The sequence below is a fragment of the Buttiauxella gaviniae ATCC 51604 genome, assembly GCF_001654835.1.
In the GTDB taxonomy this organism is placed as follows: domain Bacteria; phylum Pseudomonadota; class Gammaproteobacteria; order Enterobacterales; family Enterobacteriaceae; genus Buttiauxella; species Buttiauxella gaviniae.
Genome location: NZ_LXEP01000031.1, coordinates 1 through 230,686, shown reverse-complemented (window position 1 = coordinate 230,686; position 230,686 = coordinate 1). Strand labels below are relative to the sequence as shown.

General features: G+C 50.2%; 193 protein-coding genes, 7 tRNA genes and 2 pseudogenes (1 of these 202 cut by a window edge). 106 read left to right on the top strand and 96 right to left on the bottom strand.

Annotated elements, in window-relative coordinates; translation table 11 throughout:
- From menE to M977_RS16890, 8 genes are all read right to left on the bottom strand, one after another.
- Positions 1-757, bottom strand: partial view of an o-succinylbenzoate--CoA ligase gene (gene menE, locus M977_RS16925; RefSeq protein WP_064517125.1) — the 5' portion only. The gene continues 608 nt to the left of window position 1, outside the view; 757 of the gene's 1,365 nt are visible here — the first part of the coding sequence; the start codon lies at positions 755-757; its stop codon lies beyond the left edge, outside the window.
- Positions 754-1,719: an o-succinylbenzoate synthase gene (menC, locus tag M977_RS16920; protein WP_064517123.1), complete on the bottom strand. Its 966-nt coding sequence runs from the start codon at positions 1,717-1,719 to the stop codon at positions 754-756. Before menC ends, menE begins: the two co-directional genes overlap by 4 nt.
- Positions 1,719-2,576 (bottom strand): 1,4-dihydroxy-2-naphthoyl-CoA synthase, encoded by an 858-nt coding sequence (gene menB, locus M977_RS16915; RefSeq protein ID WP_034456650.1) that lies wholly within the window; start codon positions 2,574-2,576, stop codon positions 1,719-1,721. The genes menC and menB overlap by 1 nt, the downstream gene beginning before the upstream one ends.
- Positions 2,573-3,355, bottom strand: coding sequence for a 2-succinyl-6-hydroxy-2,4-cyclohexadiene-1-carboxylate synthase (gene menH / locus M977_RS16910; protein WP_064517120.1), 783 nt, complete (start codon positions 3,353-3,355; stop codon positions 2,573-2,575). Before menH ends, menB begins: the two co-directional genes overlap by 4 nt.
- A complete protein-coding gene (menD, locus tag M977_RS16905) occupies positions 3,352-5,022 on the bottom strand; it encodes a 2-succinyl-5-enolpyruvyl-6-hydroxy-3-cyclohexene-1-carboxylic-acid synthase (RefSeq protein ID WP_064517118.1) in 1,671 nt (556 codons plus the stop codon). The genes menH and menD overlap by 4 nt, the downstream gene beginning before the upstream one ends.
- A 145-nt stretch (positions 5,023-5,167) precedes the next feature.
- Positions 5,168-6,469: an isochorismate synthase MenF gene (gene menF / locus M977_RS16900; protein ID WP_064517116.1), complete on the bottom strand. Its 1,302-nt coding sequence runs from the start codon at positions 6,467-6,469 to the stop codon at positions 5,168-5,170.
- Positions 6,470-6,702: 233 nt separating this feature from the next.
- Complete coding sequence (gene elaB / locus M977_RS16895) at positions 6,703-7,002, bottom strand: stress response protein ElaB (protein WP_064517114.1); 300 nt, start codon at positions 7,000-7,002, stop codon at positions 6,703-6,705.
- An 81-nt stretch (positions 7,003-7,083) separates the two neighbouring features.
- Positions 7,084-7,533 carry a GNAT family N-acetyltransferase gene (locus tag M977_RS16890; protein WP_064517112.1) on the bottom strand — a complete coding sequence of 150 codons (450 nt, stop codon included), beginning with the start codon at positions 7,531-7,533 and terminating at the stop codon, positions 7,084-7,086.
- A 363-nt stretch (positions 7,534-7,896) separates the two neighbouring features.
- Here M977_RS16890 and M977_RS16885 point away from each other — a divergent pair, with 363 nt between their 5' ends.
- Complete coding sequence (locus M977_RS16885) at positions 7,897-9,315, top strand: phosphoethanolamine transferase (RefSeq protein ID WP_167351099.1); 1,419 nt, start codon at positions 7,897-7,899, stop codon at positions 9,313-9,315.
- A 90-nt stretch (positions 9,316-9,405) separates the two neighbouring features.
- On the opposite strand, the gene M977_RS16880 is transcribed toward M977_RS16885, so the two are convergent.
- A complete protein-coding gene (locus tag M977_RS16880; protein ID WP_064517108.1) occupies positions 9,406-9,612 on the bottom strand; it encodes a YbfA family protein in 207 nt (68 codons plus the stop codon).
- Between the two features lie 522 nt (positions 9,613-10,134).
- Between M977_RS16880 and kdpF the strand changes: the two genes are divergently transcribed.
- Genes kdpF through kdpE form a run of 6 tightly spaced genes read left to right on the top strand, consistent with a single transcriptional unit; the run spans position 10,135 to position 17,957 of the window.
- Positions 10,135-10,224: a K(+)-transporting ATPase subunit F gene (gene kdpF, locus M977_RS16875; RefSeq protein WP_081908377.1), complete on the top strand. Its 90-nt coding sequence runs from the start codon at positions 10,135-10,137 to the stop codon at positions 10,222-10,224.
- Positions 10,224-11,909, top strand: coding sequence for a potassium-transporting ATPase subunit KdpA (gene kdpA / locus M977_RS16870; protein WP_064517104.1), 1,686 nt, complete (start codon positions 10,224-10,226; stop codon positions 11,907-11,909). The genes kdpF and kdpA overlap by 1 nt, the downstream gene beginning before the upstream one ends.
- A gap of 13 nt (positions 11,910-11,922) precedes the next feature.
- Positions 11,923-13,971, top strand: coding sequence for a potassium-transporting ATPase subunit KdpB (kdpB, locus tag M977_RS16865; protein WP_064517102.1), 2,049 nt, complete (start codon positions 11,923-11,925; stop codon positions 13,969-13,971).
- 12 nt (positions 13,972-13,983) lie between these two features.
- Positions 13,984-14,559 carry a potassium-transporting ATPase subunit KdpC gene (gene kdpC, locus M977_RS16860; protein WP_064517100.1) on the top strand — a complete coding sequence of 192 codons (576 nt, stop codon included), beginning with the start codon at positions 13,984-13,986 and terminating at the stop codon, positions 14,557-14,559.
- 36 nt (positions 14,560-14,595) lie between these two features.
- Entirely contained in the window at positions 14,596-17,283 is a 2,688-nt protein-coding gene (kdpD, locus tag M977_RS16855; protein WP_064517098.1) for a two-component system sensor histidine kinase KdpD, read from the top strand.
- On the top strand, positions 17,280-17,957 hold the full coding sequence (gene kdpE / locus M977_RS16850; protein ID WP_064517095.1) for a two-component system response regulator KdpE: 678 nt from the start codon (positions 17,280-17,282) through the stop codon (positions 17,955-17,957). The genes kdpD and kdpE overlap by 4 nt, the downstream gene beginning before the upstream one ends.
- Before the next feature lie 90 nt (positions 17,958-18,047).
- On the opposite strand, the gene pgm is transcribed toward kdpE, so the two are convergent.
- Together pgm and seqA are read right to left on the bottom strand one after the other, a co-directional pair.
- Positions 18,048-19,691, bottom strand: a complete 1,644-nt coding sequence (gene pgm, locus M977_RS16845; RefSeq protein WP_064517093.1) for a phosphoglucomutase (alpha-D-glucose-1,6-bisphosphate-dependent) — start codon at positions 19,689-19,691, stop codon at positions 18,048-18,050.
- A gap of 25 nt (positions 19,692-19,716) precedes the next feature.
- The gene (seqA, locus tag M977_RS16840) at positions 19,717-20,265 is read right to left on the bottom strand and encodes a replication initiation negative regulator SeqA (RefSeq protein ID WP_064517091.1); all 549 of its coding nucleotides are present in this window, start codon (positions 20,263-20,265) and stop codon (positions 19,717-19,719) included.
- Positions 20,266-20,448: 183 nt separating this feature from the next.
- Here seqA and ybfF point away from each other — a divergent pair, with 183 nt between their 5' ends.
- From ybfF to fur, 4 genes are all read left to right on the top strand, one after another.
- Entirely contained in the window at positions 20,449-21,225 is a 777-nt protein-coding gene (gene ybfF / locus M977_RS16835; RefSeq protein WP_064517089.1) for an esterase, read from the top strand.
- A gap of 135 nt (positions 21,226-21,360) precedes the next feature.
- Complete coding sequence (gene ybfE / locus M977_RS16830) at positions 21,361-21,642, top strand: LexA regulated protein (RefSeq protein WP_064517087.1); 282 nt, start codon at positions 21,361-21,363, stop codon at positions 21,640-21,642.
- 151 nt (positions 21,643-21,793) lie between these two features.
- A complete protein-coding gene (gene fldA / locus M977_RS16825) occupies positions 21,794-22,324 on the top strand; it encodes a flavodoxin FldA (RefSeq protein WP_064517084.1) in 531 nt (176 codons plus the stop codon).
- A gap of 344 nt (positions 22,325-22,668) precedes the next feature.
- Entirely contained in the window at positions 22,669-23,121 is a 453-nt protein-coding gene (gene fur, locus M977_RS16820) for a ferric iron uptake transcriptional regulator (protein ID WP_034456677.1), read from the top strand.
- 89 nt (positions 23,122-23,210) lie between these two features.
- On the opposite strand, the gene chiQ is transcribed toward fur, so the two are convergent.
- The 4 genes from chiQ to nagE form a co-directional block, all read right to left on the bottom strand.
- On the bottom strand, positions 23,211-23,543 hold the full coding sequence (chiQ, locus tag M977_RS16815) for a ChiQ/YbfN family lipoprotein (protein ID WP_064517077.1): 333 nt from the start codon (positions 23,541-23,543) through the stop codon (positions 23,211-23,213).
- A gap of 47 nt (positions 23,544-23,590) precedes the next feature.
- A complete protein-coding gene (gene chiP, locus M977_RS16810) occupies positions 23,591-24,988 on the bottom strand; it encodes a chitoporin ChiP (RefSeq protein ID WP_064517075.1) in 1,398 nt (465 codons plus the stop codon).
- Positions 24,989-25,460: 472 nt separating this feature from the next.
- Complete coding sequence (gene glnS / locus M977_RS16805; protein ID WP_064517073.1) at positions 25,461-27,128, bottom strand: glutamine--tRNA ligase; 1,668 nt, start codon at positions 27,126-27,128, stop codon at positions 25,461-25,463.
- Between the two features lie 378 nt (positions 27,129-27,506).
- Positions 27,507-29,528 carry an N-acetylglucosamine-specific PTS transporter subunit IIBC gene (nagE, locus tag M977_RS16800; protein WP_074392049.1) on the bottom strand — a complete coding sequence of 674 codons (2,022 nt, stop codon included), beginning with the start codon at positions 29,526-29,528 and terminating at the stop codon, positions 27,507-27,509.
- Between the two features lie 333 nt (positions 29,529-29,861).
- Here nagE and nagB point away from each other — a divergent pair, with 333 nt between their 5' ends.
- From nagB to M977_RS16745, 11 genes are all read left to right on the top strand, one after another.
- Positions 29,862-30,662 (top strand): glucosamine-6-phosphate deaminase, encoded by an 801-nt coding sequence (nagB, locus tag M977_RS16795; RefSeq protein WP_064517071.1) that lies wholly within the window; start codon positions 29,862-29,864, stop codon positions 30,660-30,662.
- Positions 30,663-30,745: 83 nt separating this feature from the next.
- Entirely contained in the window at positions 30,746-31,894 is a 1,149-nt protein-coding gene (gene nagA, locus M977_RS16790) for an N-acetylglucosamine-6-phosphate deacetylase (protein ID WP_064517069.1), read from the top strand.
- A 7-nt stretch (positions 31,895-31,901) separates the two neighbouring features.
- Positions 31,902-33,122: a DNA-binding transcriptional regulator NagC gene (gene nagC / locus M977_RS16785; RefSeq protein ID WP_064517067.1), complete on the top strand. Its 1,221-nt coding sequence runs from the start codon at positions 31,902-31,904 to the stop codon at positions 33,120-33,122.
- 73 nt (positions 33,123-33,195) lie between these two features.
- Complete coding sequence (locus M977_RS16780; RefSeq protein WP_034456689.1) at positions 33,196-33,948, top strand: HAD-IIA family hydrolase; 753 nt, start codon at positions 33,196-33,198, stop codon at positions 33,946-33,948.
- Positions 33,949-34,225: 277 nt separating this feature from the next.
- Complete coding sequence (gene asnB, locus M977_RS16775; protein WP_064517065.1) at positions 34,226-35,890, top strand: asparagine synthase B; 1,665 nt, start codon at positions 34,226-34,228, stop codon at positions 35,888-35,890.
- Between the two features lie 250 nt (positions 35,891-36,140).
- Positions 36,141-36,217 (top strand) — tRNA-Met (locus M977_RS16770).
- Between the two features lie 16 nt (positions 36,218-36,233).
- Positions 36,234-36,318 (top strand) — tRNA-Leu (locus M977_RS16765).
- 19 nt (positions 36,319-36,337) lie between these two features.
- Positions 36,338-36,412 (top strand) — tRNA-Gln (locus M977_RS16760).
- A gap of 39 nt (positions 36,413-36,451) precedes the next feature.
- Positions 36,452-36,526, top strand: a tRNA-Gln gene (locus tag M977_RS16755).
- A 25-nt stretch (positions 36,527-36,551) separates the two neighbouring features.
- A tRNA-Met gene (locus M977_RS16750) sits at positions 36,552-36,628 on the top strand.
- Positions 36,629-36,634: 6 nt separating this feature from the next.
- Positions 36,635-36,709: transfer RNA gene (locus M977_RS16745), tRNA-Gln, on the top strand.
- 112 nt (positions 36,710-36,821) lie between these two features.
- On the opposite strand, the gene ubiF is transcribed toward M977_RS16745, so the two are convergent.
- Positions 36,822-37,997 (bottom strand): 3-demethoxyubiquinol 3-hydroxylase, encoded by a 1,176-nt coding sequence (gene ubiF / locus M977_RS16740; protein ID WP_064517063.1) that lies wholly within the window; start codon positions 37,995-37,997, stop codon positions 36,822-36,824.
- A gap of 135 nt (positions 37,998-38,132) precedes the next feature.
- On the opposite strand from ubiF, the gene miaB reads away from it, so the two are divergent.
- The 9 genes from miaB to M977_RS16695 all read left to right on the top strand — a co-directional run bounded on the left by miaB (position 38,133) and on the right by M977_RS16695 (position 47,619).
- Complete coding sequence (miaB, locus tag M977_RS16735; RefSeq protein ID WP_064517061.1) at positions 38,133-39,560, top strand: tRNA (N6-isopentenyl adenosine(37)-C2)-methylthiotransferase MiaB; 1,428 nt, start codon at positions 38,133-38,135, stop codon at positions 39,558-39,560.
- Between the two features lie 277 nt (positions 39,561-39,837).
- Positions 39,838-40,899, top strand: a complete 1,062-nt coding sequence (locus M977_RS16730) for a PhoH family protein (RefSeq protein ID WP_064517059.1) — start codon at positions 39,838-39,840, stop codon at positions 40,897-40,899.
- Positions 40,896-41,363, top strand: a complete 468-nt coding sequence (gene ybeY / locus M977_RS16725) for an rRNA maturation RNase YbeY (protein ID WP_034456694.1) — start codon at positions 40,896-40,898, stop codon at positions 41,361-41,363. Before M977_RS16730 ends, ybeY begins: the two co-directional genes overlap by 4 nt.
- A gap of 100 nt (positions 41,364-41,463) precedes the next feature.
- A complete protein-coding gene (gene corC / locus M977_RS16720) occupies positions 41,464-42,342 on the top strand; it encodes a CNNM family magnesium/cobalt transport protein CorC (RefSeq protein WP_034494022.1) in 879 nt (292 codons plus the stop codon).
- A gap of 7 nt (positions 42,343-42,349) precedes the next feature.
- On the top strand, positions 42,350-43,891 hold the full coding sequence (lnt, locus tag M977_RS16715; RefSeq protein ID WP_064517057.1) for an apolipoprotein N-acyltransferase: 1,542 nt from the start codon (positions 42,350-42,352) through the stop codon (positions 43,889-43,891).
- A gap of 413 nt (positions 43,892-44,304) precedes the next feature.
- Positions 44,305-45,216 carry an amino acid ABC transporter substrate-binding protein gene (locus M977_RS16710; protein WP_064517055.1) on the top strand — a complete coding sequence of 304 codons (912 nt, stop codon included), beginning with the start codon at positions 44,305-44,307 and terminating at the stop codon, positions 45,214-45,216.
- A 260-nt stretch (positions 45,217-45,476) separates the two neighbouring features.
- Entirely contained in the window at positions 45,477-46,217 is a 741-nt protein-coding gene (locus tag M977_RS16705) for an amino acid ABC transporter permease (RefSeq protein WP_064517053.1), read from the top strand.
- 2 nt (positions 46,218-46,219) lie between these two features.
- The gene (gene gltK / locus M977_RS16700) at positions 46,220-46,894 is read left to right on the top strand and encodes a glutamate/aspartate ABC transporter permease GltK (protein WP_034494015.1); all 675 of its coding nucleotides are present in this window, start codon (positions 46,220-46,222) and stop codon (positions 46,892-46,894) included.
- Complete coding sequence (locus M977_RS16695) at positions 46,894-47,619, top strand: amino acid ABC transporter ATP-binding protein (RefSeq protein WP_064517051.1); 726 nt, start codon at positions 46,894-46,896, stop codon at positions 47,617-47,619. The genes gltK and M977_RS16695 overlap by 1 nt, the downstream gene beginning before the upstream one ends.
- Before the next feature lie 52 nt (positions 47,620-47,671).
- On the opposite strand, the gene dctP is transcribed toward M977_RS16695, so the two are convergent.
- Together dctP and M977_RS16685 are read right to left on the bottom strand one after the other, a co-directional pair.
- The gene (gene dctP, locus M977_RS16690; RefSeq protein WP_064517048.1) at positions 47,672-48,718 is read right to left on the bottom strand and encodes a TRAP transporter substrate-binding protein DctP; all 1,047 of its coding nucleotides are present in this window, start codon (positions 48,716-48,718) and stop codon (positions 47,672-47,674) included.
- Between the two features lie 24 nt (positions 48,719-48,742).
- Entirely contained in the window at positions 48,743-49,225 is a 483-nt protein-coding gene (locus tag M977_RS16685) for a zinc ribbon-containing protein (RefSeq protein ID WP_064517046.1), read from the bottom strand.
- Positions 49,226-49,478: 253 nt separating this feature from the next.
- Here M977_RS16685 and leuS point away from each other — a divergent pair, with 253 nt between their 5' ends.
- From leuS to nadD, 4 genes are read left to right on the top strand one after another with little or no spacing between them, the layout of a single operon-like run.
- Entirely contained in the window at positions 49,479-52,061 is a 2,583-nt protein-coding gene (gene leuS / locus M977_RS16680) for a leucine--tRNA ligase (protein WP_064517044.1), read from the top strand.
- A 14-nt stretch (positions 52,062-52,075) separates the two neighbouring features.
- A complete protein-coding gene (lptE, locus tag M977_RS16675) occupies positions 52,076-52,699 on the top strand; it encodes an LPS assembly lipoprotein LptE (RefSeq protein WP_064517042.1) in 624 nt (207 codons plus the stop codon).
- Complete coding sequence (gene holA, locus M977_RS16670) at positions 52,696-53,727, top strand: DNA polymerase III subunit delta (protein ID WP_064517040.1); 1,032 nt, start codon at positions 52,696-52,698, stop codon at positions 53,725-53,727. Before lptE ends, holA begins: the two co-directional genes overlap by 4 nt.
- Positions 53,720-54,373 carry a nicotinate-nucleotide adenylyltransferase gene (nadD, locus tag M977_RS16665; protein WP_064517038.1) on the top strand — a complete coding sequence of 218 codons (654 nt, stop codon included), beginning with the start codon at positions 53,720-53,722 and terminating at the stop codon, positions 54,371-54,373. Before holA ends, nadD begins: the two co-directional genes overlap by 8 nt.
- Here nadD and cobD read toward each other — a convergent pair.
- The gene (gene cobD, locus M977_RS16660; protein WP_064517036.1) at positions 54,345-55,439 is read right to left on the bottom strand and encodes a threonine-phosphate decarboxylase CobD; all 1,095 of its coding nucleotides are present in this window, start codon (positions 55,437-55,439) and stop codon (positions 54,345-54,347) included. The two genes, nadD and cobD, sit on opposite strands and share 29 nt — an antisense overlap.
- Before the next feature lie 84 nt (positions 55,440-55,523).
- On the opposite strand from cobD, the gene M977_RS16655 reads away from it, so the two are divergent.
- The 10 genes from M977_RS16655 to lipA all read left to right on the top strand — a co-directional run bounded on the left by M977_RS16655 (position 55,524) and on the right by lipA (position 65,082).
- Positions 55,524-56,135, top strand: coding sequence for an adenosylcobalamin/alpha-ribazole phosphatase (locus tag M977_RS16655; protein WP_064517031.1), 612 nt, complete (start codon positions 55,524-55,526; stop codon positions 56,133-56,135).
- A gap of 251 nt (positions 56,136-56,386) precedes the next feature.
- Complete coding sequence (gene rsfS, locus M977_RS16650; protein WP_064517029.1) at positions 56,387-56,704, top strand: ribosome silencing factor; 318 nt, start codon at positions 56,387-56,389, stop codon at positions 56,702-56,704.
- Between the two features lie 3 nt (positions 56,705-56,707).
- Positions 56,708-57,178 (top strand): 23S rRNA (pseudouridine(1915)-N(3))-methyltransferase RlmH, encoded by a 471-nt coding sequence (gene rlmH, locus M977_RS16645; protein WP_064517027.1) that lies wholly within the window; start codon positions 56,708-56,710, stop codon positions 57,176-57,178.
- Positions 57,179-57,205: 27 nt separating this feature from the next.
- On the top strand, positions 57,206-59,107 hold the full coding sequence (gene mrdA, locus M977_RS16640; protein WP_064517026.1) for a peptidoglycan DD-transpeptidase MrdA: 1,902 nt from the start codon (positions 57,206-57,208) through the stop codon (positions 59,105-59,107).
- A gap of 2 nt (positions 59,108-59,109) precedes the next feature.
- Positions 59,110-60,222 (top strand): peptidoglycan glycosyltransferase MrdB, encoded by a 1,113-nt coding sequence (gene mrdB, locus M977_RS16635; protein WP_064517021.1) that lies wholly within the window; start codon positions 59,110-59,112, stop codon positions 60,220-60,222.
- A gap of 16 nt (positions 60,223-60,238) precedes the next feature.
- A complete protein-coding gene (gene rlpA, locus M977_RS16630) occupies positions 60,239-61,387 on the top strand; it encodes an endolytic peptidoglycan transglycosylase RlpA (RefSeq protein WP_064517019.1) in 1,149 nt (382 codons plus the stop codon).
- A 142-nt stretch (positions 61,388-61,529) separates the two neighbouring features.
- The gene (gene dacA, locus M977_RS16625) at positions 61,530-62,741 is read left to right on the top strand and encodes a D-alanyl-D-alanine carboxypeptidase DacA (RefSeq protein WP_034457229.1); all 1,212 of its coding nucleotides are present in this window, start codon (positions 61,530-61,532) and stop codon (positions 62,739-62,741) included.
- A 111-nt stretch (positions 62,742-62,852) separates the two neighbouring features.
- Positions 62,853-63,116: a DUF493 family protein YbeD gene (gene ybeD, locus M977_RS16620; RefSeq protein ID WP_034456720.1), complete on the top strand. Its 264-nt coding sequence runs from the start codon at positions 62,853-62,855 to the stop codon at positions 63,114-63,116.
- A gap of 86 nt (positions 63,117-63,202) precedes the next feature.
- Positions 63,203-63,844 (top strand): lipoyl(octanoyl) transferase LipB, encoded by a 642-nt coding sequence (gene lipB, locus M977_RS16615; protein WP_064517016.1) that lies wholly within the window; start codon positions 63,203-63,205, stop codon positions 63,842-63,844.
- Between the two features lie 272 nt (positions 63,845-64,116).
- Complete coding sequence (gene lipA, locus M977_RS16610) at positions 64,117-65,082, top strand: lipoyl synthase (RefSeq protein WP_064517014.1); 966 nt, start codon at positions 64,117-64,119, stop codon at positions 65,080-65,082.
- 98 nt (positions 65,083-65,180) lie between these two features.
- On the opposite strand, the gene tatE is transcribed toward lipA, so the two are convergent.
- Both tatE and M977_RS16600 read right to left on the bottom strand, forming a co-directional pair.
- Positions 65,181-65,384 (bottom strand): twin-arginine translocase subunit TatE, encoded by a 204-nt coding sequence (gene tatE / locus M977_RS16605; RefSeq protein WP_064517012.1) that lies wholly within the window; start codon positions 65,382-65,384, stop codon positions 65,181-65,183.
- Between the two features lie 127 nt (positions 65,385-65,511).
- Complete coding sequence (locus M977_RS16600; RefSeq protein ID WP_064517010.1) at positions 65,512-66,300, bottom strand: deaminated glutathione amidase; 789 nt, start codon at positions 66,298-66,300, stop codon at positions 65,512-65,514.
- Between the two features lie 107 nt (positions 66,301-66,407).
- Here M977_RS16600 and crcB point away from each other — a divergent pair, with 107 nt between their 5' ends.
- Positions 66,408-66,791: a fluoride efflux transporter CrcB gene (crcB, locus tag M977_RS16595; protein WP_064517008.1), complete on the top strand. Its 384-nt coding sequence runs from the start codon at positions 66,408-66,410 to the stop codon at positions 66,789-66,791.
- Positions 66,792-67,003: 212 nt separating this feature from the next.
- Here the strand turns inward: crcB and cspE are convergent, their stop codons facing one another.
- From cspE to M977_RS16560, 7 genes are all read right to left on the bottom strand, one after another.
- Positions 67,004-67,213 carry a transcription antiterminator/RNA stability regulator CspE gene (gene cspE / locus M977_RS16590; protein ID WP_004100146.1) on the bottom strand — a complete coding sequence of 70 codons (210 nt, stop codon included), beginning with the start codon at positions 67,211-67,213 and terminating at the stop codon, positions 67,004-67,006.
- Positions 67,214-67,414: 201 nt separating this feature from the next.
- Complete coding sequence (gene pagP / locus M977_RS16585) at positions 67,415-67,972, bottom strand: lipid IV(A) palmitoyltransferase PagP (RefSeq protein ID WP_342446877.1); 558 nt, start codon at positions 67,970-67,972, stop codon at positions 67,415-67,417.
- Positions 67,973-68,163: 191 nt separating this feature from the next.
- Entirely contained in the window at positions 68,164-71,283 is a 3,120-nt protein-coding gene (locus tag M977_RS16580; RefSeq protein WP_064517006.1) for an efflux RND transporter permease subunit, read from the bottom strand.
- Positions 71,280-72,737 (bottom strand): efflux RND transporter periplasmic adaptor subunit, encoded by a 1,458-nt coding sequence (locus M977_RS16575; RefSeq protein ID WP_064517004.1) that lies wholly within the window; start codon positions 72,735-72,737, stop codon positions 71,280-71,282. Before M977_RS16575 ends, M977_RS16580 begins: the two co-directional genes overlap by 4 nt.
- Entirely contained in the window at positions 72,737-73,993 is a 1,257-nt protein-coding gene (locus tag M977_RS16570; RefSeq protein ID WP_064517003.1) for a TolC family protein, read from the bottom strand. The genes M977_RS16575 and M977_RS16570 overlap by 1 nt, the downstream gene beginning before the upstream one ends.
- Positions 73,994-74,004: 11 nt before the next feature.
- Positions 74,005-74,352 carry a copper-binding protein gene (locus M977_RS16565; protein ID WP_064517001.1) on the bottom strand — a complete coding sequence of 116 codons (348 nt, stop codon included), beginning with the start codon at positions 74,350-74,352 and terminating at the stop codon, positions 74,005-74,007.
- A gap of 65 nt (positions 74,353-74,417) precedes the next feature.
- A complete protein-coding gene (locus tag M977_RS16560) occupies positions 74,418-74,828 on the bottom strand; it encodes a DUF2946 domain-containing protein (RefSeq protein WP_243839595.1) in 411 nt (136 codons plus the stop codon).
- 415 nt (positions 74,829-75,243) lie between these two features.
- Between M977_RS16560 and dcuC the strand changes: the two genes are divergently transcribed.
- Positions 75,244-76,620 carry an anaerobic C4-dicarboxylate transporter DcuC gene (gene dcuC / locus M977_RS16555; RefSeq protein ID WP_034456731.1) on the top strand — a complete coding sequence of 459 codons (1,377 nt, stop codon included), beginning with the start codon at positions 75,244-75,246 and terminating at the stop codon, positions 76,618-76,620.
- A gap of 94 nt (positions 76,621-76,714) precedes the next feature.
- Positions 76,715-77,512 carry a ribonuclease I gene (gene rna, locus M977_RS16550; RefSeq protein ID WP_425339049.1) on the top strand — a complete coding sequence of 266 codons (798 nt, stop codon included), beginning with the start codon at positions 76,715-76,717 and terminating at the stop codon, positions 77,510-77,512.
- A gap of 3 nt (positions 77,513-77,515) precedes the next feature.
- Here the strand turns inward: rna and M977_RS16545 are convergent, their stop codons facing one another.
- The 3 genes from M977_RS16545 to M977_RS16535 all read right to left on the bottom strand — a co-directional run bounded on the left by M977_RS16545 (position 77,516) and on the right by M977_RS16535 (position 80,970).
- Positions 77,516-78,829, bottom strand: coding sequence for an MFS transporter (locus M977_RS16545; RefSeq protein ID WP_064516995.1), 1,314 nt, complete (start codon positions 78,827-78,829; stop codon positions 77,516-77,518).
- Positions 78,830-78,885: 56 nt separating this feature from the next.
- Positions 78,886-79,833 (bottom strand): 2-hydroxyacid dehydrogenase, encoded by a 948-nt coding sequence (locus M977_RS16540; protein WP_064516993.1) that lies wholly within the window; start codon positions 79,831-79,833, stop codon positions 78,886-78,888.
- Positions 79,834-79,977: 144 nt separating this feature from the next.
- Positions 79,978-80,970 carry a LacI family DNA-binding transcriptional regulator gene (locus M977_RS16535; RefSeq protein ID WP_064516991.1) on the bottom strand — a complete coding sequence of 331 codons (993 nt, stop codon included), beginning with the start codon at positions 80,968-80,970 and terminating at the stop codon, positions 79,978-79,980.
- 193 nt (positions 80,971-81,163) lie between these two features.
- Between M977_RS16535 and idnO the strand changes: the two genes are divergently transcribed.
- From idnO to M977_RS25500, 3 genes are all read left to right on the top strand, one after another.
- Positions 81,164-81,928, top strand: coding sequence for a gluconate 5-dehydrogenase (gene idnO, locus M977_RS16530; protein WP_064516989.1), 765 nt, complete (start codon positions 81,164-81,166; stop codon positions 81,926-81,928).
- A 9-nt stretch (positions 81,929-81,937) separates the two neighbouring features.
- Positions 81,938-82,411, top strand: a complete 474-nt coding sequence (locus M977_RS16525; protein WP_064516987.1) for a NanQ anomerase/TabA/YiaL family protein — start codon at positions 81,938-81,940, stop codon at positions 82,409-82,411.
- Positions 82,412-82,509: 98 nt separating this feature from the next.
- Positions 82,510-82,659 carry a hypothetical protein gene (locus M977_RS25500; protein WP_167351098.1) on the top strand — a complete coding sequence of 50 codons (150 nt, stop codon included), beginning with the start codon at positions 82,510-82,512 and terminating at the stop codon, positions 82,657-82,659.
- Between the two features lie 43 nt (positions 82,660-82,702).
- Here M977_RS25500 and M977_RS16520 read toward each other — a convergent pair whose 3' ends face one another.
- The gene (locus M977_RS16520) at positions 82,703-83,533 is read right to left on the bottom strand and encodes an alpha/beta fold hydrolase (protein ID WP_064516985.1); all 831 of its coding nucleotides are present in this window, start codon (positions 83,531-83,533) and stop codon (positions 82,703-82,705) included.
- A 288-nt stretch (positions 83,534-83,821) separates the two neighbouring features.
- Here M977_RS16520 and M977_RS16515 point away from each other — a divergent pair, with 288 nt between their 5' ends.
- Both M977_RS16515 and rnk read left to right on the top strand, forming a co-directional pair.
- Positions 83,822-85,198: a GntP family permease gene (locus M977_RS16515; RefSeq protein ID WP_064516983.1), complete on the top strand. Its 1,377-nt coding sequence runs from the start codon at positions 83,822-83,824 to the stop codon at positions 85,196-85,198.
- A 149-nt stretch (positions 85,199-85,347) separates the two neighbouring features.
- Positions 85,348-85,758, top strand: coding sequence for a nucleoside diphosphate kinase regulator (rnk, locus tag M977_RS16510; protein ID WP_064516981.1), 411 nt, complete (start codon positions 85,348-85,350; stop codon positions 85,756-85,758).
- 39 nt (positions 85,759-85,797) lie between these two features.
- On the opposite strand, the gene malI is transcribed toward rnk, so the two are convergent.
- The 3 genes from malI to M977_RS16495 all read right to left on the bottom strand — a co-directional run bounded on the left by malI (position 85,798) and on the right by M977_RS16495 (position 89,316).
- A complete protein-coding gene (gene malI, locus M977_RS16505; RefSeq protein ID WP_064516980.1) occupies positions 85,798-86,814 on the bottom strand; it encodes a Mal regulon transcriptional regulator MalI in 1,017 nt (338 codons plus the stop codon).
- Positions 86,815-87,026: 212 nt separating this feature from the next.
- Positions 87,027-88,526, bottom strand: a complete 1,500-nt coding sequence (locus M977_RS16500) for a PTS transporter subunit EIIC (protein WP_064516977.1) — start codon at positions 88,524-88,526, stop codon at positions 87,027-87,029.
- Positions 88,527-88,788: 262 nt separating this feature from the next.
- A complete protein-coding gene (locus M977_RS16495) occupies positions 88,789-89,316 on the bottom strand; it encodes a metal-dependent hydrolase (RefSeq protein WP_064516975.1) in 528 nt (175 codons plus the stop codon).
- 373 nt (positions 89,317-89,689) lie between these two features.
- Here M977_RS16495 and M977_RS16490 point away from each other — a divergent pair, with 373 nt between their 5' ends.
- Complete coding sequence (locus M977_RS16490) at positions 89,690-91,243, top strand: peptide MFS transporter (protein WP_064516973.1); 1,554 nt, start codon at positions 89,690-89,692, stop codon at positions 91,241-91,243.
- Between the two features lie 137 nt (positions 91,244-91,380).
- Here M977_RS16490 and ybcJ read toward each other — a convergent pair whose 3' ends face one another.
- Together ybcJ and folD are read right to left on the bottom strand one after the other, a co-directional pair.
- Complete coding sequence (gene ybcJ, locus M977_RS16485; protein ID WP_064516971.1) at positions 91,381-91,593, bottom strand: ribosome-associated protein YbcJ; 213 nt, start codon at positions 91,591-91,593, stop codon at positions 91,381-91,383.
- Position 91,594: 1 nt separating this feature from the next.
- Entirely contained in the window at positions 91,595-92,461 is an 867-nt protein-coding gene (gene folD / locus M977_RS16480) for a bifunctional methylenetetrahydrofolate dehydrogenase/methenyltetrahydrofolate cyclohydrolase FolD (RefSeq protein ID WP_064516969.1), read from the bottom strand.
- Positions 92,462-92,648: 187 nt separating this feature from the next.
- Here folD and M977_RS16475 point away from each other — a divergent pair.
- Positions 92,649-92,725: transfer RNA gene (locus M977_RS16475), tRNA-Arg, on the top strand.
- 268 nt (positions 92,726-92,993) lie between these two features.
- Positions 92,994-93,662: a class I SAM-dependent methyltransferase gene (locus M977_RS16470; RefSeq protein ID WP_064516967.1), complete on the top strand. Its 669-nt coding sequence runs from the start codon at positions 92,994-92,996 to the stop codon at positions 93,660-93,662.
- Between the two features lie 21 nt (positions 93,663-93,683).
- Here the strand turns inward: M977_RS16470 and M977_RS16465 are convergent, their stop codons facing one another.
- From M977_RS16465 to M977_RS16435, 7 genes and pseudogenes are all read right to left on the bottom strand, one after another.
- The gene (locus M977_RS16465; RefSeq protein ID WP_064516965.1) at positions 93,684-94,295 is read right to left on the bottom strand and encodes a helix-turn-helix domain-containing protein; all 612 of its coding nucleotides are present in this window, start codon (positions 94,293-94,295) and stop codon (positions 93,684-93,686) included.
- A 35-nt stretch (positions 94,296-94,330) separates the two neighbouring features.
- Positions 94,331-96,541, bottom strand: a complete 2,211-nt coding sequence (locus M977_RS16460; RefSeq protein ID WP_064516963.1) for an EAL domain-containing protein — start codon at positions 96,539-96,541, stop codon at positions 94,331-94,333.
- 67 nt (positions 96,542-96,608) lie between these two features.
- Entirely contained in the window at positions 96,609-98,738 is a 2,130-nt protein-coding gene (locus tag M977_RS16455; protein WP_064516961.1) for an EAL domain-containing protein, read from the bottom strand.
- A 654-nt stretch (positions 98,739-99,392) separates the two neighbouring features.
- On the bottom strand, positions 99,393-100,100 hold the full coding sequence (fucR, locus tag M977_RS16450) for an L-fucose operon activator (RefSeq protein WP_064516959.1): 708 nt from the start codon (positions 100,098-100,100) through the stop codon (positions 99,393-99,395).
- A 65-nt stretch (positions 100,101-100,165) separates the two neighbouring features.
- Positions 100,166-100,327 (bottom strand): annotated as a pseudogene (locus M977_RS25275) (RbsD/FucU domain-containing protein); the annotation flags it as partial.
- Positions 100,328-100,467: 140 nt separating this feature from the next.
- The gene (locus M977_RS16440; RefSeq protein WP_064516957.1) at positions 100,468-102,078 is read right to left on the bottom strand and encodes an FAD-NAD(P)-binding protein; all 1,611 of its coding nucleotides are present in this window, start codon (positions 102,076-102,078) and stop codon (positions 100,468-100,470) included.
- A 54-nt stretch (positions 102,079-102,132) separates the two neighbouring features.
- Positions 102,133-102,714 carry a sugar O-acetyltransferase gene (locus M977_RS16435; RefSeq protein WP_064516955.1) on the bottom strand — a complete coding sequence of 194 codons (582 nt, stop codon included), beginning with the start codon at positions 102,712-102,714 and terminating at the stop codon, positions 102,133-102,135.
- Between the two features lie 407 nt (positions 102,715-103,121).
- Here M977_RS16435 and M977_RS16430 point away from each other — a divergent pair, with 407 nt between their 5' ends.
- Complete coding sequence (locus M977_RS16430) at positions 103,122-104,546, top strand: sugar porter family MFS transporter (RefSeq protein WP_064516953.1); 1,425 nt, start codon at positions 103,122-103,124, stop codon at positions 104,544-104,546.
- A 60-nt stretch (positions 104,547-104,606) separates the two neighbouring features.
- On the opposite strand, the gene M977_RS16425 is transcribed toward M977_RS16430, so the two are convergent.
- The 6 genes from M977_RS16425 to M977_RS16400 form a co-directional block, all read right to left on the bottom strand.
- Positions 104,607-106,010 carry a diguanylate cyclase gene (locus M977_RS16425; RefSeq protein WP_064516951.1) on the bottom strand — a complete coding sequence of 468 codons (1,404 nt, stop codon included), beginning with the start codon at positions 106,008-106,010 and terminating at the stop codon, positions 104,607-104,609.
- A 235-nt stretch (positions 106,011-106,245) separates the two neighbouring features.
- Entirely contained in the window at positions 106,246-106,671 is a 426-nt protein-coding gene (locus M977_RS16420) for an ion channel (protein WP_064516949.1), read from the bottom strand.
- A 10-nt stretch (positions 106,672-106,681) separates the two neighbouring features.
- Positions 106,682-107,695, bottom strand: coding sequence for a DUF2955 domain-containing protein (locus M977_RS16415; protein WP_064516947.1), 1,014 nt, complete (start codon positions 107,693-107,695; stop codon positions 106,682-106,684).
- A gap of 8 nt (positions 107,696-107,703) precedes the next feature.
- Positions 107,704-108,798, bottom strand: a complete 1,095-nt coding sequence (locus M977_RS16410) for an HlyD family secretion protein (protein WP_064516945.1) — start codon at positions 108,796-108,798, stop codon at positions 107,704-107,706.
- Entirely contained in the window at positions 108,795-110,261 is a 1,467-nt protein-coding gene (locus M977_RS16405) for an efflux transporter outer membrane subunit (RefSeq protein ID WP_243839596.1), read from the bottom strand. Before M977_RS16405 ends, M977_RS16410 begins: the two co-directional genes overlap by 4 nt.
- Positions 110,262-110,307: 46 nt before the next feature.
- Positions 110,308-111,420 carry an AI-2E family transporter gene (locus M977_RS16400; RefSeq protein ID WP_064516941.1) on the bottom strand — a complete coding sequence of 371 codons (1,113 nt, stop codon included), beginning with the start codon at positions 111,418-111,420 and terminating at the stop codon, positions 110,308-110,310.
- A gap of 832 nt (positions 111,421-112,252) precedes the next feature.
- Between M977_RS16400 and M977_RS16395 the strand changes: the two genes are divergently transcribed.
- Positions 112,253-113,116 carry a MurR/RpiR family transcriptional regulator gene (locus M977_RS16395; RefSeq protein ID WP_064516939.1) on the top strand — a complete coding sequence of 288 codons (864 nt, stop codon included), beginning with the start codon at positions 112,253-112,255 and terminating at the stop codon, positions 113,114-113,116.
- A gap of 48 nt (positions 113,117-113,164) precedes the next feature.
- Here M977_RS16395 and M977_RS16390 read toward each other — a convergent pair whose 3' ends face one another.
- Together M977_RS16390 and M977_RS16385 are read right to left on the bottom strand one after the other, a co-directional pair.
- A complete protein-coding gene (locus tag M977_RS16390; RefSeq protein ID WP_064516937.1) occupies positions 113,165-113,554 on the bottom strand; it encodes a RidA family protein in 390 nt (129 codons plus the stop codon).
- Positions 113,555-113,610: 56 nt separating this feature from the next.
- Complete coding sequence (locus tag M977_RS16385) at positions 113,611-115,041, bottom strand: N-acyl-D-amino-acid deacylase family protein (protein WP_064516935.1); 1,431 nt, start codon at positions 115,039-115,041, stop codon at positions 113,611-113,613.
- A gap of 202 nt (positions 115,042-115,243) precedes the next feature.
- On the opposite strand from M977_RS16385, the gene M977_RS16380 reads away from it, so the two are divergent.
- Positions 115,244-116,464 (top strand): amino acid deaminase, encoded by a 1,221-nt coding sequence (locus tag M977_RS16380; protein ID WP_064516932.1) that lies wholly within the window; start codon positions 115,244-115,246, stop codon positions 116,462-116,464.
- A gap of 57 nt (positions 116,465-116,521) precedes the next feature.
- On the opposite strand, the gene M977_RS16375 is transcribed toward M977_RS16380, so the two are convergent.
- Positions 116,522-117,607 carry a MurR/RpiR family transcriptional regulator gene (locus M977_RS16375; protein ID WP_074392047.1) on the bottom strand — a complete coding sequence of 362 codons (1,086 nt, stop codon included), beginning with the start codon at positions 117,605-117,607 and terminating at the stop codon, positions 116,522-116,524.
- 272 nt (positions 117,608-117,879) lie between these two features.
- Here M977_RS16375 and M977_RS16370 point away from each other — a divergent pair, with 272 nt between their 5' ends.
- From M977_RS16370 to M977_RS16335, 8 genes are all read left to right on the top strand, one after another.
- A complete protein-coding gene (locus tag M977_RS16370) occupies positions 117,880-118,185 on the top strand; it encodes a PTS sugar transporter subunit IIB (protein ID WP_064516930.1) in 306 nt (101 codons plus the stop codon).
- Between the two features lie 17 nt (positions 118,186-118,202).
- Positions 118,203-119,504, top strand: coding sequence for a 6-phospho-beta-glucosidase (locus M977_RS16365; RefSeq protein ID WP_064516928.1), 1,302 nt, complete (start codon positions 118,203-118,205; stop codon positions 119,502-119,504).
- 209 nt (positions 119,505-119,713) lie between these two features.
- Positions 119,714-121,072 (top strand): PTS cellobiose transporter subunit IIC, encoded by a 1,359-nt coding sequence (celB, locus tag M977_RS16360; RefSeq protein ID WP_157092088.1) that lies wholly within the window; start codon positions 119,714-119,716, stop codon positions 121,070-121,072.
- 215 nt (positions 121,073-121,287) lie between these two features.
- The gene (gene yahO / locus M977_RS16355; RefSeq protein WP_064516924.1) at positions 121,288-121,566 is read left to right on the top strand and encodes a DUF1471 family periplasmic protein YahO; all 279 of its coding nucleotides are present in this window, start codon (positions 121,288-121,290) and stop codon (positions 121,564-121,566) included.
- 154 nt (positions 121,567-121,720) lie between these two features.
- The gene (locus tag M977_RS16350) at positions 121,721-123,181 is read left to right on the top strand and encodes a TrkH family potassium uptake protein (protein ID WP_064516922.1); all 1,461 of its coding nucleotides are present in this window, start codon (positions 121,721-121,723) and stop codon (positions 123,179-123,181) included.
- 372 nt (positions 123,182-123,553) lie between these two features.
- Complete coding sequence (locus M977_RS16345; protein WP_064516917.1) at positions 123,554-124,918, top strand: MFS transporter; 1,365 nt, start codon at positions 123,554-123,556, stop codon at positions 124,916-124,918.
- Between the two features lie 17 nt (positions 124,919-124,935).
- Positions 124,936-127,284, top strand: a complete 2,349-nt coding sequence (locus M977_RS16340; protein ID WP_064516915.1) for a glycoside hydrolase family 3 C-terminal domain-containing protein — start codon at positions 124,936-124,938, stop codon at positions 127,282-127,284.
- A gap of 74 nt (positions 127,285-127,358) precedes the next feature.
- On the top strand, positions 127,359-128,345 hold the full coding sequence (locus tag M977_RS16335; RefSeq protein ID WP_064516913.1) for a helix-turn-helix transcriptional regulator: 987 nt from the start codon (positions 127,359-127,361) through the stop codon (positions 128,343-128,345).
- On the opposite strand, the gene M977_RS16330 is transcribed toward M977_RS16335, so the two are convergent.
- A complete protein-coding gene (locus M977_RS16330; RefSeq protein ID WP_064516911.1) occupies positions 128,335-129,606 on the bottom strand; it encodes a glycerate kinase type-2 family protein in 1,272 nt (423 codons plus the stop codon). The genes M977_RS16335 and M977_RS16330 overlap by 11 nt on opposite strands.
- A 15-nt stretch (positions 129,607-129,621) precedes the next feature.
- Positions 129,622-130,689, bottom strand: a complete 1,068-nt coding sequence (locus M977_RS16325) for a tartrate dehydrogenase (RefSeq protein ID WP_064516909.1) — start codon at positions 130,687-130,689, stop codon at positions 129,622-129,624.
- Between the two features lie 243 nt (positions 130,690-130,932).
- Here M977_RS16325 and M977_RS16320 point away from each other — a divergent pair, with 243 nt between their 5' ends.
- Positions 130,933-131,847, top strand: coding sequence for a LysR family transcriptional regulator (locus M977_RS16320; protein ID WP_064516907.1), 915 nt, complete (start codon positions 130,933-130,935; stop codon positions 131,845-131,847).
- 36 nt (positions 131,848-131,883) lie between these two features.
- On the opposite strand, the gene M977_RS16315 is transcribed toward M977_RS16320, so the two are convergent.
- The 9 genes from M977_RS16315 to M977_RS16275 all read right to left on the bottom strand — a co-directional run bounded on the left by M977_RS16315 (position 131,884) and on the right by M977_RS16275 (position 143,575).
- Complete coding sequence (locus M977_RS16315) at positions 131,884-133,179, bottom strand: MFS transporter (protein WP_064516905.1); 1,296 nt, start codon at positions 133,177-133,179, stop codon at positions 131,884-131,886.
- Positions 133,180-133,526: 347 nt separating this feature from the next.
- Positions 133,527-134,837 carry an MFS transporter gene (locus M977_RS16310; protein WP_064516902.1) on the bottom strand — a complete coding sequence of 437 codons (1,311 nt, stop codon included), beginning with the start codon at positions 134,835-134,837 and terminating at the stop codon, positions 133,527-133,529.
- A 277-nt stretch (positions 134,838-135,114) separates the two neighbouring features.
- Positions 135,115-136,503 carry an amidohydrolase family protein gene (locus M977_RS16305; RefSeq protein WP_064516900.1) on the bottom strand — a complete coding sequence of 463 codons (1,389 nt, stop codon included), beginning with the start codon at positions 136,501-136,503 and terminating at the stop codon, positions 135,115-135,117.
- A gap of 15 nt (positions 136,504-136,518) precedes the next feature.
- Entirely contained in the window at positions 136,519-137,469 is a 951-nt protein-coding gene (locus tag M977_RS16300; RefSeq protein WP_064516898.1) for a carbamate kinase family protein, read from the bottom strand.
- 75 nt (positions 137,470-137,544) lie between these two features.
- Positions 137,545-139,083, bottom strand: a complete 1,539-nt coding sequence (locus M977_RS16295) for a hypothetical protein (RefSeq protein ID WP_064516896.1) — start codon at positions 139,081-139,083, stop codon at positions 137,545-137,547.
- Between the two features lie 11 nt (positions 139,084-139,094).
- A complete protein-coding gene (locus M977_RS16290) occupies positions 139,095-140,507 on the bottom strand; it encodes a YlbE family protein (RefSeq protein WP_064516894.1) in 1,413 nt (470 codons plus the stop codon).
- A complete protein-coding gene (gene fdrA / locus M977_RS16285; RefSeq protein WP_064516892.1) occupies positions 140,504-142,054 on the bottom strand; it encodes an acyl-CoA synthetase FdrA in 1,551 nt (516 codons plus the stop codon). The genes M977_RS16290 and fdrA overlap by 4 nt, the downstream gene beginning before the upstream one ends.
- A complete protein-coding gene (locus M977_RS16280) occupies positions 142,032-142,835 on the bottom strand; it encodes an oxamate carbamoyltransferase subunit AllH family protein (protein ID WP_064517657.1) in 804 nt (267 codons plus the stop codon). The genes fdrA and M977_RS16280 overlap by 23 nt, the downstream gene beginning before the upstream one ends.
- Positions 142,836-142,969: 134 nt before the next feature.
- Positions 142,970-143,575, bottom strand: a complete 606-nt coding sequence (locus M977_RS16275) for an ankyrin repeat domain-containing protein (protein ID WP_064516890.1) — start codon at positions 143,573-143,575, stop codon at positions 142,970-142,972.
- A gap of 394 nt (positions 143,576-143,969) precedes the next feature.
- Between M977_RS16275 and M977_RS16270 the strand changes: the two genes are divergently transcribed.
- The gene (locus tag M977_RS16270) at positions 143,970-144,899 is read left to right on the top strand and encodes a LysR substrate-binding domain-containing protein (protein ID WP_064516888.1); all 930 of its coding nucleotides are present in this window, start codon (positions 143,970-143,972) and stop codon (positions 144,897-144,899) included.
- On the opposite strand, the gene M977_RS16265 is transcribed toward M977_RS16270, so the two are convergent.
- Together M977_RS16265 and M977_RS16260 are read right to left on the bottom strand one after the other, a co-directional pair.
- Positions 144,896-145,546, bottom strand: coding sequence for a DsbA family protein (locus tag M977_RS16265; RefSeq protein ID WP_064516886.1), 651 nt, complete (start codon positions 145,544-145,546; stop codon positions 144,896-144,898). The genes M977_RS16270 and M977_RS16265 overlap by 4 nt on opposite strands.
- 12 nt (positions 145,547-145,558) lie before the next feature.
- Positions 145,559-146,425 (bottom strand): MBL fold metallo-hydrolase, encoded by an 867-nt coding sequence (locus tag M977_RS16260; RefSeq protein WP_064516885.1) that lies wholly within the window; start codon positions 146,423-146,425, stop codon positions 145,559-145,561.
- Positions 146,426-146,530: 105 nt separating this feature from the next.
- Between M977_RS16260 and M977_RS16255 the strand changes: the two genes are divergently transcribed.
- The 5 genes from M977_RS16255 (at position 146,531) to M977_RS16230 (ending at position 152,564) form a co-directional block, all read left to right on the top strand.
- A complete protein-coding gene (locus M977_RS16255; protein WP_064516882.1) occupies positions 146,531-147,439 on the top strand; it encodes a LysR family transcriptional regulator in 909 nt (302 codons plus the stop codon).
- Between the two features lie 164 nt (positions 147,440-147,603).
- Positions 147,604-150,651 carry a formate dehydrogenase-N subunit alpha gene (fdnG, locus tag M977_RS16245; protein ID WP_157092085.1) on the top strand — a complete coding sequence of 1,016 codons (3,048 nt, stop codon included), beginning with the start codon at positions 147,604-147,606 and terminating at the stop codon, positions 150,649-150,651.
- Between the two features lie 11 nt (positions 150,652-150,662).
- Entirely contained in the window at positions 150,663-151,547 is an 885-nt protein-coding gene (gene fdxH / locus M977_RS16240) for a formate dehydrogenase subunit beta (protein WP_064516875.1), read from the top strand.
- Entirely contained in the window at positions 151,543-152,196 is a 654-nt protein-coding gene (fdnI, locus tag M977_RS16235) for a formate dehydrogenase-N subunit gamma (protein ID WP_064517655.1), read from the top strand. The genes fdxH and fdnI overlap by 5 nt, the downstream gene beginning before the upstream one ends.
- Before the next feature lie 113 nt (positions 152,197-152,309).
- A complete protein-coding gene (locus M977_RS16230; protein ID WP_064517653.1) occupies positions 152,310-152,564 on the top strand; it encodes a DUF1158 domain-containing protein in 255 nt (84 codons plus the stop codon).
- 88 nt (positions 152,565-152,652) lie between these two features.
- Here the strand turns inward: M977_RS16230 and M977_RS16225 are convergent, their stop codons facing one another.
- Positions 152,653-153,900 (bottom strand): mechanosensitive ion channel family protein, encoded by a 1,248-nt coding sequence (locus M977_RS16225; RefSeq protein ID WP_064516873.1) that lies wholly within the window; start codon positions 153,898-153,900, stop codon positions 152,653-152,655.
- Between the two features lie 489 nt (positions 153,901-154,389).
- Here M977_RS16225 and M977_RS16220 point away from each other — a divergent pair, with 489 nt between their 5' ends.
- Complete coding sequence (locus tag M977_RS16220) at positions 154,390-155,508, top strand: YbdK family carboxylate-amine ligase (protein ID WP_064516871.1); 1,119 nt, start codon at positions 154,390-154,392, stop codon at positions 155,506-155,508.
- A 62-nt stretch (positions 155,509-155,570) separates the two neighbouring features.
- Here M977_RS16220 and M977_RS16215 read toward each other — a convergent pair whose 3' ends face one another.
- A complete protein-coding gene (locus tag M977_RS16215) occupies positions 155,571-156,464 on the bottom strand; it encodes a LysR family transcriptional regulator (RefSeq protein ID WP_064516870.1) in 894 nt (297 codons plus the stop codon).
- A gap of 255 nt (positions 156,465-156,719) precedes the next feature.
- Between M977_RS16215 and M977_RS16210 the strand changes: the two genes are divergently transcribed.
- The 7 genes and pseudogenes from M977_RS16210 to lldD all read left to right on the top strand — a co-directional run bounded on the left by M977_RS16210 (position 156,720) and on the right by lldD (position 164,158).
- Positions 156,720-157,142 (top strand): (R)-mandelonitrile lyase, encoded by a 423-nt coding sequence (locus tag M977_RS16210; protein WP_064516869.1) that lies wholly within the window; start codon positions 156,720-156,722, stop codon positions 157,140-157,142.
- A gap of 132 nt (positions 157,143-157,274) precedes the next feature.
- Complete coding sequence (locus tag M977_RS16205) at positions 157,275-158,330, top strand: NAD(P)-dependent alcohol dehydrogenase (protein WP_064516865.1); 1,056 nt, start codon at positions 157,275-157,277, stop codon at positions 158,328-158,330.
- Positions 158,331-158,442: 112 nt separating this feature from the next.
- Positions 158,443-158,868, top strand: coding sequence for a DUF2946 domain-containing protein (locus M977_RS16200; RefSeq protein ID WP_157092084.1), 426 nt, complete (start codon positions 158,443-158,445; stop codon positions 158,866-158,868).
- Positions 158,869-158,909: 41 nt separating this feature from the next.
- Positions 158,910-160,262, top strand: a pseudogene (locus tag M977_RS16195) (PepSY-associated TM helix domain-containing protein); the annotation flags it as partial.
- 277 nt (positions 160,263-160,539) lie between these two features.
- On the top strand, positions 160,540-162,195 hold the full coding sequence (lldP, locus tag M977_RS16190) for an L-lactate permease (protein ID WP_064516860.1): 1,656 nt from the start codon (positions 160,540-160,542) through the stop codon (positions 162,193-162,195).
- Positions 162,195-162,980: a transcriptional regulator LldR gene (gene lldR / locus M977_RS16185; protein ID WP_064516858.1), complete on the top strand. Its 786-nt coding sequence runs from the start codon at positions 162,195-162,197 to the stop codon at positions 162,978-162,980. Before lldP ends, lldR begins: the two co-directional genes overlap by 1 nt.
- The gene (gene lldD / locus M977_RS16180; protein ID WP_064516856.1) at positions 162,977-164,158 is read left to right on the top strand and encodes an FMN-dependent L-lactate dehydrogenase LldD; all 1,182 of its coding nucleotides are present in this window, start codon (positions 162,977-162,979) and stop codon (positions 164,156-164,158) included. The genes lldR and lldD overlap by 4 nt, the downstream gene beginning before the upstream one ends.
- A gap of 43 nt (positions 164,159-164,201) precedes the next feature.
- Here the strand turns inward: lldD and M977_RS16175 are convergent, their stop codons facing one another.
- The 3 genes from M977_RS16175 to M977_RS16165 all read right to left on the bottom strand — a co-directional run bounded on the left by M977_RS16175 (position 164,202) and on the right by M977_RS16165 (position 165,464).
- A complete protein-coding gene (locus tag M977_RS16175) occupies positions 164,202-164,504 on the bottom strand; it encodes a helix-turn-helix domain-containing transcriptional regulator (protein ID WP_064516854.1) in 303 nt (100 codons plus the stop codon).
- The gene (locus M977_RS16170) at positions 164,494-164,823 is read right to left on the bottom strand and encodes a type II toxin-antitoxin system RelE/ParE family toxin (RefSeq protein ID WP_064516852.1); all 330 of its coding nucleotides are present in this window, start codon (positions 164,821-164,823) and stop codon (positions 164,494-164,496) included. The genes M977_RS16175 and M977_RS16170 overlap by 11 nt, the downstream gene beginning before the upstream one ends.
- Positions 164,824-165,035: 212 nt before the next feature.
- A complete protein-coding gene (locus M977_RS16165) occupies positions 165,036-165,464 on the bottom strand; it encodes an OsmC family protein (RefSeq protein ID WP_064516850.1) in 429 nt (142 codons plus the stop codon).
- A gap of 155 nt (positions 165,465-165,619) precedes the next feature.
- Between M977_RS16165 and M977_RS16160 the strand changes: the two genes are divergently transcribed.
- From M977_RS16160 to M977_RS16150, 3 genes are all read left to right on the top strand, one after another.
- Entirely contained in the window at positions 165,620-166,153 is a 534-nt protein-coding gene (locus M977_RS16160; protein ID WP_064516848.1) for a tetratricopeptide repeat protein, read from the top strand.
- Positions 166,154-166,240: 87 nt separating this feature from the next.
- The gene (locus M977_RS16155; RefSeq protein ID WP_243839598.1) at positions 166,241-166,690 is read left to right on the top strand and encodes an RNA polymerase sigma factor; all 450 of its coding nucleotides are present in this window, start codon (positions 166,241-166,243) and stop codon (positions 166,688-166,690) included.
- Positions 166,687-167,439, top strand: a complete 753-nt coding sequence (locus tag M977_RS16150) for an anti-sigma factor family protein (RefSeq protein ID WP_064516844.1) — start codon at positions 166,687-166,689, stop codon at positions 167,437-167,439. Before M977_RS16155 ends, M977_RS16150 begins: the two co-directional genes overlap by 4 nt.
- Before the next feature lie 54 nt (positions 167,440-167,493).
- Here M977_RS16150 and M977_RS16145 read toward each other — a convergent pair whose 3' ends face one another.
- From M977_RS16145 to entC, 13 genes are all read right to left on the bottom strand, one after another.
- Entirely contained in the window at positions 167,494-167,883 is a 390-nt protein-coding gene (locus M977_RS16145) for a type II toxin-antitoxin system VapC family toxin (RefSeq protein WP_064516842.1), read from the bottom strand.
- A gap of 2 nt (positions 167,884-167,885) precedes the next feature.
- Positions 167,886-168,149, bottom strand: coding sequence for an antitoxin (locus M977_RS16140; protein ID WP_064516840.1), 264 nt, complete (start codon positions 168,147-168,149; stop codon positions 167,886-167,888).
- Positions 168,150-168,461: 312 nt separating this feature from the next.
- Positions 168,462-168,743 (bottom strand): acetolactate synthase small subunit, encoded by a 282-nt coding sequence (gene ilvN, locus M977_RS16135; RefSeq protein WP_034456867.1) that lies wholly within the window; start codon positions 168,741-168,743, stop codon positions 168,462-168,464.
- Between the two features lie 3 nt (positions 168,744-168,746).
- Positions 168,747-170,435, bottom strand: a complete 1,689-nt coding sequence (gene ilvB, locus M977_RS16130) for an acetolactate synthase large subunit (RefSeq protein ID WP_064516838.1) — start codon at positions 170,433-170,435, stop codon at positions 168,747-168,749.
- A 111-nt stretch (positions 170,436-170,546) separates the two neighbouring features.
- A complete protein-coding gene (ivbL, locus tag M977_RS25270) occupies positions 170,547-170,648 on the bottom strand; it encodes an ilvB operon leader peptide IvbL (RefSeq protein WP_134183912.1) in 102 nt (33 codons plus the stop codon).
- A 127-nt stretch (positions 170,649-170,775) separates the two neighbouring features.
- Positions 170,776-171,798 carry a CobW family GTP-binding protein gene (locus tag M977_RS16125; protein WP_064516836.1) on the bottom strand — a complete coding sequence of 341 codons (1,023 nt, stop codon included), beginning with the start codon at positions 171,796-171,798 and terminating at the stop codon, positions 170,776-170,778.
- A 15-nt stretch (positions 171,799-171,813) separates the two neighbouring features.
- Positions 171,814-172,011 (bottom strand): YbdD/YjiX family protein, encoded by a 198-nt coding sequence (locus tag M977_RS16120; RefSeq protein WP_034456870.1) that lies wholly within the window; start codon positions 172,009-172,011, stop codon positions 171,814-171,816.
- A gap of 53 nt (positions 172,012-172,064) precedes the next feature.
- Positions 172,065-174,170, bottom strand: a complete 2,106-nt coding sequence (gene cstA, locus M977_RS16115; RefSeq protein WP_064516834.1) for a pyruvate/proton symporter CstA — start codon at positions 174,168-174,170, stop codon at positions 172,065-172,067.
- A 304-nt stretch (positions 174,171-174,474) separates the two neighbouring features.
- Entirely contained in the window at positions 174,475-174,891 is a 417-nt protein-coding gene (gene entH, locus M977_RS16110; RefSeq protein ID WP_064516832.1) for a proofreading thioesterase EntH, read from the bottom strand.
- Positions 174,892-175,638, bottom strand: coding sequence for a 2,3-dihydro-2,3-dihydroxybenzoate dehydrogenase (gene dhbA / locus M977_RS16105; RefSeq protein WP_279586335.1), 747 nt, complete (start codon positions 175,636-175,638; stop codon positions 174,892-174,894). It lies immediately after the preceding gene.
- A 2-nt stretch (positions 175,639-175,640) separates the two neighbouring features.
- A complete protein-coding gene (locus M977_RS16100; RefSeq protein WP_064516828.1) occupies positions 175,641-176,501 on the bottom strand; it encodes an isochorismatase in 861 nt (286 codons plus the stop codon).
- Positions 176,502-176,515: 14 nt separating this feature from the next.
- Positions 176,516-178,132, bottom strand: a complete 1,617-nt coding sequence (locus M977_RS16095; protein WP_064516826.1) for a (2,3-dihydroxybenzoyl)adenylate synthase — start codon at positions 178,130-178,132, stop codon at positions 176,516-176,518.
- Entirely contained in the window at positions 178,133-179,314 is a 1,182-nt protein-coding gene (gene entC / locus M977_RS16090) for an isochorismate synthase EntC (RefSeq protein ID WP_064516824.1), read from the bottom strand.
- A 204-nt stretch (positions 179,315-179,518) separates the two neighbouring features.
- On the opposite strand from entC, the gene fepB reads away from it, so the two are divergent.
- On the top strand, positions 179,519-180,463 hold the full coding sequence (gene fepB, locus M977_RS16085; protein ID WP_064516822.1) for a Fe2+-enterobactin ABC transporter substrate-binding protein: 945 nt from the start codon (positions 179,519-179,521) through the stop codon (positions 180,461-180,463).
- Positions 180,464-180,571: 108 nt separating this feature from the next.
- Here fepB and entS read toward each other — a convergent pair whose 3' ends face one another.
- Positions 180,572-181,804 (bottom strand): enterobactin transporter EntS, encoded by a 1,233-nt coding sequence (entS, locus tag M977_RS16080; RefSeq protein ID WP_064516820.1) that lies wholly within the window; start codon positions 181,802-181,804, stop codon positions 180,572-180,574.
- A gap of 141 nt (positions 181,805-181,945) precedes the next feature.
- On the opposite strand from entS, the gene fepD reads away from it, so the two are divergent.
- From fepD to fepC, 3 genes are read left to right on the top strand one after another with little or no spacing between them, the layout of a single operon-like run.
- Positions 181,946-182,935: a Fe(3+)-siderophore ABC transporter permease gene (gene fepD, locus M977_RS16075; protein WP_064516818.1), complete on the top strand. Its 990-nt coding sequence runs from the start codon at positions 181,946-181,948 to the stop codon at positions 182,933-182,935.
- A gap of 35 nt (positions 182,936-182,970) precedes the next feature.
- Positions 182,971-183,924 carry an iron-enterobactin ABC transporter permease gene (gene fepG / locus M977_RS16070; RefSeq protein ID WP_064517651.1) on the top strand — a complete coding sequence of 318 codons (954 nt, stop codon included), beginning with the start codon at positions 182,971-182,973 and terminating at the stop codon, positions 183,922-183,924.
- A complete protein-coding gene (fepC, locus tag M977_RS16065) occupies positions 183,921-184,721 on the top strand; it encodes an iron-enterobactin ABC transporter ATP-binding protein (protein ID WP_064516816.1) in 801 nt (266 codons plus the stop codon). The genes fepG and fepC overlap by 4 nt, the downstream gene beginning before the upstream one ends.
- Positions 184,722-184,850: 129 nt before the next feature.
- Here the strand turns inward: fepC and M977_RS16060 are convergent, their stop codons facing one another.
- The 3 genes from M977_RS16060 to fes are packed head-to-tail and all read right to left on the bottom strand — an operon-like array spanning position 184,851 to position 190,230.
- Positions 184,851-188,774, bottom strand: a complete 3,924-nt coding sequence (locus tag M977_RS16060; protein WP_064517649.1) for an enterobactin synthase subunit F — start codon at positions 188,772-188,774, stop codon at positions 184,851-184,853.
- A gap of 4 nt (positions 188,775-188,778) precedes the next feature.
- Positions 188,779-189,000 carry an MbtH family protein gene (locus tag M977_RS16055; RefSeq protein WP_064516814.1) on the bottom strand — a complete coding sequence of 74 codons (222 nt, stop codon included), beginning with the start codon at positions 188,998-189,000 and terminating at the stop codon, positions 188,779-188,781.
- A gap of 15 nt (positions 189,001-189,015) precedes the next feature.
- A complete protein-coding gene (gene fes, locus M977_RS16050; RefSeq protein WP_064516811.1) occupies positions 189,016-190,230 on the bottom strand; it encodes an enterochelin esterase in 1,215 nt (404 codons plus the stop codon).
- Positions 190,231-190,508: 278 nt separating this feature from the next.
- Here fes and M977_RS16045 point away from each other — a divergent pair, with 278 nt between their 5' ends.
- The 3 genes from M977_RS16045 (at position 190,509) to gdhA (ending at position 195,018) form a co-directional block, all read left to right on the top strand.
- Positions 190,509-192,791, top strand: coding sequence for a TonB-dependent siderophore receptor (locus M977_RS16045; RefSeq protein WP_064517647.1), 2,283 nt, complete (start codon positions 190,509-190,511; stop codon positions 192,789-192,791).
- Positions 192,792-192,896: 105 nt separating this feature from the next.
- Entirely contained in the window at positions 192,897-193,571 is a 675-nt protein-coding gene (gene entD / locus M977_RS16040) for an enterobactin synthase subunit EntD (RefSeq protein WP_064516809.1), read from the top strand.
- A gap of 103 nt (positions 193,572-193,674) precedes the next feature.
- Complete coding sequence (gene gdhA / locus M977_RS16035; RefSeq protein ID WP_064516807.1) at positions 193,675-195,018, top strand: NADP-specific glutamate dehydrogenase; 1,344 nt, start codon at positions 193,675-193,677, stop codon at positions 195,016-195,018.
- An 81-nt stretch (positions 195,019-195,099) separates the two neighbouring features.
- Here gdhA and opgB read toward each other — a convergent pair whose 3' ends face one another.
- A complete protein-coding gene (gene opgB, locus M977_RS16030) occupies positions 195,100-197,379 on the bottom strand; it encodes a phosphatidylglycerol--membrane-oligosaccharide glycerophosphotransferase (RefSeq protein ID WP_064516805.1) in 2,280 nt (759 codons plus the stop codon).
- 442 nt (positions 197,380-197,821) lie between these two features.
- Here opgB and ahpC point away from each other — a divergent pair, with 442 nt between their 5' ends.
- From ahpC to M977_RS16010, 4 genes are all read left to right on the top strand, one after another.
- Positions 197,822-198,385, top strand: a complete 564-nt coding sequence (gene ahpC, locus M977_RS16025; RefSeq protein WP_064516803.1) for an alkyl hydroperoxide reductase subunit C — start codon at positions 197,822-197,824, stop codon at positions 198,383-198,385.
- 99 nt (positions 198,386-198,484) lie between these two features.
- Positions 198,485-200,053, top strand: coding sequence for an alkyl hydroperoxide reductase subunit F (gene ahpF, locus M977_RS16020; RefSeq protein ID WP_064516801.1), 1,569 nt, complete (start codon positions 198,485-198,487; stop codon positions 200,051-200,053).
- A 219-nt stretch (positions 200,054-200,272) separates the two neighbouring features.
- On the top strand, positions 200,273-201,361 hold the full coding sequence (locus M977_RS16015; protein WP_064517645.1) for a NapC/NirT family cytochrome c: 1,089 nt from the start codon (positions 200,273-200,275) through the stop codon (positions 201,359-201,361).
- Positions 201,362-201,399: 38 nt separating this feature from the next.
- Complete coding sequence (locus M977_RS16010; RefSeq protein WP_064516799.1) at positions 201,400-203,841, top strand: trimethylamine-N-oxide reductase 2; 2,442 nt, start codon at positions 201,400-201,402, stop codon at positions 203,839-203,841.
- Positions 203,842-203,916: 75 nt separating this feature from the next.
- On the opposite strand, the gene M977_RS16005 is transcribed toward M977_RS16010, so the two are convergent.
- Positions 203,917-204,501, bottom strand: coding sequence for a helix-turn-helix domain-containing protein (locus M977_RS16005; RefSeq protein WP_064516797.1), 585 nt, complete (start codon positions 204,499-204,501; stop codon positions 203,917-203,919).
- A 168-nt stretch (positions 204,502-204,669) separates the two neighbouring features.
- Positions 204,670-206,058 (bottom strand): cysteine--tRNA ligase, encoded by a 1,389-nt coding sequence (gene cysS, locus M977_RS16000; RefSeq protein WP_064516795.1) that lies wholly within the window; start codon positions 206,056-206,058, stop codon positions 204,670-204,672.
- 176 nt (positions 206,059-206,234) lie between these two features.
- Here cysS and ppiB point away from each other — a divergent pair, with 176 nt between their 5' ends.
- The 5 genes from ppiB to mnmH all read left to right on the top strand — a co-directional run bounded on the left by ppiB (position 206,235) and on the right by mnmH (position 210,395).
- Positions 206,235-206,729: a peptidylprolyl isomerase B gene (gene ppiB, locus M977_RS15995; protein ID WP_064516793.1), complete on the top strand. Its 495-nt coding sequence runs from the start codon at positions 206,235-206,237 to the stop codon at positions 206,727-206,729.
- A gap of 7 nt (positions 206,730-206,736) precedes the next feature.
- Positions 206,737-207,459 (top strand): UDP-2,3-diacylglucosamine diphosphatase, encoded by a 723-nt coding sequence (gene lpxH, locus M977_RS15990; protein WP_064516791.1) that lies wholly within the window; start codon positions 206,737-206,739, stop codon positions 207,457-207,459.
- 138 nt (positions 207,460-207,597) lie between these two features.
- The gene (purE, locus tag M977_RS15985) at positions 207,598-208,107 is read left to right on the top strand and encodes a 5-(carboxyamino)imidazole ribonucleotide mutase (protein ID WP_064516789.1); all 510 of its coding nucleotides are present in this window, start codon (positions 207,598-207,600) and stop codon (positions 208,105-208,107) included.
- On the top strand, positions 208,104-209,174 hold the full coding sequence (gene purK, locus M977_RS15980) for a 5-(carboxyamino)imidazole ribonucleotide synthase (RefSeq protein WP_064516787.1): 1,071 nt from the start codon (positions 208,104-208,106) through the stop codon (positions 209,172-209,174). Before purE ends, purK begins: the two co-directional genes overlap by 4 nt.
- Positions 209,175-209,294: 120 nt before the next feature.
- Positions 209,295-210,395, top strand: coding sequence for a tRNA 2-selenouridine(34) synthase MnmH (gene mnmH, locus M977_RS15975; RefSeq protein ID WP_064516785.1), 1,101 nt, complete (start codon positions 209,295-209,297; stop codon positions 210,393-210,395).
- A 56-nt stretch (positions 210,396-210,451) separates the two neighbouring features.
- Here the strand turns inward: mnmH and ybbP are convergent, their stop codons facing one another.
- Together ybbP and ybbA are read right to left on the bottom strand one after the other, a co-directional pair.
- Complete coding sequence (gene ybbP, locus M977_RS15970; protein ID WP_064516784.1) at positions 210,452-212,866, bottom strand: putative ABC transporter permease subunit YbbP; 2,415 nt, start codon at positions 212,864-212,866, stop codon at positions 210,452-210,454.
- On the bottom strand, positions 212,863-213,549 hold the full coding sequence (gene ybbA, locus M977_RS15965) for a putative ABC transporter ATP-binding protein YbbA (protein WP_064516782.1): 687 nt from the start codon (positions 213,547-213,549) through the stop codon (positions 212,863-212,865). The genes ybbP and ybbA overlap by 4 nt, the downstream gene beginning before the upstream one ends.
- Here ybbA and tesA point away from each other — a divergent pair.
- The 5 genes from tesA (at position 213,517) to M977_RS15940 (ending at position 217,375) form a co-directional block, all read left to right on the top strand.
- On the top strand, positions 213,517-214,146 hold the full coding sequence (gene tesA, locus M977_RS15960; protein ID WP_064517643.1) for a multifunctional acyl-CoA thioesterase I/protease I/lysophospholipase L1: 630 nt from the start codon (positions 213,517-213,519) through the stop codon (positions 214,144-214,146). The two genes, ybbA and tesA, sit on opposite strands and share 33 nt — an antisense overlap.
- Complete coding sequence (locus M977_RS15955; RefSeq protein WP_134183962.1) at positions 214,136-214,945, top strand: SDR family oxidoreductase; 810 nt, start codon at positions 214,136-214,138, stop codon at positions 214,943-214,945. Before tesA ends, M977_RS15955 begins: the two co-directional genes overlap by 11 nt.
- Positions 214,946-215,004: 59 nt before the next feature.
- Positions 215,005-215,859, top strand: a complete 855-nt coding sequence (locus M977_RS15950) for a co-chaperone YbbN (RefSeq protein ID WP_064516780.1) — start codon at positions 215,005-215,007, stop codon at positions 215,857-215,859.
- A 152-nt stretch (positions 215,860-216,011) separates the two neighbouring features.
- Positions 216,012-216,926 carry an SPFH domain-containing protein gene (locus tag M977_RS15945; protein ID WP_064516777.1) on the top strand — a complete coding sequence of 305 codons (915 nt, stop codon included), beginning with the start codon at positions 216,012-216,014 and terminating at the stop codon, positions 216,924-216,926.
- On the top strand, positions 216,923-217,375 hold the full coding sequence (locus M977_RS15940) for an NfeD family protein (RefSeq protein ID WP_064516775.1): 453 nt from the start codon (positions 216,923-216,925) through the stop codon (positions 217,373-217,375). The genes M977_RS15945 and M977_RS15940 overlap by 4 nt, the downstream gene beginning before the upstream one ends.
- Positions 217,376-217,435: 60 nt before the next feature.
- Here M977_RS15940 and cueR read toward each other — a convergent pair whose 3' ends face one another.
- From cueR to M977_RS15925, 3 genes are all read right to left on the bottom strand, one after another.
- Positions 217,436-217,837, bottom strand: coding sequence for a Cu(I)-responsive transcriptional regulator (gene cueR, locus M977_RS15935; RefSeq protein ID WP_064516773.1), 402 nt, complete (start codon positions 217,835-217,837; stop codon positions 217,436-217,438).
- A gap of 90 nt (positions 217,838-217,927) precedes the next feature.
- On the bottom strand, positions 217,928-227,413 hold the full coding sequence (locus M977_RS15930; protein WP_064516771.1) for an autotransporter-associated beta strand repeat-containing protein: 9,486 nt from the start codon (positions 227,411-227,413) through the stop codon (positions 217,928-217,930).
- A 315-nt stretch (positions 227,414-227,728) separates the two neighbouring features.
- The coding region (locus tag M977_RS15925; protein ID WP_209438608.1) for a C2 family cysteine protease at positions 227,729-230,686 on the bottom strand (2,958 nt) is incomplete at its 5' end.

The following is a 230,686-nucleotide window of genomic DNA, read 5'->3' as shown; positions in this document are numbered from 1 at the left end:
GCTCAACAGGAATTGCCGCACCACCCAACAACACCTCACGCAAGGATTCCGGAGGAGATTGCTCAAGCATGCGCCAGAGCTGGGTCGGCACCAGTGACGCATGCGTACAGCCTTGCAGCGCATCACTCAAAGGATATAAATCGCGCACTACCATGCAACCACCCACCAGCAGCCAGCGCCACAAAATGCCTTGGCCGGAGACATGAAACAGAGGTAGTGATAACAACCAACTGTCATTCGCGCCGTAGTTCATCACCGCCAGCACACCTGCAGCACTAGCAAGATGAGCATCACTGGTATGAACCGCCGCTTTGGGTAAGCCCGTTGAGCCGGAGGTAAGCGTCATCGATGCAAACCTTGCAGGCTGCCACTCAACCTTGAAAGGTTCGCTTTCCAGCAGAGTTAACGGGTTGATATCGGCAACTGTAAGCGGCGCATCAAAGGTCAAGGCATGGCTGATAGTCAGCGTGGGAAGTAAGTGTTCGAGCACAGGTGCAGGCAACTGTGGGTTAAGCGGCAATACACGCGCCCCACATTGCAACAACGCAAGCAGTGCGAAAACCATTTCCGGGCTGTTTTTCGCACGTAGCGCAACGCCTTGCCCTTCAAGCACACCCTGCTGGCGGAAGCCCCCTGCCAGCGCATCAACGCGCTGGCATAGCTCGCACCAGTTCAGGCTTTCATGGCCTAACGTAAGTGCTGGTTGGTCACCACGAATTTGTGCCCAATACTGCCAGGGAAAATCTTGAAAACTCATAACACTCGCTCAAGAGATTCCAGTGACCAGCACGGCAATGGGCTGCCAGGCCATTCGCGCACCAATTGTGCCTGCATCAACGACAGCGTATCGAGGCCAGGCAACGTTTGCGGCGTCAGCCACGCGGCAATACGCGCCAATTGTGTTAAGCCGAGGCTCGATTCAATCGAAGAACTGATAACCGCTGTCAATCCCAGGGCATGGGCCTGCTCAACCTGTTGACGTACTTTCTCAAGACTACCGGTTAAGGTCGGCTTGATAACCACCGCACTCAAACCAGGTTCGGCGGCAAACTCAAAATCAGGCTCACGCAGGCTTTCATCCCAAGCGATCGCAATTCCCGTTTCACGGGCAAACTCACTGGATTGCTCACGGGTTTTGCACGGCTCTTCGATAAACGCAATGCGCGCTCGGAAATCAGGATTAACGTATTTGGCGAACTGCTGCGCTTTGATCGGTGTCCAGCCACGGTTGGCATCAAGACGCAGACGCAAATCTGGCATCGCTTCCAGCAGAAGATTGACCACCATTCCGTCGCGCACAGCTTCATACAAACCCACTTTCACCTTGGCAATTTTCTCACCGGGAATAGCAGCCAGCATGGCAAACAGTTCGTCCGGGTCACCGGTGCACAAGGGCGCCGCGCGGTAATCCGCCGCCTGAGGCAATTCACCGCTGATTTCGGCCAGCGCACAACTCAGGCCAAATGCCACCGATGGCATTTCTGGCAAGTCGATTTCCGCGCCTGTTTGCCAGGCTTGCAACCAGGTTTGTGCCACGTTCAATGCGTCATCGACAGTTTCTACGCTAAAACCAGGCAACGGTGAGATCTCGCCGAAGCCCTGTTTTTCGCCATCTGTCAGGCACACTAACAGCCCGTCGCGTGATTTCAGGCGCCGCTCACGCAGCACCACACCCGCATCCATCGGCACCTGAAAGCGCCACAGTTCGACGCTACGCATTACGGATTCCGTTTAAATTTGCTGAAGTCCGGCTGGCGTTTTTGGTTGAACGCGTTGCGACCTTCCTGACCCTCTTCAGTCATGTAGAACAGCATGGTGGCGTTGCCAGCCAGTTCCTGTAAACCTGCCTGACCGTCGCAGTCGGCATTTAGAGCAGCCTTCAGGCAACGCAACGCCATTGGGCTGTTTTGCAGCATTTCGCGGCACCAGCGCACGGTCTCTTTTTCGAGATCTGCATTCGGCACAACGGTGTTCACCAGGCCCATATCCAACGCTTCTTTTGCGTCGTACTGGCGGCACAGGAACCAGATTTCACGCGCTTTTTTCTGGCCGACGATACGAGCCATATAAGAAGCACCCCAGCCACCGTCAAATGAACCCACTTTCGGGCCAGTCTGGCCGAATACCGCGTTTTCAGCAGCAATTGTCAGGTCGCACATCATATGCAGTACATGACCACCACCGATGGAATAACCCGCAACCATCGCCACAACTGGTTTTGGACAGGTGCGAATCTGGCGCTGGAAATCCAGTACATTCAGGTGATGGGTGCCGCTTGCATCCTGGTAGCCGCCGTAATCGCCACGTACTTTTTGATCGCCGCCTGCGCAGAAAGCTTTTTCGCCTTCGCCGGTCAGGATGATGGTGCCAATGTTGTCGTCGTAACGGGCATCAGCCAGCGCATTAATCATCTCTTTTACGGTCAACGGGCGGAATGCGTTACGCACTTCAGGGCGGTTGATCGTGATTTTAGCGATACCGTCAGCTGATTTGTGATAGCGAATATCGGTGTAACCTTCCGAGCAATCCTGCCATTCAACTGGCGCATAAAGCATTTCTTCATCTGGATAAATCATGGTGTTTCCTCGATAGGTTTTCGCAATAAATTGAGCAGGCAGGCTGTGAAAGCAATTGGGTTTTCCCGATGTGCATTATGGCCTGCGGCAGTAATAAGCTGCGGTGACAATTCCAGGCTGGTTGCCACGGCGCGGAATTTTTCATCCCGCTCACCGCAAAAATAGTAAAAAGGCAACGGCAATTGTTTGAGCGTAGCCTTTAAATCTGGTTGGTTGCCAAGAGACGTCGCCTCAAGCATTGCGGCAAGGCTTTGGGCATTATTCTGGCTGCGTTGTGCGATAAGCGAAGCGCGTTGCTGATCATTGAGCGTCTGGAAAACAGCTTGATGATACCAGTCGTTCAGCACCTCTTTTAGTGGTTGTATGCGTAACCGCTGCGCCCATTGCTGGTCGCTACTTTTTCTTTCTCGGCGGGCAGTCTCATCCGTAAGTCCAGGATGGCTCCCCTCAACAATCAAGCCGCACAAACCGGAATTCTCAAGCTGACAAGCATGATACATCGCCACTCGTCCACCAAGAGAGTAGCCAACTAGCCAGTATTTTAGGATGTTGTAACTAAGAAGCGTATTTCGCAGTAATTTATCGACTTGAACAAACCCTTCAGCCGTAATATCGGCTGATTTCCCGTGACCGGGCAAGTCGATGAAGAGTTGCGGCCAATCGGTGAAATGTTCGCTGAAGGTTTCCCACTCCTTCCGGTTGCCTAAAAAGCCGTGCAGCCAGACCAGGCACGGCAAGTTGGCATCGCGGCCTTCATGAAAAACAGCATGCAGAATCATGCCTGACTAACCTGTGCGAGCAAATGCTGCAAGGTTTGCGCACCGTCAGTTTCACTAACGGTGAGCTCAATGATGGTCGCATGAGGAGAACGCCAGGCATGGGTCACGGCTTCCTGCAACTCATCCCAGCTTGTCGGATTGTTATAGGAGAGGCTGAACATCGCTGCTGCGTGGGCAAAATTGACGTTTTGCGGCATGGTATAGAAGCGTTCGCGTTCGTCTGCCGGCGTTGGTAACAGCGAGAATATTTGCCCGCCATTATTATTGACGATCAGCAAAATGAAGGGAGCGGAAACCTGGCGTAATAATGCCAGTGAGTTGATGTCGTAAAGTGCCGAGAGATCGCCAACAATCGCCAGCGTCGAGCGCGCGGTGGCTCGTTGCACGCCGGCAGCTGTTGAAAGTAAGCCGTCGATACCGCTCGCACCACGATTGCTAAATACCGGATAACCCGCTGGCAATTGCGCAAAAGCATCGACCAGACGAACAATCAGGCTATTGCCGACAAACAGCTGCCCGGCTTCCGGTAATAATTCAGCCAGTCGCGCCGCGACCTGGGCTTCGCCGAATTCAAGAGTGCCCTTTTTCACCGCCTGCTGAGCTATTTTTGCAAGCGTAGTTAATTTCTCATCCCACGCCACGCGCTTTTCAGCGGGGTGAAGTTCCAGCCATTGTGTAATATCGCAACACAAGCGACGGCCACGATGATTCGCGGGATCAAGCCGGCCTGGGAGATTATCCACCAGCCAGTACTCTTCAGGCTCACAGCTCGCTTGCCATTGCAGAACGCGTTTTCCGGTCAGGCTACTGCCAAACTGAATAATAATTTGTGCTTCGGCAAGTTCTGTCACTGCCTGGCTGTTGCTCAGCCATAAATCTGCACATGGCAACGGCTGCCCAGTTTGCGATAGCACATCGCCAATTAACGGCCAACCGAGCATTTTCGCCCATGCAGCGACCTGTTTTCCTTCTTCAGAATTCAAACGCCCGGCAACTACAACGCCACGTTTTTGACGCCAGAAGAACCAGTCACGCTGTTTAAGCACTTCCTGAGTCAGGCCCGTACGTAACCAGGGTTTATCACCTTGCCACCAGTCGCCCAATGCCTGTTGCCAACTCATGCCAGTTTCATCAGGCTCGCCATACAGCGGCTCGGCGAATGGGCAATTGATGTGAACCGCACCAGCCATCTGCTGGCCCAACGCGTTATCGATAGTCGAAACTAACCAGCGAGCAGGAATATCCTGCGTTGGGCGAGGTAAATTAATCGATTGAGTAGGATGGGTGCTAAAAATCCCAGGCTGGCGAATCGCCTGATTGGCGCCGCAATCAATAAGTTCCGGTGGGCGGTCAGCGGTAAGAACCACCAGTTTTTCGCCCGTCAAACCGGCTTCAATAATTGCCGGATAGAGGTTGGCCACCGCTGTACCCGAAGTCACGATAATAGCGACTGGAGCCTGGCTTGCTTTTGCCAGACCTAATGCCAGGTGACCTAAACCACGTTCGTCAAAATGGGTATGACAAATAAAAGCCCGATTTTCAGCCGCCCCAAGGGTCAGAGGTGTAGAACGCGAACCGGGAGCGATGCAGACGTGGCGCACACCGTGGCGAGTCAGCGCTTCAAGGATTACCGTAGCCCAACGGCGGTTAAACGAGCTTATCGACATGATTCAGTCCTGAGTCAATTTTGCTGACTCATTATAATTATTGCTGGAACGGTTATTTTGATATGGGTCGGTAATACCCTTCAAACTGCATTTTTGTTGGTAACAAGCACGATGAAGTCCGAATTGTCTCAGACATGCCTATAATTTAGAACGTTGATTTTGTTAGCAACGTTCGCAACCCGGCGGCTTTATTTTCTATTTCCTGCCATTCTTCCGCCGCATCAGAACCTGCGACAATTCCAGCTCCGGCGTATAAGCGCACCATATTATTGATTACTTTTGCCGAGCGTAAAGCAACGCAGAACTCACTCTGCCGTTGCGAGATATAACCCGCCGAACCCGCATACCATTCACGCTCAAACGGTTCATTATGGGCGATAAACCCGCGCGCCACATCACGTGGCAACCCGGCTACAGCGGCAGTAGGTTGCAACATTGCAAGACATACAGCATCGTCAGGCTGAGCCAAATCGGTCCAGATGCAACGGCGCAAATGTTGTACCTTTCTCAGGCGCACCACCTGCGGCGGCAATACATCAATAGCCCCCACCGTTTTTTGCAAACGCTGGCAAATATCTTCAACGACCAACATGTTTTCACGTTGGTTTTTATCGTCTTTAAGCAACCACTGCCCCAAAGACCAGGCTCGATGATCGTCGGGATGGTTAGCGACCGTTCCGGCTAGCGCTTCGGTGCGCAAAGCACTATCAATGCGCCGCCACAAGCGCTCTGGGCTCGAGCCAAGGAACGCATGGCTGCCATCAAACACCATCAAGAAATGATAGCAATTCAGGTTCACCCGGCGACTGGCCGCCATAAACCCGGCTGCGGAAACTGCGGTAGTAAATTGCAGATCGGTGGCTCTCGCCAGGACGACTTTATCGAGCTCATGCTGCTCAATGGCAGATATTGCACGGTCAACTAACTGATTCCATTCTGATTGCGTTGGAATATGTTGCTCACCGACGCAATTTAAACGCTGCAATGGCAATTGCTTTGCAGGCAGCATTTTTTCAAGGAATTGAAGGGCTACCCGCGCATCATCTTGCAGGGAAGTTTCGCTATAAATATTAAGGTAGAGAAAAGCATCGCCACCGATGCGCCGCCATTCGAGGCGTGGGAGGAATAAAAAACTGCTGGTGGGTGAAAATGCATTTACGCCAGTAATACGAACAGCTGGCTGGTCGGCATAGTCATCAATAAATGTCCCGGCGGCATCTAAGGTATCGAACAGGCGCACAGCACCGAGGGCGGCAATTTCGTCATCGCCATTGCGCTGTTGCCAGTAAAACTGGGGATAAAGACGCTGGCTGGCCAACCATGCGAGTGCATCAGAGGCATCACTTAGGGTGACAGCACAAGATAATTGCTGTAAGCCCGGTGCATCCGCAAATTCTGCGTTCAATGCAAGCTGTAACTGTTGCAGCGCGACGACAACTGAATTCACGTTTACCTCACCTTCCCTGAAAACCCCTGATTATACGTGGTCATGGCGGCAAAAAAAAATCCCACCCAATGGGTAAGATTTTTCTGCTGGCACTCGACGCAATTATTATACCCAAGTTACTTCGAGATGCAGGTAGGCGGCAATCGAGTAAATCCCGATGAGCTTACTGAAGTCAAGTGATTCGGGTGCACGAGAGCAGCCAACGCCCCTGCAACTTGAAGGGCGAAGGGTATCTAGCGTCTGGCTAATAAAAGCCCTAGTACCAGACCAGCGGCAGCGCCAACGCCAACTCCTTGCCATGGTTTTTCACGCACATAATCATCGGCGCGATAAACGGCTTTTTTTGCACGATAGTAATAATTGTCCGACGCACTACTGACCCGGGCTTTGACTTCGCTGAGCGCCGCTTCTGCACGTGCTTTCAGCTCAATGTATTTTTGGTCAGCAGGATCGCCTGAGGAACGCAGCACTTCTTCTAACGTTTCACTAAGCAGAGTTAAATCATCATCAAGACGAGATTCATACGGTTGCATCACTGTTCTCCGTGTTTAAAAAATACTCGTCCGCTAACTATAGACAACACTAGTGCTTTTTACCTGGAGATTAATCTGTCATTAACGATTTGCCATACCGATATGGGGAATACCGTCTTCGTCATACACGTCAGTAACTGGGGTAAACCCGAAGTGGGCGTAGAAAGATTGCAGATGAGCCTGAGCGCCTAAATAGACTGTTTTCTCTGGCCAATACTGCTGGCACGAAGCCATCGCCTGTTCCATCAACTGGTAACCCAGTTTTTCGCCACGCACGCTTTTATCGACAATGACACGGCCAATCACTACCGGTTCAAACTCGCTGTCGCTTTTCAGGATACGGGCATAGGCCACCAATTTCCCGCCCTTCCAACCAAGAATATGGCGGTTCTCACCCACCAGATCATCACCATCAATGTCCTGGTAGGGGCAATTCTGCTCGACGACAAACACTTCATTGCGTAGCGCCAGAAGCGTGTAGAGATCGGTTACGCTCAATTCTGAATGGTGTAAATCCTGCCAAATCAACATGCTGCTGCCCCAATGATTTCGATGAGTAGTGCCTTATCTTCACACATTTTGCGCGATAAATAACAGTGCCGAGGGCGTTGTTGTTCAGATGACTTACTGACGCATGTCAAAGAAACAATTCATCAAATGAATATATCTATGCTTATTGATGCCTTTAAGTATATTAATCCCCGTTGATAGCAAATTTAATAAAACCGTTTAAAACGGTAATTCTGCGCGGGTGTTATTTATATGTTAAGTAGAGCACGCCAATTTATTCCTTTGGGGATAGGTATATTGATTGTGGCTGTAGCTAATGTTTTGTTTGCTCCGGCACATGTTATGTTTCAAAGATTGATAATATTTGTATTGTTAATGTTATCTTTGAGTTTAATTAAAAATAAACTCGTCCGCTTATTAGCCGCACTGTTGCCAATATTGTGGGTGGCATGGGATGTCACACTGACGTTCTATGCGCGAGGCACCTTTGGCTCCGCGTTTAGCTATGGCTTTGCGATGAGCATTCTGGATAGCGATAGCCACGAAATCAGCGCGATGTTGTGGTTATACCAAAAATACTGTTTAGGTTTTCTGGCGCTGGTCATTTTGTTATTAGGCAGCGTTGCGATGATGCCTGCTGCTGGCAGTAAATGGCTGGCAAAATACCCGTTTTATTTATTAGTCATTTTACTCATCAGTAATATTGTGCAAGCGACTGTCCATCATATTAAGAAAAACAGTCAGGGAAGTATCACCGCGCGTGTCATGAACTATTTACCCATAAGTAATACTAAATATTTTCTGCAGGCATGGAGCGATCAACATTTAATTAAGCAGATCGCAAGCCAGATTCCCGATTACTCCCTGCAAACCCAGGAAACCGGGATTGACACTTATGTGTTGGTTATCGGGGAGTCCGCACGTAGCGAAAACATGAGTATTTATGGCTACCCGCAACCCACTACACCGCAATTAGAAGCTGAACGCAGCCATCTGCTACTGTGGAATCATGCCATTAGCGGAGCACCTATCACCATTACCGCTGTGCCGCTGGCGATCACAGCCGATACCGTGATAAACCACAATATCCAGCACTATTCGGACAATATTATTAATCTGGCTAATCAGGCGGGTTTTGATACATCGTGGTTTAGCAAGCAAGGGATGCTGGGTGACTACAATAACGCGATTACCGGTATCGCGATGAATGCCGCCCATAAACACTGGGTTAAAGATGGCTATGATGATGCGTTATTACCTGACTTGCGCAAGGCATTAAACCATCAAGGTAAACAGCTCATTGTGCTGCATATTTATGGTAGCCATGAACCGGAATGTACACGTTTCCCAGCAACTGACGCACTATTCACGCCGCAAAGCGATGGTATTGATGCCTGTTATGACAACTCAATCCGCTTCACTGATAAGCTACTGGGTAATATTTACGCGCTGCTGAAAGACAGGCGAGCTTCTGTCGCTTATTTTTCCGATCATGCACTGGAACGCGAACCGATACAAAGCGTGGTTTACCATCATGGTGGGGTAAAACCAAGCCAGCACGCTTTTGAAGTGCCCATGTTTATCTGGTACAGCCCGCAGGTTAATAACCCGGATACCGGAACGGTAGAGGATATTTATTCAACCGCCAATAACGATAAATTAATGCGTCGCTGGATGGGGATTTTACTACCTGGAGATAGGCCTGAAGAAACAGTGCAACACATCGCTAACAGGCTGGCAGGAAAAGCGCCCGTAATGGATACCACCAATCAGATTTATAACTGGAAAGAGCTGGCACATTAATCCGCATCCATCAGCCGTAAAAAAGCCCCATCAGTTGTGAACTGATGGGGCTTTGATGTTTTGTATCCGTAGTAATGACTTCTCAGCAGCTTAGTAAAAATCAGCGGATGCGGCTTCAGCCTGAGCCATCCAAACTGGTTTTTCGCTGGTTTTAGACCAGACGCGGTGCAGGTAGCTGTAGAAACGGGCGCGATCTTTCCAGAACAGCATCACTGGCAAAGCCAGAACACCTGCTACAAGTACAAAAGTGCGACGCAGGATGACCTGATGCAATGGATAGTCTTTATATAGAGTCATAGGCTTCTCCCTTAAATTGTGACCGGTAGCAAAAACCGGGAAGTTGGAACTTGTTATCTGGCCAAAATAGTATCGCATTGGCTGAAAGTTTACTACTCATCCGACCACTAAAGGACACTTTTTGCCACTAATTTACATTTCCTAGTGTAATAAAGTTACAAAATAGTTAAATAAATACTAACCATTAGTTAATTAATGGCTTTGTACCAAATCCCTCCTGCATCTTGAAGGGCGACGGGTATATGGCATTTTTATACTTTTTTTACACCTCGCCCTCAGACTTTTACGACATCTTTGCACCGAAACTTTCACACTCATTCCAATTACTTATCAGCCCTAAATAATTCGAATTGCAGGACAAAAGGCTTAATCCTTTTGAACAGCGCTTGCGCTGGCCCCTATGGGGCGAGGCTCTGCCGAGTAACGCGGCAATCGAGCGAATCCCGATGAATGACTTAAGGGTGAACGAGAAGAGCCAACACACCTGCAACGCGAAGTATGACGGGCAACTGGGGGTGGACTGTGAGCGCAGGACTAATTGCAGGTGTAGTGCTGGTATTTATGCTGTTGGGATACTTAATTTATGCCCTGATTAATGCGGAGGCGTTCTAATGGCCGCTTCTGCATTCTTATTAATTGCCAGCTTCCTGCTGGTACTTTTTGCACTGGCAAAACCGCTGGGTAGCGTGCTGGCACGGTTAATTGAAGGAGAACCGCTGCCGGGCGTGGGTCGTGTTGAGTCGGTGATGTGGAAAGTGCTGGGAAGCGAAACGGCTGAAATGAGCTGGGAACGCTATCTTGCCGCGATCCTGGCCTTCAACGTTTTAGGTCTACTACTGCTTTTCCTCATCTTAATGACGCAAGGGAGTTTGCCGCTTAACCCGCAGCAATTGCCTGGCCTTTCCTGGCATCTGGCGTTAAACACCGCTGTTAGTTTTGTCTCCAATACCAACTGGCAATCCTACAGTGGCGAAACCACGCTGAGTTATTTCAGCCAGATGGTTGGCTTGACGGTGCAAAACTTCCTTTCCGCCGCAACGGGTATTGCCGTGGTGTTTGCGCTTATTCGCGCATTTTCCCGCCATAGCGCCACTACGCTGGGTAACGCGTGGGTCGATTTAACTCGCATCACATTTTACATCCTGCTGCCGATTTCACTGTTGATTGCACTGTTCTTTGTTAGCCAGGGAACCTTGCAGAACATCGCCGCATATCAGCCGTTCACCTCGCTTGAAGGTGTGCAGCATGTCTTGCCGATGGGACCGGTGGCTTCGCAAGAAGCTATCAAAATGCTCGGTACCAACGGCGGCGGTTTCTTTAACGCTAACTCCTCTCACCCGTTCGAAAACCCAACGGCGCTGACCAACTTTGTGCAGATGCTGGCGATCTTCCTGATCCCAACCGCTCTGTGTTTTGCGTTTGGTGAAGCAGTGGGCGACAAACGCCAGGGGCGCGCCATTTTGTGGGCGATGGGTATCATTTTTGTTATCTGCGTTGTGGTGGTGATGTGGGCTGAAACACAAGGTAATCCGCATTTCATGCAGCTTGGCGCGGATAGCAATATCAATATGGAAGGTAAAGAGAGCCGCTTTGGCATTCTGGCCAGTAGCCTGTTTTCGGTGATTACCACTGCAGCATCTTGTGGCGCTGTTAATGCCATGCATGACTCCTTCACGGCTTTAGGCGGCATGATCCCAATGTGGCTGATGCAGATTGGTGAAGTGGTGTTTGGCGGCGTCGGCTCCGGGCTATACGGCATGTTGTTGTTTGTCTTGCTGACGGTGTTTATCGCCGGATTGATGATTGGCCGCACGCCGGAATATCTCGGTAAAAAAATCGACGTTGCGGAGATGAAAATGACTGCGATGGCAATCCTCGTCACTCCGACGTTGGTACTGCTCGGTACCGCCCTTGCGATGATGACTGAGGCTGGTCGAGCCGGGATATTCAACTCGGGCATCCACGGCTTTAGCGAAGTGCTTTACGCCGTCTCATCTGCTGCTAATAACAACGGCAGCGCATTTGCAGGACTTAGCGCCAACACGCCTTTCTGGAACGTGCTTCTCGCTGTGTGCATGTGGTTCGGCCGCTTTGCGGTGATTGTGCCGGTGCTGGCGATTGCCGGAACGCTTGTCACTAAAAAGTCGCAAACCGCAGGCGTCGGTACGCTGCCGACTCACGGCCCGCTATTTATTGGCCTGCTGATTGGTACCGTATTGTTAGTTGGAGCACTGACCTTTATTCCCGCCCTCGCATTAGGCCCGGTTGCGGAACACCTTTCCTTCGTGAATTTGTGATTAAGAGGCTTCCATGAGTCGCAAGCAACAGGCGCTATTTGAACCAGCACTGATTCGTCAGGCGCTAATAGATTCCTTTAAAAAACTTACCCCGCAGGTGCAATGGCGTAACCCGGTGATGTTTATCGTCTGGGTGGGCAGCGTGATGACTACGCTTCTGGCCATTGCCATGTTCAGTGGAAAACTTCAGGGCGATGCACCGTTTACCTTAGCCATCAGCATCTGGCTGTGGTTTACCGTACTGTTCGCAAACTTTGCCGAAGCGCTGGCTGAAGGCCGTAGCAAGGCGCAAGCCAATAGCCTGAAAGGGGTGAAGAAAACCAGTTGGGCGCGCAAATTACGCGCTCCTCACCATGACGCGCAAATGGACCACATACCCGCCGCAGATCTGCGTAAAGGCGACATTGTGCTGGTTGAAGCGGGCGACATTATCCCTTGTGATGGTGAAGTGCTGGAAGGAGGTGCGTCGGTCGATGAAAGCGCGATTACCGGCGAATCCGCACCGGTTATCCGTGAATCGGGTGGCGACTTTGCCTCGGTGACTGGCGGGACGCGTATCCTTTCCGACTGGCTGGTGATTCAGTGCAGCGTGAATCCGGGTGAAACCTTCCTCGACCGCATGATTGCGATGGTGGAAAGTGCGCAACGCCGTAAAACACCGAACGAAATCGCGCTGACGATTTTACTGGTGGCGCTGACTATCGTCTTTTTACTGGCAACCGCCACGCTGTGGCCCTTCTCGCAATACGGTGGTGTGGCAGTTAGCGTTACAGTGCTGATTGCCCTGCTGGTCTGTTTGATTCCCACCACCATCGGCGGGCTGCTTTCAGCGATTGGTGTTGCCGGGATGAGCCGTATGCTGGGTGCAAACGTGATTGCCACCAGCGGGCGTGCCGTTGAAGCAGCGGGCGATGTCGATGTATTGCTGCTGGATAAAACCGGCACCATAACACTTGGTAACCGTCAGGCTTCTGATTTCCTGCCTGCACCCGGTATTGATGAAAAAACTCTGGCCGACGCGGCACAACTTTCGTCTCTTGCTGATGAAACGCCGGAAGGCCGCAGCATTGTGGTGCTGGCAAAACAACGCTTTAACCTACGCGAACGCGACGTGCAAAACCTGCATGCCACCTTTGTGCCGTTTACCGCGCAAACCCGCATGAGTGGCATCAATATTCAGGACCGCATGATTCGCAAAGGTTCGGTGGATGCTATTCGTCGCCACGTTGAGGCGAACGGCGGACACTTCCCGCCGCAGGTCGACACTCTGGTAGAAGGTGTAGCCCGCACTGGCGGAACACCGCTGGTGGTGGCAGAAGGTGCCAATGTGCTCGGTGTTATCGCCCTGAAGGATATCGTGAAAGGCGGTATTAAGGAGCGCTTTGCACAACTGCGCCAGATGGGGATTAAAACGGTGATGATCACCGGGGATAACCGTCTGACGGCGGCAGCGATTGCTGCCGAAGCGGGTGTTGATGATTTTCTCGCGGAAGCAACACCAGAAGCCAAGCTGGCGCTAATTCGCCAGTATCAGGCGGAAGGCCGTTTAGTGGCAATGACCGGTGATGGCACCAATGATGCCCCGGCGCTGGCGCAGGCGGATGTGGCGGTGGCCATGAACTCCGGCACGCAAGCGGCAAAAGAAGCGGGAAACATGGTGGATTTGGATTCTAACCCTACCAAGTTGATTGAAGTGGTGCATATCGGTAAACAGATGCTGATGACCCGTGGCTCGCTGACCACCTTCAGTATTGCCAACGACGTAGCGAAATACTTCGCGATTATCCCTGCCGCGTTTGCCGCGACTTACCCGCAGCTTAATGCGCTAAACGTGATGCACCTGCACTCCCCTGCGTCGGCGATTTTAAGTGCGGTAATTTTTAACGCGTTAATCATCATCTTTTTGATTCCACTGGCGTTACGCGGCGTGAGCTACAAACCGCTCAGTGCCGCAGCGATGTTACGCCGCAATCTGTGGATTTATGGCCTCGGCGGGTTAATTGTGCCGTTTATTGGTATCAAAGCTATCGACTTGCTGCTAACCGTTTGCGGCCTGGTTTAAGAGGAAAAACAAATGTCTACCTTACGTCCCGCTATACTGTTACTGATTTTGCTCACCCTGATTACAGGGGGGCTGTACCCACTAATGACAACGCTGCTAGCCCAGTGGTGGTTCCCGGCGCAAGCCAATGGTTCATTGATTATTGATACCACGGTGGTACGTGGCTCGAAGTTGATTGGGCAAAACTTCACCGAGGCGAAGTATTTACAAGGCCGCCCTTCTGCTACGGCTGAAACGCCCTATAATCCCATGGCTTCAGGCGGTAGCAACCTGGCGGGAAGTAACCCAGAGCTGGATAAGGTGGTCGCGACACGTATTGCGGCGTTACGCGCGGCAAATCCGCAGGCTAATCCGGCGGTTCCCGTTGAACTGGTGACCGCATCAGCCAGCGGCCTGGACGGGCAAATTTCCCCGCAAGCGGCAGCCTGGCAAATCCCGCGTATCGCTAAAGCACGCAATCTGCCGGTTGAACAAATCCAACGGTTGATAGCCGAAAAAACCACTCAGCCTTTGGTCGGTTTTCTCGGTAAACCGGTGGTGAATGTGTTGTTGGTTAACGTGGCGTTGGATGCTTTGCAGGCACCGTAAGCGACATCTACCCAAGTCAGGTTCAAAGGAGTTGTTATGACACAGGAACCACAGCGCCCCGATCCAGATAAGCTGCTAGAGCAGGTTAGCCGCCCAACACGCGGGAAGCTGAAAATATTTTTCGGTGCCTGTGCGGGTGTAGGGAAAACCTATGCCATGCTCCAGGAGGCGCAGCGCCTGCGCGCACAAGGGCTAGGTATTCTGATTGGCGTGGTGGAAACTCACGGGCGTAAAGAGACGGCTGCGTTGCTTGACGGGCTGGATCTGCTGCCCGCCAAGCGCACGCACCATCGTGGACGCTGGGTTCATGAGTTCGACCTCGACGCTGCACTGGCGCGTAACCCGGCCCTGATTCTGATGGACGAACTGGCGCACAGCAATGCGCCAGGTTCTCGTCACCCTAAGCGTTGGCAGGATGTGGAAGAGTTGCTGGACGCCGGTATTGATGTGTTCACCACCGTCAACGTGCAGCATCTTGAAAGCCTCAACGACATTGTCGGCGGAGTGACTGGTATTCAGGTGCGCGAAACGGTTCCCGACCCCATCTTCGATGCGGCCGATGAAATCGTGCTGGTCGATTTGCCGCCTGATGATTTACGCCAGCGCCTGCACGAAGGCAAAGTTTATATCGCAGGCCAGGCTGAACGCGCCATTGAACACTTCTTCCGTAAAGGGAATTTGATTGCGCTGCGTGAACTGGCACTGCGCCGCACCGCCGATCGCGTTGACGACCAAATGCGGGCCTGGCGTGATAATCAGGGTGAAGAGAAAGTCTGGCACACGCGTGATGCCATTTTGTTGTGTATCGGCCACAGTTCTGGCAATGAGAAACTGGTTCGTACCGCCGCACGCCTGGCAGCAAAACTAGGTAGCATCTGGCATGCTGTGTATGTCGAAACGCCACAGCTTCACCGTTTACCTGAACATCAACGTCGCGCTATTTTAGCTTCGCTTCGACTCGCTCAAGAGTTGGGGGCAGAGACCACCACACTTGCCGACCCGGCAGAAGATAAAGCGATTTTGCGTTACGCGCGCGAGCATAACCTCGGCAAAATTATTATCGGCAGGCGCACCACGCGTCGCTTCTGGAGCAGGGAATCCTTTGCCGACCGTTTAGCCCGCCGTGCCCCAGACCTCGATTTAGTGATCGTCGCCCTCGACGATAAACCTACGTCAGCATCACCATCGGCCCTGGACTCGCGCAGCTTTGCGGAAAAATGGCGCGTACAATTACGCGGCTGCGGGGTGGCGATTGCTTTGTGTGCCATCACAACGTTTATTGCCAATCAGTGGCTGATGGACTTCGATGCCGCCAACCTGGTGATGCTCTATTTGCTAGGTGTCGTTATCGTCGCGCTATTCTACGGGCGTTGGCCTTCGGTGCTGGCAACTGTGATTAGCGTTCTTAGTTTTGATCTCTTTTTTATTGCCCCCCACGGCACGCTGGCGGTTTCTGATATTCAGTACCTGCTAACGTTTGCCGTAATGCTAACGGTCGGCCTCGTTATCGGTAATCTCACCGCAGGTGTGCGTTATCAGGCACGAATTGCCCGTTATCGCGAACAGCGCACTCGTCATCTTTATGAGATGTCGAAAGCTCTCGCCGCAGAACGTACTCCGCAAGATATTGCTGCCACCAGCGAGCTATTTATCAATAACAGTTTCAATGCCCGTACACAGTTGTTGCTGCCCAACGAAAATGGCCAATTAGAGCGGGTAAATGCCAGGGGCGAACCTCAAAACTGGGACGAAGCTATCGCGCGTTGGAGCTTTGATAAAGGCCAACCAGCCGGTGCCGGCACAGATACACTGCCCGGCGTGCCGTATCAAATTCTGCCGCTAAAAACGCCGGAAAAAACTCTCGGCCTGTTGATTGTCGAACCCAGTAATTTGCGCCAGTTAATGATCCCCGAGCAGCAACGGTTACTGGAGACCTTCACGTTACTGGCGGCGACTGCACTGGAGCGATTGTTACTGACCGCCAGCGAAGAACAAGCCCGGCTTTCCAGTGAGCGAGAACAAGTGCGCAACTCGTTGCTTGCAGCACTTTCACACGACTTGCGCACACCACTGACAGTGCTGTTTGGTCAGGCAGAAATTCTGACGTTAGATCTAGCCTCTGAAGGTTCGAAACACGCTCCGCAAGCAAACGATATTCGCCAGCACGTCCTCAATACCACGCGCCTGGTGAACAACTTACTGGATATGGCGCGTATTCAGTCCGGCGGGTTTAATCTGCGCAAAGAGTGGTTAACGCTGGAAGAAGTGGTAGGCAGCGCGTTGAAGATGCTTGAGCCGGGTTTGGGTGGGCGGCATATTGCGTTGGATTTGCCTGACCCGCTGATGCTGATTCATGTCGACGGCCCGTTGTTTGAACGTGTGCTGATAAACTTGCTGGAAAATGCGGCGAAGTACGCAGGCTTTCAGGCAAACATAGGCATCCGCGCGCACCCATTGGCTGATAAACTCGATCTTGAAGTCTGGGATAGTGGTCCTGGCATTCCTGTTGGGCAAGAACAGAAGATTTTTGATAAATTTTCCCGAGGCAACAAAGAGTCAGCCATCCCTGGAGTCGGATTGGGGCTAGCAATTTGCCGGGCGATTGTCGAAGTTCACGATGGGAAAATTGCTGCAGCCAATCGACCAGAAGGTGGCGCCAGTTTTCATGTTATTTTACCTCTGCCCCCACCACCTGAGCTGGCTGAGATGAACGAGGTTATGTGATATCAGTTCTGATTGTTGAAGACGAAAAAGAGATCCGTCGTTTTCTGCGTACCGCGCTGGAAGCTGAATCGCTGCGCGTACATGAAGCAGAAACATTGCAACGTGGTTTGCTGGAAGCCGCCACGCGTAAACCCGATATAGTGATTCTCGATCTCGGTTTGCCCGATGGCGATGGTATTGATTTCATCCGCGATTTTCGCCAGTGGAGCCAGACCCCGATTGTGGTGCTTTCTGCCCGTAGCGATGAGCAAGTGAAGATTGACGCGCTGGATGCCGGCGCCGATGACTATCTCAGCAAACCCTTTGGTATTGGTGAGCTGCAAGCGCGACTGCGTGTAGTCTTACGTCGCCATGCAAGCCTTGCGCAACCCGATCCGGTTTATCAGTTTACAAATATCAGCGTTGATCTCGCGAACCGCCGCATTACCCGCGATGGCACGGAGATCCACCTCACACCGATCGAATTTCGCCTGCTTGCCACCCTTATCAATAACCATGGAAAAGTTCTGACACAACGCCAGTTGCTAAACCAGGTCTGGGGGCCAAACGCCGTGGAGCACAGCCATTATTTGCGGATTTATATGGGGCATTTACGTCAGAAGTTGGAAAACGACCCGGCTCGACCCACTCATCTGCTTACCGAAACCGGAATTGGCTACCGTTTTATGCTTTGAATCTGAATTTCGTAGGTCGGATTAGCGTAGCGACATCCGACACAACAGACGTAAAAAAGGCGCCTTCCGGCGCCTTTTCAGATTCACATCTTACTTCGCGTTTTTCAGCACTTCGCTGACAATCTCTACCGCTTCTTTCTCAATTTGCAGGCGATGCTCTGCACCTAAGAAACTTTCACAATAGATTTTGTACGCATCTTCCGTACCGGAAGGACGTGCAGCAAACCAACCATTTTCAGTCATGACTTTCAGGCCGCCGATGGAGGCGCCGTTACCCGGAGCCGCAGTTAAGCGTGCGGTGATTGGATCACCCGCCAGGGTACTTGCGCTAACCATTTCCGGGGAAAGTTTAGAAAGTGCCGCTTTCTGCGCAGAAGTGGCAGAGGCTTGCAGACGGTTATAGCTTGGCGCACCGAAGCGAGCAGCCAGTTCGTCGTAATGCTGCTGCGGGTTCTTACCGGTAACGGCAGTGATTTCTGCCGCCAGCAGGCACATGATGATGCCGTCTTTATCGGTAGACCACGGTGTGCCGTCGAAACGTAGGAACGATGCCCCAGCACTCTCTTCGCCACCAAAACCAAAGCTGCCATCGAATAAACCATCGACAAACCATTTGAAACCAACCGGTACTTCTACCAGTTTACGCCCCAAATCGTTCACTACACGGTCAATCATTGCAGAAGAAACCAGTGTTTTACCCACTGCAACATCTTTGCCCCACTGCGGGCGATGCTGGAACAGGTAGTTAATCGCAACAGCCAGGTAATGGTTCGGGTTCATCAGGCCAGCTGGCGTGACGATACCGTGGCGGTCGTAATCCGGGTCATTGGCGAAAGCCAGGTCGAATTTATCGCGCAGCGCTAACAGGCCTCCCATCGCACATTCGGACGAGCAATCCATACGGATCGCGCCATCTTTGTCGAGGTGCATAAAGCGGAAGGTCTGATCAACGTGATCGTTAACAATCGTCAGATCCAGATTGTAGTGCTTCGCGATACGCTGCCAGTATTCGATACCGGAACCACCGAGTGGATCAACACCCAGTTTCAGGCCTGCTTTCTGGATGGCGGCCATATCTACGATATCCACCAGCCCTTCAATAAACGGCTGCACTAGATCTTGCTCTTGTACGTGGCCACTTTTCCACGCCTGATCAAGAGAGATACGTTTCACGTCTTTCAGATCTGCGGCCAGCAATGCATTAGCGCGATCTTCTACGACTTTGGTGACGTTGGTATCAGCCGGGCCACCGTTAGGTGGATTGTATTTGATACCGCCGTCATCCGGTGGGTTGTGCGAAGGCGTAATAACGATGCCATCAGCCTGTGCGCCACCCTTTTTGTTATGCGTCAGAATGGCGTGAGAGATAGCTGGCGTTGGCGTGTAGCCGTTCGCCTGCTGCACAATAACATCCACACCGTTCGCAGCCAGCACTTCAAGTACGGAGATAAACGCAGGTTCAGACAGCGCGTGGGTATCTTTACCCACATAGCACGGCCCGGTAATGCCATTTTTTGCACGATCTTCTGCAATCGCCTGAGCAATTGCGAGAATGTGAGGCTCGTTAAAGTTTTGACGTGCCGCACTACCACGGTGACCGGATGTTCCGAACTTCACCGCATGTTCGCTATTCCCCACTTCGGGCTTCAGTACATAATACTGAGCCGTCAGTTGGGCTACGTTAATCAAATCGCTCTGTTGTGCCGGTTGTCCTGCACGAGGGTGGTTAGCCATTGGCCTTTCCTTCTGACGCGAGGTGTTAAATTGTGCCGCAAACCTTTTCAATCAATTCCGCCGGGAACTGCATTGATTGCATGATGTGTTCGACCATGCTGCATTTACGACCAGTATTGGTGTTAGTAATAACCCAGTATGGCGTTCCTGGAACATGCTTAGGTTTGGTCTGGTTTCCGTTTTGCAGCAACGTCTGTTCATTACCTGCAAAATAGACACGTGTACGACCATGCAGCGATTCAGTCGCTTCACCAAAAGCTTGAGCATCAAGTGTATACAGAGTTGAAAGCACCATCATGAAACGGTTAACCGCTTTCTTTTGCTCCGCATATTCATCGGACAGCAATAATTCACGAACCGCACGAACGCGATCGCGTGCTTTATTTACGGGTTTGGCTTCCGAAGCAGGTGTAGCAGTTGCCCCTGTCTGGCCGGTAGTTGCAGGTGTAGCTGGAGTTTGGCCGGCGGTAAATTTCAACATACGCCGTAAAATATCGGACGCGCTTTCACCAATGTGCTGCGTGTGGCTGGCAATATAGCGATAGAGCTCGTCATCAACTTCAATTGTTTTCATCTTAATCCAGTGCGATATCTTTTCTGAATGCAAGTAATTGGGATTATAAGGACAAATCCCAACCTCGGGTAGCGCCAAGCTTTTGTCACACCACAAAGTCAGACTAAACTGGAAATTTGCGGCAGTGCGGCAGGATGCCGTTATGATACCCTAACCGCACGAAGTAAAAAAAAGAACTTTGCCATGAAATTGAATGCTCGCCTGCAAACTGCGCAACAATCGACTAGTAATTCCCCCATCGTCCTTATTCACGGTCTTTTTGGTAGCCTTGATAACCTGGGCGTGCTGGCCCGTGACCTTGGGCAGGATCATACGTTGCTGCAAATCGATCTGCGCAACCACGGTTTATCACCACAAAGCTCTGAGATGAACTACCCTGCTATGGCGCAGGATGTCGTCGAAACGCTCGATGAATATGACTTTGAGAAGGCCATTATTATTGGCCATTCAATGGGTGGCAAAGTGGCGATGGCTTTGACGGCGATTGCCCCAGAGCGTATCGACAAATTAGTACTGATTGATATTGCACCGGTGGATTATCAGGTGCGCCGCCACGATGAAATTTTCACTGCAATAAATGCCGTTAGCGCCGCTTGCGTTAAAACACGGCAGCAGGCCGCGACCGTGATGCGCGAGCATCTTGATGAAGAAGGTGTTATTCAGTTCTTGCTAAAATCCTTTGCCGATGGCGAATGGAAATTCAACGTGCCGGTGCTGTGGGAGCAATATGAGAATATTGTCGGCTGGGAAAACATTCCTGCATGGAATGAACCCTCGCTATTTATTCGCGGCGGCGCATCTCCTTATGTTAATGAATCGCATCGTAGCCAGTTGCTTTCACAGTTCCCTCAGGCGCGTGCTCATGTGGTTGCAGGTGCCGGACACTGGGTTCACGCAGAAAAACCTGATGCTGTTTTGCGCGCAATCCATCGTTTTATCGACACAACAGCGGCAAACTGATTAAAAACAAACCGACTGGCCACAAGATGTGGCTAACGCGTTGGCGCGCAAGCCATGCTGATGTATGATTGCGCGCTAAATTGCGCCAGAGCACCCCGCTCCGTGCCACCTGAATTCCCTGTCAGTAGTCTAATCATGGCAAAAGAACAAACGGACCGTACTACATTAGATCTGTTCGCGGACGAGCGTCGCCCGGGGCGACCAAAAACCAATCCGCTAACGCGTGATGAGCAATTGCGTATCAACAAACGTAACCAACTCAAGCGCGATAAAGTACGCGGCCTGAAGCGAGTAGAGCTAAAGCTCAATAACGATGCGGTAGATGCTCTCAATCAGCTGGCTGAAGCGCGCAATATCAGTCGTAGTGAATTGATTGAAGAGATACTTCTCGAACAACTGAAGCAACACCTCAGTTAGTTTTAGTGCTATGTCCTGGTATGCGATTTTGCAGTCTGTGCACACCGGGGCGATAGCAGTTTCCGCACCACGAAGTGTTCTGCTATGATTGCCCTATCTGTGGCCAAATAGCAGCCACCATACCATTAAGTATCAAGAGGTTATTTTACTCATGGCAATCGTAGGCATTTTTTTCGGCAGCGACACTGGTAACACCGAAAATATCGCGAAAATGATTCAAAAACAGCTCGGTAAAGATGTTGCTGAGGTGCATGACATTGCTAAGAGCAGCAAAGAAGACCTGGAAGGCTTCGACATTCTGCTTCTCGGCATTCCAACCTGGTACTACGGCGAAGCCCAGTGTGATTGGGACGATTTCTTCCCAACTCTGGAAGAAGTTGATTTCAATGGCAAACTGGTAGCGTTGTTTGGTTGCGGTGACCAGGAAGACTACGCAGAATACTTCTGTGACGCATTAGGCACTATCCGCGACATCATTGAGCCGCGCGGTGCAGCTATCGTCGGTCACTGGCCGACTGCGGGTTACCATTTCGAAGCATCTAAAGGTCTTGCAGACGATGACCACTTTGTTGGCCTGGCGATTGACGAAGACCGTCAACCAGAACTGACTGCTGAACGCGTTCAGAAATGGGTTAAACAAGTTTCTGATGAGCTCAACCTGGCTGATATCATCAACGCCTGATTCTAAACCCAGGCTACTTTAAGATGCAGGCTGGCAATAAACCTGCATATTCAAGGGCGATGGGCATCAATGTGGCGAGACTATTGGGTTTCGCCACATTGATAGTTATTTCCGATTAAAATAATTGCTACAAATTTTTAACTTTTCAGCTTGTCCCTGTACAATGAACTCCTGACAAATAGCTATCAAGGCCATCAAATCGCGACTCAACCGCAATTTTTTAACTTGGTTATGCATAATACTTGCGGTTCCCATTTAGAAGGGGCAGTTCTATAATGAGACGCATTCATCTTAACGCTCACCCTGACTCCGAGCGAATCGTTAAGCAACAGGACAATTTCCGCATGACTGACAATAATACCGCATTAAAGAAGGCCGGCCTGAAAGTCACGCTTCCTCGATTAAAAATCCTTGAAGTGCTGCAGGGGCCGGTGAACCACCACGTCAGTGCGGAAGACTTATATAAACGTCTGATTGATATGGGCGAAGAGATTGGTCTCGCCACCGTTTATCGTGTACTAAACCAGTTTGATGATGCAGGCATTGTGACGCGCCATAACTTCGAAGGCGGCAAATCCGTATTCGAACTGACACAGCAACATCACCATGACCACCTGATTTGCCTGGACTGCGGCAAAGTAATTGAATTCAGCGATGATTCAATCGAAGCCCGCCAGCGTGAAATCGCATCACGTCATGGTATTCGTCTGACTAACCACAGCCTGTACCTTTATGGTCATTGTGCTGAAGGTGATTGCCGTACCGACGAAAACGCACACGAAATCAGCGAAAAGTAATCTGCACCTCCGGCACCCAGAGTTGGGTGCCGGGTATAAAAAAACCGGTGAGGAAGCTCACCGGTTTTTTTATTGCCTGAATACAGCGATTACTTATTGTTGGCGCGGATCTCTTGCCAGATTTTATCGCATTTTGCTTTCACGGCCTGGTCATTACCGGTACGTGTTGCCTGAATGCAGTTCTGGTAATCCAGGGTACGAACCGTTTCTTTCTTCGCAAACTCCTGGTGTTCCTTCTCCTGAGCCAACACATTCAATACGCTTTGGCAGGCCTGAATTTTATCCGGATTGCCTTCTGCGGTGTTAATACAGGCGCTATACGCATGTTTTAGTTTTGTGTCTTCCGGAGCCGTTTTTGGTTGTTGCTGCGCACACGCACTTAAACCTAACGCCATCACCACAGTCAGAACGTTTTTTTTCATGCTTGATATCCTTAAGAAAACCGGGCGTTTTCACGCCCGGATTCGAATCAGAAGATGGTGAACGGTGCGATGACGATGAATTTCACGTCGCGCTCATCCTGGAAGATGTTGCCGTAACCACCGCCCCAGCTTGGGATGTCTGAATGGTTGTCGTACTGAGTGAAGTGCAGTTTGAACAGCGTGCCTTTCGCACGACCATCCTGAACGGTGTACAACGCATCAAGGCTGTACGCGGATTCTTTCAGACGATTATCAGCATCGTAGTAACCGTCAGTGGTTGGTTTAGAGCTTGGTTTAGCATCCCATGCGTACACATAAGAAGCACCCACTGCCCAACCTGCCAGGTTCCAATTGCTCAGGTCATACATCGCGCCTGCAAATACTGCTTTTTCACCGTTGGCGTTGAAGTCAGAGCGGTTATCCCACCACACATCAAGACGACCGTTTGAAGATGCATAAGTTGGGGTCATACGCTGCAGGAAGTAACCTTGCTGGCCATCGGCCTTAACAATAGTTCCTTCAAGACGCAAATCAACCTGGCCAACTCTGTATCCGAGAGTCAATGCCTGCAACCATGCAGTGCCGTCGTACAGATCGTTAACGCTGCCATCAGAAACTTTGTCACGCGTACCGTAGAACTGGTAGCTGGTTGTTAACGGGCTGCCCGCGATATCAAACTTATAGCTTGCTTTGGTGAAATACTGATCAACGTAGCCTTCAGCCTGCCCAAATGCCGCTTCGAGAATGAAATCATTTTTGAAGTCATACTTCGCGCCAAGAGAGTGTAAATATTCAACTTTGGTGTTTTTGTCGTTCTGATAGAACTTGTCCATTTCCAGGTGCCATGGAGCTTTATACTCGTTGGTCCACATGTAGGAGAAGCTCAGCGCACCAGAATCGCCGTAGTCAAAATTTGCACCGGCTTCAGCGCCCTGGTAAGTACCAGGCATGAAACTCCAGTGTGGTGCGAGCAAGGTTTGCCCGGTTGGCTGAATGTAACCGCCACGTGCCCAAACCGGGCCGTATTTGAATTTAGCTGCAGCTTTATAGAGGCTAATACCGCTCTTATCACCTGAGTAATCTTCGTCGTAAGCTTTGTTTACAGAGGAGAATGCGATTTCGTTCGGGTGACCGCTGTTACCATTTTCTGCCATTTCGATAGCAGTAAAGGCCGCAATATCCAGACCGAACATGTCAGCGGCGAAACCAGACTGGAAGTCCAGGTTGGCGTTCCAGGTGGAATGCGCAAGGTTAGTTTCATATTTATCAGTCGTAACATCTTTACGGTCACGCTCACGCTGCCAGTAATAAACACCACCGGTCAGAGTCGAGTCATCAACAAAGCCTGCTGCGCTTGCCTGAGGGATGACTACAAGTCCTGAAAGAGCTGTGACACCTGCAATTGCAAGCGCCAGTGCACTACGTTTGCCACTAAACGTACGCATATATTATTCCTCTTTGACGTATCAATAATCGCCGGACGTTAAAAGACGCCTTATGGCGAAAAAAAGTAAAAATGCCTAACGGCTAAAGCGGTTATGAATATTTGCCCGCATTACTGCTGCCCTTAAGACTATTTTTCGCGACGCGAATTATCAATGACTTTGTAAGAGTTCATTCCGATATTATGACAGAGAGCACATAATTTATGAGCATTTGTAACAAATAACGACACAAGCGTTTTATCTTGATAATTGCTATTTATAAAATACAAAACTCTATATGAGAGCGCTCACATAATTAAAAGAAGAATTTTTAATGTTCCGAGGTTGACCATAAAAAGTAGAGAGGAAGAAGTGTAAATAACATTAATTCGCAACGCGAATGTGAAGATATATTTAAGCAAATGATTATAAAGCGAAAAAAAACGCCGCAATTTGCGGCGTTTTTGTCAGATATTGACCTAGTAAAAAGGGACTATTCGCCCATTTTCGCCCAAGTATCACGCAAGCCAACGGTACGGTTAAATACCAGTTTTTCGGCAGTTGCATAACGGCTGTCCAGGCAGAAATAACCTTCGCGCTCGAACTGATATGCTTTGCCTTTTTCGGCATTTTGCAGACTTGGTTCGACGAAGCCTTGTTTGATAACCAGTGATTCCGGGTTAATCGTTGCAAGGAAATCTTCTGCAGCCCCTGGGTTTGCAACACTGAAAAGGCGGTCATAAAGGCGAATCTCAACAGGCAATGCATGTTCTGCACTCACCCAATGAATCACACCTTTAACTTTACGACCATCAGCTGGGTCTTTGCTTAATGTGTCCGGATCGTAGGAGCAATGCAGCGTGGTGATATTCCCTGCATCATCTTTCTCAACGCTATCGGCTTTAATCACATATGCATTACGCAGGCGTACTTCTTTGCCCAACACCAGACGCTTATATTGCTTGTTGGCTTCTTCACGGAAGTCAGCACGATCGATATAGATCTCACGGCTAAACGGCACCTGACGGCTACCCATCTCTGGTTTGTTAGGATGGTTAGGCATCGTTACCATTTCAACTTCACCCTGAGGGAAGTTTTCGATGATAACTTTAACCGGGTCGAGAACAGCCATAGCGCGTGGTGCGTTCTCATTCAGGTCATCACGAATACAAGATTCCAGAGATGCCATTTCAACGGTGTTGTCTTGCTTGGTCACACCAATGCGCTTACAGAACTCGCGAATAGAAGCGGCGGTATAACCACGACGACGCAAACCAGAGATGGTCGGCATACGTGGGTCATCCCAACCCTCTACAACCTTCTCAGTCACCAGCAGGTTAAGCTTACGCTTAGACATGATGGCGTACTCGAGATTCAGGCGAGAGAACTCGTACTGACGCGGATGCGCAGGAATTGTGATGTTATCCAACACCCAGTCGTACAAACGACGGTTGTCCTGGAATTCCAGCGTACACAGCGAGTGTGTAATGCCTTCCAGCGCATCGGAAATGCAGTGGGTGAAGTCGTACATCGGGTAGATGCACCACTTATTACCAGTCTGGTGGTGTTCGGCAAATTTAATACGATAAATCACCGGATCACGCATCACGATAAATGGCGAAGCCATATCGATTTTCGCACGCAGGCACGCAGTCCCTTCAGCGAACTCACCGTTACGCATCTTCTCGAACAGCGCGAGGTTCTCTTCAACCGTACGGTCGCGATATGGGCTGTTTTTCCCAGGCGAAGTCAATGAGCCGCGATATTCACGAATCTGCTCCGGAGTCAGTTCGTCAACATACGCCAGACCTTTATTGATCAGCTCAACCGCATAGTTGAACAACTGATCGAAATAATCTGAAGAATAACGCACATTGCCAGACCAATGAAAACCAAGCCATTCAACGTCGTGCTTAATTGAGTCTACGAATTCGATGTCTTCTTTTACTGGGTTGGTGTCATCGAAACGCAGGTTGCACTGGCCTTGATAATCTTGCGCGATACCAAAATTCAGGCAGATGGATTTTGCATGACCGATATGCAGATAACCATTTGGCTCTGGCGGAAAACGGGTGCAAATACTGTCGTGCTTACCATTGGCCAAATCTTCATCAATAATCTGGCGAATAAAGTTAGTTGGGCGGGCTTCTGCCTCACTCATCGCGGGTTCCTCTGTGCAAAAACTTTAGTTATCGACACATGATCTTATAAGCAAGCGTCGGAAACAACCTTTAGTTGCATAAATAAGGGTATCGGGAAGGACGGACGGGAGGGCATAAAAAAGCGGCTGGAGAAAAGACTCTCCAGCCGCTAAAGGCACAATCTTACCCTTCATACTTCAAGTTGCATCTTTGTTGGCTACGTTCACTCACCCGACAAATCTGCCAGGAGCAAATTTGAACGCTGTGAGTAGCGCCCCGAAGGGGTGAGGCCCATGGATGGGCCGAGTAATCAACTTAGTACACTAAGCTCATCGGGACTCGTTCTCTTGCCGCCGCGATGCAACTCGCATTATTTTGGGTACATAACTCAGGAGCGATTATTTGCCTTTAATTTCGTACAGAGGTGTTTGCCCCGCAACAACAGAACCTTGTGCCTGGAGTACCAGACCACTGTAGTCGTCGATGTTGCTACAAACTACTGGGCTAATCATGGAGCGGGCATTAGCATTCAGGAAATCAAGATCCATTTCCAGAATCGGCTGGCCAGCAACCACTTCAGCACCCTCTTCTACCAAACGAGTAAAGCCCTGGCCGTTCAGTGCGACAGTATCAATGCCCATATGGACAACGATTTCTGCACCTTTCTCGGTTTCCAGGCAGAACGCATGGTTGGTATTAAAGATTTTTACGATAGTACCGGCAGCTGGAGCGACAACTGTTTTTCCAGTTGGCTTAACAGCAACACCATCACCAACAGCTTTGCTGGCGAAGGCTTCATCAGGAACCTGATCCAGCGCAACCACATCACCTGTCACTGGTGAAACCAGAGCAGCGATGGTTACAGCATTTGGAACTGCTTGTGGTTTAGCAGCAGCCACTGGCGCCGCGGCAGCTGTACTCACAGGAGCAGCAGCAACTTCACCTACAGTCTTCATAGAGTTGGCGATTTTCTCAGCTACGAAGCCAACAATAATTTGCACGCTGGTTTTGTTCAGACGGATAACACCGGTTGCACCCAGACGTTTCGCCAACGCTTCATTAACCAATGAAGAGTCTTTCACGTTCAGACGCAGACGAGTGATACATGCATCAATACCAGTAAGGTTAGCTGAACCACCTACCGCTGCGATGTACTGACGAGCCAACTCATTAACATCTTGATTGGTATTGCCGCTGACATTCACGTCCTGACCATCAGTTTCATCACCTGCAACAGCCAGTTCACGACCTGGAGTCAACAGATTGAATTTGAGGATAGTGAAACGGAACACAACGTAGTAAATCACGAAGAACACGATGCCTTGCGGAATCAGCATGTACCAATGTGTCGCCAGTGGGTTACGGGTAGAAAGCACCATATCCACCAGACCAGCACTGAAGCCGAAACCAGCAATCCAATGCATGCTTGCTGCGATAAATACAGAGATACCGGTCAGCACTGCGTGAATCAGATACAGAACTGGAGCCACGAACATGAAGGAGAATTCTAACGGTTCGGTGATACCAGTAAAGAAGGCAGCAAACGCACCCGCCATCATAATACCCAATACTTTGGCTTTATTTTCAGGGCGCGCGCAGTGGTAAATTGCCAATGCAGCACCAGGAAGGCCAAACATCATGATTGGGAAGAAGCCAGCCTGATAGCGACCAGTAATACCAACGATACCAGTACCTTCAGCGATAGATTTAGCACCGCCAAGGAATTTAGGAATATCGTTAATACCTGCAACGTCAAACCAGAACACGGAGTTCAAAGCGTGATGCAGGCCAACTGGAATCAGAAGACGGTTAAAGAACGCATAAACACCTGCGCCAATTGAACCCATTTTCTGGATGTGCTCACCAAAGTTCACCAGGCCGCTGAAAACGATTGGCCAGATAAACATCATGATGAAGGCAACAGCAATCATCACAAATGAGGTAAGAATTGGAACCAGGCGACGACCGCTGAAGAAGGACAACGCTTTCGGCAACTCGACGCTGCTGAAACGGTTGTACAACTCTGCGGAGATGATCCCCACCATGATGCCCACAAATTGGTTTTCAATTTTAGTGAACGCCAATGGAACCTGATCCAACGGAATGTGTTTGATCATGGAAACAGCGGCTGGCGAACAGAGAGTCGTCAAAACCAGGAAACCGACAAAACCGGTTAGTGCAGCAGCACCATCTTTATCTTTGGACATACCGTAAGCCACACCAATGGCAAACAGCACTCCCATGTGGTCAATGATTGCAGCACCAGATTTGATGAACAACGCAGCTAATGCGCTATCACCACCCCAGCTAACCGGGTCAATCCAGTAACCAACACCCATTAAAATGGCTGCGGCTGGTAGCGTGGCTACCGGCACCATCAGCGCACGGCCAACCTTTTGCATATAACCTAGAATACTCACGTTAATTCCCCCTATGAGACCCCGTTAAGGCTCGTTCAAAGCAGTTTTATTATTGTGTAACAAACCTTGAAAGCATGACGAAGATTCGCCAACTTTCAGAGTGTGTGAAAAATTAATTCGTATCGCAAATTAAACACCCTTTTTTTGTGATTAAAATCACCAAATATTGTTATTCCACTCCCCTTTGGCTAGCTATCGACTAAAACTTATTTTATCATCCGAAAAATCAAGACGGATTGATCCCGTAATAACTGGTTCTAAACTGGTTTACCCTTAGAGGGTTCGGATAACAATCTGGCTAAAGCTACTTTCTATTAACTTATGAGGTGAATGATGAGACTGATTCCCCTGGCTACCCCAGCTCAAGTTGGCAAATGGGCAGCACGCCATATCGTTAAGCGTATCAATGCGTTTAATCCGACAGCAGATCGTCCTTTCGTGCTCGGCCTGCCAACCGGTGGTACTCCACTTGAAGCATATAAAGCGCTGGTAGAGATGCACAAAGCGGGCCAGGTTAGCTTTAAAAACGTCGTCACCTTTAATATGGATGAGTACGTTGGTCTGCCAAAAGAGCATCCAGAAAGCTATCATACGTTCATGCACCGCAATTTCTTTGATCATGTTGATATTCCAGCGGAAAATATCAACCTGCTGAATGGCAATGCTGATGATGTTGACGCAGAGTGCCGTCGTTATGAAGAAAAAATTCGTTCATACGGTAAAATTCACCTGTTTATGGGTGGCGTGGGCAACGATGGTCACATCGCGTTCAACGAACCGGCTTCTTCTCTGGCTTCACGTACTCGTATCAAAACGCTGACTCATGACACCCGTGTTGCAAACTCCCGTTTCTTTGATGGCGATGTTACTCAGGTTCCAAAATTTGCGCTGACTGTGGGCGTGGGCACTCTGCTTGATGCAGAAGAAGTGATGATTTTGGTAATTGGTCATCTGAAAGCGCAAGCTCTGCAAGCAGCAGTGGAAGGCAACGTGAATCACATGTGGACTATTAGCTGTCTGCAACTGCACCCTAAAGCAGTCGTCGTGTGTGATGAGCCATCCACCATGGAACTCAAAGTTAAGACGCTGAAGTACTTCAACGAATTAGAAGCAGAAAACATCAAAGATCTTTAAATACTAACTTATACCCTAAATAATTCGAGTTGCAGCCAACATCCCTGCAACTTGAAGTATGAAGGGTATAACCGGGGGTACCTATGTTTGCATTAACTCACGGTCGGATTTATACCGGCCATGAAATTCTTGATGATCACGCGGTTATTATCGCGAACGGCCTGATTGAACGCGTTTGCCCGCGCTCAGATCTCCCTGCGGGTATTGAGACTCGCGATGTGGGCGGTGCAATCATCGCCCCCGGTTTTATTGATGTGCAGCTTAATGGTTGTGGTGGCGTTCAGTTCAACGATTCCGCAGATGCGGTTACCGTTGAAACGCTGGAAATCATGCAGAAAGCCAACGAGCGTTCTGGCTGTACCAGCTACTTACCGACACTGATCACCAGCAGCGATGAGCTGATGAAGCAAGGCGTGAAAGTGATGCGCGAATACCTGGCGAAATATCAGCACCAGGCTCTCGGTCTGCATCTTGAAGGCCCATGGTTAAACATGGTGAAAAAAGGAACGCACAATCCAAGCTTCGTGCGTAAACCTGATGCAGAACTAGTTGATTTCCTGTGCCAAAACGCAGAGGTGATCACTAAAGTCACTTTGGCACCAGAAATGGTTGGGCCTGAAGTGATTAGTAAACTGGTTGCTTCCGGCATTATCGTTTCAGCCGGGCATTCCAATGCCACTGTAAAAGAAGCTAAAGTCGGCTTCCGTGCAGGCATCACCTTCGCAACCCACCTTTTCAACGCAATGCCGTATATTACTGGCCGCGAACCGGGTCTTGCTGGGGCCATTTTTGATGAGCCAGATGTTTACTGCGGTATCATTGCCGATGGTTTACATGTGGACTATGCCAATATTCGTACTGCGAAAAAGGTCAAGGGCGATAAGCTGTGCCTGGTGACTGATGCAACTGCTCCGGCAGGCGCAAATATCGATGAGTTCATTTTCGCAGGAAAAACAATATACTACCGTGATGGTTTATGCGTAGATGAGAACGGTACGCTGAGCGGTTCAGCCCTGACGATGATTGAAGGGGTGTGTAACCTAGTTGAGCATGCGGGCATCGCATTAGACGAAGTCTTACGTATGGCTACCCTCTACCCTGCCCGTGCAATGGGTGTAGAGCAGCAATTAGGTACTATTGAAGCAGGGAAAGTCGCCAACCTGACGACCTTTACCCGCGATTTTAAAATCACCAAGACCTTTGTTAATGGTAACGAGGTCGTAACTGAGTAATTAAGGCATGACGACTGGCGGACAGGCTCAAATTGGTAATGTCGATCTGGTAAAACAACTGAATAGCGCGGCGGTATATCGCCTGATTGACCAACATGGGCCAATCTCTCGCATTCAGATTGCCGAACAGAGCCAGCTAGCACCTGCCAGCGTCACGAAAATTACTCGCCAGTTAATTGAGCGCGGACTGATCAAAGAAGTTGATCAACAGGCTTCCACCGGGGGCCGCCGCGCTATCTCAATTATCACAGAAACCCGCAATTTCCATGCTATTGGCGTACGTCTTGGCCGCCACGATGCAACCATCACGCTATTTGACCTTAGCGCTAAACCGATTGCCGAAGAGCATTATTCTCTTCCTGAACGAACTCAGGAAACGCTCGAGCATGCACTGCTAAACGCTATTGCCCAATTTATCGAACAAAACACACGTAAAATGCGTGAGCTGATTGCGATTTCCGTAATCCTGCCAGGCCTGGTCGATCCTGAAAGCGGTGTGATTCGTTACATGCCGCATATCCAGGTGAATAACTGGTCGTTAGTCGATAGCCTGGAAAAACAGTTCAAAGTGACCTGTTATGTGGGTCACGATATCCGTAGCCTGGCTCTTGCCGAGCACTACTTTGGTGCAACGCACGATTGCGATGACTCCATTTTGGTGCGAGTCCACCGTGGTACAGGTGCGGGGATTTTGTCTAATGGACGTATTTTTATTGGCCGCAACGGCAACGTTGGTGAAATTGGCCATATTCAGGTTGACCCATTAGGCGAGCGCTGCCACTGCGGGAACTTTGGCTGCCTGGAAACTATCGCCGCCAATGCTGCTATTGAACACCGTGTGCGCCATTTACTTGAGCAAGGTTATAACAGCCGCCTGACACTTGAAGACTGCGATATTACCGCGATTTGTAAAGCTGCGAACAAGGGCGATTCCTTGGCCTGCGAAGTGATTGAACATGTTGGTCGCCACTTAGGCAAAGCTATTTCCATCGCGATTAACCTGTTTAATCCGCAAAAAGTAGTCATTGCTGGGGAAATCATCGAAGCCGAAAAAGTGCTTCTTCCCGCTATCGAAGCCTGCATCAATACTCAGGTATTGAAAGCATTCCGTAAGAACCTACCCGTCGTGTGCTCAAAACTCGATGACCGTTCAGCCATTGGTGCCTTTGCTTTGGTAAAACGTTCGATGCTGAATGGCGTTCTGCTTCAACGTTTGCTGGAAAGTTAATCCAGTCACACGCTTTTTTACGCTATAGTTACGCCTTCTTTACGCCCTCCAGAAATGTGAGCATGAGCTGTTAATGACCATTCAGAATGTAATTTGTGATATTGACGGCGTGCTGATGCACGATAACGTCGCCGTACCGGGTGCTAATGAATTCTTAGCCCGCATCATGGAAAAGGGTATGCCGCTGGTTCTGCTGACTAACTACCCGTCGCAGACAGGTCAGGATCTCGCGAACCGTTTTGCATCCGCGGGTATTGATGTGCCGGACAGCGTCTTTTATACCTCCGCAATGGCAACCGCGGATTTCCTGCGCCGTCAGGAAGGAAAAAAAGCGTACGTTGTTGGTGAAGGCGCATTGATTCATGAGCTTTATAAAGCAGGCTTTACTATCACCGATATCAACCCTGACTTTGTAATTGTCGGTGAAACCCGTTCTTATAACTGGGAAATGATGCATAAGGCCGCCTACTTCGTAGCAAACGGTGCGCGCTTTATTGCGACTAACCCAGATACACATGGCCGTGGTTACTATCCAGCCTGTGGTGCGCTTTGCGCGGGTATCGAGAAAATTTCTGGCCGCAAACCATTCTGTGTTGGAAAACCAAGCCCGTGGATTATCCGCGCAGCACTTAACAAGATGCAGGCGCATTCAGAGCATACCGTTATTGTTGGCGATAACTTGCGTACTGATATCCTCGCAGGCTTCCAGGCTGGTTTAGAAACCATTCTGGTACTGTCGGGTGTTTCGACGCTAAACGACATTGATGCTATGCCGTTCCGCCCTTCCTGGATTTACCCGTCAGTCGCTGAAGTCGATATTATCTAATTCTTGATTCGCCCGGTTTTTGCCGGGCGTTTTATCGATTCAACAATCATTTTATCTTTCACTGAATGCCAGCCTGGCGATTTCACCAATAATTGCTGATCCGCTAATTATTCCGCTCATTTTCTCATCATTTTTCAGTAATCAATAATCACCATTGAACTATTTATCCCTCCAGGGCTAAAGGACTTGCTTTCACATCAATGATTGCGCATTTTCATAGTCATGCGATGCAGCATAACTATTTAATGGCTCAAAGAAGCATTACGGAGAGAGTTCTATGTGTTCAATTTTTGGTGTTCTGGATATCAAGACCGATGCGGTCGAATTGCGTAAGAAAGCACTCGAGTTATCTCGCCTGATGCGCCATCGCGGCCCAGACTGGTCTGGTGTTTACGCTAACGATAAAGCCATTCTTTCCCATGAACGTCTCTCCATTGTTGACGTTAACGCTGGCGCCCAGCCGTTATACAACAAAGAAAAAACTCACGCTCTGGCTGTGAACGGCGAAATCTACAACCATCAGGCTCTGCGTGCAGAATATGGCGACCGTTACGAATTCCAGACAGGCTCTGACTGTGAAGTTATCCTCGCGCTTTACCAGGAAAAAGGCCCTGAATTCCTTGACGATCTGCAAGGTATGTTTGCCTTCATTCTGTATGACGAAAAACAAGACGCCTACCTGATTGGCCGTGACCATATCGGTATCATCCCTTTGTATATGGGTTATGACGAACACGGCAACATGTACGTTGCTTCCGAAATGAAAGCGCTGGTTCCTGTTTGCCGCACTATTAAAGAGTTCCCGGCAGGCAGTTATCTGTGGAGTAAAGACGGTGAAATCCGCAGTTACTACCAGCGTGACTGGTTCGAATATGATGCAGTAAAAGATAACGTGACTGACAAAGACGAATTGCGTCAGGCGCTGGAAGATTCCGTAAAAAGCCACCTGATGTCTGACGTACCATACGGCGTGTTGCTGTCCGGTGGTCTGGATTCATCTGTTATTTCAGCAATTACTAAGAAATTTGCTGCACGACGCGTAGAAGATGAAGAGCGTTCAGAAGCCTGGTGGCCACAACTGCACTCCTTTGCGGTTGGCCTGGTCGGTTCTCCTGACCTGATAGCAGCGCAAGAAGTGGCAAACCACTTAGGTACTGTGCACCACGAAATTCATTTCACCGTGCAAGAAGGCCTGGATGCGATTCGCGATGTTATCTATCACATTGAAACTTACGATGTGACAACCATTCGTGCCTCTACCCCAATGTATTTGATGTCACGCAAAATCAAAGCAATGGGCATCAAGATGGTCCTGTCTGGTGAAGGTTCTGATGAAGTGTTTGGCGGCTACCTGTACTTCCATAAAGCGCCAAACGATAAAGAGCTGCATGAAGAGACCGTTCGCAAGCTGCAAGCTCTGCATATGTTTGACTGTGCCCGCGCTAACAAAGCGATGTCAGCCTGGGGCGTTGAAGCTCGCGTACCGTTCCTGGACAAGAAATTCCTTGATGTAGCGATGCGCATCAACCCGAAAGACAAAATGTGCGGCAACGGCAAGATGGAAAAACATATCCTGCGTGAATGTTTTGAATCTTACCTGCCAGCAAGCGTTGCATGGCGTCAGAAAGAGCAATTCTCTGATGGGGTAGGTTACAGCTGGATAGACACGCTGAAAGAAGTTGCGGCGGGCCAGGTCACCGACCAACAGTTGGAAACCGCAAGCTATCGCTTCCCGTACAATACACCAGGCTCTAAAGAAGCTTATTTGTATCGTGAAATCTTTGAAGAGTTATTCCCACTGCCAAGCGCTGCGCAGTGCGTTCCAGGCGGCCCGTCTGTTGCCTGTTCTTCAGCTAAGGCCATCGAATGGGATGAAGCATTCAAAACAATGAATGATCCATCAGGCCGTGCAGTAGGCGTTCACCAGTCCGCTTACAAATAATTGAGCAAAATGAAACACACGGGCCTACGGGCCCGTTTTTGTTTCTGCAATATACCTCACCTCTTATCTGGGCTTTTCCCTCACATAAAACCACGAAATAACCGATTTTTGACGAATATTGCATCAAGCTGTTCGTAAGCTAATCAAACAGACAATTTACGCCAATTTTCGGGAAAAAATTGTTGACGCTAGAAGGCCAACTACGCATAATGCGCCCCGCAACGCCGATAAGGTTACGCAGAAAAAAGAAGGCTACTTAGCTCAGCTGGTTAGAGCACATCACTCATAATGATGGGGTCACAGGTTCGATTCCCGTAGTAGCCACCATTATTCTTTTTTTAGCGCGGGAGTGGCGAAATTGGTAGACGCACCAGATTTAGGTTCTGGCGCCGCAAGGTGTGCGAGTTCAAGTCTCGCCTCCCGCACCATTTTAAAGCGTTGCATAGTTGGGGTATCGCCAAGCGGTAAGGCACCGGTTTTTGATACCGGCATTCCCTGGTTCGAATCCAGGTACCCCAGCCAATTTTTTGACATAGCACATTAGTTTTGTGCGCCCATAGTTGGGGTATCGCCAAGCGGTAAGGCACCGGTTTTTGATACCGGCATTCCCTGGTTCGAATCCAGGTACCCCAGCCAGTCAAAGAATAAAGTTTTAAAATTAGGCTACTTAGCTCAGCTGGTTAGAGCACATCACTCATAATGATGGGGTCACAGGTTCGATTCCCGTAGTAGCCACCATATTTTTGGGGTATCGCCAAGCGGTAAGGCTCTGGTTTCTGATACCAGCATTCCGAGGTTCGAATCCTCGTACCCCAGCCAAAAATGAAAAGCTCGCTTCGGCGAGCTTTTTGCTTTTCTGCATTTGGATAATCTCGTCAGAATATAAGTCGGATGTCGCTAACGCTAATCCGACCCACAAAAGACTATCGACTTATAACCCTAACGCATACTTCAGCGCCTGCCGTTTTAGCACGCCGCCGCGTTCTGCCGCCATCAGCCCTAAGTTTCGGATCACGCGTAACGGCCCTAAAGTATTGCTAAAACCTGCGTAGAACAGATCCATACCGCTTTGCATCAGGAAATTATCCGCCTGCCTGCGTGTCTGGTAGCGCTTCAAAATACGTGCATCTGCCCAGTTTTCACCGTAGCTACGTGCTTTAAGCATGACATCCAGCAACGCATCCACATCACGATAGCCAAGATTCACGCCCTGCCCGGCTAACGGGTGGATGGTATGTGCCGCATCGCCGATCAGTGCCAGCCCTTGTTGGGTGTATTGCAACGCATGGCGGCGAGTCAGTGGGAATGCACCGCTGGCGACAGGTGTTACCTGACCTAATCGTTCCGGGAAATTCGCTTCAATCGCCTTTTGCAGCTGCGGCATGGTCATATTCTGCAACTGGCGAATACGGGCCGGAGAGTCGTACCACACCAGCGAAGCCCAGTTATCAAAGAGGGGTAAAAACGCGTGCGGCCCTGCCGGGGTGAAATGCTGCCAGGTGCTGTCGCCCGGCGTTTGTTCGCACTTAACCGTAATTAGCATGCACGATTGACGATACTGCCAGGCATGAATACCAATTCCTGCCCAACGTCGTACCTGCGAATTTGCTCCATCCGCACCAATCACCATCGGCACCGTTAAGGTCTGCTCATCGGCAAAATGGAGCGTCCAACGCCCTGCCTGCTGGTGCATGCTGTCAATGCGCGCGGGACACAGCAATCTGACATTTGGATGGGCTTCTAACGCCTGCCATAGCGCGAGTTGTAAAACCTGGTTTTCCACCATATAACCGAGTTCTGGTAGCCCAAGCTCCTGCGCATTAAAGCTAACGTGCGCACTTTCCCACTCCCAGGTTTCGAGCTGGCGATACGCATGGCTACGCATTGCCCGAATGGTACCCCACACACCAAGGGATTTCAGCAACGCAACTGAGGCGCTGCTGATGGCCGAGATGCGTACATCAGGTGGGCTTGCGGCATCAAAAGCTGCCGGAGCCTGATGCTCAATCACCGCGACCTGAAAACCATTTTGCGCGAGGCCAAGGGCTGCAGCCGCACCGACCATCCCCCCGCCCACTACCGCAACATCAATTGACTCATTCAACATGATGATTTTGTCCTTAAATTGTCTATGTTGATTCTACCGGATTTTTACGCCAGTTTCGTAGGCTGGTCACATCAAGGCCAAAGCATTACAATACGCCGCCTGAATTCCTGGCTTTAACTGAGCAATGGCAAGTCGATGACAAAAAAACTCCATATCAAAACCTGGGGCTGTCAGATGAACGAATACGATTCATCGAAGATGGCCGATCTGCTGAATAGCACACATGGCTATACGCTTACGGACAACCCAAAAGAAGCGGACGTATTGCTACTCAATACCTGCTCGATCCGTGAAAAAGCCCAGGAAAAAGTGTTCCATCTGCTTGGCCGCTGGAAACTCTTAAAGCGTAAAAATCCCAATATCATTATTGGCGTTGGCGGCTGCGTTGCTTCACAGGAAGGTAAGCTGATTCGTAGCCGTGCACACTATGTTGATATTGTTTTCGGGCCGCAAACGCTGCATCGCCTGCCTGAAATGATCAACAAAGTGAGTGGCAACCGTAGCCCAATCGTTGACGTCAGCTTCCCGGAAATCGAAAAGTTTGACCGTCTGCCAGAGCCAAAAGCCGATGGCCCGACAGCTTTCGTTTCTATTATGGAAGGCTGTAACAAGTATTGTACTTACTGCGTGGTGCCTTATACCCGCGGTGAGGAAGTGAACCGCCCGTGTGATGATGTGCTGTTTGAAATCGCACAGCTCGCAGCGCAAGGCGTGCGTGAAGTGAATCTGCTCGGCCAGAACGTGAATGCTTACCGCGGGCCGACTTTCGATGGCGGTATCTGTTCATTCGCTGAACTGCTGCGCCTGGTGGCTGCAATTGACGGTATTGACCGTATTCGTTTCACCACCAGCCACCCGATTGAATTCACCGACGATATCATCGAGGTTTATCGCGACACACCTGAGCTGGTGAGTTTCCTGCACCTGCCGATTCAATGTGGCTCAGACCGTGTGCTCAACCTGATGGGCCGTACCCATACCGCGCTGGAATACAAATCCATTATTCGCAAACTGCGCGCCGTACGTCCTGACATTCAAATTAGTTCTGATTTCATTGTTGGCTTCCCTGGTGAAACCCAGCAGGACTTCGAGCAAACCATGAAGGTCATTGGCGATGTGAATTTTGACGTGAGCTACAGCTTCGTCTTCTCTTCCCGCCCGGGCACACCCGCCGCCGATATGGTGGATGACGTGCCAGAAAAAGAGAAATTGCAGCGCCTCTATATTTTGCAAGAGCGTATCAACCAGCAGGCCATGGAATTTAGCCGTAAGATGGTTGGCACCACGCAGCGTGTCCTTGTCGAAGGCACCTCACGCAGAAACATTATGGAGCTGACCGGACGTTCCGAACACAATCGTGGCGTCAACTTTGCGGGCACCCCGGACATGGTCGGTAAATTTGTCGATGTCGAAATTACTGAAGTGGCCACTAACAACTCACTGCGCGGTAAAGTCGTTCGTACCGAAGATGAGATGGGGCTGCGTATTGCCGAGTCTCCGGAGTCAGTAATTGCTCGCACACGTAAAGAGAATGAGATAGGCGTAGGGTTCTATCAGCCTTAGCCCCCCCTAAATGCCCGAGCTACTTCAATATGCAGGTAGGCGGCAATCGAATGAATCCCAATGAGCTTACTCAAGTAAGTGATTCGGGTGAATGAGAGCAGCCAACAACCCTGCATTATGAAGGGCGATGGGCATTTTCATTTGTTGCACTTGCATTCGGAAGCATCCACCCAAATATCAAAAAGCAGGCTTGCGCCATCCGCCCACGCCGTAAATAATCATTTTTATGGCCTGCATTAATGCAGCAATACATTCTACTGGCCCTGCGAGGATAAGTTTGAATATCGAAACACGTGAAATTACGCTAGAACCCGCAGACAATGCGCGTCTGCTAAGCCTGTGTGGCCCATTTGATGACAACATCAAGCAGCTTGAACGTCGGCTGGGGATCGAAATCAATCGTCGTGACTATCACTTCAAGCTCACGGGCCGCCCGATTCTGGTCAATGCTGCCGCAGATATTCTGCGTAACCTGTATGTCGATACTGCGCCGATGCGTGGTGAAATTCAGGATATAACACCGGAACAAATCCACCTCGCCATTAAAGAAATTCGCGTGCTGGAACAGTCTGCCGAAAGCGTTCCAGAGTACGGCAAAGCGGTCAACATCAAGACCAAACGTGGCGTCATCAAACCACGTACACCAAACCAGGCGCAGTACATCGCCAATATTCTCGACCACGACATCACCTTTGGTGTCGGCCCAGCAGGGACCGGTAAAACTTATCTTGCGGTTGCAGCAGCAGTCGATGCACTGGAACGCCAGGATATCCGCCGCATTCTGCTGACCCGTCCGGCCGTCGAAGCGGGTGAAAAGCTCGGCTTCTTGCCAGGCGATTTAAGCCAGAAAGTGGACCCTTACCTGCGCCCGTTGTACGACGCGCTGTTTGAAATGCTCGGCTTTGAGCGTGTTGAGAAGCTGATAGAGCGCAACGTTATTGAAGTCGCGCCACTCGCCTATATGCGTGGCCGCACGTTAAACGATGCATTCATCATTCTGGATGAAAGCCAGAACACCACCATCGAACAGATGAAAATGTTCCTGACGCGCATAGGCTTTAACTCAAAAGCCGTGATTACCGGCGATGTCACGCAAATTGACCTGCCAAAAAATCTGAAATCGGGCTTACGTCATGCAATCGACGTACTGGCCGAAGTCGATGAAATCAGCTTTAACTTCCTTAATAGTGAAGACGTTGTCCGCCACCCGGTTGTGGCACGTATTGTGAATGCCTATGAAGCGTGGGAAAACGCGGAACAGGTTCGTAAAGATGAACTCGCAGCAGAGCGCAAGCGAGAAGCGATGGCTATTAATGCCGCCGCTCAGGAGAGTAAATGAGTCAGGTTATACTGGATTTACAGGTCGCGTGTGAAGATGCAAACGGCCTGCCGACGGAAGAACAATTTCAGGCATGGCTTGATGCGGTCATCCCACAATTTCAGGAAGAGTCAGAAGTCACGATTCGCCTGGTGGATGATGCAGAAAGTCACGATTTGAACCTCACTTACCGTGGGAAAGATAAATCCACAAATGTGCTTTCGTTCCCGTTTGAAGCCCCTCCAGGTATTGAACTGCCACTATTGGGCGACCTGATTATTTGCCGTCAGGTTGTGGAACAAGAAGCAAAAGAGCAGCAAAAACCACTGGATGCGCACTGGGCACATATGGTCATCCACGGCAGTTTGCATCTGCTTGGTTATGATCATATTGAAGATGAAGAAGCCGAAGAGATGGAATCCCTGGAAACAGAGATAATGCTTGCTCTTGGGTATGCTGATCCGTACATTGCCGAGAAAGAATAGTCGCTACGGTAAATGATTACCGTAACGCATCAGGTGCAGGCAGCGAGCCATTAACTGCCTGCTATCTATTAATTAACCGAGGGGCCACAAACCTAACGCCATGAGCGACGACAATTCCCAAAACAGTGACACACCTGCCAGTAAGAAGGGATTCTTTTCCCTGATTCTCAACCAGCTATTCCACGGTGAGCCTAAAAACCGTGACGATCTGCTGACACTCATCCGTGATTCTGAGCAAAATGATCTGATCGATCAAGATACCCGCGACATGCTTGAAGGCGTGATGGATATCGCCGACCAACGCGTCCGCGACATCATGATCCCTCGCTCTCAAATGGTAACGCTCAAACACAACCAGACGCTGGACGAATGCCTCGATGTGATCATCGAATCGGCACACTCCCGCTTCCCGGTGATCAGTGAAGACAAAGATCATATCGAAGGGATTCTGATGGCTAAAGATCTGCTGCCGTTTATGCGCAGCGATACTGAGCCATTTAGCATGGAAAAAGTGTTACGTCAGGCAGTTGTTGTGCCGGAAAGTAAGCGTGTTGACCGAATGCTCAAAGAGTTTCGTCAGCAGCGCTACCACATGGCGATAGTGATTGATGAGTTTGGCGGTGTATCCGGACTTGTCACCATCGAAGATATTCTCGAACTGATTGTTGGGGAAATTGAAGATGAGTATGACGATGAAGAAGATGGTGATTTCCGCCAGTTAAGCCGTCACACCTGGACGGTTCGCGCTCTGGCCTCAATCGAAGATTTTAACGACACCTTTGCCACCCATTTCAACGATGACGAAGTGGATACCATTGGTGGATTGGTAATGCAGGCCTTTGGCCACTTGCCTGCCCGTGGCGAAACCATCGAAATTGATGGTTATCAGTTCAAAGTCGCGATGGCAGATAGCCGCCGTGTTATTCAGGTTCATGTCAGAATTCCGGACGACTCGCCACAACCGAAACTGGAAGATTAATTCAAAGATGTCTATAGCCCTACTCCTTCAACGCCAGCGTGTGCGTCTGCTGCTGGCGCTGCTTTTTGGTGCCTGCGGAACGCTGGCTTTCTCCCCTTACGATTTTTGGCCTGCCGCGATTGTTTCTCTGGCAGGGCTTCAAGGGCTGACACTAAATCGACGCGCTATTCAAAGTGCGTGGATTGGTTTCTTCTGGGGACTGGGGCTATTTGGCTCGGGCATTAACTGGGTTTATGTCAGCATCGCGCAGTTTGGCGGAATGCCTGGCCCGGTTAATATCTTCCTGGTGGTGCTGCTTGCGGCTTACTTGTCGCTGTACACCGGTTTGTTTGGCGGTTTCCTCAGCAAGCTTTGCCCCAAAACCACCTGGTGGCGCGTGGCTATCGCAGCACCCATGCTGTGGCAACTCACCGAATTCCTGCGTGGCTGGGTATTAACTGGCTTCCCGTGGCTGCAATTTGGTTATAGCCAGATTGATGGCCCGCTAAAAGGCATCGCCCCGATTCTCGGTGTTGAAAGCGTGACCTTCCTGCTGATGATTATCAGCGGCCTGCTGGTGTTTGCACTGCACGAACGTAACTGGCGTCCTGTGGTCATTGCTGCAGCCCTGCTGCTCCTGCCGTGGCCATTGCGTTCTATTCAGTGGTATCAGCCACAAACTGCACGCACGATTGATGTCGCGATGGTTCAGGGTGATATCCCGCAATCCCTGAAATGGGATGAAAACCAGCTGCTTAATACTCTGAAGATCTATCTCGATAAAACGCAGCCACAGATGGGGAAATCCCAACTGATTATCTGGCCTGAATCGGCAATCCCGGATCTTGAGATTAACCAGCAGCAATTCCTGACGATGATGGACGACCTGCTGCGCTCGAAGCACAGCTCGCTCATTACCGGTATTGTTGATGCGCGTTTGAATAAGCAGAACCGCTACGACACATACAACACCATCATCACATTGGGTGAAGGCAACCAGTACAGCTATAACAGCGCCGATCGTTACAACAAAAACCATCTGGTGCCGTTTGGCGAGTTTGTGCCGCTGGAATCGATTCTGCGCCCACTGGCCCCGTTCTTTGATTTGCCAATGTCATCATTCAGTCGCGGCCCATATTTACAGCCGCAGTTGGAGTCCAATGGTATTAAGCTGACACCTGCGATTTGCTACGAAATTATCCTGGGAGAGCAGGTGCGCGATAACTTCCGCCCTGATACTGACTTCCTGCTGACTATTTCGAATGATGCATGGTTCGGCAAATCGATTGGCCCATGGCAGCATTTCCAGATGGCACGTATGCGTTCACTGGAGCTGGGTCGTCCGCTTCTGCGCAGCACGAACAACGGTATTACCGCCGTGATTAATGCTAACGGTGATATCGACGCAATGATCCCGCAGTTTACTCGCGAAGTTCTGGAAGCGAAGGTCACGCCAACGCGCGGTATTACGCCATATGCACGCTTTGGCAACTGGCCACTGTGGGGCGCAACACTCATCTTTGGCTTTGCCTCTGTTCTGTTGGCACTGCGCACACGCCGCAAATCCTGATTCTGCATTACCTAAAAATGGCCAGCTCATGCTGGTCATTTTCATTTCTGGCACAACCTTTGCAAAATATTACTCACTAGAAAGATACAAAATGCTGAATCACTACCCTGTGAGCAGCATGAAGCATTGAGATGCACCAAACGATGACAAAGCCAGCACCAAAGTAGTGCAACGGAAGATTTTTGCCTCTAAACGGTGCGGCACGCTTCGCAAAAATAAACATCTGGATAGCAAAATCTTTACATTAAGCTAGGTTAAGTGTTAACAAAAAGACAAAGAATTAAGCTTATTCAATAACACACAACAACAAAAATATACTTGGCAGCATTCAGCCACTGCGGCTCGAGGGATGACAGGTAAAACACTCACAACGGGTATCAATGCCTCATGGCATTAAGATAAAGGAGTTGGTAATGCAATTACGTAAACTAGCCTCAGCTTTGCTGGTTATGGGTTTAGGCGCTGGAATCGCACACGCCGAAGATGCTAAACCTGCAGCTCAACAAAGTACTCTTGATAAGATTGCCGCAAACGGCGTCATTGTGGTCGGTCACCGTGAGTCTTCTGTTCCTTTTTCTTACTACGATAACCAACAAAAAGTCGTCGGCTATTCACAGGATTACTCCAACGCTATCGTTGAAGCCGTGAAGAAAAAGCTCAACAAGCCTGACCTGCAGGTTAAGTTGATCCCGATTACTTCACAAAACCGTATTCCATTGCTGCAAAACGGCACCTTCGATTTTGAGTGTGGCTCTACCACCAACAACCTGGAACGCCAGAAACAAGCATCGTTCTCTGACACGATCTTCGTCGTCGGTACCCGTCTGCTGGTTAAGAAAGGCGGCCCGATTAAGGACTTCGCTGACCTGAAAGGCAAAGCAGTTGTTGTGACTTCTGGTACCACTTCTGAAGTTCTGCTGAACAAGCTGAATGAAGAGAAGAAAATGGATATGCGTATCATCAGTGCCAAAGACCACGGTGACTCTTTCCGTACCCTGGAAAGCGGTCGTGCCGTTGCCTTTATGATGGATGATGCCCTGTTGGCTGGCGAACGTGCTAAAGCGAAGAAACAAGATAACTGGGAAATCCTCGGCACTCCGCAATCCCGCGAAGCTTACGGCTGTATGCTGCGTAAAGACGATCCAGAGTTTAAGAAGCTGATGGATGACACCATCGCTCAGGCACAGACATCTGGTGAAGCGGCGAAATGGTTTGATAAGTGGTTCATGAATCCAATTCCACCGAAAAACATCAACATGAACTTCGCTCTGTCTGACGACATGAAAGCCCTGTTCAAAGAACCAAACGATAAAGCACTGAACTAAACATACCCATTAGCATTCGAGTTGCAGCCAGGCTGCAGCTTGAAGGATGGCGGGTATAGAACAAGGGGCCGGGATGACCCAGCCCTCTCGATTGACGAACATGAAGCTCGGACAGACTATGCGTCGGATGGCCGTTCCCCATCCGGCGTGAAAGCACCCCAATAAATCTCAGGCATAGATCTGAAATCAGGGTGCAAGCTTCTCATCAATCTTCGAGGGTAGCGTAACTCGCTACCCTCAATTTTTTCTCGGAGTATGTTATGTCTATAGACTGGAACTGGGGAATATTTCTACAGCCCGCCCCGTTCGGCAACACCACCTATTTGGGCTGGATTTGGAATGGCTTCCAGGTCACCGTCGCCCTGTCCATCTGTGCATGGATAATCGCTTTCCTCGTCGGCTCTCTGTTCGGCATTTTACGTACCGTTCCCAATAAATGGCTGTCGAGCCTTGGCACGCTGTATGTCGAGCTGTTCCGTAACGTGCCGCTTATCGTGCAGTTCTTTACCTGGTACTTAGTGGTGCCGGAATTACTGCCTGAAAATCTCGGCATGTGGTTTAAATCTGAGCTTGACCCGAATGTTCAATTCTTCGTGTCATCAATGATTTGCCTTGGCCTGTTTACCGCCGCTCGCGTATGCGAACAGGTTCGTGCAGCCATTCAGTCTTTGCCACGCGGCCAGAAAAATGCCGCACTGGCGATGGGGCTGACACTCCCACAAGCATACCGCTACGTACTGTTACCAAACGCTTATCGCGTTATCGTGCCGCCAATGACATCTGAAATGATGAACCTGGTGAAGAACTCAGCCATTGCGTCAACTATCGGTCTGGTCGATATGGCCGCTCAGGCGGGTAAATTGCTGGATTACTCCGCGCACGCCTATGAATCCTTTACGGCCATCACGCTGGCGTATGTGCTGATTAACGCCGTGATTATGTTGGTGATGTATGTGGTGGAACGCAAAGTTCGCCTGCCTGGCAATATGGGAGGCAAATAATAATGTACGATTTTGACTGGACGTCCATTCTTCCCGCTATGCCTTACCTGATGCAGGGGCTGATCATTACCCTGAAAATCACGGTGACAGCGGTTATCTTCGGTATTGTGTGGGGAACACTGCTCGCAGTGATGCGCCTGTCACCGATTAAGCCGGTGGCCTGGTTTGCCAGCGCTTACGTCAACGTTTTCCGCTCTATTCCGCTCGTCATGGTTCTGCTGTGGTTCTACCTGGTGGTGCCGGGATTCTTGCAGAAAGTATTGGGGCTTTCCCCACAAACCGACATTCGCTTAATTTCCGCGATGGTGGCGTTTTCTATGTTTGAAGCCGCTTACTATTCAGAGATTATCCGCGCGGGTATTCAGAGCGTTTCGCGTGGGCAGTCCAACGCCGCGCTGGCTTTGGGGATGACGCACTGGCAGTCAATGAAATTGATCATCCTGCCGCAAGCCTTCCGCGCCATGGTGCCGTTGCTGTTAACGCAAGGCATCGTACTGTTCCAGGATACGTCGCTGGTTTATGTGTTGAGCCTGGCAGATTTCTTCCGTACCGCATCGACGATTGGCGAGCGCGACGGAACACAGGTCGAAATGATCCTGTTTGCTGGTGCCGTGTATTTTGCAATCAGTTTGAGCGCTTCGCTTTTGGTCAGCTATTTGAAGAAAAGGACAGTGTAATGATCTCCCTGAAAAATGTTTCTAAATGGTATGGTCACTTTCAGGTGCTAACCGACTGCTCAACCGAAGTGAAAAAAGGCGAAGTCGTTGTGGTTTGCGGGCCTTCTGGCTCGGGTAAATCAACGCTGATTAAAACCGTGAATGGCCTGGAACCTGTGCAGAAAGGCGAAATCGTGGTGAACGGCACCCAGGTGAATAATAAGAAAACCAATCTGGCTGAGTTACGCTCGCACGTCGGTATGGTATTCCAACACTTTGAGCTGTTCCCCCATTTGTCGATCATTGAAAACCTGACGTTAGCGCAGGTGAAAGTGCTGAAACGCAACAAAGAAGAGTCGCGTAAAAAGGGGCTGAAACTGCTTGAGCGTGTTGGGTTGACCGCACATGCGGATAAATTCCCGGCGCAACTTTCTGGCGGCCAACAGCAGCGTGTGGCGATTGCTCGTGCACTGTGTATGGACCCGGTTGCCATGTTGTTTGATGAACCGACTTCAGCCCTTGACCCTGAGATGATCAATGAAGTGCTGGACGTTATGGTTGAGCTGGCACACGAAGGGATGACTATGATGGTGGTGACCCACGAGATGGGCTTTGCCCGTAAAGTGGCAAATCGCGTGATCTTTATGGATGAAGGGAAGATTGTCGAAGACTCGAATAAAGAGGATTTCTTCAACAACCCGCAGTCCGAACGTGCGAAAGACTTCCTGGCGAAAATCCTGCACTGATTCGGTATTAAGTCGCGCAATCACCCTCTCGAGCGGTGGTTGCGCGGCAAAATTACTTCATAGTCTCGTTCATTAACACTGTGACTTTATTCATCACAGGACCTGCGTCCTTCACGCTTTTACTCTCTTGCTCCTTCACCCATTTGCTTTGCACATCCTGGTAATGGGTCGCCGTTTCCCAATGCTTTACTTCATCAGGTTTCAGCTCGCGAATATTTACACCTTTATCACGCGACTCACTCACCATGACATCGAAACTGCTGTCCATCACCGAGCCTAAAGTTTGATACGCTTTTTGAGCGGCGCGTTGAATGGCTTGCTTGTCTTGATCGGCAAGTTTATTCCAGGTGTCTTTATTCATCACCAACGGATAAACATGGCCCAACCACAGATCTTTGGAGATCAAAACATTAGGAGCCGTTTTATGCACGTTGAGCTCATAACCGCTGTCGACGTTAACCATTAATCCGTCCAGACTTCCCGCTTTCAGCGCGTCATAAATTCCCTCGCCCCACGGCATAGAAACGGGAATTGCACCGCTATTTTTCAGGAAATCCTGATGCCAGAAACTGGCTGAACGCCACTTTGTTCCTTTGATATCACCTAATGCGCTCAGGGGTTTAGTACTGAAAAAAGCCACGGGATAGCCGGTCGCAAGGAAGATGTTAACCACATTTTGCTTTGCTAACTCAGCCTGGAACTCAGGGATAGTGGCGTAAGCCTTGCGGAAAAACTCAACCTGTTTTTCACCCGTTGGACCAACAGGGAAACTTTTGAAGATCTGCTGCAGGGGAAATTCTTTCGCCGTATATTCAGGCACCACGATTGCCATATCAGCAACCTTCCCTTCTTTAACGACACCCAGAGCATCATAGCTACGAGCCAGTTCACTGTTCCAGTGATCGTCAACCTTCAGGCGGCCGTGCGATTCCTTCTCAATTTCGGTAAAGAAAATGTTCTTGATAAAGCTGGTGCGCATTCCGCCCAGTGGTTCATGGTCGGAATATTTCAGGATTTGAACTGCCGATACCGTGGTGGGCATTAGCATCATGGTGAGGAAGACGGCCAGAATTCTTCTGGCCAGGGGTTTTCGTTGCATTGCGGTTCCTTCGCGTTGTGAAAATTAAGGTTCAAATGGGCGACGGCTAAACTGGTTATGCCCACATTTCGGGCAAACGGGCAGCACATCAGGGGTATAAATCGCCAGGTGGAAATGGCAGTTCTCGCAAACCAAATTGCCAAGGCCGACCACTTCACCGCTATGATAAACGCCGTGGTGGTTGAGGTCCTGGAAAACTTCGCGCCATTCGAGCTGCGTTTTGTCGGTGATATCAGCCAGTTCCTGCCAAAGACTCTCTTTAATCACGCGCATGAAGACGCTGTCGGTAAATTCATCCTGGCTTTCGTTATAACTGCGAGCAAACTCTTCTAAATCACGGCGGACTGCACGCGTCACTTCATCTACTTCGGTACGAGTCAGCTCCCCGGTTTCGTTCATGCGTTTACGCGCGCTGTCGACCAGTTCGTCAATATCGCGCTCTCCATTGCGTAACCGTTCGGTGAGTGAGGCCACCAGTTCACGGTAAAATTGAGCAACCTTGTTCATCGTCTACCTGCCTCCTTGAAGAGTTTCATGCGTTCAGTGTCATGTAACTGACTATAATAGTAGACCTTAATCGGGCATCTCTTTGTTAGATTGACCACAAGCAAGGTAAATATCTGCAAATGAGAAATGGTGATCACGGCCCTTGAAAGGCTGTTTTGCCGCACTCTTATCGGCTATGCTATGCGGATCAAATCACACGTTAGGAATGAAACCTAACCTGTAGCTGTTTTTCATCACAGGACCATTGGCTGCCATGCAAGAGCAATATCGCCCGGAAGAGATAGAATCCAACGTACAGCTTCACTGGCAAGAGAAGCGTACTTTTGAAGTAACCGAAGACGAAGGCAAAGAGAAGTATTACTGCCTCTCGATGCTACCCTATCCTTCTGGCCGACTACACATGGGCCACGTTCGTAACTACACCATCGGTGACGTTATCGCACGTTACCAGCGCATGCTTGGCAAAAACGTTCTTCAGCCCATTGGCTGGGATGCGTTCGGTCTGCCCGCTGAAGGTGCCGCGGTAAAAAATAACACCGCCCCTGCGCCGTGGACTTACGACAACATCAACTACATGAAGAACCAGCTCAAAACGCTGGGCTTTGGTTATGACTGGAGCCGCGAGCTGGCGACCTGTACCCCAGAATACTATCGTTGGGAACAGCAGTTCTTTACTCAGCTGTACACCAAAGGGCTGGTTTATAAAAAGACCTCCGCGGTTAACTGGTGCCCGAACGACCAGACCGTTCTGGCTAACGAGCAGGTTATCGACGGCTGCTGCTGGCGCTGTGACTCCAAAGTTGAGCGTAAAGAGATCCCACAGTGGTTTATCAAAATCACCGCTTATGCAGACGAGTTATTAAACGACCTCGATACGCTGGACCATTGGCCTGAGCAGGTCAAAACCATGCAGCGTAACTGGATTGGCCGTTCCGAAGGTGTTGAGATCACTTTCGATGTGGAAAACAGCGCTGAGAAACTGACTGTTTACACCACGCGTCCGGACACCTTTATGGGCGTGACCTATCTGGCCGTTGCCGCAGGTCACCCAATCGCGCAGCAAGCCGCACTGAACAACCCAGCGCTGGCTGAGTTCGTTGAAGAGTGCCGTAACACCAAAGTTGCCGAAGCAGAAATGGCAACGATGGAGAAGAAAGGTGTTGCGACTGGCGTTAACGCTATTCACCCACTGACCGGTGAGTCTGTTCCAGTTTGGGTAGCAAACTTCGTCCTGATGGAATACGGCACCGGTGCTGTAATGGCCGTTCCTGGTCATGACCAGCGCGACTGGGAGTTTGCGACCAAATACGGTCTGCAAATCAAACCGGTTATTCTGAATGCCGATGGTAGCGAACCAGACTTGACGGCTTGCGCAATGACCGAAAAAGGCGTTCTGTTCAATTCAGGTGAGTTCGACGGTCTGGACTTCCAGAACGGCTTTAACGCTATTGCCGACAAACTGGCAGCCAAAGGTGTTGGCGAGCGTAAAGTTAACTATCGTCTGCGCGACTGGGGTGTTTCCCGTCAGCGTTACTGGGGCGCGCCAATTCCAATGGTGACTCTGGAAGACGGCACCGTTATGCCAACGCCTGCAGATCAGCTGCCTGTTATCCTGCCTGAAGATGTCGTAATGGACGGTATCACCAGCCCAATTAAAGCTGATCCTGAGTGGGCAAAAACCACTATTGATGGCAAACCTGCGCTGCGTGAAACCGATACCTTCGATACCTTTATGGAATCTTCCTGGTACTACGCGCGTTACACCTGCCCGCAGTACGACAAAGGTATGCTGGATTCCAAAGCAGCTAACTACTGGCTGCCGGTTGATATCTACATTGGTGGCATCGAACACGCCATCATGCACCTGCTCTACTTCCGCTTCTTCCACAAACTGATGCGTGATGCAGGCATGGTGACCTCTAACGAGCCCGCCAAACAACTGCTGTGTCAGGGTATGGTTCTGGCTGATGCGTTCTATTACACCGGTGTTAACGGTGAGCGTAACTGGGTTTCTCCGGTTGATGCGATTGTAGAACGTGACGAGAAAGGCCGTATTATCAAAGCCTGCGACGCACAGGGCAATGAACTGGTCTATGCTGGCATGAGTAAAATGTCGAAGTCGAAAAACAACGGCATCGACCCGCAAGTCATGGTTGAACGCTACGGCGCAGATACTGTTCGCCTGTTTATGATGTTTGCCTCTCCTGCGGATATGACGCTGGAATGGCAGGAATCTGGCGTTGAAGGGGCTAACCGCTTCCTGAAACGTGTCTGGAGACTGGCTTACGAGCACACCAGCCGCGGTGCAGCTCCAGCGCTTGACGTTGCAGCTCTTAGCGAAGATCAAAAAGCATTGCGCCGTGATGTTCATAAAACCATCGCGAAAGTGACCGATGATATTGGTCGTCGTCAGACCTTTAACACCGCAATCGCTGCCATCATGGAATTGATGAACAAACTGGCGAAAGCACCACAGGACGGCGATCAAGACCGCGCGCTGCTGAATGAAGCGCTGATTGCTGTGGTTCGCATGCTTTATCCTTTCACCCCGCATGTTTGCTTCGATATGTGGCAGTCACTGGGTGGCGAAGGCGATATCGACAACGCACCATGGCCACAGGCTGATGAAAAAGCGATGGTCGAAGACTCGCTGCTGGTGGTTGTACAGGTGAACGGTAAAGTTCGCGGCAAAATCACTGTTCCAGCGGATGCAACGCAAGAACAAGTGCAGGAACGCGCAGGTCAGGAACATCTGGTTGCGAAATATCTTGAGGGTGTGACCGTACGTAAAGTGATTTACGTTCCGGGCAAACTGCTCAATTTGGTTGTGGGCTAAGCGCAGGAGGAACCGTGCGACATCCCTTTATCAGCTTGTTAGTTACTTTGGCGGTGCTTGTCACTGCCGGGTGTGGTTTTCACCTGCGTGGCAGCACGCAGGTTCCTGATCAAATGAAAACCTTGATCTTCAACTCTGGTGATCCGAACGGCCCACTAGCGCGTGAAGTACGCTCTCAGTTGCGCCTTAACGGCGTTACGATAGTCAGCGATACCGGAACGGGCGTTCGCAAGGATATTCCGTCGCTGCGCTTACTAGGCAGCTCACTCGGAAAAGATACTGCATCTGTCTTCCAGGATGGTCGCACAGCGGAGTATCAAATGGTTATGACAGTTTCAGCGCAGGTGCTGATTCCGGGTCATGACATTTATCCAATTAACGCCAGAGTGTATAAGTCATTCTTTGATAACCCACTTGCTGCACTGCAAAAAGATGCCGAGCAAGATTTATTGATCAAAGAGATGTACACCACTGCAGCTCAACAGCTTATTCGTAAGCTGATGACCGTGCATGTTGCTGATGTCGCTGAAACCGAAGCAGCTGAGACGCCGGTTAAAGGCACAACCTCAACTTCTACGCCAGCAACGCCAGCAGGCCGCACTTCGACCACGCTTTCGGCCACATCTGGTAGCCAATGATAAGGTTGTACCCTGAACAACTTCGCGCGCAGCTCAATGAAGGGCTGCGCGCGGCGTATTTGCTACTCGGTAACGATCCGCTATTACTCCAGGAGAGCCAGGATGCCATTCGCCAAATGGCTGGCACCCAGGGTTTCGAAGAACACCATACCGTTCAGATTGATGTCAGTACCGACTGGCAAGATCTGTTCTCGATTTGCCAGGCTTTAAGCCTGTTCGCCAGTCGCCAGACACTTCTGTTGCTGTTACCAGAAAATGGTCCAAACGCTGCGATCAATGCCCAACTAGAATCTCTGGTGTCCCTGCTGCATGACGACATTCTTCTGCTGGTGCGTGGTAACAAATTCACCAAAGCTCAAGAAAATGCAGCGTGGCTAAGTAAGCTGGCCGAACGTTGCGTTATTGTGACCTGTCAAACTCCGGAACAGGCTCAATTGCCTCGCTGGGTAGCCCAACGCGCTAAACAGATGAATCTCACACTCGATGATGCGGCCAACCAACTGCTGTGTTATTGCTATGAAGGAAATCTGCTGGCACTGTCCCAAGCCCTGGAACGTCTTTCGCTGATTTGGCCTGATGGTACGTTGACCTTGCCTCGGGTTGAGCAAGCGGTAAACGATGCAGCTCACTTCACTCCATTCCATTGGGTGGATGCGATTCTGGCAGGGAAAAGTAAGCGTGCATTGCATATTCTGCAACAGCTCCGGTTGGAAGCCAGTGAACCAGTGATTTTGCTGCGAACAATCCAGCGCGAGCTACTGCAACTGGTTAATCTCAAACGCCAGTCAGCGCATACTCCGCTACGTACTTTATTTGACCAACAGCGCGTGTGGCAGAATCGTCGTGCGCTGGTGACGGAAGCACTCAATCGCTTATCTGCAGAACAGCTTTATCAGGCGGTGCGTTTGCTTAGTCAAATCGAAATGACGCTGAAAAAAGATTACGGCCAGTCGGTCTGGGCCGAGCTGGAAGGGCTTTCTCTTTTGCTGTGCCATAAAGCACTGCCGGAAATTTTCATTGATGGCTAACAGCACTTCACGTCTATGTGCCCTGTATGGCGGAACATTCGACCCCATCCATTACGGGCATTTAAAACCGGTCGAAGTACTGGCAAAACAGGTGGCACTGCAACAAGTCACTATCATGCCGAATAACGTTCCTCCACATCGTGCGCAGCCGCTGGCGAACAGCGAGCAGCGCAAAACCATGGTCGAAATTGCCATTGCCGGGAACCCCCTGTTTAAGCTGGATGACCGCGAACTCCAGCGCGAAACACCGTCGTACACTGTTGAAACTCTCGAACAGCTACGCTCGGAGATTGGAGCTGAACAACCTTTGGCGTTTATCGTGGGACAGGACTCCTTGCTTAGCCTGCAACGCTGGCATCGTTGGGAAACACTGCTGACGTTATGCCACCTGCTGGTTTGCCAACGTCCCGGATATTCTCTGTCGATGAACACACCTGAGGAACAGCAATGGCTTGAAGCGCATCAAACCGATTCGGTTGAAGAGCTCCATAGCCAGTCTGCCGGTCAGATTTACCTCGCGCAAACGCCAATGTATGACATTTCGGCAACGGCTATCCGCCAACGATTAGAGCAGCATCAAACCTGTGATGATCTACTCCCCCCAGCAGTCGCTGAGTTTATTCGCCAGCACCATCTGTATTGCTGAGAATGCGCTGCATGGCAGCCAGCAGTTTGTCGTTGTCGACAGGGCTTTTAATCGCCACACGGTAATAGCGCGAATCTAGTCCCGGATAATTTACACAGTGACGAATTAAAATATTTTCTTCCAGCAACCGTTGTTGCAGATCTAAACCTTCAATTTCGCAACGTAGAAAAATATAGTTCGCCCGTGGAGGCCATACTTTAATTCCCGATAGCTCACCAAGACCTTTAAACAAGCGAGGTTGTTCGGTGCTTAGCCAACGATAACTCGCCTCGATATAAGCCCTGTCATTGAGAATCACCTCTCCTGCCAATGCAGCAAACGCATTAATGGTCCATGGTTCTCTTTGTCTTCGAATACGTCCAACCACTTCTGTATTGGCACTCACCATATAACCAAGTCGTAGACCGGCAATAGCAAAAAATTTGGTGAGTGAGCGCAGAACATAAAGTCGGGAGAACTTTGCTAAGTGCGGAATCAGGCCTGGCTCATTGGGTAAAAAATCGAGGAAGGCTTCATCAAGAATTAAATCAATATGGTTTTCCTGGCAACGCTGCGCAATGGCCAAAAGCAAAGATTTCTCAGGCATCAAACCAGTCGGGTTATTCGGTGTGCATAAAAACAAGCAATCCAAATCGGGGGTTAATGCCTGCAATAATGATTCATCAGGTTGCCAGCTTTGTTCTTCACTAAGATGAAAATCAATTATTTCGCAATTAACTCGCGTTAGCGCACGACGATATTCAGCAAAACCCGGCGTCAATAACAGCGCCTTATGTGGCAAGAGTTGCTGTACTAGATTAAATATCAGCTCCGTTTCGCCATTACCTGCCAATACCCATTCTTGGGGGACTTGATGATGTTCGGCCAAAGCCTGGTGCAGCGCGCGATATTCAACGTCAGGGTAACGTTCAGCAATAGCCAGGTTTTCGGTAATGGCGCGCTTCAATGAATCGGGCATACCCAATGGGTTAATATTGGCACTAAAATCGATAAGTGAATTCGCATCCACACCCATAACAGCTGCAGCTTCAATGATATTGCCGCCGTGCTGACTACTGAACGCCATACGTCCCCCAATAAAACAGACTTCGAACTTGAGGTGCAATGATACACTTATGCCAGTGCCAGCCAATGTTTGCGCGAGGATGAGATGAAATTATGGTTAGTGCGCCATGGACAAACCCAGGCAAATTTAGACGGTCTTTACAGTGGCATTTCTGAAACTCCACTGACTGCGGAAGGCATCAACCAGGCCGAAGCGGTAGGCGATATGCTAAGTCATGTTGCTTTTGAGAAGGTGCTTTGCAGTGAGTTGGGCCGGGCGCAACACACCACTCAATTGATTCTCCAGCAACGTAAAATCCCTGTAGTTACCGAACCACGACTTAATGAGATGGATTTTGGTGACTGGGAGATGCGCCATCACCGTGATTTACAGCGTTTGGATAGCGAAAACTACGCCGCATGGTGCAACGACTGGCAGAACGTTATTCCCCGCAATGGTGAGGGCTTCCAGCTTTTTTCCCGCCGTGTCAGCGAATTCTCCGCATCGTTATCCACGTTGCCAAAAGATGAAAATGTTTTGATTGTGAGCCATCAGGGCGTACTGAGTCTGCTTATCGCTACCCTGCTCAACATGCCGCCCGCGTCATTGTGGCACTTTGTAATTGAACAAGGGGCATGGAGTTCAATTGAGATTCGAGAGGGGTTTACCACACTCAGGACTCTCAATAACCGGGCTATTTGTCCGCCGGTGCAATAAGTTGCCAACGTCTCTGGTATCGTCAACCATTGACACTACACCTCAGACTGTTATGCTCCGCTGCCATAATTTCCTGCCCGCAAGCATGACTTTCCAAAATAGTTTTACAAAAATGGCGATGCAAACCAGGCCACTCGGTGGGATGATACCCCGCTTTGAGCGCCGCATTGCCGAATTGTCAGTAAAGCTGCCCCATTATGGGTATCATGCGGGCTAAATCGAACACACTCTACTTTTCCCAGGGGGAACACTTGCAGGGTAAAGAATTTCAAGATTTCATCGTTGATAAAATCGACGACCTCAAAGGCCAGGACATCATTGCTCTGGATGTTCAGGGTAAATCAAGCATCACTGATTGCATGATTATCTGTACCGGCACCTCTAACCGTCACGTTATGTCCATCGCTGAACACGTCGTAGAATCATCTCGCAAAGCCGGTTTTGAAGCTTTGGGCGTGAAAGGCGTGAATGCGACTGACTGGGTGGTTGTTGACCTTGGCGAAATTATCGTCCATGTGATGCAAGAAGAAAGCCGCCAGCTATACGAATTGGAAAAGCTCTGGGGTTAATGAGTGAAGCTGCAATTAGTAGCAGTTGGCACCAAAATGCCTGACTGGGTGCAAATCGGCTTTACCGAGTACCTGCGTCGTTTTCCCAAGGATATGCCATTCGAACTGGTAGAAATTCCTGCGGGAAAACGCAGCAAAAATGCCGATATCAAACGCATTCTCGAAAAAGAAGGCGAAATGATGTTGGCTGCAGCCGGCAAGGGCAACCGAATTGTCACGCTGGATATCCCAGGGCAACCTTGGGATACACCGCACCTTGCCGTGCAGCTTGAACGCTGGAAACAGGATGGTAGAGATGTAAGCTTGCTGATTGGCGGTCCAGAAGGACTCGCTCCAGCATGCAAAGCTGCGGCAGAGCAAAGCTGGTCACTGTCCACTCTGACAATGCCACATCCTTTAGTTCGGGTGCTTGTAGCAGAAAGCCTCTACCGTGCGTGGAGCATTACGACCAACCATCCTTATCACCGTGAGTAGATATCGTCAGGTAGAACAAAGCTGCGGATGAAATTACAGAATTCTTTTCGTGACTATACAGCTGAGTCTGCGCTTTTTGTGCGCCGGGCGCTGGTCGCGTTTCTAGGCATTTTGGTGCTAAGCGGTGTGCTTGTCGCCAACCTTTATAATTTACAAATCGTCCGTTTCACTGACTACCAAACTCGCTCGAATGAAAACCGCATAAAACTGGTCCCCATTCCGCCTAGCCGCGGCATTATCTACGATCGCAACGGCACACCACTCGCCCTCAACCGCACCATTTACCAAGTGGAAATGATGCCTGAGAAAGTGGACGACGTGCAGGCGACGCTTGAAGCGTTACGTTCAGTCGTAGATTTAACTGACGACGATATTGCCAACTTTAAGAAAGAGCGAGCACGTTCTCATCGCTTCACCTCTATTCCGGTGAAAACCAACCTCACCGAAGTGCAGGTTGCCCGTTTTGCCGTGAATCAGTACCGTTTCCCGGGTGTTGAGGTTAAGGGCTATAAACGTCGTTTCTACCCCTATGGCTCAGCACTAACACATGTCATTGGCTACGTTTCCAAAATTAACGATAAAGACGTTGAACGCCTTGATAAAGACGGCAAGCTGGCAAACTACGCCTCAACGCATGATATCGGTAAGCTCGGTATTGAACGTTATTACGAAGATGTCTTGCATGGCCAGACGGGTTATGAAGAAGTTGAAGTCAACAACCGTGGCCGTGTCATTCGCCAGCTCAAGGAAGTGCCGCCACAAGCTGGGCACGATATCTATCTGACTATCGACCTTAAGCTACAGAATTACATTGAAACCTTATTAGCAGGAAGCCGTGCAGCAGTTGTGGTCACCGACCCACGCACCGGCGGCATTCTGGCGCTTGTTTCGATGCCAAGTTACAACCCGAACTTGTTCGTTGATGGCATCTCAAGCAAAGACTATTCCGGTTTGCTCAATGACCCGAACACGCCGCTTATCAACCGTGCAACGCAAGGGGTTTACCCTCCGGCTTCCACGGTGAAACCGTATATGGCGGTATCCGCGTTAAGTGCTGGGGTAATCACCCGCAATACTTCCCTCTTTGACCCAGGCTGGTGGCAGTTACCTGGTTCTGAAAAACGCTATCGTGACTGGAAAAAGTGGGGCCACGGCCGCCTGAACGTCACCAAAGCGCTTGAAGAATCCGCTGATACCTATTTCTATCAGGTCGCTTACGACATGGGCATCGACCGTATGGGCGAGTGGATGCGTAAGTTTGGCTACGGGCACTATACCGGTATCGATCTCTCTGAAGAGAGGTCCGGCAACATGCCAACACGCGAATGGAAGCAGAAACGCTTTAAAAAGCCATGGTATCAGGGTGACACAATTCCTGTTGGTATCGGCCAGGGCTACTGGACCGCGACTCCGATTCAAATGAGCAAAGCAATGATGATCCTGATTAACGACGGCATCGTTCGTGTCCCTCATTTTTTGTCGAGCACCGTTGAGAACGGCAAAAAAGTGCCGTGGCAGCAGCCGGTTCAACCGCCGGTTGGCGATATTCACTCAGGTTACTGGGAAATTGCCAAAGATGGGATGTATGGCGTAGCCAACCGCCCTAACGGTACAGCCCATAAATACTTTGCCAATGCACCGTACAAGATTGCTGCGAAATCAGGGACGGCACAGGTCTTTGGTCTGAAAGCTAATGAAACTTATAACGCTCATAAAATTGCTGAACGCTTACGCGACCATAAATTGATGACTGCGTTCGCCCCTTACGATAATCCACAGGTTTCCGTCACCATGATTCTGGAAAACGGCGGCGCAGGCCCCGCTGTAGGCACCATCATGCGCCAGATCCTCGACCATATTATGCTCGGGGACGACAATACGGTTCTGCCTACTGAAGCACCGGCAGCAGCAGGTGCAGAGGATCAATAATCATGACTGATAATCCAAATAAAAAGTCGTTCTGGGATAAAATCCACATCGATCCGCTCTTCCTGGTGACCATTCTGGCGCTGCTTATCTTTAGTGCGCTGGTAATCTGGAGCGCCAGTGGCCAGGACATGGACATGATGGAGCGTAAAATTGGCCAGATCCTGATGGGGCTGATCGTGATGATCGTGATGGCGCAAATCCCGCCTCGCGTGTACGAAGGCTGGGCTCCTTATCTGTATATTGTCTGCATAATATTATTGGTGGCGGTGGATGCGTTTGGAGCGATATCCAAAGGTGCACAACGCTGGCTTGACCTCGGTATTGTGCGTTTCCAGCCGTCCGAAATCGCAAAAATTGCCGTGCCGCTGATGGTGGCGCGCTTTATTAACCGCGATGTCTGCCCACCAACACTGAAGAATACCGGCATCGCGCTGATACTCATTTTCATGCCGACGCTGCTGGTTGCCGCTCAGCCCGATCTGGGAACGTCTATTCTCATTGCCGCATCAGGACTGTTCGTGCTGTTCTTATCCGGTATGAGCTGGAAACTTATCGGTGTTGCCGTGCTATTGGTTGCCGCCTTTATTCCGATTCTGTGGTTCTTCCTGATGCACGATTACCAACGTGCACGCGTAATGATGCTGCTTGATCCGGAAAGTGACCCTCTCGGTGCTGGCTATCATATTATTCAGTCTAAAATTGCTATTGGTTCTGGCGGATTACGTGGCAAAGGTTGGTTACACGGAACACAGTCGCAACTCGAATTCTTACCCGAACGCCACACTGACTTTATCTTTGCAGTACTTGCCGAAGAGCTAGGCTTGGTGGGTGTTCTGGTGTTACTGGCGCTCTATCTATTGCTTATTATGCGCGGCCTTATCATTGCCGCTCGTGCTCAGACCACATTTGGTCGAGTAATGGCTGGTGGGCTGATGTTGATTTTATTCGTATATGTGTTTGTTAACATTGGTATGGTTAGTGGTATCTTACCGGTGGTCGGCGTACCTTTGCCGCTGGTGAGCTACGGGGGCTCGGCCCTGATCGTTCTGATGGCCGGGTTTGGTATCGTGATGTCGATACATACCCACAGAAAAATGTTATCAAAAAGCGTGTAAGTGGATGAGGTGCGTAATGGTTAAGCGTTGGCTTGGGATCTGTGTCGTTGCTGCAATACTGGCTGGCTGCTCGTCTGATGACGGTGATCAACAACAGGTAAACCAGCAACCGCAACCGGCGGTGTGTAATGGACCGACGGTTGAGATAAGCGGTGCGGAACCGCGCTTTGAACCGTTGAATCCTTCGGCTAATCAGGATTACGAAAATAACGGTAAACGCTACAAAATCGTGCAGAATCCGGCAAACTTTAGCCAGGCAGGTTTTGCCGCTATTTATGATGCGGAACCAGGTAGCAACCTGACAGCATCAGGCGAGCCATTTGATGCGACTGCCCTGACTGCTGCCCATCCAACACTTCCTATTCCAAGCTATGCGCGTATCACAAACCTCGCAAATGGGCGCATGATTGTCGTGCGTATTAACGATCGTGGCCCTTATGGCAATGATCGTGTCATTTCATTATCACGCGCCGCAGCCGACCGTTTGAACAACTCAAACAACACCAAAGTACGCATCGACCCAATTATTGTTGCCCAGGATGGTTCCATGTCCGGACCTGGGACTGTGTGTACAACTGTTGCCAAACAGACCTACATCCTCCCCGCTCGCCCTGATTTAAGTGGTGGAATGGGCAGTGCTTCTTCAGGAATGCCAACAGAAGCTCCGCAAGGTGAAGTACGCGCTATTAGTAACTCCTCACTGAAAAGTGAAGACACAACCGGAGCCCCAGTAAATAGCAGTGGTTTCTTAGGTGCTGCAACTCCACTGGCCCCCGGCGTGATTGAAAATGACCAGCCTGTAGTTGCCCCGGATCCTGCAGTAGCAGCAACACCAGTTCAAACGGCAGCACCTGTACAACAAAATGCACCGGTTACCGCGCCAGGCTCAGTTCAGGGTAACGTACAGACAGCAGCTCCAGTTGCCACAGCTTCCGGGCGTTATGTCGTTCAGGTCGGTGCAGTCAGCGATCAGACTCGTGCAACTCAGTGGCAGCAAAAACTTAGCCAGCAATTTGGCGTGCCGGGCAAGGTTTCCACTAACGGTGCTATGTTCCGTGTACAGCTTGGGCCATTTGGCAGTCGGAACGAAGCTGCTGCTGTGCAACAACGTTTAATGAGCGAAGCCCAGCAGCAATCTTTCATCACTAACGCACCCGCTATGTAAGTGGTTGTGTCTGGCATCCGTCGTGCGTCAATTAATGTAAATTCCATTAACAAATGATGCGCAAAGACGGATGCCAGCAAAAATCGCTTTTGCTATAGTAAGGCACTTTTTTATTCCCATCATGGATGTCGTTGTTCTAATCATGAATACAGCCCCTTCTTTTCGTTTTGTTAAACGCTTGGCGCTCACTACGGCCCTCACTCTTTCGGGGATGGCTGTCGCACACGCTGACGACCTGAACATTAAAACCATGATCCCAGGCGTCCCGCAGATTGATGCGGAAGCGTACATCCTGATCGATTACAACTCCGGTAAAGTACTGGCCGAGTCTAATGCTGATACTCGTCGTGATCCTGCAAGCCTGACCAAAATGATGACCAGCTACGTCATCGGTCAAGCGATGAAAGCCGGTAAATTTAACGAAAGCTCGATTGTGACTGTTGGACAGGATGCATGGGCGACCGGTAACCCGGTATTTAAAGGTTCATCATTGATGTTCCTGAAACCAGGCATGCAGGTGCCAGTATCTCAGCTGATTCGCGGTATTAACCTGCAATCAGGTAACGATGCATGTGTTGCAATGGCCGATTTCGTGGCCGGCAGCCAGGATGCATTTGTTGGCCTGATGAATAGCTATGTTTCCGCATTGGGTCTGAAGAATACCCATTTCGGGACCGTACACGGTCTCGATGCCGAAGGCCAATTCAGCTCAGCGCGTGATATGGCGTTGATTGGCCAGGCGCTGATTCGCGATGTGCCGAACGAATACGCTATCTACAAAGAGAAAGAGTTCACCTTCAACAATATCCGCCAGACAAACCGTAACGGCTTGCTGTGGGATACCAGCCTGCAAGTTGATGGCATCAAAACTGGTCATACCGATGCCGCAGGTTATAACCTGGTGGCCTCTGCAACTGAAGGCCAGATGCGCCTGATTTCTGCAGTACTTGGTGGACGTACGTACAAAGGTCGTGAAACCGAAAGCAAAAAACTGCTGACCTGGGGTTTCCGTTTCTTTGAAACTGTCTCGCCACTGAAAGCCGGTAAAGAGTTTGCTTCTGAGCCAGCCTGGTTTGGTGATAACGACCGTGCATCGCTCGGGGTTGATAAAGACGTTTATCTGACAATCCCTCGTGGCCGCATGAAAGATCTGAAAGCGAGCTATGTACTTAACACCACTGAACTGCATGCACCACTGCAGAAAAACCAGGTTGTTGGTACCATCAATTTCCAACTCGATGGAAAAACTATCGAGCAACGCCCACTGGTTGTCCTTCAGGAAATGCCAGAAGGTAATTTCTTCAGTCGTATCATTGATTACATCAAACTGACATTCCATCATTGGTTTGGTTAATAATTGAACACTTGAAAGAATAGAAGTCATCCCCATATACTATGAATCAAAGCAACTCCCGCCCCTCCTGGCGGGAGTTATCATTTTTAATGCCGTAACGCTGGAGCTACCATGAAAACCAATCTGAAAGAATTGCTCGAATTCCCGACTCCCTTTACTTACAAAGTGATGGGTTTGGCGAAACCCGAGCTGGTTGATTTGGTCATTGAGGTGGTGCAGCGCCACGCACCTGGTGACTACACCCCGCAGGTTAAACCGAGCAGCAAAGGTAATTACCATTCTGTATCGGTTACCATTAAAGCGACTCACATTGAGCAAGTTGAGACCCTATACGAAGAGCTCGGCAAGATCGAAATCGTTCGTATGGTGCTGTAATTCATACCCGGCCAATAGGCCGGGTACTGCTTTTTGCCCCGGTGATATATACTCCCTCATCTTTCTAACCTGCCGGAGACGATGTTTTGTCTCAAGATACTATTCAAATCCGCCAACTTGGCCTGCAACCCTACGAACCCATTTCTCAGGCGATGCATGATTTTACCGATACCCGTGATGAAACGACCGCCGATGAAATTTGGCTGGTAGAACACGAGCGTGTCTTTACACAAGGCCAGGCAGGTAAAGCGGAGCACGTGCTCGTTCCTGGTGATATACCCGTGATTCAAAGCGACCGGGGCGGCCAGGTCACTTACCATGGACCAGGTCAGCAAGTGATGTACGTGTTGCTTAATCTTAAACGTCGTAAGCTCGGTGTTCGGGAACTGGTCACCATTCTTGAGCAAACCGTGGTCAATACCCTTGCAGAATTACAGATAGAAGCTTATCCACGCGCGGATGCTCCTGGTGTCTATGTTGATGGACGTAAGATTTGCTCTCTGGGTTTACGTATTCGTAAGGGCTGTTCATTTCACGGGCTGGCATTGAATATTGATATGGATCTCAGCCCTTTTCTGCGAATCAACCCTTGTGGATATGCAGGTCTTGAGATGACACAGGTCAGTTCACTACGTACTGGAACGTCACTTGAAGATGTACAACCATTGCTCATCAATAAATTCATCGAGTTATTGAATAATCCGCCGGTTAAATACTTACCTGCTTAGTATTTATTATTCTGACAACTGCATCCTGCACAAATTATAGGCTGCGTAGTCACATCGACCTCCCGGCGGTTGCTATGAGGTCGATTTGCTAATTGTTAACCTCGAAAAGCGCACAATCCAACAACTCATTTACAATTCTTTCCCCATTTACTGCTCTGTCAGGCTGATTTATTCCCTTCAGTGATGATATACTTCAGGCGCTATTAAAAAATAGTTGATAAATAAAACATTCGATTAGCCTGATTTTTTTCAGCAACTGGAACACGTACGATATGAGTAAACCTATTGTAATGGAACGCGGTGTCAAGTATCGCGACGCCGATAAAATGGCTCTGATCCCGGTTAAAAACGTGGTCACTGAGCGCCAGGAGCTGTTAAGAAAACCAGAATGGATGAAGATCAAACTTCCATCTGATTCGACCCGAATTCAGGGTATCAAAGCGGCAATGCGTAAAAATGGTCTGCACTCTGTGTGTGAAGAAGCTTCCTGCCCTAATCTGGCGGAATGTTTCAACCACGGAACGGCAACCTTTATGATTCTTGGTGCAATCTGCACTCGTCGCTGCCCATTCTGCGATGTGGCTCATGGTCGCCCTGTTGCACCAGATGCCAATGAACCAGCCAAATTGGCCCAAACTATCGCTGACATGGCATTACGTTATGTCGTCATCACATCAGTTGACCGTGATGACCTGCGCGACGGTGGAGCTCAACATTTTGCCGATTGCATAAGCGCAATTCGCGAAAAAAACCCGACCATCAAAATTGAAACATTAGTGCCTGATTTCCGTGGACGAATGGACAAAGCGCTAGAAATCCTTACCGCCACGCCGCCTGATGTGTTCAACCACAACCTGGAAAACGTACCGCGTATTTATCGCAAAGTACGTCCTGGCGCTGACTACAACTGGTCGCTGAAATTGTTGGAGCGTTTTAAAGAAGCGCATCCTGATATCCCAACCAAGTCAGGTTTGATGGTAGGTTTAGGCGAAACGAACGCAGAAATTGTGGAAGTGATGCGCGACCTACGTCGCCACGGCGTCACTATGTTGACTCTGGGCCAATATTTACAGCCAAGCCGTCATCACTTGCCAGTGCAGCGTTATGTAAGCCCTGACGAGTTCGAAGAGATGAAAGCAGAAGCTCTGGCTATGGGCTTTACCCATGCAGCTTGCGGCCCGTTTGTTCGCTCTTCATACCACGCAGATCTACAAGCTAAAGGTATGGAAGTTAAATAACGATGTAACAAATCGTTACCTTTAATTTGCGCCAAGCACAAAAAAACCGGCATAAATGATGCCGGTTTTTTTATATCTGGTCGAAAGCTGCGTCGTGATCAGTCTTTATGCGTAATACGGTCAGTTGTTGCATCCGTATCGTTGGCAGACTTAGCGGTAGTCTCGTCTTCATTCATGGCTTTCTTGAAGCCCTTGATTGCCGAGCCGAGATCACCACCCAGGGTGCGCAACTTCTTGGTGCCAAATAACAAAACAATCAGCGCACCGACCACCAACAACTTTGTAATACTAATCTCACCCATAACAACCTTCTTTAATCATGCGTGCCGTGGATACGGCGAACAATACACTGAGACAATTAACGGTCATTTTCTCGCGCGATACAATAGCAACCTGTAACAAGTTGAATCAAGATCGACTTAAAAAACATCATAACAATTTGGGTAAGCCAAACCGGCGGTTTTTCAAGACAGGTAACATGGCCCTTACTTCAGTTAAATATTCGCTATCCAACTCAGCATAGATCAAAGCCGGTCGCTGATTTGCCGATGCAATGACAACGCCGAGCGGATCCACAACTCGACTATGACCAATGTTTTTATTACCGCATTCACCTGATGCCACAACATAACATGTGGTATCAAGCGCACGAGCCGCCAGTAACGTTGACCAATGCATCTCTTTATTTGGGCCACGTACCCATGCCGCAGGTAAGACTAAAATATCAGCGCCCGCTAAAGCCAGACTCAAAGCCATCTCCGGAAAACGCAGATCGTAGCAGGTCATTAACCCCACTTTAAAACCTGCGACCTCAATTAAAGGTGGCAATACATCACCCGCATCAACCAGGCGCGATTCTTGTACATTAAACGCATCATAGAGATGAAGTTTCTGATACCGAGCTATCACCTCGCCGCCACGAATTACCAGCAAAGTATTTGCCGCACGGCCCACCGTGGTTTTGATATGCAATGTCAGTATGGTGGTCAGATTATCATTACGACTCTGCTCGCAAAGCTTATCGATAAATTCGTCGTCCATGGTTTGCGCTGATTTTACTGATAAATCGGGGTCGCTATCATCACGAGCCAGGACAGCCTCGGGTAATACCAGCAATTGTGCCCCTGCTGCTCGCGCTTGCGTCATCAACTCCTGGCAGGTTTGTACATTTTCCTGCCATACCTTGCTCACCGCAAATTGCCCTACTGCAACTTTCATTGTCATCTCTCAACAGGCTGCGAATAATTTCAGTATACCGGGTGTGAAACTTCCCGTGCTGAAGTTACACTCAAGCACTTTAAAATAAGAACGAACAGGAAACTATCGTGTTGCAGATGCTTTTAGCCGTGTTTATTGGCGGTGGGACAGGAAGTGTTGTGCGTTGGTTATTGAGTATGAAGCTCAACCCAGTACATGCGGCGATTCCCGTCGGGACATTGACTGCAAACCTGGTCGGTGCGTTTATTATTGGGCTTGGGCTGGCGCTGTTTACCAGAATGACTCACCTCGACCCTGTCTGGAAACTGTTAATCACCACAGGTTTTTGCGGAGGCCTTACGACGTTTTCAACTTTCTCGGCAGAAGTTGTTTTCTTATTACAAGATGGGCGTCTGGCCTGGGCTGGATTGAATATGCTGATTAACCTCGCAGGTTCACTCACCATGACTGCCGTCGCATTTTGGTTAGTTTCTTTAGCCTACGGTCATTGATTCAAGCCACGTTAAGGTTAGCTTAATTTTTGTCTGCCACTCTGGATCAAAATGAGTGTGAGGCAAACTTATGAAAGAACGTGTTGCTGGATGGACTGCGGTGCTGATGAGCACGCTGATTGTGATGTGCTTTGTGAAAGTTTATCTTTTCCCCTGAATTTAAAGCAAAAAAAACCCGCCTTAGCGGGTTTTTATATTCTACTGGTAAAGCCTTAGATAGGCATTACGTTTGCAGCAGATGGGCCTTTGGCACCGTTAGTGATTTCAAACTCAACGCGCTGACCTTCAGCCAGGGTTTTGAAACCATTGCTCTGGATTGCAGAGAAGTGTACGAACACGTCTTTGCTACCATCTTCCGGAGTAATGAAGCCAAAGCCTTTTGACTCGTTAAACCACTTAACGTTACCTTTAATCTTAGACATCTAAATTACCTTTACATGAAAAACGACACAAATGCTGTGTCGGGCATCAGTACACCAATTGTGATGGATTTTGTCCAGCCCAGAATTGCTAAAAAGTGATAAAAATTACTACCTATTTTAAAAACTGTGCAGCAGTCCGTATTTTTGAATACCAGACAGCAAAAATACGCGATTTGTATGATTCCAGACTACCAATGCCCATCAGAATTGGAAGCGTACCCAGGCAAAGTAAACGTTACCGTTGTTGTACGTGCCGGGTATATAAGTCATCTGGAACGTTGCAGGGCCATACCCTACCGATGCCAAAGGTAGAATCACGGGGATCGGAATGTAGTTCCAGTTATCACGCGCTGTTGCCCCCAGTGTATAGCCCAGACCAAGACGGAAGTTATCATCAGTCAAAGGACGCCAGATCTTCTCCCAGCCATAGCCACCGATAGGTTCCCATTTGTTATAGGAATCTTTGAACGCCATCAGATATAAACCATGCCAGTTACCGCTGTCATCCCAACGCGTTTGCCCGAACCCAATACCCCAAGGCCGTTCGTTATAGCGATCTGTTTTTTCTTTATCGTAGGCAAAGCGAGCATGCCAGGTTATTGCGGGCACATACAAATCATAATGTTGCGGCTCGTTCCACGTTTGTGAAACGTTATCAGACAAAGTATTCCAGGCGTCACCTAATACATTATTTTGGCTCGCCATTGCAGCAGGCGGTACCATTAATGGTGATACAAAAATAATAAAAGAAAAGATAATTTTATTTGTTAGAGTCACATTGATTTCCACTTCAAAATCCAATACACAGCCTAACAAATTATATATTAATAAAAGCTAAATAAACCTATGGCCAACTCCTAAAAAACCCTTTCACGCCTATTTGAACATCCCAAAAAAGTCACCCCTATTGTTTTTTTTCAAGCTAAAAAAACAACAGGGGCAACCGACTATTATTTATGTTTTTTTAGTAACACATACATTGCTGGGATGACCAACATCGATAGCAATGGTGCGGTAATCATGCCGCCAATCATCGGGGCTGCAATACGGCGCATCACTTCTGACCCAGTACCATCGCCCCACATAATCGGCAATAAACCCGCCATTATCGTCGCAACAGTCATCACTTTTGGCCTGACGCGTAGCACTGCTCCCTCATGTAGGGCGCGCATTAGCATGGGTTTTCCTCCTTGTGGATCTAGCGCTTTATGCCTCGCAATCGCTTGATTTAAATAAAGTACCATTATTACGCCAAATTCAGCTGCTACCCCAGCCAATGCAATAAATCCTACCGCACCCGCAACGGATAAATTATATCCCAGCAAATATAGCAACCAGACACCACCAATGAGTGAGAATGGTAAAGTCCCCATTATTAACAACGCATCACTTACACGGGAGAATGTTACATAAAGCAAGACGAAAATAATAACCAGGGTGAATGGTAAGACTATTCTTAATTTAGCACTCGCGCGCTCCAAATATTCAAATTGACCAGACCAGGATAATGAGACGCCATCAGGTAATTTCACCTGCTGGGAAACTGCACGCTGCATATCTTCCACTGCTGATTTTAAATCGCGTCCACGTAAATCCACATAAACCCAATTAGATAAACGGGCATTTTCACTTTTCAACATTGGTGGGCCATCAGTGATGCTGATGTCTGCCAATTCAGAAAGCGCAATCTGGCTACCATTTGCGGTAATTACCGGCAAGTTTTGCAATTTTTGGACGTTGTCACGTATTTCGCGTGGGTAGCGAACGTTGATCGGATAGCGTTCACGTCCCTCAATCGTTTCACCGATATTTTGCCCACCAATCACCGTTGCGACTAATGACTGTAACTCTTTGACTGAGACGCCATAGCGCGCCGCTTTAAGCCTGTCGATATTAATATCAACATAGCGCCCGCCACCGAGTCGTTCCGCAAGAGCGGATGTGACACCAGGAACTTGCTTCACCACCCGCTCGATTTGCTCAGCCACCTGCTCAATGGCGGCAATATTATTGCCATTTACTTTAATGCCTACCGGGCTTTTGATACCCGTCGCTAACATGTCCAGGCGGTTACGGATAGGTGGCACCCAAACGTTAGCAATCCCCGGTACTTTCACCACGCTATCGAGTTCACTAACCAGTTTATCCATCGTCATTCCTGGCCGCCATTGATCGCGCGGTTTAAAACGAATAGTGGTCTCGATCATGGTCAGCGGCGCAGGATCGGTTGCGGTATCTGCGCGCCCAGCTTTACCAAATACCGTCGCCACTTCAGGTACGGTTTTGATTAAGCGGTCTGTCTGTTGCAGTAAACGTCCGGCTTCACGTGCGGAAATACCCGGCAGCGTTGATGGCATATACAGCAAATCACCTTCATCAAGCGGCGGCATAAACTCACTTCCAAGTCGGCTCAGCGGCCATAACGTCGCCAGTAATACTAACCCTGCAACCAACAGCGTGGTTTTCGGGCGCGCCAGCACTTTATCCAGCAGTGGTTCATAGGCGGCTATCAGCCAACGGTTGATAGGGTTAGCCTTCTCATCAGGAATTTTTCCGCGAATGAAATAGCCCATCAGCACCGGTACCAGCGTGATACCCAACCCCGCAGCAACAGCCATAGCGTAGGTTTTAGTAAACGCCAGTGGCGAGAACATGCGCCCTTCTTGTGCTTCAAGGGAAAACACAGGAATAAAGGAGAGCGTGATAATCAGCAAACTACAGAACAATGCCGGCCCCACTTCCACCGCTGCCTGCTCAGAAATTCGCCAGTAATCAGCACCAGAAGGTTGCTTATCTGGATTGTCATGCCGCCACTGTTCCAGCACTTTATGCATATTTTCAATCATCACGATCGCGGCATCAACCATTGCCCCAATCGCAATGGCTATCCCGCCCAGCGACATAATATTGGCGTTCACCCCCTGGTAGTGCATGACGATAAACGCGCCCAGAATCCCCAGCGGCAGGGTTATCATCGCCACAAGTGCGGAACGGAAATGGAACAAGAATAGTGCGCAGATAATTGCCACTACGATGAACTCTTCCAGCAACTTGTGGGAGAGTGTTTCAATAGCATTTTCAATCAGATGTGAGCGGTCATATACCGGAACGATTTCGACACCCGCAGGCAAACTCTTCTGAACTTGCTGGAGCTTCGCTTTTACCGCATTAATCGTATCCAGCGCATTTTTACCGTAGCGCATTACGATGATGCCGCCCGCAACCTCACCTTCACCATTAAATTCCGCTACGCCACGCCGAATTTCAGGCCCCATGCGCAGTGTTGCTACATCGCTCAATAACACCGGCACGCCTTCACGTGTGGTGATCACTACCTGTTTAAAATCATTCAGGTTCTTCAGGTAACCTGCTGTGCGCACCATATATTCGGCTTCACCCATTTCGATGACCGAACCGCCACCTTCCTGGTTAGCACTTTGCACTGCACTAATAACTTGTTCATGTGTGATGTTCAGCGCCCGCATGCGCTGTGGATCGAGAACAATTTGGTACTGTCGAACCATGCCGCCTACGCTCGCAACTTCCGAAACGTTCGGCACAGTTTTTAGCTCAAATTTAAGCGTCCAATCCTGAAGAGCGCGTAAATCTGCCAGGCTATGTTTGCCGGTTCTGTCCACCAGCGCATATTCATAAACCCAACCAACTCCCGTGGCATCCGGCCCTAACGAAGCTTTAGCTTCAGGGGGTAACTGAGACTGAACCTGGCTTAAATACTCCAGAACCCGCGAGCGCGCCCAGTACGGATCGGTGCCATCTTCAAACAAAATGTAGACATATGAGTCACCAAACATCGAAAAACCGCGCACAGTTTTCGCGCCTGGTACCGAAAGCATGGTAGTGGTAAGCGGATAAGTAACCTGATCCTCAACAACTTGTGGCGCTTTGCCTGGGTAATTAATACGAATGATCACCTGTACGTCAGAGAGATCTGGCAGCGCATCCAGCGGTGCGCGTTGCAACGACCAAATTCCCCACGCCGCCATCATGATCGCCGCAAGCAACACCAGCAGCCGATTTTTAAGTGACCAGCGAATAACTGCGGCAATCATTTCATTGCCCCCGCCATCGGCATCAGATGAGTGATTACTGCGCCATGTTCGTCATCCATTGTGAAACTGAACATCACGTTGTCGCCAACCTTTACACCCTGCGCGTCAGCCGCCGATTTCAGTGCGAAGTCCATGGTCATCGCCCCCCACTTCAACGCCGCAATAGGCTTATGCGAAAGGGTGACAGCATCATCAGTAATTTCTTTCACCACTGCCTCGCCTTGGTATTCCTGGGTGGCAGTAGTTGCAGCTATCTCCTGTGGCAATGCGCTGCGAAGGCTTGCTTCGGAATCAATCAGGAACTGCCCGGAGGTCACAACTTTATCGCCCTCTTTCAATCCTTGTTTAATCTCAACCCAGCCATTTTGCGCCGCCCCAACCACTACATTCACCGGGTTGAAATGACCATCATCCTGAGCGACTAACACCCGGCTATTGCTGCCCGTTTCAATCATCGCCTCTTCTGGAATAGCCAGAACTGGAGGGAGATTAAGCTGCCTGGCTAGTTTCACATTGAGATACATCCCTGGCTTGAGCTTCATTTGCGGATTGTCCAGCACGATGCGCGCTTTAAGCGTTCGGGTAGTCGTTTCCATATTGGGTAACAACTCACTCACTCGCCCATGGAAAACCTCACCAGGCCAGCTGTCACTTGCGGCCTGAATTTCACTCCCCACTTGCAGCACCTGGGCCTGGGTTTGCGGGTAATCAATAACAATCCACACAGATTCGAGGCTGGCAATTTCAAATAAAGGCGCTGTTGCCGCGACCTGCGCACCCTCGCGTGTATCTAGCTTATTGATGTAGCCTGCTTGTTTAGCACGCACCGTCACACGAGTTTGCGGTTTCCCGGTTTTCTCCACCTGGCGAATTATTTCCGCAGGCATAAACTGGAGTTGCAGACGTTCTCGAGCGGCGGCACTTAATGCGCCATCTCCCAAACGACGCACCGCCAGATACTCTTGCTGTGCGGCCGTCCATTCAGGTATCCACAACTGCGCAAGTGGTTCACCCGCTTTGACGAATTGCTGCGGCGCATTAACAAACAACTTCTCAACAACGCCATTGGCACTGGCCGGAATAATCTGCACGCTACGTTCATCTGTAGAGACAGTAGCAAAAGCATCAAATTGATATTCCAGGGTTTTCTTCTCAACCAACGCAGTTTTGATTCCGAGGTTTTGTTGTTGGCGAGCGCTTACCGTCACACCACCATCTTCGGTAGCTTCATCGGCATAACGCGGTACTAAGTCCATATCCATAAACGGCGATTTACCCGGCTTATCAAAGCGCTGACCTGGCGTCATCGGGTCGTACCAATAAAGAACTTTTCGTTCTGGCTGAACAACTTGTGTAGTTGTGGTGGAATGGCTTTGTTTACCCGCGTAATACCCAGCGCCAAGTGCCGCCGCGATAGTGAGCGCTAACAATGAAATTTTCGTCATGGTGTTCATTACTGGTTGTTTTCCTGTGGCGTCAGATAGCGAATGGCGGCCCAGGTTTCAGCCACATTTTTTTCTGCACTATGCGTGGTCAGTTCGGTATCAAGCAAAGTACGGCGAGCATTGAGTAAGTCGGAGAGGGTCGATTGCCCAGAGCGGTATTGCGCTTCAACCAGCGAGAGGCGCTGGCGTTGAAGAGGTAAAATTTCATCTTGCTGGCGCAGCCAAAGCGTTTGAGCTGCCTGATACTGCGCAACCAGTGTGCGCACCAGTGCTACGCGCGCGCGGTTTGCTAACGTCAATTGGTCGCTCGCTTCCATGGAACGAGACACATCTGCCGCCAAGTCTTTATCCTGGCGCTGCGGTTTAAACATGGGTAAATCGACGGTAAACATCACGCCAGCCATGTCATCGTAATCATCCGCACGATGAGCATAAAAAACCTCAACACCGACGTTCGGTTCCGCCGCCACCGCTGACTGTGCCGAACGAGCTTTGGCAACATCGGCCTCGCGTGCCGCCTCAATCACTTCCGGGTGCTGCCCGACATTTTGTTCCAGTAATGCCGGATCTGCAGGCAAACGCTGATAACGCGGCAACGTACCGCTAGTTTTATCAATCTGTTTACCCGTCAATTGCAGTAAGCGCGTCTGGGCCAGAGCTACATCACGCTGCGCGAGCGTGACTTTGTCCTCCATCACTAAGAGCGTCATGCGAATATCCACAACGCTTGAAGCCGGTGAACTACCGCTAGCGACTGTCGCTTTTTGCACACCCACCTGGCGCTCGGTTTCGCCCACCAGTTTTTGCGCCGTTGTAAGCACTTTTTGCGATAACGCCAGATCAAGCCAGGCCTGAGCAGTCGTTTTTTGTAATGTCGTCCGAATCACTTCGGCTTTGGCTGCGCTGCTGGCGGATTGAGCCAAAATAGTTTCGGCTTTACGGTCGCGTTTATCCTCGCTGACATACTCCTGCATGACGCTAATGCGTTGCATGGTCATGCCTTCACGAGTAAATCGATGGCTATTGCTGCCCTGCACCGGGACATTTTCAATGCCAAATTTCAATTTAGGGTCAGGTAGCTGGCGTGCGGAATCAGCCATTGAACTCAGCGCATCGCTCTGATTTCGGTTAGCGGACAGTTCAGCGGAATAATTTTCAGCAGCGAACAGGGTCTGTTGCAGGCTGAACTCTGCCGCATTTGCGGCAGAGACAGACACAGCAAACAGCACCCCGCCGAGCCACAAGCTCAGGGAATGTTGTTTCATGATGACCTCAGTTACTTAGTCGGGGTAACCGAAGCGATTTTGTAGCCTTCAGACTGCTGGCTGAAGGTGAAGTCAACCGTTTCACCAGCTTTCACCACCGGCAATGCTCCCGCTTCAGGCAAGCTGAATGTCATGGTCATTGCTGGCCAGTTAAGGGCCGCGATAGGTTGATGGGCGATGGAAATGGAATCGTTGGTGACTTTCTTTACCACACCATGGCCGTGATAAACCTCAGCGGCCATTGGCTGAGCCATCGACATTTCATGATTCATATCGTGAGAAGTGGCGTGAGCCACGGTAAAGAAAGTAGATACAGACAGCGCAACGGCTGTGAAGAAACGTGCAGAAATAGCAGACATAAAAATCTCCAGAACTAAAGTCAAAGGATGAAATCCGTAAGGGATGAACCAAGACAGTGCTGGAGTTATTCTCTAAAACGACAAAACCGTATTGTGGCCGGAGGGCCAGTTGCAGGCGGGGTTAATAAGGCAACCGAGGTAACCGTTTCGGTACATTCGGGGATCACTAAGGCCAGAGTGTCGGTGACCGGTAATGCGGCCAAAGCACTGTAGCCGTTATCTTTTTGCATCACGTCCGGAATGCAGTGTTTATCACACAGCGTTCCCTTCGCTTTCACCATATCCCAATGGTTTTTCATCAGCATATGCTCGCTATGCTGAACGGAAAGGGATGGCGCACTAATTTCTACCGGGCAGTCATGCGATGCCACTGCGACCTGGCTGTTGACAAACAGCCAGCCAAACGCCAACAGCAGCATCAAAAGATGCTTTCTGAGGAAGCGTAAACGGCTTGTCGACCAGAAAGTGGATTGCAACTTGATTACCCCAAAATATACGAGGCGGCAGTATAAGCATTAGACCTTTTTATTTTAAAGAGATTTTTGGTTGTTTTACATTTAGATGGGTAATTAACAATTATGTAATATAATTTTAATTAAATAATCCTCATGTGATTATTAACAGAGCAATAAACGATATAAATATATACCGCTAATCAATAAGTAAATGTCATAATTGCAAGGCTGCCGACAAAAGTGTCATAGCAGCAGAACGAAGCTTACTAAATTTGATGCTCATCAGAAATCTGCTCGAACGATTCAGGCAGATTGGCACCGTTTTCGCCGACGACTGCAAAGCGTCTTATTTTTTTATTTTCTGGCATGGCGTTGCGTTCAGGTACTACTCACCCGCTTCAATGGGTAAAGATGCCGAACGCGACAGGGGACTCAAATGCTAACTACTCTTGAATTACTTATTGGGGTTGTGGTTATTGTCGGTGTAGCTCGCTACATCATCAAAGGCTACTCCGCGACCGGCGTATTATTCGTCGGTGGTTTAACATTACTGATTATAAGTGCCCTGATGGGCCACAAGGTTTTACCTGGCAATGCCGAAAGCACCGGGTATACCGCAACCGATATTGTTGAATATGTCAAAATCCTGCTGATGAGCCGCGGTGGCGATCTCGGCATGATGATCATGATGCTGTGCGGTTTTGCAGCTTATATGACACATATCGGCGCCAACGACATGGTGGTTAAGCTTGCATCTAAGCCGCTGAAATTAATCAACTCACCCTATATTCTGATGATCGCCGCTTATTTCGTGGCTTGTCTTATGTCACTGGCGGTTTCATCTGCAACCGGCCTGGGTGTGTTGCTGATGGCAACATTGTTCCCGGTTATGGTGAACGTGGGGATTAGTCGTGGTGCGGCAGCAGCAATTTGTGCTTCTCCTGCGGCAATCATCCTGTCTCCAACTTCTGGCGACGTAGTGCTGGCGGCAAAAGCTGCAGAAATGTCATTGGTTGATTTTGCCTTTAAAACCACCGTGCCAATTTCTATCGCTGCCATTATTGCCATGGCGATTGCCCACTTCTTCTGGCAGCGCTACCTGGATAAAAAAGAAAATGTCAGCCACGAAATGCTCGATGTCAGCGAAATCCAGACTACTGCACCTTCTTTCTATGCAATCCTGCCGTTTACACCAATTATCGGCGTGCTGATTTTCGACGGAAAATGGGGTCCACAGCTGCATATCATCTCTATTTTGGTGATCTGTATTCTGATTGCCGCGGTGATTGAATTCTTCCGCAGCTTCAAAGCACAAACCGTTTTCTCCGGCCTTGAAGTCTGCTATCGCGGGATGGCTGATGCCTTCGCAAACGTGGTTATGCTGTTAGTTGCTGCGGGTGTATTTGCACAAGGCCTTAGCACTATCGGCTTTATCCAGAGCCTAATCTCAATTGCTACCTCGTTCGGTTCAGCAAGTATCATTCTGATGCTGGTGCTGGTCGTACTCACCATGCTGGCAGCAATGACTACCGGCTCCGGTAACGCACCGTTCTATGCCTTTGTTGAGATGATCCCTAAACTGGCTCACTCATCTGGTATCAACCCTGCATACCTGGCGATTCCGATGCTGCAAGCCTCTAACCTTGGACGCACCATTTCTCCGGTTTCCGGTGTGGTTGTTGCGGTTGCGGGTATGGCAAAAATCTCTCCATTCGAAGTGGTAAAACGTACGTCAGTACCCGTTGCTGTTGGTCTGATTGTCGTGATTATTGCCACCGAAATTCTGGTGCCGTCTGCAGCTATTCTGCCTTAATCTTTAGCTTTGCAATAAGCGCCTCATTGAGGCGCTTTTTTTATGTTTAAATAAAGTGACTTCTGGAAGCCCGAGCGAGAAAACGATGAAATTAATGTGGCAAAACACGCTAATCCTGACTTCCCTACTGGCCACCAGCCATCTGTCACAAGCGGAAGAACTCACCGCCAAACAGTATGCCGATTTCGACCGTTACGTGTTGGCTCTGTCCTGGCAAACCGGTTTTTGCCAGAGCATGCATGAGCGTAACCGCAACGAACCTGCCGAATGTAAAACGCAGCAAGAGCAAAATGACAAGCGCACTTTCTTAACCGTGCACGGCCTGTGGCCTGGTTTGCCAAAATCAGTTGCGGCGCGAGGCGTGGATGAAAAACGGTGGATGCGCTACGGCTGTTCAACCCGCCCGGTGCCGAACATGGCCGAAGCTCGCGGTTCGCAAAAATGCCAGGCGCCAGCACCTGCGCTATCAACAGATATCGCCAGCAAACTTGCGGGCGTCATGCCAGGGGCTGGAGGTCAGTCGTGCCTTGAACGCTATGAGTTCGCAAAACATGGCGCGTGTTTTGGTTTTAACCCCAATGCCTATTTCGGCACCATGGTTCGCCTGAACAATGAATTCAAACAAAGCGCTTTCGGTGATTTTTTGGCAACAAACTACGGCAAAGTCGTCACGCGAAAAGCGTTCAATAAAGCGTTGGAAAAGAGCTGGGGTAATGATGCGGTGAAGGCGGTAAAACTGACCTGTAACGGTAACCCTGCATACCTGACGGAAATGCAAATCTCGCTGACAGCGGCAAAAATTAATAGCCCGCTTAATGAAAGCTCGTTTGCCACACAAAGAAATCCAGGCAACTGCGCGAAGCAGTTCCGCCTGGATGCTGTGGGTTACTGACGGTTAAGCAACGTGTGGTTGTTTAGCCGACTCATCTGCGACTGGCTTTCCATTATCTGGAGTCAGATCGCAGTTCTTTGGTAACGTCAGGGTTATCAGTGCAGCAATCACCAACGAACCAGCCAGGGCGCAGACTGCCATGTTCTGCCCGTAGAGATAAATCATCATCCCCACCAACCATGGGCCGCAGAAGCCCCCCAGGTTACCTAAACCGTTAATTACACCACGTGCCCCGCCGGCAACTTCTGGAGATGCAATTCGACCCGGAATCGACCAGAACGGACTGGTTGCAGCCTTCAGGAAGAACCCGCACACCACTAAAGCAATGTAGGCCGCAATAATGTTATGACGTAAAACTACCGATGCCAGCAACGCCGCGGCAAAGCACAACAGTGAAATCATCACCCACAGTCGGCGTTTACCTGTTTTATCGCTCAGCATTGAAATGACATAGATACCGATAATCGTCGCGACAAACGGCACTATAGCCAACAGCCCAACACCCGCCATATTCGCGCCGGTAAGATTTTTGAGGATGGTCGGCAGCCACAGCGTGTAGCCGTAATCACCGGTTTGGTAGAAAAAGTTAAGTGCCACCAGCTTCATTAGACTGCTGTTACGAAATACGTCGCGCAACGGTGCATTACTTACCGGCTGCTTCAGGCTTCGCGCCTGACGGTCGCGTTCAAATTCCGCCAGCAGGTATTCACGCTCTGCAGCAGGCAACCAGCGAGCTTCCTGCGGGCGATCACTAATCAGCCACCACCATACAGCCAACACCACAATCGACAGCAGGCCTTCGATGATAAACAGCCAGCGCCAGTCCAGACTCTGAATAATCGCACCCGAGATTGGCGCTGTTACCATTCCGCCGATGGGCGCGAACATCATGACAAAAGCATTAGCCCGCCCAATCTCACGGTCCGGGAACCAGTTGCTGATCATCGTCAGCACGACGGGCAGCATCCCCCCCTCGGCGACACCAAGCACAAACCGTAGAACTAAGACCTGATAGTGGTTGGTGACAAAACCTGTGGCGACAGAAACGATAGCCCAAGCCACCAGCGACCAGGCGATAAACCGTTTACCACTACCGTTCACTGCCGCACGCCCACCGGGGATCTGCAAGAAAAGATAACCTATGAAAAATATCCCGCTGGTGAGACCTGCCATTTGGCTGGTTATACCTAAATCAGCCTCCATTCCACCGGGAAGTGCGAAACTAATATTCACCCTATCCATAAAAGAAATAATACAGGCGATTAAAATAGGCGCGACCACGCGCCACCAGCGAGTGCCGGGGATTTTCTTTTCCATGGTATTTATCCGTGACAATAAAAGTCATTGCCCTTTTTAATAAAGGGCTCCGGGAATTAATTAATACGGTGCGGCAGAACCTTATGATTGAAATAAGCCTCAACGTTTTCAAATACGATATTACTCATAAGCTGGCGTGTTTCATGTGTGGCGCTGGCAACATGCGGTTGTAATACCACATTCTCCATACAGATTAATTCAGCAGGTACATTAGGTTCATTCACAAAAACGTCCAGCCCAGCACCGGAAATATCACCATTTTGTAAGGCGATAATTAAGTCCTGCTCATTGATAATACTGCCGCGAGCGATATTAATGACCAACGCATGTTTAGGCAGTGCCTCGAATACTTGTCGATTCACAATGCCGTGACTTGCCTTGCCACCCGATACCGCGACAATAAAGAAGTCACTATTGCGGGCAAGACTTAATACATCTTCACACCAGTGATACGGCAGTGAGCTATCCATTTCGCGATCGGTGTAATAAATTTCCATATCAAAGCCGATGGCACGACGGGCAATGGCACGGCCAATATTCCCCATCCCAAAGATGCTGATACGTTTACGGCTCACCTGGGTTGCCAATACAGGGCTTTCCTGGTGCCAACGCCCTTCTCGTACAAAGCGGTCACCCTGGCAAAGTTGACGAGCGCTACTCAACAGCAAACCGAAAGCCAGGTCGGCGACATCATCAGTGAGCGCCCCGGCAGTAATGGTCACCGCAATATCGCGACGGCGGGCATATTCCAGATCCACCGCATCAGTGCCGACGCCAAAAATGGCAATCACACCGACCTGTGGCAGATTTTCCAGCACGGCGGTAGTCACGCCGATATCCCCCCGCGTCACAACAGCACCAATTTGTGCGCCGTTATCAGCAAGCCAGGCCGCAGCGTCAGACTGCTGGTAAAGGCGATGAACGGTGTAATGAGTTTCCAGTTGCTGCTGAAGTGCATCCATCACTGGAGCAATAAGTAATACGTGTTGGGTAGGTTGCGACATGGTTCCCCCGGTTAAGTCAGCTAAGTCAATATTTCTGCTTAACATCAAAGCCTTTTTAAGCGCAGGGTTTTGCGACGTAGGTCACGCCAATCCATGTTAGAAAACCGTGTTACCGTTAGCGTGATCGCTTCAGCATTTAAGCGACTAAAGCGTGCCGCCAAGAGATAAGCGATAGTGCAAATCGACTTGTTCAATTGTTGGTTGTTTATTGATTTTCTTCAATAAAATTTCCGTGGCGACTTTCCCTATCTCAAAGCGTGGCGTGACAACACTGGCAAGTTTTGGAACCGTAACCTGGCCGATTTCCAGGCCGTGAAAACCAGCTATTCCCATCTGTTCCGGCACACGAATGTTGCCAGCCTGGCATTCTTGTAACACACCTGCGGCGAGATCGTCATTAGTACATAAAATACCGTCCATCTCCGGGTACATCTGGCGCGCCATCGCCATCATTCCTGTTCCTACGCTCACAGAAGAAACTTTATTTGGCATTAGCCGTCCGTCAGTCAAACCCGCGTCAGCCATGGCTTTGCAATACCCTTCATACCGCTTGATATCACGCACATCGGCCATCGAGCCTAGATAGATAATGCGCTTCTTGCCGCTGGCAATCAGCATATTGGTCATATCAAATCCGGCCCGGAAGTTATCAAAGCCGACGTTAATGCGCCCGCTACCTGATACCAGGTCCATCACTTCAGCCACAGGGATTCCGGCAGCACTTAAATACTTCTCGGTCCGCAGCGTATGCACGGTTTCCGTCAGGATAAGTCCCGCAACGTTAAAACCCAGCACTGTGGCAATTTGTTCTTCTTCGCGCTCGCGGTCGTAATCGTAATTAACCACCAGCGTCTGGTAACCCATCGGCTTTGTTACGGATTCAATACCTGCCAGTAAATCGGCAAAAATCTGGTTATTAAAGGAGGGAATAATGACGCCGATTCGCGGCTGCATATTGCTCGCCAAGGCCCTGTTTTCAGGGTCAGGCATATAATTGACTTCCGCCATAACTTCAGCAATTCGGGCGGCAGTTTCCGGGGCGACTTTATCCGGCGTGCGCAAATAACGGCTGACGGTCATTTTTGTCACCCCCGCAAGGGCGGCAATGTCCTGCAATGTAATGCGCTGGTACTTCATCTGGTTTTCCTGATAACCCGCGGGAAAAGGATTATGCCTCGCATCCTTAACAAAAGAAAAGCTACCACACTTCACACTCCAGGTATCATGCGGGCGTAACACCTTTCGCAGTGATCTACTTCACAGTTTTACCCGCTCTGAACCGCTTTGATAAGGGATATTAAATACGATGCAAAAATAACAGGAATTCACCATGACGAATTTGTTTACGCTCGACAACAAACGCGTGTTAATTACCGGCTCTGCACAAGGAATAGGCTTTTTATTAGCACAAGGTCTTGCTGAGCATGGCGCTGAAATTATCATCAATGATATTACTGCTGAACGCGCCGAACATGCGGCAATGAAATTACGTGACAGTGGTTATACCGCCTGGACTGCTGCATTTAATGTTACCGACCCGGAAGCGGTGGAAATTGCGATTGAAAATATCGAGCAAGAGATCGGGCCGATTGATGTATTAATTAATAATGCTGGCATCCAGCGCCGCCATCCATTTACTGAATTTCCGGTTAATGAATGGAACGATATTATTGCAGTAAATCAAACTGCCGTATTTTTAGTTTCACAGTCTGTTTCACGACGCATGGTAAAACGCCAGGCCGGGAAAATAATCAATATTTGCTCAATGCAGAGCGAACTGGGCCGCGACACAATTACGCCATATGCCGCAGCAAAAGGAGCGGTGAAAATGTTGACACGTGGTATGTGCGTGGAGCTGGCGCGCTACAACATCCAGGTTAACGGTATTGCACCGGGTTACTTCAAAACAGATATGACCAAAACGCTGGTCGACGACGAAGCTTTCACCCAGTGGCTATGCAAACGCACACCAGCGGCTCGCTGGGGCGATCCTGAGGAGTTGATTGGTGCTGCGGTGTTCCTGTCGTCAAAAGCGTCCAACTTCGTGAATGGCCACCTGCTGTTTGTTGATGGCGGCATGCTGGTTGCGGTCTAAGGGGGAAATATGATTATTGATAAACTTGAGAATGCCGCTCAAAACCCGGTGTACCCAACTGTGATTCGCCATGCTTTACAAGCAATTATCGCAAACCGTCCGCAGCAATTGGCCAACGGCAAATACCCGATTGAAGGCGAACTTATCTATTTCTCGGTGTTTGATGGCAAAACTAAACTGCTGGAAGAACAACGCCCCGAACTGCATGCCCGTTATATCGACGTGCATATCGTACTGGAAGGCGAAGAGATAATCGGTGCCGCACCGGTGGATCAGCAGCAGCAACAAGACGGTGAGTTCGATGAGCAAAATGATATCGGGTTCTATAAAAACATGGGCTGTGAAACATTGATAAAACTACGACCGGGGGACCTGACGATTCTTTTCCCCGGCGAGCTTCATCGCCCTATGGCAACGCTAAATGAACCGGCTGCGCTGAGGAAAATTGTGGCGAAGATAGATATGAGTTTGATTAGCAAATAACAGCTGTTAAATTAAATACGGAAGACAAAAAACAATCGGTTCACTATTAGTTCCGGGTTTGCAGGCATATGCTTTGTTTATCAAATGCGGAGGTAATTATGAACACAACGAAACGTTTTTTAATGCAGTTAAAAGCCCAATTCGAACGTGAAGAAAAAGCGCATAAGCTGTTGGGTTTGATTTGGCTTTCACCCCAACAGCGCTATGAAATTTTAAAAGAGATTATGTTGCCGGTTGCGCTTAAATGAGTGGCTGAATGGCGGGTAATAGTCTCTTACCCGCCTACAACAACTAACCTTTCAAAAACGCCAACAAATCAGTATTTACCCGGTCTTTCTCAGTGGTGCAAATACCGTGTGAGCCACCTTCATAAACTTTGAACGTCGCATCTGGCAGTGTTGCTGCTGTCACCTTACCGCAGGTTTCAAAGGGTACAATCTGATCGTCATCGCCATGAATAACCAGCGTCGGAATGGTCATTTTCTTCAGGTCTTCGCGCAAATCGGTTTCCGAGAACGCTTTGATACAGTCATACAACGCTTTGATGCCGCCCTGCATGCCCTGCTCAACGAAACTCTCTCTGACACCTTCTGAAATTTCAGCCCCCGAGCGGTTATAACCGTAGAACGGCAAAGTCAGCTCTTTGAAGAAGTCCGCGCGGTTCGCACGCACGCCTTCGCGGATACCATCGAACACATCAATAGGTACACCGTTTGGGTTGAAGTCCGTTTTGACCATGATCGGTGGAACGGCACTTATCAGCACCGCTTTTGCCACACGGCTGGTGCCATGGCGGCCAATATAACGCGCCACTTCCCCGCCGCCGGTTGAATGCCCAACGTGGACCGCATCCTTGAGATTGAGATGCGCGGTCAGTTCGGCAAGATCATCGGCGTACTGGTCCATGTTATTCCCATCCCAACTTTGCGATGAGCGCCCATGCCCTCGCCTGTCATGAGCAATAACCCGAAATCCCTTCTGCCCAAGGAAAAACATCTGGTCTTCAAACGCATCCGCCGTTAATGGCCAGCCGTGGCTGAATACTACCGGTTGCCCTTCTCCCCAATCCTTAAAGTAAAGAGAACTGCCGTCCTTTAACGTGAGTTTGTCGTAATGGCTCATGATATCTCCGGTTCAGGTGATGACCGCACAAGGCCTGAGTGAAACGTGCCTATAAAGAGTAATGCAAGTTTTGCCCATGGCAGGTTTATTTACGGTCAGCAATTAATCAATGCGGCTTATGGACGGTTTCTTTCGATAGTTTGAACTTGCTCTCAAAATGTTAATAAACATGGCGCACTCCATTCCCGAAGACGTCATGTTACCGATATCATGTTACCGGTATCAGAGAGATGGTGAATTATGCTTAATGCATATCTTGCCTATTAATTCGGCGCAGAGGACAAACATATGACCGAAATAACAGCACATTACGGCGCAGGGACCCTACTTGGGATCGCAGCTTGTGCAGTCGTACTCCTACTTATTCTCATCATGCGCTTCAAAGTGCATGCATTCTTAGCATTAACTCTTGTGAGTGTTGTTGTTGCACTGGTCACCGGTGTGCCGTTCGATAAAATTGTCCCAACGATTTTGGGCGGTTTTGGGAGTACCCTGGCAGGCGTTGCCCTGCTGGTTGGCCTTGGTGCCATGATTGGTCGTTTACTTGAAATTTCTGGCGGTGCCAAAGTATTGGCTGACACACTGGTCGGGAAATTTGGTTCACACCGCGCACCACTGGCGCTTGGCGTTGCATCTTTGCTGTTTGGCTTCCCAATCTTCTTCGATGCGGGCCTGGTAGTAATGCTGCCAATTATTTTCAGCGTAGCAAAACAATTCGGTGGTTCCACGCTGAAATATGCGCTGCCTGCCGCGGGTGCATTCGCTGTGATGCACGCACTTTTGCCACCGCATCCGGGTCCGGTTGCTGCAAGTGAATTGCTGGGCGCGAACATTGGACTTCTGGTCATTGTTGGCCTGGTAATCGCGATTCCAACCTGGTATCTCGGTGCGTATCTGTTTGGCCTGTATGCTGGCAAGAAATTCGAAGTACCATTGCCTTCTTCTTTCCTCGGCAATGTAGAGGCTGATCCAAACCACCAGCCACCATCTTTTGGCACTGTTTTGTCGATTCTTCTGCTGCCATTGGTGCTGATTTTCCTTGATACTGGCCTGAACACAGCAACCGTGCTCGGTTGGGTAACTGCTGACAATACCGTGGTTCAGTTCCTGCGTATGTTGGGTAAAACCCCAATTGCATTACTGATAACTGTGTTCTTTGCTCTTGCTGTGTTTAGTGGTCGTCATAGCCGCCAGCACCTGGAAAAAGTGTGCGATGGCGCGCTTGGCCCAATCTGCGGCATCATTTTGGTGACCGGTGCAGGTGGTATGTTCGGTGGCGTTCTGCGTGCCAGCGGCATTGGTGATGCACTTGCGGGTATCTTGTCTGATACCGGTATGCCGGTAATTGTAGCCGCGTTTGTTATCTCTACCGCTCTGCGTGTGGCACAAGGTTCTGCGACCGTTGCTCTGACTACCACTGCGGCACTTATCTCGCCAATGGTTGCGGCAACTCCAGGCTTGAGCCAGTTCGATCTGTGCTTCATCGTGGTAGCAATTGCAGGTGGTGCGACTGTTCTGTCTCACGTTAACGACTCCGGTTTCTGGCTGGTTGGCCGTTTCCTGGAAATGGACGAGAAAACCACACTGAAAACCTGGACTGTGATGGAAACGCTGATTGGTACTATCGCTTTCCTGTTCGCATTAGTAGGTAGCATTATTCTCTAACTGCAGTTTGTGACTCAGGTCACTTTAAACTATACGTTAAGCTCAGTATTATCACTGCAGACCAAACCCTCACTCTTACCGGTGAGGGTTTTCTTTTGTAAGGTCCCCATCAGGCACATGAGTGCCTGTTTTTTTACACGGAGAGAAATATGTCCAGACCAGCCATTATCATTAATGAACTCGATGCCGAGCGTATTGACCGTTTGCTGGAGCAACCACAATTTGCTAACCAGCCGGTAGCTACAGTGCTGAACGCAGAACTGGACAGAGCAGAAATGTGTAAGCCTGAAGATATTCCGGCTGACGTCGTTACGATGAACAGCCGCGTAAAATTCCGCGATCTCTCCTCAAAAGAGGAGCATGTTCGCACGCTGGTTTACCCGGTAAACCTAACAGACAGCGACAATCAACTCTCAGTCATGGCGCCGGTTGGCGCAGCACTGCTGGGTTTGCGTGTTGGTGCGACAATTAATTGGACGTTACCGAACGGTAACCAGACGCATCTGGAAGTGCTGGAGTTGCAATACCAGCCGGAAGCCGCTGGCGAGTACCACCGTTAAATGATGTGTCCCCCTTTTCTTGAAGGGGGACAATAATTGTCAGGCCGATTCCCTTAGCACCAACTCTCCTGAAATAATAATCTTCTGAGCAGGCAGCGCCGGCTCTTTAATCTTATTCACAATCAATGTTGCCGCCTGTCGGCCTGCTTCTTCGCTGGATGCCGAAACATAGGTAAAGCGCGGTGAGGTGAGATTAATGTGCATCATGTCTTCGAAGCCAATTAACGAAACCTGCTGAGTCAAAAACACGTCTTTACCGACCGTGCGCCCAACCTGTTGGATACCATTGAGGCAGCCAATAATTGCTGATGGTGAATGGCAGAGCATTGCGGTGATTTTGCTGTTTTTCTCAAGCAATTGACGTGTTAAACGTGCAGCATTCTCGGTGTCGTTTTCACAAACTGGAGCCCACTCTTCGCGAAACGGCAAATTGTATTGAGCCAGTGCATTGCGATAGCCCAGCAAACGCTCTTCGCGCATCAAGTTCGATGCAGTTCCACCCAAATAGGCGATATTTCGGTGTCCACGGTCAAGCAAGTAACGCGTTGCCTGATTTCCGGCCTGGCGATTATCTCGACCAATGACATCCCGATGGCTGCTTACAGTCGATTCAGCGATGATGACTGTTGGCAACGGGCATTGTGCAATCAGCGCCGGAATAGAGGCTAAGCGGTGGTTAGCATCCAGATAAATAACACCCGCCACGCCTTGCTGCGAAAAAGATGTTAAACACTGTTGAAGCTGTTGATCATCGTCCTGCGGGTGACCCAGAAAAACCATATAGCCTTGTTTTTCCAGATAATGGACGACGCTTGCCATAACGTTTACACAAAAGGAGTCATTGAAATCACTGATAACCAGGCCGATAAGATTTGAGGTGCTGGAACGCAGGTTCGCCGCCGCAACGTTATGGACGTAGCCAAGCTGTTTGATCGCAGCGTTAACCTTTTCAATAGTTGCCTCAGAGATCTTACCTTTTTGGCGCAGCACCAATGACACGGTGGAGACAGAAACTCCCGCCAGTTGGGCTACATCAATAATATTGACCTTTTTCATCCCGTTCCTTTGCACCAAATATCCTTGTTATCAATACCATAAAGCCCCCAGTAAACATACCGGGGGCTAACTATTTTGCATCTCTTTCCCCTATAGCATTCAAGTTGCAGGAAGGCGGCAAAAGAACTTAGCCCCAGGAACTTACTTGAGTAAGTGACTGGGGTAAGTGAATGCAGCCAACGCATCTGCAGCTTGAAGGATGACGGGGAAAGTTATTTACCAATCATTGTGGACATCGTCTGTGCGATAAATTGAGCTCGTGCGCCAAATATCACCTGAATGCCCGAGTCGCCAACAAACACTACGCCGCGCGCGCCGAGACTATTGAGACCGTCTTTGTCTACACGGTCGCTTTTTTCCACTTCCAGACGCAGACGCGTAATACATGAACCAACAGAATTAATGTTCTCTGCACCACCCAGCAAGCCGATAATATCGCCAGCAAGTTCAGTGTCAGTTTTATCATTAGCGTTGGCAGTAATATCAGCGCGACCCGGTGTTTTCACATCGAAACGACGAATAACAAAACGGAAAGTGAAGTAATAAATCAGCGCCATCGGTATACCGACAATCACAGCCGACAAGAAGTTAGTCTGATAACCGTTGAACGACGGCAAAATGCCGAAGGAAATATAGTCAATCATCCCCGCCGAGAAAGACTTGGCGATATGCGCATGCAGCAGGTACATACACATGTAAGACAGACCAGCCATAATTGCGTTGAATACATACAGGATTGGCGCAACAAAGATAAAGGTAAATTCAACCGGTTCAGTAATGCCTGTCAGGAAACAGGTCAATGCCGCAGAGAACAGAATACCGGAGGCAATTTTCTTATTTTTGGTGTTCGCTTCGTGGTACATCGCCAGACATGCCGCAGGCACTGCAAAAAGCATCAGTGGGAATTCACCCTGCATGAATTTGCCTGCATTATGGTAGCTGTCGCTGCTAAAGGATTTCACACCTTCTTCTAGCATCTTGAACCAGATTGTCTGGTCACCGTGGATAACCTGGCCTGCTGTAGTCGTGTACTCACCAAATGAATACCAGAATGACGGATACCAGATGTGGTGTAGTCCCAACGGAATTAACGCACGTTCAACCAGGCCGAAGATAAAGGTTGAAAGCGCCTGATTATCACCATTCACAATAACCGACAGAGCATCAATTCCCGACTGGATATATGACCAAATCCATGGCAATGCCATCCCGAGCAGGAAGGATAAAAACGCGGTAGCAATGGCAACAAAGCGTTTACCCGAGAAGAAACCAAGGAATTCAGGGAGCTGCATGGTGTGGAATTTGTTATAGCACCATGCGGCCAGAATGCCGGAAATCAGGCCACCAAATACCCCCATCTGCAAGGTCGGGATACCAACAACCATGGCATATTTCCCGCCCGCTGCCGCCATTTCTGGCGTGATATGCATCACCGTGCCAATCGTGACGTTAATAATAAAGACTGATACCGCCGCCGACAGTGCAGCAATCCCCGATTCAGCAGCCAAACCCACAGCCGAGCCAATCGCAAACAGCATCGGCAGGTTGTCGAAAATCACCCCACCCGCATTCATCATTAACGGCAAATGGAATTTATCGCCGAAGGCCAGTAACAAGCCTGCCGCCGGCAACAAAGAGATAGGCAGCATTAATGCGCGGCCTATCATCGACAATTTAGATAACGATTTTGTAACACTTGATAGCAAACTCATAAACAATCCCCCGGTGTTGACGCCGCCTACGCGTTTTTGGTTTTACGCGTTTTTATGCTTGGTAGAACGTTCTAGTAGAACGTTCTACTTATACTGACGAAACGTTTTTTGTCCGGCAACTAAAATATGCGTTGTAGCCATACTGTTATCGAATATTTGAAGTTGAGCAGGTTTTGACCTGCAATTTATGGGGGCTTATTAGAAGTGAATAGATGTTGTAAGGCAGATAAGCTCGCGTCATCCATCAAAAAACATGATGCCGTTAGCGCAAATTCTTACGCACAACAAACAGCAAGAACGCCATCAGCAAGCCCGGCAACCAAACCCATTGTAGCTCAGACCAAATTACCGCCTGACCACGGGGTTCGAGGTAGCGAGAGAGCTGAAAAGGTGCGACACGAATCACCTGCCATGGCGCAAAAAATCGTTCATCTGACCACGGCCATAGCCAGCCAACACCCTTGCCGCCAGTCGTAACCGAGTCCAACAGGCTATGCGAAAGCAGAGACACAGTCAGGAATAACCAGACGCGAACAAAACCTGCGCGGAACCAACGATAGCCAAATAGACACAGTAGCGGCACCACAAATGCAAACAGCAAAGAGTGCGTGAACCCACGGTGACCAAAAGCATTGCCATACGCCACGCCAAATTTAAACGCCAGTACATCGGCATCCGGCAACATCGCCAGAATGATCCCGCCCAATAGCAGACGTGGAGGAATAATTTTTTTGCCAAGCCCTAATCCTAAACAAATGGGTACCGCAGCGTGAGTGATGATAGTTGGCATAGAAGGCGTTGTCTGGTGAGTGAAAAAAGCAGAATAGCTCAGGATAAACAAAAAGAAACCAGGCTAAACATCCGAAACTGGTCGCTGCTTCCCTTCTACCTGCCAGTGCGAAAGGGAATGTTTCACCGTGATAATTTATGGCTTCGAGAGCAGGGTCTTCACACTAGAATCTGCCAATCGACATCTCATATCTGCCGCTATAAAATCTGTAAACGTAGACATTTGTCGACTTTTCATCTAAAAGTTCTGCGGTTGGCATTAGACAAATCCCGCTAACTAATAATAATGGCTGAATGTTAAAGAGCGGCAACTCAGCTAGCCGCCAGGCATTTCGCCACGTATAAACACAACCGCACACCCTCTTGGAGAATTTATGCAATCCTCGGTTAACAACAACGAGAGCCGAACCTTCTTCGGTCATCCTTACCCGTTAGGCTCACTGTTCTTTACTGAGATGTGGGAGCGATTCTCGTTTTACGGGATCCGTCCCTTACTCATTTTGTTTATGGCAGCAACGGTTTACGACGGCGGTATGGGGCTTGCGCGTGAAAACGCATCGGCAATCGTCGGTATCTTTGCTGGTTGTATGTATCTGGCGGCGCTGCCTGGTGGGTGGCTTGCTGATAACTGGTTGGGGCAGCAGAGAGCAGTTTGGTATGGCTCGATTCTCATTGCCCTCGGTCACCTGTCGATTGCGCTTTCCGCATTCATGGGTAACAACCTGTTCTTCATCGGCCTGATGTTTATCGTTCTTGGCTCTGGCCTGTTCAAGACATGCATCTCAGTCATGGTCGGAACGCTGTATAAAAAAGGCGATGCGCGCCGTGACGGCGGTTTCTCGCTGTTCTATATGGGCATCAACATGGGTTCGTTTATTGCCCCCCTGATCTCCGGGTGGCTGATAAAAACTCACGGCTGGCACTGGGGCTTTGGTATTGGCGGTATCGGAATGCTAGTTGCACTGGTTATCTTCCGTGTGTTCGCCGTTCCGGCCATGAAACGCTACGACAGTGAAGTGGGCCTGGATTCAACCTGGAACAACCCGGTGTCTAAGAAAAACGGTGTCGGTGGCTGGTTGCTGGCACTGGCGGTGGGCGTGGCCGTTATCGTGACGCTGATTGCAAAAGGTGTGATCGTCATTAACCCTGTTGCAGTTGCCAGTGTGCTGGTATACGTGATTGCAGCGTCGGTAGCGCTCTATTTTATCTATCTGTTCATGTTCGCGGGACTTAACCGCAAAGAGCGCGCCAGGCTGCTGGTTTGCTTTATTCTGCTGGTTTCTGCGGCCTTCTTCTGGTCTGCGTTTGAGCAAAAACCCACTTCGTTCAACCTGTTTGCGAATGACTACACCGACCGCATGATCGGCGATTTTGAGATCCCTGCAGTGTGGTTCCAGTCAATCAATGCGCTGTTTATCATTTTACTGGCACCGGTGTTTAGCTGGGCATGGCCGCGCCTTGCACGTAATAACATCCGCCCAAGTAGTATCACCAAGTTTATCATCGGTATTTTATGCGCCGCTGCAGGCTTTGGTTTGATGATGCTGGCAGCACAAAACGTTCTGAACAGCGGCGGTGCTGGTGTGTCTCCACTTTGGCTGGTGGGAAGCATCCTGATGCTGACACTCGGCGAGCTGTGCCTGAGTCCAATTGGACTTGCGACCATGACGCTGCTGGCTCCAGAAAGAATGCGTGGCCAGATGATGGGACTGTGGTTCTGCGCCAGCGCGCTGGGTAACCTTGCGGCAGGCCTGATTGGCGGTCACGTGAAAGCCGACCAGTTGGATATGCTGCCTGACCTATTCGCGCGTTGTTCGATTGCGTTACTGATCTGTGCGGCTGTACTGTTCGTGCTGATTATTCCGGTACGCAAAATGCTGGAAAATGCTCAGGTGAAGACAGAACAAAAACCAGTGAGCAATGCCTGAGTCATATCGTCACCCGCAATGAGGCCGGTCTGATGGCAGGCCTCATTCTTTGAGCAGGTCCGGAAATATTTATAGAATTGCAGAAAATTAATTCAGAAGGGAAACCCTCGCTGGAAAGCGAGGGTTAAACGGGAAGTTTAAGCTTCGACCGTAATGCTCAGTGTTTCAAAAACCACTGTCTGACCCGCAACGATTTTGCAGCGTTTGCGGGTTTCTACTTCGCCGTCTACTTTCACCAGCCCTTCTGCAATCACCGCTTTCGCCTGTGCGCCGCTTTCACACCAGCCTTCCAGCTTCAGCAGATCGCATAATTCAACGTGTGGGTGTTTACCTAATGAGAAGGTCGCCATTTTATTCTCCATGGACATCATGATATTCCTCGCAAGCCTGCAAGGTATTCTGGATAAGAGTGGCGACGGTCATTGGGCCAACGCCACCCGGAACCGGCGTAATATACGAGGCTTTGGCAGCGGCTTCATCATAATTTACGTCACCGACCACTTTACCGCTCTCCAGACGGTTAATACCCACGTCCACCACAATCGCCCCTTCCTTGATCCACTCGCCGGGAATAAAGCCTGGTTTGCCCACCGCGACGATGACCAGATCGGCGTTCTCAACGTGTTGACGTAAGTTTTTGGTGAAGCGGTGTGTGACGGTTGTGGTGCAACCGGCCAACAGCAGCTCCATGCTCATCGGACGGCCAACAATGTTGGATGCGCCAATCACTACCGCGTTCAAACCGTAGGTGTCGATATTGTAGCGCTCAAGCAATGTCACGATACCACGTGGCGTACAAGGGCGCAGACGCGGTGAACGCTGGCACAGGCGACCTATGTTGTAAGGATGGAAACCATCAACATCTTTATCTGGGTCAATACGCTCCAGAACTTTCACGTTATCGATACCTGCGGGCAGCGGTAACTGCACCAGGATACCGTCAATTTCTTTATCTGCGTTGAGTGTATCAATCAGCTCCAGCAGCTCTGCTTCAGAAGTCGTGTCAGGCAAATCATACGAGCGGGAAATAAAGCCCACTTCTTCACATGCCTTACGTTTACTTCCAACATAAATTTGCGAAGCAGGATTCTCGCCAACCAGAACAACCGCAAGTCCTGGAGCACGTTTTCCAGCGGCAATTCGGGCTTTCACTTTTTCAGCAACTTCAAGCCGTACCTGCTGCGCAATCGTTTTACCGTCAATAATCTTTGCTGCCATCAGTCAGATGATTCCGTCTGTAATCGAAAAGGGAGGGGATTGTTTCTATTTTGTCAGAAGCGCGGCTCGCTGTCAGGCATTGTTAAGCCTTTATGCTCAATTGTCGCGCAGGCAGTTCAAAAGCCATTGACTCGTAAGGTACTGACCGTATAATCCGAATCCGCAATGCTTCCGAAAGGAATACAGTGCGCCCTTAGCTCAGTTGGATAGAGCAACGGCCTTCTAAGCCGTAGGTCACAGGTTCGAGCCCTGTAGGGCGTACCATTTCGAAGCAAACAGACGTCAATTGACGTCCTTTTTTATGCCTGAAGACCAGACTCCCTCCATCAAACAGCCTGCACTCCGGGAACCTTCTTTCAGATACGGTTCATGGGATTAGCTTTCTTATCCTCCCAAAGTCCCCCTTCTCAGACTACTCGCAAACCAAGCAATCCAGATCAAATTTCAAGGGAACACCGTTGTACACAGAGTGCCAATTTAGGGATAGTATCGGCAGCGCATCCTGTTTTTAATTGGAAAAACGGTGGTTATGATGAATATCTATGAAGAGCAATATCGACTATTAAAGCACAATGGTGCGCAGGCGTGGGCTGGTGAAGGTTATAAGCGAGCTCATCAACAATTAGCTGTCATTCTGCAAGAATTAAAACAACGTAGTATCCTCCCCTCCCCCGGAGCTTCATTTCTGGAATTAGGCTGTGGAAATGGTGCAATGTCTTCTCAATATATGGCTGAGCGTGGCTACGAAGTATCCGGTGTTGATATTTCACAAACTGCAATTGAGTGGGCGATAGAGCGATTTTTGACACTTGGGCTTAAAGGGCATTTTACCCAAGGCGATGTCTGCCATCTTAAGCAGCTGGAAGCAGATTCATATGATGTTATTTTTGATGGAAGTTGCTTGCATTGCCTTATTGGTTCACAGCGTGAGTTGTGTCTTGCAGAAATAAGACGTCTGATAAAACCAGAAGGTACGGTTGTTATCAGTACTATGGCTGGGAAACCGAAAAAACCTGAAGATTTACGAGATTTTGATGCCGATAATTATCATTTAATGAGGAATGGCCGGCCATGGAGAACCTTAAAGCCTCTTACACTGCTGGAAGAAGAGATCAGCAAGCAGGGATTCTCGATTATTTACACCGACCTGAATCATAATCCATGGTGGGATCATGCCACTATTTGTTGTAAACCATCATAGAAATGATGACGTGTTGTAAGATCAAGCCATCTCATTCAACTCAATCAATTTCCCGCGGTAAAATTTTATATCTCCTGAGTCTTCTAACTCTCTTACAACCTTCTGAACGGCACTCCTCGATATATTATTTCTGGATAGAATAAAATTGTACACAGATGTTGTGTATCTTTCTGGTTCATCTAAAGCCCAAATTTCCTTCAAATGTTCAATAACTATTTCCCTGGCCGATGATTTATGAATTAGTTTTCCTTTAGGCATGCAAATATATAAATAGCTTCTAATTATAAAGAAAGCTTCTTGCCACAAGTTTTTCTCTGTAAATAAGTCAAAAACAATATTCGAATCAAGTATCCACATAGAACATTCACTTTTACACTGAATGAAATGTGTCAGCCCAATATCACGTATATGCCCAAGCCCAATAACTGCGGGCGCTTTAATAGAGTTAGTCAGTAGCCCATCTTCAATACGATGAATGGTTACAACGCCAGATTTAAGGAATGCGACCTGATTATCCTGAATGAGCTCTACGTGCTGCCCCTTTTTTCTAACTGCAAAAAATGCATGTTTACATTTTTCTATCTCTTCACCGACTACTTTTACTGAGCGCGCGACATCCGTTCGACTGTTCATATCATAAGTGCCCTATTAATACCTTCTGGATTAATTTAAAGTATTACTTCCTCAATCGGCACAGGCTTACCCGTATGGTATCCCTGTAACCAATCTACACCTATTCTTATTAGCTCTTGCCTGATCTCTTCATTTTCAACAAATTCTGCAACGACCTGCATTTTCTTGATTTTAGCAACGGTGCAGAAAGATCTAACTAAAAAGTGATTTAAGTCATCATGAAGAATCTTGCGGATAAATGAACCATCTATTTTAAGAATATCAGCTTCTATTTCTTCCAGGCGAGAATAGCTAGAGCAACCGGTACCAAAGTCATCAATGGCTATCTTGCAACCAAGACTGCGCATTTTTTCAAGCTTTAAAGCGGCTACTTTAGTATCAATAATGTCTGTTTCGACAATTTCAAAAATAATTCTGTCCGGTGATATTTCATACTTCTTGAATAGCACCGTCAAATGGTCAATAAAATAGATATGATGAAGCGTCCGCGGGGCTAAATTAATACTAAATTTACTTTCAGATTTAGATTCATCAAGTGACTGTATAAATCTGAATGTTTGTTCAATAACAGTCATATCTAACTGAGCCAGGATACCTGCTTGCGCTGCAATAGGTAGAAAAGAGTCAGGATATAACAGCTTTCCATTTTTGTTTCTGATACGGATCAGAACTTCATGATAGTATGAATCCGTACTCGATGAAATTATAGGTTGAGCCATAAGCACAAACGACTGGTTATCAACAGCACTTTGCAGCTCACTCCTGATATTGTCATTACTCGTTATATTGCTTGCCACAGTTAAACATTCGTTGTCATCCCAAGTCACCATCACCGGAACTTCACTATTTATAGAGTCCGCGGCGACAGCAGACAACTTTCCAACAATCATCAATAAATTATATTTTCCTGGCAAGCTCAACATATAAGTCAGACCAGAATTAATGCCAAATGTATTTTTGCCGTACGAGAAACGGTATGCTTTAACTAAAGAATAGATGTTGTGAATATGCTCTTTATCAGGTGTACCCAGTCGTATATAAAGCCCGTAACCTGGTTGATAATATATATCTTCATTATCCTGGAGATGAGGAAGAAGATAGGCGGTCAATGACTTAACGAACATAAATCTAATGCTAAGGCCATGCGTTTGAGTCAAAGACCAAAGCTCAGGGCAGTGAATTAAAGCGAGCCCTGCCCCTGGATATTCAACAAGAGATCTCTTGAGCGCATAAACATTCGGCAAGCCAGTATAATACTCCGTTAGCATGAGTCTGGTTATCTTTTTTATATATGAGCGATTACTTGAAACCAGCACTCCAGATAAAACTAAAGAGAAGGACACAACTAATATTGTGGCAGAGGCGGTTGCCAAAGGTTCAAGGATTTCAAGTTCACTGATGGCGTAATTATATTGTATATAACCATCGCTGTGGAATCCGAGCAGAATTAAAATAGCGCTCCAGATGGGAACAATAACTGAATGACCAATAGTTACTGTTCCCCAGACCATTATCGGGAGAAGCAATAACAAACCATACCCTGTAAATAATAAAAATATATGCTTAGTAGATAGTAAGCAATACATGATACCAATGAGAGAGCATAACCATATTATCCGATAGACTACTCGCGAACCTGAAAATATTATTTTCTTTTGTTCATTAAGGTAACGCGAACACCATGCGGTATTGCTGATACATCTAAGAATAAGATAACAGAATGGTACACCAGTAAGGCAAGATGTCATCATCCACTGAATGTTAATCAAGTTTTTGGTGCTAAAGAAATCACCATATAAAACTTCATCAAAATGGAATAAAAACAACATTAACTGATGGACAAACTCAAACACTACAGAGTTAAAAACAACCAACCAACCGATACGATGAAATGTTAATTTGTACCGCCCGAAACTAACTGCACCTTTGCTTCCAACAGATATAAAATATATCAGGCAACTGATTGAAGCGGCCAATAACTGTGAGTAAACAGTGAGGTTTTGCAATACGGATTGCGTGTTTAAGCTGTAGATAAAAAGCAGCCCGAGTGCCGGCATGGCTCTGACACCATATAAAACTAGTAGCGCAGTAAACAATGGTAGCCTGAGATCATAAAATGTCAGAGCATATCCACCTACTTCAGCACTACTCATTAGTAGACTAAAAACGTAATGAAACAGAAACAACAAGAAACAAGCTTCAATCATGCATTTAGTCGTATTTCTGGTTTCTGTACTTATTTGCATTACACAACTTTCCATCTTTCAATATGTACAAAAAAACATCCGTGTGAGATTAAGCCCCGCTTTAACATCATGATGTTAATTGCAGCTCCTTTTCATAGGTTGAAATATTATTAGAGCAATGATGATTTTCTTTCAGGACCTGGCATAATTTTTCAACTGGTAATGGACGCCAGAAAAGGAACCCCTGTGCCAGTTCGATACCAACTGAACAGACCTGGGCAAGTTCCTGGTCTGTTTCAATCCCTTCAATAAGAACCTGGCGCAGCTCATCTTCAGTTTCAACACCTTCAATAACAAGATTGCAGTGCGTGAGTCGGCACAGTCTGGTTACTTGTTTTAAAAACTGCAGCCCACCATTTTCAGCTAGCCCCTGCACAAGTGAACGATCAAGCTTTATCTTGTCGAGTGGATATCGTGTCAGATAATTCAGTGTTGAGTACCCCGCCCCAAAATCATCGAGAGCAATACGAATCCCCATTGATTTTAATTTTGTCAGCACCGAGGCCACATTGACCGGGTCGATAACAGCTTGCGACTCTGTGATTTCCATCTCAAGAGTCCAGCCTGGAGGCAAAGGTTTATCCAGCACTTGGGATATGACTTTAAATAATCTCTTATCTAGCAGTGTCTGCGCCGAGATATTGACCGACAGAGTCATTTCATTAAATTCTTGAAGATGATGATGTAGATAATTAACAGATTGCTCGATAACCCAAAAATCTATATCTGCCATCGCTTTGAGGCGATCATAGTATTGTAGGAAAATAGGTGGCGTAATTTCCCCGTCTTCACCCTGATGGCGGATTAATGCCTCTACCCCAATAATTCGACGGTCGGAAATCCGTACCTGAGGCTGAAAATAAAGAATGAAATGACCACTCGATTGTAAATGTTGCACCTTGCTCAGTGCATCCAGATAAGATTTTTCTTCGGACTGAAGCGTATGCCCAGGAACCAGGTCTAAATTTGTCGGTGGTAAAAATAAATTCAGCTCAGGGGTTTTTAGTTTGCTAATAGACCATTTTCTGACAAATGGTGTGTAGATAACCGCGCTTACGCCAATAATAACGATATTCAGTATAATGGCGCAGACCGATCCCCCAGTGGCTAGCCAGGTGCTCAAAATAGGTGGAATGCTCCAGTTTACCGCTTCAGAAACCGGCGGCACCAGATGCCAGACAGTTGCCGTGTACGCTATCGTATAGGACACAGCTGGCACCAGAACAAAGGGGATAATCAGCAAGGGGTTCATGACTATCGGCAACCCAAAAATCAAGGGTTCGTTCACGTTAAACAGTGACAGAGGAAGCGATAAGCCAAGCATATGCCGGTGGGGAGATTTTTTATTTAGCAGTATACACAGCAGCATTCCCAGAGTGTTTCCTGTACCGCCCATCGTGCACCAGATATTATAAAAAACAGGGCTAATGATGTTTAGCTGTGCTTGCCCTGCATGCCAGGCAGCAATATTGCTATTCATTTCGGAAATAAAACCAGCATCAATATCGGCACAAATAAAATACCCATGAATACCAAAGAACCACGGTATGCAGCGTAGAACAATATAAATCAACCCATCGATGAAGTTATCAGGGTAAGAGTGCAGTAGCGTTTGAGATATTACTGGGAAAACTAAAAGGTATAGTGAATGGGCCAGCACACCAATAATCAAGGTGGCAAAGGAGATAATGAGTACAGAACAGAAGAAAAGAGCGGATGTTTTCCGGCTTTTGCTTTTCAGGAAATGAATCGAATCGACCAAAGCGATGGCCTTTTCTAGCAAAAAATTGACAGTGATGCCGGAAAGCAATGCTAAAGGAACAGTGATATCAAAGAAGAAAAGCTTGTCATTACTTATAACTCGGCTAATAAATAGCAAGCTACATAAATTAATGGTCAGAAAATGGATAACTGAGTAGCGATTACGAATTGCCCAATGCAAAGCCATAAAGGCATTTATTGCGATTGGCATAAAGTCTGTAAGCGTCTCTTGTAGCTGGAACAGCTGTACAGAAAAACGCCCCCACCCCAATTGATCACAGATAATCGAGCTAATGAGAAGTAGTGCGCGGATGATGGCAAAGGGAACAATGGCTAAAGAGCTTGCAACAATAGATTTTATAATTCGGTTATTAAATAACAAAATCCTGCTGTTATTAAGCTGATAAATAAAAGTGTTCTGAAACCATGTGCTCATCTCAAAAATACTCTTTTTTGGACATTTATTGCCTGACTGACAACTATATTTATAAAAATTCCGAATATTTCCAAATGTTGAATTTTTGGTATGAGTTCTAATTCATCAGATTTTCTTATTAATTAGTGTTGCCGGAAAGATGCTTATATTTTGCCGCTTATGATGCAACGCAACCGCGCTTGTTAGTGCAGTGTTAGTCAGGCAGTCATTAGCATGCTTAATATATAAACACAGATCGATATAAACGATCAATAAATTAATTTCGATAGATTTAATCAATAGGTCTCATAGATCATTCGCCAACAATAGATCGATAAAACCTATCAATTTGTTTAGTTATATGATTAAGTTTTAAGGAAATGTTAACGCATTTCGCGTGGTGTCTTTAATTATGGAAAATTAAATTCGAATATTTACTTCTAAATATTACGCGAGAAGAGATACGATAGAATAAATAAGCGGACAATAAACGAACAGTGATGTAAGTGTTTGTTACATATGTTTATTTTATATGAAGATAGCGTTTTAAAGGCCAACTCACGTTGCTCGCATTAATTTATTGTAAAAATAGATTAATTTACAACCCATGGTCTGGTGAGCTGCGCTTTTTTTGTAGGATTATCTCATTAATTGTCTTAACAGCCCGTGGTTGTGCTAGGCATTTTGATTTGAAATAACTAGTACAACATCTTCCACACAGCCTATTTTTATTTCACTGGTTCTATTTATTTTACTCTTGTCGATAAGTAATAAAGACTGCGCCGCGCGCTTCATGAGTAATGATTTAAATTCAGCATTGTAAGTATTGGAATCCCATAGCACGCCATCCTTATCAACTCCCTCACAAGAAAAAAGAAACAGATCGATATCCAGTTCTTTAACTTGGGAAATAATTGCAGGATTGACGTAACAAGCATATTTACGTTGAAGCAAGCCACCGGAACTAATGAGCTGTATATTTTCCCATTTTGCCAGTTCCTGGCAAATACGCACACTATTGGTAAAAACAGTGATATCAATATCCGGGAGTTGTTTTGCCAGATACCAACATGTTGAACTCGCATCGAGCGCAATAGTCATTCCACCACTAATCCACGGTAGTGTCTGGCGCGCAATGTCGGCTTTGCTGGCAAAATGGCTTTTGAGGCGAGCGCTAAATGGGTCTCCACTGTCATGAGTGTCGCGCTTGATGCTTTTAGCTCGCCCATGCTGGCGAATGATTTTCCCCTGCGTCTGTAGTGCATTCAGATCACGGCGGATGGTTTCTTTACTGACCTTTAATAGCTCGGCAAGATCTTCAGTTGTTAGGGTTTCATGTTGTCGTATGAGTTCTACTATTGCCGCATGGCGCGCCGTTTTCACAAGCACTCTCCTCTACCTGAAAAAACCATGCGCCGGTGGCGCATGGCAAAACAAGGAGTCTGAGACTACGGCGTAACCCCTTTTTTTAACAGAATATTCCCGTATTTGGCGGTCTCACCTGTGATGACGATCGCAAATGCCTGCTGCGCTCGTTCATAGAATGCGAAGCGATCAATACGGCTGACTTTATGTTGCGGCTTATCACCAAATAAAGCCTGCAAATAACGAAATAGTTGCGGCCAATAATTCGCGAAGCGAAGATTGAAGAGATTGCCGAGTTATATTTAAAGGCACTATAAATTGCTTTGAATAACAATAAACTATTCAATTATTAGGGGCTGCAAACATAGCAGCCCTTACTTTGAAGTTACCAATCTAAAAATGGTAATCGTCGGCGCACATGAGGTGCTGACTCAAATATCCCCTTTGCCATAGCTTCTCCAATTTCCGCACAGACAGTCAGCCCCTGAACGAAGGGTTGATCGTGCATCAGATAAGGCAGCGCCCCAAAAGCAATGCGCCCACGAACAGATTCCGGTTGTAATAATATGTAGTCCTCACCGACATCTGGAATATCATCGCCGCCAGACTCGAGCTGTTTTCGTAAGGTAGTAAACGGTAGATCTTTGGTCTTAAGCGGCCTCTGCCCACGGGCATCAATAAATACGTCAAACTCATAAACATTTTGCCCGACGGAAATCGCCGTCTGTTTCTCTTTTACATCCATCTTATAATCCGGCCCAAGCGTAAGAATGCTGATTATCCCGGCCTCGCGTAATGCCAGTAAACGGCGAATAGATTGCGATGGTATTGCTGCATAATTGTCGATGAACACTCGTGCAAGGCCCACGTCAAAGCGCTTTCTGTCCTGCTCGTCCAGATAAGGCACAATCAGTTGGACGGCTTCATGTAACCGAAGGATCACGTAACGCCACGGAACTGTTCGCTTGTCGCGTTTATTGCGTTCAACTTCATAAAGATTGGCTTCAGCCCAGTGAAACGGGTCGTTGATTTTCCTGTCAGCAAACCAGGCTTTAGCAAAACTATCCGCATCCAACGTATTAAGCGCCAGATGTTTGCTCCAGGCCGGGTCTGCATGTTCAATTTCCTCAACCATAAGGCCGAAAACTCGATTGAGAAGACCATCGGCCCCTGCTGAAATTTCGTGATTTATCGCCTCTTGCGTCACGACAGTTAATGGCTCGTAAGGGATTGGGCAGTAGAAATCAGCTTCCGGCAGAATTCCCGATCGGGACATAAGCACAATGTTAAGCTTTTCACTCCCCTCATCGAGATTGAAATGGATTTGCTCTCGCTCCGATTCAACAAACTCCCCATGCTGGATGACCACTGCCATCGCGGCATCCAGAGCACTCAACGATGTCCCCATAATTCCGACTTTACACGCAGCAATTTTAGCCTCCATCAGCCCTGACCATGGGCTTGGGAAAAAGGTGTGAGTCGACTTCTCCTCATCAGGCCATACGTGCCCGGTGGCAATCACGGCGAGATCAAACAACGCAGGCGAAGGTTCGCCTTCTGCCCACAGTTTTACTCCCTCTTTAGTCGCCTCAAGATCGGTGACCTGGCAAGATTCATGAACCTCCACGCGGAACCCTTGCTCTTTTGCCTGAACAACCAACTCCAGAAACTGATCGCGGAAGTACTCGCCAAGAAGGATACGAGGTAGAAACTGTCGGATATGAAGTGAGTCATGGCGAACACCATAACGCGCCAGATGATCTTCACTTTGGCTGCGCAACCAGTCGATGTAGGTCGAAAAAATAGGCGGGATTTCGATGCTGGCAATATTGGCCAGCATCATTCGGGAGTTTTCTTCATCGCTGTAAGGCATACCAACCCCTGCCTCACTGCCCTGCTCATAGATAGTAATGGACAGTGGCACTTGCTTCTTCAGAAGGGAGAAAAGAGTGTAAATGCCCGTAGGACCCGCGCCTATAATAGCGATTCTTTTCATCAAACTGTACCCACCGTTGTTATAAAGTCTTCCATCTCTCTGTTGAGATTAGGCTCATTCAACGGTTTCTGGCAATTTATCTGCCAAACAAACTCGTTTTACCTGGCATGGGTTACCCGCAGCAATGACTCCAGCAGGAATATCATGTTTCACTACGCTTCCAGCACCAATAGTGCTGCCTTTACCGATAGTTACACCAGGCAAAATAATAGATCCTCCACCGATCCATACATCATCGCCAATATTTATCGGCCGTGCGCTGCCAATATGTTGGTTTCGCGTTTCAGGGTCCAGCGGATGCTGAGCGGTATAAATTTGTACATCAGGAGCAATAAATACGTTATTACCAATAGTCACTGGCGCACAATCCAGTAGCACAAAGTTGAAATTAATAAATACATTATTACCAATATGGGTATTACAGCCGTAATCAATACGCATCCCTTTTTCGAAATGAACATTCTCGCCAACACGGCCAAATATTGTGCGAATCAATCTCTCTTTCTCGGTAACGGCACGGGCACTCAATGCATTAAATTCATCAACGATATCGCGTACTCGGTAGCGAATTTCACGTAACTCTGGGTCGTTAATATTATAATTTTCACCACTTACCATTTTGCTAAATTCGCGCATTCTCAACTCCTCATAGGCAATTGATGTTGTTAAATCATATTTTTTAGACCTGATAAATAACTACCTTTCATAAACTGCATAGTCAGCACAAACGTCAATATATTCAGTTGGTTCTTACAACATCGAAAAGCAGAACAAAATTTATCCATACATATTATTTGTATTGCTATGACCGCACCTCACAAAAACATCTAAAAAATCAACCCATCTTATTGTTATTTATGCAATTAACTTCTTATTCACTGTATTTATCAATTATGTCGCACTCATCACACAAATGATCACCACAGCAAAATAATCCATATATCTGCCTACCCGGAGTCAGACGTTTTCTGGAAAGATCTTATAAAGTGCTGTCATTGGTTTTCTGGAACTACATTGCGCTTGCGGGATTTTGGAGATTTATTATGTCTAATGAAGTACTGCCTGGTTACCCCGGTCACCTCAATACCAGAGCGCGCGACTCGCGCCGAATGACACTGTTTGTTTCCGTTTCTGCGGCGGTAGCGGGCCTGTTGTTTGGACTTGATATCGGCGTGATCTCTGGTGCTCTACCCTTTATTACTCAACATTTTACTTTAAATAGCCAACAGCAAGAGTGGGTTGTGAGTACCATGATGTTAGGTGCAGCAATCGGTGCACTCGCAAACGGCTGGCTCTCATCTGCGTTGGGTCGCAAATATAGTCTTATGGCAGGGGCGATATTATTTATTATCGGTTCACTCGGCTCAGCATTCGCGCCAACGGTTGAAATATTGATGGTCTCGCGCGTCGTCCTTGGGATGGCTGTGGGGATTGCTTCATACACAGCCCCTCTGTATCTATCTGAAATGGCAACGGAAGATATTCGCGGGAAAATGATCAGCATGTATCAGCTGATGGTTACGCTGGGTATTTTGCTGGCGTTCTTATCAGATACAGCCCTGAGCTACAGCGGCGACTGGCGAATGATGCTTGGCGTGTTGGCAATTCCGGCATTCCTGCTGCTGATACTGGTCGTATTTTTGCCCAATAGCCCACGCTGGTTGGCCGCTAAAGGGCGCCATATTGAAGCCGAAGAAGTATTAAGTAAATTGCGAGATACCTCGGAGAAAGCGCGCCAGGAATTGCAGGATATCCGTGAAAGCCTCAAGTTAAAACAGCACGGTTGGGAGCTGTTCAAAATGAACAGCAACGTGCGCCGAGCCGTATTCCTTGGCATGTTGTTGCAAGCGATGCAGCAGTTCACCGGCATGAATATCATTATGTATTACGCGCCAAAAATCTTTGAAATGGCGGGTTTCACAACCACGCATGAACAGATGATGGCAACCATTGTTGTCGGCCTGACGTTTATGCTCGCCACCTTCATTGCTATTTTCATGGTCGATAAAGCAGGACGTAAACCGGCGCTGAAGATTGGCTTTAGCGTTATGGCTGTTGGCACACTGGTGTTGGGTTATTGCCTGATGCAGTTTGATAATGGCAATGCTTCAGATGGTTTGTCTTACCTGTCTGTCGGTATGACTATGATGTGTATCGCAGGCTATGCGATGAGTGCCGCACCTGTGGTTTGGATTCTGTGCTCTGAAATTCAGCCGCTGAAAAGCCGTGATTTTGGGATTACCTGTTCAACCACCACTAACTGGGTGTCGAACATGATAATTGGTGCAACATTCCTGAGCCTGTTAGATGCAGTTGGCCCGGCGGCGACATTCTGGATGTATACCGCGCTTAATATTGCATTTATTGGCGTCACTTTCTGGCTAATTCCAGAAACGAAAAATGTCACACTGGAACACATCGAGAAGAAACTTATGGCGGGTGAAAAGCTGCGTAATATTGGGCAGTAACTCTTCCAGTACAATAATCCCTGACCTCATCAGTCAGGGGTTATCTATTTCATCTGGCAATTAAAGTGAGTTATCCATGCCGAATGGGTAACTCTCAATACAATTGCGACCATTATTTTTTGCCTGATACAACATTTGGTCTGCTTTGTTAATAAGCCGCTGGTAATCAGGGTGGTTATCGAATTCGACCAAACCTGCACTGATGGTGACATTAAATGAAGTGTCTACATCAACTTCAATCATCTGGCTGGCAATATGGTTGCGCAGTCGCTCCGTCAGGACTTGAGCCTGAGACAGTGTCGTTTCCACCAGCAACAACATAAATTCCTCGCCACCGTAGCGGAAGACATAATCACTACTGCGTACATACTCATGTAACCAAGTCGCAATATTTTTTAGTGTGTTATCACCAACGGCGTGACCATAATTATCATTGATTTTTTTGAAGTAATCTATGTCCAACAAAGCGATAGTAAAAGGCTTACCGGACCTAATAGATAAACCAATCTCACGTCCCATAATCGTAGGGATAAAGCGACGAGTAAGTAGCTTGGTCATTGGATCTTTGCCATTCTCACTCTTCACTATCTCTTCGAAAATAGAGCTAAGAATCATATTAACCTGTTCAACATCTTGCCTTAACATGCGTAACAGATGAATGCGACTAAAAGCATCTGAGGATTCATTAGCAAACTCAGTGGTAATAATCCTATCTATTTTTTGGATTAACGAGTCGATTTTTTTAATTAAATCTGGCTGTCTGAAAATATGCTGGCCTTTATGAGCAAACCATAGCCCAAATTCAGAATCACTGAGTAGCACTCGCTCTTCAAATGGCAATTCAGTCGCAATATTATAAATAAACTGATTTTCCCAATCTTTCAAAGCCCCTAACTGACGTTCACGCTCAACGTTCATATCATCATATACAGTCAGCAGGCGAAAATGTTCTTGATCGTGCATCATTTTCTGATGTGATGGCGTAAAAGCAATCGTCATGACTTCAATTGCTGAATCTATGGCCATGCCACTAAAAAAGATAGCATCGCTAATTTCTTTTGCTGAGATCTGTGGTTTATTTAATAGTAATTGAAAAAGCTCATACTTCAGCTTTCTGGCACCACGGGCGACAAGGTCGATAGGTAGACCAATACGCGCATGAACTTCACCAACCTTGCGCTGATGAGCAATTAACTCTGATAAATCTTCACACGAACTACCCAGCACCTTGCGCAACCAGTTGTTCATACTGGCACTAAGTCTCTCTTCAACCTGGGTCGTGCTAAGGAATAACTTCGCCTTCTCATCCTGCAACATATATTGATAATACGCATCAACCAGTTGCCTGACCTCCTCATCACTAAGGCTCATGAGGGTCTGATGAGTTGCAGCATTTGTATTATTAATTAACAACTGCCACTCATTTTTAATAATGTCGTAATTAAGAGGTTGGATGTTTTTCATAAGTGTAACATTTATTCTTCGCGAGATATTATTTCTATTAAGGAATTCCCCTGTGAGCGGGATATTATATCAACCTCTCTTTTTTGTATAATATTATCCATTCCAGCCGTATATAATATCTTTACTTAAACTTGCCACTTTTGAACACATTCAACCGCTTTAAATACGTCAATACTTCTGCTATGAAACCCAGTATTGCAGCAATAGCGAAAAACGTTGCTCCTGATAAAAAAGATTACTTTAAATTCCCCAACTGCTTGCGGATATGGTGCTGTAGCACCGCCAGCATGCTGGCCCCAGACAACCCAATCATCAGCGCACCATTCACCGCTTCCAGTGGGCCAAGCAGTTTCCATTTTGCACTCATCACGATATCGCCATAACCCAACGTGGCAAAATTGACACCGGAGTGATAAACCGCCTCTTGCAGTGAGGAAAACTCCCCCAGCCACAAAAACAAAATCCCCCACAGCATTATTTGCAGCAGGTTACCCACCAATACAATGATGATGATGCCAAACAATGCCAATACGCCATACAACATCCCTTCTCTCTGGTGAAAGCGCTTGATGTAAAAGCGAATGCACCAAATAGACATCAGTGATTGCAGCAACATATTGCACAGGATGACAGGCATCCCAGTTATCAAGACCAGCAACATTTTAACCCCCTTAATCGGTTTCGGCCGCTGGACGACCAGCCAGATGCCAGCGTTCAAGAACCACCACACACGCCCAGCCATACAGGGCAACAGCAACATATAGAGAGCAGCGCATCAGCGATGCCAACCAGACATCTTTACCGGAAGCACTGTCCTGAATGGCAGGGCCAAACAGAATCAGGCAGGTGACCCACGCATTACTCCAGAAAGAGGGGGTGAATCGGCTAGCCGCCAGCCGCACTAAACGTCGCGCAACCCAAAGGCTAACGAGAGCCATCCAGAGCACTAGCATCAGGAATGAAGGCCAGATGCTAAGCCCAAACCACAGCACCACCGCCAACAACGCCCCCATCAGAGTCGATAGCACCAACTCTTTCCCGACCTGTTTTGCCGCAAGCGTGTTGGTTTGCTGTGCCAGCATCACGGTTTTCATCACTGCCGGGATATAAAACGCAGGGTTGCTTAATGCTAACAACCACACCGGCAATACGATAAGCACCGCACGTAGAGCCAACTGGTGTGGAGATTCAGGAGGCAGTAGCACCTTAGCTGCTGAGGAAGGAGTGGCCTGCGGGGGGAACAGTACTAACGCAAACCGGTTAACCACCGTACCAATGATGATGCCAAGCCCCATCATTTGGGCAATACCAATAGCAAGTGACTGCTCGATGAGTCCGGCAATCGGAATGATGGTAATGGCCGTCGTCAGTAGCATGGCCTGGGTTCCCTTCCCTCTAAGCCCCATCAGCATCAGCAGGTAAAGCAGCAGCGCCGTAAACAGCAATGCAGATAATGGGTAGTGCGTCAGTAAAGGCACCATCAGCACGCCACCAACCATGGTCATCGTTAGCACTAAGCCAACAATAATCCCCTTTTTGATGGGTAAAGGTTTCCCCTGACACAACACAATCCAGGCCATAATGCAGCCCAAATGTGGCATCGGTAGCGCAAGGCCGTAGCAGACCAGCGCTGCAATGGCCGATCCCACTCCAATTCTTAGTACCGCACGATCCCCGTTATGCATGGCCAACCTCAGTAGATATACGAGAACCAGCTCATCAGTCGTATGTAGATGCTACCGAAGAAGCTCATTACGCCAGCACCATTGGCATAGACCAATACATCCGCCTGCCCACCGACCCGCAAGTTTTTAACCGGAGGGAAATCGTCTTTAACAAAGGCAATTTTCACTGGGAACCGCTGCGCCTGACGTAGCCAGTCGCGGCTATTATCGACCGTAGGTAAAACACCGGCGGGCTGGCTTTGCGTCGCACTTACGCCATAACTGATGCTGCGTACCTGACCCTTGAAAATATGCCCCGGCATGCTATCGAGCAAAATGGCAACCTCATCACCGATATTCACATTACCGATGTTATTTTCGGTCATATCCGCGCTAATCCAGACATCGTTTATCGCCACCAGCGTCATAACGGGTGCCCCTGCGCCAAGAAACTGGCCGATATCAGTCCGCAGATCCGTCACCAGACCGCGGTTAGTCGCAACAACTACGGTATTTTTCCGGTCAAGTTCGGCTTTTTGCACCGCAGAACGAGCGCTCAGCAGTTGTGAGTTTTTTTCCCCGGAAACGCCCGCCGCTTCAGTCGCTCTACGCACATCAGCGGCGGCTGCTGCCATCTGGCTACGCGCGGTTTCCCGCGTGGCTTGTGCCACTTCGAGGCGACGAACTGAGATGGTGCCGGGATCTTCACGATACAAACGCTCCTGACGTTCAGCGTCTTTAGCCGCATTTTGATAAGCGGCTGTCGCCGCCTGTAAACCCGCTTTGGCCGCGGCAATGGTTTCATTATTGGCTTTGACCGAACTGAGCACTGTTTCATAGTCCGAACGAGCCTTAGCCAACGCGATGTCATAAGGCTCGGGATCAAGCTCAAACAGCTTATCGCCCGGCGAGACCTCCTGATTATCGCGGACATAGACCTTTTGGATTTGCCCTCCCACTTCCGCAGCAATGGGGATAACAAATGCCTGAATCCTTGCCTGAGAGGTATAAGGCGTGAGGCGGTCCGCCGCCAGATACCAGCAAAGCAATAAAATGATGACCACGAGGAGACCTATCACTCCACGTCGACTGGCTTGCCCCGCCGGAGATGAGGATTCTGTCATTGCTGTTTACCTTCTTTGGGTAACGTTGCTGATGGCAAAGGGGCATCCAATAAAGGCACCCAGTTATCACGCTGGCGTAAATGAGCATCGGTTTGCTTATCAACCAGTGGGCGTTCCCGCCCTTTCTCCCAACCACCGCCCAGAGCCTTATAGAGCGTAATCAAGTCACGCATCAGGGCACCACGGCTATTCACTAGCCGCTCCTGTTGATTGAACAAGGCTCTTTGTGAATCCAGTACACGCTGGAAGTCAGCCATACCTTCACGATATTGGGTGTTGGCGATATCCAAAGAACGGTTTGCCGCTTGCCCAGTTTGGGTCAGCAGATCGATCTCTTGTTTGTCATTGGCGTAAGCAACGGCTGCATCATCCACTTCACGTGCAGCCTGAAATACCGTATCCCGGTAGCGTTCATGCAGTTGCAGGAACCGCGCATCTTGTACCAGCACCTGGTTACCCAGCCGCCCTTGATCAAGCAAGTTCCAGCTAAATGTCGGCCCCGCCGCCCAGGACAGAGTGCTACTACCGCCATTTCGGGCGCTAATTCCCACGCTGCCAATAAGAGAAATAGACGGATAGAGTTCAGTTTCTGCCACGCCTATTAAGGCTGACTGTGCCGCTAATTGCCTTTCAGCCGCTCGCACATCAGGTCGGCGACGCAGCAAATCTGCAGGCAATTCCGACACCAGCGCCAGGTTGCCCTTCGGAAGAACCCCTGTGCTATCGACCATTTCGGGTAACGGACCTGGTTTTCGCGCCAGTAGCACGCTCAATGCGTTCTGGCTCTGACGCAGGCTGGTTTCCAGTTGAGGAATACTTGAGAGGGTTGATAGATATTGGGTTCTCGCTTGCTGTACATCCAGCTCAGCACTGTTGCCGCTGAGGAACAAACGCTCTGTAATTTGCAGGCTACGCTGCTGAATTTTGGCGTTATTGCGGGTAATTTGCAGGCGCGCTTCAAGCGTACGGATATTCACATACAGCTGTGCGACTTGTGCCGCCATCAGCACCTGAATATCGTCATATTGCGCAAGCGTTGCGAAGTAACTCGCATCGGCAGATTCAACACCACGTTTGAACTTGCCCCAGAAATCTATCTCCCATCCCAGGTTAAAGCCCGCGCCGTAGTTGGTGCTAGCAATGTAACGGTCATCATGTAGTTGACCGCCAGTAACGACTTGCCCATCGCCAATGGTTGCCTGAGGTGAGAGTAAGCTTTCTGCAATTCCCAACTGTGCACGTGATTCCAGCAGGCGCAGACCGGCAATTTTAACGTCAGGGTTTTTCCGTAAGGCCTCGTTGACGAGCATGGTAAGTGTTGGGTCATTAAGCTGTATCCACCACTGGTCATAACTGTTCTGGGATACGCCAGATGCCATGCTCTTCGTCACCGGCTGCCATTGCGTCAGCTCCGGAACTTGCGGGGTTTTATAGTCGGGTCCCAGAGTGGTACATGCGCTCAAGACCAGGCTTGCGCCCCCCGTTATCAGGAGGCGCCTGAATCTGTCTTCACAGAGCATCTTGCCCGCTCAACGTCGGGCCAGACGGACCTTCTTTGACCCAGGCCATGAAGATTCGATAACCAATAGAAAGCAGTGTCGCGCCAATAAACATGCCGAGAATACCGTTGGTTGCCATACCACCCAACGCGCCCAACAGCACCACAGGCATTGGCACATCTACACCGCGCCCCAACAACAAAGGTTTCAGCACGTTGTCAGCCATACCGGCAATAATCAGCAGAATGGTGAAAATGATATTCAGCACCGTACCGTTGTCACCCGTCATCCACATAATCGCGATAGCTGGAGCGGTAACCAGTATCACCGGCACCTGGGCAATACCCAGAATCAGAGCCAGAACGAAGAAGATCCCCACAGCAGGAATACCGGCGAATGCCATCACAATACCGGCCAGCAACGCCTGAATGAAGGCAACACCAATAACCCCCATCGCTACTGCTCGAATAGTATTGGTACAGAGTTTTGTCAGGGCAGGACCTTTTCTTTCATCGGTGATACGTGTGGCGATACTCGTGGCACTTGCTGCACCTGGAGCGCCCCAAGCCATCATGATGCCGGCGACGATAAAGGAGAATACAAAGCCAATCAAACCGCCACTCATGCTAGCCAGAATGGTAATTACCTGGCGGGTAATCTCACCTAGCTGCGGGCCATAGCTTTTTACTAAGGCCGGTAAATCTGTCGCGGCCTTCATCCACACGACATAGATTTTTTCGCCCACAATCGGTATTGCCACCAGGCGATTTGAAGGTTGCGGGATGACCAGGCTATCGCTGGTGACTTTCGTAATAAGTATACTGACGCTATCACCCAGGGAGCTAATCATCGCGATGGTAGGTACAACGATTAGCAACACTCCCAGCAACACCAGCAAGGTCGCAGCCCATCCCTGTTTATTTCCCATACGCGCAGCAAAACGTTGATGAAGCGGATAGAGAGTCACTGCCAGAATAAGTGCCCACAGCAGCATATTCATAAAAGGCGAAATGACAGTAAAACAGAAGGAGGCTAATGCGAGGATGAGACCAAATTTGATGAACATATCCAGAAATCTGGCAACCAGTCTTTTCTCAGCTAAGGGGGTATCATTAATTTCCATGATGCAGTTATTCCAGGTGATAGTGACTACGTAACTATCCAGATCTCAAGCATTAATGACCGGGACAGCAGATCGCTGGCATTGCATTTTAAAAGATAAGATTGTGCCCAGTAATATAAACCCGTTGGTTTTTATTAACTATTTTGATAATAGAACAAACAGACATTACTGCAAAAATGGCACAAAGAGGGTGACTGCCCGGCTTACCATCTAAAAACAAACATAAAAAATAAAATCTATACAACATCATTCTATTTTCGATAGCATTTTCCGCATAAATAAAAACAAAAAATCAGAATTTAGCTCTGTAAAAAAACACCTATGCAATCGAAAACATCACGATAGCGTTCGTAACACCTCACTCACCAATGAATGCATCACCAGAAAAGAATGAAATGACAACAATCCCCCAACATCATTGAGGGGGATATTCTTTCTGCAGAGTAATTATTTCGTGTTATACCCAAGTATTAAACCAGCCTTATTAGCACATAACAAAACGGTTTTTTGTTTATTTTTAACAAACACGAATCAACTTAATGAGAATAAGTGCGGCATTAAGCTATCAAAGCGCTGCTAATTAATAGCAAGCCATTATGAGTATGAGTCCATATCTGGAAACAAGGCTACTGTTAGCACACAAACCATTTCCAGAGAAACAATAGCCAGGCAGCAGCAATCAAACAACGGCAAAATAATATTCTTGCCTCGGGTGATGAGGAGCATCAACACCATCCCCCTTAAACCTCAGTTGAACTCAGGCTAATCCCACAGCAAATGATTTTTGTGGTACAAAGTACCAGCAGTTTTTAACCATTTTCAGGGACGTGCCATGTCTGTTTCCATCGATATTATTTCCTGTATCACCGATCGTTTTGTGGAGCTGACCACGACAGAAAAGCGTATTGCGCAATTTATTCTCGATGATGTGCAATCAGCTACGACTTTGTCGATTTCAGAAATGGCGCGGCTTACAGATACCAGCCAGGCATCAATTACCCGTTTTGCACGCGCGATTGGCTGCAAAGATGTGCGCGAGCTAAAAGTGAAACTTGCACAGTCGTTGGCGGTAGGGCAACGTTTTATTCTGGATGTGCCTGACCTCGAAGGCGTGCAAGGTATCTACGAAACTATCATTAATGTGCTGGATATTAATCGCCGGGCGCTCGATACCGATTCGCTTAACAAAGCAGTGGAATGGTTGAGCCAGAGCCGACAAATTCTGGCTATCGGGATGGGCGGTGGCTCCACAATTTGTGCCCAGGAAGTACAATTCCGTCTGTTCCGTCTTGGCCTTCCAGTGGTCAGCCAGAGCGATGGTCTGCTGGTAAGAATGATGTGTTCGGCTGTGTCACCCAACGATGTGGTACTGGCTTTATCGCTGGGAGGCTACACACCAGAGGTGATTGAAAGTGCGGCTATCGCCCGGCAGTACGGCGCAAAAGTGATTGCCATCACCCCGCAAGACTCACCGCTGGCGCAAAACGCCGATATTGTGCTGCCGCTGATAGTGCGGGAAAACGACTACATTTTTAAGCCCAGCACCTCGCGTTATGCGATGTTAGCGATGGTAGATGTGTTGGCCACGGAGCTTGCTATGGCCAATAAAAACCAGACCAAAGACCGCCTGCGCCGCATTAAACTTGCTCTGGATAGCCATCGGGGTGGTGCGGACAGGCAGCCTCTGGGGGATTAGCGGCTTGCCAGGTGCCTCCCTCATGAAGAGGGAGGAGTAAGCAAACCCTTAACGGTCTGCCCGATAACAGGTCAAATCCACTTCGACTTTACAATCCACCACCAGGTCAGCCACACAACAGACACGAGCGGGCGGATGCTCGGCAAAGAACTCACCAAACACTTTGTTAAACGACTGGAAATAGCGCGCGTCGGTAAGATAAACCTTCACATGCACCACATCGGCCAGGGTGTAGCCCGCGCTTTCCATGATGTCCACGCAGTTCTGAATCGCCAGGCGCGACTGCTCAATAATGCCACCTTCAACGACTTCACCCTCTTTCATGGGCGTTTGCCCGGAAACATAAAGCCAACCACCCGCTTCTACCGCTTTTGCGAAGGGTAAATGCTGCCCGCCTGTTCCAGTGCTGCCACCGACTCCATAACGTTTAATGCTCATTGTTGTTCCTTATTTGTTTTCATTCTCTCGAAAGAGGGGCGAAATGAAGGTGCGTTTTAGCGACGTAAGAACCGCCCGGCACGCCCGATAACTTGTTGATCCCGACCATAACTCATCACACCGTTAACCATTACCGCTTCAATACCAGCAGCCGGTTGTTGCGGCTCGCTAAAGCTTGCCACATCGCGCACGGTTTCAGGATCAAACATAACTAAATCAGCATAATAGCCGCACTTAACCAGTCCACGCCCATCAAGCTGGAAACGAGCAGCCGACATTCCCGTCATCTTATGCACCGCAACGGTCAGCGGAAATAGCTTCTCATCACGGCTGTAGTGACCCAGTACACGCGGGAAGGCTCCCCACAAACGCGGATGCGGCATCGGATCGTTTGGCAAGCCGTCTGAGCCGACCATGGTGACCGGGTAGCTCAACACACGCCGCACGTCCTGTTCGTCCATGTTGTAGTAAATCGCCCCTGCCGGCATCAGCAATTTCCCTGCCTCAGTCAGCGTCATCGACCAGTTTTGCGCGATCTGTTTTAGCGACTGCCCGGCAATTTCAGGATGTGGCTCCGACCAGGTAATCACAATGTCGAATTCGTCGGTAATTTGTTTCAGGTCCAGCGTAGAAGAGCTCGCAGAATAGGGATAACAGTCGCAGGACACATCCTGCTGCTGGCGCACCTTGTCGAATAGTTTCAATGTTTCAACCGTCCGCCCCCAGTTCTTTGCTCCAGCGCACTTATGATGTGAAACAACAACAGGCACTTTGCCATGACGACCAATGCGAAAGGCCTCGTCGAGCGCCTCAAGAATCGGCTCAAATTCTGAGCGCAGATGGGTGGTGTAAATTCCTTTCCCCGCCGCCAACTCTTCCGCGAGCGCCATTACTTCTTCGGTTGTGGAATGGAACGCGCTGCCATAGGCAAGACCAGTACTTAACCCTAGACCGCCCTGCTGCAACGCCTCACAAAGCTGCGCGCGCATGGCGCTAATTTCTTCGCTTGTGGCGGCGCGGAACAAGTCATCCATATGATTGTTACGAAGTGCCGTGTGGCCAATTAATGTGCCAACGTTAACCGCGGGCTTAGCTTGCTCTACGGCTTGCGCGTAGGCGGCAACCGTTGGGTAGATGAAGTGTTCCACTTCACCGAGCAAATTCATCGGGTCCGGCACATTACCCTTCATAGTCGCCGTGGCGGCACTGATTCCGCAATTGCCGACGATCACTGTCGTAATACCCTGGCTAATTTTTGGCAGGTACTCCGGCATCCGGATAACGTTGATGTCATCGTGGGTATGAACATCAATAAAACCAGGAGCCAGCACTCGGCCGTTACCATCAATTTCTTCATGTGCCGAGCCGCTGATCATTGGCGCGATTTCCACAATGCGATCGCCCTGCACCGCAACATCAGCAAGATATTGCGCTCCGCCGCTTCCATCGATAACCGTGACATTCCTGAACAAGTAATCGAACTTCATGTCTTCCTTACCCCCGTTATGTTCTGGATTAAAGTTAACCATTTACAAGCGTAAAAAACAGTGGAAGACTACTCAAAACCCCAATGAATTTATGATACTTTTATTCAATCAATCACATTATTTTCAATAAAACATATATTTTTCATTAAATTACAAATGATACATTGTCTGAAAGAAATGAAAATCACAAAGGAATAATGTTATGAAATACCAGAACAGTAACCTCGTACCACACAAATCAGCCTTGATGTTTACCCCTGCGAATATCCTCAACGAAGACATTTGCTTACCCGCAGCCGTTATCAAAAAAGGCGCGCTGGAGAACAATATTCAGTGGATGCAGCGCTACGCAGACACACGCGGTGTCTCTCTGGCCCCTCACGGGAAAACCACCATGACACCGTGGATTTTTCAACAGCAGCAGCAAGCCGGAGCCTGGGCGGTAGGTGTCGGCAGCGCCTGGCAAGCAAGCATGGCGATGGTTAGCGGTATCAAACGAGTGTTGATGGTTAACCAGTTGGTCGGCAAAGCAAATATGCAGCTGGTTTCACAGCTAAAAACACAGTATCCGGATGTCGATTACCTGTGTTGCGTTGACAGTCTCGCCAACGCAAAAACGCTTTCTGCTTTCTTTAGCGCGAATAACCAACGGCTTGATATTTTGATTGAATTGGGCGTGCCTGGCGGGCGCTGTGGGTGTCGTACTACTGAACAGGCGCAAGCCCTGGCCGAAGAAATTTCTACACTCTCAGGTCTGCGCTTACGTGGTCTGGAACTGTATGAAGGCGTCCTGCACGGTGAAAACCCGCAGCCGAAAGTGGAAACATTGCTGCGCGATGCCGCGGCACTCGCCTGCCAGCTAGAGCAATATGTTGACGGGGAATTTATCCTCACGGGTGCCGGTTCTGTTTGGTATGACGTGGTCTGTAATGTCTGGCTAGCCGCGCAAAAACCGGCAAACTGCCGCATTGTTATTCGCCCAGGTTGTTACATCACGCACGATGCCGGTATTTACCAGCAAGCGCAGGACGAGCTTATAGCTCGCGATAAAGTCGCCTGTGATCTTGGTGGAGATTTAGTCTCGGCTCTGGAGCTGGTTGCGATGGTGCAATCCGTACCGGAAAGCGACCGCGCGATTGTGAATTTTGGCAAACGAGACAGCGCTTTTGACGCAGGTTTGCCGCAACCTGTTGCGCATTATCGAGCAGGGAAATCACGGGAATTGGCTACTAATACCATCGAAACCACCGGCATTATGGATCAACACGCCATGCTGAAACTCAAACCCGGTGCTGATGTGCAGGTGGGGGATATTCTGCTCTTCAGCACTTCCCATCCGTGCCTGACATTCGACAAATGGAAAGCACTGTTACTGGTTGATGAGCAGTACAACGTTCTCGAAACGTTGGAAACAGCTTTCTGATCAAATAGTTTGCCGGTCGGGTTAGCATTCGCGACACCCGACATTTACACCATCGGCTCAGCTATCAATCCCTTCACAAAGCAAATCAATAATTAACAACGAACCGTAGCGCACTTCTGTTAGCGGCAACAGAATATCGTCGCTGTGAATAAACGAGCCGCTATCCCGGCCAATGAAAATGATTTCAGCACCCAGCCGACGCGCCTGATGGGCCGCCGCAATCAGTGCATTTTCCGGTGCAGAGCCTGCGAAAATCACCAGCACTTGTCCGGCACCAAGCATCGATGCAGTAATACTCATCAGCGCTGGGTCCTGACAAATATTGGCCGGATAACCCTGAGTCAGCAGGCGATATTGCAACAGGCTCGCAAAAGGCGTATCTGCCGCACTGGCGCTGAAAATATGCACCGCTTTCGCCTGTTTCAAACGAACAACTGCCTGATTGATGACTGCGGGTTGCAGTTCGCAAAACTGTGAATTTAGGGCATTTTGCAGCCTGTTCAGTTTTTCACGCCACGGCAAAGCTATATCGCCACCAGCTACCGGTGTGCTTGCTTGCGCCAGTTTCATGCGCAAATCACGGATATCGTCACACCCTGACGCTCGGGCAAATCGGGTAATAGTTGCCGGGCTAACCCCCGCAGCGGTCGCAAGCTGGTCGATGGTGGCCGATGCGGCAAAAGAGACATCATCAAGAATGGTCTGCGCCACGCGAGATTCTTGCTGGCTGAAGTCATTCAGACGGTTGCGGATCTGGCCGAGAATATCGCCGTTATTTTCACGCCCTATGGAGTGCGAAAATCTGTCGAGTATTTCGCTACCAATACCAGCGTTAAGGGCCAGCGCTTTCAGTGCCCCCGGATCTACCCATGCAGCATCGCCCAGCATAGGAGCTGCGGGGACTTGCAGATTGTTCTCCTGCTGCTGATGGCGCACCTGGCCGATAAAATCATTGATATCGTCACAGCCAATGCTGCGTGCAAAGTGTTGCAACGTGGCAGAGCTCACCCCTGCCTTTGCCGCTAACTCTTCCATCGTTGCTTCGGGTATTTGCGCGAAGTTATCGAGGAAAAAGCGTGCCAGACGAGATTCTTGCGCTGGCAGGCCAGATAACCCGTGTACCAGTTGGTAAACAATATCCATAAAAGGAGGCGTCCTAATGTCGGCATTAACTGCTCGTTAAAAACATCATAAATGTTTGAAATTATTTTTCAATCCATCTCATTCACGTACACATTATTCTATACAACGCTCGACCTAAATTTCCATTTTTCTATAGAGATCACATATTCATCCGGCCTCAGTGCCATCTGGAAATAATCCAACAGTGATCACACTCATGAAAATAATTTTCATACATGCTAATTAAAACAGCTAATGTATGAAATATGTTTTCAAATGAGGGGAAAGTTGTAATGAAAAAAATCATGTTGTGCTGTGCTGCGGGGATGTCCACCAGCATGCTGGTACAAAAAATGCGAACCGAAGCGACAAAGCGTTCTCTGGAAATCGAAATTGATGCCATCCCGGTATCCGAAATTGAAGGCCAATTGCGCCATGCCGACGTGGTATTGCTTGGCCCACAAGTACAGTACGAATTACAGCGCCTGACTGAGCTTTCCACACCGCTGGGGAAACCTGTCGCGGTGATAGATATGATGGATTACGGCACCATGCGCGGCGATCGCGTGCTGGATAAAGCCCTCGCCCTAATGGCCTGAGACAGGCGGAGAACAAGATGAAAATTACCGTTATTGGCGGGGGAAGCAGTTATACCCCGGAGTTGATTGAAGGATTGATTGAACGCCATGCTTCACTGCCAATGGCGGAACTGGCATTGGTAGATGTAGAAGCGGGTCGCGAGAAAGTCGATATTATTGCCGCCCTCGCCCGTCGCATGCTCGACAGAAATGGGCTGGAGTCCGTCAAGGTATCCATACATTTTGACGCTGACGAAGCCATCAAAGGTTCCAGTTTTGTCTTAACGCAGCTGCGCGTGGGACAGCTTCCCGCCCGCGCCGCCGATGAACGACTGGGTTTAAGCCACAAGCTTCTCGGCCAGGAAACGACGGGGGTTGGCGGTTTTGCGAAAGCGTTGCGCACCATTCCCGTGATGCTCGATATTGCCCACCGCGTGGAGCGTCTCGCCCCGGATGCGTGGATTATCAACTTCACCAATCCGGCCGGCATTGTGACCGAAGCGGTTTCGCGCTACAGCAAGGCCAAGATTATCGGCCTGTGTAATGTGCCGGTGACGATGCACCATATGATTGCCGACATGCTGAAACTGCCTCACGACAAAGTTTCGCTACGTTTTGCAGGCCTGAATCATATGGTTTGGGTGCATAAAGTGTTGGCAAACGGACGCGATGCCACTCATGAAGTGATCGAAATGTTGTGCGATGGGGAGCACCTTTCCATGAACAACATTAAAGCGATTCCGTGGCCTGCGGATTTGCTGCGCGCACTAGGCGCCATTCCCTGCCCTTACCACCGTTACTTCTGGCAAACGCGTACCATGCTGGAAGATGAACTCTCTGATGCCGCTACTAAAGGCACTCGTGCCGAGCTCGTCATGAAGGTAGAAGAGTCATTATTTAAACTCTATGCCGATCCTAACCTCGATAAAAAACCGGAAGAACTTAGCCAGCGCGGTGGCTCGTTCTACTCCGAGGTCGCGGTGCAATTGATTAACGCCTTACATAATAATCTCGGTATTGAAATGGTGGTGAATACCGCTAACAACGGTGCAATTCAGGGATTACCAGACGACGCAGTGATTGAAACCAACTGCCTGATTGACGCCCTTGGCGCACATCCGCTGGCCTTTGGGAAATTACCGCTGCTGATGAACGGCCTGACTCAGCAAGTTAAAGATTTTGAACGTTTGACCATCGAAGCAGCGGTACACGGCGATAAGAAAAAAGCGTTACTGGCGCTGGTCGCAAACCCGCTGGTTGCTGATGTCAATCTGGCGTCTGCGCTGGTCGATGAAGTGTTAAGTATCAACAAAGCGTGGTTGCCGCAGTTTAACGTTTAAACCAGTGTTGTCGGATGTCGCTACGCTAATCCGACCTACGACTAAATAAAATTATAATTCTACCCAAAATAATTCGAGTTGCAGGAAGGCGGCCAGCCCGTAAGTCCCCAGGAGCATAGCTAATAACTATGTGACTGGGCGCGCGGGTGCCGCCAACGTACCTGCGGCTTGAAGTATGAAGGGTATCCGGGCAGGGGGTGTCTATGTCTATGAACAAATCTATTATCGAAAAATATGTACTGCCAACCGCACTAAAAATTGCCGGGCAAAAGCATGTGCTATCGGTGCGTGACGGTATCATTCTGAACATGCCATTTATGTTGATTGGTTCGTTCTTCCTTATTTTTGCTTATCTGCCGATACCGGGTTATTCACAAATGATGAGCGACTTTTTCGGCCCAACCTGGCAGGAAAAAGTGCTCTATCCGGTTAAAGCGACCTACGACATCATGGCGATTATCTCCGCCTTTGGTATCGCTTATCGCCTGGCGGAAAAGTACCGCACAATTGATCCGTTGACTGCCGGTGCCGTGTCTCTGGTTGCATTTATCATGACCATTCCGCAGCACATCATGTTTACACCCGCTACGGGCGGTGCGGCACAGTTAGTGAAGGGCGTGATGCCGATGGGGCAAATTGGTAGCCAGGGGTTGTTCGTCGCCATTCTTATCGCCCTGCTTTCAACCGAAATTTACCGCTTTATCAATAACCGCAATCTGGTTATCCGTATGCCGGAAGGCGTGCCGCCAGCGGTAGCTAAATCCTTCCTGGCGTTGATCCCTGGCTTCTGCGTTTTAGCGGTAGTGTTGGCGCTGCGTCTGTTAGTTGAGGCAACACCATTTGGCGACATCAATACGATGATTACCGAACTGGTTGGTATCCCGATGAGTCATGTTGGCGGTTCACTGCCGGGTATGATTATCTCGGTATTGCTGATTGGTATTTTGTGGATGCTGGGCCTGCATGGCGACACTATCGTACTGGTGTTTATCCGCCCGGTGTGGTTGAGCAACATGTCGGAGAACCTTGAAGCATTCCAGAACGGTTTGCCTATTCCTCATATCATCACCCAACAATTTTATGACTTGTGGATTGCCCCTGGCGGCACCGGTGCCCTGCTCGGACTGGTGATATTTATGCTTATCCGCAGTCGCAGTGCGCAGATGAAACAATTGGGTAAAATCGCCGCCCCCGGTAGCCTGTTTAATATCAGCGAACCGATGGTATTTGGCATTCCGATTGTGATGAACCCGTATCTGGTCGTGCCGTTTATTCTTACCCCTGTTGTATTAGTGATTGTTTCTTATATTGCAATGACCACCGGGCTTGTCGCCAAACCTGCGGGTATTGCCTTGCCGTTCACTACACCGATCGTGGTCAGCGGATACCTGGCAACCGGCGGGCATATTTCTGGTTCCGTGCTGCAAATCGTCAACCTCGGGATTTCGCTGGTGATGTATTACCCGTTCTTCCGCATCTGGGATAACCTGAAATATCGCGAAGAACAGGCCAATAAATCGCAAAAAGAAGCTTCAGTAGCACCGGTAACAGAGCAAGTAACCTCGTAAACCCGGCGAAGGGTGGATGGTGCCCATCCACTCTGCATCTGCTTTTCTCAGATAAGGTTAGCAATAATCATGCTTTTCAATACTGAACAATCTCTTATGCATCTATTTTTGAACAAAATTTTTCTTTACCAAAGCTGGCGAGAAATACAGTTCTGAACCATAGTCTAAAGGTAGGGAAAACAATTTATCTACCATAAGCAAAGATGAGGTTCGTCATGAAGATAGCTAAGGGTGTATTGGTAGCATTAACTTTGGGTGCAGTTTCATTCAGCGCATTGTCAGCAGAACTGTTGACGAAAGAAGCCTATAACGACCATAAAGATCAGTATGTAAAAGTAGGCACCATCACCACCAGTGGTGAATTGTCACCATCTGATGCCAAAGCCGAACTCTCCAAGAAAGCCGATGAGTTGGGTGGCAAGTTTTATGTTGTAACCTCTGCAGATACCGAGAATAAAATTCACGGCACCGCAGAAGTTTATAACAAGAAGTAATCTGTCTTCTAAATGGGCAACCCCTGTGTTGCCCATTTAACAATGCTTCCCTTCACAATAAAGCCAGATAACCTTTCCTACCCAAAATACCCTATACTTTGCCATCCCTACCTGATTGATATACCTGAATAACACAGGTATCTGGGTTTCTCTGATGTATATATCAACCCGTTTTAGAATTGTGATTCATCTGTGCGCTTTTTTGGTTGTGCTCTACAGCCTGACGATGATCCCGCCAATGTTGCTGGCTTTAATTGAAAAAGAACGCAGCCTGTTTGGCTTTCTTTATACCTTTATCATCACTTTTACACTTGGAAGCCTGGCTTGGGTGATGACTGGTCGGTCTAATATTCAACTCGAAACCCGCGATGGATTTATTATCATCGTTTTGTTTTGGCTGCTTTTTTCAGTAATCAGCGCCATGCCGCTGTGGCTGGATGACAGCTATAACGTATCTTTAGCTGACGCCATGTTTGAGGGGGTTTCGGGTATAACAACTACCGGAGCCACTGTTTTTAACGATGTCTCCCTATTACCCAAATCAATCCTCTATTACCGCGCCCAGCTCAACTTTATCGGCGGCCTCGGTGTCATTGTGCTTGCTGTAGCAGTATTACCGCTTCTGGGTATTGGGGGAATGAAGCTTTATCAATCCGAAATGCCCGGGCCATTTAAAGAAGAGCGCCTCACGCCACGTCTTGCAGACACAGCTAAAAGTTTGTGGCTGACTTATTTGCTGCTAGGTGCTGCCTGCACGATTGCGTACAAACTCGCCGGCATGCCGTTCTTTGATGCGCTTTGTCATGGCCTTTCTACCGTCTCATTAGGTGGCTTTTCTACACGCACCGAAAGTATCGGCTTTTACAACAGCTATGCTATTGAGCTTGTCGCCGGGGCTTTTTCATTGCTCTCAGCCATCAACTTCACCCTCTATTTTGTCGCCCTGGCACGTCGCAGCATTAAGCCGTTTCTCAAGAGTGCGGAGTTGAGATTCTTCCTGATGGTCGCAAGCATTGTGATTTTAATCATCACACTGGAAGTCTGGCGCGCAGGTATGTACGCCCTACCCGCCTCGTTCGTTCATGCCTTTTTCCTGACCAGTTCCATGATTACCGATAACGGCCTATCAACCAGTGATTACGCATCCTGGCCGGTACACACCATTGTTCTGCTGCTGTCCGCCAGTTTCTTTGGCGGATGCGTCGGGTCAACCTGCGGTGGGATTAAAGCGCTGCGCTTCCTGGTGTTATTTAAGCAAAGCCGCCATGAAGTACATCAACTGGCACATCCACGCGCCATCATGAGTATTCGGATTGGTAACTCGCCCGTTAACGACAGAGTTTTGCGTTCTGTGTGGAGTTTTTTCTTCCTCTACGTCGTGTGCACCTGCTTTTTTATCTGGATGCTGAACTTGCAGGGATATGACCTGCTCACATCTTTTGCCACCGTCGCCGCCTGTATCAACAACATGGGGCTGGGGTTTGGCGAAACTGCCGCAGGATTTGGCACGTTGAGCGATAGTGCAAAATACTTAATGTGTGCGGCGATGTTGTTGGGTCGACTGGAGATCTATCCGGTGTTGATTTTGTTTTCGAGGACTTTCTGGAGGAGCTAATGTTGTTGGCAACCTGTGCTCTTCAAAGTGAATAAGCAAGGATTGCTATTTTTCGTTTACCCTAAAACTTTCTGCTCCCACACAGTTCAGTAAACGGTGGACGTATCGAGGGGTTACCCCCTGGCACGTTCACCGTTCATTGATATATGCGGGATCGAATCACGTCCAGGTGAACGGAAAGTAGCAAGAATGGTAATTCAAGAAATCACCTCCCCACCATAGGTATGGCACTCCCCCGTGACTCATCTCACACTTCCCCGCCAAACTCCGGAAACAACAAAAAACAGCAATTCACCAAAAAAATAACGGAAAGTGATAAAAAAACTGCCAACGTATACTGGCTCTACACCAGCCAAACAGATGGTAAAAATAATGACAACTGTACCTACAAAGCTTTCTGACAGTTACGTGAAAATCGGCACCCGCGAAAAAATCTGCTACGGATTTGGCGACTTTGCTTCTAACTTATCCTTCGGATTTGTTTCTCTGTTTCTGCTTTATTTTTACACCAACATTTATGGTATTTCAGCGGCTCAGGCCAGTTTGATTTTTGTTATCGCCCGAGTGACCGATGCGGCTTTTAATATCTTCGTTGGTTATGCCGTGGATAAAACCCGTAGCCGTTACGGGAAATTAAGGCCGTGGTTATTATACGGCTCAATTCCACTTGGCCTGCTGACGGTATTATGTTTCCTGACCGTTGAGGGCGACTTTAAATTCTTGTACGCCCTGCTTTCATACACCCTTTATTGCCTGGCCTACACAGCCGTTAATACGCCGTACTCCGCGCTGACTAACCGGATGACTCAGCATGAAGGTTCACGAGCATCCTTATCGGTCTACCGTTTTGTGTTGGCGATTTTCGGTTATCTGTTGGTTTCCACCACTGCGGATGCCTTAATTTCGCGCTTCACTGATAACCACATGGGCTATGTGTTTGTGGTTTCATGCTTTGCATTGCTGGCCACCTTCTTCTTTCTGGCCTGCTTTGCCACAACTAAAGAGCGTGTAACCGAGGACGACGGCCAGGCAGCGCCAACGCTCAAAGAGATGCTGGCGGCGGTTTCAAGCAACACACCATTAATTCATTTATCGGCGTATACGGTATTTGTTTATATCGGTTATACGGTCTGGATGGCGATCGCGATATATTTCATTAAATATATTATCCGCGATGAAAACTTCACTGCGCAATTCTTTGCCATTCAGTCTGCGGCTTATATCGTTGGCACGGTAGTGACTGAAAAACTGATTTCCCGGATGGGGAAAAAGAACACTTCTTTGCTTGCGATGTTGATTGGCATTGTTGGCTTGCTGATCCAGTTCTTTATTGCTGGCGACAATATCTGGCTGATTATGGGCGGGGTTTGTCTGTATAGCATTACGCTAGGCATGGGCTTTGTCACCATGTGGTCAATGATTGCCGACACCGTTGAATATGCTGAATGGAAACATGGTGTTCGTACCGAAGGCGCGATTTACGGCTTCTTCAACTTTATTACCAAAATAGCCATGGCGATTGGTGGTGGCTGTGCCGGTTGGGTACTGGATTATTTTGATTACAACGCCGCGAGCATTAGCCCGAATGCGCTAAAAGGCATCAATATTATGATGACGCTATTCCCCGCAACCATGTTCGCGCTGGCCGCCGTATTCATCATCTTCTATTCGCTCGATGAAAAAACCTATCGCGATATCGTCGTTAAAATTACCCAACGCAAAGAACACGCCCTTTAATCCCGAGGATGACGGATATGAACAATAAATTTAAAACGATTATTGCTGCGATGTCGGCCGAAGAAAAAGTCACCTTACTGACGGGTAAAGGGTTGTGGCGCACCGCTTCACTGCCGCAGCACGGCATTGAAGATATCGTGATGACCGACGGAACTTACGGCGTGCGCTACAGCACCAGCCAGATTGAGCAGGGCGAAAAATGGAGCATGACCGATTTTATCTCGGTTATATCCCAAAGCGCCGGAGATGCCACGCCGGTTGAAAACCAGGCCCGTGGCGGCAGCGAATCTTTGTTTAGCCATTCTAAACCGGCCACCTGCTTTCCAAACGGCTCTACTCTAGCCTGTAGCTGGGATACAGATTTGGTTTATCAAATGGGCCAGGCTCTGGGGCGTGAGTGCCAGGAAATGGGTGTCGGAATTTTACTTGGGCCGGGCATTAACATTCGCCGCACGCCGCTTGCCGGGCGCAGCTATGAATACTATTCCGAAGACCCGGTGATCAGCGGAGACACAGCGGCAGCGCTTATCAACGGTCTGCAAGACGAGGGCGTAGGTACCAGCCTTAAGCATTTTGCGTGTAATAATTCAGAATATCGCCGCACCGAAATGGACTCAATCGTTGACGAACGCGCGCTGCGTGAAATCTACCTTGCGGGCTTTAAACGTGCGATTGATAAATCCCAACCCTGGACGGTGATGTCTTCCTACAATCGTTTGAACGGGGTGCAAACCTCGCAGGACCCTTTCTTACTCACCCAGGTTTTACGCGATGAGTGGCAATACAATGGGTTGGTGATGTCCGACTGGTACGGGATCAAAGATCGCCCTGCCTCGTTGCTGGCGGGGAACGACCTGGCAATGCCTGAAACCCTGCATGACAAGCAACAATTACAGGCCGCCGTTGACCGTGGTGAGATCACAGCCGAACGTCTGGACCAGGCTTGCCTGCGCATGCTGGAGCTGCTCGATAAAGTGCACCGAAATCGCCGGCCCGGTTTTCGCGCCGATTTCAATCAGCACCACCGCCTGGCACAAAAACTGGCCACAGAATCTATCGTACTGCTGAAAAATGAAAATGATTTACTGCCGTTAACGCCAGCCACCGCCCGCAGCATCGCCATTCTTGGTAAACCGGCGCAAGAGCCGGTCATTCAGGGTTCAGGCTGTGCGACAACCGTGCCGTATTTGCTCGACAGGCCGCTTGATGAAATCTTTGATGTCGCGGGAGATAACTTCCAGATTCGCTATGCCATCGGCACACCGGATGACAATGCCATTGACCAACAAGCGCTGGACCATGCAATTGAAACCGCCAGAACCGCCGATGTCGCCGTGGTTTTTGTCAGCACCGCGATTGGTGAAGATGGTGAAAATGGCGATCGTCAGGATCTCAATATTCTGCCATCACATGAGGCGCTTATCCGCGCCGTGGCTGAAGTTCAGCCTAATGTGGTTGTGGTTCTGGCTAACAGTGATGCGGTGGTAATGCCGTGGCTTTCAAGCTGTGGCGCATTGCTGGAAACCTTCTTTGCCGGGCAAGGAATGGGGCGTGCGGTTGCCGATATTCTGTTCGGCAATGCCAATCCATGTGGCAAATTAACCACTACGCTTCCGAACTCGCTTGAAGAAACCCCCGCCTGGCTTAGCTACCCTGGCGAAAATCTGCGCCATCACTACAGCGAAGGGTTATTTGTCGGCTATCGTTATTACGACAAGCGCAATATTACGCCACTGTTTCCCTTCGGCTTTGGTTTGAGCTACACCCAATTTGACTACAGCAATTTGCGTTTATCCGAATCACTATGGGCAACAGATGCACAGCTTGAAGTCAGCGTGGATGTGACTAACAGCGGGAAACGGGCGGGCAAAGAGATTGTACAGTTGTATCTCAGCGCCCCACAGGGCGAGATACAGCGTGAGCCTCAGGCGTTGAAAGCCTTCGGCAAAGTCGCATTGGCAGCGGGTGAAACGCGCACCGTCACGCTAACCCTTAACCGTGAAGACTTGGCTTACTACAACCCGGTGCTGAGCCGTTGGGTAATCGACTCTGGGGTATACCGCATAAAAATCGGCAAATCCTCCAGGGACATTGCGCTTGAGAGCGAAATTAAGGTCATCAGCGAGCCGGTTTTATGGCCAATACGCAACGACAGTTCGGTACAGCAGTTGATCAAAAACCCACCTGTTTTCGCACGTGTCGCAAACCTTATTGCCAGTAAGAATGGGCAAACACCGGAGGCGGTTCAGGAAAAACTGACCGTTATGGCGCCCGATTTAATCTTCGGCCTGTTCATTACGTTGACGGAGTTTTTGGCGCTGGAAATTAGCCTGGATGAGCTGAACACGGCGCTGGACGAAATCTGATATTCTCGTTTATCCACGGAATGGGCTTTGCAAATGGGATGGGGCAAAGCCCAGACAACTCCGGAGCAAAATGAATGTTTCCTTTTTCGGTCACCCGCAAGCTTGCATCATCGCCACAGTTACAGCCGCAACCGGGCGGCCAGTCAGGCTGTGAGCTGATTGCGTTTGATGCCGAGCAGCTTAACGTTTTCTCCGCAGAAGTTCGTTATTGCGAGCCGCACTGGCACCCGGCACCGGAGTTGATTCTGGTACTTTCAGGTTCATTTTCTATTGCGGTCAGCCAGGATACCCACCAGCTTGCGGCAGGGGAAATGCTCTATATCAACGCCGAAGAGGTGCATTCGCTCGAAGCTCTCGCTACCGCAAGCAGCCTGCTGACCGTGCAGTTTTCCCTTGGATTGTTTAATAAAACACACCCTGTTCCACGCCTTGAATATCGCGGCATGCGCAGTTCACTCAACGCGAGTGACAGCCACGTTTATCGCGCGCTGGCGTCATTGGTTGCGCATTTGATTCAACAAGCCAGCCCATTTAGCCGCATCGCCGCCGTTTATCTGCTGCTGGATGCGCTTGAAAAAGCCGGTTCTCCTACCCTGCAAAGTCAAATTCATGCCCGTGATGTGGTGATGATTAAGGATTGTATCGAGTTTATTAACCTGCACTACGAAGAGGATTTAACGCTGGGCCAGTTAGCGGAACAGTCGGGTGTCAGTTACCATCATTTCTCGCGTACCTTCAAGAAAGTCAGCAACCATAATTTCAAAGAATATCTGACCTTAATCAGAACCAACAAAGCGCGGCAATTATTAAAAGGCACCCATATTCCGATTACCGAAATCAGTCAGATATGTGGCTTTCGGGAGCATAAGCACCTGATATTCGCCTTTAATAAATACTGTTCAATGACGCCAACCGATTTTCGCAAACGCTATTTAAGCAGCCTTAATGTGCCGCAGCCGGAAATGACCGAAGATTGCCGCTGCCTGCCGTTAAATGAGGCGCTGTTAAAACAATTAGTGGCGTTTTCGGGGCAGCCAGCTGTTAGTAGAATCAAACAATAAAAATAGCCCGGATATCATTAACATTCGTCAGCGTCGGTCCTGTTTTGATGAGATCTTTAAGCGCGGCAAAAAAAGTATAGCTGTCGTGTTCAGCCAACATCTGCTTGCCGTTAATGCCTGCATGCTGTGCTCTGTGCAGGGTATCCGGAAGAACAAAAGCTCCAGCGGCGTCTTCGGTTCCATCAATACCATCGCTGTCGCCTGCCAACGCCCAGATATTTGTCTCCCCCGCCAGGGCATTTGCTAGACTCAGTAAAAATTCGGTATTTCGCCCTCCACGCTTTGCACAACCACCGCCAATAGTGACCGTTGTTTCCCCACCCGAAAGCAATACCGCAGGCGTTTTAACCGGCAGACCATGGTACTTCACTGAACGGGCGATACCGGCCATCATAATGCCCAGTTGCGCACTTTCCCCTTCCAGCGCATCTCCCAGAATCAATGGTGTAATCCCCATCTTTTCAGCGATAGCCGCTGCATTCAGCAATGATTTGGACGGTGAAGCAATCATGCGCACATCGACCTGAATGTCACTCTTGCTCACTGTCTCTCTTTTTTGAGAAAGCACTTGAGCAACGTGTTCGGGTAAATCAATGTGGTAGCGAGTAAGTATTTCTTTGACCTGTTCAATAGTACTGTTATCGGGAATCGTAGGTCCGGAGGCGATATCTTCCGGGTTATCACCCGGAACATCGCTGATCACGAGCGTAACCACTTTTGCAGGAAGCGCAGCTTGCGCCAGTCGCCCACCTTTAATATCAGAGAAATGTTTACGTACGGTATTCATTTCCTGAATCGTCGCACCGCTGCGCAACAGCGCTTTATTCACCGTTTGTTTATCTGCAAGCGTGATGCCGGTGCGCGGCAGAGCCATCAGGGAAGAGCCGCCACCAGAAATTAACGCAATCACTAAATCATCAGGATTCAGGTTTTTGAGTGATTCCAGAATCAACATCGATGCCACCTCGCTCATCGAATCTGAAACCGGATGCGCCGCCTCAATAATTCGTACTTGCCGAGTGGGAACCGCATGTCCGTAGCGGGTGACCACGACACCTGAAAGCGGCACATCGGGCCATGCGGCCTCGAGTGCTGCCGCCATTGCAGCGGAAGCCTTACCGGCTCCCACCACAATACATCGACCAAGGGGTTTTTCTGGCAACGCATCAAGCAATGCAGCATGAGGATCTGCACTTTTAATCGCCGCACTAAACATCTCAAGCAAAGCACTTTTCGCTGTTTCGTTCGTCCACGTAGCCATTCTTCCCCCTGATATTTAGCGCTTCATGATGGCGGCAATAACCGCCTCGGTGACTTCACGAGTCGTTGCTTTACCGCCGACATCTGGTGTTTTAATACCTGCTGCGCACACTTCTTCTACCGCAGACATCAACAAAGCTGATGCATCATGCTCACCGAGATGGTCCAACATTTGTGCCGCTGTCCAGAAACTTGCCACTGGGTTGGCGATGCCTTTGCCGGTGATATCAAATGCAGAACCATGAATAGGTTCAAACATTGAAGGGAAACGGCGCTCCGGGTCGATATTTGCCGTAGGCGCAACACCCAGACTCCCGGCCAGCGCACCTGCAAGGTCAGAGAGAATGTCAGCATGGAGGTTGGTTGCCACAATGGTATCCAGTGATTTTGGATGCAGCGTCATACGCACAGTCATGGCATCTACCAGCATTTTATCCCAACTCACATCCGGGAACTCTGTTGCCACTTCCGCAGCAATTTCATCCCACATCACCATACCGTGGCGTTGAGCATTGGATTTTGTTACTACAGTCAGTAGCTTACGCGGGCGAGATTGTGCGAGTTTGAAAGCATAACGCATAATGCGCGTGACACCTGCACGGGTGAAAATAGCGACTTCAGTACCCACTTCTTCCGGTAAGCCACGGTGCGCACGGCCGCCATGACCTGAATATTCGCCTTCAGAGTTCTCGCGAACAATAACCCAATCCAGATCGCCAGGCCCAGCATTGCGCAGCGGCGACTGAATACCCGACATAATTTTAGTTGGACGCACATTGGCATATTGATCAAATCCCTGACAAATAGGTAAACGAAGCCCCCAAAGGGTAATATGGTCAGGAACATCTGGAGCACCAACCGCACCAAAATAAATAGCATCAAATGCTTTCAGTTTTTCCAAACCATTTTCTGGCATCATCACGCCATTCTTTTTGTAATAATCAGAACCCCAGTCAAAATGTTCAATTTGGAAACTCACATCGCCTACTTTCTTTTGTAGACATTCAAGAACACTAACGCCAGCAGAAATAACTTCAGTACCAATACCATCAGCGGGAATTGCAGCAATTTTGTAGTTACGCATAGGTAAGACTCCTTACAATGATTATATTTTAGGTCAATTCAGGTGCACCATTAGTTTTCTAATGATGCCTTTATTTAAAAAAATTAAACTTGCAGGTTAATATTTTAATTATTTTATGTGCGTCACAATCTGATGGATTCCCATTAATTATTAACGCCTGACAACTATCATTATGCACAGAAAGCCATTAGTATCACTCGCATCTGTTTATGCAAAAAATTGATATAATTCTGAGAGGAAAATGTGGAGCTCAATCAGCTGAGATGTTTCATTGCCGTGGCCGAAGAACTGCATTTTGGGCATGCGGCGCAAAAGCTGGATATGCTCCCCTCAGCATTAGGCCGATACATAAAACTGCTGGAAGAAGATCTCGGTACACGGCTGTTATCACGTTCCACTCGCAATGTTTCTTTAACGCCGCATGGCGCATTGTTCCTTGATGATGCAAAAGAAATTGTCTCTATGGCCGATCAACTCCAGCAACGTTTTAAGAAGCTGGCGCGGCAAAATGCAGGACGTTTGCGTATCGGCGCAATCGACAGCGCCACCATCAACCTGGTCCCGCATGTGCTGCATATTTTCCGTGATAATTGGCCTGAAGTTGACATCCAAATTGTGGAAGATAAGTCATCAAAGCTGCTGCCAAAGTTAAAATCTGGCCGCTTGGATTTAATCTTTATTCGCCCTACCGAGCAAAAGGATGAAGCGCTGGAAAGCCAATTTCTTTTTTATGAAGATGTAGTGCTGGCAATTTCTGAAAAACATCGCCTGGCGCAATGCAGTGAAATACATGTCAACGATCTGATTAATGTGCCAATGATTGTTCCCGAAAGGCGTGTTCGGCCTCATAGCTATGATTTGACATTAGATTTATTTGATAACGCCAGCTTTAAACCACAACTGGTGCAAATTGCCGACGAAAAACAAACTATTATTAATATGGTGGCTGCTGAATTAGGTGCAGCGATTATGCCGAAATGGGTGTCCAGAATGTCTGCATTAAATGTAAAATTTATTCCTCTAGCTAACGAATATATTAATGTCAGGCATAAACTAGCATTATCTGCGGTATGGGTAAAAGATTCACGCGATGAAACTCGCGATAATATGATGAAAGTGGTCATGCAAGAATTAGCGATTATTTCTCAAAAATATTAAAACAGCGCCAATATACAGGCGCTGTTTTACCCACATTTAAGCCAGTGAGTTTTTCAACTCCCTGCGTTTGCGGTTAATCTCAATAGATAGCGTAAGCAACGCCGAAATCACCAGCATGCCCGCTACACAATAGAGCGCCAGTGAAAAGTCACCCGTGGTCTCTTTCAACCAGCCAATCACCGCAGGCCCTGCAAAACCACCTAAGTTGCCGATAGAATTTATTGCTGCAAGTCCAGCAGCAGCAGCAGGTCCATTGAGGAATAGCGACGGAATGCTCCACAGCGGTGGCTTGCAAGAAGAGATACCAATGTTTGCCAAAATCAGGGCAAATATAGCCAGCGGCAAGGAATGAAGCGAACCGGCAAGAATAAACCCGACGCACGCCAGTAAACAGGCACTCACGACATGCCAGGTTCTTTCTTTGGTCTTATCAGAATGCTTCGCCCACAGGATCATCGCAACCACTGAAAGCGCTGCCGGAATCGCATTCACAAAACCAATTTGAAACGTGCTTAAACCAAACGATTTAATAAACTGCGGCGACCATATGTTAAGTGAATACAACCCCGCTGAAGTCCCAAAATAGACCACAGCCAACGTTAACACGCGAATATCGGTCAACCCTTTCCAGATGCTGGTTTTTGCCTGACTGCCCTGCGCGTTACGTTCCTGGGCCAGGGTGGTGATCAACCAATCGGTCTCTTTCTGATTTAACCAACGATTCTTTTCAGGCCTGTCGTTCAAATAAAACAGCGTGAAAATACCCAATAAAATGGCGGCAACAGCATCAATTAAGAACATGAGTTGCCAACCTTTCAAACCTAACGCGCCATGTAAACTCAAAATAGTGCCAGCCAGAGGCGAACCCAACATTGCCGATATGGGCGCTGCCGCCATGAAAAATGCGATAACTTGGGCACGACGCTTAACAGGAAACCAGGTACTTAAATAGAGAATAATTCCTGAGAAAAAACCCGCCTCTGCAACGCCCAACAGAAAACGCAAAATATAGAACCCGGTCGCAGTCTCGACAAACATCATACAGACAGCAATCGCTCCCCAACTCACCATAATTCGAGCCAGCCAAATCCGTGGCCCCACTTTTTGCAATATTATATTAGAAGGAATATCAGTCAGAAAATAACCAATAAAAAACATGCCTGCACCAACACCAAATACAGTTGAAGAAAAACCTAAATCCTGATTCATGGTTAATGCTGCAAAACCAATATTTATTCGGTCAAAGAAGGCTATGAAATAGGCAAACATAACAAAAGGGACTATGCGCCAGGTTATTTTTTTGAGGGTAAGATGTTCTAATGAATGAGTCATAGCATATTTCCATTATTTTAATAAATAATCGGACACCTGTTGTTATAAGTCTAAATAGCACAGGCCAGTCATTGAAATATGCGCTGCCGATCGAGATGAATCATCCAGTCGTGATTATATAAAAAAATGAAATAATGCTAACAGATATGAGTCGCCTCTAAAAAAGCATGATAGATCATATAGCTAGAGTAATTAACACTTAAGCTAAGAAGAAATCCAGATAAAATACCTGTTTATATATGGAGAGTTAGCCTGGACGCTAAAGTTTGTATTTGTGATAGGCTTCAAACATCAGAGATTTAATCGATTAATGAGAACGGCTACCTCAGTCGGTAGCCGTTTCGCATTCACGATGATTTAGAATGTGGGGCTTGATAAGCACTATTCTGCCGCTCGGCACTCTTTGACAGTAACCAAACCAGAATCGATGACAAACACAGTAACGCGGCAACAAACAACAGCCCGCCAGTGAAACTCCCCGTGTGTTCTTTAATCACCCCAATCATCACGGGTCCGACGAACCCGCCCAGATTACCAATCGAGTTTATCGTGGCGATCCCTGCCGCTGCTGCAGAGCCTGACAAAAACATCGTTGGCATACTCCACAATGGCGGCTTGGAGGCACTGATACCGACATTAACCAAAGTTAAGGCGATAATTGCTGTCACCACAGTGGTAACCATACCAGCATAAATCAACCCTACTGCCGCCAGCATACAAGCACCGATAATATGCCAGGTACGTTCCACTTTTTTATCCGAATGCCGCGCCCAAAGCACCATCGCGACCACCGCAATAATGGCAGGAATGGCGTTTAATAGCCCGACTTGCAAGGAACTCATGCCAAATGCTTTGATTATCTGCGGTGACCAGATCCCCAGGGTATAGAGCCCGGCAGAAGTCCCGAAATAGACCAACGACAAGGCAATAACGCGTTTATCTGCCAGACCTTTCCAGACACTCACATGAGCGGAACCCGCTTTAGTACTTTGTTCAGCAGCAAGAGTCTGCATAAGCCAGTTGCGCTCTTCATCAGTTAACCATTTTGCTTTAGCAGGGCGATCGGTAAGCCAGAACAACACCACGCAACCTAAAATCACTGCGGGGATCGCCTCAAGTACAAACATCCATTTCCAGCCAGACCAACCAAGGAAACCGTGTAATTCCAGCAATGCCCCGGAAATGGGTGAACCTAGTGCAGTCGATAAAGGTGCTGCAGCCATGAAAATAGCCGTTACTTGAGCACGTCGTTTCATGGGGAACCAAAAGCTTAAGTACAGAATTATACCAGGGAAAAATCCGGCTTCAGCCACACCAAGTAAGAAACGTAAAATATAGAAACTGGTCGTGCCCTGAACAAAAGCCATTGCCCCTGAAACCAGTCCCCAGGTAATCATGACTCGGGCAATCCAAATCCTCGCCCCAACTTTATTCAAGATAAGGTTAGACGGAACTTCAAATAAAAAATAACCGAGGAAAAATATTCCCGCGCCGATACCAAAAACAGTGGGAGAAAAACCTAACTCCTGGTTCATTGTTAATGCCGCGAAACCAATATTCACCCTATCCAGAAAAGCAATAAAATAGAGCAGCATAATAAAGGGAATGATGCGAAGCGTTATTTTTCGCAGCACCCGTGTTTCGAGTTCTATAGACATAAGAGGAGATCCTCTGTGCGATTTGCAGGTAGGTAAGATTATTATTGGTGTTACAGGAATTGATTATGATTGTTTATTTTAGTTATCATCCAATATTTATTATATAAAATATTGATACAATAGGAATACGAGGAAAGAGCTTGGTTAAATCGAAGATTTTTATAACGTGGAGTTAAAAAACATATGGAGTTCTATCTATTTAATGCAGAAATTCATTCATTAAAAAATCCTGCACAGAATGTCCCTATGCAGGATGTTTTTCACTAAGCACCAGGCACTACACGCTAAGTTCACCCCAAACCAGATTCCCTTTATGGAAGGTCGCGGTTCGTGGAGAGATACGTGCCACTGCTTCGGCAGAACATGAGGCATCCACCAGCACAAAGCTTGCTTCATCCTGTGCTTTTGGCCACACACGCTCGCCTTTGTCATTAAGCGGCAGCACGTTGCCGGTGGCAATCGCAAGGGATCGTGAAAGATTCAATTCACTGACACGCATATAGAGCTGCGCATAAAGGTTGGCTTTCTCCAGCATGTCGCCCAGGCCATACGGCGACCAGTGGTCGATAACGCTGTCGGTGCCCGTCATCACAAACACCCCCTTCTCTTGCAACTGCTTGAGTGGCATATGCATGGTGCCAATCGGTACCGTTGACGCGATAGTAATTTGCTGCGCCGCCATACGCGTAGCAATCGCATCAACTTCTTGTTCGTTCATCATCGCCAGTGCAAAACCGTGGCTGATGGTCAATTTGCCTTTCAGCTCAGGGGTTTTCTCCACCGTTTCAACCATGTAATTCACCGCGGCGATCCCGGCTGGGCTGGTTTCATGCAGGTGGATATCGACACCTTTTTTGTAGTCGATGGCTATCTGGAACATGGCATCTAAGGATTTTTCCATCGCCCCGTCGACGTTAGTCGGGTCAAGCCCACCCACATAGTGAGCGCCCGCTTGCATTGCATCGCGCATCAACGCAACGGAGTTAGAGTGCAGCAAACCATGCTGAGGAAACGCGACAATTTCACAGCTAAAACCAGACTTACGGCGTTCCAGAACCGCTTGCAGATTTTCGAGGTTTTTCAGCCCGGAAACGGGCTCAACGTTGCAATGGCTTCGGGCGATGGTCGAGCCTTTCGACTGTATCAAATCAATCAGTTTTTCCGCACGCTCCTGAGTGACCGGTTGCAATTCCGGCAGCAATTTTTGCTCAAGGGCAATCATGTCCAGAATGGTGGTTCCCGCCGGGCGGTTATGCACACGCCACGGGCCGCCGTAGAAGGTTTTATCAAGATGGATGTGCATATCGCGCATCGCTGGCAGCAGCAGTTTCCCTGACGCATCGTAATGGGCAAGGGTGGCATCGGGATGCTGTTTATTTGCGAGCAGTGCCGCAATTTTGCCGTCTTTAATTTCCAGCGTTTTCAGTTCGGTTTGCGTGCCAACAATAGTCTGCCCGTCGCGGCTAAAACCCGCCTCAAGCAGTACGTTGTCGAGGTAGTAATGCGATTCTTTAATGGCGCTCATGCGATTGTCCGTCTCACAGGCAAGGGAGGCTGGTTTCGCAGCATACGCCATTGAGCCAGTCGCGCCAAAGAGTGCGCAGGCAGCAGCCACTTTACCGCCACCGCTTAAAAATTCACGGCGGCTTTTTTCTGCATTATTCATTGAGTTCTCCCACTCTTAAGCATTAACAATATGAGTGCCCGTCTCGCCACGTAGGGCCGCAGGTAATTTTTCAGGGGTGGTGATAATCACGCGTTTGCCGCCATTGCGCAGGAACGCGAGGCTGGCAGTGATTTTTGGCAGCATGCTGCCCGGAGGGAAATGACCTTCTTCGCTGAAATGCGCCATCTGTTCAACCGTGACTTCATCGAGCGCTCGTTGTTCTGGTTTGCCAAAGTGAATACATACTTTCTCCACGCCAGTGGTGATCACCAGAATGTCAGCGTTCACTTCGCGAGCCAGCAGCGCGGTAGACAGGTCTTTATCGATAACCGCATCCACGCTCTGATAATCGCCCTCTTCGCTGCGAATCACCGGAATACCGCCACCTCCTGCACCAATCACCACAAAGCCTTGTTTGATAAGCGCGCTGATGGCATCAGCTTCAACAATGCGTTTTGGCTCTGGAGACGCCACAACCCGACGGTAACCACGCCCGGAATCTTCCACAAACTGCCAGTCCGGATGCGCCACTTTTAGCGCCTCGCACTGTTGTTCGCTAAAGAACGCGCCAATCGGCTTGGTTGGATGCGCGAAATTCGGGTCGTTTTTGTCCACTTCCACTTGAGTTATCACGGTGACCGCTTTTTTGTCTCCGTGTTTCCCCAACTGGTTATTCAGCGCCTGCTGAATCAGATAGCCGATGCCGCCCTGGGTATCTGCCACACAGTTAGCCAGCGGTGTGAGCGGCAATCCCTCTTTCTCATGGGCGATTTCCGCACGACGCAGGTCCAGCCCCACCTGTGGGCCGTTGCCGTGCGTCAGCACGATGTCGTAATCCGACGAGAGCATTTCCAGCACCGTCTGGGCCACTTCTTTAACCGCGACTTGCTGATGTTCAACCGACTGGCTGGCGTTGTCTTTGATGATGCTGTTGCCGCCAATTGCCACGACCACAAGTTGTTTCATTATTTTTATCCTTAGGGTACGGACGCCCTCACCCCGGCCCTCTCCCTGGGGAAAGGGTTAGGGTGAGGGGAAGTATTAAACGGAAGTCACAACCTCAGAAGCCGCTTCACGACGGTCAAGCACATGCTTCACCACAAACATCGCGCCCATCATCAAATACGCGGTGACAAACATCAGCGAACTGCCCTGCGCAAAGCCGACCATCGGCGCATGAATCACGCCAAACAGTGCCAGCAACGCACCAACTGCGGCGGCCACTGCACCACGTAACGGCTTGTTGATAATCGCGAAGATTGCCACGCAACCCCACAACATGCTGGCGAGCGGTGCACCGTTGCCCAAATGCACCAGTCCCTGGTAAAACACCCCTTTATGCGCCAGCGCTTCAGGGCCGATTTTTGCAGCCGACGTCCCGGCCGCTGCCATCACGCTATTCACCATGGTCAGCGCCCAGTTGGCTATCCACGGGAACAAGCAGATGAAAATAACCGGCACCTCTATCTTCGGCGTTTCGCGCACCACCTGGTTTGCCGTCACCACGCCGATAAACACCAGAATTGGCACAATGGCAGTCATCGGAATAATGGCGAGCATGAATGCACCGAGGCCAAACAGCGGCACGATAAACATCGTCACACCCGATGCCAGCGTGTAGCCGATACTCGCACCCATCGCTTTCCAGCCCGCGTGTCCAACGTACACCGTGACCGGGAACGGGTTCCCCATCAGGCAGCCGAGCGTGGAGGCAAGGCCGTTGGTGAGCATCACTTTACGGGTGTTGTACTCATCACCCGCTGCGTGGGCACTCTCAATGTTTTCCAGGTCAAAAATGTAGTTCGCCAGCCCCAACGGAACTGCCGATGCCAGGTATGGCAGCGCGTGCGGCAAGCCTTGCAGGAAGCTATCAACATGAATCGATGGTGGGTTAAAGCCGAATGAGGACATCGAGGCTTTGATCGCTTCCGGGCTTTGCAGGCCGGAAACCCACGCCAGCGCAGTACCGGCAACCAGCAGTAATAAGCCTGTAGGAATACGGGCAAAAATCGGCTTTTTGCCAAACCAGTTGATGAAGATAAGCAGCAGCACGATGAAGGAAACAGTCGGCGCTTCAAATGCCTGAAGCATCGGGTTCATCGCCAGCAGCAATAAACCTAAGCCCGACAAACACGAAAGCAGAACGGTACGCGGGATCATCTTGCGGATGGTTTCGCCAAGGAACGAACCGCCCACCAGAATCATCGCTTCAACAAAACACCACACCAGGCCAATCTGAATCGCAAACTCAGCGTCGCCGGTTTGCTGGTAGACCGGCATCAATACCAAAAACGTCACGGTAAAGATGGACGGCGCACTTGGCCCGGAAGGCAGTGCGGTCACATCTTTGCGCCCTGTCTCTTTTGCCAGTTGCAGGCCAAACCAGGCGTAGCAAATGCTCGCTACCAGCACCGCCAGCCCGAAGGCTGGCGCAATGCGCCCGTAAACAATTTCCGTTGGTATACCCACCACAAAAATGAGTAACCCCATCATGGTCAGCAAGTTGGTCAGGTTGTTGGTCATCAACCCGAAATATGCCGCCCAGTCACCGCGTTTCCACTCAAGCTTAACGTTTGTCATCGGGGTATCCCTCAGAAAGAGTAACGCTCACCAAAGGCGAGCAGAGCCTTCTCAAAACATTCAAACGGCGGATGGACAATCCCGGCGCCAATCATGCCGATGCCCGCATCTTTGTGGGCAATGGCGGTGTTGATCACCGGCAAAATGCCGCTGTTGCCCACACGCGTAATATCAATGGCGGTTGGAATGCCCATAAACGACAGCAATGGAATGGTGACATTCGGGTTTTCGCCCAGCGTTATCTCACGCATCTGGCGCGAGAAGTCGATAGCTTCATCCACGGTGCCCCCCACCAGCGCCACAATCGCCGGAGCCGTTGCCATAGCAAAACCGCCGATGCCGTAGGTTTCGGTAATCGCGCTGTCGCCAATATCCAGCCCAGAATCTGCAGGTTTGTAACCCGCAAACATCGGGCCGATCACTTGCTGCGCCGGGCCGGTGAACCAGTGTCCCGGCAAGCCGCTAACGCGCAAGCCAAACTCCACGCCGTTACGCGCCATGGTGGTCACCACGGTGCTGTATTCGATACCGTGCGCTGCGTCCATTGCCGCTTTGCACATCGCCATCCACGTTGGGCCGGAGAAATAGTCGCTGCTGGCGACAAAATCGAACACTTCTTTCTGCTGCGCGACGGTGAAATTAGTCTGAATAATCCACGGCGTGAGCGCCTGAATCAGCAACGTGGTGCCCGCGTTGTTGCGGTTGTGGCACTCGTCGCCCATATGCAGTGCTTGCGCCAGCATCAAACGCAGGTCGATTTCACCCGCCAGTTTCATCGCATCACGCAGCATTGGGCCGAGCACATCACGCATCCAGAAAAGACGGTCGATAACGCTCTGGTCGTTAGCGCCCATGCGCAAGATCTTCGCCATCTGCTCGCTGAGGTTTGTATATGCGCGGTTGCCGTAGGTTTTGTTCTCGACGATATGCATAAACATTGAGGCAGACGTCACACCCGCCATAGACCCTACGCAGTCGTGTTCATGGCATGGCGAGAAGATGATTTCGCCAGACGCCGCCAGTTGTGCGGCCTCATCAATATTCGCCGCCAGCCCTTCAAACACCAGCGCCCCGGTGACGGCACCTTTCATCGCGCCGCACATATTTTCCCAGGCGATAGGCGGCCCGGCGTGCAGAATGGTGTTGCGCGTCATGCCCGGTACCACGTTAATCGCCTGGTCATAGCCGACTAAAACCGGCTGTGACTGGATGATGCGCTCAACGGCCAGTTTGTTAGCCGCTGCTACTTTTTCGGCAAGTGCCGGAGCGGCAATGGAATCGAGCGCGTTAACGACAGCTAAATTACCCTGCCCGGGTGGCGTCCAGTACAGTTGCGTCACGGGAACGCTCTGCTTTTTCAAATCGTCGCTGAACATTGCAATGCCGACGTTAATCACATTTAGCGGTTGGTTGAATAAACTCATTGTGCTTTCTCCTTGCAAACAAACTCACGCGCAAGCAAACCGGTGTTGGTGCTGCTACTAGCCCAGATAACGCCCGCATCCGTCAGCATCTGGCACTGCTTTTCAAGCGATGGCGTGTCCAAATCGGTGCCCAACACATAGCCCAGGATTTCCAGGTTACGCTCTTCGCGGGTAGCAATGGCTTTCGCTTCTTTGATGGCATCAAGCATCACACCAACCGGATCTTCATGGGAGCCAAAGCCCAAGACGAAGTCCATTACGATCACGCCCACTTCCGGGTCACGCGCTTCCTGCAACAGGCGGCTAATACGGTTGGTTGGGTCAATCATCGGGTGTGGTTTGCCGTTGGTGAAATCGTCATCGCCAAAATCGAGGAAGGTGTGGGCGATACTGACATTCACATCTTTGAGGCGGTATTCAGGGTTCGGCTGGATATTGCTGTAGACGTCCGGGTACTTTTCCAATGCTGCAAACATCGCTTCGTCACACAGCGTGCCGCCGCAGAACAGTGCACGAATGTACTTTTGCTCAGGTTTCATGCGCGCACGGACTTCTTCAATCAGCGGCCAGTTAAGCGGGTGTAAGTCCAGTGACTCTTTTTTGATTCCAGTAAGCAGAACGGCTTTCAGCGCAGCCTCTTTCGTGGCACGAGCAAACTGCAAACCTGCTTCATCCTCACGTGCTTCTTTAGTACCGAGGAAACAAACCACCACCGGTTTGCGGCAAGCTTTGGCCCTCTCCAGCACTTTACGGGCTACCGCTTCAGCAGGTGGTTTGGAAACCAGCACAATCACTTCAGTTTGCGCGTCATCTTCCAACATTTTGATGGCGTCGAGCATCATGATGCCGCCGATTTTCTCGCTTAAATCACGCCCACCAGTGCCAATGAGTTGTGAAATTCCACCGCCAAATTCATGGATACGCACGCTCAATTCCTGGCTACCAGTGCCGGACGCGCCAACAATGCCAATTGAGCCACGGCGTACCGCGTTACCAAAGCACAACGCTGCACCGTTGATAATCGCAGTACCGCAGTCCGGCCCCATCATCAGCAACCCTTTGCTGTGTGCGAGCTGCTTGAGTGCCAGTTCGTCTTCAAGGGAAACGTTGTCGGAAAAGAGCATCACGTTGAGGTCGTTTTCCAGCGCCTGACGTGCTTCACGGGCAGCAAACGCGCCGTTGACCGAAATCACCGCGAGGTTAGTTTCCGGGATATTGTGATGTGCGCTGGCAAGTGTGGCGTAACGCGCTTCGTGGCGTGAATTGCCGCTGTCTTTGCGGGTGAAGAGCCCTTCAATGGCTTCAAGCGTGGCTTCATTTGCCGCATCGCTCGCTCCTTTGATGACAATCATCAGGTCGCCATTTTTGGCCTGTTCCAGCTCGTCGTTTAACAGACCGAGGTTCTTTAAAACCCCTTTGTTCATCTCGGTCGCCATCGCGACAAACGCCTGTTCCACACCGTCAAGCTGGTTGGCTTTGGTTGAAATGGACATCAGTGAGACAGAATCAAAATAGGTATTCTTTTTAATTACAATCCTGGTCGACATAATTTCCTCCGTTAATTTTGGTCAAAGCGAAAGCATCCGCCATGCCGCAAAGCATGTCGCATCCTGAACTCGACCCTATTTTTTTAATTTCGTTAATAGACTGCTGAATATTTTCCAAGTCACCATTGACCACCTGATAAATAAAACCATAAATAGTTTCACGATAACGTTGGTCAATAGCTTCACGCAGCGTAATAGCGCTTAGCTGCGTGGTTTTATGTTTTTCTTTCTCCAGTGCGACAATAAAAATATCTCTGTATTTCCGCGCAGGATGTCCGGTAATAAATAAAACAGCACTCAGACCCGCCAGATAATCATCACCAGATGGCGTTAACCCAATACCTAACCCCAGTAATCCACTTATTTCATTTTCAATCGCAGCGCAATTCCCTGTATTTAGCGATGATACAAGCTGTTTTCGATGTAATTGCAGCAGGCGGCTCATTTCCTGGTAGAAAATATTATCGCCATGAAAATAAAATAGTGACGAACTTTGTATGACACTGGCCTGTGTCATTTGCGCAAGATGTTGCCAATCGGTCTGTTTTATTCGTGTGTGGCTTAGAAAAAGCGCTTCAGGTTGCCAGCGTGTACAGCGCGAGAAATCGATGCGTTTATCTGTGCCAATATCAATGCAGTTACTGTGAAAAATTACCCGCTCACCGGGCTTAAAGTGGTTCTGACAATGCTCTACTGCTAAACGACAGCTATTTGGTGCGTTATCACAATCGGTACTGAGCAAAGTGAAGATCTGTTGCCTTTCAGGGAGGTGAATATTCACCGCCCGGTCAAACACCTGCTCAACATAACCTGTTGTATCACCGTATAAATCCGGGACGAAAAAAGCGCTATCTGCCGTTCGTGCAAAAAGGCACTGCCGCTGAAGATATCCGGCGATAGAGCATCTCCTGTGTATCAGGCACCAAAGTTAACCAGCAGTTCGGCAATCTCGTGATAGCCTTTTTCACGCGCAAGAGACAGTGGGGATTTGCCATATTTATCGGTCATGTGCGGGTTGGCACCGTGATCCAGCAGTAGTTTGACGATCTCTTGCTGTTTCGCCCCACCATCATTGAGCACGATAGCTTCAAGCAATGGCGTCCAACCAACAAAATTAGTGTGGTTAACGTTAATTTCGGTGCGTGTGACTAATTCGCGGACAATTTCAACGTGTCCTTTTTCGCTGGCTGGGGTAATGCCCACGCCACCAAAGCGGGATAAACAATTCAGATCGGGATTTGCTGGTAATAACAGGCGTAATAATGTCAGGTCGTTATTAAGACAACTCAACAAGAAGGGGTTAAAACAGGTTTGATCTTGTTTATTGATATCGGCACCAGCTGCAATTAAATATTCCACACAGTCATATTTTTTGTGGAGGCTGGCGAGTGTAATTGCGGTACGCCCTTGACGATTAGTAGCGTTAATATCTACACCATCACTGAGACATTGTTTTAGGTTTTCCAGATGCCCCTGCTCTGCTGCACTTAGAAATTCTGCAATAAGTTCTTTCTGAGACATATCCATACTCCCATACTTTGCTATTTCTGATGAATTGAGAATAGCAACACTATGACCGCTTTAACATCCGTTTAAAAATCATTCATCGTTAATGACAGCATTGTTGAATAGTATTCAACAATGTAAGCAAAATGTGCGATAGAGCAATCTTTTACCTATGATAGAAGAGCTTTCGCCGCTCTTTATCTCTCTCTATGAGGAAGGCCGTCAGGCCTTGCAGATAGCGGGAGAAATGAGATTCAAGAAGTGTGATGCTCTTCAAATCACTTGTAACGGCAGTGTTAAATATGGTTCAAGGCAAAGTCGCGGATCATAAGGAATACAAATACATTCAACAATAGGATTGGGTAGCTGTCGGACGACGCTGCGCTTATCCGATCTACGGGAGTAGCGCATGAATTCCATTTTTACCGAAGAGAACCTGCTGGCGTTCACCACCACGGCGCGCCTTTCAAGTTTTAGTAAGGCAGCGGTCGAACTGGGGATCACCACTTCTGCCGTCAGCTACACCATCAAAAGAATCGAGACTTACCTTGATGTGGTGCTGTTTGTGCGCAATACCCGCAGTATCGAACTGACCGAGTCCGGCTTCTATTTCTATCGCAAAGCAACCGAACTACTTAACGATTTCCACGCCATAAAACGCGGTGTTGATACCATCTCGCAAGGAATTGAGGTGAAGGTACGCATCTGTATCAACCAACTGCTTTACACCCCGCGCCACACAGCAAAACTGCTGCAAATACTGAAAAAGCAGTTCCCTACCTGCCTGATTACTATCACGACAGAGGTGTACAACGGGGTGTGGGACTCAATTATCAATAACCAGGCAAATATTGCGATTGGTGCGCCAGATACATTGCTCGACGGTGGCGGGATTGATTACACGGAAATCGGCGCGATTCACTGGCAGTTTGCTATTGCTCCAACCCACCCGCTGGCATTTATGCCGGAGCCAATTTCTGAAAGCCAGCTGCGCCTGTACCCCAATATTATGGTGGAAGACACCGCATCAACACTGAATAAAAAGGTGGGATGGCTGCTGCATGGGCAAGAAGCGATTCTGGTGCCAGACTTCAACACCAAGTGCCAGTGCCAGATTCTGGGAGAAGGCGTTGGTTTTTTACCCAGCTATATGGTGCGCGAGGCTCAGGATAGCGGCCTGCTGGTGACACGCCAGATAAACAACCCGCGCCAGGATTCACGCATGCTGCTGGCGACCCAGCATGCCGCCACCGGGCAGGTAACCCGCTGGATTAAAAAGCAGTTTGCGCCGGGCGGGTTGTTGACTGAGATTTATGGGGACTTGTTGGTTCGGGATTAAGCGCCAGCTACGCTTCGCTGCAACATCTCCTGCCAGGCAGGGACATCACCAAGGTAGCGCCCGGCATCCAGTACCTGTAACTGCCCAAGGCTATTGCGAAGCGCAAAAGTTGGGAAACCACGTCCACCAAGCTGTGCCAGTAGCGCACGGCTTTCAGCAATATGCTGATTCAGGATTTCACCGTTGATGGCCTGCATTTCAGCGCTAAAAGCCGGGACGGGTAAACCAAGTTCCTGGGCCAGCGCCTCAACAACGGTAAAATCGGCCACACGCTTTCCATGCTGGTAGTGCGCCACCTGAATAAGATGCAGCATCTCCAGCCCGCGCCCGGCCAGCTTTTGCGCCGCAAGAATCGCGCAAGTGGGTGGGGCCGAGTCCATCACTGCCGTGGTATCCAATAATAAGCCATTGATATATGCCTCACCGAACGGCTGCCCGGTCATGGCGGCAATCCTCGCATCATGTTCGATAACATGCCCGCGCCACTGCGCGTCTATGGTGCGACGGTGGTTGCCAACCATCATGCCGCCGCCATGCAGAGCAATCGACAGTCCAGGGACTTCACCAGCCGCGTCGACAAGCGGGGCTGCACCGTAGCACCAGCCACACAGCGGGTCGAAAATGTAATGCAGAGTGTTAGTTGTCATTTCGCCTCCTGGTTACTGCGGCCATTTCATTTCGCCTTTCAGCACCTTCGCACCCAGCTCAAGACTCGACTCATCCTTCAAGTCAGGATACTGCTTCTTCATCACCGCAATCAGTTGAGCTGAATCTTTTGCTTTCGGCAACGCCTTTTCCAGCGTCGTCAGGTAGTTTTGCGTGAAGGTCACCGACTCAAGCGTTTGCGGCGCGCCCGGCAGGAAATGGCCTGGAACCACCACTTCCGGCTTCAGGGCTTTGATGCTTTCCAGCGTTTGCTGCCAGTCGGCACGCGATTGCGGCGTTTGAGTATCAGCCACCCACAGATGAATATTATTGCCCGCAACTGGCACCCCGCCCACCACCGCTTTTAGCGCTGGGATCCACACATAGGTACGGTCTGGCGTTGGGCCTTTTACTTCGATTTTCTGGCCGTCAACCATGAAGCTATTGCCCTGAAGCGGCTGCGGCACCACCACCGACTGTGGCGCGTTCTCTTTGAGGATCGGTCCCCAGTAAGCCAGTTTGCCCTCTTTTGAGGCTTCAATCGCCGCAATGGTTTCCGGCGTGGCGACAATTTTTGCCTGTGGGAACGCGGCCTTAATTTTGTCCAGACCGAAGTAGAAGTCTGGATCAGAGTGGCTGATGTAAACGGTCGTCAGCGTTTTGCCGGTCGCTTTGATCTTCCCAATCAGCTGCTCGGCGTCGTTACCCTGGAATTGCGCGTCAATCAGCACAACTTCTTTCTCGCCACTGACTATCTCGGACGACACCGGGAACACGCTTTTCTCACCGGGATTGTAAACTTCCATCGTTAACGGGCTGGCGGCGTGTGCCAGAGTCGTAAGGCTGACGAGAGTCAGTGTGAGTACAGATTTTTTAAACATAGCAGATGCCCTAAATTGTCTTGATGTTGGGCACATCTTACGTTGCATGAATTGATACAAAAACCGGATAATGAGCAACTATTCATTGCATAAATCGGACGAATAATGGATCGCATTACCGCCGCACGGGTGTTTGTCACCATTGTCGATCTGGGCAGTATGATTGCCGCCGCATACCATCTTGATATGTCGCGAGCCATGGTGACGCGTTATCTGGCGCAGATGGAAGAGTGGACGGGCGCACGCCTGCTGCACCGCACCACGCGCAAACTGAGCCTGACCGATGCGGGCGAAAGAACCCTGAGCCTGTCACGCAAAATGCTCGCTGTCGCCGAAGCTATCGATCTGGTCGAGGATAATCAGACCGAGGAAATACGCGGCCTGCTACGTATCACCTGCTCCCAGTCGCTGGGGCAAACCGCGCTGGCAGGTGCCGTGACGCAGTTTCTGAAACGCCACCCTCAGGTGAGCGTCGATTTGCAAATGAACAACCGGACGGTAAATCTGGTGGAAGAACGGATTGATCTGGCACTGCGCATCACCAATGAGCTGGACCCAAATTTGATTGCCCGCCCGCTTTCCACCTGCGCCTCGGTAGTGTGCGCCGCTCCTGCTTATCTGGCGGCAAACGGCACTCCGAATCATCCTGAAGATCTCGCCAGCCATAACTGCCTGACTTACAACTGGTTCGGCAAAAGCCTGTGGCATTTTGACCGTGCAGGGGAAAAATCTGCCGTGGCGGTGAGCGGCAATCTCAGCGCCAATGAATCGGTTGTGCTGCTGGCGGGAACGCTACAGGGCGCGGGGATTTCGCTCCAGCCGTACTATTCTGCCGCCCCGTTACTGGCAAAAGGTGAACTGGTTGAACTATTGCCTGGCTACCAACCGCAGGAAATGGGCATCTACGGCATTTACACCACCCGCAAACAGATGCCCGCCACACTGCGTGCGATGCTGGATTATCTGGTGGAATGGTTTGCCACGGATGAGCAGTGGCGAGCGACGCTGCGCTAAAGCTCACCAATGATTATCTCGTTATGGTTAATCCCCCGCCATTACCCCTACTCATGAAGGGGTAACTCGCTACCCAATACCTGGCGAATTGATTTTGCTCAATAAGCCACCGTTAAATGTGGGTATTTTCGCGACCATTCATACGTCATAACAATGAGGTTACGATGGACGTCAGTCGCAGAAAATTTTTCAAGATCTGTGCCGGCGGGATGGCAGGGACTACCGCCGCAGTTCTGGGATTTTCTCCCAAAGCGGCGCTTGCCGAGGTGCGCAACTTTAAGCTTTTGCGTGCCAAAGAAACCCGCAATACCTGTACATACTGCTCAGTAGGCTGTGGTTTGTTGATGTACAGCCTGGGCGATGGTTCGAAAAACGCCAAATCCAGCATTTTCCATATTGAAGGTGACCCGGACCACCCGGTAAACCGTGGGGCGTTATGCCCGAAAGGCGCGGGCTTGCTGGATTATATCCACAGCGAAAGCCGCCTGCGTTACCCGGAATACCGCGCGCCAGGCTCCGATAAATGGCAGCGCATCAGTTGGGACGATGCATTCTCACGCATTGCCCGACTGATGAAAGATGACCGTGATGCCAATTTCGTTGAGAAGAATGAGCAGAATGTCACGGTAAACCGTTGGCTCTCCACCGGCATGTTGTGCGCGTCGGCGGCCAGCAACGAAACCGGGATGCTGACACAAAAATTTGTCCGCTCCCTGGGCATGTTAGCGGTAGATAACCAGGCGCGCGTCTGACACGGACCAACGGTAGCAAGTCTTGCTCCAACATTTGGTCGCGGTGCGATGACCAACCACTGGGTTGATATCAAAAACGCCAACGTGGTGATGGTGATGGGCGGCAACGCCGCTGAAGCGCATCCGGTGGGTTTCCGCTGGGCGATGGAAGCCAAAAACAACAACGACGCCACGCTGATTGTGGTCGATCCGCGCTTTACCCGCACGGCATCTGTTGCGGATATTTACGCGCCAATCCGTTCCGGCACCGACATTACCTTCCTGTCGGGCGTGCTGCTGTACCTGATTTCCAATAACAAAATCAACGCCGAATACGTTAAGCATTACACCAACGCCAGCCTTTTGGTGCGTGACGATTTCAGCTTCGATGATGGCCTGTTTAGCGGCTACGACGAGCAAAAACGTCAGTACGATAAAACCAGCTGGAACTATCAGTTCGACGAAAACGGCTATGCCAAGCGCGATGACACGCTCAGTGACCCGCGCTGCGTGTGGAACCTGCTCAAAGAGCACGTTTCCCGCTACACACCGGAAATGGTCGAGCATATTTGCGGTACGCCGCAGGCCGATTTCCTGAAAGTGTGTGAAGTGCTGGCCTCAACCAGTGCCGCCGACCGCACAACGACCTTCCTCTACGCTCTGGGTTGGACGCAACACACCGTGGGTGCGCAGAACATTCGCACCATGGCGATGATCCAGTTGTTACTCGGCAATATGGGCATGGCGGGCGGCGGCGTAAATGCCTTGCGCGGGCACTCCAACATTCAGGGGCTGACCGATCTGGGCCTGCTGTCCACCAGCCTGCCGGGTTATCTGACACTGCCTTCTGAGAAGCAAACCGACCTGCAAACTTACCTGACGGCAAACACGCCGAAAGCCACGCTGCCGGGCCAGGTGAACTATTGGGGCAACTATCCCAAGTTCTTCGTCAGCCTGATGAAAGCGTTCTATGGCGATGATGCGCGTAAAGATAACAACTGGGGCTTTGACTGGTTGCCGAAGTGGGACCAGGCATACGACGTGCTGAAGTACTTCGACATGATGGACCGCAACAAAGTTACGGGCTACATCTGCCAGGGCTTTAACCCGGTCGCCTCCTTCCCGGACAAAAACAAAATTGTCGCAAGCCTTAGCAAGCTGAAATACCTGGTGATTATCGACCCACTGGTCACGGAAACGTCTAACTTCTGGCAGAACCACGGCGAGATGAACGACGTGAACCCAGCGGCAATTCAGACTGAAGTGTTCCGCCTGCCGTCGACCTGTTTTGCTGAAGAAGACGGTTCGATTGCCAACTCCGGGCGCTGGTTGCAGTGGCACTGGAAAGGGGCAGACGCACCGGGAGAAGCGCGTAACGACGGCGAAATTCTGGCCGGGATTTACCATCGCATACGCGAGCTTTATCGCGCCGAAGGCGGTAAAGGTGCTGAGCCACTGCTGAAAATGGGCTGGCATTACGATCTGCCGGACAGCCCTGAGTCCGAAGAGGTCGCCAAAGAGAACAACGGCTACGCGTTGGAAGATCTCTATGATCCGGCTGGGAATTTGCTGGCGAAGAAAGGCCAACTTCTGGACTCGTTTGCGCTATTGCGTGATGACGGCACCACCGCATCTGCCTGCTGGATTTATGCCGGGAGTTGGACTGCGAAAGGTAATCAGATGGCGAACCGCGATAACGCCGATCCATCAGGCCTTGGCAACACGCTGGGCTGGGCCTGGGCGTGGCCGCTAAACCGCCGCATTATCTACAACCGCGCCTCTGCTGACCCACAAGGCAAACCGTGGGACCCGAAACGTATGTTGATTCAATGGAATGGCGCGAAATGGGTGGGGAACGATATTCCTGACTACAACACCGCCCCTCCGGGCAGCGGCGTCGGGCCGTTTATCATGCAGCCAGAAGGTTTGGGCCGCCTGTTCGCCATCGACAAAATGGCGGAAGGCCCGTTCCCTGAGCATTACGAGCCGTTTGAAACGCCACTGGGTACTAACCCGCTGCACCCGAATGTGGTCTCGAACCCGGCAGCTCGTCTGTATGAAGCCGATGCCAGACGCATGGGCAAACGCGAACAGTTCCCTTACGTCGGCACCACGTATCGCCTGACCGAGCACTTCCACACCTGGACCAAGCACTCACGGCTTAACGCGATTGCGCAGCCTGAGCAGTTTGTGGAAATCAGTGTGGCGCTTGCAAAAAGCAAAGGCATCGCCAATGGCGACCACGTGAAAGTCAGCAGCAAGCGCGGGTTTATTCGCGCCGTTGCGGTGGTCACGCAGCGCCTGCAAACCCTGAACGCGGGCGGGCAGGAAGTGGAAACCGTCGGTATTCCGCTGCACTGGGGCTTTGAGGGTACGGCACGTAAAGGTTATCTCGCCAATACACTGACGCCATCGGTCGGTGACGCTAACTCGCAGACGCCAGAGTACAAGGCGTTTCTGGTCAACATTGAGAAGGCGTAAGGAGCGAACTCATGTCCATGCAATCTCAGGATATTATCAAGCGTTCGGCTACCAACGGCTTTACGCCGCCGCCGCAGGCTCGTGACTTCAAAGAAGAAGTCGCCAAGCTGATTGACGTCTCAAGCTGTATTGGCTGCAAAGCCTGCCAGGTCGCCTGCTCGGAGTGGAACGACATCCGCGATGAAGTCGGTCATTGCGTCGGGGTTTACGATAACCCCGCCGATTTGAGCGCCAAATCCTGGACGTTAATGCGCTTTAGCGAAACCACGCAAAACGGCAAGCTGGAGTGGCTGATTCGCAAGGATGGCTGCATGCACTGCGAAGATCCGGGCTGCCTGAAAGCCTGTCCATCTGCGGGTGCCATCATTCAGTACGCTAACGGGATCGTCGATTTTCAGTCGGAACACTGTATTGGCTGCGGCTATTGCATCGCCGGTTGCCCGTTCAATATTCCGCGCCTGAACAAAGACGATAACCGCGTCTACAAATGCACGTTGTGTGTCGATCGCGTGAGCGTGGGCCAGGAACCGGCCTGCGTGAAAACCTGCCCGACGGGTGCCATTCATTTTGGCACCAAAAAGGAGATGTTAGACGTTGCCGACGAGCGCGTAGCGAAGCTACAAAAACGCGGCTATCCGTACGCGGGCCTCTACAACCCGCCGGGCGTTGGCGGTACGCACGTGATGTATGTGCTGCACCACGCTGACCAGCCGGAGCTGTATCACAACCTGCCGAAAGATCCGCATATCGACGTGCCGATTAACCTGTGGAAAGGGATCCTCAAACCGTTGTCGGCGGCAGGTTTTATCGCCACCTTTGCCGGGCTGATTTTCCACTACATTGGCATCGGGCCAAACGAAGAGGTGGATGAAGACGAGGAGGAACATCATGATTAAGCAGAGCAAATCGATTATCAGGACGAAATTTATCGACCGTGCCTGCCACTGGACGGTAGTGATTTGCTTTTTCCTGGTGTCACTTTCCGGCATTGCGCTGTTCTTCCCGACGCTGCAATGGCTGACGGAAACGTTCGGGACGCCGCAGATGGGGCGCATTTTGCACCCGTTTTTTGGCGTGCTGATTTTCGTGGCGCTGATGTTTATGTTTGTGCGTTTCGTGCATCACAATATCCCGGAAAAGCAGGACTGGCCGTGGGTGAAAAATATTGTCGAAGTGCTGAAAGGCAACGAGCATAAAGTGGCGGATGTCGGCAAATATAACGCCGGGCAGAAGATGATGTTCTGGACCATTATGAGCATGATTTTCGTGCTGCTGGTAACCGGAGTGATTATCTGGCGGCCCTATTTTGCCCCGTACTTTTCCATCAAACTGGTGCGTTACAGCCTGCTGATTCACGCCACCGTCGCCATCATATTGATCCACGCTATTTTGATTCATATGTATATGGCTTTCTGGGTGAAAGGGTCGATAAAAGGCATGATCGTCGGCAAAGTCAGCCGCCGCTGGGCACAGAAGCACCATCCACGCTGGTATCGTGCGGTTCTGGCGAAAGAAGCGAAGAAAGAGAGTACTGAAGGGTTGTAGTGCTCTGCCCTGATTTCCCCGGTGCATTTGTGCCGGGGATTTGAATCAGCGGTTATTTTCCCGGACAATGCGCTTTTGGCTCTGTTTAAACCTTATCCGGCATAATCATAATGATGAAACACCCTCTCGAAACCTTGATAAGCGCTGGTAGTATTTTGCTACTGGCCTTTTTCTCCTGCCTACTGCTTCCGGCACCTGCGCTGACCATTGAGCTTGCGCAAAAGCTCATCACGATGTTCCATCTGCTGGATTTGAACCAGCTGTATACCATTATTTTCTGCGTTTGGTTCCTGGCGTTGGGTGCCATTGAATACTTCGTGATTCGCTTTATCTGGAAGCGCTGGTTTTCGATTGACCGTGATGCGTAGCGTCGCTGTTGTAGGGTGGATTAGCGCAAGCGACATCCACCATTTACACAAGAATTGTCGGATGTCGCTACGCTAATCCGACCTACAACTACAAAGCCTTCTGCAACACAATCGAACGAATATCATTACCCGTCGGCGCTTGATGAATCCGCAGCCCAAACTCGTCAACCACGGCAAATATATGCTCGAAAATATCAGCCTGAATGGCTTCATATTCCAGCCATGCTACGGTGTTGGTAAACGCATAAATCTCTATCGGCAAGCCTTCAGCCCCTGGTGCTAACTGGCGCACCATTAGCGTCATATCCTTACGAATACGTGGATGGTTTTGCAGATATTCAGTGAGATAAACACGGAATGTCCCGACGTTAGTCATGCTTCGGGCATTGAGCACTGACCCCCCGTCGCTATTATGAGTTCGATTATATTCTTCAATTTCTTTGCTACGCGAGTCAATATAGGGCTTCAATAATCTCGCATTCATTAAGCGTTGTATTTCATCGGCGGAAAGAAAATGAATACTGGTGGTATCAATATTAATACTGCGCTTAATACGGCGACCACCAGACTGCGACATGCCACTCCAGTTTTTAAATGCATCGGAAACCAGAGCATAAGTTGGAATGGTGGTAATGGTATTATCCCAGTTACGCACTTTCACGGTAGTCAGGCCAATATCAGTTACCGCACCATCAGCACCAAACTTTGGCATTTCCAGCCAGTCACCCAGCTTTAACATACGGTTTGCCGAGAGCTGTATACCGGCCACCAGTCCTAGAATCGGATCTTTAAATACCAACATTAACACCGCAGCCATTGCACCCAGGCCGCTGATAAGAATCGCAGGAGATTGGCCGATAACTCTGGAAATCATCATAATGCCAATCACCAGGGAGCTTATGAGCTTCACACCCTGGAATATTCCTTTTAGAGGAATATCCGACGTAATAGTAAATTTCTGTGAGAAATTATAAATAACATCCAGCAAAGAGAATAACGACAGTAAGGAATAGAGCATAATCCAAAGCTGTGCGCCGATAATTAATATCTCGCTGGCGTCACTGCCTTTTTGCAGCCACAGCACAGCCTGGATATTAACGATAATACCTTGCAGGGTTGAAGCAAGCCTATGAAATAGCTTGTTTTCTGTGATGATTTGCAGCCACAAATGCTGACTGGATTGCGCACGTTTCTCAAAAGTGCGCAGTACAACGCGGTGTAGAATAAAATGAACAATTAATGCAAATACAAAAATAATACCCAGAACGACTAATATCGAAGTTGTTGGGTCAAGCACAACACCAAAAGTACTTAAAAATGAAACCAAATCTTTCATAATAACTCCTTCCTGAACAACGCATATAATGGAGGGAGATGATTCTTAGTGCAACTTTCAAGGCATTTTAATTCACTGAACATTCTTTACAATATTATCATTGCATTTATGAGTAGCAGATAATTTCCAATAAGAATAATGAGATAAAAACAGTTTCTATATCCAAATAATTCAAGATGCAGGACAAAAGGCTTCAGCCTTTTGAACAGCGCTTGCGCTGGCCCCTTAGGGGCGAGGCTTCGCCGAGTAACGCGGCAAGAGAACGAGTCCCGATGAGCTTACTCAGGTAAGTGATTATTCGGCCCATCCATGGGCCTCACCCCTTTGGGGCGCTGTAAACAGCGTTCAAATCTGCTCCAGGCAGATTTGTCAGGTGAGTAAACGTAGCCAACGCGCATGCAACTTGAGGTATGACGGGTATATGTCCGATCGTTTCCAGACGGCTGGCTATACTCAATTCAATAATTGTCAGAACAATGAGAGTCCAGCATGCCACTAAGTGATTTTAATCATTCTGACCCATACACCCTCGGCATCGAGCTGGAATTGCAGATAATCAATCCTCCAGCCAACGATCTCAGCCAGGACTCATCGCTGCTGATTGACTCTCTGAAAGACCAGGTGACAGAAGGTGAAGTCAAACATGACATCACCGAAAGCATGCTCGAAATCGCCACCGGGGTGTGTGGCGATATCGCGCAGGCTCAGGCGCAGCTTTCAAGTTTGCGCCAGCATGTGCTGCAATCAGCAAGTAAACATCATCTGGCGATTTGCGGTGGCGGTACGCATCCATTTCAAAAATGGCAGCGCCAGGAGGTATGCCAGAGCGAACGCTATAACAAAACGCTCGAGCTCTATGGCTATTTAATGAAGCAGGCGACGGTATTTGGCCAGCATGTGCATGTCGGCTGTGAGAACGAAGAGGACGCTATTTATTTGCTGCATGGCTTGTCGCGCTTTGTTCCACACGTCATCGCGCTCTCGGCTTCATCGCCGTATATTCAAGGGGCAGATACAACCTATGCCTCGTCACGTTTGAATATCTTCTCAGCATTCCCGGATAACGGGCCTGCACCTTTCGTCGGCGACTGGAACGAGTTTAAGTGGATGTACCAACGCCTTGAGTCCAGCAGCATCGTTCAATCGATGAAAGACCTGCACTGGGATATTCGACCAAGTCCAAAATTTGGCACCATTGAAGTACGCGTAATGGATACACCGCTGACTATCACGCGTGCGGTCCATATCGCCGGATTTATTCAGGCTTTGGCCCACTGGTTGCTTAGCGAACGTCCCTTTGTGCCGCGTTCTGAAGACTACTTACTTTACCGTTTCAATCGCTTTCAGGCCTGCCGCTTTGGGCTTGAAGGGATGCTGACCGACGTGCGCACCGGCGAGCAACGCACAATGGCAGAAGATATTTTGCCATTGCTCGATACTCTTGCGCCTTATGCGGCACAACTCCGGGCATCATCAGCTTTAGAAGCCATTGAAGGTTATGTGCGTAATAACGACAGTGATACGCGCCGCATTCGTCAGTTTATTACTGAGGGAGGGCTTCTGACCGAGTTAATGCGAGAACATTGTGAAATTTGGGCAACTGAGTGAATTTAATTTTCTGCCAGGAGGCCTATTGGAAATAGGCCAATACGATTTCTGATAAATATCGATTAACGCTTAAACCTTAGCGCCTCAACAAATAAAGAAAATGCGGTGGTGTGTTGTTTACGGCTTGGGTAATACAGGTAATAACCAGGAAATGGGGCGCACCACTCTTTAAGTACTGTGACCAGCTCGCCGCGCTCAACGGCTGCTGCTACCGAATCCTCCGGGACATAGGCCAGGCCAAGCCCGACTGTTGCGGCATCAATCCGCTGGCGCAAGCTGTTAAACGTCAATTGCCCGTCAACGCGCACGCGTAATTCCCGCCCCTCTTTTTCAAATTCCCATGCATACAGCCCACCCATAGTTGGCAGGCGCATATTAATGCAATTATGGTTTTGTAATTCTTGCGGTGATTGCGGTGTGCCTTGCTTTGCGAGGTAACCAGGGGAACCAACTACCGCCATGCGCATATCCGGGCCAATGCGTACCGCAATCATATCTTTGGCGACTTGCTCGCCGAGACGAATTCCGGCGTCAAATCGCCCGGTAACAATATCCGTCAGGGTGTTATCGACGGTAATTTCCACTTTTATATCCGGGTAATCCCCCAGAAAAGATTTCAGTACAGGCCACAGCACCGAATCTACCGCGTGTTCCCCCGCCGTTATGCGGATATTGCCCGCTGGGTTCTCACGCATTTCGATCAGCGCTTCCAGCTCGCCTTCAATTTCAGCGAAACGCGGCCCAAGGCTCTCCACCAGCTTTTCACCGGCTTCTGTTGGGGCAACACTGCGTGTTGTGCGCGTCAGTAAGCGTAATTCGAGGCGCTCTTCCAGGCCGCGAATAGCATGGCTTAAAGCCGACTGCGATACGCCTAATTTGGCGGCAGCTTTGGTGAAACTGCGTTCACGGGCAACCACCAGGAATGAAATCAGGTCGTTAAAGTTCTCTTTTAACATATGCAAATCTGCCGTCGCTGCATTAACTGGTTATCAGTATACGCAGATTCATGAATTCAACTCATAGCTCCTTGCGTATTTACCGGACTAATCAGCAGTAATAACAGGCGCTAACATAGCTTTCTCGGTCCTCACAACGAAGCGTGGGCACTCAAACCACGACCAACTTATCTGCCAGTCGCGCTCAGTTACCTATACTTCTGACTGGTGTTATCTCTGTTAACCCCGGCATTGAATGCCGAAGTAGAGGAAAAAATGGAAGAAAAGCTGAAAATCATCCAGGCTGGATCACAGCCTTCTCAAACGGGTCCGGAAAGTTACTTCACAGGTAGAGTCCGTATTGATGCACCTTTCCAGACCACGCCCCCTGCTCGTACCGGTGGCGCTACCGTCACTTTTGAACCTGGTGCACGTACCGCCTGGCATACGCATCCGCTCGGACAAACGCTGATTATCACCCATGGGCACGGCTGGTTGCAGGAATGGGGTGGTGAAATCCGCCAAATGAATCAAGGTGATATTGTCTGGATCCCTGAAGGTGTGAAGCATTGGCATGGCGCGACACCAGATAACGCTATGACGCATATCGCCATTGCTGAGTCACTCAATGGCACCCCTGTTGAGTGGATGGAACACGTCAGCGACGATCAATACAAAAAAGATACCCTTCATTCTTGAAGTTGCTTCTGCGTTGGCTGCACTCACTCACCGCAGTCACTTACTTGAGTAAGCGCCCGGGGATTCTCGAGTTTGCCACCTTGAAGCAACTCCAATTATTTTAGGTATAGCCTCTCAACTCGGAGAACAAACATGACGATGAAAGTGCTCGGTTATGCGGCACAGTCCGCAGATGTTCCACTTGCTCCATTTGAATTTATGCGACGCGCACCGCGTCCAGATGACGTGGTGATCGAAGTGATGTACTGCGGCGTTTGCCACTCAGACCTACACCAAGCGCGTAATGACTGGGGTTTCAGTCAATATCCGCTGGTACCGGGCCATGAAGTCGTTGGGCGCGTGGCCTCCGTTGGCAGTGACGTGACAAAATTCAAGCCAGGCGATTACGCGGGTATCGGCTGTATGGTGGACTCGTGTCGTATCTGCCATCCGTGTAAAGAGGGTCTTGAGCAGTACTGTGAAGAAGGCAACGTGCAGACCTACAACGGCGTTGATCGCCATGATCATCTGCCAACCTACGGTGGTTACTCGCAGGCGATTGTCGCCTCAGAAGATTTTGTGCTGAAAATGCCTGAGGGTATGGATCTCAAAGGTGCGGCCCCATTGCTGTGCGCGGGTATTACCACGTGGTCGCCACTGCGCCACTGGAATGTAGGCGAAGGTAGCAATGTGGCTGTTATCGGGCTGGGTGGCTTAGGCCATATGGCACTGAAACTGGCAAATGCGATGGGTGCGGAAGTCACTCTGTTCACCCGTTCTGCGAGCAAAGAGGAAGATGCACGCCGCCTGGGGGCGCATCACATCGTACTTTCTACCGATGATGAGCAGATGGCATCGGTTAGAAATCAGTTCGACCTGATTATAGACACCGTACCTTATGACCACGATATCAACCCTTATATGCCAACACTGACTCTTGATGGCACGCTGGTGTATGTCGGTTTGCTGGGCAGCATTGAACCACCGGTCAGCACCTTACCGATGATTCTGGGTCGCCGTTCAGTTGCCGGCTCCTGTATTGGCGGCATCAAAGAAACCCAGGAAATGCTGGATTTCTGCGGTGAACACGGGATTGTTTCTGATATTGAAATGATCAATATGCCCGATATCAACGCAGCCTATGAGCGGATGCTGAAAAGCGATGTGAAGTACCGTTTCGTGATCGATATGGCGACGCTTAAAGCCTGATTGCGCAAACCCTCTCTGTAAAAAAGGGAGGGTTTTTCTGGTTATAACCTCCCTTCCAACATCACATTTCATATACAATCGCGCAACACTCGCTGTTTTAGTAGATGCCCGGTTGCCATCACTCTTCTCCCTTTCACGTCATAAATGGCCTTTTGCTCTCGCTTTACTCGCGATGGCAATGCTTTTTATCGCCCCGGTGATTTCAAAATCACTGGAACAGCGGCGTGCGGCGGCGAATGGTGAGCATCATATGATGAGCCATTCAGGCGGCATGATGATGGAGATGGGCAATATGGAAATGCCCACAGCATCCCACTTGATGCCGGGCGCGGGCGCTTCCTTGATGGATGATATCGCCTGCGGGTATTGCCAACTTCTGCTGCATATCCCACTGATCGTCTGGCTATTTATTCCCTTTGTCTGGTTGGCATGGCGTATTACGCGTGCGCCACCGCCCCCGATTATCGCAGCGCTTCTGCCCCAGCATAACGATGCCGAAGCGCTGCCACGCGCGCCTCCTGTCGCACTGTCTCGTTAATACAAACATCATTTAACGTCACAGTTTTACTGGAGATAACCATGTCTGTGAATCAATCCCAGCTCGCCCGCCGTGGCGCGTTGCTGACGCTTTTGCGTCGTCTGCATTTCTATATTGGCTTGTTTGTTGGTCCGTTTATTTTTATCGCAGCACTTACCGGCAGCCTATATGTGCTGACGCCACAAATTGAGAATGCGCTTTATCATGAAGTCTTGCGCACGCCAGATACTGGCCCAAACCAGCCGATTTCACAGCAAATAGGCGCTGCACGCCAATATATTGGCAACGATGCCAGCATCTCAGCCGTGCGGCCAGCCCCCCATCCTGGCGACACCACGCGCGTGCAGTTTGTTGACCCGACGCTTGGCGAGTCAGAATCGCGCGCCATTTTTGTCTCACCTGCAACACTTGCCATTCAGGGCGATATGACGGTGTATGGCACCAGCGGTGTGCTGCCACTGCGTACCTGGATTGATCAATTCCATCGCGCATTGCTGCTGGGCGATACCGGCAGAATTTACAGTGAGCTTGCTGCGTCCTGGCTATGGGTTGCAGCACTTGGCGGCGTGGTGTTGTGGCTGACTTCTCGGCCAAAAAGAAAGTTAAAAGTGCGGCAAACCGCGCAAAGAAAAGCGCGTCACTGGCACATTACGCTGGGTGCTGCGTTGCTGCTCGGCCTGCTGTTTTTCTCTGCCACCGGGCTCACCTGGTCGCAGTGGGCGGGGGGAAATATCGACAAAATGCGCAGTGCACTCGGTTGGATGACGCCACAGGTGAATACGGCGCTGGTGCCACAAACCGGGCATCAGCAACATGCCCCTCATGCGGAACACCACGCCATGATGCCAGGCATGGTAATGCCGCAAACAGACGACAGTGTCTGGGATCAGGTACTTACAGCCGCTCGTGGTGCTGGAATTGAATCGAGTAAAATCGAGATTCGCCCAGCCCGTTCGGCAGATAAAGCCTGGACCGTGAGTGAAATTGACCGCGCCTGGCCGACGCATGTCGATACTGCAGCGGTCGATCCAACCAGTTTTAAAGTGATTGACCGCACCTGGTTTGCTGATTTCCCGCTGGTTGCCAAGCTGACGCGCTGGGGAATTGATGCTCATATGGGCGTGCTTTTCGGGCTGGCAAACCAGCTGTTGCTGGCAGCGTTTGGCATTGGCCTGTGCACGATGGTGATTCTCGGTTACCGGATGTGGTGGTTAAAACGCCCGACGGCTTCTGCGAGCAACCCCGCGCAAACACTAAGTGAAGCGTGGCTTGCGCTGCCAGGTGCATGGCGTGCAGGAGTGGTGATTGTCGCGCTACTCTTTGGCTACTGCCTGCCGGTAATGGGTGCCAGCCTGTTGCTGTTTATCGTTGCTGATATTGGCCGCTGGCGCAAAAACGCGTTGAAATTGCAGACTTCGTAATTCCCTTCCCCCTCACTTTTCTGGCGAGGGGGAAATCGTATTCTCCAGGCCCTCTCCCCTTCCAATATTGGTCCTACCAATCCAGCCAAAAACGTGACCTCTTTGTGCATAACGGCAAAAAAGCGCAACACCAATATTGCCATTAATTAACAAAAGATTAACCTTTACGCATTATCTACCCTACATCGCAATATTGGTCCTACCAATTAAGCGAAAAATAATAAGCACATCACGTTCTGGAGAGTCCTGCATGCAAGCCTGGCAACAAGTCTATGACCCCGCAGGTAACATATGGCTATCAAGCCTCATCGCCGCTATTCCGATTATTTTCTTCTTCTTCGCACTGATTAAACTGCGCATGAAGGGCTACACCGCCGCCACCATTACTGTGGTCCTGGCGCTATTAGTGGCGTTACTTTTCTACCGTATGCCGGTTGACCGCGCATTGTCGTCAGTTGTGTACGGCTTCTTCTACGGACTCTGGCCGATTGCCTGGATTATTATCGCCGCCGTTTTCGTCTATAAAATCTCGGTAAAAACCGGGCAGTTCGACATTATCCGTTCGTCGATTCTTTCCATTACGCCTGACCAGCGCCTGCAAATGCTGATCGTCGGTTTTTCCTTCGGCGCGTTTCTTGAAGGGGCTGCGGGTTTCGGTGCGCCAGTGGCGATTACCGCCGCATTACTGGTTGGCCTCGGCTTTAACCCGCTGTATGCCGCAGGTCTTTGCCTGATTGTGAACACCGCACCAGTAGCGTTTGGTGCCATGGGGATTCCCATTATTGTCGCAGGCCAGGTCACCGGCCTCGATAGTTTTGAAATCGGCCAAATGGTGGGCCGCCAGTTGCCGTTCCTGACCATGATTGTGCTGTTCTGGATTATGGCGATTATGGACGGCTGGCGCGGTATTAAGGAGACGTGGCCTGCGGTTATTGTGGCCGGTGGTTCGTTTGCTATTGCGCAATTCCTCAGCTCAAACTTCTTAGGGCCAGAGCTTCCGGACATTATCTCATCGCTGGTTTCGCTGGTGTGTTTGACCGCATTTCTGCGCGTCTGGAAGCCGGTTCGCATCTTCCGTTTTGGCGATATTGGCGCATCAGTTACCGACCAGACTCTGGCTCGCAAAAACTACAGCGCGGGCCAGGTAGTTCGCGCCTGGATGCCGTTTATCTTCCTGACTGCAACCGTCACACTTTGGAGCATCCCGCCGTTTAAAGCGCTGTTTGCACCAGGCGGTGCCATGGCTGATTGGGTATTTAACGTCTCAGTGCCATTCCTCGACAAAATGGTCGCCAAAATGCCACCGGTTGTCGCCGAAAGCATGGCCTACGCGGCGGTGTATAAATTTGACTGGTTCTCCGCAACCGGCACCGCGATTCTGGTTGCAGCACTTATCTCCATCGTTTATCTGCGCATGAAACCGAAAGCGGCCATCGAAACCTTCGGTGAAACGCTCAAAGAGCTGGCGCTGCCGATTTACTCCATCGGCATGGTGTTGGCATTCGCATTTATCTCCAACTACTCCGGCCTTTCGGCAACTCTCGCCCTGGCGCTGGCGCACACCGGCCACGCATTTACTTTCTTCTCGCCATTCCTCGGCTGGCTGGGCGTGTTCCTGACGGGCTCAGATACTTCATCAAACGCCTTGTTCGCCGCGTTGCAGGCCACGACCGCACAACAAATTGGTGTGTCGGACTTGCTGCTGGTTGCCGCTAACACCACTGGAGGCGTAACCGGGAAGATGATTTCTCCACAGTCTATCGCCATCGCCTGTGCAGCCGTAGGGCTTGTGGGTAGAGAGTCGGATCTGTTCCGCTTCACCGTTAAACACAGCCTGATTTTCACCTGCATGGTTGGCGTAATTACTACACTACAGGCCTATGTCTTAACCTGGATGATCCCTTAATGACGACGCACCTGCGCCTGGCCGACCATCTGGTCGAGCGCGTAAAAGCACTGATTAGCGAACGTAATCTGGAGGCGGGCATGCGGTTGCCCGCCGAACGCCAGCTTGCGGCTGAAATGGGTGTCTCACGCTCATCGATTCGCGAGGCGATTCAAAAGCTGATTAGCGAAGGTATTCTGATTAGCCGTCGCGGCGGCGGCACCTTTGTGCGCTATGAAGTCCAGGCGTGGTCGGAACAACGCATCGTACAGCCACTAAAAACGCTGGTGGAAGATGACCCCAACTATCGCTACGACATTTTAGAAGCACGCCATGCGATAGAAGCCAGTACTGCGTGGTACGCAGCTCAGCGGGCAACACCTGCCGACAAAGAGAAGCTAATCGCCTGCTTTGACGCAACCGTGAAATTCAAAGAGAGCGATGACCCAGATCTCGCAGCCCAGGCCGACGTGCGCTTCCACCTGGCTATTGCCGAAGCCTCTCACAACATCGTATTGCTCCAGACAATGCGCGGATTTTTTGACCTGCTGCAATCATCAGTGATGCATAGCCGCCAGCGCATGTACACCGTACCGGCAATTTTTGCCGGTCTCACCGAACAGCATAACGAACTATTGCAGGCCATTCTGGCAGGCGACCCGGAACGTGCGCGCCTTGCCGCAAAAACACACCTTGGGTTTGTCCATACCACGATTAAAACCCTGCATGAAGATGAAGCCCGACAGGCGCGAATTACCCGCCTGCCCGATGAAGATACCGACGTAACAAGGGACGAAAATCCATGATTATTTCAGCTGCATCAGACTACCGCGCCGCGGCAAAACGCATTTTGCCGCCATTCCTATTCCATTATATTGACGGCGGGGCCTATGCCGAACACACGCTACGTCGCAACGTTGATGACCTTGCGCAGGTGGCGTTAAAGCAGCGCGTGTTGAAAAACATGTCGGCATTGAGCCTTGAGACCAAACTGTTTAATGAAACCCTATCGATGCCGGTAGCGCTCGCGCCGGTTGGTTTGTGCGGAATGTATGCCCGCCGTGGTGAAGTACAAGCGGCAAAAGCGGCAGCCGCAAAAGGCATTCCGTTTACACTTTCTACCGTTTCTGTCTGCCCGATTGAAGAAGTGGCACCTGCCATTGACCGGCCAATGTGGTTCCAGCTGTATGTTTTAAAAGACCGTGGTTTTATGCGCAATGCGCTGGAGCGCGCCAAAGCCGCTGGCTGTTCGACGCTGGTGTTTACCGTTGATATGCCGACGCCAGGCGCACGTTATCGCGATGCGCATTCCGGCATGAGCGGGCAACATGCCGCACTGCGCCGTTACTGGCAGGCCGTGACACATCCACAATGGGCGTGGGACGTGGGCCTGAACGGTCGCCCGCATGATTTAGGGAATATCTCAGCTTATCTGGGTAAACCGACCGGACTTGAAGATTATATTGGCTGGCTGGCGAATAATTTCGACCCGTCGATTTCCTGGAGTGACCTGGAGTGGATTCGTGAGTTCTGGGATGGTCCGATGATCATCAAGGGTATTCTCGACCCGCAAGATGCCAAAGATGCGGTGCGCTTCGGGGCTGACGGGATTGTGGTGTCAAACCACGGGGGTCGTCAGCTCGACGGCGTGCTGTCATCGTGTCGCGCCCTACCCGCCATTGCTGACGCTGTCAAAGGTGATATCGCGATTCTTGCCGATAGCGGTATCCGCAGTGGGCTGGACGTGGTGCGCATGATTGCGCTCGGAGCCGATACTTGCCTGTTAGGTCGCGCTTATCTGTATGCACTGGCAACCCACGGCCAGGCGGGTGTCACCAACTTGCTGAACTTAATCGAGAAAGAGATGCGCGTGGCGATGACGCTAACCGGTGCAAAATCTATTTCTGAAATCAGCCCTGAGTTGCTGGTGCGCGAAGGGCTGAAAGATATTCTTTCGCCACAAAGTATGGCGGTTGGGTTTTAAATAAACTGATGCTCGCCAGGTTGTAAGTGGCGAGCATTTCCACTTAATTCGTCAGCTCCGCAAAACTGATTCCCGCAGCATTAATGATTTTTTTAGTGGTGCTGATGGTCGGGTTACCGCGTTCGGAAAGCGTTCTGTAGAGTGTTTCGCGATTCAGTTTGGTTTCGGCGGCAATTTTGCTCACCCCGCCTCGAGCTTCTACAAGGCGGCGTAAAGCCAGCAGGAATAACACTTCACCGTTTTCTTCATCCAGGCCCGCAAATGCCCCTTTTATATATTCAACGGCAAAGGCGGGATCTTCTTGAAGCATTTCAATAACAGTTTGGTCAAACTCGTTAAATTTCATTTTCTGACTCCCGATGTTCTTGCCACCACGCCACAGCCTGGTCGATATCCACCTGCTGTTTGCGTTTATCACCACCGAGCAGTAACAGATAAGTATTCTTGCCTTCATGGGCGTAATAAATTCTGTAGCCCGGCCCTTCATCAATGCGCATTTCCCAAACGCCTTGCCTGCAAGGCTTATGGTCACCTGGGTTATTGAGCGCTAACTGGTCAATTCGTTGAACGATTTTTGTTTTAGCGCGTGCATCCCTTAACACCCTTAACCACTCATCAAATGGAACCCTGCCATTTTGCAATTTGTAATACTTAATGATGTTCATCCCTGAAGCCCCTCGATTGTAGCTTTAATACCACAGCAGTCAATGAATAAATTTTGCGCGAAAAAGCTATTTGCGCAGCAGGCTACAGCAGGTCCAAAGAATACAGCGAGTGAAGTTCGAAGGGGGGGTCAGCTTTGCGGCATATCTTCCAGGATGGAAATAAATGGCACAACGCTGCCGCCGAAATTCATCGGGGCAGCGTGTAGAGAACGTTAGTTGAGTTTGTAATCGAGGGTGATTTCAGCTTTCATCAATTGTGAAACCGGACAACCCGCTTTGGCTTTTTGAATAATCTGGTCGAATTTAGCGCTATCTGCATTCGGCACTTTTACCGTACTGGTCAGTGCGATTTTAGTGATGGCGAAACCACCGTCGGTTTTATCCAGTGAAACATCGGCTACCGTGTCAATGCTTTCTGCTGTGTAGCCCTCTTCGCCAAGCATTAGCGAGAGCGCCATCGAGAAACAGGCTGCATGTGCGGCACCAATTAGCTCTTCTGGATTGGTACCTGCTGCGCCTTCAAAGCGGGTATTAAAACCATATGGCTGTTCTTTCAATGCGCCGCTCTCGGTAGAGACGGTGCCTTTACCGCGTTTAATGTCACCTTCCCAGTGAGCCTGCCCTTTCTTATGAATCGTCATCTTTGTGCTCCTGTTTTATTTATGCAAAGCATAAGTATAGAAGTTGAATCCAGGTCTGCTGACAACTAAGAGCAATCCTTATCGCGTAAAAATAAATCGAATAAACCCTCATCCCCAAGTGTTCACTGCATACCGAACACCACGAGGGCTTTACCATGAACCGTTTTTCTCCCTGGTTGTTACCTGCTGTTGTCAGCAGTTTCTTTTTACTTTCAGGCTATGCCCAGGCGATGGGTGGCAGCAGTGACGAGCCCACTCCGCCAACCTGCCCGAAAGGGCAAATTTATGACTCAAAAACCAAAACCTGCATGGTCGATAAAGGCGGGATGATTGGCGATGAAGCGCGTACCGATTACGCCTATGCGCTGGCAAAAGCGGACCGTTATCAGGAAGCACTGGATATGCTCAACACGCTAAAAGATCCCAATACTGCCGAAGCGCTGAATTACCGGGGTTACGCCACCCGCAAGCTTGGCCGCACGGATGAAGGCATCAGCTATTATTTAAAATCTGTGGCGCTTGATCCCAAATACCCCAAAGTTCGCGAATATCTGGGCGAAGCGTACATGATCAAAAATCGTCCTGATTTAGCACGCGAACAACTCGCGACCATCAAAACCCTGTGCGGCGTAGGTTGCGAAGAATATCGTGACCTGGCAGCAGCTATTGATGGCCACCCGGAATCCTGATATTCGCCTCTGGAGGCAAAAATCAGCAGCGAGACAATACGCAACGAAATCGCTCTCTACCTCTCCCGCCTGTGGCGTTACGGCCTGGTGCTCTCACACCGGCGGGATGTGGCGGACGATCTCGTTCAGGCAACCTGTGTGCGGGCGCTCGAACGCGCCTCACAATACGCCACTGGCAGTCGTATGGACCGCTGGCTGTTCTCTATTTTGCATTCGATCTGGATTAACGAAGTGCGGGCGCAGCAAATTCGCCGTGGGCAAGGTTTTGTCGATGTGGATGAACTGGTCGGCGAAGAAAACAGTGACGCCCCTATTTGGTCTAACGATGTCATGAAGCGGGTTAATCGTCTGCCGGAAGCCCAGCGGAATACCGTGTTTTTGGTGTATGTGGAAGAGTTGTCTTACCGGGAAGCAGCTGAAGTGCTAAATGTGCCTGTCGGCACGGTGATGAGCCGCCTTTCTACTGCACGCCTTACCCTCGCTCAGGACAACTCACTCCAGCCAGACTCGCCGCAAATCAAAGGAGAGAAATCATGAGCCTACCGCTGGGTTCGGACGAAATGCTGGTGGCGTATCTGGATAATGAGCTCAGTGATGCGCAGCGCAAAGATCTGGAAAAACGGCTGATTGAGGACGAGGCTCTTACTCAGCGCCTGGCTTTACTGGAACGCAGTAATCTGCCTTTTAAAACGGCTTTTGAACCGCTACTGGAGATGGCCCCGGCTAAGCGCTTACAACAGCGCCTCCCTCCTGAAATTCGCAAAACCTCAGGGGTTTCGCGACGGCATTTGATTGCAGCCGCGGTCGGTTTCCTGGCACTTGGCGTGGTGGGCGATCGAGTGATTATTCATTTAACGCAACCCGAAGATAACTGGCGCGAATTAGTTGCGCAGTATATGGCGCTTTATACGCCGGAAACACTGGCGGAAACGCCATCAAACCAGGCTATGGATGCGCAATTGCAGACAACGGGCGAGCAGCTAGGCCTCGTTCTTTCCTCTTCGAGTCTGTCGCTACCAGGTGCTGTATTAAAAAACGCACGAATGCTGGCATATGATAACCAGAAAATTGCGCAAATTACCTGGCTTGATGTAGTGCACGGCCCTATGGCGTTATGCATTACAAAAAATTCAGGCCGCGGGATGCAAAAGATGAACGAACAACGGCTCGGCATGAATATTGTTTATTGGGCAAGTGCGAACCACCAGTTTATGGTGATTGGGCATGGTTCTGAGGAACAAGTCAGTCAAGTCGCCGAGCGGCTACAAAGTACAATCGGAGCTTAGTTCAGGCAGGCAGCAACTTTGCTTGCCCACAGGCAAAAATTGCAAAGTGCACGCTTAGACCGTCCAGTCTTCGACACGCAAACGCGCCACCATAGTAAACGCACGATCGCTGGTGATAATCGTCGCGTTTCGGCTAAGGGCATGCGCGGCAATTAACTGATCAAGGTGGCCCATGACTTGGCCTTTTTGTTCCATTGCCGCGCGGAGCTGACCGTAGCATTTTGCGGCTTCACTATCCCAGGCGTATACGGTGACTGTTTCCAGAAAACCCTGCACTGCAGCAGTTAAGGCTTTGCTCTTGCGCTTAGCAACGCCATACAACAACTCAGCTTCCGTGATACTCGATATACAGATTTCTAAAGGACGCATTTGGGCAAGCTTTTCCAGCACCTTTGGGTGCTGGCGGAAAAGATAGCTCACCGTGTTGGTATCGAGCATATACATGGTCAGTCCATCCCTGCGAAAGGATCTCGGTCTGCAGTACCCTGGTTACGTTCTTGCTCGTCAAGGAAGTTACCCGGCACTTTTGCTTTTTTCAATAAAGCAAAAACGTTGTCCCATCCTTCTGGTTTAGCTGGTGTTTTTGAAAGAATCACGTTCCCGTCCTTGTCTTTGCGGATATACACCCTGTCGGTATCAAACTCAAATTCCACCGGTAACCTCACCGCCTGGTTTCTGCCGTTTTTAAAAAGCTTTGCGACGCGTTCCATGGGATCTCCTGACACTCATCGGCCTATGCCATAGCATATGCCAATGGAACACATCAAACAAGCTCACTTCTTGTTCGTTTAACGTCTGTGCCGGCAAATCTATCCTGGATGGGTGAACTTAGGTTGGCTTTATTTCAACCAATGAATGGTTTTGCGAGAAGCTTTCAGGATTATGAAAAAACGATGGGATATTGCAGTGAATAATGAGACTGATGACAAACCTTTCCCCAGGCCCGATTAGCGAAACAACATCCGAAACCATCGGCATAAACGGTGGATGTCGCTTGCGCTAATCCACCTTACACCATCTTTTTACTGCACCAGCGCAGTCAGCTTGCCAAATACGCCTGCGCCATCGGCATCACGCCTGATTTGCACCACATCCTCAAGCTTGTCGATCTGGCTAATCATCTGCTCAAGGCGCTGGTCGTCTGCCACTTGTAGCCAGATTCGGCTCTGATCACCCTGTGGGAGAGGAAGGCAGAGAATGCCTTCAACATTGAACGCACGGCGGGCAAACAGGCCACAAATATGAGACATCACGCCCGGATGGTTACGCACCGTAAGTTCCAGAATAACGGTTAGTTGTTGCATCGCTTACTCTCCAATCATCTCAATATTGGCAGCGCCTGGCGGCACCATCGGGAATACTTTTTCGCTGGCATCAATACGCACGTGGATCAGACATGGGCCTGGTCGTGAAATTGCGTCTTGCAATGCCTGTTGCGGGTTTTCTGCGGCGTTTAAATCGCACGTTGCGAGGCCAAAACCTTCGGCAATTTTCAGGAAGTTTGTCTGCCCTGAATAGGTCGCGGCAAAAACATTTTGTTGATAGAACAATGTTTGTTGTTGATGCACCAGCCCCAAAGCCTGGTTGTTGAGCAAAATAATTTTTACATCCAGATTGTGTTCAGCAGCAGTCGCCATCTCCTGAATATTCATCATGATGCTGCCGTCGCCAGTGAAGCACAGCACTTTGCGATTCGGTTCAGCTAATGCCGCACCTACCGCTGCTGGTAGGCCAAAGCCCATGGTTCCCAGGCCGCCAGAAGTCAGCCACTGGCGCGGACGGTTCAGCGGATACGCTTGCGCCACCCACATTTGGTGTTGGCCTACGTCAGTGGTGATAACGGCTTCATCATCCACACAGGCGGCCGCCGCGTTAATCAGGCCGTATGGCGTCAACGGGTTATCTGCACCAGGCATATTGAACGGGAATTCATGCTGCAAACCGGCTACTTGTTGCAGCCATGCCTCACGTGGTTTCGCGTCGATTTTTGGCAGTAATTGTTCAAGCACTTCACCCACGTCGGCGCGAATGGCAACATGAGCTTGTTTAATTTTACCCAGCTCAGCGCGGTCGATATCAACATGAATGATTTTCGCGTTCGGGCAGAACTCTTCGGTTTTACCAATCGCGCGGTCATCAAAACGTGCGCCCAGCACAATCAGCAAATCCGCTTCCTGCAAAATGTAGTTGGTGCTACGCGCACCGTGCATACCCAACATGCCCAACGATAACGGGTGTTTAGCAGGAACGGTGCCGAGAGCCATTAACGTCATGGTGGTGGGCAAGTTAGCTTTTTCGGCCAATGCTCGCGCATCAGCATGGGCATTAATCACCCCGCCGCCAAGATACAGCACCGGGCGCTGCGCCTGGTTAATCATCGCGGCAGCATCGGCAATTTGTTGGGCTTCAAATTGTGGTGCAGGAGTATGTGCGGAAACAGACGGCAACTCGTTGATGTCGATTTCTGCGGTCTGCACATCTTTTGGAATATCAATCCACACCGGACCAGGGCGGCCAGATTCAGCAATGCGAAACGCGTCGCAAATTACCTGTGGCAGTTCCGTAATATCGCGAACCAGATAGTTGTGTTTGGTGATAGGAATGGAGATGCCGTATGTGTCGACTTCCTGGAATGCGTCGGTGCCAATCATCGATTTCGGCACCTGCCCGGTGATACACACCAGCGGGATGGAATCGAGTCGCGCATCGGCAATTGCTGTGACCAGGTTTGTGGCACCAGGGCCGCTACAGGCGATGCATACCGCCGCTTTGCCCTGCGTTCGTGCCATGCCCTGCGCCATAAAGCCCGCGCCTTGTTCGTGGCGCGCCAGAATGTGGCGGATTTTTTGGCTTTGACTGAGTGCGTTGTAGAGCGGCAGAACGGTGCCACCGGGTATACCGCTAACGGTGGTGATGCCATGATGTTCAAGCATTTGCACAATTAATTGTGCACCCGTAATACGGTTTGCTTGCGGTGGGTTTTCCGAAATTGCCATTGCTCCAGTCCTTCTTCTTATGCCGTTTCGCTTTTGGCCGGGGGACTAAAACAAGAAACCCCGCCCGGTTTGCGCCGGCGGGGTTTTGGAATCGATGTGTTGATTCAGACCCTACGGCGCATTGCCGACGACGACCACCACCACACGCACGACGACCACCGCGGCTGGTAGCGCGGTTAGTAGTAGGGCTGATGTGTGCAGGTTAGTTGTCATTTGGGTCCTGAATGTGTTGTGTGTTTTTAACAGCGAATTTCATACAAACATACTGCTTCGTTTCGCACAACAGCTTTATTCGCCATGGATGAAAATCGTGCGTGAGATCACATCCGCGTTTCAGCGTTTAAATGGTTGTTGCAGCAAACTCCTGACGCAGCTCATCAATCGGCAGGTAACGCCCGATAATCACTAAGCGCGAAACGCGTGACTCGGACGGGTGCCACATCGAGCCATAATCAAAACCCACCACTTTATGCACACCCTGCACAATCAAGCGCTGCGGATGATCGGCAATCGCCAGTACACCTTTATAACGCAGCATGTCGTTGCCAAAACGCGCGATGCAGCTTTCCATAAATGCGCCGATTTTTTTCACATCCAGCATTCCGGCATCAAAAACATGCGCCTGAATGGCATCATCCCAGGAGCGTTTGGCCGGCATTTTACGGAACGGCTGGAAACGATCGGGGTGGCTGGTATCAGCACGAATCACATGGAACCCTGCGGCCACGTCGATGTTATCGGTGAGTTCAAAAGCGTTAAGATCAAGCCAAAACTCTTCCGGACACTCACCGTTTACGATCTCAAATAGATCCGCTTTGTTATTGATCCGATTAATCCGATCGAGCGCCAGCTGTTTTGTCTCTTCATCAACACGATCCGCTTTAGTCAGCAAAATACGATCGGCAAAGCCAAGCTGTGACGCCGCAACCGCATGCTCATCAAGCTGGCGTGAGATATGTTCGGCATCAGCAAGTGCGATAACCGCATCCAGGCGCAGCGCTTCACGCAGGTGTTCATCGACAAAGAAGGTCTGGACGATAGGTGCTGGGTCCGCAAGGCCCGTAGTTTCAACAATCAGACGCTCAAATTTCAGCGTTCCGGCAGCACGCTTTTCCAGCATTTCTCTTAATGCTGCGGTGAATTCCCCGCGCACGCTGCAACAGACACAACCATTGCTCAATTCCACAACGTTGACGTTTTCACCGCCTCTGAGCAATGCGCCGTCAATGTTTACTGCGCCAAATTCGTTTTCAAGAATAGCGACGGGGGCGTTGTCGCAATGGGCGAGAAAATAGTTGAGAAGTGTGGTTTTCCCGGAGCCGAGAAAACCCGTTAACAGGGTGACAGATACCGCTTGATTCATGTCAAATTCCTTCGTTTAGCAGCAGCGAGCGCCGCCTTTTCCGCCGTAGCGCGCATCCTGACGCTCACGGAAAAACTCTTCATATGTCATCGGCGTCTGCTCCGGATGGGTCAGACGAATGTGTTGCACGTAGTTGTCGTAATCAGGGACGCCAACCATCAGTTTAGCGGCCTGGCCGAGATATTTTCCAGCTTTAGCGAGTGTGTCGAACATGGTAGCTCCGGGCGTAAAATCCATCTCCCCTTACGGGGAGATGGATGAATGGCTTAGTGCGCACTTTTCGCCTGCGCAACAATCTGCTCAACATCTTCAGGCATCTTCTGGTAAGGCGTTTCCTTCGCCGTTGGCGTGTCCGATCTCAGCGCCTGGCGCGCGGTTTTAATCGCAAACAGACCAATCACCACCACAACCACCATAAAGAAGATGGTCAGCCCAGCATCCAGACGGTTGTTAAACACCAGTTGGGTAAGCTGAGACTGAGTGTATTGCGCGGGAATATTGCCGCTGTCTATCATTGCCTGGAACTTGTTAGCGATAGCCAGGAAGCCCACTTTCGGGTTGTCGCTGAACGCTTTTTGCCAACCAGCAGTCAGCGTACAGAACAGCAGCCAGGCCGTTGGCACCAGCGCCACCCAGGCGTATTTCTGTTTCTTCATCTTAAACAGCACGACCGCACACAGCATCAGCGCCATACCCGCCAGCATCTGGTTAGCAATACCAAACAGAGGCCACAGGGTGTTAATACCGCCAAGGGGGTCAACAACGCCCTGATGCAGGAAATAACCCCATGCCAGCACGCAAAGTGCCGTCGCCAGTAAGTTCGCAGGCAACGAATCTGTACGCTTGAGGCTTGGGGAGATTACGCCCAACAAGTCTTGCAGCATAAAGCGCGCCGCGCGTGTACCGGCGTCGACCGCAGTCAAAATGAACAGTGCTTCAAACAGGATAGCGAAGTGATACCAGAACGACACATCCATCAAGCCGCCCAACGCGCCATGCAGAATATACGCCATACCAACCGCAAGCGTTGGTGCACCGCCTGCACGGGAAATGATGCTTTGCTCGCCCACTTCATTGGCAATGTTGGTTAAGGTGTCTGGAGTGATATGGAAGCCCCAGCTACTGACAACACTTGCCGCAGAGGTGACGACATCCACCGTCCCTGCCGGAGCCAGCACCGCCATCGGGCTGTTCATTGCGAAGTAGACGCCTGGGTCGATAACACAGGCCGCCACCAGCGCCATAATCGCCACAAACGATTCCATCAACATGCCACCGTAACCGATGAAGCAAGCCTGGTTTTCGTTAGCCAGCATTTTCGGCGTGGTGCCAGAGGCAATCAGCGCGTGGAAGCCTGAAACTGCACCGCATGCAATGGTGATAAACAAGAACGGGAACAGGTCACCAGTCCAGACCGGGCCAGTACCGTCAATGAATTTTGTTAGTGATGGCATTTGCAGCGTTGGGCGCATAATCAAGATGCCAATCGCCAGCCCAATAATGGTGCCGATTTTCAGGAAGGTTGAGAGGTAATCACGCGGTGCCAGCAGCAGCCAAACTGGCAGAACTGCTGCGACAAAACCATAACCCACCAACATCCAGGTCAGTTGCACACCAGTAAAGTCGAAGTACGGTGCCCAGATTGGGCTTTCGGCAACCCAACCGCCAGAAATAATGGCAAATATCAGCATCACCAGGCCGATAACTGACACTTCACCAATGCGGCCAGGGCGCAGGTAGCGGATATAGACACCCATAAACAACGCCAGCGGAATGGTGAACGCCACGGTGTAGGTGCCCCACGGGCTATGGGTCAGCGCTTTCACCACAATCATCGCCAGCACCGCGAGGATGATAACCATGATCATAAAGCAGGCCACTAGCGCGATCACACCCGCCGTGTTGCCCATCTCTTCTTTCACCAGTTCGCCCAGTGAACGCCCGTCACGACGGGTTGAGACAAACAGCACCATAAAATCTTGTACTGCACCGGCTAACACCACACCAGCCAGAAGCCAGAGCATACCAGGCAAGTAACCCATTTGCGCGGCAAGCACCGGCCCGACAAGCGGTCCCGCACCAGCAATCGCAGCAAAGTGGTGACCGAACAACACTTTCTTGTCGGTAGGTACGTAGTCAAGCCCGTCGTTATGGCGCACAGCTGGCGTCATACGAGTGGCATCAACAGTTAACACCCGTTTAGCGATAAACAGGCCGTAGTAACGATAAGCGATGAGGTAAACGCAGATTGAGGCAACTACAATCCACAATGCGTTTATCTGTTCGCCACGATTGAGTGCGATGTAGCCGAGCGCGAATGCACCTATCAGTGCAAGCACAGCCCATATGAGGTGTTTCCCTGGATTATTCATATTGTTTTCCATGTGTAGAGCCAGAGGTAGAGGCAGACGGTATTACCGTTTTGTTCTAGAACAAGCACATGGATTTAACAACATTGAAACATTGGAATACAGTGGTTTGACCAGGTCTTTACATCAGCTTGTTAAGGAGATCACGATGTGGGGGGATCCGCTGTCCCAGCAGGGAGTTATTGGATATAACAAGCCGGAGGTTTTCCGTTCACCCGAACGTTATTCGATCCCATAGATATCGGTGAACGGTGAACGGAACAATCACAACCCTGACAATGTATGCGGCTGAATCCACCATAAACGTTCACCCCAACGTCGCCGTCGTCAACCGACTCGTACAGCACCTTTTCCCGCGAGCATCAAAAATCGTAATTTCCCACACCTGGGAAGACCGTCCTAAATGCAGCGGTTTGCATACTCCACGCACCGTTCCTGATGCCACCGCGCGATGATGGCTGGCGTTTATCTCCGTTCCCACCACGCACTGCCCTTCGCTCGTCGTCAGAAATCCAGCCATAGACCCCAGCGTTTCTGCCAGCACCACAGACGCGCCGCCATGTAGCAAACCAAATGGCTGTTGGGTGCGGTGATCAACAGGCATTTGCGCTTCCAGACTTTCGTCATCCATGCGTGTGTAAACAATACCGAGATGCTCAACCATCGTTCCGACGCTGGTTTTATTTAGCGCCTCGAGCGTAAGTTCCCTTTTCCAGATACTCATTCAGGCTCCAAGCGTTGCGCCGCCATCAATCACAATATCCTGCAACGTGATGTGGCTGGCGTGCGTTGAAGCGAGGAACAAAATCGTGCTGGCGATCTCCTGCGGGCAAGCGATTTTGCCCAGCGGAATACCCAGTTTGAACTGTTCCGGGAAGCCCTGAATACGCTGCTGTTCGGCATCTGGCGTTTTCCATAGCGTGCGTTGCATATCGGTATCCGTCGAACCCGGCGACACCACATTGCAGCGCACACCAAACGGAGCCAGTTCCAGGCCAACGGTTAGCGCGAGGCTTTTTAGCGCCGCTTTCGACGCACCATAAGCCGACATTCCTGTACGCGGCGTGTGTGCCGCATCGGATGCAACGGTGACAATCGCCCCGCTGCGCTGTTCGCGCATGCGTGGCATCACGGCGCGGAACATATTGAACGCGCCGCCGACGTTGACCGCAAATGTGTCCTGCCAGTCCTGCAACGCCAGGGCATCGGTTGCGCCCATGCGCAAAATTCCCGCTGCGTTCACCAACACATCCAGTTGCTGTTCGTCGCTAAGTATTCTTTGAGTCACGCGGCCCACCTGGTCTGCATCCGCCACGTTGACCACTTCGGTGGCGAACGGATAAATATCCAACGGGAACGCCAGATCAAAGCCGACAACCGTCGCACCCGCGTCGCTAAACGCCCGCGCGGTGTGGTAACCAATGCCTCTGCCTGCCCCCGTTACCCAAACTTGTTTGCCGCTAAAATCGATGTTCATGCCGCGACTTCCCGCGACAGCAGCACCCACCAGGCGTCAATCGTCGGGTTCTTCGCCAGCATCACGAAATCAATGTCGGCGTGGATTTTGCGCCAGCGTGCCGCCAGCGCCATCATGCGCACGGAATCAAGACCGTAATCAATCAGGTTTTCGTCATCTTCAGGGATATCAGATTCATCAAGCAGCGGCAGGACGATTTCACGCAGTTGCTGTTTGTTTTGCGGCGCGCTTTCCGGCAATAAATCGCGGGTCATCACCACGCGCCCGGAACGGCCTGCAGTGTATTTCAGCGCCATCATGTGCTCTTCGCGGCTGAAATCAGCCAGCGCGTCGGCCACCATAAAAGGTTTGATATCACGCATAAACGCGTCAGTTGCCGTAGTCATGCAGCCAATGTGCGCGTATACACCGCAGATAATGAGCTGGTTGCGTCCCGTTTCTTTTAAAGCTTGCTCCAGCGGCGAGCGGATAAACGCGCTGTACCGCCATTTGGTCAGCACCGTGTCGTGTTCGTCTGGCGCAAGTTCTGCCACCACTTTCTGGCGTTCAGGGTATTTGTTTAAGCCCGGCCCCCACATGTCGTTGAGCAGCGCACGGTCTTCATCGCTCTGGGCATTAGGCTGCGCGGTGTAGTAGACCGGAATATTGTGGCGCTTGCAGTAATCGCGCAGCGCGGCAATGTTGGCGATAACCTGCTGGATCATCGGGCAATTGTCGCCCCAGAAATCGATGAAATATTCCTGCATATCGTGAATCAGCAGTGCCGCACGCTCGGGCTCTAACGCCCAGCTCACTTTGTTTTCCGGGATGTCGGCAGCTGTCGGTAAGGTGTATGCGTTCAGTTTTGGAATAGCCATAAATTCTCCGTCAATCAGGAAGCCAGTTGCTTATCAGCAATCAACTGGCGCAAACGTTTTTTGTCCACTTTGCCCACCGCGGTTAGCGGCAGGTTCTCAACGATTTCAATACGATCCGGCAGCTTGAAGTCGGCAATACCTAACTCACGCAAATAACGGCGAATTTCCACCGGGCGGAACGGGCGGCTGCCGACGATAAACGCGCAGCTTTTCTCGCCCAATAAACTGTCTTCCATCGAAACCAATGCGGCATGCACGATCTCTTCGTGGCGCAGTAACAGGTTTTCGATCTCCTCGGCGGCGATCTTCTCCCCGCCACGGTTGATCTGATCTTTCTCGCGCCCCTGCACGGTGATGTAGCCGTCTTCGGCAATCGAAATCAGATCGCCCGAGCAGTAGAAACCGTTGGCATCAAAGGCGCTGGCGTTGTGCTCCGGGCTGCGGTAATAGCCACGGAAGGTGTATGGCCCACGCGTCATCAGGCGGCCGACTTCGCCGTGTGGTAACGGGTTTCCCTGCTCATCGGCCACCCAGACTTCGTCGTCCGGGCACATTGGTTTGCCCTGGGTTTTGAAGATGTGGTCGTTATCGTCGTCAAGGCGCGTGTAGTTCACCAGGCCTTCGGCCATGCCGAAAACTTGCTGTAACTGGCAGCCAATTTCAGCGGGAATGCGGGCGGCCAGCGCTTCGCTCAAACGTGCGCCGCCCACCTGCAACAACGCCAGCGACTCAAGGGATTTATTGCTGCCCCACTCGCCAATCGCTTGCAGCCACAGGCTGACGGCCGGCGGCACCAGCGCGGTGGCATTGATTTGGTGGCGTTCAATCAGCGGGAAACAGAGCGTGGCACTCGGGTCATTTGCCAACACCACGCGCCCGCCGCCATAAAACACGCCCAGCGAACCAGGCGAACTTAGCGCGTAGTTGTGTGCCGCCGGGATCGCGCACAGAAAGCGCGTGTTCGCATCAAAGCGGCAGATTTCTACGCTACGGCGAATGCTGTAGTAGTAGTCGTTATGAGTGCGAGGGATCAGTTTTGGCGTGCCGGTACTACCGCCAGAAAGCTGGAAAAAGGCCACTTCATCGGCCGCCGATGGCGAAGCGACAAAGTTGTCTTCCGCTTCGTTGATGAAGGCACTTAGCGAACGTTCACGATCGTTTTCATTGAGCAACACAGCCATGCGTAGCGATGCGTTTTGCTGGCACAGCGACTCGAGAAAATCATCATGAGCGAACAAACTGTGTTTGCGATCGGCAATCAGCACCACCGGCTCGATTTGCTTAGCGTAGGCTTCCATTTCGGTGCGCTGGTGGCTGAACAGCGCGTTAACCGGAGCCACGCCAATCTTCAGCAGTGCAAACAGTGTGATATAAAGTTCTGCCACGTTGCCAAGTTGAACCAGCGCGGTTTCACCACGGCTCAGGCCACGGCGCTGTAGTGCGCAGGCCAGCCGCGTAGCGGCCAGTTCGAGTTCGCGATAGCTGTAATGGCGCTCACCTTCGATTAACGCAATCGCGTCGTTTTTGGCCTGGCGGCTGAGAATATCGGTAAGAGGCAAGTCGGCCCAGTAACCTTTTTCGCGGTAGCGAGCGGCCAGTTCATCCGGCCAGCGAGTGAATTGAATCGCCATTTAATTAAGTCCAAATACGTTGAGCATGGTGGAAAGTTTGACGCCGGTTTCGCGCCATTCCGATTCAGGAGAGGAAGCAGGCACAATCCCTGCTCCAGCGAACAGGCGCACCTGGTTACCGCCCACGCGGGCGCAGCGAATAGTGACTACCCACTCGCCGTTACCTTCGGCGTCACACCAGCCGACGATGCCGCCAAACAGTTCGCGGTCGAACGGTTCCAGTTCGGCAATTAATTTTTGCGCCACATCGTGCGGGAAACCGCTCAACGCCGGGGTTGGGTGCAGCAGGCAGGCAAGCGAAAGCGCGTTGTGTTGATGGTCTTCAACCTGGCCGTAAATCGGGGTCGCGAGGTGCCATAAAGTTGGCGTGGTGATAAGTTCCGGCGTATCGGAAAGCGTTAAATGTTGGCTATGCGGCTGCAAAACATCGCGCATCGCCTGGGTCACGAGGCCGTGTTCGTGGCGGTCTTTGCTTGAGCGCAGCAGCTGCGCACCAATTTCGCTGTCGCGCTGGATATTGTTTGTATCGCGACGCGCCGAACCTGCCAGCGGCAAGGAGCTGAAATTCTTGCCCGATTTGCGTAGCAGCAATTCCGGGCTGGCACCCACCAGCGAGCTGCCATCGGCTAGCGGCACGTGGAAGTTGTAGCTGGTCGGGTTTTGGCTAATCAGGCGATTGAGCAAAGCATCGAGGTCAACGGGCGCATCCGTTTCAATATCAATCAGGCGCGAGAGCACCACTTTGTCGATGTCCGGCAGTGCTGTGGCGGCAGCGGCGTGAGCCACCATTTCCATAAATTTATCTTGTTCAGGGACAGCTTTACGCGCGGCAATGTTCAGCGGTTGGGCCGCACCACACTGGCTGGAATCAATCTGGCGTTGAGCACGTGAAAACGTCTGCCAGCTTTCAGGAATAAACAATGCTGATGGTTGGCGGGGATCGAAGGGGATTGCGCCTACGGCAACGGGCTTCTCGATACCGTGCTTTTTGGCGTTTTTGAACGCTTCACGCAACTGTTTTTGCAGCCCAGCATTGAGGTTTTCACCATCAAGTGCCGGGCAGTCGAGTCGAGTAAAGCAGCCGCTTGTCGAGAAACTTCGATAAGGCGACATAAAGAAAAAACTATCGGCACAAGAAGTTAGCTGTTTTTCTTGCGGCTGCCGGGCCAGTAACGTATCCATCCATCCTCCGTCAAAAAATGATAAAAGATATTAATAATAATTATCATTTGTATTTCGGAGTCGTAACCTAAAGAGAAACCGCCGCGCTGTCAACAAAGGCAAATTTATTTTAACAATTGTGCCGCTTGCACCCTGATGGCATAACAGTGAAAATGAGAAGCATTACCATAACTTTGCGCATAATTTCCTACAGGATGTCATTGAGTGAAAATCAGATTCTCCGCACTAATCCTTTTCTGCCTGAGCAGCTTTGCCCACGCCGCCGACTGGCCGCGCACCATCACCGACAGCCACGGTACGCACACGTTTGAGCAGGCACCGCAGCGTATTGTTTCAACCAGCGTGACGTTAACCGGCTCGCTGCTGGCCATTGATGCGCCCGTTATCGCAAGCGGTGCAACGACGCCTGGCAACCGAATGGGTGACGCGCAGGGTTTTCTGCGCCAGTGGGGAGATGTGGCTAAGGAGCGTAACGTTCAACGCTTATATATTGGCGAAGCCAGCGCCGAAGCCGTTGCCGCACAAATGCCGGATCTGATTTTGATTAGTGCAACCGGTGGTGATTCTGCCCTCGCCCTTTATGAGCAGCTCTCTGCCATCGCACCAACGCTTGTGATTAATTATGACGACAAGAGCTGGCAGCAATTACTGACTCAGCTTGGTGGCATCACCGGGCATGAGAAGCAAGCCGCCGGGCGAATTGCCAGTTTTGATAAGCATCTGAGCGAAGCAAAAATGCATATGACATTGCCACCGCAGCCGGTGACCGCGCTGGTTTATACCCCTGCCTCACATTCGGCGAACTTGTGGACGTCAGAATCTGCGCAAGGGAAATTGCTTCAGCAGCTTGGCTTCACGTTGTCGACGTTACCCGCGACAATTCAGGCCAGTAAGAGCATGGGGAAACGTCATGACATTGTGCAACTTGGTGGGGAAAACCTGGCCGCAGGTTTGAACGGTGAAAGTCTGTTCCTGTTTGCCAGCGATGAAAAAGATGCCACCGCGCTGGAAAACAACCCGCTGCTTTCGCATTTGCCTGCCGTGCAGCACAAGCAAGTTTATGCGCTGGGCACTGAAACTTTCCGTCTGGATTATTACAGTGCCACTCAGATTCTGGAGCGGATGAGTAAGCTGTTTGCCAGTAAGTAATGGATTGCATGTCGGATGTCGCTAACGCTAATCCGACCTACTGCTTTGAGGTGATTGCGTGGTTTTTCCATGTCGGATGTCACAGCGACATCCGACATGGTTCATGTTTTAAGCAGGAACGGTTTGCTGGTAACGTCGCAATTGCACCAGCACAATCGCCAGCACAACCCCGCATATCGTCAGCGCAAAACCACCCGAGCTTGCAGCCGCAACAGGCGTCATAGCAACGGTCATTCCGCCCAAAATCGCAGCACCAATCGCATCACCCGTCACGTTCTGCGCAGTCCACAGGCCGTTGATACGCCCTAACATCCCGTCCGGGGTAAGCGTCTGAATTAGCGTGTATTGCAACAAAGAGCTAATCGCACTGAGATAACCAAACAGCGCAAGGCACGCCAGCCCAAGCCCCCAAACCGGCATCAGGCTGAAAATGCCAATCGAGATAAACGACACAATACCCGTTCCCAGCATGATCATGCCCGGACTCGCGTGATGGGCAATACGCCCGCTGGTCAACGCGCCAATGGCGGCTCCCAGTGGTACGGCGGCATACATCAGGCCGATTTGCGCCGCACTCATTTGCCAGTGCCCGGCGAGCGCCGGATATAACACGCGCACCGCACTCGCCATCGTGAGCAACGCGCCGACTAACGCAATGCCGCCGATAATCGGGTGGCCAACCAGAAAACGTAAACCATTCCACAGTGACAGCAGCGGGTTTTCACGCGCTTGTGGTGGCGGTGCCAGTTTCGGCAAACTCAGCAACGGCAGCAAAGTGATAAAGGTGCCGACGGAAGCCAGCGCGTAGTTCCACACCACGCCGCCCGACGCCAGCAGCAGCCCGCCGATCATCGGTGAAATCACCGAGCCCAGGCGCACTGTGAGCATGGTAATCGCACTTGCCTGCATCAGGTTTTCACGCCCCACCAGCGCAGGTGTTGCGGCTAAAAGCGCAGTCACACCGAGCGCACCAAAGAACCCATCCCACACGCCAAGCAGGTAAATCGCCGCCAGCGATGGTTCAGGTAATGCGGCGTTAATCGTCAGGCCAATAAAGCCGACGCCGCAGGTAGAACGGGCCAGAAGAATCAGGCGGCGGCGCTCGTGGCGGTCTGCCAGCACACCCCCCATCATCAAACCGATAAACATCGCCGAACCGGTTAGCGTCACCGCAAGACCGACCTGCAAAGAAGAACCCGTCAGGGTCTGAATTTGTACCGGCACCGCAACGCCCAACAACCCCAACGAAACAATGGAGATAAAACGGGCGAGGAAGACCGCACGAAAAGCGGGATGAGTCTTGAGTAAACTGAGATTAAGCAGCAAAGAATTGCGGTTCATTACATGGCCTTAAAGCGAATTTTTCTTTCCGGGTACGAGGCGGCTCATGCTAACATAAACAAATAAGAGTGATAATGATAATAACTATCATTTAATTTTACATGATTTTTGTAGGGCTACGAAGTGAAGGATATACAACGTATGTCACGCTGGTTCATCCTGCTGAGTTTGCTGTTTTTACTCGTTTTAATGGCAATACTCAGTTTGTTATTAGGTGCCAAATCCCTCCCTGCCGAAGTGGTTATCGATGCACTTAGCAGCCAATGCCAAAGTGCAGATTGCACTATCGTGCTCGACGCTCGCCTCCCCCGCACGCTCGCCGGTATTCTTGCGGGCGGCGCGCTGGGCCTTGCCGGTGCGTTGATGCAAACCCTGACCCGAAACCCACTGGCTGACCCCGGTCTGCTTGGCGTTAATGCCGGAGCAAGTTTTGCCATTGTGTTGGGTGCGGCCGTCTGGAGTCTGACCTCTCCTCTGGCGCTCCTTGGGCTTGCCTTTTCAGGCGCGCTGTTTGCTGCCCTGGTGGTGGCATTTACCGGTAGTCAGGGTGGCGGCCAACTCAGCCCGGTGCGCTTAACGCTGGCAGGTGTTGCACTCGGTGCGGTGCTCGAAGGTTTAAGCAATGGCATCGCGCTACTTAACCCGGTGGTCTATGACCAGCTACGTTTCTGGCAGGCCGGTTCACTCGATATCCGTACGCTCTCAACGTTGAAAGTCATTGTCTTGCCCGTGCTGGCTGGCGGTGCGATTGCGCTGCTTATCAGTCGTTCGCTAAACAGCCTGAGCATGGGCACCGACACTGCAACTGCACTTGGCAGCAAAGTGGCACGCACTCAGTTGCTCGGTTTAATCGCCATCACTTTATTGTGTGGCAGCGCGACCGCCGCTGTCGGACCAATTGCTTTTATTGGCCTGATGATGCCGCATCTGGCACGTTGGCTGGTGGGCGCTGACCACCGATGGTCGCTTCCCGTCACCTTGATTGCCACACCGGTGCTATTGCTGTTCGCCGATATTGTTGGCCGCATGCTGGTTCCTGGCGAATTACGTGTTTCAGTGGTGAGCGCATTTATTGGCGCACCGATGCTCATTTACTTAGTCCGCCGCCAGCGTAAAGGAGCAGGAATTTGAACCGCCTCTCCCCTCGCCTGTTAATCAGCAGCCTGATGCTATTAATGCTCAGTATTATTCTCGGATTGTGGAGTCTGGGGAGTGGCGTTTTGCCACTATCAGTCAACCAGGTGATTGACGCACTACTCGGCTCCGCACCACGCAATATCTCACTGGTCGTCGTTGAATGGCGTTTACCACGCGTTGTCATGGCGCTGCTGATTGGTGCAGCGCTGGGCGTGAGTGGTGCCATCTTCCAGTCACTGATGCGCAACCCGCTCGGCAGTCCGGACGTGATGGGTTTTAATACCGGGGCGTGGAGTGGTGTTCTGGTCGCCATGGTGCTGTTCGGCCAGCACCAGACTGCAATTGCTACCTCCGCCATGGCTGGTGGCATTATTACTGCGCTGGTGGTCTGGCTGCTCGCGTGGCGAAACGGCATTGAAACTTTCCGTTTGATAATCATCGGTATTGGCGTGCGAGCCATGCTGGTGGCGTTCAATACCTGGCTATTGCTGCATGCCTCGCTTGAAACCGCTATTTCCGCAGGGCTGTGGAATGCGGGTTCCCTGAACGGTTTAACCTGGGGGAAATTATTCCCGGCAGCACCGTTAATGTTGCTGGCATTAGTGGCTGGCGCATTGTTAGTGCGGCGCATGCGTTTGCTGGAAATGGGCGATGACAGCGCCTGCGCGCTCGGTGTTTCCGTGGAGCGATCTCGCCTGCTGTTGATGCTAACGGGGGTTATCCTCACCGCCGCCGCAACGGCACTCGCCGGGCCGATTTCGTTTGTCGCACTTGTCGCACCACATATCGCCCGCCGTTTGAGCGGCACTTCACGCTGGGGTTTGCTGCAATCTGCATTATGCGGCGCAACGCTGTTGCTCGCAGCAGACCTGTGCGCTCAACATCTGTTTATGCCGTATCAATTACCGGTCGGCGTCGTCACCGTAAGTCTCGGCGGTATTTATCTTATTGCGTTGTTGATTCAGGAGTCCCGTAAGAAATGAGCCAGATTTCCACTCCATCGCGCCTGCAAGGCGAAAAATTACGGCTTGGATATGGCAATCATGTGGTGGCCGACGGCCTGACCGTTGCCATTCCTGACGGGAAATTTACCGCGATTATCGGCCCTAACGGCTGCGGGAAATCCACGCTGCTGCGCACGTTAAGCCGCCTGATGAAACCGATGCACGGCCAGGTGTGGCTCGACGGCAATGAAATCCACCGTTTTGCCACCAAAGAAGTGGCGCGGCGTGTGGGTTTGCTGGCACAAAATTCCACAGCTCCGGGGGATATTAGTGTGGCGGAACTGGTGGCTCGCGGCCGTTACCCGCACCAGCCGATGTTTTCGCGCTGGCGCGAAGAAGACAGCCAAGCGGTCGAGCGGGCATTAAAAGCGACAAACATTGAAGATTTGGCCGATCAGCCGGTGGATACGCTTTCTGGCGGCCAGCGGCAACGAGCCTGGATTGCGATGGTGCTGGCGCAGGAAACCTCCATTTTACTGCTTGATGAGCCGACCACCTGGCTTGATATAAGCCACCAGATTGATTTGCTGGAATTGCTGCGCGACCTCAACCAAAAACAAGGTTACACGCTTGCCGCCGTGCTGCACGATTTGAACCAGGCCTGCCGTTACGCCACGCATTTAATCGCCTTGCGGGACGGCAAGATTATCGCCGAAGGGGCACCGACCGAGATTGTCACCCCTGAACTTATCGAAGCGATTTACGGCCTGCGCTGCATGATTATTGAAGATCCGGTGGCGCATACGCCGCTGGTGGTGCCGCTCGGACGGACGTGAAGTATCGGTGGATGTCGCTTACGCTAATCCCCCCTACAAAACCTGCTCATCCGTAGGTCGGATTAGCGCAGCGACATCCGACATTCTTCAACAACGTCGGAAGACAAAAAATCGTGCCGCCGCATTTGTTTAATCCAACGCTAACACTCGCTGCAATACCGGCCCAATTTCCTCGAAAGCATGGGGGGATATGATATCGACATGGGCGCAATCGAGGCGGAACACATCAAGCTCACCCACCCACGGAGCCCAGGTTTGCTGCGGGTCCATTCCTTCTGGCAACGTCCGTTCGGCAACAAACAATGTGGCTTTACCCGCAAACGGCACACTTTGCGCCGTGGTCAGCAGGCGCACCGCATCACCATAGTTCCCTTCGATAGCCTCGAACAAAGCACCTGAGGCTTGCCCCTGCTGTGCGGCGACAAAAGCCTCACGTTCGCGGTTGATTTCATCAAGCACCGCCGGGTCGAGTTCGTTGGCACCTTTTTCAGCCCAGTTTTGCGTTTCCGGTGGCCAGGTATCTAACAGTCCTAAGAACGCCACCTTTTCACCCGCCGCTTCAAGACGCGCTGCAATACCTTGCGCGAGCGTACCGCCTAACGAATATCCCATCAGGTAATACGGGCCATGCGGCTGAAGTTCACGCAGGGTTTGCAGATGCATTTCACAAACCGGCGCCAGGTTTTCAGCTTGCTGCATTGGGCCATTCGGGCGCGGGGACTGAATGCCGGTTATCGACCAGCGTGGGTCGAGATAGCGCTGCAACACGCTAAATTGCCAGGCAAAGCCAGACGCCGGGTGGAAGCAATAAAGCGTTGGTCCGGTGCTTTTACGCAGCGGCAGCACGGCTTCAAACCCTGCCCGATTCGCTTCTTCTTCGTCGCAATCATGCGCCAAAATTTCAGCAAGCTGGCCGACTGTCGACGCCACCATCACTTGCCCCACGGTTACTGGCCTTTCAAGCGTACGGCGAAGTTGAGCCGCGAGGCGCATAGCCAATAGTGAATGGCCGCCGAGGGCAAAGAAATCGTCGTCTATGGAGTGAATTTCGCAGCCCAGCAAATGGGCAAAAGCGTCAGCAATGGTGATTTCTAAAGAAGATTCCGGTGCGCGCCCTGAGCCACGTAACGCCAGTTCCGGCAACGGCAGCGCTTTTCTGTCCAGTTTGCCGTTCGCGCTCAATGGGAAATCATCAAGCTGAATAAGCGCGACCGGCACCATATGCGCCGGGAGCACGTCGCTCAATTGTTCAAGCAGAGTGTCGACTGGCAAAACCTCGCCTGAGGCCGAGACCAGATAGCCCACCAGTTGGCGGGCATCGCCACCGCTTGCGGCCTCTTTATTGAGCACGCAAGCATGCGTGACTGCCTGAACCACACCCGGCAGCGCCTGCAAAGCGCGGTCGATGTCACCCAGTTCGATGCGCTGGCCACGAATTTTAAGTTGATCGTCACTGCGCCCAAGGTATTCCACCGCGCCATTATCAAGCCAGCGAGCCACATCGCCCGTGCGATACATACGCTCGCCCGCAACAAAAGGATCGGCAACAAAGCGACTGGCGGTAAGATCCGGGCGGGATAAATAGCCCTGCGCCAGTTGGATCCCGGTAAGGTAAAGATCACCAGCAACACCCGGTGGAACCGGGCGCATTGCCGAGTCCAGAATTCGCAGCCCGGTATTCCACACCGGCCAGCCAATTGGCACGCTGCTGCCAGAGACTTGCGCTAACTCGTCACCAAATGCCGGATACCAGCTCACATCAACGGCGGCTTCCGTTGGCCCGTAAAGGTTGTGCAGCGGCGCATGGGTGAGCTGCTCCCACTGGCGGCAAAGTTCGGTCGGCAGCGCTTCGCCGCTACAGAATACGCGTTTCAGACTGGCGCATTTCGCCACTGCGTCGGCATCGTTTAAAGCAGCAACAAACGCCGCTAACATCGACGGCACAAAGTGCGTGGTCGTCACCCGGTAGCGGGAAAATAACTGCTGCAACGCTTCCGGGTCACGGTGTGCTTCTGGCGGAGTCATCACCAGTTGAGCACCCACAATATACGGCCAGAAGAATTCCCAAACCGACACATCAAAACTGCATGGCGTTTTCTGCAAAACTACATCATCGCCATTTAACGGATAGTGGTTTTGCATCCACAACAGCCGGTTCACGATGGCCTGCTGCCCGACCATTACCCCTTTCGGGCGGCCGGTTGAGCCTGATGTGAAAATCACATAAGCGGTATGTGCAGGGCGTGAGAGATTGTGAGTCTGCGGCGGCGCAAGCGTTGCCAGCACGTTTTGATAGCAGAAAGTTTGCAGGCCATGAACAGCACTAAAACGTGGCAACTGCTCTTGAGAAGTGAGCAATAAACGTGGCCCGGCATCTTCAAGCATCATATGAAGGCGCTCATCGGGATAGCCGGTATCCAGCGGAAGCCAGGCCGCACCGACTTCAACAATCGCTTGCAGCGCCAGGGATAAAAAGACCGAACGAGGGAGTGCCACGGCAACCACATCACCCGGTTTTACGCCGCGTAACAGCAGCTCACTCGCCAATGCCCGAACCTGTTCACGCATCTCGCGATAACTGAACTGGTGATTTTCATCCGCCAGCGCCCGGGCATCCGGTGTGCGCTCCGCTTGCTTCGCAATAAGCTCGCTTAACGTTGTCGCCGGGACTGGAGTTTGCGTGGCATTCACGCTTTCCAGCAGCGAGATTTCGGATTCATGCAACAACTGGGCATCGGCGCATCGTAATGCGGGATTGGCCGCAAACTGGCGCAACAAAAGTGGCAAGCGCGCAATATGCTGCTGCAAAGTTTTTGCATCATAACGCTCGGAATTTGCCAGCATTTCAAGGGAGAAGTCGCCTTGTTCACTGATATACAGCGCAATTTCTAAATCACGTACCGGGCCGGAGGCCAGTTGATGTGTAATGCCTTCGATACCGTTGAAATCCAGACGGTAATCGAACATTTTCAGATTCAGCACCGGGCCGAATAATGGCTCTGAACTTGCGGCCTGCCCCAAATCACGCTGGATTTGCTCGGCATCGTAGCGCTGATAACGGCGCATACCTTTCAGCTCTTTAGCCAGGTTTGCCGCCAGATCCACGAGGGTGAAGCCGGGTTCGATACGCACACCAAACGGCAGCACATTCAGCACCGGGCCAGTGGCACAAAGTGCCGCGGAACCCATGCGGCGCATAAAGATAAAACCAGCGGAATACTCATTGCTGCCACTTAAACGCCCGAGCCACAACGCCACCAGCCCTAATGCCATATCAGCGGGCGTCAGGTTGTGAAGCCGTGCGTGTTCAACCAGACACTGAAAATCTGCACGGCCAAAACTCAGCGACTGACGGATAAGTTGTGTGGTGGAACCATGGCTGGTGAGCGGTTGTGTTGAAAGCGTGGCGGGTGGCGGCAGTTGTTTGGCTTTCTCAGCCCAGAACGTCGCATCGCGTTTCCACGCGTCGCTTTCGCGGTATTTTTGGTACTCGGCAACCACGTCGCTAAATGGTGTAAACGGCGAGGGTTCTGGCGATTCGCATTGGCAAAGTGCACTATAAATATTGGCAATTCGGCGGGTAATGGCGGTGAAACTGAAGCCATCAACCACTAAATGGTGAAAACGTTGATACCAGAACCAGCGTGTGTCGCTGATACGCAGCAACTGGTGGTGGTAGAGCGGTTTGCCGCTGGAAATGCGCAAATCCCCGTCGAGATCGTCGCGCATCATCGCTTGTGCGGTGGTGTTAGGATCGATTTCGTTGCGCAGATCAACACAACAAGGAGCAACAAACGACGCGTTGGGCTCTATCCACTGGCGCGCTTCGCCGTCCACTTCGCTAAAGCTCATGCAAAGGGTATCGGCCTCTTTCATGCCTGCCACTATCGCCTGGCACAGTAACGCTTCGTTGAGTTCTCCATTTAGCTCAACATAGTGTGCCACGCTCCACATATTGGACTGTTGTGACAGCTGATCAGCCATCCAGATTCCAGGCTGTGCTGCCACAAGCGGCATGGTTTTGATCTGTTGTTCCAGTTCTTGCGTCATCATTACTTCACTCACCAATAACCTCTTCTTTTGCAAAGGAGGCGGGTTGAAGATTGCTCCAGTTGGCAAGCAGCCAGTGGTTACATTCATCATTTGATGCGGGTTCACAAACCACCTGCCAGCCATCGGGCAATGCACAATGTTCCGGCCATAAGCTGAACTGTTGCTGCGCATTTTCAAGGATGAAAAAACGGCTCTGCAATGAGTCGAAAGGGTTACTGAATTCCATAGTTAACTCCGCTCTTTAAGGCGCTTTCCAAAGCCAGGCGAGACCGTCCAAAAGACCGCCTCGCCAGCAAAGCGCATCGTGCCCACCATCAACCTGACGGTAGAAAACAGCTCGCTGTGTTTGTTGTAGTAAGGGGTAAATTCGTTGATTAACTTGATAAATGAGAGGTTCTCTGACCCCTGCCTCAAGATAGATACGCAGCGGTTTTCCACACGCAAGCCCATCTTCCAGTTGCCGTATCAATTGCCCGCCTTGCTGGTTGTTTTCACGACGTGGCCACCAGTAAGAACCGGACTGACTGAGCACGCAGCCAAATTGTTCCGGCCAATGGAGAGCAGCATAAAGCGAAGAAAGCCCACCAAAGCTTTGGCCGGCGACGACCGTGGTTTGCGGGGTTTCATTCCAGCTGGTGAGCGAGCGTAATTGCGGCAATAGCTCTTCCTGCACCGCCAGCCAAAACTGCGCATTACAGGGCAGTTCATCACTGCGCGTTGAATTGTCGATGACATCAATAAGCACGTAAACCGCGGGAGGCAATACTCCGTCATCGGTTTGAGCCTGGAGCGCAGACCACACCGGCATGCTTTCGGCCCAGAATTGCCCGTCGAGCAAAATTGCCAACGGGCGCTGCTCTGGCTGGACGTCACCGGTTGCAAAAATCCAGACGTTACGTTGATTTTTCAGGCGCGAACTTGTCCAGGTTATGCAACGTGCTGCGGCATACAGCGTGTCGGGTTGAGTCCAGCCCTCTTGTTTCGGCGCATGAGGGAGATGGAGTGCTGACATTGGATGCCCTCGCCCACCGAGCCAGCTTTCAGAATTTAGCGGGTCGGCAATCGCAAGTGGCAGCAGTTTTCGCCAACCTTCGCGCAGCGCCATGCGCTCCGGCACGATGCCTTCAAAAGCCTCTGCCGGGAAATCATCTTCGCTGTTTGTTGGAATGAGGCAATAACTGCCGCGCCATGTAGCAGTTAGCTGCGTTTGCCATTGCCAGACATCAGTTCCGGCAATGCGTTCTAGCGTTTGCGGACGCGAGCGTTGGTGGTGATCCGTTACGCCCGTGATGTAAATCCAGACTCGCTTTGTCGGTGACATTTGCTCGCAACCCTTAGGGTCACGCCACAAAAAAGTCACTTCACATAGACCATCATTTTCACAGGTAACGGCGGGTATCCCTTGCGCCTGTTTTTCCTGCCACCAGCTCTCACTTCCTGTCAGCAAATTCACCACTCGAACATAACCCCATGAAAGTATTGATAACGATCAATTAAGCTGAAATATATTGATAATACTATTGATAATTATTTGCATTTGCAATAGCGTATTTCCGCGCTTTGGGCTACCAGCTTACTGGTGCAAAAACAATTAATTGCCGGACTTGAACGCACGATTCCCTCATTTCGAGGCTGTTGCAGACAGTTTCGGTATCGCTTCGTAACATCCATGCTGCGCCCGATCCCTCTGGGAATGGAATGACACCGGGCCCAGCGGAAAAGCAGGCCGCCATAATGAATAAGAAAATTAACTATTCCCTCGCAATGCTAATCAATCTGGGAATCTACGGTGTTGCTGCACCTGTCTTTGCGGCAGAGCAAGCGGCACCAGCAACGGCTCAGACCGCTGCAGCCAACAATGACGACACGCAAAATCACGCTGATGAAGACACTCTGGTTGTTACCGCCGCCGCGCAAAATTTGCAGGCACCAGGCGTTTCAACCATCACCGCTGAAGAGCTGAAAAAACGCCCACCAGCGCGTGATATTTCTGAAATCGTCCGCACTATGCCAGGCGTTAACCTGACCGGTAACTCCACCAGTGGTCAACGTGGCAACGGCCGCCAGATTGATATTCGCGGTATGGGCCCGGAAAACACCCTGATTCTTATCGATGGCAAACCGGTCACCAGCCGCAACTCGGTACGACTTGGCTGGCGTGGCGAACGTGATACACGTGGTGATGCAAGCTGGGTACCACCTGAAATGGTCGAGCGTATCGAAGTCATTCGTGGCCCGGCCGCAGCGCGTTACGGTAACGGTGCGGCAGGCGGTGTAGTCAATATCATCACCAAAAAAGGTACCGGTGAATGGCATGGTACCTGGAACACCTATCTCAATGCCCCTGAGCACAAAGATGAAGGCTCCACTAAGCGCACCAACTTCAGCCTGAACGGCCCACTGGGTGGAGATTTCAGCTTCCGTCTGTACGGCAACCTCGATAAAACTCAGGCCGATGCGTGGGACATCAACCAGGGCCATCAGTCTGAACGCACCGGTATTTATGCCGATACGCTGCCCGCCGGGCGCGAAGGGGTAATTAACAAAGATATCAACGGCGTCGTGCGTTGGGACTTCGCACCAATGCAATCTCTGGAACTGGAAGCGGGTTACAGCCGCCAGGGCAACCTGTATTCCGGCGATACCCAAAACACCAATACCAACCAAATCGTGAAAGATAACTATGGCAAGGAGACTAACCGCCTCTACCGCCAGAGCTACTCCATGACCTGGAATGGTGGTTGGGACAGCGGCCTGACGACCAGCAACTGGGTGCAGTACGAACACACCCGCAACTCACGTATGCGTGAAGGTCTGGCCGGTGGCACCGAAGGGATTTTCTCCAGCGATAAATTCAGCGATATCGATCTGAGCGATGTGCTCTTGCACAGCGAAGTGAATATCCCGATTGATTTCGTGTTTAACCAAAACCTGACGCTGGGTACCGAATGGAACCAGCAAAAGATGAAAGATTTGTCGTCAAACGGTCAAACCTTTATGGGCGGCCCAATTCCTGGGTCGAACAGCACCAACCGTAGCCCATATTCTCAGGCAGAGATCTTCTCACTGTTTGCTGAAGACAATATGGAACTGACCGACAGCACCATGTTGACTCCGGGTCTACGCTTTGATCATCACAGCATCGTGGGTAATAACTGGAGCCCATCTCTGAACCTGTCTCAAGGTTTGGGTGATGACTTCACCCTGAAAATGGGTATTGCTCAGGCGTATAAAGCACCGAGCCTGTATCAGACCAACCCGAACTACATCCTCTACAGCAAAGGCCAGGGTTGCTATGCAAGCGGCACCGGCGTGGGCTGTTACATGATGGGTAACGAAGACCTTAAAGCTGAAACCAGCGTCAACAAAGAGATTGGTCTTGAGTTCAAACGTGACGGCTGGCTAGCTGGTGTTACGTGGTTCCGCAATGATTATAAAGACAAAATCGAAGCGGGTTACGCGCCAATCGGCCAGACTTCTTCAGGCAAAACCAAAACCGATATTTACCAGTGGGAAAATATTCCTAAGGCACTGGTAGAAGGGCTGGAAGGCACGTTAAACGTACCGGTTTCCAATACAGTGAACTGGACGAATAACATCACTTACATGCTGGAAAGTAAGAATAAAGAGACCGGCGAGCGCCTGTCCGTTATTCCGGAATATACGGTAAACTCTACCCTGAGCTGGCAGATTCGCCAGGACATCTCTGTGCAATCGACCTTTACGTGGTACGGCAAACAACAGCCGAAGAAATACAACTACAAAGGTTTGCCTGCAACGGGAACAGAAACCAACGAAGTTAGCCCTTATAGCATTGTTGGCCTGAGTGGGACCTGGGACGCAACGAAGAATGTCAGCCTGACTACGGGTATCGACAATGTCTTCGATGAACGCCACTGGCGCGCAGGTAATGCCCAAACAACGGGTGGCGATGCCGGTTATATGTACGGTGCAGGTGCCGAAACATATAACGAGTCAGGACGTACTTACTATGTCAGTTTGAATACGCATTTCTGATAGACCTCCGCTTAGGCCATGCAGTCCCTCTCCTTTTGGGAGAGGGAACTGCGATAACTGCCCTCATCCCAACCTTCTCCCCATGGTAGAAGGAGAAAATATCTTATGAATACTCAGCTCACCCATTTCAGCCTCTGTGACACGACGCAAACTATCGTGCGGGTGGATTTTGACGCCGCCACTTTTCAACCCGATGACCTGCTGTTACTTCCGCATCACAAGCGTCTTGAAAATGCTGTCAGGCAACGCAAAGCCGAGCATCTCGCTGGCCGGATTGCTGCCAGAGAAGCGCTGCGTCTTCATGGAATAAGCCATCATATTCCGGGCATTGGCCTGCACCGTGAACCTTGCTGGCCGCCAGGGTTTACCGGCAGCATGACTCACAGCGGCAATGTGGCGCTGGCAACAGTAATCGCTGACTCGGCGCAAATGCGTGTGGGAATTGGCATTGATTGTGCTGAAATTATTACGCCAGATGTCGCCGGGGAAATTTACCCTGGCATAATTGATAGCGCGGAAAGAGAAGTTCTGTGCTCGACCGCCCTCCCCTTTCATTACGCATTAACGCTGGCATTCTCTGCCAAAGAAAGTTTATTCAAAGCCTTGTTTCGCCACGTTGGGCGCTATTTTGATTTTTCAGCTGCATCCATAAGAAAAATAGATGACAAGAATCTTATTCTGACGCTCAATCATTCACTCGGACCATTTGAAAAAGAAATAAAATTCAAAGTGATATGGGAAAGTCACGCTGCGCAATTAATAACGCTAATACAGTTATAAACAGCATAAGATAAATCACTTGCGGCCTGGTAATAAGTGAATGTTATATTCGAAAGAACACAACACATCTACAACATCACTTATAACAAGGACTTCTTAATCTATGGAAAACTCGCTTTCTCTCGAATCATTCCTCACCTCTGTACAACAACGCGACCCAAACCAGCCTGAATTTGCTCAGGCCGTTCGCGAAGTCATGACCACTCTGTGGCCGTTCCTGGAGCAAAATCCGCAATATCGCCGTTTGGCTCTTTTAGAGCGCCTTGTTGAACCAGAACGTGTGATTCAATTCCGCGTCACCTGGGTTGATGACCAAAATCAGGTGCAAGTTAACCGCGCCTGGCGCGTACAATTTAGCTCGGCGATTGGGCCATTCAAAGGTGGGATGCGTTTCCACCCGTCAGTGAACCTCTCAATTCTGAAATTCCTCGGCTTTGAACAAACCTTCAAAAATGCGCTGACCACATTGCCAATGGGCGGCGGTAAAGGCGGTAGCGATTTTAACCCGAAAGGCAAAAGCGAAGGCGAGATCATGCGTTTTTGCCAGGCACTGATGACGGAACTGTATCGCCATCTCGGGCCGGATACCGATGTTCCAGCAGGTGATATTGGCGTTGGAGGCCGTGAAGTTGGCTTTATGGCGGGGATGATGAAAAAACTCTCCAACAACACAGCCTGCGTGTTTACCGGCAAAGGTTTGTCGTTCGGCGGAAGCCTGATTCGCCCGGAAGCGACCGGTTACGGTCTGATCTACTTCACCGATGCGATGCTCAAACGTCATGGCCTGGGCTTTGAAGGAATGCGCGTTGCCGTTTCTGGTTCCGGTAACGTGGCGCAATACGCCATTGAAAAAGCATTATCACTGGGTGCGCGCGTGGTAACGGCGTCGGATTCCAACGGCACTGTCGTGGATGAAGCGGGTTTCACTACCGAGAAGTTGGCGCGTCTGGCTGAGATCAAATCCAGCCGCGACGGGCGCGTAGCCGATTACGCGAAAGAGTATGGCCTGCAATATCTCGAAGGGCAACAACCGTGGAGCGTACCGGTTGATATCGCGCTGCCGTGTGCCACACAAAACGAACTGGATACCGAAGCCGCACGTGCGCTTATCGCCAATGGCGTGAAAGCCGTGGCAGAAGGCGCGAATATGCCGACCACCATCGAAGCGACCAATCTGTTCCTGGACGCGGGCGTGTTGTTCGCACCGGGCAAAGCGGCAAACGCAGGCGGCGTGGCCACTTCAGGTCTGGAGATGGCACAAAACGCCGCTCGTATGGGATGGAAGGCCGAAAAAGTTGATGTTCGCCTGCATCACATCATGCTGGATATTCACGAAGCCTGTGTGAATTACGGTGGCGAAGATAAGCAAACGCATTATGTTCGCGGTGCGAATATTGCGGGCTTTGTAAAAGTGGCCGATGCGATGTTAGGGCAAGGCGTTTTATAAGACGCCTTTAGAAAAATCTGACAATACCCTAAATAATTCGAGTTGCAGCCAACACAGCTGCAACTTGAAGTATGACGGGTATTACGTTGCCGGAACGACCTTAATATCACCCATCCCAATCCCAATCTTGCGCGGTTCGTGGCCAAGAATATTGCCTTCATTAGATAACTGCGGCTGCGGCGGAATAATCTCCAGCAGATTACTGCGCTCTGGATTATCAAAATGCAGCGTCGTGGTACTTAACTCTTCGCCAAGCGTTAGTGTCTGCTGCTGGTTCCCGACTTTGACCGGCACCGGTTGTCCGATATTCTGGCCAAACGCTTTAGCTGTTATTACCAGGTCAAATTTCTCGGGCAGCGGCTCGGCATATTCAATTTTCACTTCCGGTGCCAGATTCGCATTCGACCAACGTCCCCACTCTTCCGGACGAGAAATACCGGCATACTCTTTCACATTAAGTGGCGCACCCGGCACATTGAAAATAAAGCTATCTGCCTGGTAGCGGATGGCGTTTTCATCCACTTTCAGTAACGCGACATTCTTTTTAAAGCGCGTTTGGTCGATATCCTGTTTGGCAAATTCAACCGCATGCTGTTCCTGCTGTTGTTCAATCAAACGCACTGACGGTTGGCCGCCAACTTGCCCCTGAGCCACGCACAGTCCGGTCGAAAGTACCAGTTTAGGTTCCCATAAACGCGCCATTTTGAAGCAGCGATCGGCCCAAATGAACTTGTCATTTTCTTTAAAGTCAGCAAGTTGGTAGCGCAATGGTGCTGAATATTCGCTTTCAGGCAACGGCTCTATTTTTTTATCCATAATGCGCAGCAATAAAGGCATTTTGAAATGCGCGCCTGAATAGCTAAAGGTATTTTTCTTCTGATCAATCTCATACTGGCTAATAGTTTTCGGGAAGTTCCACAGATCGATTACGTCCGGTTTCCACTCCATCACCTTTTCTTTGACGTTAAGAAATACCGATGCAATCGACTGCCCGGACAAACTACTGCGCCCTAAGCCAAGATAATTATCGCCGCCTAAAACATCTAATACCGTTGCACCGTTATCCAACGTACTGCGTTTAACTGGCACCAGATCGGCCTGTGGTTTATCACCGCGAATAATAAAGAACAGGTTATTTCTTTCATGCTGATTGAGGTATTTATACGCGGTGTTATTCATTGCCAAATGGTCGGAACTTACTACAATGACGGTATTTTTAAAATACGGTGATGCTTTTATCTTTTCGATAAGTGCAGCGACATGTTCCTGGCTGCAAGCCACGGCGCTGAAGGATTGGTTTTCTTTGCCGTCAAAATTGTAGCTACGGCGCTTACAGGTTTTCGAGATAAAGCCGTCCGGGTGATGCGTGTCGACGGTCAGCGTAAACAGTGAGAAACGCTTATTCTTTTTCGACAGCTCAACATACTTTTCATAGACCTCGTCCAGAACCGTATCGTCGTAGAAACCCCAGTTATTGCGGTATTCCGGGTCTGCGACCATGCTTTTCAGCTCTTGCGCGCCGTACATATGGTCGAAGCCATGAGACTGTAAAAAAATGTCTTTGCCCGCAAAGCGTAAGTCTGCGCCCTGCATAAAGTAGTTTTCATATCCCGAGGCTTTCAGAATATCGCCAAGGCAGATATTTTTTGGGAAAAAACTCGACATTGAAGCTGATGAATTCCCCTCAAATGGTGCAAATAAAGGAATACCACATTGCGAGGCGACCATTCCGGCAATGGTGTAATCGGTGCCGGGTAATTGCACCGTATGGCTGAAATCTATTGCTTCATCTTTAAGCCCGGTTAATTCCGGCGCTAAATCAGGGAAGAACTCTGGCTGTAAATAAGTACGTTCCAGACTTTCACCGTAAATATAAACCAGGTTTAATTTAGGATCTTTAATGCTCCCCTGCGGGACTTTGTAATAAACATCAAAATCTGAGTTACCAGAACGAGTCTGTGATTTCACCAATTCTGTGACCTGGCGAAATGCTGGCGAGGCATCGACCGAACCCATCGCTAACGCAAGCGCCAACAGGCTGTAGCCAAAATGGTGAGGGTAGTTTTTACGGCGGCGTAAAATCCAGGTCAAACCGCTGAAAACGGCCACCAGCGCAACAAACACCCCGACACCTGGCAAGATATACTTCCCGATCCCTGCCCCAGTCAGGCTGCTGGTAAGGGTGTAAAGCACAGCATCGTTGATCCCATCGCCTGTGAAGTAGTTACTAGCAACAAAGGTCACGTTCAGGACAATATAGAGTCCTAAAATCAGAAGGATAGCGCTAAACCACCAGGCGTTACGACCTGCTTTTACGGCGTATACGGCAATAGCTGCGACAAACAACACAATTGAAAGCATTTCCGACAACGCCTGACCCTCGAAATAGATGCGCACAATGGCACAAAGCTGTACTCAGAGATTAGTGAGCGCTAAATCTAACGTTGTTGTCACAGTCCTGCAATTTCCCTGACATGAAAATGTGCTCTATTTCGGAATTGTACCCGCTGTAAATATGGGTATTGCATTGTTCGATAGTAAATAGCTATCAGAACCATCGTTAATACAACGGTTGAGTGGATTGACCAATACTGCGCGCAAATGATTTAATCGCGCCGCTGTTATAATTTTTTAAAGTGGAATTGTAACGCGCAACATGAAGGCCACCCCGCAACGGGTGGCTTTTTTTATGCCTGCCATTTCGCTTGTAAGGTATTACTTATCAATTCGATACGGTCTACCCATTAGAGCCAAATGCGAATATTCGGTACCTTTCTCCCATCGCAAAACGGAGGAAGTACAGATGTCTTTAATTAACACAAAAATCAAACCATTCAAAAACAGCGCTTTTAAAAACGGTGAATTCATTGAAGTAACCGAGAAGGATGTAGAAGGCCGCTGGAGCGTTTTCTTCTTCTATCCAGCTGACTTTACTTTTGTATGCCCAACTGAACTGGGCGATGTTGCTGACCACTACGAAGAATTCCAGAAACTGGGCGTGGATATCTACTCTGTTTCAACTGACACCCATTTCACGCATAAAGCATGGCACAGCAGCTCTGACACCATCGCTAAAATCAAATATGCGATGATCGGCGACCCAACTGGGGCACTGACTCGTAACTTCGAAAACATGCGTGAAGATGAAGGCCTGGCGGATCGCGGTACCTTTATCGTTGACCCACAGGGCATCATTCAGGCTATCGAAGTGACTGCTGAAGGCATTGGCCGTGACGCCTCTGACCTGCTGCGTAAAGTGGAAGCGGCTCAATACGTTGCTTCTCACCCAGGTGAAGTTTGCCCGGCTAAATGGAAAGAAGGTGAAGCAACGCTTTCTCCATCTTTGGACCTCGTCGGTAAGATCTAAAAACAATAAGACAATGAACACCTGCAATAACTAACTCAGCGGTGGGCAGCGCGCAAGCCTGTCCACCCTGGTTATTCTCGCCATCAGGGAGATTTACACATGCTCGACAACAACATGAAAACCCAGCTCAAGGCTTACCTTGAGAGATTAACCAAACCTGTTGAGTTGATTGCCACGCTGGACGACAGTGCAAAATCAGCCGAGATAAAGGAACTGCTGGCAGAAATTGCTGAGTTATCTGACAAAGTTTCGTTCACCATTAATAACGATTTGCCGGTGCGCAAACCGTCATTTTTGATCACCAACCCAGGCTCCGATAAAGGCCCACGCTTTGCGGGTTCCCCACTCGGCCACGAATTTACTTCTCTGGTTTTGGCTTTGCTTCAAACCGGAGGACATCCGTCGAAAGAGTCACAAGATTTGCTTGAGCAGATCCGTGAAATCGACGGCGATTTCCATTTTGAAACCTATTACTCGCTTTCGTGCCACAACTGCCCGGATGTGGTGCAGGCGCTGAACCTGATGGCGGTGCTAAACCCGCGCATCAGCCACACCGCGATTGACGGTGGCGTGTACCAGAATGAAATTGCGGATCGCAACGTAATGGGCGTGCCTGCTGTGTTCCTGAACGGTAAAGAGTTCGGCCAGGGCCGCATGACGCTGGCTGAAATCGTCAGCAAAATTGATACAGGCGCTGAAAAACGTGCGGCCGAAGCGCTGAACAAACGCGAAGCTTACGATGTATTGATCGTCGGTAGCGGCCCTGCGGGGGCTGCCGCAGCGGTTTACTCGGCACGTAAAGGCATTCGCACCGGTTTGATGGGCGAGCGTTTTGGCGGCCAGGTTTTAGATACTGTTGATATCGAAAACTACATTTCCGTACCAAAAACGGAAGGCCAAAAACTGGCTGGCGCACTGAAAGCTCACGTTGATGACTACGACGTGGATGTTATTGATACGCAAAGTGCCAGCAAGTTAATCCCGGCTAAGACTGAAGGCGGTTTGCACCAGATTCAAACGGCGTCTGGAGCAACACTTAGTGCACGCAGCATCATCATTGCGACCGGTGCCAAGTGGCGCAACATGAACGTACCGGGCGAAGAACAGTACCGCACCAAAGGCGTGACATATTGCCCGCACTGCGACGGCCCGCTGTTTAAAGGTAAACGCGTGGCGGTTATCGGTGGCGGTAACTCCGGTGTGGAAGCAGCGATTGACCTGGCGGGTCTTGTTGAACACGTTACGCTGCTGGAGTTTGCCCCAGAAATGAAAGCCGACCAGGTTTTGCAGAACAAAGTTCGCAGCCTGAAAAACGTCGACATCATTTTGAATGCGCAGACGCTGGAAGTGAAAGGCGATGGCAGCAAAGTCACCGGGTTGCAGTATAAAGACCGCGTGACTGAAAACGTGCATGAAATTGAGCTGGCCGGTATTTTCGTACAAATAGGCCTGCTGCCTAATACCAACTGGCTTGAAGGCAGCGTTGAACGCAACCGCATGGGTGAAATCATTATTGATGCGAAGTGCGAAACTACCGTTAAAGGTGTGTTTGCTGCGGGTGACTGCACTACCGTGCCTTATAAACAAATTATTATTGCGACGGGTGAAGGTGCAAAAGCCTCTCTGAGCGCGTTTGATTATTTGATTCGCACTCCTATCGATAATTAAAAATCATTATTTACCTGCATATTAAAAAGCGGCTTCGGCCGCTTTTTTCATTCTTTAAATGAATCAAATACCCCCCATTATTCATTAACTAAATGTAATAAATAACTTTTTCTATCTACACCTCATTTTCTATTAAGTGCCATTGACATATTTCGGCTCACTGTTCAAATACACATAAAATAACCAATGTTTTATATTAAAAAGTTCAATGAGAATAATATGAACAAGAAATGGATTTTTGTGGTTTGTATGGCAAGTATCGTCGTTGGAGTTATGTTAACCGCACTCACCGGATGGGGTTTAAAAAAGACCTCACAAACAGAATTTTGCCTCTCATGTCATACCATGCAAGCACCCTACGAAGAGTATCAAGGGTCGGTTCATTTTATGAATCAAAAGGGTATTCGCACCGAGTGCAAAGATTGCCATATTCCGGAAGGTGGGCTCGATTACCTCGTGACTAAGCTTCGCGCCAGCAAGGACGTTTATCACCAATTTATCACCAACAAAATTGACACCCCTGAGCAATACGAAGCCCATCGCCTTGAGATGGCGCAAACCGTATGGAACCAGATGAAAAACAACAACTCTGCCACCTGTCGTTCCTGCCACAGCATGGAAGCGATGGACCTGCAAAAACAGAGTAGCGATGCGCAGAAAATGCATGCTTTGGCGGTGAAAGAGAACCAAACCTGTATTGATTGCCACAAAGGTGTCGCCCACTTCCCACCTGAAGTCAGCGTAGATAGCAAAGCGTTGGATACAATGATGACAGAAGCCGTTAAAACCCCAGTCGATTCCCCAGAACGCTTTGCCGTAACCCCAACGCCGTTGGGCACATTGGGCACTGTCTATCCAGCGACAAAAATGAAAGTTTTGCGCCAAATAGATGATGGGCAAGAAGTTGAGATTACTGGCAGCCAGATGCAGGGTGCAGAGCAGGTTATCTACCTTGCAACAGGCCAAAGGCTGGTCATTGCCTCTCTTACCCCTGAAGGAATGCAAGCGCTTAAGCCACTGGGTGAATGGCAAAAAGACAGTTACGGCAATGTCTGGCGCGACGTTAGCCTGCAAGGTCCGGTCACAGAGCACTCGTTGGCAAGCCGCGAACCTCTTTGGCGATATGCAAAATCCCTCGACACCGCTTACTGCTCCGGTTGCCACGCCCCTATAGCCGCAGACCACTACACCCTCAACGCCTGGCCTTCTATTGCTAAAGGAATGGGGGCCCGCACAGATATCAGTGATGACGATCTGGACATTCTTACGCGTTGGTTCCAGTACCACGCTAAAGATGCTGCCCGGTAAGCCGTACGTCATAGCCATGTTCATTTAAGGAGAGAATGATGAAGTTAACACGACGTAGTTTTTTGAAAACGGCAGGCGGTACCGCGGGCGCCATGGTGGTGTCCTCAGCAATCCCGCTTCCTGCATGGGCTGAAACACCCGCAGGTACAGTACTTACCGCAGCTCGCTGGGGAGCAATTGAAGTTGAAGTGAAAGATGGGAAGATAGTCTCTTCGAAAGGCGTTCTGGCTAAAACCATCGAGAACTCACTACAGAGCAGCGCACCTGATCAAGCTCATACCGCCTGTCGAATTAAGTACCCTATGGTACGTAAAAGTTATCTCGCCGCACCAGGAACAGCAGATGGAAAACGCGGTAAAGATGAGTTTGTCCGCGTCTCCTGGGATGACGCGCTAAAGCTCATTCACGAACAGCATGCTCGTATTCGTACCACTCATGGCCCGGCATCTATCTTTGCGGGCTCTTATGGCTGGCGCTCCAGCGGAGTGCTGCATAAAGCACAAACACTATTACAACGTTATATGAGTATGGCTGGTGGTTACGCTGGTCACACTGGGGATTATTCCACCGGTGCTGCCCAAGTGATTCTGCCGCACGTTGTCGGTTCCGTTGAGGTTTACGAACAGCAAACCGTCTGGCCCATGATCCTTAAAAATAGCCAGGTCGTTGTTCTGTGGGGAATGAACCCGCTAAATACGCTGAAAATTGCCTGGAGCAGTACCGATGAACAAGGCCTGGAATATTTCAATCAGTTGAAAGCTTCTGGCAAAACGGTGATTGCCATCGATCCTATGCGTTCAGAAACCATCGGTTTCTTTGGTGATAAAGTTCAGTGGATTGCTCCCAACATAGGTACTGACGTTGCACTGATGTTGGGGATTGCCCATACGCTGGTTGAAGCAAACCTGCACGATAAGGCCTTTATCGAGAAATACACCACCGGATACGCGGAGTTTGAGTCCTACCTTCTTGGTAGTGCTGACAAAACGCCTAAAAACGCCGCCTGGGCTGAAAAAATATGCGGGGTTCCTGCCAAACAAATCACGCTGCTGGCTGAGATATTCGCCAAAAATAAAACCATGCTTATGGCTGGATGGGGTATCCAGCGTCAGCAGTATGGCGAACAGCGCCACTGGATGCTGGTGACACTCGCAGCAATGCTTGGGCAAATTGGCAGTGAGGGTGGTGGTTTCGGCTTCTCCTATCACTATTCAAATGGTGGTAACCCAACGCGTAGTGGCGGCGTACTCACGGCAATTTCTGCAACCATTGCAGGCAACTCTTCAGCTGGGAATGACTGGGCTACATCCGATGCTGTCACTAATATTCCGGTGGCGCGTATTGTCGAAGCATTGGAGAACCCTGGCGTTAAATACCAACACAACGGTAAGGAACAAACCTTCCCTGATATCAAAATGATCTGGTGGGCAGGCGGCGGTAACTTCACCCATCACCAGGATACCAACAGGCTTATTGCCGCCTGGCAGAAGCCAGAGCTGGTGGTTATTTCTGAATGCTACTGGACAGCTGCTGCAAAACACGCGGATATCGTGCTGCCGATAACGACCTCCTTTGAACGCAACGATCTGACCATGACCGGCGACTATAGCAACCAACACCTGGTGCCGATGAAGCAGGCCATTGCACCACAGTTTGAAGCGCGTAATGACTTTGACGTATTTGCCGATCTGGCAGAACTGCTCAAAGCAGGAGGAAAAGCCGTTTACACCGAAGGGAAAGACGAAATGGCCTGGCTGCGCGAGTTCTACGATGCCGCGCAGAAAGGAGCCCGTGCACAGCGCGTCAATATGCCGCAATTCTCTGCTTTCTGGCAGGCAAACAAGCTTATCGAAATGCGTAAAAACCCGAAAAATGAAACCTTCGTACGCTATGCGGATTTCCGCAAAGACCCGGTGATGAACCCACTAGGTACACCGAGCGGAAAAATAGAGATCCACTCAAAAACTATCGAAGAGTTTGGCTATAAAGATTGCCCGGCGCACCCGACCTGGCTTGAACCAGATGAATGGGCAGGCAACGCTCAACCGGGTCAGCTGCAACTTTTAACCGCGCACCCGGCTCACCGTCTGCATAGTCAGCTTAATTATGCCGAATTGCGTAACAAGTATGCCGTAGCGAACCGCGAACCTGTCTATATCCATTCTGATGATGCTGCAAAACGCGGTGTTAAGAATGGGGATACGGTACGAGTGTGGAACGATCGTGGCCAGGTTTTAGCGGGCGTTGTGGTTACTGATGGGATCAAACTCGGAGTAGTCTGCATTCACGAAGGGGCCTGGCCGGATCTTGATCCAGCAACCGGTATTTGCAAGAACGGTAGCGCTAACGTGCTGACCAAAGATATTCCAACATCACGCCTGGCAAATGGCTGCTCTGCAAATACGTCATTGGTGAAACTAGAGAAGTATTCAGGAGCGGAGTTAACACTTAGTGCATTTACGCCTCCTGTCGGAGCGTAACATAAGACAGTAAACCCCTTCGGTAATAGCCTTAGGGGTTTATTTTCACTTACGTATTCTTGCGACCCAGTCTTACTAATACTCCTTCGGCAAATGCCGAATCGCTACCAGTTTCCCACGCTTAATCTCAATGTAATCACCACGACGTAACTCCCCGAAAATCGCCATAATCGTGCTGCGCGCCAGTTGCGTACGCTCCTGAATAAAATCTGCTGCATTGATGTCACTGCGTAAATCGGGAGCTTGTGAATACAGCTCGAGCAGTTTATTGCGCACCATGACATAAGCCGTTACGCCGACCAGGTGCTCTTCACGCAGTGAATAAATCTGCAATGACCAGGCGAGAAAGCTGGCTACCGTCTCCCATAACTGCTTTTCAGTGATCACTTTTTTTGCCAGCTCATAAGGCACGACATAACCCTTGCAATCTTCCTCAACTTTAAGAAACCAGCCACCACGGGGGCGCAAACACTCAGCCAGACCAAATATCATTCTGCCTCGCACTGAGGAAAGGACGAGGTCATCAATTGCACGAATAAAAGTGAAATGCCCAGTGGGGAATAAATAGAGGTATTTTTCATCGTCGTGAACCGCGTTAAGTTCTTCTTTAGCTTTAAAAGTGCGCAGGGTGCCAAGCGGGCAAAGGAGCTTGTGCAACATGTCTATCTCCGCCAATGGCCTCGGCGGATAGAAAGATGGGGAAGCGGAGTCGTTGCTAAAATCATTTTCGCTAACCATGAGTTAACCTTTTTTAATTCTTATCACCAATATCATGGCTGATAAAAAAAGCGGCCTAAGCCGCTTTCTGAATGAGTGATTAAATAACGATTACTTTCTGCGCCAGGTTGTCCCTTGTGGGCCATCTTCCAGCACAATTCCCATTTCATTCAAGCGGTCACGAGCCTTGTCCGCCAGCGCCCAGTCTTTTGATTGACGGGCATCATTACGCTGTTTGATTAGCGCTTCGATCTCAGCCACTTCGCCGTCGTCAGACTGCGCACCACCTTGCAGGAAGGCTTCTGGATCTTGCTCCAGTAAACCCAGCACGCCAGAAAGTTGGCGCAATGCCGCAGCCAGGCCATTTGCTGCTGCCAAATCTTCAGTTTTCAGGCGGTTAACTTCACGCGCCATATCAAACAGTACAGAGTAAGCTTCCGGCGTATTGAAATCATCGTCCATCGCTTCACGGAAACGCGCTTCAAACGCCTCGCCACCCGCAGGCTGAACGCTACCGTCTGTACCACGCAATGCGGTGTACAAACGCTCAAGCGAGGTACGCGCCTGTTTCAGGTTCTCTTCACTGTAGTTCAACTGGCTACGATAATGGCCAGACATCAGGAAGTAGCGAATGGTTTCGGCGTCGTAATACTTAAGCACGTCGCGCACGGTGAAGAAGTTGCCCAGTGATTTGGACATTTTCTCACGGTCAACCATCACCATTCCGGAGTGCATCCAGGTGTTAACGTATTCGCCGCCGTGCGCACAGGTTGACTGGGCGATTTCGTTTTCGTGGTGCGGGAACATCAAGTCCGAACCGCCACCATGAATATCAAAATGGTTACCGAGCTGTTTGCAGTTCATTGCAGAACATTCGATGTGCCAGCCTGGACGACCTTCGCCCCACGGGGATGACCAGCTTGGCTCGCCTGGTTTCGACATTTTCCACAGCACGAAATCCATCGGGTTGCGCTTAACGTTTGCTTCGACTTCAACACGGGCACCGGCTTGCAGTTGTTCCAGATCCTGGCGGGAAAGTTTGCCGTAATCGGCATCACTTTCTACCGAGAACATCACATCACCATTGCTGGCAACATAGGCGTGATTGCGCGCGATAAGCTGTTCAACAATTTCGATGATGTCCGGAATATGTTTGGTGGCGCGTGGCTCACTGTCCGGGCGCAAAATATTCAGCGCGTCGAAATCGGTGTGCATTTCGGCAACCATGCGGTCTACGAGCGCAACAAAATCTTCGCCGTTTTCATTGGCGCGTTTGATGATTTTATCGTCGATGTCGGTAATGTTGCGCACATACTTCAGCTTATAGCCGATAAAGCGCAGGTAACGCGCGACCACATCGAAAGCGACAAAAGTACGGCCATGGCCGATATGACACAGATCGTAAACGGTGATACCACACACGTACATGCCAACTTCTCCGGCATGAATAGGTTTGAATTCCTCTTTTTGGCGACTCATTGTATTGAAGATTTTTAACATCAGGGGATTCCATGTAAGCGTGTGATTTCAAAATTAGGCTATATGTTACATCAAAATTTCACACGGAAGCAGCACGCTTTGCAAGGTGATGATCATGTGCAGTTATGCTATAACAACCACCTTGTGTCGCGGCACCGTCTGCCCGAACACTGTCTGACTAATATAGGATGCACAGCATGGTTACTTTTCATACTAATCACGGCGATATCGTAATCAAAACTTTTGATGATAAAGCGCCTGAAACTGTTAAAAACTTCCTCGAGTACTGCCGCGAAGGTTTCTACGCGAACACCATTTTCCACCGTGTGATCAATGGTTTCATGATCCAGGGCGGCGGTTTTGAACCGGGTATGAAGCAAAAAGACACCAAAGACACCATCCAGAACGAAGCGAATAACGGCCTGAAAAACACGAAAGGTACGCTGGCAATGGCTCGTACCCAGGCGCCACATTCTGCAAGTTCCCAGTTCTTTATTAACGTGGCTGACAACGATTTCCTGAACTTCAGCAGCGAAAGCATGCAAGGTTGGGGTTACTGCGTGTTTGCTGAAGTAGTTGAAGGCATGGACGTTGTTGAGAAAATCAAAGGCGTGTCCACTGGCCGCAGCGGTATGCACCAGGACGTTCCTAAAGAAGACGTGGTTATCACAAGCGTAACCGTCAGCGAATAATTCGCCCATGGCGACGCTGTTTATCGCAGATTTACATCTGTGTTCAGAAGAACCGGCGATTACCGCCGGTTTTCTGCGTTTTCTGGCGGGCACCGCTCGGGAAGCTGATGCGCTCTACATCCTTGGCGATCTGTTTGAAGCCTGGATTGGCGATGATGATCCTGAACCGCTGCACCGCCAAATTGCTTTAGCCATTAAAGATCTGGTTGATTCCGGCGTGCCCTGCTTCTTTATTCATGGCAACCGCGATTTCCTGCTCGGCAAACGTTTTGCCCGTCTTAGCGGCATGACTTTATTGCCGGAAGAAAAAACGCTCGACCTGTATGGCCGCAAAATGCTGATCCTGCATGGCGATACCCTTTGCACTGACGACCACGGTTATCAGGCGTTCCGCAAGAAAGTCCACCGACCCTGGCTACAATGTTTGTTCCTCGCCCTGCCGCTGTTTATTCGTAAACGCGTCGCCGCCAAAATGCGCGCCGGCAGCAAAGCCTCGAACAGCAGCAAATCAATGGCGATTATGGATGTAAATCAACACACCGTGACCCGCGCGCTCACCCGCCATCAGGTACAGTGGATGATCCACGGCCATACGCATCGCCCAGAAATTCACTCGCTTTCAGCTAACGGCAAGCCCGCATTTCGTTGCGTACTTGGCGCCTGGCATAGCGAAGGGTCGATGATTAAAGTCACTGCCGAAGACGTCGAACTCATCCCCTTCTCTTTTTAAACAAAATCGCGTTTTTTTGCTGCCTTGTTAGCTACGCAACCGTTTTCCTTGCTCTATGTTCATGCTATTCTCTGAGCCCTTCTGACCGACCGAGCCATGTTCGGTGATGTTTGCACACCCACAGGAGTTTTGAGACGCATGTCCTCCAACCAGACCCCAGCGCGTATCGCCATTGTCATGGGTTCCAAAAGTGACTGGGCTACCATGCTGTTTGCCGCAGAAATCCTCACCGCCCTTGATGTCCCACACCATGTTGAAGTGGTTTCCGCACACCGCACTCCCGATAAACTTTTCAGCTTTGCCGAACAAGCAAGCGGTAACGGTTATCAGGTTATTATTGCGGGCGCGGGTGGTGCGGCGCATTTGCCAGGTATGATCGCGGCAAAGACGCTGGTTCCAGTGCTGGGTGTGCCAGTCCAAAGCGCGGCATTAAGCGGCGTAGACAGTCTCTATTCCATTGTACAAATGCCACGTGGTATTCCGGTTGGCACTCTGGCAATCGGCAAAGCGGGTGCGGCCAACGCGGCCTTGCTGGCGGCACAAATCCTTGCGCTGCACGATAAAGAACTCACTATGCGCCTTGAAGCGTGGCGTCAAAGCCAGACCGATGAAGTGCTGGACAACCCCGATCCACGGGGTGAAGCATGAAACGCGTTTGCGTGCTGGGTAACGGCCAGTTAGGCAGAATGCTGCGCCAGGCAGGCGAACCGCTGGGCATCGCGGTTTACCCGGTTGGCCTTGATGCAGAACCTGAAGCCGTGCCATTTGCGCAAAGCGTCATCACCGCAGAAATTGAACGCTGGCCAGAAACCGCACTCACCCGTGAACTGGCTCGCCACAATGCGTTTGTGAACCGCGATGTGTTCCCAATCATCGCTGACCGTCTGACGCAAAAACAGCTGTTCGATAAGCTCGAACTGGCAACCGCACCGTGGCAACTGCTCGCGAACCGTGATGAATGGGCGGGTGTTTTTGAAAGCCTCGGCGAGTTAGCCATTGTGAAACGCCGCGTTGGCGGTTATGACGGACGCGGGCAGTGGCGTTTGCGCAGTGATGAAACCGCGCAACTGCCGGACGATTGCTACGGTGAATGTATTGTTGAGCAAGGCATTAACTTCTCGGGCGAAGTGTCGCTGGTTGGCGCGCGTGGTCACGACGGTACAACCGTGTTTTACCCGCTGACGCACAACCTGCATCAGGACGGTATTCTGCGCACCAGCGTTGTTTTCCCGCAGGCTAATATTGAGCAACAACAGCAAGCTGAAGCGATGCTTTCTGCCATCATGCATGAGCTGAACTATGTTGGTGTCATGGCGATGGAGTGCTTTATCACGCCAGCCGGGTTGCTGATTAACGAACTAGCCCCACGCGTACACAACAGCGGGCACTGGACGCAAAATGGCGCATCCATCAGCCAGTTTGAACTGCATCTGCGCGCCATTGTTGACCTGCCTTTGCCACAGCCTGTCGTTAATTCGCCGTCGGTCATGATTAACCTTATCGGCACCGATTTAAATTACGACTGGCTGAAACTCCCACTGGTACATTTGCATTGGTACGATAAAGAGGTACGTGAGGGCCGCAAAGTCGGTCATCTCAATCTGAATGACAGCGATACCGATAGACTGAGTGCAACTCTCGAAGCCATCGTGCCATTGTTGCCAGCGGAATACGCCAGTGGTATTGCCTGGGCGCAGCACAAATTCGTTAAGTAGCCATAACGGCGGGTAGCGCTAAGCGCTTGCCCGCCCTTCCATTCAGGCCAACTCCCCCCTTCCTTTCTTTTTTGCATGCAAAAGCGCACAATTCCGCCTCACTCGCTTTAAGGTTTATCTATGCAAAACGCTCGTCCCGATACTCAAGATTATGAACATCTTCTGCGCGCTGATATCCCGCTTATCGACGTACGCGCTCCGGTTGAATTCAGCCAGGGGGCGATGCCTGCCGCGCTGAGTTTCCCGCTGATGTCGGATGATGAGCGTGCTCAAGTCGGCACTTGCTATAAACAGCGCGGGCAGCAGGCTGCGGTGGAATTAGGTCATAAGCTTGTCCAGGGTGAAATCCGTGATGCCCGTTTGCAGAAGTGGCTTGAGCAATGCCGCCAGAATCCAGAAGGATACCTGTGTTGCGCCAGAGGTGGCATGCGTTCCCACATTGTGCAGCAGTGGCTACGTGAAGCGGGCGTTGACTATCCATTGGTTGAAGGTGGTTACAAAGCACTGCGTCATTATGCGATGGAGATGATTGAGTCACGTTCTCGCTGGCCGATGCTTCTCGTCAGCGGTAATACTGGCGGCGGCAAAACCATTCTTATTCGCTCGTTACCAACGGGTGTCGATCTTGAGGGGCTGGCGCATCATCGCGGTTCGTCGTTTGGCCGCACGATTGTCGAGCAACCCTCTCAGGCAAATTTTGAAAATAATCTCGCGGTGACGTTGCTTAAGAAAAGTGATGGAGCGCAAGTAACCTGGGTTGTTGAAGATGAAGGCCGGATGATTGGCTCTCGCCACATTCCGGAGTGCTTCAGAGAACAGATGCAACGCTCACCGATTGTGGTGATTGACGATCCATTCGAGCAGCGTTTAGAGCGTTTAAAAACCGAATATTTCCAGCAAATGAGCGAAGCGTTTTTGTCGGTGAGCGATGAAGATACTGCGTGGCAGAACTATGGCGAGTATTTGCATCATGGCCTGTTCGCTATCCGCCGCCGTCTGGGGATGGAACGCTTTGCGCAGTTCAGCGCATATCTGGATGAAGCATTGGTTGAGCAACGCAAAACCGGCTCAGTAGAAGGGCATCTCGCCTGGCTTTCGCCGTTGCTCGAAGAGTATTACGACCCAATGTATCGTTATCAACTAAGTAAAAAAGCACACAATATTGTCTTTCGTGGCGACTACCAACAGGTGGAAGCCTGGCTTCGCGAACGTACAGCGTAAATTACCTTCAACGGGCTGGCGTTAAATAGATTGCCAGCCCGTAAGTTTCACGCTTATCAGGCAACAAACTGGCGGAATAGCGCTTTACCTTTCAGCAAACGAATCCCCAACCAGCCGCCACACAGAGAAAGTAGCACAGCACCGGTTAACGGCAGGATTACCCACAGCCGCCAGTCTGGTTCCCATGGGAAATCAAATACGCGGGTTTGCAGTAGACCAAGCGCAGTTTCAGCACCAATCGCCGCCACCAGCCCGGAAACCAGCCCCAGAACCGCAAATTCACACCATAAAGTCGTGCGCAGCAAGCGCTTCCCTGCACCCAAAGTGCGATATACCACCAGTTCCTGATGCCGTTGGCGCATCCCTACTTGAACCTGGGCCAGCAGTAACAGCACACCGCAAGCAGTCACCAGCACCACCATCACTTCCAATGCCCGGCTCACCTGCTCTAGCACCTGCCCTACCTGGCGCAAAATGGCCCCGATATCCAGCAAACTGACGGTAGGGAATTCACGGTTAAGTTGCGTTAACACGCCATTTTTCCCATCCAGATGGAAGCTCGTCAGCCAGCTTTGCGGCTGGTTGTCTAGCGCACCCGGGGGGAAGATAAAGTAGAAATTAGGTCGCAGACTCTCCCAATCAACTTTACGCAGGCTTGAAACTTTCGCCGAGAAATCCTGGGTATCGCCCATAAACGTGACGGTATCTCCCAGTTTAATCTTCAGCCGTTTTGCAACACCTTCATCCATGGACACTTCGCCCGCTTTCGGCGGCCATGAACCGGCAAGTATTGGGTTATGCGTTGGCTTTTGGCTCTGCCACGTCAGATTGAGTTCGCGGTTAAGTGCTTCATCAGGATTACCCTCGGTGGATTTGCCGTTTATCGCCGTCATACGCACACGCACAATCGGGTAGAACGATTCCGGGATTATCTGATGCTCAGCTAAAAACTCTTTCACTGGCTGAACCTGCTCGGTGGCAATGTTTAGCAGGAAATAATTCGGGCTTTCCGGCGGTAACTGTTGCTGCCAGCGGTCAAGCAAATCGCCACGCAGTACCAACAACAATGCCAGTAACATAAACGATAGCGAAAACGCCGCAAGCTGACTTAAGGTTGCCCATGGCTGGCGCAGAAGGCGATTTACGGCCAGGCGCAGCGCGAGGTTTTTCAGCGTCAGCTTCTTCAGCAGTTTCAGTACACCCCAGCCAACAATGCCGCACAAAGCCGCGAGTACAACTGTACCTGCCAGCACCGCCCACAAAAGCGTGCTCCCACCCATCAATGCGGCCAGCAGTGCGACAACAACGATGAAGATGACTGGCAGATAGATTTTCAGCGGCCAGACGTTTGCCACGGCATCACGGCGTAAAACGCGCAGCGGTTGGGTTGCCAGCAGTAACCGATAGGGGCGCAAACCCACCAGCAGGGAGATCACCACCATTGAACCGACAGCCCACACCCACGGCCAGAGGCTGGCTGGAGGAAGGGCGGCAGGCAATACAGGCTTAAGCAGGCGCATTAGCACCGCTTCAAACACCAGCCCTGCGGCACCACCGGTAATTGCCGCTAGCGCCAGCACCATCAACCACTGGCCGATAATCAGCTTGCGCAGCGCAGCACGCCCTGCCCCGAGGGTTTTCAAGATGGCGACTAAATCATAACGGCTGCGGCAGTAATGATTCATCGCGACCGCAACGGCTGCGACTGCCAGTAATAGCGTCAGGAGAGCTGATAGCAGCAAGAATTGTTGCGAGCGTTCCAGAGATTTCCCGAGAGCGCCGTCATCTTGTTCCATACCGTACCAGCGCTGCTCTGGCTTGAGTTTTGGCACCACATACTGTTCAAATTTATCGAGCTGCTGCGGCGTGCCGCCAAATTTGTAGCGCCATGAGATACGGCTCCCCGGCTGCACCGCGCCGGTTTTTTCCACATCAGCCAGGTTCATCATCAAGCGCGGAGCCATCTGGAACGGATTAAAACCCGAGTCCGGCTCCTGAATCACTTCTCCGGCAATGCGTAATGTGGTGTCGCCCACATCCAGCGAGTCCCCCACTTTAAGATTGAGCAACGCCATTAAACGCGGTGCCAACAGCACGCTTCCCGGCTCGGGTTTTAGCCCAGGCGGGTTGGTATCGAGCTGGCCGTACATCGGGTAAACCTCATCCACGGCTTTTACCGATGCCAGCTGCGGCGTATCTCCGGCAAATGTCATGGTGGCGAAGGTCAGTTGTTTGCCGACTTTCAGCCCGTCCTTTTTCGCCTGATCCAGCCATTCCTCAGGCACTTCTCGCGAGCTGCGTAATGCACGGTCACCCGCCATAAAGTCGCGGCTTTGCTGGTTTAGCCCTTGTTCCATGCGGTCGCTGATATTACCCAACGCCAGCACACACGCCACCGCCAGGCTCAACGCCAGCCAGACAATCAATAACGATGGCGATCGCCATTCACGCCAGAACCAGCGGGCAATCATGCCTCCTCCCACAATTGACCTTCACGCAAGCGCAGGCGGCGGTCGCAGCGGGCGGCGAGCTGTTCATCATGCGTCACGAGGATGAGCGTAGTGGAAAAATCCCGGTTCAAGGAGAAGAGTAAATCCGCAATACGATCGCCGGTGTGGCGGTCAAGATTACCGGTTGGCTCATCGGCAAACAGCACCGAAGGACGCCCATTAAAGGCGCGAGCCAATGCCACACGTTGCTGTTCGCCACCGGAAAGCTGCGCGGGGAGGTGATCCAAACGTTTCCCCAGACCAAGCTGTTCGAGCAATGCTTTCGCCTGCGCACGACTGGATGAGTCATTTTCCCCGCGCAGCAGCGCCGGAAGTTCAACGTTCTCAAGCGCGTTAAGCGTGGGAACCAACATGAATGACTGGAATACAAAGCCGACGTTTTTCGCCCGCAATGACGCTCGAGCTTCTTCATCCATACTATGCAGCGGCTGGCCGCACAGATGCACCTCCCCTTCGCTGCCATCATCGAGCCCCGCCAGAATCGCCAGTAGTGTAGACTTCCCTGAACCGGATTCACCGATAAGCGCGATGGTCTGCGCCTGTTTGACAACCAGCTCAACTCCGGTAAGGATGGAGAGCTGATGTTCCCCAGTTCCTACGGACTTACTAAGATGATGAACTTCAACAATGTTTTCCGCTGGCATTTGCCCTTCCTGTTTCTGGCTTTCTTAACCATTCGCGCCGCGCATGCGGACACGTTGTTGATTTTGGGAGATAGCCTGAGCGCCGGTTACCGAATGTCAGCAACAGCAGCCTGGCCGGCCTTGCTGGATGCGAAGTGGCACCAGCAAAATACTAAGGTGGTGAACGCCAGTATTAGTGGCGACACCGCACCACAAGGTCTGGCACGGTTACCGGCGCTACTGAAACAGCATCAGCCTCGCTGGGTATTAATTGAGCTTGGCGGTAACGATGGCCTGCGCGGTTTTCAGCCACAAGCCATCGAGAAAAGTTTGCGCCAGATAATTAACGATGTGAAAGCGGCAAACGCTCAACCATTGCTGATGCAAATACGTCTGCCTGCAAACTACGGTCGTCGTTATAATGAGTCGTTTAGCGCTATTTATCCGCAACTTGCCAAAGAGTTTTCTATTCCTCTTCTGCCATTTTTTATGGAGGAGGTCTATTTGAAACCGCAATGGATGCAGGATGACGGTATACATCCGAATAGTGATGCTCAACCGTTTATCGCCGACTGGATGTCTTCCCGTCTGGCACCTTTAGTTAAACATGACTCATGAACAATCGGGGCACCTCTCGGGTAAAGTTATGCAAAAATCAGTTTTAATTACAGGTTGTTCCAGCGGTATTGGTTTTGCCTGCGCACAAGATTTAAAGCAGAAGGGTTATCACGTTCTGGCTGCCTGCCGTAAACCTGCAGATGTTGAGCGCATGAACCAGGCCGGATTTACCGGCGTATTGCTCGATCTCGACTCGCCCGAGAGTGTGAAAGCAGCGGCGGAACAAGTCATTGAACTGACCGAAAACCGCCTGTATGGGCTGTTTAACAACGGTGGTTTTGGCGTTTATGGGCCGTTGCAAACCCTTTCACGCGACCAGCTTGAGCAACAGTTTTCAACCAATTTGTTTGGCACCCACCAGCTGACCATGCTGTTACTGCCGGCCATGCTGCCGCACCGTGAAGGGCGCATTGTGATGACCAGCTCGGTTATGGGTCTGGTTTCCACGCCAGGTCGTGGTGCGTATGCCGCCAGTAAATATGCGCTGGAAGCCTGGTCCGATGCACTACGCATGGAACTGCATCATAGTGGAATTAAAGTCAGCTTGATTGAGCCCGGCCCGATTCGCACCCAGTTCACGCAGAACGTCAACCAGACTCAAGCTGACCATCCGGTAGAAAACCCAGGAATTGCTGCACGCTTTACGCTCGGGCCGGAAGCGGTAGTGGAAAAAGTGCGCCATGCTTTTGAAAGCTCAAACCCGAAATTACGTTATCCGGTGACGCTGGTTGCCCATGCTTTAACGTGGTTACGCCGCCTGTTACCAGGCCGTATGTTGGATAAAATTTTACGTGGTTAGTTGAAGCAACTGACGCCAACCCCCATGTAATTATTAAATATTTAAAAGAGAGTTAAGCCATGTCTGCACCGTACAATATTGATATCACCGAAGCGAACATGCACCAGGTGCTGGAACAGTCCGTTACTACACCGATTCTGTTCTATTTCTGGTCGGCACGCAGCCAACACTGCGAACAGTTAACACCGGTTCTGGATAAGCTTGCAGCGCAGTATCAAGGGCAGTTTATCCTTGCCAAAGTAGACTGCGATGCCGAGCAAATGGTCGCGTCTCAGTTTGGTTTGCGCAGCATCCCAACGGTTTATTTGTTCCAGAATGGTCAGCCTGTTGATGGCTTCCAGGGACCACAGCCTGAAGAAGCGATTCGCGCGCTGCTGGAAAAAGTTCTGCCGCGTGAAGAAGAGCTGAAAGCGCAAGAAGCGATGCTACTGATGCAGGAAGGCAAGCACGCTGAAGCGCTGCCGTTGCTTAAAGACGCCTGGCAGATTTCCAACCAGAACAGTGAAATTGGCCTAATGCTGGCGGAAGTACAAATTGCGCTGAACCGTAGCGAAGATGCAGAGGCAGTGCTGAAAACCATTCCATTGCAGGATCAAGATACACGTTACCAGGGTCTGGTGGCTCAAATTGATTTACTGAAACAAGCCGCCGACACACCAGAAATTCAGCAACTGCAGCAACAAGTTGAGCAAGATCCTGAAAACGCGCTGTTAGCCAGCCAACTGGCGCTGCAACTGCATCAGGTCGGGCGTAACGAAGAAGCGCTGGAGCTACTGTTTAGCCATCTGAAAAAAGACCTGGCTGCCGCTGATGGGCAAGTGCGCAAAATGCTAATGGAAATTCTCGCAGCCTTGGGCACCGGTGATGCGCTGGCCTCTAAGTATCGCCGCCAGATGTATTCGCTGCTTTATTAAGTATTTATCAAATGGCCTCTTTGTTATACCCGTTAGCATTCGAGTTGCAGCCAACACCTCTGCAGCTTGAAGGATGACGGGTATCGGAAGTCGCTGAATCTTTCCACGTAAAGGGTTAGACTTACATCAAATAAACAATGGAGGTTTTTTTGATGCTAATCGTCATTCCCGTACTGATCCTCGTCGCGCTGATTATCGTCGGCGCCGGGGTAAAAATCGTGCCGCAGGGCTACCAATGGACCGTGGAGCGCTTCGGCCGTTACACCAAAACTCTGATGCCGGGCTTAAGCCTTGTGGTGCCGTTTATGGACCGCATTGGCCGCAAAATCAATATGATGGAGCAAGTGCTCGACATCCCTTCTCAGGAAATCATCTCTAAAGATAACGCCAACGTCGCCATCGACGCGGTGTGCTTTATTCAGGTCGTTGACGCCCCGCGCGCGGCGTATGAAGTCAGCAATCTTGAGCTGGCTATCATGAACCTCACCATGACCAACATCCGTACCGTGCTCGGTTCAATGGAGCTCGACGAAATGCTCTCGCAGCGTGACAACATCAACACACGCCTGCTGCATATCGTTGATGAAGCCACCAATCCTTGGGGGATAAAAATCACCCGTATTGAGATCCGAGACGTGCGCCCACCGGCGGAGCTGATTGACGCGATGAATGCGCAGATGAAAGCTGAACGTACCAAGCGTGCGTACATTCTCGAAGCTGAAGGTATTCGTCAGGCGGAAATTGTCAAAGCCGAAGGGGATAAGCAGTCAAAAATCCTGAAAGCGGAAGGTGAGCGCCAGTCAGCGTTCTTACAGGCAGAAGCCCGTGAACGTAGTGCGGAAGCGGAAGCCGCAGCGACAAAAATGGTTTCTGAAGCTATCGCTGCTGGTGATATTCAGGCGATTAACTACTTTGTTGCCCAGAAATACACTGACGCACTGCAACAGATAGGCTCTGCCAATAACAGCAAAGTGGTGCTGATGCCGCTTGATGCCACAAGCCTGATGGGCTCGATTGCCGGGATTAGCGAACTTATCGCGCAAAGCGGTAACGAGCGTAAAAGATGATTGCCGTGATATTTACCCACGCGCATATCTTCTGGCTAACGTTGGGAGGTCTGCTGCTGGCGGCTGAAATGCTCGGTGCCAGTGGTTATCTGCTGTGGAGTGGTGTTGCGGCAGTGCTCACCGGTTTGCTGGTGTGGGTGTTGCCACTGGGTTGGGAATGGCAAGGCGTTTGCTTTGCCGTGCTCACACTGGTTGCCGCTTTTCTGTGGTGGCGCTGGCTGTCGACACGTAAACAGCAAGAGCCAGGCGAAGTGCTCAATCAGCGCGGTCACCAGCTTATTGGCAGGCGTTTGCGTTTGGAAACCGCGTTAGTTAATGGCCGCGGCCATGTGCGGGTAGCCGATAGCTCATGGCCGGTGATGGCAGATAGCGATTTAGCAGCAGGCACCGATATTGTGGTGGTAGCTGTTGAAGGGATTACGTTGAAGGTAAAAGCCATTCAAGCGTGAGTTATCAGATGGCGCTACGCTAATCCTACCTACGGAAAACGAAGATTGCGTAGCGACTGATTACTGGCGATGGCAACAGCCCGAAAGGTTATCGATGATCGGGCAATCTGCGCTGTCATCTCCTGGACAGGATTCGGCAAGCGCCAGCAGTTGTTGGCGCATCGCCTGAAGCTCACTGATATGTTTTTCAATATCCGCCACTTTTTGTAGCGTACGTGTTTTCACATCCGCACTGTGTCGCGCCGGGTCGTTGAACAAATTGACCAGCTCGCGACACTCTTCAAGATTAAACCCCACCTGCCGTGCCTGGCGCAGCAAGGTCAGCTCATCAAGATGTTTTTGCGAATAGCTACGGTAGCCGTTTTCAGAACGAAGCGGTGCTGTCACGAGCCCCTTTTCTTCATAAAAACGAATCGCTTTGCTGGTTAAACCGGTCCTTTTCGCTACATCGCTGATGTTCATGTTTCCTCCTGATTTTGTCGGATGTCGCTTCGCTAATCCGACCTGCGAAAGCGGGTCATTCATACTAACGATCCTGACCCCAAAATCATATTAGAAGCGGATCTTCATACCCACCGACGCCGAAACATCTGATGACACGGAAGTATCACCTCCGCCATCCCATGTTTTCCCGATTTCAGTATAGCCCTGTACATCCGCAGTCACTGCCCATGTGGTGCCGACGGCAACTTCGGTAGTCTGGAAGCGCTGGTTGGCATTGATATCCGTTGCTGCGGCGTTATTCGCCGTGTTCTTCCAGGTCACGGTGTCCTGCCCATCAGAGAGCTCCTGCCAGTAGTTGACGCGCACATACGGTTTCACTTTGCCGTAGTTAGTATCGTAATCCGCCGCCAGGCGAACGCCGAGGCGACCAATAACAGAACCGTCAGCATTAACCGAGACTTTGGTTTTGCCACGATCCTTGAGTGTTACGTCATCAAAATCACTGTATTGGTAGATTAATTGCGCCTGCGGTTCAATCAGCCAGTTACTGTCACCCAGTTGCCACGGTTTACCCACTTCGACAGATGCCGTAAACGAATTGCCATCAGGATTGTAAGTCTCGCGATCATACATATTCTTCAAATCAACCGAGTGGTATCCGTACTGCAAAACATTATCGACATACAAGCCGTTGGTATCAGTCCAGGTTCCGTAGCCGCCAAGGTAAGACGAGAATGTAGAGTTATAAGCGTCGCCGCCACTCATCCCGGTTATGCCACTGATTGAGCTGTCAGTATCCATAAAGGTGGTGTACAAACCCGCACGCCATTTATCGTTCTGCCAGAGATCAAGCCCCATCTGCATGCCATTGTAGTTGGTGCTGCTTTGCGATTGGGTTGGGTCATCATGTTTCTGATCGACCGACTTCACGATGTAACGCGCCCAGAAACGCCCTTCCTGATCTTCAGGCACATCGGCCTTGTACGGTTGCTCATCACCCACACGCTGGTGAAGTGTGCCGAGAACAGTAAGATCAGCCTGGCGGATGATCGCGGCCAGCGTATCAAACCCTGGAACATCCGGTCGATAGCCCGCGCGCAAGAACCAATCCTCGCCCGCGCCCTGAGCATTTCCGGCAAACAATTGGTATTCCCAGGCTCCGGCAGTCAGAATATCGCCGCCGATGTTAAAGGCATCTTTAGTGGTCTGTGCGGTGGTAGTTGCGCCATTAACGGCGTCAACAACCAAAATACCATCACCCGTAGTAGGCTCGCCCAACTGGCTAACATCGATATCCAAAAGCGTGCTGCCAGAAGCAGTGCCACCATTGATAACCAGACGGTCAGCAACACCAGGGCTGTGCTGTTGCGCAGCAATTTTCAACGTGCCATCGACACCCACATAGCTACCATTCACCGTGAGTGTTGAGCCCACATCACCGCCACGCAGATTGATGGTTCCCTGGTTAACCAGATTGGCGACTGACTGGCTGTAGCCGCCAGTATCCAGAGTGGCACCACTGCTGACAATATGGCTCGATTTCTGGCTAAAGCGGTCCTCGCCCGACGCAAGCAAAGTCCCTTTCTCGACAAGAGTAATCCCACTCCAGGTATTACTACCGTTGAGAATAGTGGTGCCACTACCTTGCTGCCAGACTCGCCCGCTGCCCGATATATCGCCGTTTAGGGTAAAGGTGTCGCTGCGGTTAATCGCAAGAGTCGCGTTGTCGACAATATTGCCGCCCACATTACCTGCCGTTCCACCGTTGCCCAATTGCAGCACACCATCACTGACGGTGGTAAGTCCTGCAAAACTGCTGTCCTGGGTGAGCGTCAAGGTGCCTTTACCCAGCTTGGTGAAGTCGCCGTTGCCGGTGACAGCGTTTAACAGTGAAACCGAGTTGCCGTTGGTATCGATAGCCCCGCCGACGCCGGAAAGCGTGACCTGGCGTGCCGTGTCAAAGGCGGCACCGTAACGCAATGTGCCGCCGCTCAGGCCAATCCCGGTTCCCGCCGCGCCCAGATTGTTGTCGGATGCAACTTGCAGGACGCCGCCGCTGACCTGGGTTCCGCCCTGGTATTGGTTGTTACCGTTAAGAATCAAGGTGCCGAGGTCGGCCTTGTTGATGCCGCCTTCGCCGTCGATAACCGAGTTGATAGTCGCGGTGTAGCCCGCGCTCGGCGCCGTACCATCGCCTACGCGAATCACGGTATTGGCGGTATGCGTGGTGAGGTTATCACCGCCAACTACGTAACCGTCGGTGGCAAATTGCGCGCCGCTAATCGCGACTTCGCCCAGGCTTGTATCTATCGTGACATTGCCCGCAGTGCCGCCAAATACCGCGAATGAACCATCGCTAAACGGTGTATTAAAACGTCCGTCCGGGGTAGTGACGTCCGTCGTCCAGTTATCATTACCACTGCCGCTTTGCCAGATACCGTTGCCGCCGTCGATCACGCCGTTGTTTTTCAGCGCCCCACCCGTGCCGCCAAATCCATCCCAGAAGCGCATGACATAGCCGGTGCGATTCACCAGATTGACCTGGCCTGCAATTGAGGTTTGAACATAGAGATCGTCTGCTGCCGGAGGCGCGGAACCTATCTCCAGAATATTGTCGGTCAACGCACCGGTATAATTGAACACGCGATAAACCCCGACATCAAAGCTGCCACCCGGAGTCTGTGTGATATTCAGTTTGCCGTTAAGGTTGAGATCGCCATTGATGTTGATCAGATCGTTAAGCGCGCCGCCAACGGTGTAGGGCTGGCCAAACTGGAAGTCGACTTGTGAGTTTTGGTTGAGTGTTAATGCGCCCATTGTCAGCACACCTACGCTTGCCAGGTCCTGCCCTGCGGCCAGGTGCCCACCGTCATCAACAACAACGCTGCCACCCAACACGCCAGCACCACCGAGTGTTGCGCCGTTATTGACGGTGGTTTTACCCGTCGCAGCCACTTGATTACCGTTGATCAACAACACGCCTTGCTGTGCGGTGGTACTGCCGGTCCAGGTATTGGCTGCGGTGAGATTCAGCGTACCGTTTCCAGTTTTCACCAGGTTTCCACTGCCACCAATAATGCCGCTGATGGTGTCATTGCGCCCTAATGCCCCTTCAACCAACGTTGCGGCTCCCAGTGCAATGTTACCCGCGCCCGATAACGAACCGACTGACGTACTGGCCAGTGCCGCGCTGATATCAACTAAACCACCCGCAAGGTTTGAAATCACCGCCCCTGCGCCCTGCGCATTGTCGGCAAACTTAACCGTACCGCTGTTAGCAACCGTCGCCGAACCGGCATCCGCGCTGCCTTCGAGCGCAAGTGTCGAACTGGCGTCAACAGTTACATTAGCGTTATCACCGTGGCTTTCATCAGTGAATGTCGCATTAGCACCTTGTGTCAGATTGATGGTGCTCTGCCCGGCCCCTGCGGTATCGTGGAATGCCAGACTCGCATCATTGACTTCAAAGGTATGGGCCTCACCAGAGGCTGAATTATTGAGATTTAGCAATGCATTATTGGAAACAGAAACCTGGCTGTTCACCTTGCCAAACACACCAGTGGCATTAGCATTGACGGTCAGTTGCCCGTTATTGTCGTTGCCGACAATATTGGTATCGCCCTGATAAATATTTTTCCGGTTCATCTCGAGGAAACTGCTGTCGCTGCCGCCCGAGGTATCATAGACGTTGAGCGGCCCATCGCCGGCAATCAGACCCGCCGGCGTGAAGGTGTTACCGTATAAATCAAACGAACCACCGGTGGCGCCATCAAGATAAATATTACGATTAGTAGTGAAATCAGCCCCCGCCTGCAAAGCCGAAGCATTTCTGATCGTTATGGATGTCCCTGAATCGCCCAGGCTTTCGTCTTTAGAGACCTGCAAAGTTCCGCCCCAGATCTCTACCCCACCGCTGAAATCATTGATGCCATTGAGGATCAAACGGCCCGGATCGGTTTTCAGTAATCGCACTACACCGCTGTCTAACTCGTCCTGAACCAAATTCGCATTGATTGTCGTCGTCACATTATTACTACCCGCGGCCCCGACCCGGATAACAAAGAAACTATCCGCCTCGGTTTCCCCATCCGACTGGAAACGGTTGGCCGGTTTTGGTGCCGTAGTATTGAAAGCATCCGTTACGGTGCTGATGTAATGCAATTGAGAGATGGCATTAAGTTGTTGCAGTACATAACCATCTGTCAGGAATTGCATACCAGAGGTGATGACTCGTCCATTGTCATTACTTATAGTGACAGTGCCTTTTTGTCCCTCAAATACAGCAAAGGCAGTTGCTGCCCATGGCTCATTACCGACGCCATTTCCCTGAGTCCAGTTATTCGTCTGGCCGAATCGATTAGCACGCCAGACTCCATCGCCACCGTTGACATTATTATCGCCACCAACACCGCCTGTCCCATGGCCCGCTGCGCTACCACCATCCCAGAACTGCAGTTCTGAAGCAGGATTCAAGTAATTCAGAATAAGGTTAACTTCATTAGGAAGAGCAGTCTGAATATAGTAATCACCACCACTATTCGCCGGAAGTGAAACAATATTCATGATGTGATTGGTTAATTCTCCTACGTAGTTAAACAGGCGATAGACGCCCGGAATGAAATAGCCCCCACTTGACAGCGTGACATTAAGATCACCATCAAGAACCAGATCCCCCCCCACATTCACGACATCGTTAAGTGCCCCACCAGACACATAGGGTTCGCCCAGCTCAAACTTGCTGTTGGTGGTGCTCGCCAACGTCAAATCACCATTGATCGTCAGTTTGCCGACCCCGCCATCTCCCGGCGTCAGAGTGGTGTTGCCTTCAAATGCGACATCCCCACCAATGGTGCCATTGCCGCCTAATGTGGTGTTCGAATGGACGGTGGTAAGCCCAGTTGCCTGGCTTTGATTACCATTGACCAGCAATGTACCTTGATTAACTTCTGTCGCCCCTTTCCAGGCGTTGGCACCACCCAGTCGCGTAATCCCGAGGCCATCTTGATGGAACGCCCCACTCCCCGAAATCACGCCGTTAAGGGCAATGTTGTCAGAACGGTCAATCGTCAAAATGCCATCATCGGTGATATTGGTGGTTTCAGACACACTACCGACAGTGCCACCATCACCCAATGCCAGTTCCGCCCCCGAGCCAATATAAGTGTTTCCGGTGTAAGTACTGTTGCCAAGCAATGTAGTTTTGCCCGCGTTGATACGTTCCATGCCGCCGCTGCCACTGATAATCCCGGTATAAATCTGATCGCTTGCACCATCAAATGACAGCAGGCTTGTCGCTCCCGAAGTGGTGACGTTGTAGTTATGAATCGATGAGTCAGCGGTGGTGGCAGCGCTTGTGCCACTGCGCAGCGTCGCACCGTTGTTAATGTTTATGGCCTGCGTACCGGAAAGCACCAGGTCGTCAACAATACGTGCATCTGTGGCATCACCATTTAAGGTTAAAGAACTCCAGCCAGTGCCAATATTGGTGCCCTTCGTGAGGTCATCAGCGTTAAAGGCGCCGATTAAAGCCGGAGCTGCCCCCTGATGGGTGCCGTTAAGCGTTAAGGCATTATTGGTGCCACCTTCACTTAAAATATGCGTAACGCTGGCAAGCGAAACATCACCAAGAGTTGCACTATCGTTGCCATCTGCCCCCGTAAACGTGACGCCGCCGGTGAAAGCACCCGCCGTCCAACTGAAATTATCATTACCGCTTCCAAGGTTGATTTCGCCGCGTGTATTCGCCCCCGAACCGCTTAATGCCACTACATCATTGCCGGTCCCGGTGAGAATGGCCTGCGCCGTGGCATTCGCCGCAAGCAACGTACCGCTGTTATTGACGGTAGTATTGCTCGCACTGGAAGCGTTAATTACTGGAGCACCCGCGCCCAGACTTGTTATTGCTCCGGTGTTGGTGATTGTCCGGTTGCTGCCCACAGAACCATCCGTTGCAACTATCGCAGACCCCGCCCCCGCCACCATATTGATAGTGGCGCCGGAACTCACATTACCGGCGGTTCTTGCCAGAATACCGACACTGCCAGCCCCCGTACCATTGATGGTGTAACCATTATCAATGGTGAGATTCCCGGTTGTGGGAGCCCCATTTGCATCCATAAAGGCGAAGCCCTGGCCGTTACCGGAGATATTTAGCGTGTTGTTAGTGCCTGCGGCGTTAAACGTTACAGCCGTACGAATCGCCGGGCCATTTGAGGCATTAATGGTCACGCCATTAAGATTGATATTCGAGGTGTCAGCATTGTTATTAATCCCTGCGCCACTGCCAGAAATGTCGATAACGGTATTACTTGCGGTAAATGATGCAGCTCCGGCATCCATCCGTACACCATCAGCCCCACCTGATGCCGTAATGTGGTTACCCGTCCCGTTAACCGTCAAGTTAGCACCAGCACCAATCAGCTGAACGGCGGCAAGTCCGCCAGAGGCATTGACGTTGCCCAGGGTGTTCACCACCGCGTTCGTCCCGCCGACGCGCACACCGACATTCCCGCTGCCCACCGCACCGCTGACACTAATCAGATTGTTGTTAGTCAGTGCGCTATTGTTTTGAATATCGACGCCAATATTATTGGTGCCTGAGACAGTCACCGGTGCAGCTACCGTCGCCTTGCCGTTGTCATGCAAAACGATTCCGGTACTGTTGGTGCCATTTAACGAAATACCGCTACCACTGAGATTCAGCTCACCCGCATGGGAAACGTTATAGCCAACAATCCCGCTTTGCCCAGCGCTGCTTGTGACGGAAGCGTTCGATGTCACCAGCGTTTGCAATTCGTCAGTATCAATCGAGCCGTCGATATTGTAATTACGCCCATCAATCAACACGGCGGTTGTATTGTTATGCTGCAACACAATGCCGCCATCGCTAATATTACCGACCGCACCTCCGGTGACTTTCACCCCAACCGCATTTTCACCATTCACAAATATTTTTGCGGTCCCAGTGGTGAGTGAAGTCTTGGTTCCGGTTGTTTCATCCACGCCGTTGGCAATAATCCCGGTGGCGTTATCACCAGACACGGTTAACTGATAACTCGCCGCAGCCCCTGTGCCGCCAGCAAATACCGCGCCGTGGTCAACGGCAAATAAAATAGAGTCAGCCTGGCCGTTATCATTGATATTCGCATTGCCAACATTAATCTTCGCCTTATTACCCCAGGCGTAATAACCCATTTGTTTAACGTTTTCGAAAGAGAGCGTTGAAGCAGGGTTAATATCAATTTGCGCATCACCACGCGCATGAACACCAATCGCCCCCGCTGATAGCAATCTTATCGTGGAATTCAGATCTACCTGCGCATGTTGGGTATTTAACCCTTCGGCATAAACCGCGTAGTTTCGGTAAGTATAAGGCTGGCCATCGCTACCGCCGGTGTCACCCGCCTTGCCCACGGTAATGGCACTTCCTCCGGTAGTTGTCACCGCAGCACCTGCTTTCTGCGCCAGCACATTAATGGCGATATTGTTGTCGCCATCAACGTTAATGGTGCCGCTGTGGGTCACGGTACCAATATTATCGACAACGTTCAGACCATAGTTTGCCGCAGCAGATCCGTTAGTGAGTTTGCCTAATACATTAATCGTGCCGGAGTTGGTAACCGCACCCGTTGCGCCTTCCACTGAAATCCCGGCAGCATTACGCGTCATTTCACCAATAGTTATCGTACCGCTGTTATTCACGGCGGCCGTGCTTTGCGTACGAATCCCAGCTGAAAGGTCACCACCGGTCATTGGCACCGGAGTTGGCGTGGCTGAATTAAGAACGGGATTGAAGCCGAGGTAAATATTGCCGGCATTACTAAACGTGGCATTTTGGTCGAGCCAAACCCCATAACCACCGGCTTTGCCATTCACATTATTGCTATTACCCACCACCGCGATAGTACCCGTTGCGGCGTTGGTGGCATTTGTCGTACCTGTTGCACGCATACCAATCGCATTGTTGGTGGTGGTGTCGGTAATCGCGGTATTAATATGGCCATTGTTAACCAGCGTACTGCTACCAGCCCCTTCCATCCCCACGCTACCCGCGTTAGAGACATTCTGATTGCTGCCATTTTTTTCAATAAACAATCCGGCATTTAAGGTGCCATTGTTAGTCGCAGTAGCGTTAGTTGCCATCATACCGACGGAAGTTGGGCTGCTGCCGCTGCTGCGCCACGCATTGATTGCACCGTCGTTCGTGATAACGCCGCCATTATCAGCACGCATTACCGCAGATGCGCCATCAACAGCCAGACTCCCGTCAGCAGTCACCAGCCCCGTCGCTTGTGCTCCAGTGGCATAAATAACGTTTAAATCACCGGTGGGTTGTGTGGCGTTATTGTTGTGTACGCCTTTGTCATCCCAGACGTGGTAGGTGAGATTGATACTGGTGTTTTCTTCTTTACCCAGCATGCCGGTAATAATGGCGTCGTAGGTGTTTTGTGCTTCAACCGTGGAGTCGATAACTTCACCGTTCACCTCAGCACCCGCTGTGAGCCAGTACTGAATTTGCGGTTTACCGCTATATGCACCCGCCCCTATCAGGAAGTCATTAACTTCGGCAATATCATTTGATGAGTTGATAACAAAGGTTTTATTGCCAAGCTTAAGTACCCGATTCCCGACCTGTTCATAGTTGGGCAATGTAATTGAGAAGTCGTATTTTGCGCTTTGAGCCTCAAGGCTTTGCGTATCGGTTGAAAGGACAATTGCCGGGCGAAAATGGATGTAGTTATCGGAAAGCCATTGGGTGCCACTGGCAACGCCTGCACTACCGTCAGCTTTTGCCAATACGGAATTTTTGGTCAGCAGATCGATGGTATTTTCTGGTGCAGCAATGGCAGTATTGGGATCGCTTGAACCGACATTAATATTTGCCTGCCCGCCGGTCGGAGCCACATACGCAATACCAAAATTATTAAATATCCGAATGGAGTTATGATCGTAAACCGGTAACACCATATTACTTACCGGTGTGTCACCCGCTGAGATAAAGCTCGATGAATCATAAACACTGATGACCTGATAGCTACCGTCAAGACCTGGAACAGTAACATTGAGCTCCTGACTTTCTTGTGGCACAGCAGGAGAAGGTGAATAGGTATATTGCCCAATGTTAGCCGCGGTAATTGGTGTGGGATTATTATTCGAATCAGTTGCAACAATAGTAATAATGCGATTCGGGTCGGTCCCGGTGGAACCCGGCAGACCATTTAGCACCGTAACGCCCGTGCTGTTACCATTGGTACCGGTGGCGATATTAGGTATTGCACCGATAACATTAAGCGTTGTGCCCGCAGCATAATGATTCGCCAATGGCTGGCCATCAATGGAAAACGCATAACCGGTATTTTTCACGGCATCATAGGGAGGCAGTAATGCATAGTTTGGGTATGCAGCATTCCTGATAACATCAACTGCACTGGCAGCACCTGAATAACTCCCGGCAAGCATCAATGCTGCTGTCGTTAATAGCTTTCTGCTACCTCGCCCAGTCCTGCTGCCTTTTTTCCCTGCCCGAGAAATTTCTGCCACAGCAATAAAACTATTTGCAACATGGCTCCACACTAAGCGATATATATTATTCATAAGCAGTCTCTGCATAGCCAAAATAAGTAATAACGTGCTGACACATAAAGACAACGACAAACACCTGTCGAAACACTTTGTGTAACATTAGTACATAGCTGTGCTTTGAGAAGGAAGTGGTGGAAAAAGTATTAGTTAATTAATCCCGTTTCAAATAATGCTTTGAAAAATTAAAAATATTTTAAAGACGACATAGATGAATATTAATATTCTGCAAGTACTGATGAGTAATATATAAATCAAGAAAAAAGACATTGGGAATAGTAGGGGTAAATGTCTCCACCCAGAATGAACGGAGACATTAAGGTTTAATTATCAGGCATGTGAAGCAGCAAGAGTGCCGTTATTCACATTGACTGGTAACGCAGCTGTTGTGAGCGCTGCCGAAGGTGATGTATTCATTGCGGCCATAGCGTGAACAAGTTGCCCGGCAGCATCGGATGCTCCCGTTGAGTTAACGATAGCAATACCGGTATTGTAATTTCCTTTCTGCCACATTTGATCCATTGAGGCTTCAAATGTTCCCTGGACGCCGTCAGTACGGAAAGCCCCCCACGGGTTGGTAAGAATAAAATCATTCGTTACGTCATCAAAACCGATAATCGCAAAAGCATGCCCGCCAACAAGATTGGTTTGCCCAGTATCAGCATTTACGGAGCTATCCCAACTAGAAAGCTGCACAGGTTGGCCGTTTAGTACCGCGGTTTTCAATATATCAAAGTCCGTGGTATTCCATTTTTCCTCAGTTGTATATACCGCTCTGAACGTTGTGTAGGTGTCACCTGTAATTTCCCCCAGTTTGTCGTAGCCACCAGGCAAACTTGAGTAAGCATTCACTTCATTCAAATAAGTCGCTTCAAAATCAACGTTCGCCCGTTCGACAATCGCCGCCCAACTCGAGGTTGCTGAATTTGTACCACTGCTATAAGCATTGCCATCTACTGTGACCCATTGAGCCACGCCTTTATTAAAGAAGCGCACACTGTAAGTATCATTCGGGTTCTGAACAATCATTGACTTAATGAAGTCAGGCGCCGTTTCAACAACCGCCTGAAGTGCGGACAGGAGCGAACAATCCCCAATGTAACCTTGAGTGATGTCGTTAATTGATGGGCCACCTTTAGCGAAAAGTGGGCGCCCATCAACATGATCAGATGAGGAAGATTTCGGGTCGTTCGCACCATCAAACCAGGTAGAAATTAACTGATTAAATTGCGTGGCTGACGAGCCCTCACTCAAGCTGCCAATTCGCTCCCCGTCACCGGTAGCACTCCAGTAAACAGATGCGCCATTGGTGCCCATCAACCCGCTTAATAGCGAGTAGACTGCCGAGTCAGTCCCACAAACATTGCCAACTTGCTGAACATAATATTTTATGTCGTTGTACTGGTTTGCGTTAAGGTCACCGGTTAATTGAGAGGCTAAATCCTTAAGAATTGACTCAATCGTTGTAAAGCTAAACAAAGAAGAGTCGTTGGTCACTGCGTTATGCATGCTGGTTTTCAGTATCGGGTCATGCACACTGTCAACCAATGAGAAACCCGTATCCACAGATTTGTTAATTAACGCCTGTTGGCCTTGTGACAGAAGCCCCTGTTGCTCGATAGACAGCATTGGGGAAAGCGTTAACAGCTGATCGGAAGTGAACGACGACACCATATCAATCAAATCAGAGAAATTATTCATAGCAAGGAAATGTCGATATTCCAGCCCAATAAATGCAACAGGAGTAAGGGTCTTAAGCTGTGACGGAGTGAGCGCACTCATTGCATCCAGACTCAGGTTATTGAGGAATGTCGAGGAAAAACCTGATAAATCATTGCCAAAGGCCTGCATTTGGGCGGTGGTAAAACCTTGAGTTGCGGCCGCTGAGATCCAACTAAGGTGCTGCAATCCCTGAATTTGCTCGGCACTTAATGAGGCAATTTGCTGAGCGGTTAACCCTTGATATTCAGTTTTAGATAATTGCTTAATGGACGAAACTGGCAGTTCGGAAATATTTAAATACCCAAACTGATCGCTAGTCAGTGCATTCAGGTGCGGAGCAACTGCGACTTGTGCTGCCGTTAATGCAGCCAAATGGTCGTTATCCCAATGCTTAAAATTGTCAGTCTGAATATGGGCAAGCTGATCGGCAGTTATCCCTTTCATCGCATCCGGACTTAAACTGTTAAACCAGTCAGAAGAGAAGAAGTAAAAATTATAGATAATTCCGCCAACCTGGTCCGCGGTTAATTGGGCACGACGTTCAGCGTCCAGCCCATTAAAGGCATCAAGGTACACCTGGCCCATCTGTTCAGGTTTTATTGCATGGAATGCTTCTGTCGTCAGGTTATTAAACCAGCCAGGGGAGAACCAGTAAAAATTCTGGGTGCAATTCTTAATCTGATCTGGCGTAAACCCAGATGCAGCATCATCGGTCATCCATGCGGCATGGCCCATTGCGTTAATTTGTTCAGCGCTTAAGGTGGCAATTTGATTAGCTGTCAGCCCTTTATATTCGGTGTCACTCAAATAACTAAAGACTGACGTTTGCATTTTGGAAAGATCTAACAGGCCAAATTGCGCACTACTCAGCCCACCAAAGTTATTCATGCCGCCGATCTGTTCTGCACTAAGGGAGTGCAAGTGCTCGTTATCCAGGGCCGCAAGCGTTGCGCTGGAAATCTGGCCTGCCTGAACAGGCGTCATCGCCTGCAATGTTTCAAGGCTCAGGTTATTTAACCAACCCGCCGAGAACCAGTTCATACCGATACTGATGTTTTGCACCTGTTCTGGTGTGAAAGCACTCGCAGTGGCATCCGACATCCAGGATGGGTGGTACATCGCCTTAATTTGTGCAGGACTTAAGGTGGCAACCTGAAGTGCAGTTAATCCTTCATATTCCGTTTTGCTTAAACCGTTAATAGCTGATTCGGACAGTTGGGAAATATTTAACAGCCCGAACTGTTGGCTATTCAGTGCACTTAAGTGCGTTATTGCAGCAACCTGCTGTGCGCTTAAATTCGAAAGCACGTTATCACTCAAAGCAGGCATTTGAGCGGCTGTAAATCCACTTACCGCCGCAACCGACAGCAAGTCTACGTGTTGCAGGGCATTAATTTGTTCCGCGCTTAATGCCGCTGTCTGTTTTGCGCTAAGACCTGCATATTCAGTCGAGGTTAAATTGGCAATAACAGAAACCGGTAACCCAGAAATATTTAATAAGCCAAACTGAGCGCTAGTCAGCTCCTGTAAACTATTCATTGCCACAACTTGTTCGGCTGTGAGTTG

Excerpts from the sequence above, each read along its gene's own strand:
- M977_RS16685 (WP_064517046.1), bottom strand. The coding sequence starts at position 49,225 with ATGAACAAGGTTGCTCAATTTTACCGTGAACTGGTGGCCTCACTCACC.
- glnS (WP_064517073.1), bottom strand. The coding sequence starts at position 27,128 with ATGAGTGAGGCAGAAGCCCGCCCAACTAACTTTATTCGCCAGATTATT.
- fepC (WP_064516816.1), top strand. The coding sequence starts at position 183,921 with ATGAGCCAGATTTCCACTCCATCGCGCCTGCAAGGCGAAAAATTACGG.
- M977_RS16570 (WP_064517003.1), bottom strand. The coding sequence starts at position 73,993 with ATGAAACAACATTCCCTGAGCTTGTGGCTCGGCGGGGTGCTGTTTGCT.
- M977_RS16145 (WP_064516842.1), bottom strand. The coding sequence starts at position 167,883 with ATGTATATGCTCGATACCAACACGGTGAGCTATCTTTTCCGCCAGCAC.
- chiP (WP_064517075.1), bottom strand. The coding sequence starts at position 24,988 with ATGCGTACGTTTAGTGGCAAACGTAGTGCACTGGCGCTTGCAATTGCA.
- M977_RS16655 (WP_064517031.1), top strand. The coding sequence starts at position 55,524 with ATGAAATTATGGTTAGTGCGCCATGGACAAACCCAGGCAAATTTAGAC.
- lldP (WP_064516860.1), top strand. The coding sequence starts at position 160,540 with ATGCAAGCCTGGCAACAAGTCTATGACCCCGCAGGTAACATATGGCTA.
- M977_RS16305 (WP_064516900.1), bottom strand. The coding sequence starts at position 136,503 with ATGAATAATGCAGAAAAAAGCCGCCGTGAATTTTTAAGCGGTGGCGGT.
- fepG (WP_064517651.1), top strand. The coding sequence starts at position 182,971 with ATGCTATTAATGCTCAGTATTATTCTCGGATTGTGGAGTCTGGGGAGT.
- M977_RS16440 (WP_064516957.1), bottom strand. The coding sequence starts at position 102,078 with ATGAAAAGAATCGCTATTATAGGCGCGGGTCCTACGGGCATTTACACT.
- M977_RS16460 (WP_064516963.1), bottom strand. The coding sequence starts at position 96,541 with ATGCAAATAAGTACAGAAACCAGAAATACGACTAAATGCATGATTGAA.
- M977_RS16515 (WP_064516983.1), top strand. The coding sequence starts at position 83,822 with ATGACCGAAATAACAGCACATTACGGCGCAGGGACCCTACTTGGGATC.
- M977_RS25500 (WP_167351098.1), top strand. The coding sequence starts at position 82,510 with ATGAACACAACGAAACGTTTTTTAATGCAGTTAAAAGCCCAATTCGAA.
- menB (WP_034456650.1), bottom strand. The coding sequence starts at position 2,576 with ATGATTTATCCAGATGAAGAAATGCTTTATGCGCCAGTTGAATGGCAG.
- M977_RS16220 (WP_064516871.1), top strand. The coding sequence starts at position 154,390 with ATGCCACTAAGTGATTTTAATCATTCTGACCCATACACCCTCGGCATC.
- lnt (WP_064517057.1), top strand. The coding sequence starts at position 42,350 with ATGTCTATAGCCCTACTCCTTCAACGCCAGCGTGTGCGTCTGCTGCTG.
- M977_RS16015 (WP_064517645.1), top strand. The coding sequence starts at position 200,273 with ATGAACAAGAAATGGATTTTTGTGGTTTGTATGGCAAGTATCGTCGTT.
- mnmH (WP_064516785.1), top strand. The coding sequence starts at position 209,295 with ATGCAAAACGCTCGTCCCGATACTCAAGATTATGAACATCTTCTGCGC.
- fldA (WP_064517084.1), top strand. The coding sequence starts at position 21,794 with ATGGCAATCGTAGGCATTTTTTTCGGCAGCGACACTGGTAACACCGAA.
- M977_RS16390 (WP_064516937.1), bottom strand. The coding sequence starts at position 113,554 with ATGAGCATTAAACGTTATGGAGTCGGTGGCAGCACTGGAACAGGCGGG.
- ybeD (WP_034456720.1), top strand. The coding sequence starts at position 62,853 with ATGAAAACCAATCTGAAAGAATTGCTCGAATTCCCGACTCCCTTTACT.
- M977_RS16880 (WP_064517108.1), bottom strand. The coding sequence starts at position 9,612 with ATGACTCTATATAAAGACTATCCATTGCATCAGGTCATCCTGCGTCGC.
- M977_RS16565 (WP_064517001.1), bottom strand. The coding sequence starts at position 74,352 with ATGTCTGCTATTTCTGCACGTTTCTTCACAGCCGTTGCGCTGTCTGTA.
- kdpC (WP_064517100.1), top strand. The coding sequence starts at position 13,984 with ATGTCTACCTTACGTCCCGCTATACTGTTACTGATTTTGCTCACCCTG.
- idnO (WP_064516989.1), top strand. The coding sequence starts at position 81,164 with ATGACGAATTTGTTTACGCTCGACAACAAACGCGTGTTAATTACCGGC.
- ybbP (WP_064516784.1), bottom strand. The coding sequence starts at position 212,866 with ATGATTGCCCGCTGGTTCTGGCGTGAATGGCGATCGCCATCGTTATTG.
- tatE (WP_064517012.1), bottom strand. The coding sequence starts at position 65,384 with ATGGGTGAGATTAGTATTACAAAGTTGTTGGTGGTCGGTGCGCTGATT.
- M977_RS16175 (WP_064516854.1), bottom strand. The coding sequence starts at position 164,504 with ATGAAATTTAACGAGTTTGACCAAACTGTTATTGAAATGCTTCAAGAA.
- ybfE (WP_064517087.1), top strand. The coding sequence starts at position 21,361 with ATGGCAAAAGAACAAACGGACCGTACTACATTAGATCTGTTCGCGGAC.
- M977_RS16380 (WP_064516932.1), top strand. The coding sequence starts at position 115,244 with ATGAAATACCAGAACAGTAACCTCGTACCACACAAATCAGCCTTGATG.
- M977_RS16205 (WP_064516865.1), top strand. The coding sequence starts at position 157,275 with ATGACGATGAAAGTGCTCGGTTATGCGGCACAGTCCGCAGATGTTCCA.
- lipA (WP_064517014.1), top strand. The coding sequence starts at position 64,117 with ATGAGTAAACCTATTGTAATGGAACGCGGTGTCAAGTATCGCGACGCC.
- ahpC (WP_064516803.1), top strand. The coding sequence starts at position 197,822 with ATGTCTTTAATTAACACAAAAATCAAACCATTCAAAAACAGCGCTTTT.
- M977_RS16575 (WP_064517004.1), bottom strand. The coding sequence starts at position 72,737 with ATGAACACCATGACGAAAATTTCATTGTTAGCGCTCACTATCGCGGCG.
- miaB (WP_064517061.1), top strand. The coding sequence starts at position 38,133 with ATGACAAAAAAACTCCATATCAAAACCTGGGGCTGTCAGATGAACGAA.
- M977_RS16150 (WP_064516844.1), top strand. The coding sequence starts at position 166,687 with ATGAGCCTACCGCTGGGTTCGGACGAAATGCTGGTGGCGTATCTGGAT.
- seqA (WP_064517091.1), bottom strand. The coding sequence starts at position 20,265 with ATGAAAACAATTGAAGTTGATGACGAGCTCTATCGCTATATTGCCAGC.
- M977_RS16170 (WP_064516852.1), bottom strand. The coding sequence starts at position 164,823 with ATGAACATCATTAAGTATTACAAATTGCAAAATGGCAGGGTTCCATTT.
- cstA (WP_064516834.1), bottom strand. The coding sequence starts at position 174,170 with ATGAATAATCCAGGGAAACACCTCATATGGGCTGTGCTTGCACTGATA.
- M977_RS16370 (WP_064516930.1), top strand. The coding sequence starts at position 117,880 with ATGAAAAAAATCATGTTGTGCTGTGCTGCGGGGATGTCCACCAGCATG.
- M977_RS16890 (WP_064517112.1), bottom strand. The coding sequence starts at position 7,533 with ATGTTGATTTGGCAGGATTTACACCATTCAGAATTGAGCGTAACCGAT.
- holA (WP_064517040.1), top strand. The coding sequence starts at position 52,696 with ATGATAAGGTTGTACCCTGAACAACTTCGCGCGCAGCTCAATGAAGGG.
- M977_RS16375 (WP_074392047.1), bottom strand. The coding sequence starts at position 117,607 with ATGGATATTGTTTACCAACTGGTACACGGGTTATCTGGCCTGCCAGCG.
- ybcJ (WP_064516971.1), bottom strand. The coding sequence starts at position 91,593 with ATGGCGACCTTCTCATTAGGTAAACACCCACACGTTGAATTATGCGAT.
- ppiB (WP_064516793.1), top strand. The coding sequence starts at position 206,235 with ATGGTTACTTTTCATACTAATCACGGCGATATCGTAATCAAAACTTTT.
- M977_RS16710 (WP_064517055.1), top strand. The coding sequence starts at position 44,305 with ATGCAATTACGTAAACTAGCCTCAGCTTTGCTGGTTATGGGTTTAGGC.
- gltK (WP_034494015.1), top strand. The coding sequence starts at position 46,220 with ATGTACGATTTTGACTGGACGTCCATTCTTCCCGCTATGCCTTACCTG.
- M977_RS16535 (WP_064516991.1), bottom strand. The coding sequence starts at position 80,970 with ATGAAGTACCAGCGCATTACATTGCAGGACATTGCCGCCCTTGCGGGG.
- M977_RS16160 (WP_064516848.1), top strand. The coding sequence starts at position 165,620 with ATGAACCGTTTTTCTCCCTGGTTGTTACCTGCTGTTGTCAGCAGTTTC.
- M977_RS16520 (WP_064516985.1), bottom strand. The coding sequence starts at position 83,533 with ATGAGCCATTACGACAAACTCACGTTAAAGGACGGCAGTTCTCTTTAC.
- pgm (WP_064517093.1), bottom strand. The coding sequence starts at position 19,691 with ATGGCTAACCACCCTCGTGCAGGACAACCGGCACAACAGAGCGATTTG.
- M977_RS15940 (WP_064516775.1), top strand. The coding sequence starts at position 216,923 with ATGATTGCCGTGATATTTACCCACGCGCATATCTTCTGGCTAACGTTG.
- lldD (WP_064516856.1), top strand. The coding sequence starts at position 162,977 with ATGATTATTTCAGCTGCATCAGACTACCGCGCCGCGGCAAAACGCATT.
- M977_RS16045 (WP_064517647.1), top strand. The coding sequence starts at position 190,509 with ATGAATAAGAAAATTAACTATTCCCTCGCAATGCTAATCAATCTGGGA.
- ybeY (WP_034456694.1), top strand. The coding sequence starts at position 40,896 with ATGAGTCAGGTTATACTGGATTTACAGGTCGCGTGTGAAGATGCAAAC.
- M977_RS16335 (WP_064516913.1), top strand. The coding sequence starts at position 127,359 with ATGTTTCCTTTTTCGGTCACCCGCAAGCTTGCATCATCGCCACAGTTA.
- nagA (WP_064517069.1), top strand. The coding sequence starts at position 30,746 with ATGTTTGCATTAACTCACGGTCGGATTTATACCGGCCATGAAATTCTT.
- M977_RS16425 (WP_064516951.1), bottom strand. The coding sequence starts at position 106,010 with ATGAAAAACATCCAACCTCTTAATTACGACATTATTAAAAATGAGTGG.
- M977_RS16410 (WP_064516945.1), bottom strand. The coding sequence starts at position 108,798 with ATGACAGAATCCTCATCTCCGGCGGGGCAAGCCAGTCGACGTGGAGTG.
- lldR (WP_064516858.1), top strand. The coding sequence starts at position 162,195 with ATGACGACGCACCTGCGCCTGGCCGACCATCTGGTCGAGCGCGTAAAA.
- M977_RS16350 (WP_064516922.1), top strand. The coding sequence starts at position 121,721 with ATGTATATATCAACCCGTTTTAGAATTGTGATTCATCTGTGCGCTTTT.
- M977_RS16210 (WP_064516869.1), top strand. The coding sequence starts at position 156,720 with ATGGAAGAAAAGCTGAAAATCATCCAGGCTGGATCACAGCCTTCTCAA.
- rlpA (WP_064517019.1), top strand. The coding sequence starts at position 60,239 with ATGGTTAAGCGTTGGCTTGGGATCTGTGTCGTTGCTGCAATACTGGCT.
- cspE (WP_004100146.1), bottom strand. The coding sequence starts at position 67,213 with ATGTCTAAGATTAAAGGTAACGTTAAGTGGTTTAACGAGTCAAAAGGC.
- nagB (WP_064517071.1), top strand. The coding sequence starts at position 29,862 with ATGAGACTGATTCCCCTGGCTACCCCAGCTCAAGTTGGCAAATGGGCA.
- nagC (WP_064517067.1), top strand. The coding sequence starts at position 31,902 with ATGACGACTGGCGGACAGGCTCAAATTGGTAATGTCGATCTGGTAAAA.
- M977_RS16545 (WP_064516995.1), bottom strand. The coding sequence starts at position 78,829 with ATGGAAAAGAAAATCCCCGGCACTCGCTGGTGGCGCGTGGTCGCGCCT.
- entH (WP_064516832.1), bottom strand. The coding sequence starts at position 174,891 with ATGAGTATCTGGAAAAGGGAACTTACGCTCGAGGCGCTAAATAAAACC.
- M977_RS16455 (WP_064516961.1), bottom strand. The coding sequence starts at position 98,738 with ATGAGCACATGGTTTCAGAACACTTTTATTTATCAGCTTAATAACAGC.
- fur (WP_034456677.1), top strand. The coding sequence starts at position 22,669 with ATGACTGACAATAATACCGCATTAAAGAAGGCCGGCCTGAAAGTCACG.
- opgB (WP_064516805.1), bottom strand. The coding sequence starts at position 197,379 with ATGCTTTCAATTGTGTTGTTTGTCGCAGCTATTGCCGTATACGCCGTA.
- menD (WP_064517118.1), bottom strand. The coding sequence starts at position 5,022 with ATGTCGATAAGCTCGTTTAACCGCCGTTGGGCTACGGTAATCCTTGAA.
- entS (WP_064516820.1), bottom strand. The coding sequence starts at position 181,804 with ATGAACCGCAATTCTTTGCTGCTTAATCTCAGTTTACTCAAGACTCAT.
- mrdB (WP_064517021.1), top strand. The coding sequence starts at position 59,110 with ATGACTGATAATCCAAATAAAAAGTCGTTCTGGGATAAAATCCACATC.
- corC (WP_034494022.1), top strand. The coding sequence starts at position 41,464 with ATGAGCGACGACAATTCCCAAAACAGTGACACACCTGCCAGTAAGAAG.
- M977_RS16540 (WP_064516993.1), bottom strand. The coding sequence starts at position 79,833 with ATGTCGCAACCTACCCAACACGTATTACTTATTGCTCCAGTGATGGAT.
- ubiF (WP_064517063.1), bottom strand. The coding sequence starts at position 37,997 with ATGTTGAATGAGTCAATTGATGTTGCGGTAGTGGGCGGGGGGATGGTC.
- M977_RS16265 (WP_064516886.1), bottom strand. The coding sequence starts at position 145,546 with ATGACAACTAACACTCTGCATTACATTTTCGACCCGCTGTGTGGCTGG.
- celB (WP_157092088.1), top strand. The coding sequence starts at position 119,714 with ATGAACAAATCTATTATCGAAAAATATGTACTGCCAACCGCACTAAAA.
- fepD (WP_064516818.1), top strand. The coding sequence starts at position 181,946 with ATGTCACGCTGGTTCATCCTGCTGAGTTTGCTGTTTTTACTCGTTTTA.
- M977_RS16260 (WP_064516885.1), bottom strand. The coding sequence starts at position 146,425 with ATGTTTAAAAAATCTGTACTCACACTGACTCTCGTCAGCCTTACGACT.
- M977_RS16330 (WP_064516911.1), bottom strand. The coding sequence starts at position 129,606 with ATGGCTACGTGGACGAACGAAACAGCGAAAAGTGCTTTGCTTGAGATG.
- purE (WP_064516789.1), top strand. The coding sequence starts at position 207,598 with ATGTCCTCCAACCAGACCCCAGCGCGTATCGCCATTGTCATGGGTTCC.
- ilvN (WP_034456867.1), bottom strand. The coding sequence starts at position 168,743 with ATGCAACAACTAACCGTTATTCTGGAACTTACGGTGCGTAACCATCCG.
- kdpA (WP_064517104.1), top strand. The coding sequence starts at position 10,224 with ATGGCCGCTTCTGCATTCTTATTAATTGCCAGCTTCCTGCTGGTACTT.
- M977_RS16310 (WP_064516902.1), bottom strand. The coding sequence starts at position 134,837 with ATGTCTATAGAACTCGAAACACGGGTGCTGCGAAAAATAACGCTTCGC.
- dacA (WP_034457229.1), top strand. The coding sequence starts at position 61,530 with ATGAATACAGCCCCTTCTTTTCGTTTTGTTAAACGCTTGGCGCTCACT.
- asnB (WP_064517065.1), top strand. The coding sequence starts at position 34,226 with ATGTGTTCAATTTTTGGTGTTCTGGATATCAAGACCGATGCGGTCGAA.
- chiQ (WP_064517077.1), bottom strand. The coding sequence starts at position 23,543 with ATGAAAAAAAACGTTCTGACTGTGGTGATGGCGTTAGGTTTAAGTGCG.
- dctP (WP_064517048.1), bottom strand. The coding sequence starts at position 48,718 with ATGCAACGAAAACCCCTGGCCAGAAGAATTCTGGCCGTCTTCCTCACC.
- M977_RS16060 (WP_064517649.1), bottom strand. The coding sequence starts at position 188,774 with ATGATGACGCAAGAACTGGAACAACAGATCAAAACCATGCCGCTTGTG.
- M977_RS16340 (WP_064516915.1), top strand. The coding sequence starts at position 124,936 with ATGAACAATAAATTTAAAACGATTATTGCTGCGATGTCGGCCGAAGAA.
- folD (WP_064516969.1), bottom strand. The coding sequence starts at position 92,461 with ATGGCAGCAAAGATTATTGACGGTAAAACGATTGCGCAGCAGGTACGG.
- M977_RS16490 (WP_064516973.1), top strand. The coding sequence starts at position 89,690 with ATGCAATCCTCGGTTAACAACAACGAGAGCCGAACCTTCTTCGGTCAT.
- M977_RS16125 (WP_064516836.1), bottom strand. The coding sequence starts at position 171,798 with ATGAATCAAGCGGTATCTGTCACCCTGTTAACGGGTTTTCTCGGCTCC.
- M977_RS16430 (WP_064516953.1), top strand. The coding sequence starts at position 103,122 with ATGTCTAATGAAGTACTGCCTGGTTACCCCGGTCACCTCAATACCAGA.
- M977_RS16525 (WP_064516987.1), top strand. The coding sequence starts at position 81,938 with ATGATTATTGATAAACTTGAGAATGCCGCTCAAAACCCGGTGTACCCA.
- M977_RS16695 (WP_064517051.1), top strand. The coding sequence starts at position 46,894 with ATGATCTCCCTGAAAAATGTTTCTAAATGGTATGGTCACTTTCAGGTG.
- M977_RS16420 (WP_064516949.1), bottom strand. The coding sequence starts at position 106,671 with ATGTTGCTGGTCTTGATAACTGGGATGCCTGTCATCCTGTGCAATATG.
- menC (WP_064517123.1), bottom strand. The coding sequence starts at position 1,719 with ATGCGTAGCGTCGAACTGTGGCGCTTTCAGGTGCCGATGGATGCGGGT.
- M977_RS16600 (WP_064517010.1), bottom strand. The coding sequence starts at position 66,300 with ATGAAAGTTGCAGTAGGGCAATTTGCGGTGAGCAAGGTATGGCAGGAA.
- cysS (WP_064516795.1), bottom strand. The coding sequence starts at position 206,058 with ATGTTAAAAATCTTCAATACAATGAGTCGCCAAAAAGAGGAATTCAAA.
- M977_RS15945 (WP_064516777.1), top strand. The coding sequence starts at position 216,012 with ATGCTAATCGTCATTCCCGTACTGATCCTCGTCGCGCTGATTATCGTC.
- yahO (WP_064516924.1), top strand. The coding sequence starts at position 121,288 with ATGAAGATAGCTAAGGGTGTATTGGTAGCATTAACTTTGGGTGCAGTT.
- ilvB (WP_064516838.1), bottom strand. The coding sequence starts at position 170,435 with ATGGCAATTTCGGAAAACCCACCGCAAGCAAACCGTATTACGGGTGCA.
- tesA (WP_064517643.1), top strand. The coding sequence starts at position 213,517 with ATGATGAACTTCAACAATGTTTTCCGCTGGCATTTGCCCTTCCTGTTT.
- M977_RS16470 (WP_064516967.1), top strand. The coding sequence starts at position 92,994 with ATGAATATCTATGAAGAGCAATATCGACTATTAAAGCACAATGGTGCG.
- M977_RS16435 (WP_064516955.1), bottom strand. The coding sequence starts at position 102,714 with ATGCGCGAATTTAGCAAAATGGTAAGTGGTGAAAATTATAATATTAAC.
- cobD (WP_064517036.1), bottom strand. The coding sequence starts at position 55,439 with ATGGCGTTCAGTAGTCAGCACGGCGGCAATATCATTGAAGCTGCAGCT.
- fdxH (WP_064516875.1), top strand. The coding sequence starts at position 150,663 with ATGTCCATGCAATCTCAGGATATTATCAAGCGTTCGGCTACCAACGGC.
- M977_RS16395 (WP_064516939.1), top strand. The coding sequence starts at position 112,253 with ATGTCTGTTTCCATCGATATTATTTCCTGTATCACCGATCGTTTTGTG.
- M977_RS16465 (WP_064516965.1), bottom strand. The coding sequence starts at position 94,295 with ATGAACAGTCGAACGGATGTCGCGCGCTCAGTAAAAGTAGTCGGTGAA.
- mrdA (WP_064517026.1), top strand. The coding sequence starts at position 57,206 with ATGAAATTACAGAATTCTTTTCGTGACTATACAGCTGAGTCTGCGCTT.
- M977_RS15950 (WP_064516780.1), top strand. The coding sequence starts at position 215,005 with ATGTCTGCACCGTACAATATTGATATCACCGAAGCGAACATGCACCAG.
- ahpF (WP_064516801.1), top strand. The coding sequence starts at position 198,485 with ATGCTCGACAACAACATGAAAACCCAGCTCAAGGCTTACCTTGAGAGA.
- M977_RS16580 (WP_064517006.1), bottom strand. The coding sequence starts at position 71,283 with ATGATTGCCGCAGTTATTCGCTGGTCACTTAAAAATCGGCTGCTGGTG.
- purK (WP_064516787.1), top strand. The coding sequence starts at position 208,104 with ATGAAACGCGTTTGCGTGCTGGGTAACGGCCAGTTAGGCAGAATGCTG.
- M977_RS16120 (WP_034456870.1), bottom strand. The coding sequence starts at position 172,011 with ATGTTCGACACACTCGCTAAAGCTGGAAAATATCTCGGCCAGGCCGCT.
- M977_RS16230 (WP_064517653.1), top strand. The coding sequence starts at position 152,310 with ATGAAACACCCTCTCGAAACCTTGATAAGCGCTGGTAGTATTTTGCTA.
- M977_RS15955 (WP_134183962.1), top strand. The coding sequence starts at position 214,136 with ATGACTCATGAACAATCGGGGCACCTCTCGGGTAAAGTTATGCAAAAA.
- M977_RS16385 (WP_064516935.1), bottom strand. The coding sequence starts at position 115,041 with ATGAAGTTCGATTACTTGTTCAGGAATGTCACGGTTATCGATGGAAGC.
- leuS (WP_064517044.1), top strand. The coding sequence starts at position 49,479 with ATGCAAGAGCAATATCGCCCGGAAGAGATAGAATCCAACGTACAGCTT.
- M977_RS16295 (WP_064516896.1), bottom strand. The coding sequence starts at position 139,083 with ATGACAAACGTTAAGCTTGAGTGGAAACGCGGTGACTGGGCGGCATAT.
- M977_RS16325 (WP_064516909.1), bottom strand. The coding sequence starts at position 130,689 with ATGCGTAACTACAAAATTGCTGCAATTCCCGCTGATGGTATTGGTACT.
- lpxH (WP_064516791.1), top strand. The coding sequence starts at position 206,737 with ATGGCGACGCTGTTTATCGCAGATTTACATCTGTGTTCAGAAGAACCG.
- M977_RS16010 (WP_064516799.1), top strand. The coding sequence starts at position 201,400 with ATGAAGTTAACACGACGTAGTTTTTTGAAAACGGCAGGCGGTACCGCG.
- menH (WP_064517120.1), bottom strand. The coding sequence starts at position 3,355 with ATGATTCTGCATGCTGTTTTTCATGAAGGCCGCGATGCCAACTTGCCG.
- ivbL (WP_134183912.1), bottom strand. The coding sequence starts at position 170,648 with ATGACAACTAACCTGCACACATCAGCCCTACTACTAACCGCGCTACCA.
- M977_RS16315 (WP_064516905.1), bottom strand. The coding sequence starts at position 133,179 with ATGACTCATTCATTAGAACATCTTACCCTCAAAAAAATAACCTGGCGC.
- M977_RS16495 (WP_064516975.1), bottom strand. The coding sequence starts at position 89,316 with ATGCCAACTATCATCACTCACGCTGCGGTACCCATTTGTTTAGGATTA.
- M977_RS16275 (WP_064516890.1), bottom strand. The coding sequence starts at position 143,575 with ATGTCTCAGAAAGAACTTATTGCAGAATTTCTAAGTGCAGCAGAGCAG.
- elaB (WP_064517114.1), bottom strand. The coding sequence starts at position 7,002 with ATGCAACCGTATGAATCTCGTCTTGATGATGATTTAACTCTGCTTAGT.
- malI (WP_064516980.1), bottom strand. The coding sequence starts at position 86,814 with ATGAAAAAGGTCAATATTATTGATGTAGCCCAACTGGCGGGAGTTTCT.
- M977_RS16215 (WP_064516870.1), bottom strand. The coding sequence starts at position 156,464 with ATGTTAAAAGAGAACTTTAACGACCTGATTTCATTCCTGGTGGTTGCC.
- M977_RS16255 (WP_064516882.1), top strand. The coding sequence starts at position 146,531 with ATGGATCGCATTACCGCCGCACGGGTGTTTGTCACCATTGTCGATCTG.
- dcuC (WP_034456731.1), top strand. The coding sequence starts at position 75,244 with ATGCTAACTACTCTTGAATTACTTATTGGGGTTGTGGTTATTGTCGGT.
- fdrA (WP_064516892.1), bottom strand. The coding sequence starts at position 142,054 with ATGTCGACCAGGATTGTAATTAAAAAGAATACCTATTTTGATTCTGTC.
- M977_RS16100 (WP_064516828.1), bottom strand. The coding sequence starts at position 176,501 with ATGGCTATTCCAAAACTGAACGCATACACCTTACCGACAGCTGCCGAC.
- M977_RS16365 (WP_064516928.1), top strand. The coding sequence starts at position 118,203 with ATGAAAATTACCGTTATTGGCGGGGGAAGCAGTTATACCCCGGAGTTG.
- cueR (WP_064516773.1), bottom strand. The coding sequence starts at position 217,837 with ATGAACATCAGCGATGTAGCGAAAAGGACCGGTTTAACCAGCAAAGCG.
- M977_RS15930 (WP_064516771.1), bottom strand. The coding sequence starts at position 227,413 with ATGAATAATATATATCGCTTAGTGTGGAGCCATGTTGCAAATAGTTTT.
- ybfF (WP_064517089.1), top strand. The coding sequence starts at position 20,449 with ATGAAATTGAATGCTCGCCTGCAAACTGCGCAACAATCGACTAGTAAT.
- gdhA (WP_064516807.1), top strand. The coding sequence starts at position 193,675 with ATGGAAAACTCGCTTTCTCTCGAATCATTCCTCACCTCTGTACAACAA.
- rna (WP_425339049.1), top strand. The coding sequence starts at position 76,715 with ATGTGGCAAAACACGCTAATCCTGACTTCCCTACTGGCCACCAGCCAT.
- entD (WP_064516809.1), top strand. The coding sequence starts at position 192,897 with ATGAATACTCAGCTCACCCATTTCAGCCTCTGTGACACGACGCAAACT.
- kdpB (WP_064517102.1), top strand. The coding sequence starts at position 11,923 with ATGAGTCGCAAGCAACAGGCGCTATTTGAACCAGCACTGATTCGTCAG.
- M977_RS16780 (WP_034456689.1), top strand. The coding sequence starts at position 33,196 with ATGACCATTCAGAATGTAATTTGTGATATTGACGGCGTGCTGATGCAC.
- rnk (WP_064516981.1), top strand. The coding sequence starts at position 85,348 with ATGTCCAGACCAGCCATTATCATTAATGAACTCGATGCCGAGCGTATT.
- M977_RS16095 (WP_064516826.1), bottom strand. The coding sequence starts at position 178,132 with ATGGCGATTCAATTCACTCGCTGGCCGGATGAACTGGCCGCTCGCTAC.
- entC (WP_064516824.1), bottom strand. The coding sequence starts at position 179,314 with ATGGATACGTTACTGGCCCGGCAGCCGCAAGAAAAACAGCTAACTTCT.
- M977_RS16345 (WP_064516917.1), top strand. The coding sequence starts at position 123,554 with ATGACAACTGTACCTACAAAGCTTTCTGACAGTTACGTGAAAATCGGC.
- M977_RS16400 (WP_064516941.1), bottom strand. The coding sequence starts at position 111,420 with ATGGAAATTAATGATACCCCCTTAGCTGAGAAAAGACTGGTTGCCAGA.
- M977_RS16005 (WP_064516797.1), bottom strand. The coding sequence starts at position 204,501 with ATGTTGCACAAGCTCCTTTGCCCGCTTGGCACCCTGCGCACTTTTAAA.
- M977_RS16225 (WP_064516873.1), bottom strand. The coding sequence starts at position 153,900 with ATGAAAGATTTGGTTTCATTTTTAAGTACTTTTGGTGTTGTGCTTGAC.
- M977_RS16415 (WP_064516947.1), bottom strand. The coding sequence starts at position 107,695 with ATGCATAACGGGGATCGTGCGGTACTAAGAATTGGAGTGGGATCGGCC.
- M977_RS16290 (WP_064516894.1), bottom strand. The coding sequence starts at position 140,507 with ATGAGTTTATTCAACCAACCGCTAAATGTGATTAACGTCGGCATTGCA.
- ybbA (WP_064516782.1), bottom strand. The coding sequence starts at position 213,549 with ATGCCAGCGGAAAACATTGTTGAAGTTCATCATCTTAGTAAGTCCGTA.
- M977_RS16270 (WP_064516888.1), top strand. The coding sequence starts at position 143,970 with ATGAATTCCATTTTTACCGAAGAGAACCTGCTGGCGTTCACCACCACG.
- M977_RS16165 (WP_064516850.1), bottom strand. The coding sequence starts at position 165,464 with ATGACGATTCATAAGAAAGGGCAGGCTCACTGGGAAGGTGACATTAAA.
- M977_RS16055 (WP_064516814.1), bottom strand. The coding sequence starts at position 189,000 with ATGGAATTCAGTAACCCTTTCGACTCATTGCAGAGCCGTTTTTTCATC.
- M977_RS16140 (WP_064516840.1), bottom strand. The coding sequence starts at position 168,149 with ATGGAACGCGTCGCAAAGCTTTTTAAAAACGGCAGAAACCAGGCGGTG.
- M977_RS16500 (WP_064516977.1), bottom strand. The coding sequence starts at position 88,526 with ATGAGTTTGCTATCAAGTGTTACAAAATCGTTATCTAAATTGTCGATG.
- kdpD (WP_064517098.1), top strand. The coding sequence starts at position 14,596 with ATGACACAGGAACCACAGCGCCCCGATCCAGATAAGCTGCTAGAGCAG.
- M977_RS16300 (WP_064516898.1), bottom strand. The coding sequence starts at position 137,469 with ATGAAACAACTTGTGGTCGTGGCAATTGGCGGCAACAGCATCATCAAA.
- M977_RS16705 (WP_064517053.1), top strand. The coding sequence starts at position 45,477 with ATGTCTATAGACTGGAACTGGGGAATATTTCTACAGCCCGCCCCGTTC.
- nadD (WP_064517038.1), top strand. The coding sequence starts at position 53,720 with ATGGCTAACAGCACTTCACGTCTATGTGCCCTGTATGGCGGAACATTC.